The organism is Paenibacillus sp. Negev47 (genome assembly GCF_058313655.1).
Genome location: NZ_CM177754.1, coordinates 634,388 through 865,073 on the forward strand (window position 1 = coordinate 634,388; position 230,686 = coordinate 865,073).

General features: G+C 48.4%; 173 protein-coding genes, 11 tRNA genes, 2 rRNA genes, 1 pseudogene and 2 riboswitches (2 of these 189 cut by a window edge). Of the genes and pseudogenes, 145 read left to right on the plus strand and 42 right to left on the minus strand.

Translation table 11 applies throughout. From position 1 onward, the window contains the following. From AC4G47_RS03025 to AC4G47_RS03085, 13 genes are all read left to right on the plus strand, one after another. A 23S ribosomal RNA gene (locus tag AC4G47_RS03025) occupies nucleotides 1-756 on the plus strand (it extends 2,172 nt beyond the left edge of the window). Between the two features lie 79 nt (nucleotides 757-835). Further along, nucleotides 836-952, plus strand: a 5S ribosomal RNA gene (gene rrf, locus AC4G47_RS03030). A gap of 84 nt (nucleotides 953-1,036) precedes the next feature. Further along, a tRNA-Asn gene (locus tag AC4G47_RS03035) sits at nucleotides 1,037-1,112 on the plus strand. A gap of 3 nt (nucleotides 1,113-1,115) precedes the next feature. Next, nucleotides 1,116-1,188 (plus strand) — tRNA-Thr (locus AC4G47_RS03040). A gap of 10 nt (nucleotides 1,189-1,198) precedes the next feature. Next, nucleotides 1,199-1,270: transfer RNA gene (locus tag AC4G47_RS03045), tRNA-Glu, on the plus strand. A gap of 7 nt (nucleotides 1,271-1,277) precedes the next feature. Next, nucleotides 1,278-1,353: transfer RNA gene (locus AC4G47_RS03050), tRNA-Val, on the plus strand. Nucleotides 1,354-1,363: 10 nt separating this feature from the next. Continuing rightward, nucleotides 1,364-1,438: transfer RNA gene (locus AC4G47_RS03055), tRNA-Gln, on the plus strand. A 9-nt stretch (nucleotides 1,439-1,447) separates the two neighbouring features. Further along, a tRNA-Lys gene (locus AC4G47_RS03060) sits at nucleotides 1,448-1,523 on the plus strand. Nucleotides 1,524-1,529: 6 nt separating this feature from the next. Further along, nucleotides 1,530-1,610 (plus strand) — tRNA-Leu (locus tag AC4G47_RS03065). Nucleotides 1,611-1,620: 10 nt separating this feature from the next. Further along, nucleotides 1,621-1,695 (plus strand) — tRNA-Gly (locus tag AC4G47_RS03070). Between the two features lie 7 nt (nucleotides 1,696-1,702). After that, nucleotides 1,703-1,779, plus strand: a tRNA-Arg gene (locus AC4G47_RS03075). A 14-nt stretch (nucleotides 1,780-1,793) separates the two neighbouring features. Next, nucleotides 1,794-1,867, plus strand: a tRNA-Pro gene (locus tag AC4G47_RS03080). A 10-nt stretch (nucleotides 1,868-1,877) separates the two neighbouring features. After that, nucleotides 1,878-1,948 (plus strand) — tRNA-Gly (locus tag AC4G47_RS03085). 216 nt (nucleotides 1,949-2,164) lie between these two features. Here AC4G47_RS03085 and AC4G47_RS03090 read toward each other — a convergent pair. After that, nucleotides 2,165-2,503: a WGxxGxxG family protein gene (locus AC4G47_RS03090; RefSeq protein WP_458124230.1), complete on the minus strand. Its 339-nt coding sequence runs from the start codon at nucleotides 2,501-2,503 to the stop codon at nucleotides 2,165-2,167. Nucleotides 2,504-3,085: 582 nt separating this feature from the next. Between AC4G47_RS03090 and ppc the strand changes: the two genes are divergently transcribed. The 13 genes from ppc to AC4G47_RS03155 all read left to right on the plus strand — a co-directional run bounded on the left by ppc (nucleotide 3,086) and on the right by AC4G47_RS03155 (nucleotide 59,011). Further along, complete coding sequence (gene ppc, locus AC4G47_RS03095; RefSeq protein WP_491104701.1) at nucleotides 3,086-5,878, plus strand: phosphoenolpyruvate carboxylase; 2,793 nt, start codon at nucleotides 3,086-3,088, stop codon at nucleotides 5,876-5,878. A gap of 260 nt (nucleotides 5,879-6,138) precedes the next feature. Next, nucleotides 6,139-6,705, plus strand: a complete 567-nt coding sequence (gene sigW, locus AC4G47_RS03100; RefSeq protein ID WP_017692117.1) for an RNA polymerase sigma factor SigW — start codon at nucleotides 6,139-6,141, stop codon at nucleotides 6,703-6,705. 136 nt (nucleotides 6,706-6,841) lie between these two features. After that, entirely contained in the window at nucleotides 6,842-7,456 is a 615-nt protein-coding gene (locus AC4G47_RS03105; RefSeq protein WP_017692118.1) for a zf-HC2 domain-containing protein, read from the plus strand. 312 nt (nucleotides 7,457-7,768) lie between these two features. Then, a complete protein-coding gene (gene cdaA / locus AC4G47_RS03110) occupies nucleotides 7,769-8,605 on the plus strand; it encodes a diadenylate cyclase CdaA (protein WP_145325921.1) in 837 nt (278 codons plus the stop codon). Next, nucleotides 8,598-10,091: a CdaR family protein gene (locus tag AC4G47_RS03115; protein WP_491104702.1), complete on the plus strand. Its 1,494-nt coding sequence runs from the start codon at nucleotides 8,598-8,600 to the stop codon at nucleotides 10,089-10,091. The genes cdaA and AC4G47_RS03115 overlap by 8 nt, the downstream gene beginning before the upstream one ends. Before the next feature lie 71 nt (nucleotides 10,092-10,162). Then, nucleotides 10,163-11,503, plus strand: a complete 1,341-nt coding sequence (gene glmM, locus AC4G47_RS03120; RefSeq protein WP_491104704.1) for a phosphoglucosamine mutase — start codon at nucleotides 10,163-10,165, stop codon at nucleotides 11,501-11,503. Between the two features lie 740 nt (nucleotides 11,504-12,243). Further along, nucleotides 12,244-14,076, plus strand: a complete 1,833-nt coding sequence (gene glmS, locus AC4G47_RS03125) for a glutamine--fructose-6-phosphate transaminase (isomerizing) (protein WP_491104705.1) — start codon at nucleotides 12,244-12,246, stop codon at nucleotides 14,074-14,076. 1,728 nt (nucleotides 14,077-15,804) lie between these two features. After that, nucleotides 15,805-17,088, plus strand: a complete 1,284-nt coding sequence (gene ectB, locus AC4G47_RS03130; protein ID WP_491104707.1) for a diaminobutyrate--2-oxoglutarate transaminase — start codon at nucleotides 15,805-15,807, stop codon at nucleotides 17,086-17,088. 727 nt (nucleotides 17,089-17,815) lie between these two features. Continuing rightward, nucleotides 17,816-32,794 carry an amino acid adenylation domain-containing protein gene (locus AC4G47_RS03135; protein WP_491106631.1) on the plus strand — a complete coding sequence of 4,993 codons (14,979 nt, stop codon included), beginning with the start codon at nucleotides 17,816-17,818 and terminating at the stop codon, nucleotides 32,792-32,794. A 152-nt stretch (nucleotides 32,795-32,946) separates the two neighbouring features. Next, nucleotides 32,947-36,255 carry a non-ribosomal peptide synthetase gene (locus tag AC4G47_RS03140; RefSeq protein WP_491104708.1) on the plus strand — a complete coding sequence of 1,103 codons (3,309 nt, stop codon included), beginning with the start codon at nucleotides 32,947-32,949 and terminating at the stop codon, nucleotides 36,253-36,255. Then, nucleotides 36,245-38,071 (plus strand): ABC transporter ATP-binding protein, encoded by a 1,827-nt coding sequence (locus AC4G47_RS03145; protein ID WP_491104710.1) that lies wholly within the window; start codon nucleotides 36,245-36,247, stop codon nucleotides 38,069-38,071. The genes AC4G47_RS03140 and AC4G47_RS03145 overlap by 11 nt, the downstream gene beginning before the upstream one ends. Next, the gene (locus AC4G47_RS03150; RefSeq protein WP_491104711.1) at nucleotides 38,068-39,801 is read left to right on the plus strand and encodes an ABC transporter ATP-binding protein; all 1,734 of its coding nucleotides are present in this window, start codon (nucleotides 38,068-38,070) and stop codon (nucleotides 39,799-39,801) included. The genes AC4G47_RS03145 and AC4G47_RS03150 overlap by 4 nt, the downstream gene beginning before the upstream one ends. A 229-nt stretch (nucleotides 39,802-40,030) precedes the next feature. After that, nucleotides 40,031-59,011: a non-ribosomal peptide synthase/polyketide synthase gene (locus tag AC4G47_RS03155; RefSeq protein WP_491104712.1), complete on the plus strand. Its 18,981-nt coding sequence runs from the start codon at nucleotides 40,031-40,033 to the stop codon at nucleotides 59,009-59,011. Nucleotides 59,012-59,478: 467 nt separating this feature from the next. On the opposite strand, the gene AC4G47_RS03160 is transcribed toward AC4G47_RS03155, so the two are convergent. Beyond that, nucleotides 59,479-60,492: a helix-turn-helix transcriptional regulator gene (locus AC4G47_RS03160; RefSeq protein WP_491104714.1), complete on the minus strand. Its 1,014-nt coding sequence runs from the start codon at nucleotides 60,490-60,492 to the stop codon at nucleotides 59,479-59,481. Nucleotides 60,493-60,579: 87 nt separating this feature from the next. Between AC4G47_RS03160 and AC4G47_RS03165 the strand changes: the two genes are divergently transcribed. After that, nucleotides 60,580-61,023, plus strand: a complete 444-nt coding sequence (locus tag AC4G47_RS03165; RefSeq protein WP_458124218.1) for a VOC family protein — start codon at nucleotides 60,580-60,582, stop codon at nucleotides 61,021-61,023. Between the two features lie 189 nt (nucleotides 61,024-61,212). Here the strand turns inward: AC4G47_RS03165 and AC4G47_RS03170 are convergent, their stop codons facing one another. From AC4G47_RS03170 to AC4G47_RS03185, 4 genes are read right to left on the minus strand one after another with little or no spacing between them, the layout of a single operon-like run. Further along, a complete protein-coding gene (locus tag AC4G47_RS03170; RefSeq protein ID WP_491104715.1) occupies nucleotides 61,213-61,992 on the minus strand; it encodes a PHP domain-containing protein in 780 nt (259 codons plus the stop codon). Nucleotides 61,993-62,033: 41 nt separating this feature from the next. Further along, nucleotides 62,034-62,861: an energy-coupling factor transporter transmembrane component T family protein gene (locus tag AC4G47_RS03175; RefSeq protein WP_491104717.1), complete on the minus strand. Its 828-nt coding sequence runs from the start codon at nucleotides 62,859-62,861 to the stop codon at nucleotides 62,034-62,036. After that, entirely contained in the window at nucleotides 62,836-64,764 is a 1,929-nt protein-coding gene (locus AC4G47_RS03180; RefSeq protein WP_491104719.1) for an ABC transporter ATP-binding protein, read from the minus strand. The genes AC4G47_RS03175 and AC4G47_RS03180 overlap by 26 nt, the downstream gene beginning before the upstream one ends. Next, nucleotides 64,757-65,644 (minus strand): DUF8171 family membrane protein, encoded by an 888-nt coding sequence (locus AC4G47_RS03185; protein ID WP_491104721.1) that lies wholly within the window; start codon nucleotides 65,642-65,644, stop codon nucleotides 64,757-64,759. Before AC4G47_RS03185 ends, AC4G47_RS03180 begins: the two co-directional genes overlap by 8 nt. Nucleotides 65,645-65,845: 201 nt before the next feature. Between AC4G47_RS03185 and AC4G47_RS03190 the strand changes: the two genes are divergently transcribed. The 6 genes from AC4G47_RS03190 to mmuM all read left to right on the plus strand — a co-directional run bounded on the left by AC4G47_RS03190 (nucleotide 65,846) and on the right by mmuM (nucleotide 73,844). Beyond that, nucleotides 65,846-66,679 carry a MurR/RpiR family transcriptional regulator gene (locus AC4G47_RS03190; RefSeq protein ID WP_491104722.1) on the plus strand — a complete coding sequence of 278 codons (834 nt, stop codon included), beginning with the start codon at nucleotides 65,846-65,848 and terminating at the stop codon, nucleotides 66,677-66,679. A gap of 421 nt (nucleotides 66,680-67,100) precedes the next feature. Beyond that, nucleotides 67,101-68,813 carry a spore germination protein gene (locus tag AC4G47_RS03195; RefSeq protein ID WP_491104724.1) on the plus strand — a complete coding sequence of 571 codons (1,713 nt, stop codon included), beginning with the start codon at nucleotides 67,101-67,103 and terminating at the stop codon, nucleotides 68,811-68,813. 30 nt (nucleotides 68,814-68,843) lie between these two features. Then, nucleotides 68,844-69,944 (plus strand): GerAB/ArcD/ProY family transporter, encoded by a 1,101-nt coding sequence (locus AC4G47_RS03200; protein ID WP_491104725.1) that lies wholly within the window; start codon nucleotides 68,844-68,846, stop codon nucleotides 69,942-69,944. Next, nucleotides 69,941-71,149 (plus strand): Ger(x)C family spore germination protein, encoded by a 1,209-nt coding sequence (locus AC4G47_RS03205; protein ID WP_491104727.1) that lies wholly within the window; start codon nucleotides 69,941-69,943, stop codon nucleotides 71,147-71,149. Before AC4G47_RS03200 ends, AC4G47_RS03205 begins: the two co-directional genes overlap by 4 nt. 73 nt (nucleotides 71,150-71,222) lie before the next feature. Then, a riboswitch (SAM riboswitch) is annotated at nucleotides 71,223-71,324 on the plus strand. Between the two features lie 89 nt (nucleotides 71,325-71,413). Beyond that, nucleotides 71,414-72,826 carry an S-methylmethionine permease gene (gene mmuP, locus AC4G47_RS03210; RefSeq protein ID WP_491104728.1) on the plus strand — a complete coding sequence of 471 codons (1,413 nt, stop codon included), beginning with the start codon at nucleotides 71,414-71,416 and terminating at the stop codon, nucleotides 72,824-72,826. Then, entirely contained in the window at nucleotides 72,804-73,844 is a 1,041-nt protein-coding gene (gene mmuM, locus AC4G47_RS03215) for a homocysteine S-methyltransferase (RefSeq protein WP_491104730.1), read from the plus strand. The genes mmuP and mmuM overlap by 23 nt, the downstream gene beginning before the upstream one ends. Nucleotides 73,845-73,929: 85 nt before the next feature. Here the strand turns inward: mmuM and AC4G47_RS03220 are convergent, their stop codons facing one another. From AC4G47_RS03220 to AC4G47_RS03240, 5 genes are all read right to left on the minus strand, one after another. After that, a complete protein-coding gene (locus tag AC4G47_RS03220; RefSeq protein ID WP_491104732.1) occupies nucleotides 73,930-76,332 on the minus strand; it encodes an ABC transporter permease in 2,403 nt (800 codons plus the stop codon). Between the two features lie 2 nt (nucleotides 76,333-76,334). Next, nucleotides 76,335-77,093 carry an ABC transporter ATP-binding protein gene (locus tag AC4G47_RS03225; protein ID WP_491104734.1) on the minus strand — a complete coding sequence of 253 codons (759 nt, stop codon included), beginning with the start codon at nucleotides 77,091-77,093 and terminating at the stop codon, nucleotides 76,335-76,337. 146 nt (nucleotides 77,094-77,239) lie between these two features. Further along, nucleotides 77,240-78,688 carry a sensor histidine kinase gene (locus AC4G47_RS03230; RefSeq protein WP_491104735.1) on the minus strand — a complete coding sequence of 483 codons (1,449 nt, stop codon included), beginning with the start codon at nucleotides 78,686-78,688 and terminating at the stop codon, nucleotides 77,240-77,242. 20 nt (nucleotides 78,689-78,708) lie between these two features. Then, nucleotides 78,709-79,410, minus strand: a complete 702-nt coding sequence (locus AC4G47_RS03235) for a response regulator transcription factor (protein WP_491104736.1) — start codon at nucleotides 79,408-79,410, stop codon at nucleotides 78,709-78,711. 224 nt (nucleotides 79,411-79,634) lie between these two features. Continuing rightward, entirely contained in the window at nucleotides 79,635-80,462 is an 828-nt protein-coding gene (locus AC4G47_RS03240; protein ID WP_145325897.1) for an AraC family transcriptional regulator, read from the minus strand. 198 nt (nucleotides 80,463-80,660) lie between these two features. On the opposite strand from AC4G47_RS03240, the gene AC4G47_RS03245 reads away from it, so the two are divergent. Then, nucleotides 80,661-81,437: a sugar phosphate isomerase/epimerase family protein gene (locus AC4G47_RS03245; RefSeq protein WP_210110083.1), complete on the plus strand. Its 777-nt coding sequence runs from the start codon at nucleotides 80,661-80,663 to the stop codon at nucleotides 81,435-81,437. A 55-nt stretch (nucleotides 81,438-81,492) separates the two neighbouring features. Beyond that, nucleotides 81,493-82,512: a Gfo/Idh/MocA family protein gene (locus tag AC4G47_RS03250; protein ID WP_062836369.1), complete on the plus strand. Its 1,020-nt coding sequence runs from the start codon at nucleotides 81,493-81,495 to the stop codon at nucleotides 82,510-82,512. A gap of 126 nt (nucleotides 82,513-82,638) precedes the next feature. Here the strand turns inward: AC4G47_RS03250 and AC4G47_RS03255 are convergent, their stop codons facing one another. Further along, nucleotides 82,639-83,586 (minus strand): aldo/keto reductase, encoded by a 948-nt coding sequence (locus AC4G47_RS03255; RefSeq protein WP_491104738.1) that lies wholly within the window; start codon nucleotides 83,584-83,586, stop codon nucleotides 82,639-82,641. Nucleotides 83,587-83,606: 20 nt separating this feature from the next. Beyond that, nucleotides 83,607-84,611, minus strand: a complete 1,005-nt coding sequence (locus tag AC4G47_RS03260) for a Gfo/Idh/MocA family protein (protein ID WP_458124199.1) — start codon at nucleotides 84,609-84,611, stop codon at nucleotides 83,607-83,609. A 118-nt stretch (nucleotides 84,612-84,729) separates the two neighbouring features. Here AC4G47_RS03260 and AC4G47_RS03265 point away from each other — a divergent pair, with 118 nt between their 5' ends. The 3 genes from AC4G47_RS03265 (at nucleotide 84,730) to AC4G47_RS03275 (ending at nucleotide 86,752) form a co-directional block, all read left to right on the plus strand. After that, nucleotides 84,730-85,569: a helix-turn-helix domain-containing protein gene (locus AC4G47_RS03265; protein WP_336764830.1), complete on the plus strand. Its 840-nt coding sequence runs from the start codon at nucleotides 84,730-84,732 to the stop codon at nucleotides 85,567-85,569. Between the two features lie 106 nt (nucleotides 85,570-85,675). Then, nucleotides 85,676-86,083, plus strand: coding sequence for an RrF2 family transcriptional regulator (locus AC4G47_RS03270; RefSeq protein WP_145325891.1), 408 nt, complete (start codon nucleotides 85,676-85,678; stop codon nucleotides 86,081-86,083). A 219-nt stretch (nucleotides 86,084-86,302) separates the two neighbouring features. Continuing rightward, on the plus strand, nucleotides 86,303-86,752 hold the full coding sequence (locus tag AC4G47_RS03275) for a nuclear transport factor 2 family protein (protein WP_062836373.1): 450 nt from the start codon (nucleotides 86,303-86,305) through the stop codon (nucleotides 86,750-86,752). A 199-nt stretch (nucleotides 86,753-86,951) separates the two neighbouring features. Here AC4G47_RS03275 and AC4G47_RS03280 read toward each other — a convergent pair whose 3' ends face one another. After that, complete coding sequence (locus tag AC4G47_RS03280) at nucleotides 86,952-88,331, minus strand: MFS transporter (protein ID WP_491104740.1); 1,380 nt, start codon at nucleotides 88,329-88,331, stop codon at nucleotides 86,952-86,954. A gap of 208 nt (nucleotides 88,332-88,539) precedes the next feature. Here AC4G47_RS03280 and AC4G47_RS03285 point away from each other — a divergent pair, with 208 nt between their 5' ends. From AC4G47_RS03285 to AC4G47_RS03310, 6 genes are all read left to right on the plus strand, one after another. After that, nucleotides 88,540-88,863: an ArsR/SmtB family transcription factor gene (locus AC4G47_RS03285; RefSeq protein WP_336764824.1), complete on the plus strand. Its 324-nt coding sequence runs from the start codon at nucleotides 88,540-88,542 to the stop codon at nucleotides 88,861-88,863. 133 nt (nucleotides 88,864-88,996) lie between these two features. Beyond that, a complete protein-coding gene (locus AC4G47_RS03290) occupies nucleotides 88,997-89,185 on the plus strand; it encodes a hypothetical protein (RefSeq protein ID WP_458124192.1) in 189 nt (62 codons plus the stop codon). Nucleotides 89,186-89,268: 83 nt separating this feature from the next. Next, complete coding sequence (locus AC4G47_RS03295; RefSeq protein WP_491104742.1) at nucleotides 89,269-90,174, plus strand: helix-turn-helix transcriptional regulator; 906 nt, start codon at nucleotides 89,269-89,271, stop codon at nucleotides 90,172-90,174. Nucleotides 90,175-90,218: 44 nt separating this feature from the next. Further along, nucleotides 90,219-91,217, plus strand: coding sequence for a hypothetical protein (locus AC4G47_RS03300; protein WP_491104743.1), 999 nt, complete (start codon nucleotides 90,219-90,221; stop codon nucleotides 91,215-91,217). A gap of 24 nt (nucleotides 91,218-91,241) precedes the next feature. Next, on the plus strand, nucleotides 91,242-92,264 hold the full coding sequence (locus tag AC4G47_RS03305) for a hypothetical protein (RefSeq protein ID WP_491104744.1): 1,023 nt from the start codon (nucleotides 91,242-91,244) through the stop codon (nucleotides 92,262-92,264). Nucleotides 92,265-92,510: 246 nt separating this feature from the next. Then, nucleotides 92,511-92,702 (plus strand): Spo0E family sporulation regulatory protein-aspartic acid phosphatase, encoded by a 192-nt coding sequence (locus AC4G47_RS03310; RefSeq protein ID WP_491104746.1) that lies wholly within the window; start codon nucleotides 92,511-92,513, stop codon nucleotides 92,700-92,702. Nucleotides 92,703-92,747: 45 nt separating this feature from the next. Here AC4G47_RS03310 and AC4G47_RS03315 read toward each other — a convergent pair whose 3' ends face one another. Both AC4G47_RS03315 and AC4G47_RS03320 read right to left on the minus strand, forming a co-directional pair. Continuing rightward, nucleotides 92,748-93,626: a carbohydrate ABC transporter permease gene (locus tag AC4G47_RS03315; RefSeq protein ID WP_017692164.1), complete on the minus strand. Its 879-nt coding sequence runs from the start codon at nucleotides 93,624-93,626 to the stop codon at nucleotides 92,748-92,750. A gap of 132 nt (nucleotides 93,627-93,758) precedes the next feature. Next, nucleotides 93,759-94,679: an ABC transporter permease gene (locus AC4G47_RS03320; protein ID WP_340033067.1), complete on the minus strand. Its 921-nt coding sequence runs from the start codon at nucleotides 94,677-94,679 to the stop codon at nucleotides 93,759-93,761. 318 nt (nucleotides 94,680-94,997) lie between these two features. On the opposite strand from AC4G47_RS03320, the gene AC4G47_RS03325 reads away from it, so the two are divergent. The 3 genes from AC4G47_RS03325 to AC4G47_RS03335 all read left to right on the plus strand — a co-directional run bounded on the left by AC4G47_RS03325 (nucleotide 94,998) and on the right by AC4G47_RS03335 (nucleotide 100,097). Further along, a complete protein-coding gene (locus AC4G47_RS03325) occupies nucleotides 94,998-96,758 on the plus strand; it encodes a sensor histidine kinase (protein WP_491104748.1) in 1,761 nt (586 codons plus the stop codon). After that, complete coding sequence (locus AC4G47_RS03330; protein WP_491104750.1) at nucleotides 96,733-98,325, plus strand: response regulator transcription factor; 1,593 nt, start codon at nucleotides 96,733-96,735, stop codon at nucleotides 98,323-98,325. The genes AC4G47_RS03325 and AC4G47_RS03330 overlap by 26 nt, the downstream gene beginning before the upstream one ends. A gap of 119 nt (nucleotides 98,326-98,444) precedes the next feature. Beyond that, the gene (locus tag AC4G47_RS03335) at nucleotides 98,445-100,097 is read left to right on the plus strand and encodes an extracellular solute-binding protein (RefSeq protein ID WP_491104751.1); all 1,653 of its coding nucleotides are present in this window, start codon (nucleotides 98,445-98,447) and stop codon (nucleotides 100,095-100,097) included. Between the two features lie 66 nt (nucleotides 100,098-100,163). Here AC4G47_RS03335 and AC4G47_RS03340 read toward each other — a convergent pair whose 3' ends face one another. Then, a complete protein-coding gene (locus AC4G47_RS03340; protein ID WP_491104752.1) occupies nucleotides 100,164-100,406 on the minus strand; it encodes a DUF7662 domain-containing protein in 243 nt (80 codons plus the stop codon). A gap of 353 nt (nucleotides 100,407-100,759) precedes the next feature. Between AC4G47_RS03340 and AC4G47_RS03345 the strand changes: the two genes are divergently transcribed. The 5 genes from AC4G47_RS03345 (at nucleotide 100,760) to AC4G47_RS03365 (ending at nucleotide 105,680) form a co-directional block, all read left to right on the plus strand. After that, nucleotides 100,760-102,475: a DUF6138 family protein gene (locus tag AC4G47_RS03345; RefSeq protein ID WP_491104753.1), complete on the plus strand. Its 1,716-nt coding sequence runs from the start codon at nucleotides 100,760-100,762 to the stop codon at nucleotides 102,473-102,475. Between the two features lie 341 nt (nucleotides 102,476-102,816). Further along, nucleotides 102,817-103,650 carry a hypothetical protein gene (locus tag AC4G47_RS03350; protein WP_491104754.1) on the plus strand — a complete coding sequence of 278 codons (834 nt, stop codon included), beginning with the start codon at nucleotides 102,817-102,819 and terminating at the stop codon, nucleotides 103,648-103,650. Nucleotides 103,651-103,695: 45 nt separating this feature from the next. After that, entirely contained in the window at nucleotides 103,696-104,658 is a 963-nt protein-coding gene (locus AC4G47_RS03355; RefSeq protein WP_458124181.1) for a hypothetical protein, read from the plus strand. A gap of 51 nt (nucleotides 104,659-104,709) precedes the next feature. Continuing rightward, nucleotides 104,710-105,411: a hypothetical protein gene (locus AC4G47_RS03360; RefSeq protein ID WP_491106632.1), complete on the plus strand. Its 702-nt coding sequence runs from the start codon at nucleotides 104,710-104,712 to the stop codon at nucleotides 105,409-105,411. Continuing rightward, nucleotides 105,411-105,680 (plus strand): DUF4176 domain-containing protein, encoded by a 270-nt coding sequence (locus AC4G47_RS03365; protein ID WP_458127354.1) that lies wholly within the window; start codon nucleotides 105,411-105,413, stop codon nucleotides 105,678-105,680. Before AC4G47_RS03360 ends, AC4G47_RS03365 begins: the two co-directional genes overlap by 1 nt. Before the next feature lie 59 nt (nucleotides 105,681-105,739). On the opposite strand, the gene AC4G47_RS03370 is transcribed toward AC4G47_RS03365, so the two are convergent. The 4 genes from AC4G47_RS03370 to AC4G47_RS03385 all read right to left on the minus strand — a co-directional run bounded on the left by AC4G47_RS03370 (nucleotide 105,740) and on the right by AC4G47_RS03385 (nucleotide 108,273). Next, nucleotides 105,740-106,015, minus strand: coding sequence for a WXG100 family type VII secretion target (locus tag AC4G47_RS03370; RefSeq protein WP_145325876.1), 276 nt, complete (start codon nucleotides 106,013-106,015; stop codon nucleotides 105,740-105,742). Nucleotides 106,016-106,235: 220 nt separating this feature from the next. Continuing rightward, nucleotides 106,236-106,937, minus strand: a complete 702-nt coding sequence (locus AC4G47_RS03375; RefSeq protein WP_491104755.1) for a stalk domain-containing protein — start codon at nucleotides 106,935-106,937, stop codon at nucleotides 106,236-106,238. A 200-nt stretch (nucleotides 106,938-107,137) separates the two neighbouring features. Further along, nucleotides 107,138-107,344, minus strand: coding sequence for a hypothetical protein (locus AC4G47_RS03380; RefSeq protein WP_458124179.1), 207 nt, complete (start codon nucleotides 107,342-107,344; stop codon nucleotides 107,138-107,140). Between the two features lie 296 nt (nucleotides 107,345-107,640). Continuing rightward, complete coding sequence (locus AC4G47_RS03385; protein ID WP_458124178.1) at nucleotides 107,641-108,273, minus strand: nitroreductase family protein; 633 nt, start codon at nucleotides 108,271-108,273, stop codon at nucleotides 107,641-107,643. Between the two features lie 125 nt (nucleotides 108,274-108,398). Here AC4G47_RS03385 and AC4G47_RS03390 point away from each other — a divergent pair, with 125 nt between their 5' ends. The 11 genes from AC4G47_RS03390 to AC4G47_RS03440 all read left to right on the plus strand — a co-directional run bounded on the left by AC4G47_RS03390 (nucleotide 108,399) and on the right by AC4G47_RS03440 (nucleotide 118,332). After that, nucleotides 108,399-108,749 carry a winged helix-turn-helix transcriptional regulator gene (locus tag AC4G47_RS03390; protein WP_458124177.1) on the plus strand — a complete coding sequence of 117 codons (351 nt, stop codon included), beginning with the start codon at nucleotides 108,399-108,401 and terminating at the stop codon, nucleotides 108,747-108,749. Between the two features lie 126 nt (nucleotides 108,750-108,875). Continuing rightward, a complete protein-coding gene (locus tag AC4G47_RS03395) occupies nucleotides 108,876-109,325 on the plus strand; it encodes a disulfide oxidoreductase (protein WP_145325871.1) in 450 nt (149 codons plus the stop codon). Between the two features lie 20 nt (nucleotides 109,326-109,345). Continuing rightward, the gene (locus AC4G47_RS03400) at nucleotides 109,346-109,789 is read left to right on the plus strand and encodes a FixH family protein (protein WP_491104759.1); all 444 of its coding nucleotides are present in this window, start codon (nucleotides 109,346-109,348) and stop codon (nucleotides 109,787-109,789) included. A gap of 92 nt (nucleotides 109,790-109,881) precedes the next feature. After that, complete coding sequence (locus tag AC4G47_RS03405; protein ID WP_491104760.1) at nucleotides 109,882-110,862, plus strand: LacI family DNA-binding transcriptional regulator; 981 nt, start codon at nucleotides 109,882-109,884, stop codon at nucleotides 110,860-110,862. A 159-nt stretch (nucleotides 110,863-111,021) separates the two neighbouring features. After that, nucleotides 111,022-112,347, plus strand: coding sequence for an ABC transporter substrate-binding protein (locus tag AC4G47_RS03410; RefSeq protein WP_458124174.1), 1,326 nt, complete (start codon nucleotides 111,022-111,024; stop codon nucleotides 112,345-112,347). A gap of 139 nt (nucleotides 112,348-112,486) precedes the next feature. Next, a complete protein-coding gene (locus AC4G47_RS03415) occupies nucleotides 112,487-113,371 on the plus strand; it encodes a carbohydrate ABC transporter permease (RefSeq protein ID WP_491104762.1) in 885 nt (294 codons plus the stop codon). Continuing rightward, on the plus strand, nucleotides 113,371-114,198 hold the full coding sequence (locus tag AC4G47_RS03420; protein WP_458127353.1) for a carbohydrate ABC transporter permease: 828 nt from the start codon (nucleotides 113,371-113,373) through the stop codon (nucleotides 114,196-114,198). Before AC4G47_RS03415 ends, AC4G47_RS03420 begins: the two co-directional genes overlap by 1 nt. 42 nt (nucleotides 114,199-114,240) lie before the next feature. Beyond that, entirely contained in the window at nucleotides 114,241-115,803 is a 1,563-nt protein-coding gene (locus AC4G47_RS03425) for a glycoside hydrolase family 32 protein (RefSeq protein WP_491104763.1), read from the plus strand. An 83-nt stretch (nucleotides 115,804-115,886) separates the two neighbouring features. Further along, on the plus strand, nucleotides 115,887-117,374 hold the full coding sequence (locus AC4G47_RS03430; RefSeq protein WP_491104764.1) for an alpha/beta hydrolase: 1,488 nt from the start codon (nucleotides 115,887-115,889) through the stop codon (nucleotides 117,372-117,374). A 26-nt stretch (nucleotides 117,375-117,400) separates the two neighbouring features. After that, the gene (locus tag AC4G47_RS03435) at nucleotides 117,401-117,826 is read left to right on the plus strand and encodes a MerR family transcriptional regulator (RefSeq protein ID WP_491104765.1); all 426 of its coding nucleotides are present in this window, start codon (nucleotides 117,401-117,403) and stop codon (nucleotides 117,824-117,826) included. 89 nt (nucleotides 117,827-117,915) lie between these two features. Next, the gene (locus AC4G47_RS03440) at nucleotides 117,916-118,332 is read left to right on the plus strand and encodes a serine hydrolase (protein ID WP_491104767.1); all 417 of its coding nucleotides are present in this window, start codon (nucleotides 117,916-117,918) and stop codon (nucleotides 118,330-118,332) included. A gap of 92 nt (nucleotides 118,333-118,424) precedes the next feature. Here AC4G47_RS03440 and AC4G47_RS03445 read toward each other — a convergent pair whose 3' ends face one another. The 4 genes from AC4G47_RS03445 to AC4G47_RS03460 form a co-directional block, all read right to left on the minus strand. Continuing rightward, nucleotides 118,425-119,102, minus strand: a complete 678-nt coding sequence (locus AC4G47_RS03445; protein ID WP_491104768.1) for a succinylglutamate desuccinylase/aspartoacylase family protein — start codon at nucleotides 119,100-119,102, stop codon at nucleotides 118,425-118,427. A gap of 96 nt (nucleotides 119,103-119,198) precedes the next feature. Further along, the gene (locus AC4G47_RS03450) at nucleotides 119,199-120,167 is read right to left on the minus strand and encodes an ABC transporter ATP-binding protein (RefSeq protein ID WP_491106633.1); all 969 of its coding nucleotides are present in this window, start codon (nucleotides 120,165-120,167) and stop codon (nucleotides 119,199-119,201) included. A 22-nt stretch (nucleotides 120,168-120,189) separates the two neighbouring features. After that, on the minus strand, nucleotides 120,190-120,990 hold the full coding sequence (locus AC4G47_RS03455; protein ID WP_491104769.1) for an ABC transporter permease: 801 nt from the start codon (nucleotides 120,988-120,990) through the stop codon (nucleotides 120,190-120,192). Then, nucleotides 120,987-121,763, minus strand: coding sequence for an ABC transporter permease (locus tag AC4G47_RS03460; RefSeq protein ID WP_491104770.1), 777 nt, complete (start codon nucleotides 121,761-121,763; stop codon nucleotides 120,987-120,989). Before AC4G47_RS03460 ends, AC4G47_RS03455 begins: the two co-directional genes overlap by 4 nt. A 306-nt stretch (nucleotides 121,764-122,069) precedes the next feature. Between AC4G47_RS03460 and AC4G47_RS03465 the strand changes: the two genes are divergently transcribed. The 10 genes from AC4G47_RS03465 to AC4G47_RS03510 all read left to right on the plus strand — a co-directional run bounded on the left by AC4G47_RS03465 (nucleotide 122,070) and on the right by AC4G47_RS03510 (nucleotide 131,125). Then, on the plus strand, nucleotides 122,070-122,921 hold the full coding sequence (locus AC4G47_RS03465; RefSeq protein WP_458124167.1) for a DegV family protein: 852 nt from the start codon (nucleotides 122,070-122,072) through the stop codon (nucleotides 122,919-122,921). Nucleotides 122,922-123,125: 204 nt separating this feature from the next. Then, on the plus strand, nucleotides 123,126-123,791 hold the full coding sequence (locus AC4G47_RS03470; protein ID WP_440131314.1) for a response regulator transcription factor: 666 nt from the start codon (nucleotides 123,126-123,128) through the stop codon (nucleotides 123,789-123,791). Beyond that, on the plus strand, nucleotides 123,788-124,717 hold the full coding sequence (locus AC4G47_RS03475; protein ID WP_491104772.1) for a sensor histidine kinase: 930 nt from the start codon (nucleotides 123,788-123,790) through the stop codon (nucleotides 124,715-124,717). Before AC4G47_RS03470 ends, AC4G47_RS03475 begins: the two co-directional genes overlap by 4 nt. 129 nt (nucleotides 124,718-124,846) lie before the next feature. Further along, the gene (locus AC4G47_RS03480; protein WP_458124165.1) at nucleotides 124,847-125,770 is read left to right on the plus strand and encodes an ABC transporter ATP-binding protein; all 924 of its coding nucleotides are present in this window, start codon (nucleotides 124,847-124,849) and stop codon (nucleotides 125,768-125,770) included. Next, complete coding sequence (locus AC4G47_RS03485) at nucleotides 125,763-126,461, plus strand: ABC transporter permease (RefSeq protein ID WP_491104775.1); 699 nt, start codon at nucleotides 125,763-125,765, stop codon at nucleotides 126,459-126,461. The genes AC4G47_RS03480 and AC4G47_RS03485 overlap by 8 nt, the downstream gene beginning before the upstream one ends. A 105-nt stretch (nucleotides 126,462-126,566) precedes the next feature. Beyond that, nucleotides 126,567-127,379 (plus strand): bifunctional hydroxymethylpyrimidine kinase/phosphomethylpyrimidine kinase, encoded by an 813-nt coding sequence (gene thiD, locus AC4G47_RS03490; protein ID WP_491104777.1) that lies wholly within the window; start codon nucleotides 126,567-126,569, stop codon nucleotides 127,377-127,379. A 254-nt stretch (nucleotides 127,380-127,633) separates the two neighbouring features. Beyond that, complete coding sequence (locus tag AC4G47_RS03495; RefSeq protein WP_458124162.1) at nucleotides 127,634-128,314, plus strand: response regulator transcription factor; 681 nt, start codon at nucleotides 127,634-127,636, stop codon at nucleotides 128,312-128,314. Continuing rightward, nucleotides 128,311-130,059, plus strand: coding sequence for a sensor histidine kinase (locus tag AC4G47_RS03500; RefSeq protein WP_491104780.1), 1,749 nt, complete (start codon nucleotides 128,311-128,313; stop codon nucleotides 130,057-130,059). The genes AC4G47_RS03495 and AC4G47_RS03500 overlap by 4 nt, the downstream gene beginning before the upstream one ends. A gap of 21 nt (nucleotides 130,060-130,080) precedes the next feature. Next, nucleotides 130,081-130,626: a CDP-diacylglycerol--serine O-phosphatidyltransferase gene (pssA, locus tag AC4G47_RS03505; RefSeq protein WP_253441014.1), complete on the plus strand. Its 546-nt coding sequence runs from the start codon at nucleotides 130,081-130,083 to the stop codon at nucleotides 130,624-130,626. Between the two features lie 13 nt (nucleotides 130,627-130,639). Next, nucleotides 130,640-131,125 carry a DedA family protein gene (locus tag AC4G47_RS03510; protein ID WP_458124160.1) on the plus strand — a complete coding sequence of 162 codons (486 nt, stop codon included), beginning with the start codon at nucleotides 130,640-130,642 and terminating at the stop codon, nucleotides 131,123-131,125. Nucleotides 131,126-131,413: 288 nt separating this feature from the next. Here AC4G47_RS03510 and AC4G47_RS03515 read toward each other — a convergent pair whose 3' ends face one another. Further along, a complete protein-coding gene (locus tag AC4G47_RS03515) occupies nucleotides 131,414-132,604 on the minus strand; it encodes a cation:proton antiporter (protein WP_491104783.1) in 1,191 nt (396 codons plus the stop codon). 376 nt (nucleotides 132,605-132,980) lie between these two features. Here AC4G47_RS03515 and AC4G47_RS03520 point away from each other — a divergent pair, with 376 nt between their 5' ends. The 6 genes from AC4G47_RS03520 (at nucleotide 132,981) to AC4G47_RS03545 (ending at nucleotide 136,633) form a co-directional block, all read left to right on the plus strand. After that, nucleotides 132,981-133,553: a DUF420 domain-containing protein gene (locus AC4G47_RS03520; protein WP_458124158.1), complete on the plus strand. Its 573-nt coding sequence runs from the start codon at nucleotides 132,981-132,983 to the stop codon at nucleotides 133,551-133,553. A gap of 72 nt (nucleotides 133,554-133,625) precedes the next feature. After that, entirely contained in the window at nucleotides 133,626-134,369 is a 744-nt protein-coding gene (gene gpmA / locus AC4G47_RS03525; protein ID WP_491104785.1) for a 2,3-diphosphoglycerate-dependent phosphoglycerate mutase, read from the plus strand. Nucleotides 134,370-134,597: 228 nt separating this feature from the next. Next, the gene (locus AC4G47_RS03530) at nucleotides 134,598-134,765 is read left to right on the plus strand and encodes a hypothetical protein (RefSeq protein ID WP_491104787.1); all 168 of its coding nucleotides are present in this window, start codon (nucleotides 134,598-134,600) and stop codon (nucleotides 134,763-134,765) included. Nucleotides 134,766-134,942: 177 nt separating this feature from the next. Further along, nucleotides 134,943-135,851 carry an aldo/keto reductase gene (locus tag AC4G47_RS03535; protein WP_491104788.1) on the plus strand — a complete coding sequence of 303 codons (909 nt, stop codon included), beginning with the start codon at nucleotides 134,943-134,945 and terminating at the stop codon, nucleotides 135,849-135,851. An 85-nt stretch (nucleotides 135,852-135,936) separates the two neighbouring features. Further along, nucleotides 135,937-136,263: a thioredoxin family protein gene (locus AC4G47_RS03540; protein ID WP_017692202.1), complete on the plus strand. Its 327-nt coding sequence runs from the start codon at nucleotides 135,937-135,939 to the stop codon at nucleotides 136,261-136,263. A gap of 187 nt (nucleotides 136,264-136,450) precedes the next feature. Beyond that, nucleotides 136,451-136,633: a hypothetical protein gene (locus AC4G47_RS03545; protein WP_145325849.1), complete on the plus strand. Its 183-nt coding sequence runs from the start codon at nucleotides 136,451-136,453 to the stop codon at nucleotides 136,631-136,633. Between the two features lie 219 nt (nucleotides 136,634-136,852). Here the strand turns inward: AC4G47_RS03545 and bacA are convergent, their stop codons facing one another. Continuing rightward, a complete protein-coding gene (bacA, locus tag AC4G47_RS03550; protein ID WP_491104789.1) occupies nucleotides 136,853-137,662 on the minus strand; it encodes an undecaprenyl-diphosphate phosphatase in 810 nt (269 codons plus the stop codon). Nucleotides 137,663-137,876: 214 nt separating this feature from the next. On the opposite strand from bacA, the gene AC4G47_RS03555 reads away from it, so the two are divergent. The 5 genes from AC4G47_RS03555 to AC4G47_RS03575 all read left to right on the plus strand — a co-directional run bounded on the left by AC4G47_RS03555 (nucleotide 137,877) and on the right by AC4G47_RS03575 (nucleotide 141,375). Next, nucleotides 137,877-138,509, plus strand: coding sequence for a TetR/AcrR family transcriptional regulator (locus AC4G47_RS03555; protein WP_491104790.1), 633 nt, complete (start codon nucleotides 137,877-137,879; stop codon nucleotides 138,507-138,509). A gap of 118 nt (nucleotides 138,510-138,627) precedes the next feature. Then, the gene (locus tag AC4G47_RS03560; protein WP_491104791.1) at nucleotides 138,628-139,479 is read left to right on the plus strand and encodes a substrate-binding periplasmic protein; all 852 of its coding nucleotides are present in this window, start codon (nucleotides 138,628-138,630) and stop codon (nucleotides 139,477-139,479) included. Between the two features lie 32 nt (nucleotides 139,480-139,511). After that, entirely contained in the window at nucleotides 139,512-140,156 is a 645-nt protein-coding gene (locus AC4G47_RS03565) for an amino acid ABC transporter permease (protein WP_017692207.1), read from the plus strand. Nucleotides 140,157-140,172: 16 nt separating this feature from the next. Continuing rightward, entirely contained in the window at nucleotides 140,173-140,919 is a 747-nt protein-coding gene (locus AC4G47_RS03570; RefSeq protein WP_491104793.1) for an amino acid ABC transporter ATP-binding protein, read from the plus strand. A 33-nt stretch (nucleotides 140,920-140,952) separates the two neighbouring features. Next, nucleotides 140,953-141,375: an OsmC family protein gene (locus AC4G47_RS03575; RefSeq protein ID WP_491104794.1), complete on the plus strand. Its 423-nt coding sequence runs from the start codon at nucleotides 140,953-140,955 to the stop codon at nucleotides 141,373-141,375. Between the two features lie 94 nt (nucleotides 141,376-141,469). Here AC4G47_RS03575 and AC4G47_RS03580 read toward each other — a convergent pair whose 3' ends face one another. Continuing rightward, the gene (locus tag AC4G47_RS03580) at nucleotides 141,470-142,081 is read right to left on the minus strand and encodes a TetR/AcrR family transcriptional regulator (protein WP_491104796.1); all 612 of its coding nucleotides are present in this window, start codon (nucleotides 142,079-142,081) and stop codon (nucleotides 141,470-141,472) included. 142 nt (nucleotides 142,082-142,223) lie between these two features. Between AC4G47_RS03580 and AC4G47_RS03585 the strand changes: the two genes are divergently transcribed. The 22 genes from AC4G47_RS03585 (at nucleotide 142,224) to AC4G47_RS03690 (ending at nucleotide 174,562) form a co-directional block, all read left to right on the plus strand. After that, nucleotides 142,224-143,402, plus strand: coding sequence for an MFS transporter (locus tag AC4G47_RS03585; protein ID WP_491104797.1), 1,179 nt, complete (start codon nucleotides 142,224-142,226; stop codon nucleotides 143,400-143,402). Between the two features lie 216 nt (nucleotides 143,403-143,618). Continuing rightward, nucleotides 143,619-145,409 carry a sensor histidine kinase gene (locus AC4G47_RS03590; RefSeq protein ID WP_491104798.1) on the plus strand — a complete coding sequence of 597 codons (1,791 nt, stop codon included), beginning with the start codon at nucleotides 143,619-143,621 and terminating at the stop codon, nucleotides 145,407-145,409. After that, nucleotides 145,402-147,000 (plus strand): response regulator, encoded by a 1,599-nt coding sequence (locus AC4G47_RS03595; RefSeq protein ID WP_491104799.1) that lies wholly within the window; start codon nucleotides 145,402-145,404, stop codon nucleotides 146,998-147,000. The genes AC4G47_RS03590 and AC4G47_RS03595 overlap by 8 nt, the downstream gene beginning before the upstream one ends. A 174-nt stretch (nucleotides 147,001-147,174) precedes the next feature. Then, nucleotides 147,175-150,084, plus strand: a complete 2,910-nt coding sequence (locus AC4G47_RS03600; protein WP_491104801.1) for a glycoside hydrolase family 2 protein — start codon at nucleotides 147,175-147,177, stop codon at nucleotides 150,082-150,084. A gap of 277 nt (nucleotides 150,085-150,361) precedes the next feature. After that, the gene (locus AC4G47_RS03605; RefSeq protein WP_036606891.1) at nucleotides 150,362-151,345 is read left to right on the plus strand and encodes an ABC transporter permease; all 984 of its coding nucleotides are present in this window, start codon (nucleotides 150,362-150,364) and stop codon (nucleotides 151,343-151,345) included. Nucleotides 151,346-151,360: 15 nt separating this feature from the next. Next, complete coding sequence (locus tag AC4G47_RS03610; RefSeq protein ID WP_491104803.1) at nucleotides 151,361-152,263, plus strand: carbohydrate ABC transporter permease; 903 nt, start codon at nucleotides 151,361-151,363, stop codon at nucleotides 152,261-152,263. A gap of 187 nt (nucleotides 152,264-152,450) precedes the next feature. Then, a complete protein-coding gene (locus AC4G47_RS03615; RefSeq protein WP_491104804.1) occupies nucleotides 152,451-154,139 on the plus strand; it encodes an ABC transporter substrate-binding protein in 1,689 nt (562 codons plus the stop codon). Nucleotides 154,140-154,526: 387 nt separating this feature from the next. Further along, nucleotides 154,527-156,224 (plus strand): ABC transporter substrate-binding protein, encoded by a 1,698-nt coding sequence (locus AC4G47_RS03620; protein ID WP_491104806.1) that lies wholly within the window; start codon nucleotides 154,527-154,529, stop codon nucleotides 156,222-156,224. 317 nt (nucleotides 156,225-156,541) lie between these two features. Next, entirely contained in the window at nucleotides 156,542-158,239 is a 1,698-nt protein-coding gene (locus AC4G47_RS03625) for an ABC transporter substrate-binding protein (protein WP_491104808.1), read from the plus strand. Between the two features lie 188 nt (nucleotides 158,240-158,427). Continuing rightward, nucleotides 158,428-160,809 (plus strand): glycoside hydrolase family 95 protein, encoded by a 2,382-nt coding sequence (locus tag AC4G47_RS03630; RefSeq protein WP_491104809.1) that lies wholly within the window; start codon nucleotides 158,428-158,430, stop codon nucleotides 160,807-160,809. Nucleotides 160,810-160,825: 16 nt separating this feature from the next. Next, the gene (locus tag AC4G47_RS03635) at nucleotides 160,826-162,187 is read left to right on the plus strand and encodes a GH1 family beta-glucosidase (protein ID WP_491104810.1); all 1,362 of its coding nucleotides are present in this window, start codon (nucleotides 160,826-160,828) and stop codon (nucleotides 162,185-162,187) included. 323 nt (nucleotides 162,188-162,510) lie between these two features. Continuing rightward, complete coding sequence (locus tag AC4G47_RS03640; RefSeq protein ID WP_036606904.1) at nucleotides 162,511-162,774, plus strand: hypothetical protein; 264 nt, start codon at nucleotides 162,511-162,513, stop codon at nucleotides 162,772-162,774. 318 nt (nucleotides 162,775-163,092) lie between these two features. Next, entirely contained in the window at nucleotides 163,093-164,067 is a 975-nt protein-coding gene (gene cyoA, locus AC4G47_RS03645) for a ubiquinol oxidase subunit II (protein WP_491104811.1), read from the plus strand. 21 nt (nucleotides 164,068-164,088) lie between these two features. Next, nucleotides 164,089-166,059, plus strand: coding sequence for a cbb3-type cytochrome c oxidase subunit I (locus AC4G47_RS03650; protein WP_491104813.1), 1,971 nt, complete (start codon nucleotides 164,089-164,091; stop codon nucleotides 166,057-166,059). After that, a complete protein-coding gene (gene cyoC, locus AC4G47_RS03655; RefSeq protein WP_036606911.1) occupies nucleotides 166,060-166,680 on the plus strand; it encodes a cytochrome o ubiquinol oxidase subunit III in 621 nt (206 codons plus the stop codon). Beyond that, nucleotides 166,681-167,010, plus strand: a complete 330-nt coding sequence (gene cyoD, locus AC4G47_RS03660; protein ID WP_036606914.1) for a cytochrome o ubiquinol oxidase subunit IV — start codon at nucleotides 166,681-166,683, stop codon at nucleotides 167,008-167,010. 213 nt (nucleotides 167,011-167,223) lie between these two features. After that, nucleotides 167,224-168,063, plus strand: coding sequence for a 5-dehydro-4-deoxy-D-glucuronate isomerase (gene kduI / locus AC4G47_RS03665; RefSeq protein ID WP_491104815.1), 840 nt, complete (start codon nucleotides 167,224-167,226; stop codon nucleotides 168,061-168,063). Nucleotides 168,064-168,153: 90 nt separating this feature from the next. Beyond that, the gene (locus tag AC4G47_RS03670; RefSeq protein ID WP_186327970.1) at nucleotides 168,154-168,912 is read left to right on the plus strand and encodes a DeoR/GlpR family DNA-binding transcription regulator; all 759 of its coding nucleotides are present in this window, start codon (nucleotides 168,154-168,156) and stop codon (nucleotides 168,910-168,912) included. Nucleotides 168,913-168,989: 77 nt separating this feature from the next. Beyond that, complete coding sequence (gene kduD, locus AC4G47_RS03675; RefSeq protein ID WP_062836432.1) at nucleotides 168,990-169,742, plus strand: 2-dehydro-3-deoxy-D-gluconate 5-dehydrogenase KduD; 753 nt, start codon at nucleotides 168,990-168,992, stop codon at nucleotides 169,740-169,742. Nucleotides 169,743-169,779: 37 nt separating this feature from the next. Next, nucleotides 169,780-170,625: a sugar phosphate isomerase/epimerase family protein gene (locus AC4G47_RS03680; RefSeq protein WP_491104817.1), complete on the plus strand. Its 846-nt coding sequence runs from the start codon at nucleotides 169,780-169,782 to the stop codon at nucleotides 170,623-170,625. A gap of 239 nt (nucleotides 170,626-170,864) precedes the next feature. Beyond that, a complete protein-coding gene (locus AC4G47_RS03685) occupies nucleotides 170,865-172,172 on the plus strand; it encodes a homocysteine synthase (protein WP_036606925.1) in 1,308 nt (435 codons plus the stop codon). Between the two features lie 377 nt (nucleotides 172,173-172,549). Next, entirely contained in the window at nucleotides 172,550-174,562 is a 2,013-nt protein-coding gene (locus AC4G47_RS03690; protein ID WP_491104820.1) for a heavy metal translocating P-type ATPase, read from the plus strand. Between the two features lie 184 nt (nucleotides 174,563-174,746). On the opposite strand, the gene AC4G47_RS03695 is transcribed toward AC4G47_RS03690, so the two are convergent. Beyond that, nucleotides 174,747-175,478 (minus strand): ZIP family metal transporter, encoded by a 732-nt coding sequence (locus AC4G47_RS03695; protein ID WP_336764765.1) that lies wholly within the window; start codon nucleotides 175,476-175,478, stop codon nucleotides 174,747-174,749. Between the two features lie 256 nt (nucleotides 175,479-175,734). Here AC4G47_RS03695 and trxB point away from each other — a divergent pair, with 256 nt between their 5' ends. Together trxB and AC4G47_RS03705 are read left to right on the plus strand one after the other, a co-directional pair. After that, on the plus strand, nucleotides 175,735-176,676 hold the full coding sequence (gene trxB, locus AC4G47_RS03700; protein ID WP_036668032.1) for a thioredoxin-disulfide reductase: 942 nt from the start codon (nucleotides 175,735-175,737) through the stop codon (nucleotides 176,674-176,676). 62 nt (nucleotides 176,677-176,738) lie between these two features. Next, entirely contained in the window at nucleotides 176,739-176,969 is a 231-nt protein-coding gene (locus AC4G47_RS03705; RefSeq protein ID WP_458124122.1) for a glutaredoxin family protein, read from the plus strand. Nucleotides 176,970-177,290: 321 nt separating this feature from the next. On the opposite strand, the gene AC4G47_RS03710 is transcribed toward AC4G47_RS03705, so the two are convergent. Continuing rightward, nucleotides 177,291-177,488: a hypothetical protein gene (locus tag AC4G47_RS03710; RefSeq protein ID WP_017692236.1), complete on the minus strand. Its 198-nt coding sequence runs from the start codon at nucleotides 177,486-177,488 to the stop codon at nucleotides 177,291-177,293. Between the two features lie 146 nt (nucleotides 177,489-177,634). After that, nucleotides 177,635-178,801 (minus strand): ROK family protein, encoded by a 1,167-nt coding sequence (locus tag AC4G47_RS03715; protein ID WP_491104822.1) that lies wholly within the window; start codon nucleotides 178,799-178,801, stop codon nucleotides 177,635-177,637. A 200-nt stretch (nucleotides 178,802-179,001) separates the two neighbouring features. Between AC4G47_RS03715 and xylA the strand changes: the two genes are divergently transcribed. The 11 genes and pseudogenes from xylA to AC4G47_RS03770 all read left to right on the plus strand — a co-directional run bounded on the left by xylA (nucleotide 179,002) and on the right by AC4G47_RS03770 (nucleotide 191,596). Further along, the gene (gene xylA, locus AC4G47_RS03720) at nucleotides 179,002-180,318 is read left to right on the plus strand and encodes a xylose isomerase (protein ID WP_036606941.1); all 1,317 of its coding nucleotides are present in this window, start codon (nucleotides 179,002-179,004) and stop codon (nucleotides 180,316-180,318) included. A 265-nt stretch (nucleotides 180,319-180,583) separates the two neighbouring features. Then, nucleotides 180,584-182,077 carry a xylulokinase gene (gene xylB, locus AC4G47_RS03725; protein ID WP_491104824.1) on the plus strand — a complete coding sequence of 498 codons (1,494 nt, stop codon included), beginning with the start codon at nucleotides 180,584-180,586 and terminating at the stop codon, nucleotides 182,075-182,077. Between the two features lie 223 nt (nucleotides 182,078-182,300). Continuing rightward, nucleotides 182,301-183,032 carry a glycosyltransferase gene (locus tag AC4G47_RS03730; RefSeq protein ID WP_491104826.1) on the plus strand — a complete coding sequence of 244 codons (732 nt, stop codon included), beginning with the start codon at nucleotides 182,301-182,303 and terminating at the stop codon, nucleotides 183,030-183,032. Continuing rightward, a pseudogene (locus tag AC4G47_RS03735) lies at nucleotides 183,029-183,667 on the plus strand (glycosyltransferase family 2 protein); the annotation flags it as partial. The gene AC4G47_RS03730 and the pseudogene AC4G47_RS03735, both read left to right, overlap by 4 nt. Nucleotides 183,668-184,087: 420 nt before the next feature. After that, nucleotides 184,088-185,158 carry a glycosyltransferase family 2 protein gene (locus AC4G47_RS03740; RefSeq protein ID WP_491106634.1) on the plus strand — a complete coding sequence of 357 codons (1,071 nt, stop codon included), beginning with the start codon at nucleotides 184,088-184,090 and terminating at the stop codon, nucleotides 185,156-185,158. Between the two features lie 249 nt (nucleotides 185,159-185,407). Further along, entirely contained in the window at nucleotides 185,408-186,034 is a 627-nt protein-coding gene (locus tag AC4G47_RS03745) for a bifunctional 4-hydroxy-2-oxoglutarate aldolase/2-dehydro-3-deoxy-phosphogluconate aldolase (RefSeq protein WP_491104828.1), read from the plus strand. A 174-nt stretch (nucleotides 186,035-186,208) separates the two neighbouring features. Next, the gene (locus tag AC4G47_RS03750; RefSeq protein WP_491104830.1) at nucleotides 186,209-187,135 is read left to right on the plus strand and encodes an alpha/beta hydrolase; all 927 of its coding nucleotides are present in this window, start codon (nucleotides 186,209-186,211) and stop codon (nucleotides 187,133-187,135) included. Between the two features lie 229 nt (nucleotides 187,136-187,364). Next, nucleotides 187,365-189,758, plus strand: a complete 2,394-nt coding sequence (locus AC4G47_RS03755) for an S-layer homology domain-containing protein (protein ID WP_491104831.1) — start codon at nucleotides 187,365-187,367, stop codon at nucleotides 189,756-189,758. Between the two features lie 199 nt (nucleotides 189,759-189,957). Further along, a complete protein-coding gene (locus AC4G47_RS03760) occupies nucleotides 189,958-191,085 on the plus strand; it encodes a transglutaminase domain-containing protein (protein WP_491104832.1) in 1,128 nt (375 codons plus the stop codon). Nucleotides 191,086-191,220: 135 nt separating this feature from the next. Next, nucleotides 191,221-191,550 (plus strand): hypothetical protein, encoded by a 330-nt coding sequence (locus AC4G47_RS03765; RefSeq protein WP_491106837.1) that lies wholly within the window; start codon nucleotides 191,221-191,223, stop codon nucleotides 191,548-191,550. Then, entirely contained in the window at nucleotides 191,531-191,596 is a 66-nt protein-coding gene (locus AC4G47_RS03770) for a hypothetical protein (RefSeq protein WP_491106635.1), read from the plus strand. Before AC4G47_RS03765 ends, AC4G47_RS03770 begins: the two co-directional genes overlap by 20 nt. Nucleotides 191,597-191,713: 117 nt before the next feature. Here the strand turns inward: AC4G47_RS03770 and AC4G47_RS03775 are convergent, their stop codons facing one another. Both AC4G47_RS03775 and AC4G47_RS03780 read right to left on the minus strand, forming a co-directional pair. Continuing rightward, entirely contained in the window at nucleotides 191,714-193,195 is a 1,482-nt protein-coding gene (locus AC4G47_RS03775) for an amino acid permease (RefSeq protein ID WP_491104833.1), read from the minus strand. A gap of 115 nt (nucleotides 193,196-193,310) precedes the next feature. Further along, nucleotides 193,311-193,526: riboswitch (Lysine riboswitch) on the minus strand. A 147-nt stretch (nucleotides 193,527-193,673) separates the two neighbouring features. Continuing rightward, the gene (locus AC4G47_RS03780; protein ID WP_491104835.1) at nucleotides 193,674-194,816 is read right to left on the minus strand and encodes a virulence factor; all 1,143 of its coding nucleotides are present in this window, start codon (nucleotides 194,814-194,816) and stop codon (nucleotides 193,674-193,676) included. A gap of 242 nt (nucleotides 194,817-195,058) precedes the next feature. Between AC4G47_RS03780 and AC4G47_RS03785 the strand changes: the two genes are divergently transcribed. Next, the gene (locus AC4G47_RS03785) at nucleotides 195,059-195,475 is read left to right on the plus strand and encodes a hypothetical protein (protein WP_491104837.1); all 417 of its coding nucleotides are present in this window, start codon (nucleotides 195,059-195,061) and stop codon (nucleotides 195,473-195,475) included. Nucleotides 195,476-195,522: 47 nt separating this feature from the next. On the opposite strand, the gene AC4G47_RS03790 is transcribed toward AC4G47_RS03785, so the two are convergent. Next, the gene (locus AC4G47_RS03790; RefSeq protein ID WP_458124111.1) at nucleotides 195,523-196,221 is read right to left on the minus strand and encodes a response regulator transcription factor; all 699 of its coding nucleotides are present in this window, start codon (nucleotides 196,219-196,221) and stop codon (nucleotides 195,523-195,525) included. Between the two features lie 345 nt (nucleotides 196,222-196,566). Here AC4G47_RS03790 and AC4G47_RS03795 point away from each other — a divergent pair, with 345 nt between their 5' ends. The 6 genes from AC4G47_RS03795 (at nucleotide 196,567) to AC4G47_RS03820 (ending at nucleotide 205,465) form a co-directional block, all read left to right on the plus strand. Next, complete coding sequence (locus tag AC4G47_RS03795) at nucleotides 196,567-199,416, plus strand: ATP-binding protein (protein WP_491104838.1); 2,850 nt, start codon at nucleotides 196,567-196,569, stop codon at nucleotides 199,414-199,416. 387 nt (nucleotides 199,417-199,803) lie between these two features. Continuing rightward, nucleotides 199,804-201,150, plus strand: coding sequence for a cytochrome ubiquinol oxidase subunit I (locus tag AC4G47_RS03800; protein ID WP_491104839.1), 1,347 nt, complete (start codon nucleotides 199,804-199,806; stop codon nucleotides 201,148-201,150). After that, the gene (locus tag AC4G47_RS03805) at nucleotides 201,147-202,181 is read left to right on the plus strand and encodes a cytochrome d ubiquinol oxidase subunit II (protein WP_491104840.1); all 1,035 of its coding nucleotides are present in this window, start codon (nucleotides 201,147-201,149) and stop codon (nucleotides 202,179-202,181) included. The genes AC4G47_RS03800 and AC4G47_RS03805 overlap by 4 nt, the downstream gene beginning before the upstream one ends. Before the next feature lie 8 nt (nucleotides 202,182-202,189). Next, nucleotides 202,190-202,345: a cytochrome bd oxidase small subunit CydS family protein gene (gene cydS, locus AC4G47_RS03810; protein WP_491104842.1), complete on the plus strand. Its 156-nt coding sequence runs from the start codon at nucleotides 202,190-202,192 to the stop codon at nucleotides 202,343-202,345. A gap of 71 nt (nucleotides 202,346-202,416) precedes the next feature. Further along, complete coding sequence (locus AC4G47_RS03815) at nucleotides 202,417-203,463, plus strand: MBL fold metallo-hydrolase (RefSeq protein WP_491104844.1); 1,047 nt, start codon at nucleotides 202,417-202,419, stop codon at nucleotides 203,461-203,463. 376 nt (nucleotides 203,464-203,839) lie between these two features. Beyond that, nucleotides 203,840-205,465, plus strand: a complete 1,626-nt coding sequence (locus tag AC4G47_RS03820) for an ABC-F family ATP-binding cassette domain-containing protein (protein WP_145325810.1) — start codon at nucleotides 203,840-203,842, stop codon at nucleotides 205,463-205,465. Between the two features lie 114 nt (nucleotides 205,466-205,579). Here the strand turns inward: AC4G47_RS03820 and AC4G47_RS03825 are convergent, their stop codons facing one another. Further along, nucleotides 205,580-205,768, minus strand: coding sequence for a hypothetical protein (locus tag AC4G47_RS03825; RefSeq protein WP_017692261.1), 189 nt, complete (start codon nucleotides 205,766-205,768; stop codon nucleotides 205,580-205,582). Nucleotides 205,769-206,058: 290 nt separating this feature from the next. Between AC4G47_RS03825 and AC4G47_RS03830 the strand changes: the two genes are divergently transcribed. Continuing rightward, on the plus strand, nucleotides 206,059-206,946 hold the full coding sequence (locus AC4G47_RS03830; protein ID WP_491104846.1) for a cation diffusion facilitator family transporter: 888 nt from the start codon (nucleotides 206,059-206,061) through the stop codon (nucleotides 206,944-206,946). A gap of 90 nt (nucleotides 206,947-207,036) precedes the next feature. Here the strand turns inward: AC4G47_RS03830 and AC4G47_RS03835 are convergent, their stop codons facing one another. Both AC4G47_RS03835 and AC4G47_RS03840 read right to left on the minus strand, forming a co-directional pair. Further along, nucleotides 207,037-207,519, minus strand: a complete 483-nt coding sequence (locus AC4G47_RS03835; RefSeq protein WP_336764740.1) for a hypothetical protein — start codon at nucleotides 207,517-207,519, stop codon at nucleotides 207,037-207,039. 365 nt (nucleotides 207,520-207,884) lie between these two features. After that, nucleotides 207,885-208,049 (minus strand): DUF1328 domain-containing protein, encoded by a 165-nt coding sequence (locus AC4G47_RS03840; protein WP_017692264.1) that lies wholly within the window; start codon nucleotides 208,047-208,049, stop codon nucleotides 207,885-207,887. A gap of 219 nt (nucleotides 208,050-208,268) precedes the next feature. Between AC4G47_RS03840 and AC4G47_RS03845 the strand changes: the two genes are divergently transcribed. From AC4G47_RS03845 to AC4G47_RS03895, 11 genes are all read left to right on the plus strand, one after another. Then, nucleotides 208,269-208,778, plus strand: a complete 510-nt coding sequence (locus tag AC4G47_RS03845; RefSeq protein WP_145325808.1) for a DUF948 domain-containing protein — start codon at nucleotides 208,269-208,271, stop codon at nucleotides 208,776-208,778. A gap of 68 nt (nucleotides 208,779-208,846) precedes the next feature. Further along, on the plus strand, nucleotides 208,847-209,380 hold the full coding sequence (locus tag AC4G47_RS03850; protein ID WP_458124103.1) for a hypothetical protein: 534 nt from the start codon (nucleotides 208,847-208,849) through the stop codon (nucleotides 209,378-209,380). Between the two features lie 94 nt (nucleotides 209,381-209,474). Then, the gene (locus AC4G47_RS03855) at nucleotides 209,475-209,819 is read left to right on the plus strand and encodes a YflT domain-containing protein (protein WP_062836465.1); all 345 of its coding nucleotides are present in this window, start codon (nucleotides 209,475-209,477) and stop codon (nucleotides 209,817-209,819) included. 375 nt (nucleotides 209,820-210,194) lie between these two features. Then, nucleotides 210,195-211,364: a PP2C family protein-serine/threonine phosphatase gene (locus tag AC4G47_RS03860; protein ID WP_491104849.1), complete on the plus strand. Its 1,170-nt coding sequence runs from the start codon at nucleotides 210,195-210,197 to the stop codon at nucleotides 211,362-211,364. Beyond that, on the plus strand, nucleotides 211,361-215,086 hold the full coding sequence (locus tag AC4G47_RS03865; RefSeq protein ID WP_491104851.1) for a response regulator: 3,726 nt from the start codon (nucleotides 211,361-211,363) through the stop codon (nucleotides 215,084-215,086). The genes AC4G47_RS03860 and AC4G47_RS03865 overlap by 4 nt, the downstream gene beginning before the upstream one ends. Before the next feature lie 86 nt (nucleotides 215,087-215,172). Then, nucleotides 215,173-216,045 (plus strand): CheR family methyltransferase, encoded by an 873-nt coding sequence (locus AC4G47_RS03870; RefSeq protein ID WP_491104852.1) that lies wholly within the window; start codon nucleotides 215,173-215,175, stop codon nucleotides 216,043-216,045. 15 nt (nucleotides 216,046-216,060) lie between these two features. Then, nucleotides 216,061-217,737, plus strand: a complete 1,677-nt coding sequence (locus AC4G47_RS03875) for a response regulator (RefSeq protein ID WP_491104853.1) — start codon at nucleotides 216,061-216,063, stop codon at nucleotides 217,735-217,737. An 86-nt stretch (nucleotides 217,738-217,823) separates the two neighbouring features. Further along, nucleotides 217,824-218,162 (plus strand): STAS domain-containing protein, encoded by a 339-nt coding sequence (locus tag AC4G47_RS03880; RefSeq protein ID WP_458124098.1) that lies wholly within the window; start codon nucleotides 217,824-217,826, stop codon nucleotides 218,160-218,162. Nucleotides 218,163-218,180: 18 nt separating this feature from the next. Next, nucleotides 218,181-218,633: an anti-sigma B factor RsbW gene (gene rsbW, locus AC4G47_RS03885; protein WP_062836469.1), complete on the plus strand. Its 453-nt coding sequence runs from the start codon at nucleotides 218,181-218,183 to the stop codon at nucleotides 218,631-218,633. Then, nucleotides 218,630-219,403, plus strand: a complete 774-nt coding sequence (locus AC4G47_RS03890; protein WP_145325800.1) for a sigma-70 family RNA polymerase sigma factor — start codon at nucleotides 218,630-218,632, stop codon at nucleotides 219,401-219,403. The genes rsbW and AC4G47_RS03890 overlap by 4 nt, the downstream gene beginning before the upstream one ends. 130 nt (nucleotides 219,404-219,533) lie before the next feature. Continuing rightward, the gene (locus AC4G47_RS03895) at nucleotides 219,534-220,562 is read left to right on the plus strand and encodes a magnesium transporter CorA family protein (RefSeq protein ID WP_491106636.1); all 1,029 of its coding nucleotides are present in this window, start codon (nucleotides 219,534-219,536) and stop codon (nucleotides 220,560-220,562) included. Between the two features lie 17 nt (nucleotides 220,563-220,579). Here AC4G47_RS03895 and AC4G47_RS03900 read toward each other — a convergent pair whose 3' ends face one another. From AC4G47_RS03900 to AC4G47_RS03915, 4 genes are all read right to left on the minus strand, one after another. Next, on the minus strand, nucleotides 220,580-220,945 hold the full coding sequence (locus tag AC4G47_RS03900) for a DUF5665 domain-containing protein (protein ID WP_336764733.1): 366 nt from the start codon (nucleotides 220,943-220,945) through the stop codon (nucleotides 220,580-220,582). A gap of 82 nt (nucleotides 220,946-221,027) precedes the next feature. Next, on the minus strand, nucleotides 221,028-221,435 hold the full coding sequence (locus AC4G47_RS03905) for a YtxH domain-containing protein (protein WP_458124096.1): 408 nt from the start codon (nucleotides 221,433-221,435) through the stop codon (nucleotides 221,028-221,030). Between the two features lie 64 nt (nucleotides 221,436-221,499). Further along, nucleotides 221,500-221,757, minus strand: a complete 258-nt coding sequence (locus AC4G47_RS03910) for a GlsB/YeaQ/YmgE family stress response membrane protein (protein ID WP_145325797.1) — start codon at nucleotides 221,755-221,757, stop codon at nucleotides 221,500-221,502. Nucleotides 221,758-221,892: 135 nt separating this feature from the next. Continuing rightward, nucleotides 221,893-222,594, minus strand: coding sequence for a phosphatase PAP2 family protein (locus AC4G47_RS03915; protein WP_491104856.1), 702 nt, complete (start codon nucleotides 222,592-222,594; stop codon nucleotides 221,893-221,895). 178 nt (nucleotides 222,595-222,772) lie between these two features. Here AC4G47_RS03915 and AC4G47_RS03920 point away from each other — a divergent pair, with 178 nt between their 5' ends. Beyond that, nucleotides 222,773-223,792: an asparaginase gene (locus tag AC4G47_RS03920; protein ID WP_491104858.1), complete on the plus strand. Its 1,020-nt coding sequence runs from the start codon at nucleotides 222,773-222,775 to the stop codon at nucleotides 223,790-223,792. A gap of 139 nt (nucleotides 223,793-223,931) precedes the next feature. After that, nucleotides 223,932-224,657: a pirin family protein gene (locus tag AC4G47_RS03925; RefSeq protein WP_491104859.1), complete on the plus strand. Its 726-nt coding sequence runs from the start codon at nucleotides 223,932-223,934 to the stop codon at nucleotides 224,655-224,657. A gap of 149 nt (nucleotides 224,658-224,806) precedes the next feature. Here the strand turns inward: AC4G47_RS03925 and AC4G47_RS03930 are convergent, their stop codons facing one another. After that, nucleotides 224,807-225,031, minus strand: coding sequence for a DUF1128 domain-containing protein (locus AC4G47_RS03930; protein ID WP_458124092.1), 225 nt, complete (start codon nucleotides 225,029-225,031; stop codon nucleotides 224,807-224,809). 158 nt (nucleotides 225,032-225,189) lie between these two features. Here AC4G47_RS03930 and yyaC point away from each other — a divergent pair, with 158 nt between their 5' ends. From yyaC to AC4G47_RS03955, 5 genes are all read left to right on the plus strand, one after another. Further along, nucleotides 225,190-225,747, plus strand: coding sequence for a spore protease YyaC (yyaC, locus tag AC4G47_RS03935; RefSeq protein WP_458124091.1), 558 nt, complete (start codon nucleotides 225,190-225,192; stop codon nucleotides 225,745-225,747). A 60-nt stretch (nucleotides 225,748-225,807) separates the two neighbouring features. Continuing rightward, nucleotides 225,808-226,599 (plus strand): alpha/beta fold hydrolase, encoded by a 792-nt coding sequence (locus tag AC4G47_RS03940; protein ID WP_491104861.1) that lies wholly within the window; start codon nucleotides 225,808-225,810, stop codon nucleotides 226,597-226,599. A gap of 197 nt (nucleotides 226,600-226,796) precedes the next feature. Further along, nucleotides 226,797-227,501 carry a DUF6483 family protein gene (locus AC4G47_RS03945; RefSeq protein ID WP_458124089.1) on the plus strand — a complete coding sequence of 235 codons (705 nt, stop codon included), beginning with the start codon at nucleotides 226,797-226,799 and terminating at the stop codon, nucleotides 227,499-227,501. 95 nt (nucleotides 227,502-227,596) lie between these two features. Further along, nucleotides 227,597-228,838: a class I SAM-dependent methyltransferase gene (locus tag AC4G47_RS03950; RefSeq protein WP_491104862.1), complete on the plus strand. Its 1,242-nt coding sequence runs from the start codon at nucleotides 227,597-227,599 to the stop codon at nucleotides 228,836-228,838. A 1,156-nt stretch (nucleotides 228,839-229,994) separates the two neighbouring features. After that, nucleotides 229,995-230,686, plus strand: the start of a protein-coding gene (locus tag AC4G47_RS03955; protein ID WP_491104864.1) for an O-antigen ligase family protein. Its footprint extends 757 nt past the window's final position; 692 of the gene's 1,449 nt are visible here — the first part of the coding sequence; it begins with the start codon at nucleotides 229,995-229,997; its stop codon lies off the right edge, out of view.

Here is a 230,686-nt window from a genome sequence, read left to right on the forward strand (position 1 = left end):
GCGTGAGCGCCAGCTTGCGTGGAGGCAACGTTGGGATACCACCCTGATCGTATCTAGGTTCTAACCTGGTACCGTAATCCGGTGCGGGGACAGTGTCAGGTGGGCAGTTTGACTGGGGCGGTCGCCTCCTAAAGAGTAACGGAGGCGCCCAAAGGTTCCCTCAGAATGGTTGGAAATCATTCGAAGAGTGCAAAGGCATAAGGGAGCTTGACTGCGAGACCTACAAGTCGAGCAGGGACGAAAGTCGGGCTTAGTGATCCGGTGGTACCGCATGGAAGGGCCATCGCTCAACGGATAAAAGCTACCCTGGGGATAACAGGCTTATCTCCCCCAAGAGTCCACATCGACGGGGAGGTTTGGCACCTCGATGTCGGCTCATCGCATCCTGGGGCTGAAGTAGGTCCCAAGGGTTGGGCTGTTCGCCCATTAAAGCGGTACGCGAGCTGGGTTCAGAACGTCGTGAGACAGTTCGGTCCCTATCTGTCGTGGGCGTAGGAAATTTGAGAGGAGCTGTCCTTAGTACGAGAGGACCGGGATGGACGTACCGCTGGTGTACCAGTTGTTCCGCCAGGAGCACCGCTGGGTAGCTATGTACGGAAGGGATAAACGCTGAAAGCATCTAAGCGTGAAGCCCCCCTCAAGATGAGATTTCCCAGTATGTAAGACCCCTTGAAGACGACGAGGTAGATAGGCTGGGGGTGGAAGTGCAGCAATGCATGGAGCTGACCAGTACTAATCGGTCGAGGGCTTATCCAATTTGCAAGTTTGAATTCGCATGTTTCGTTTCGAATCTAGTTTTCAGAGAACAACTCTGAAATGTAAGCTAAGCTATGCGTTTGGTGGCGATGGCGGAGGGGTTCCACACGTACCCATCCCGAACACGACCGTTAAGCCCTCTAGCGCCGATGGTACTTGGACCGCAGGGTCCTGGGAGAGTAGGACGCCGCCAAGCGAACTCTTTCATCATACATAGAAAACAGGCTCTGCATGTGGACGTTGTACGATGAATTGCATTTGCACCGCAAATGCATATTATTCCCTGATAGCTCAGTTGGTAGAGCACTCGACTGTTAATCGAGTTGTCACAGGTTCGAGCCCTGTTCGGGGAGCCATTTGCTCTCATAGCTCAGTAGGTAGAGTGCATCCATGGTAAGGATGAGGTCACCGGTTCGATCCCGGTTGAGAGCTTTGAAAATGGGGCCCGTTGGTCAAGGGGTTAAGACACCTCCCTTTCACGGAGGTAACAGGGGTTCGAATCCCCTACGGGTCATATAGATGGAGGCTTAGCTCAGCTGGGAGAGCATCTGCCTTACAAGCAGAGGGTCGGGGGTTCGATCCCCTCAGCCTCCACCATCTAATTTAATGGGGATTAGCCAAGCGGTAAGGCAACGGACTTTGACTCCGTCATGCATAGGTTCAAATCCTATATCCCCAGCCATTTTATTATGAGTCATTAGCTCAGTTGGTAGAGCACCTGACTTTTAATCAGGGTGTCGAAGGTTCGAGCCCTTCATGACTCACCATCATATGCGCGTGTGGCGGAATTGGCAGACGCACTAGACTTAGGATCTAGCGTCTTTGACGTGGGGGTTCAAGTCCCTCCACGCGCATCCCTTATTTGCGGAAGTGGCTCAGCGGTAGAGCATCGCCTTGCCAAGGCGAGGGTCGCGGGTTCGATTCCCGTCTTCCGCTCCATTATTTTGCGCCCTTAGCTCAGCTGGATAGAGCGTTTGACTACGAATCAAAAGGCCGGGAGTTCGAATCTCTCAGGGCGCGCCATTATTTTTTAGTATCGGGATGTAGCTCAGCTTGGTAGAGCACCTGGTTTGGGACCAGGGGGTCGCATGTTCAAATCGTGTCATCCCGATTGTTGTTATGCGGGTGTAGTTCAATGGTAGAACTTTAGCCTTCCAAGCTAATAGCGTGGGTTCGATTCCCATCACCCGCTTACATGATATAAAGAAAAAGTCTTTGCAGATGCAGAGGCTTTTTTGATTTGTATTTTACGGTATGAAACATCAATTATTATATGTATTACATTTCTGCTTAAAAGAGCCAAGACCCCTTTTCAATTAAATAGGGAGGTCTTGGCTCTTGTGTTTACTCCTGCTTCTAAGGTACCGCCAAAATGCAGCGGTAGTGTTGTAACGTGCCTTAATTTCTGTTAACGATCGTTACGATCCGTAACTCTTTTACGCATGCCAGCTAGACCCAACAGTCCCAGCAAACCGAGCCAGCCCCAATCCATACCGTTGTCACGGTCGGTGGTATTGGCATTAGCACGAACATTATTGGCACGATAGTCACCATTGTTGCGGTAGTTCCCATTCATGTTCATGTTGGTGTTGGTGTTTGTACGGTCCATGTTGTTGGTGTCCTGATAAGACTGGACACGTGAACCATTAGTAGCCATTGCGTTGGTCATATGACCATCAGCAGCAGCAGGGCCAGCTATTGACGCGACAAGAAGCACAGAAGCAATAATAGTTGTGACTTTTTTCATGATTTGGATTCCTCCTTTTTTGGTAAGAGCCTATAGACTAATCTGCCCAAGAAGGTAAGAATATTATGTAGAAATGGTCTGTTAAGATATTCCTTTGATTACACTTGTTTATCAAACATACATAAGAAACTTTCCTAATAAGCAGACTGTATAGGAAGAAAATTTATAATTACATCTTTAATTTATTGCGTCACTGTGGTAAAGTATACAAAAGCTTGCTTTGCCGGTCATGTTTCTTTGTATGGCATCTGTTTTTAGGCAATGAAATTATGCGGTTCAACCTTACAATCAGGTACATTGGATATATCTAAAGCCACTGCATATTTATGAAATTTTAAGAATAGGTATGAGACATTTGAGTTATCTAAAGTACGTGAAAAAGGTATCATGCGACAGCATATGACCATTAATTGAAGCAGAACAAGAAAATGAATAAAAAAGCGTGTTTTTGTGCTGTAAATCGGGGATAAACCCCATTTTTTCTAGTAGAAAAGTAAAGATTTTCGTGCCATTTTATTGTATGATGTTATGAAGGTGTCAAATTTACGTGTACGAATGGAACGATCAGATGGGAGGATAAGCATGACTGAAACTATGGTAACCGCCAGCAAAAGCCAATCCAACAACCTGCTTCGGCGAGACGTGCGGTTCCTGGGCAATATACTCGGGGAAGTTCTTGTCCATCAAGGCGGCACGGAGCTTCTAGATATCGTTGAGAAGATTCGGGAAACGAGCAAATCATTGCGTGCAGAATTTCTGCCGGAACTGTATGCAGAGTTCAAAACGATGATCCAGGAATTAGACTCGGACAATCGTCATCAGGTTATTCGGGCTTTCGCTATTTATTTTCAATTAGTTAATATTGCTGAACAAAACCATCGGATCCGGCGTAAACGGGATTATGAGCGTTCTGCAGGGGACGCGGTACAGCCAGGATCAATACAAAAAGCAGTACAGGATCTCAAGGAACGTGGACTGTCTCATACGGAAGTAGAAGAGATTCTGGACGAATTATCACTGGAACTCGTTATGACTGCTCATCCAACCGAAGCCATGCGCCGGGTTATTCTGGACATCCACAAACGGATATCCGAAGATGTCATGCTACTTGATAATCCTACGCTGACGTTACGTGAACGGGAACAGTTGCGGGAAAAACTGCTAAATGAGGTTATTACACTCTGGCAGACAGATGAACTTCGCGACCGCAAACCGACTGTACTCGATGAAGTGCGGAACGGGATGTATTATTTTCACGAAACGTTGTTCCACGTACTTCCGGATGTATATCAGGAGCTGGAACGCTGCCTGAATAAATTTTATCCTGACCATGACTGGCATGTGCCGACGTATTTGCGTTTCGGTTCCTGGATCGGTGGAGACCGGGATGGAAATCCTTCGGTAACTTCAGATGTAACATGGCAGACGCTGTTAATGCAACGCAAGCTCGCTTTGCGTGAATACCAACGGATTATGATTGAACTTATGGGCCACCTCAGCTTCAGCACGAACATCATCCATGTATCGGATGAGCTGGTGCAGTCGATTGAGCAGGACCGTAATTATGTTACATTGAAAAAAGTGGATATCTGGCGGAATGAGAAAGAGCCATACCGCATCAAATTGGCTTATATGATAGCCAAGCTGAACAATGTACTGGATGAGAACAAATCAGGTCAGCCTGACCGTTATGATAGCGCTCAGGATTTGATTGATGATCTGATGATTATTGATCGAAGTCTGCGCCATCATTTTGCCGATTACGTAGCTGATACGACTATTCGCAAAATGATTCGTCAAGTGGAGTTGTTTGGTTTCCACACCGCAGCATTGGATGTGCGTCAGCACAGTAAGGAACATGAAAATGCGATGTCTGAGATTTTGGCCAAAATGAACATTGTAGAAGATTATGCGCGTCTGACAGAGGACGGTAAAATCGATCTGCTTGCTCGTCTGCTGGATGATCCGCGTCCGCTTACTTCTCCTTATCATCAATACACGGAGGGAACCAAAGAGTGTCTGGATGTCTTCCGTACCATTAAGCGTGCCCAGAACGAGTTCGGGGCCGGCTGTATCACCAGTTACCTGATCAGTATGACGCAGGGCGCAAGTGATTTGCTGGAGGTTATGGTATTTGCGAAGGAAGTGGGCTTGTTCACCAAAGGACACAACGGTGAAATTACATCTACACTTCAGGCAGTTCCATTGTTTGAAACGATTGATGATCTACATGCGGCTTCGGATATTATGCAGAAGCTGTTCAACCTTCCTGTATACCGCGCAAGCGTAAGAGGACGCAATGAACTGCATGAAATCATGCTTGGTTATTCAGACAGTAACAAGGACGGCGGAGTGGTTACAGCCAACTGGGAACTGCGCGTAGCAATGAATGCCATCACGGCTGTAGGTAATGAACACGGTGTTAAACTGAAGTTCTTCCATGGACGTGGCGGAGCTCTTGGTCGTGGCGGCATGCCGCTTAACCGTAGTATTCTTGCTCAACCACCGCATACGATTGGTGGAGGCATCAAGATTACGGAGCAGGGAGAGGTCATTTCTTCCCGTTATTCCCTTCAAGGGATTGCATACCGCAGTCTGGAGCAAGCAACTTCGGCTCTGATCACAGCAGCACTTAATGGTCTTGAGCCGCAAGAGTCAGCATCCGAGCGCCATTGGGACAGCATCATCAAAGAGATTTCGGAAGTATCCCTGACAAAATATCAGGATCTGATTTTCCGTGATCCAGACTTCTTCACTTTCTTCAAGGAATCAACACCGCTTCCGGAGGTTGGGGAACTGAATATTGGTTCCCGTCCATCCAAGCGAAAAAATAGCGACAAGTTTGAAGACCTGAGAGCGATCCCGTGGGTATTCGCATGGACACAAAGTCGTTATCTGCTACCAGCCTGGTATGCGGCAGGAACAGGACTGCAAAGTTACTATCAGGATAAAGAGGAAAATCTGATTGTCCTGAAAGAAATGTATGCAAGCTTCCCATTCTTCCGCACATTGATTGATACGGTGCAGATGGCAATTGCCAAAGCAGATCTGGTGATTGCCAAAGAATACTCAGCCATGACTTCCAACAAGGAAGCGCGTGATCGCATATACGGTCAGATCGAAGCTGAATTCAAGCTCACAAAAGAGCTGATTCTTAAAATTACCGGAGAAGCTGAAATTCTGGATGATGTACCGGTTATTCAAGAATCCATTCGTCTTCGTAACCCTTATGTCGACCCGTTGTCTTACATGCAGGTTCAACTTCTGAGCGAACTCAGAGATATGCGCGAACGTGGTGAGGATGATACGGAACTCCTTAGAGAAGTATTGCTGACAATCAACGGCATCGCTGCAGGACTGCGTAATACAGGTTGATTATTATACTGTTGCAAATGAATGATTTTATGAAACAAAGTACCCATTACTTTGTTAACTATAAGCTCCATTCTCTGCTCTACGGAGTGAGAGATGAAACGGGACTCCTACTGGAGTTCCCGTTTTTACTGTTTTTGGCGGATATTTGTCATACAGTCTTGATTTTTGACCAAAGTTGATTTACGATTTGATTGGTGAATTACAAGTGTGGACGGGTATCAGAAGACGGAAGACCCATCAGCATGTCTGGGGGAATAAGGGTGGACAATTTGGAGAATAGGCTTGTGAAACTGGTGCTTAAGGGCGACCAGAGAGCCTTCGCAGAAATCGTTGAACTATATAAGGACAAGCTGTTTCATTTGGCATACCGGATGCTGAACAATCGTCATGAAGCTGAAGACGTTGTGCAGGAGACGTTTTTGCGTGTGTTTCGTAATATGGAGAAGTACGATCCGAACCAGAAGTTTTCAACCTGGATCTACCGGATTGCGACCAATCTGTGTATTGACCGACTGCGCAGAAAGAAACCTTCATACTCGTTAGATGCCGAACTGAATGATCAAGAAGGATCTGATGGTTATGCGATGCTCCCGAGTGATGATCGTACACCGGAGAGTGAAGCACTTCTGTCAGAGACGCAGACACTCATTCGTGAGGCCATTGACAGTTTGCCAGCCAAGTATAAGTCCGTTATGATTCTGAGATATTTACAGGACTTGTCGCTACAGGAAATCAGTGATGTGACAGGTATGCCCGTAACAACGATAAAGACACGCGTTCATCGGGGCCGTGATTTTCTACGCAAAAAATTGGAGTATAAGTTATAAATGTTAAACGTCTTTAAATCTGGGCGAAATTAATTGAAACATATCCGAAACGGATGCGTATGTAATGTATGCAAGTCTTATGCGTGCTTTTTAATGGCTCATGGACTAAGTGATTTAAGAAAGGATTGGCTCTCATATGGATTGCAACTCGGCCGTCTCTTTAATGCATGAATGTTTGGATGAGTCGTTGTCCCCGGCCCAGAAGGTTGAACTGAAAAGTCACCTTGTGATCTGTCCGGATTGTCGCATGCGCTTTAAAGAGTTGGAACAGACGGAAATGTTACTCTTTGCCATGAAACACTATTCACCGTCTGCCTCGGATGAGCTGACCAATCGAATTATGAATGCTCTGCCCCAGCCCAAGAGACAGCAAGTATGGCTCAAATGGGTCAAAGGACATCCCGCGCTGACGGCGGCAGCCTTCTTTTTGGTCGTGATGCTCTTTAGCGCCTTGAATTTCTGGAATCAGAACAACGAAATGGTCGTTAAGGGAAATAATCTGGACCAGATCGTGATTCAGGGTAACACGGTTATTGTTCCTGAAGGTAAGTCTATTGCTGGCGATCTTACGATAGAAAATGGAACTGCACAAGTATATGGTGATGTGAACGGCAATCTGACGGTTATCGACGGACAACTGTTTCAGGCTTCAACGGCGCATATTTCAGGTCAGGTGAAAAGTATTGATCAGGCGCTGGACTGGTTCTGGTACAAAATAACCAATATGGTAAATGAAGTAGCTTATCGCTAGAACAGGGTAAATCTTCAATGGTATATACCAAGCAGGGTACCTCCAGATTGCATGGGGTACTCTTTTTTTATACGTAAACTTTGTAATTCATGGTAAATGTGATGTTTATGTGCAGTTTGTGACTGCCGTAACTTGCAACCTGAACGTTAACGTTATAACCTAGATACTAAAGAGAACATACTACTACATATAGATAAGCATTTTGCAGGAATCCAATGATGTAAAATGCGGAGACAAAGGATTATATAAAATCCTAATGGGTTAATATGAGATCAGGGTTCACTCATCAATGGGGATAGCGGGGGCTGGCTTATGAATTATTTTGCTGACTTAACGTGGAAAGAGTCCATTAAGGACGTTATCGATATATTGATCGTTACCTATATTATGTACAAACTGATTTTGCTTGTGCGGGGTACGCGTGCGGTTCAGCTCCTAAAAGGGATTCTGTTCCTTGTGCTGATCTGGGCATTAAGTACGTGGCTAAACCTGTATACGCTCAAGTGGTTGATGAACCAGATGTTTACGTTTGGAGTCGTTGCGGTGTTCATTATCTTTCAGCCGGAACTGCGTCGTGGTCTGGAGCAATTGGGACGTGGGAAGCTGTTTGGACGTTCAGCGGCAGCAAGTGATGAAGAGTTAACGGTGTTAATTGGTGAGATTATTAAGTCTGTTAATTATTTGTCACGGCGTAAAATAGGTGCATTGGTCGTATTTGAACGTGAAACGGGTCTGAACGATTACACGGAATCGGGCATTAAGATGCAATCTCTCGTCAGCTCTGAGCTGATGATTAACATCTTTATTCCAAATACACCGCTCCATGATGGAGCCGTCATTATACAAGGAAAACAAATTTCGGCGGCAGCCTGTTATTTGCCATTATCAGAAAATCCGTTTATCAGCAAGGAATTGGGAACACGCCACCGTGCAGCAATCGGGATTACCGAAGTTGCAGATGCGATCTGTTTGGTTGTCTCTGAGGAGACAGGACAGGTGTCGCTGGCGATGAATGGACAGGTCGTTCGTGATATTAAGGAAGAGTCGCTGATTGCCAAACTGTATGAGGAGTTGCGCCCTACTTCCAATCTGAAAAAGAATGGCTGGACAACCTTCTGGAAACGGAAGGGAGGACGTAACAATGGATAAGTGGTTTAACAACAATAACTTTGCCAAAATACTTGCACTTGCGGTAAGCCTGCTGCTCTGGTTCATGATACATCTGGATGAAGTGCCAACCACCCCTACGATTACGACAGGGACAACCAATAAGGTTGTGGAACGTACGGTGCCTGTTCAACCTTATGGATTAGATAGCAACAGTTATGTGCTTACTTCATTAAGTACGGATGAGGTCCGGCTGGAAATCAAAGGGCAGCGTTCGATGCTAACATCGATTTTTACCAATGACGATTATAAGGTACTGGTTGATCTGAGTCAGGTGAAAGATGGGTCTAATACACTTCCGCTGTTGCCTGATCTGCCTTCCGGGGTAGAAGTGGTCAGCATGGAACCTTCCATGGTTACCGTGAATGTAGAAAAATTGGGCACCAAATCTTTCAATGTGAATATTGTACCCGAAGGAGAAACATCCGCCGGATACAGTGCTGGGACGCCCGTAGTTGAACCTTCAGCTCCGGTTAAGGTAACTCTGCCCGAAGGGCAACTAGAGGCTGTAGCGAAGGTCCAGGGCAGTGTGAGCGTGAAAGATGCCAAGGAAGATGTCATACAGAAAAAAGTGAAGCTTCAGGCATACGATGCTGAAGGAAAGGTCCTTGAAAATGCGATTATAACGCCACAAACGGTTGAAGTCCGGGTTCCGGTCAATCAGCCCTATACATCTGTACCCTTAAGGATCAAATATTCGGGACAGTTGCCTGAAGGCCTGGTTCTCTCCACGGTAGAGCCAAGCGTGAAAGAAGTCTCGGTTTATGGATCAGAGGATGCGCTTGCGGGTATACAGTCCTACGACCAAGTAACCCTTGATCTGACGCAGTTTGAGCAGTCGGGTACGTCGACAGTTAACGTGGACTTGACGCCGCCTTCCGGTTTTGAGAAAATCGAGCCTAGTTCGATTCAGATTAAGGTAACCATATCCCCATTTGACGAGGCAGAGGAGACGACGAAAGTCTTTCCGAATGTTCCCATCACACTTACGGGTGCGGGGAATGGACTGGAAGGTACGCTGGTTACGCCTAGAAGTGGCGGTCTAAACCTCACACTCACAGGCTCAGCGACTATGCTTGAGGGTCTGAGTAGTGATGATCTCACGTTGACGGGGGATCTTGCTGGACTTGCGGTCGGAACGCATGAGATCGAGCTTGAAGCCGACCTGCCCCGTTTTGCCAAACTGGATGAATCATCTAATGCTCTGAGTGCAACGGTCAAAATTAGCGAAAAGGCTGAAGATACAACGACCACTCCTGGCGAAGAACCGACGGATGAGGGAACGGTAGCACCTGACCCGACACCAGCCGAGGTTGAAAATGGGGAAACCGAGCCTGTTCCTGATGAAGAAGAGACGGAATCGAATACGGACAATCAGGATCAGGGTCAACAGGGGAGCACAACCAATCGAGGTAATTTAAATAATAATAACAGCGGTAGTGGCAGTAAAAGTGGCTCAAATCCGTAACGTTCTAATTCTAAAATGTTTAAAAAATAATAACAGTGCTCGTATATGATGCGAATAGAAGGAGTTAAATCATGGGGAAATATTTTGGTACAGACGGTGTAAGAGGGGTTGCCAATAAAGAGCTAACGGCAGAGCTGGCTTACAGCATTGGACGTTGTGGTGGTTACGTGCTTGCAGGGGGTGTGGAAAGACCGAAAGTGGTTATCGGCATGGATACTCGTATATCGGGATTGATGTTAGAATCCGCATTGGTTGCAGGTCTGTTGTCCATCGGCGCTGATGTAATTCGTCTGGGCGTTGTATCCACTCCGGGAGTGGCATACATTGCACGTTTGTTGAAGGCTGATGCGGGCGTGATGATCTCGGCTTCCCACAATCCGGTTGAAGATAACGGAATCAAGTTCTTTGGCGGAGATGGCTTCAAGCTGTCCGATGAGACAGAGAACCGGATTGAAGAGCTGATGGATGCGGAGACAGATCAATTGCCACGGCCAGTTGGTGGCGGTCTGGGTACCTTAACGACGGATGAGGAATCCCGCTATCGCTACCTCGATTTCCTGAAAACGACTGTAAATGAGTCATTCTCTGGTCTTAAAATTGTTCTGGACTGTGCAAACGGCGCAGCTTATGAGCTCGCACCGAAATTATTCAGTGAACTTGGCGCAGAAGTTATTGCTATTGGCGCTGAGCCTAACGGCCTGAATATCAATGAGCAATGTGGATCAACTCATCCAGAGAACCTGAAACAGGAAGTGCTCAAACATAAAGCGGATCTGGGTCTTGCTTTTGACGGGGATGCCGATCGTCTGATTGCTATTGATGAGACAGGCGCTGAGGTGGATGGAGACTTCATTCTGTGTATCTGTGGTGATGCAATGAATCGTGCAGGCAAGTTGAAGGACAGTACCGTTGTATCGACCGTTATGAGTAACATCGGATTCTACAAAGCAACGGAGAAACTTGCACTGAAAACAGCTAAAACGGCAGTAGGTGACCGTTATGTGATGGAGGAAATGCGTCGCGGCGGTTACAACCTGGGCGGAGAGCAGTCCGGCCATGTTATTTTCCTGGATTATAATACAACTGGAGACGGTATGCTGACTGCGATTCAACTCGTGGATACACTCAAGGCTTCAGGTAAAAAACTGAGTGAACTAAAAGCGCTGATGACCCAGTACCCACAAGTATTGGTCAATGTGCGTGTTGAAGATAAGAGCAAATATGAGGGAAATTCTGCGATTGAGCAAGCTATTGCTACAGTAGAACAACAACTCGGCGATAATGGACGTGTACTCGTTCGTGCTTCAGGTACTGAATCCCTGATCCGTGTTATGGCGGAAGGACCAGATAAAGAAGAACTTGAACAATATGTGTCTCAAATCGCAGATGTAGTGCAAAAAGAACTGGTATAGGACTGGAAGAAATCCCTTCTGCATACGGTTCTCTAAAGGGAATTGTTGTGTAAAAGGGGGCTAATAGAACAAGATTTAGGACTTATAGTGGAATATTCCTGCGTCCCGGCCTGATGAGACTAAGGGTCCGTTTATCCGGTCGGGATTGTGGGTAAATATGCTGAAATTGTCACAGGTACTTTGCTCCATTGCAAAATGGACCTGACGTGCATATAATGAGTGGAGTCGTCATTCAGACACAGAAAGTGAGGGACGTAAGGTTACAGTTACACAAGCGCCAGAGCTTGGAGTTGCGCGGGATGATGTTGATCAGGATTTCTTCTAGGTTGAAGAACGGCTGATTAAGATCAACGGCAATCAAGCTGACGAGGTGGAGGTGTTCGGATTGTTCGGCGGGGACCTCCCGGTGAAGCACCAGAGCCGTAAACCGGATTGCGGAAAATGGATGGGTGACTGTCCACACAACGCGCCGGTGTAGGTGCAGGAGTTAAACTAAAATTCAAATGAATGTGCGTGAAGAGCGTAAACAGTACGCGGACGGGAAAATGATGTACATTCATGATTGCATTCATAACAGCTTATGATGACAGCGGGGCGACACGAGGTCGCTCTGATCATTGATAATTGAATAGGTAACAAGTATTCATGAAACGCTAGGCAATCATTCATTTTCCGGTATGCCGCCTCTGCCTGTTTCTCTTCGTGACACAGTATTCATATACAAACGGAGGAAATAAATTATGTGCGGTATTGTTGGATATATTGGTAATAAGAACACTCAATCGGTATTGGTCGAAGGATTGAAGAAACTCGAGTATCGTGGTTATGATTCTGCAGGTATCGCGGTATTCACACCGGAAGGTCTGCAAATCACGAAAGCTCTCGGTCGTCTTGCGAACCTTGAAGCCAAGCTGGATGGTGCACCACTGGTAGGTAATGCCGGGATCGGACACACACGTTGGGCAACTCATGGTAAACCATCGGATGAGAATTCCCATCCACACACCGATGGAAGCCAGAAGTTCTCTGTTGTGCATAACGGTATTATTGAGAACTACCTGGATCTGAAGGACGAATTGATGGCTCAAGGTCACACGTTCACTTCCGAGACAGATACTGAAGTTATCTCTCACCTGATTTCACGTGAATACAATGGTGATATTGTTAAAACAGTGCAAAAAGTGATCACGTTGTTGCGTGGCGCATTCGCACTGGGTGTATTGACAGAGCATGAGCCTGAGAAACTCGTAGCTGTGCGTCAAGCAAGCCCATTGATTATTGGTATTGGTGAAGGCGAGAACTTCATTGGTTCCGACATCCCGGCAATTCTGGAACATACACGTAACGTGTACATTCTGAATGATGGTGAAATGGCTGTATTGACACATGATGCTGTCGAATTGATGACGATTGAAGGCAACTTTATTTCTCGGGAAATGATTCGTGTCGATTGGGATGCTGTAACCGCAGAAAAAGGCGGATTCGAGCACTTCATGCTGAAAGAAATTCATGAGCAACCAAAAGCATATCGTGATACAATGCTGGGTCGCATCGATAATGAAACCAAAAAGGTTCAACTTCCTGAGTTGAAAATGACAGAAGAACAAATTAAAAATATCCGTAACGTTCAAATCATTGCATGTGGTACAGCGTACCATGCAGGTCTGGTTGGACGTACAGTGATTGAGCAATTGGTACGTATTCCGGTTGAAACAGATGTGGCTTCCGAGTACCGTTACCGTTCCCCAATCGTGCACAAAGATACACTCGTAATTGTAGTGAGCCAATCTGGTGAAACTGCCGATACGCTTGCTGCATTGCGCGAAGCACAATCCAATGGCGCACATGTACTGGCAATCACGAACGTAGTGGGCAGCTCCATTGCACGTGATGCAGATGATGTTATCGCAACATTGGCAGGTCCTGAAATTGCAGTAGCTTCTACCAAAGCGTATACTTCACAGTTGATCGCGTTCAATTTGCTCGGTCTGTACCTTGCACAAGTTCGTGGTACTCAATCTGCAGAAGAGATTGCACACACGCTGGCAGCGATGCAAGCATTACCTGAGCAAGTGGAATCCATGTTGGAGCAAGCAGAAGCAATCAAAGGATATGCAGAGCAAATCTCCAAACATGAACATCTCTTCTTCATCGGCCGTGGTCTTGACTATGCAGTAGCTCAAGAAGGATCGTTGAAACTAAAAGAGATCTCTTATATTCACTCCGAGGCTTATGCTGCGGGTGAATTGAAACACGGTACGCTTGCATTGATCGAAGACGGTATCCCTGTTATTGCCCTGGCAACACAGGAAAACGTACTTGAGAAAACAGTGAGCAACATTAAAGAAGTGAAAGCACGTGGTGCGGATGTACTGGCAATTACGTACGAAGAGCACGTAGCACCATTGCTGAAATCCGTAGACCAAGCGTTTGCAATTCCTAAAACATTGCCATTGCTTAGCCCGGCTCTGTCCGTAGTTGCACTGCAATTGCTGGCATACTACGCTTCCCTGGCACTGGGTCACGATGTGGATAAACCACGTAACCTGGCGAAAAGCGTAACAGTTGAGTAAGGGCATTTATGTTTAATTATGTCCATTGATAAAGAAGAAGTGTGGAACCAGCGACAAAAGTATGGAACTACACGAACTGTTGTCCAATGACATGGATAACTGGCTGATCAATAGAATCAGTAAAATAATAATTTTTAAACAAAAATGGTCCTGATGACTCTAAGTCATCAGGACTTTCTTGATGTTTAAGGAGGGGCAAACAATGTCAACTTTTGGAGAAAGGATAAAACCCATTCGGAAACTACATAAAAAACCAAAATTTTTGTGAATGGACTTTGAGTGAATTAGAGCAAAATAAATACAAGCTTTCCTTAGACATGATCTTGGTAATTCATAATCATATCGTTCTCTTTCAATTCTCAAGAAATTGACTGATACTACCAAAGTGAAACTATAGATTTTATAAAAATGAAAATAAAGCGTTATTCATCAAGTAGGTAAAGAAGTTAAAGTAGGTGGTTCTGAATATTAGAACCACCTTATTTGTGTTCGTGCATCGTATCCAACTTGCATACCAAAAAAACTTTAAGTTTGAATAAGAGACCCAAAAATTAAATGGAAATTTCCTGTATCTTTGTAGGGTCTGACTTACTAGTATCATGCGTTTATTAAGACTATTGGATTCTACGGGAGAAAGTAATATTTTTGCTCAAGTCTTAAAGATAAGATTTAGAGTGGCAGTAAGTCCGTCATGGTATAAAGGGGTGTAAAACCTCGCCGTGAGCAAGCTTGTGAGCAGAGGCAAATGCTCGAAATTTTCCGTAAGCCAAGTATATTATGCGATTCAAAAATGCTCTGAAGTAAGGCAGAGGAGCGAATTAGGGAAGTCGTGAAGGAATGACTAGAACCTGCGAATATGCTCATAAATCATTCCAAGAAAATTTGGAATATTTAAACCCGAAAATACAGGGTTCGCGTAACCTACTATGCTACGACGTAAAGCGAAATGAAGATGACTAAACGTGACCGGTACTTCATCGACTCACAAAAGGGTACTCCAAGAAGCATTAACGAGCTCGATGGAGGAGCTCATTACGCGAAGTGAAATTAATGTCCGTTCAACTCAGACTCAGAACGCTGCTATGTAATCTGCATGCACATGAATGACGGACATCGGAAAGCGTCTGAGAGAAAACCTTACATACGGTTTGATGAGGAGGGGCAGAATATCCAGCCGACATCCGGTCACGTTTCCAGCCAGACTTCCAAAGATTCGTCAGGTAATCATGTTAAGTTATCGCAAAGCGCAAGGATTCGGAGCACGGCAGAGAATGTCCACTAGGGATTTTTACCAAATTTCTGATATCTCGCCTGAATGTCGACACGCGTCGAATTCCTCGATTGATGGCAAACCATTCCCAGCGTTTCTTCTCCCTTCCTCCTTTTTAGGTGAAAAATTAACACATTTATGTTTTATAGACCAAATTTAACAAAAGTTTTACTATATTTAACAAAAGATTTACTATACATTCTTCGAAATTTTGATATAATTCTACCTAGGTCATATTCCCTATTATACTAGAACATGGAATTATAGGTTTTATATACCTGTATAAGCTGCGCGCGAGAGACCAGTCCACTGGATACCCAGCAAGCCGGCATGCGGGGACCAACAATTGTGGAAAATGACAACGAGAATATGTTGCTCCATGACGTCAGAAGGTTCAGAAAGGAAGGTTCAGAAAGAATGGGCCAACCTTATCCCAATTCCGATGGAGGATGAAGCGAGTGAGCATTTTTGAAAAGCTGGAATCCAACGTAAGATCGTACTGCAGAAGCTTTCCGGTAGTGTTCGACCGGGCCAAGGGGGACCTTATATATTCTGAGGATGGAAGAGCATATATTGATTTTTTTGCAGGTGCCGGGGCACTGAATTACGGTCATAACAACGATTATATCAAGGACCAGATTCTCGATTACTTGACCTCCGACCGAATTATGCACGGTCTGGATATGTATACAATGGCCAAGCGTGAATTCATCCAGAGCTTCTCGGAGCGGATTCTGGAGCCGAAGAAGCTGAATTACAAGCTTCAATTCTGCGGTCCGACGGGGACGAACGCGGTGGAAGCGGCCCTGAAGCTCGCACGCAAAGCGAAGAAGAGATCCGGGATATTCGCATTCATGGGCGGGTTCCACGGTATGTCGCTCGGCAGCCTGTCGGCGACAAGCTCCAAGTCCATGAGGGAAGGAGCGGGGCTTCCTCTGGATGGAGTTACGTTCATGCCGCACCCGAGTGGGGCTTTCGGAGAAATGGATACGCTCGGCTATATCGAGAATATCATGACTGATTCGCACTCCGGAATCGACAAGCCGGCCGCGATCCTGCTTGAAACGGTACAAGCAGAAGGAGGAATTCACGTCGTCGACGCGCAGTGGTTGCGCGGGCTGCAGCAGCTTTGCCGAATGCACGATATCCTGCTCATTACGGATGAGATTCAAGTAGGCTGCGGCCGGACAGGCGAATTCTTTTCCTTCGAACGTGCGGGGATCGAGCCGGATCTCATTACCCTGTCGAAGTCGATCAGCGGGTACGGCCTGCCGATGTCCCTCCTGCTGTTGAAGCCCGAACTGGATCTATGGACGCCGGGCGAGCACAATGGCACCTTCCGCGGTAATCAGCTCGCTTTTGTGGCCGCCAAGGCCGCCCTCGAGTTCCGGGACAGAGCCGCCCTGGAAGCCCAAGTGAAGCAGAAAGAAGAGTTTGTGCGCTCGTTTCTTGATAAAGAAATCAAGCCTCTGCATCCGTCCATCGCCATCCGCGGACTCGGCCTGATCTGGGGCATTGACGTCTCGGGCTTTATGGATGAAGCCGGGGCGAAGCGGATGGCGGAGATCAGTTTCGAGAACGGGCTCATCATTGAAAGAGCCGGCAGAGGAGACCTCGTGCTGAAGATCATGCCTCCGCTGACCATTTCGATGGAGCATCTGGCCGCCGGTTGCGATATTATCAAGACCAGTATGCAGCAGGTGATCTCTCAGGAGACCCAAGATTTGCTGGTAACAACCTAATATCGACATACCCGATGGCCGCGCCCCGGCAAGAGGCGCGGAAGTGCTTCCTGGGGCTGTAAGGCCCTATGTTAAGATAACGTTCTCACCCCATTGGAAGATTTTCTCCCCATCCTGCCTGTTTTACTGTCAGGCAGGATGCAATTCACCGCCAATCCAAGGGCTGTCCCGTTCATGCAATACGGAGCATTCTTTAAGCCTCAATGCAGCACAATCGTCACATCTAATCGTCAGGATAAGCTCACTACCCCGCAGCCGGATCTTTACTTATCTATACTAGGGCTGCGGGGAATACACAAATCGTACATAGAGTGTATCAATACCCCCTTATACATAGGCTTCGACAAAGGCAGCTCAGTGCCGAATCCGGAGGTACGGTTGTCTCCTGCTGGCCGGCCGGAATCCTTCAGCAAGCCTTACATCGATGGGAGGAACATCCCTTGTCCACCCCCAAATCCAATTTTAACCCCACATTAAACCAAAGTCCGTCTTCGGGGGCTCGTCCGCATCAAGCATATTTGAAGCAGAAGACCCGGAAGCAGCGCTTGCGTAGAACGATGCTTTTTGTTGTCTTTCACGCATGGAAGCTGAGCGGGACGGTTGCTAGACAAAGATTGCTGCATGCGATAAACCGGACAAGCAAAGCGGTGACCTGGCGAAAGCCATTGATATTGTTGTCACATGTTTGAAAAGACGGGGGAGCGAAGCTGGAGCGTTGCTGCGGCATATGCTCCGCCGGATTGCTTTTACCGATGAAGAGAGGGGAACGATCCAGGTGGCTTTTGAAAAAGAAACGTTGTTTTGGAACGGAAAATTCGGTAGCGACGATTATACCTTGACGCGGCTGCCTTACAGTAAAGCTCCAAGCTCCCTGGCGCCCATTGTGAAGACCGTCGGCGGTTCGCTTTCGGAGGAAGCGGGGCAGCGCGTCCTTCAAATGAGCAAGGGCGCTCCGCTGGCTGCTTTTATGATTTTACTCGCCGGTGTTCAGTCGCTCTTGCATAAATATACAGGCGCTTCTGACATTCTGGTCGGCATGCCGGTTGTACAGAAACCGACGGAGACGCGCCGATCCGTTAATCATACGGTCATTTTGAAAAACTCGCTTTCGGCGGGTGCGACTTTTAAAACGCTTCTGAGCGAGCTGAGGACTTCCTTGCCGGAAGCAATTCAGCATCAACATATTCCGTTCTTGAGAATGACGGAGAAGCTGGACCTGCAATATGCAGACGGAATCCCCGTCGTCCATACGCTAGTATCCCTTAAGGAGCTGCATCTGGAAGATATCGGCCAAAACATGGTCACGGATTGTTCCTTTGAATTCAGCTTAACCGGCGGGACGATACAGCTGGCGCTGTCATATAACGAGCACTTATATGACTCAGAGTTCATGACTCGGGTCGTCGGCCATCTGAATCGCTTGCTGGCCGTGGGGCTTCACGAGTTGGAGCTGGGCATCGTGCGGGCGGACATGCTGTCGGAGAACGAGAAATTTCAATTGCTGCAAAGCTTTAACAATACCGAGAAGGACTATCCCCGTGATCGGACGATTCATCAGCTGGTGGAGGAGCAGGTGAAGCGGGTGCCCGAAGCGACGGCGGTTGTCTTTGAGGGACGGAGGCTTTCGTACGCGGAGCTGAACGAGCGGGCGAATGGGCTGGCGCGGACGCTGCGATCGGCCGGCTTGCAGCCCAATCAGCTGGTAGGCTTAATGGCTAGGAGATCGCCGGAGATGGTGGTTGGCATGCTGGCGGTTCTGAAAGCTGGCGGTGCCTATGTGCCGATCGACCCGGAATACCCTGAAGAACGCATCCGCTACATTCTGGGGAACTCGAACGCGCAGCTGCTGCTGACCCAAAGGGAGCTGCAGCAGCAGGTGCCGTTCGATGGAACCGTGTTGGCGCTGGATGACGAGCAATCCTATAGCAACGATGGCTCCAATCTGGAGCCGGCCAGCGGCCCGAATGACCTAGCTTATGTCATCTATACATCAGGTACGACCGGCAAACCTAAAGGGGTCATGCTTGAGCATCGTGGTTTGGTGAGCTTGAAGCTGATGTTCGCGGACAGGCTGGGCATCACGGAGCATGACCGGATCGTTCAATTCGCGAGCCTGTCATTCGACGCATCCTGCTGGGAAATGTTCAAAGCGCTCTATTTTGGCGCGGCTTTGTACATCCCGACGGCCGAGACGATTCTCGACACTCGTCTGTTCGAGAGTTATATGAACGAGCATGCAATTACGGCGGCGATTTTGCCTCCGACGTACAGCGCTTATTTGAGCCCGGATCGCCTTCCCAGCTTAACGAAGCTCGTAACGGGAGGCTCGGCTGTATCGGCCGAATTCGTACAGCAGTGGAAACCGAAGGTTCGCTATTTCAATGCTTACGGCCCTACGGAAGCTTCGATTGTTACGACGCTTTGGGATGCAGATGAGGAGCAGCCAGAGCACAGAGTCATTCCGATCGGGCGCCCGCTGGCCAATCACCAGATTTTTATTTTGGACGCCCACCTGCAGCTTGTGCCTCCGGGAGTGGACGGGGAGCTGTGCGTGGCAGGTGTGGGACTTGCGAGAGGTTACCTGAACCAACCGGAGCTGACGGCAGAAAAGTTCGTGGAACATCCGTTTGCGCCGGGAGAACGCCTCTACCGGACAGGAGATCTCGCCCGCTGGCTGCCAGACGGAAATATTGAGTATTTGGGTCGGATCGACCATCAGGTGAAAATCCGTGGATTCCGAATCGAGATCGGCGAGATTGAAGAGCAGCTTCTAAAGATCGGCTCCGTGCAGGAGACGATCGTAATCGCCCGGGAAGGCAAAAGCGGGCAAGAACTGTGCGCTTACCTGGTCGCGGACCGCCGGCTTACGCTCGGTGAGCTGAGAAGCGTGCTGGCGCAAAAATTGCCGAATTATATGATTCCGGCGTATTTTGTTCAGCTTCCTCAGATGCCGCTCACGCCGAACGACAAAATCGACCGCAAGGCTTTGCCTGCCCCGGAAGGCAACGCACTGACCGGCGGAGAGTACGTAGCTCCGCGTAATGAAGCCGAGCAGACGCTTACCGATGTGTGGCAGGCGGTATTGAACGCTGATCGCGTTGGGGTAACGGATCATTTCTTCGAGCTGGGTGGAGACTCGATCAAGTCCATTCAAGTATCTTCGCGGCTTCATCAAGCCGGGTATAAGCTGGAAATCCGGGATTTGTTCAAATATCCGACGATTTCACAGCTTAGTCTGCATGTGAAACCGATTGGACGTACCATTGATCAAGGCGAAATAACGGGTGAAACAGCGCTGACGCCGATTCAGCATTGGTTTTTCGAGAACTCCTTTGCGGACCCGGATCATTTCAACCAGTCAGTGATGCTGTACCGGAAGGAACGCTTCGACGAAGAGACGGTGCGTCAGGTGCTACAAAAGCTGGCCGAGCATCATGACGCTTTGCGGATGGTGTTCCGCAAGACGGAACAAGGGGTTAGCGCGCGGAACCGCGCGATTCAGGAAGGCGGGCTGTTCACGCTGGACGTGTTCGACTTCAACGATGCGGAGAATATCGCGCATGGTGTGGAGGCGAAGGCAACGGACATTCAAGCGGGCATTGATCTGGAGAACGGGCCCCTCGTGAAGGCTGGACTGTTTCGGTGCGCTGACGGCGATCATTTGCTGCTCGCGGTTCATCATGCCGTGGTGGACGGCGTGTCTTGGCGCATTTTGATGGAGGATTTCGTTCTGGGTTACCAGCAGGCCGGCAAAAGCGAGGAAATTTGTTTCCCGGCAAAAACGGATGCGTACCTCACTTGGTCCGAGCGGCTGGCCGCTTACGCGCAAAGCCCAGAGATGGCAAAGGAACGGGCCTATTGGCAGGCCGTGGAACAAATTGCGGTTCCGGCATTGCCGAAGGATCTGGAGACGGACGTTACGACGCAACAGGACAGCGAATCGCTGTTCGTCCGTTTGTCTCCTGAAGAAACGGGGCTGCTGCTGAAGCGGGTTCACCGGGCCTACAACACCGAAATGAACGATATTTTGGTAACGGCGCTTGGCATAGCCGTTCGCAAGTGGACGGGACACGAACGGGTGCGGATCAATCTCGAAGGACACGGACGCGAATCGATCGGAACGGATATCGATATCACGCGCACAGTCGGCTGGTTTACAACCAAGTTTCCGGTCATCCTGGAGCCGGAAACCGACCGGGATTTGGCCTATCAGATTAAACAGGTCAAGGAAAGCTTGCGTCGCATTCCGAACAAGGGGCTTGGATACGGCGTATGCCGCTATCTCTCCAAATCGGGGGATAGCTTTGTTTGGGGCGCAGAGCCTGATATTAATTTTAACTACCTCGGCCAGTTCGACGATGATGTCAACCAGGACGGGATCGGCATATCTTCTTATTCCAGCGGCAGCCCGGCCAGCGACCGGCAGGCCCGCAGCTTTGTGCTGGATATCAACGGCATGGTGCTGGACGGCGCTTTATCGCTCGATCTCAGCTACAGCCGGAAGCAGTATCGCAAGGAAACGATGGAAGCCTTCGCTCAGCGACTTGAGCAAAGTCTCCGAGAACTCATCACCCACTGTGCAGGCAAAGAAAACACTGAATTGACGCCGAGCGACGTGCAATTTAAAGGCTTGACCATTGCGGAATTAGAGCAAATCGCCCAGCGCTCGGGCCATCTCGGGGAAATAGAAAATATTTACTCGCTTACGCCGATGCAGAAGGGTATGTGGTTCCACAGCGCGCTTGACCGGCAAACGGCAGCTTACTTCGAGCAGACGCGGTTTACGATGCGGGGAGCGCTCGACGTCAAGCTTTTTGAGAGGAGTTGGATGGAACTTGCAAAACGTCATCTGGTGCTGCGGGCGAATTTTGTGAAAGGGCCGGCGGGCGAGCCGCTGCAAATCATATACCGCGACAAGCCGGTCGGTTTTGAATATGAAGAGCTGCTTCATTTGCAGGTGGACGAGAAACAAGCTTACTTGGATAAAAAGGCCGAGGAGGACAAGCTTCGCGGCTTCGACATGGAACATGACCCACTCGTTCGGTTTACGATCCTGCGCACCGAAGAGCAGAGCTATCATGTACTGTGGAGTTTCCAACATATTTTGATGGATGGCTGGTGCCTGGCTCAGCTGACGCAGGAGCTGTTTGAGGCATACTCGGCCTTGGCATCCGGCGAGCAGTCAGCGGGAGATAAGGGATCGGATTATGGCGCTTATATCGAATGGTTGGAGAAACAGGACGATCAGGCGGCATCCGGTTATTGGACGGCATTCCTGGCAGGTTATGAAGGGCAAACCGTACTACCGGGACAAAAGGAACCGGCGCCAAACGGCAGATTTACGGCTGATCACGTCACCGTCGAGCTGGGTAAGGACTTAAGTGAGCGGATGGACCGGGTGGCGAAACAGCGTCTGGTTACGGTCAATACCCTGTTGCAAGCAGCTTGGGGTGTGATGCTGCAAAAATATAACGGAACAAACGATGCCGTATTCGGCAGCGTTGTGGCCGGAAGACCGGCGGAAATCCCAGGCATCGAGTCTATGATCGGGCTGTTCATCAATACGGTGCCGGTCCGCGTCACGAGCGAAGCGGACACCGTGTTCGCCGATCTGATGGCAAAGCTCCAAGAGCGGGCGCTGGAGTCCGGGCGTTATGATTACTATCCGCTGTATGAAATTCAAGCCCGGAGCGTGCAAAAGCAGAACTTGATCAACCACATCATCGCTTTCGAAAACTATCCGGTGGACGAGAAGATGGAGCAGACGGGCGACCAGCAGCACGGCGACCTGACGATCGCTGACGTTCAGATGGAGGAGCAGACGAACTATAACTTCAACGTGACCATGGTGCCGGGAGCCGAGATCGAAATTCGATTCGACTTTAATGCCGAAGTATTCAATAAAGACAGTATCGAGCAACTCAAGGGGCATCTCGTCCATCTACTGGAGCAGGTAATGGATAACCCGGAAATTACCGTGGGCGATCTGGAACTTGTGACGGAGGCGGAAAAGGCCGACCTTCTCGGACATTTTAACGACACCACCACGGAATTTCCGCGCGGGAAGACGCTCATTCAATTGTTCGAAGAGCAGGCGGAGTGTATCCCGGATGCAGCCGCCATCTCCTTGAATGAGCAAGATCTGACCTACCGCGAGCTGAACGAACGCATCAACCGCCTTGCCCGAACCTTGCGCAGCCACGGGATATCCAAAGGCCGTTTAGTTGCCATTATGGCTGAGCGTTCCATTGAAATGGTGGTGGGCATGCTGGCGGCACACAAAGCCGGAGCGGCTTACGTACCGATTGACCCGGAATATCCCGAGGAGCGTATCCGTTTCTTGATTGAGGATTCGGGAGCGCAGGTCATGCTGACGCAAAGCCGCTTGCGCGAGCGCCTGACGGGTCTGGAATCCGTGATCTTACTGGATGACGAGTCCTTCTATCATGAGGACGGTACAAATCTAAATCCGGGGACCGAAGCGACGGATCTGGCCTGCGTCATCTATACATCAGGCACGACGGGCAAGCCAAAAGGCAACCTTGTTTCGCACCGCAACATCGTGCGGATCGTGCGAAATACAAATTATATCAATATCACCGAGCGGGATCATGTCCTCCAGCTTTCGAGCTATTCGTTCGACGGAGCAATTTTTGATATTTTTGGAGCTTTGACCAACGGGGCGCGGCTGGTGCTGGTTCCCCGCGAGAATTTGCTGGAAATCGGCCGGCTGGCGGATCTCATTCAGCGCGAGCACATCTCGGTCATGCTGATTACGACCGCTTTCTTCAACGTCCTTGTAGATGTGAACGTCGACTGCCTGCGGGATGTCCGGGCGATTTTGTTTGGAGGAGAGCGAGTGTCGGTCGGACATGTGCGTAAAGCACTCGCCCATATCGGACCGGGCAGGCTCAATCACCTGTACGGCCCGTCGGAAAGCACGGTTTATACCACATACCTTCCAGTTGACTTTGTCGATGATTCGGCGGTTACCGTACCCATCGGACGGCCGATCAGCAATACGACGGTGTATATCGTCGACAGCCGGAATAAACTTCTGCCGATCGGTGTGGCCGGAGAGCTTTGCGTCGGTGGTGAAGGCTTGGTAGGGGGCTACAATAACCGGCCAGAGCTGACGGCGGAGAAATTTGTGGACAACCCGTTTGTGCCGGGAGAGCGTATGTACCGGACGGGAGATTTGGCAAAATGGCTGCCGGACGGCACGATCGAATACGTGGGACGGACGGACGATCAAGTGAAAATCCGCGGCTTTCGCATTGAGCTGGGCGAGATCGAAGCTCAGCTTCAGAAAGTGGAGGGAATTCGGAAAGCGACGGTATTCGCGAGGGAAAACGCCTCCGGCGAGAAGCAGCTTTGCGCCTATTTTGAAGCGGACCGGGAGCTTCCGGCAGTCGAGCTGAAGAGCGTGCTTTCCCAGGAACTGCCGGCCTATATGATTCCAGCGTACCTGATCCAGTTGGATGGGCTCCCGCTGACGGCGAACGGTAAGGTCGACCGCCGATCACTTCCGGCGCCGGAGGAGAGCTTGCAGGCGGGCGAAGGACATACTCCGCCTCGAACTCCGTTGGAAGCCAGCTTGGCTGAAATATGGAAAAGCGTGCTTGGATTGGAACACATCGGGGTTCATGACAACTTCTTTGACTTGGGCGGCCATTCCCTGCGGGCAACGACATTGGTGAGCAAGGTTCATCAGGAGTTGAACGTCGAGCTGCCTCTGCGCGACGTATTCCGCTACTCAACGATCGAAGAGATGGCTCTCGCCCTCTCACGGATTGAAGAGCAGTTGTTCTCGTCGATTCCGCTGGCAGATGAAAGAGCGTATTATCCACTTTCCTCAGCTCAGAAGCGGCTGTTTATCCTGAATCAGCTGGAAGGAGCCGATCAGAGCTACAACATGCCGGGTGTGCTGCTGCTCGAAGGATCGATTGATTATAGCTTGCTGGAGAAAGCTTTCCGCGGACTGATCAAACGACATGAAACGTTGCGAACCGGATTTGAGATCGTACAAGGCGAAGCGGTACAGCGTATTTACGAGAGCGTTGAATTTGCCGTCGTGTGTCGACATGCGAACGAGGAAGAAGCGTTTGCAGTCGTGCAGGCTTTTATCCGACCTTTCGATTTGGCGAAGCCACCGTTGCTGCGTGCCGAGCTCGTAGAGCTGGCAGCCGATCGTTATTTACTGATGTTTGACATGCACCATATCATTTCCGACGGGGTTTCGATGGACGTGTTCGTTGAGGAACTCGTTCGTCTGTATGGCGGTGAGTCATTAGAGCCTTTGCACATTCAGTACAAGGACTATGCGGTATGGCAGCAATCGGACGAGCAAAAAGTGCAATTGAAACGCGAGGAAGCTTACTGGCTGGACCGTTACCGGGGCGAGCTGCCGGTTCTGGAAATGCCAACTGACTATCCACGTCCTGCTGTACAGAGCTATGAGGGACATACGCTGACGTCCTTCGTGGATGAGGCAACGAACGAAGGCTTGAAGCAGCTGGCAACTCAAAGAGGAACGACGCTATATATGGTGTTGCTTGCCGCATATACCGTGCTTTTGCATAAATACACAGGTCAGGATGATTTGATTGTTGGCACGTCGATTGCGGGCAGAACGCACGGCGATATGCAGCCCTTGATCGGAATGTTTGTCAACACGCTGGCGATCCGCAATTATCCGGCTTCGGAGAAGACCTTCCTGTCGTATTTGGAAGAAGTGAAAGAAACGACCTTAGGCGCTTACGAGCATCAGAATTATCCGTTCGAAGAACTCGTCGATAAAGTGCAGGTTAGCCGGGATTTGAGCCGCAACCCGCTGTTTGACACGATGTTCTCCCTGCAAAACCTGGAGGAGTCAGAGTTTGAGCTGGAAGGGCTGAAATTGTCCCCGTACCCTAGCGAATATGGTATGGCCAAGTTCGACCTGAGTGTGGATGTTACGGAAGAAAATGGTGGACTGGAGTGCAGTTTTGAATTCGCAACGGCTCTCTATAAAGAAAGTACGATCCGGCGGCTGTCGATTCATTTTGGACACTTGCTTGCGGCGATCGTAAGCTGTCCGAATGCAAAGATCGCTGAGCTGAACTTGTTGACGGCAGAGGAAAACGAGCAAATTCTCGGCGCATTCCACCCGGCGCAATCGGAAGTGGCTCCTGCGGCTGCGTTCCACCGGCTGTTCGAGGAACAGGCGGAGAGCACTCCGGAAGCGGAGGCGGTCGTGTACGAAAACGATCGGCTGACGTATGCGGAGCTGAATGAGCGGGCGAACCGCCTGTCGGCAACGCTGCGCGCAAGTGGAATCGGCCGGGAGGAGATTGTTGGCATTCTCGCCGAGCGTTCGGTGGACCTGCTGGTGGCCATGATGGCGGTCTGGAAAGCGGGCGGGGCGTATGTACCGCTTGACCCGGATTATCCGGCAGACCGCGTGCGGTTCATGCTGGAAGACAGCGGAGCGAAGGTGCTGCTGACACAAACGCCGTTGCGAGAGCGTGCTGAAGTTTGGCTCAGCGAAGAGGAACTGGCACTGGCGAAGGTGCTGTATCTCGACGACGAAACGTCATACAGCGAAGACGGTGAGAATGCACCGCTTGGCCCCAGCATGGTTTCCGGTAAAGTCTCCAGCAAGCTGACGGGTGCTGTGAACGACGGAGATGAGAGCCATTCGAATGTAGGTATGGATAGCTTCCATGAAGCTCATCCAGAGGATTTGGCCTATGTGATCTATACGTCGGGAACGACGGGCAAGCCGAAGGGTGTAATGATTGAGCACCGCAGCCTGGTGAACACTGCGGCGGGCTACCGGCGGGAATACCGGTTAGATCAGTTCCCGGTTCGGCTGTTGCAACTCGCCAGCTTCTCGTTTGACGTGTTCGTGGGTGATATCGCACGCACGTTGTATAACGGAGGCACGATGGTCATTGTGCCTAAGGACGATCGGATTGATCCATCTCGTCTGCACTACTGGATAGAGAGGGAGCAAGTGACGATCTTTGAATCAACGCCGGCGCTGATCGTACCGTTTATGGAATACGTGCACGAGCAAGGGCTGGAGTTGAGTGGGATGGAGCTGCTGATCACAAGCTCGGATAGTTGCAGCGTGGCGGATTATCGAACCTTGCAGGAACGTTTCGGCCCGTCGTTCCGCATCATTAACGCCTACGGTGTGACGGAAGCGTCAATCGACTCCAGTTTCTATGACGAGGGGTTGGAGAAACTGCCGCAGACAGGCCATGTGCCGATTGGCAAAGCGTGGTTAAATGCGAAGTTCTACATCGTGGATGCACATCTCAATCCGGTTCCAGTCGGTGTGCTGGGCGAACTGGTCATCGGTGGCGTTGGTGTAGCACGTGGGTACTTGAACCGTCCAGAGCTGACGGAAGAGAAGTTTGTAGACAGCCCGTTTGTCGCGGGTGAGCGGCTGTACCGCACAGGAGACTTGGCGCGGTGGATGGAAGACGGCAACGTGGACTTCATCGGCCGGATCGACAACCAGGCCAAAATTCGGGGCTACCGGATCGAGACGGGGGAGATCGAGTCGCAGCTGCTGCGGGTGGAAGGTGTGCGCGAAACGGTGGTGCTGGTTCGAAGCGATGCGAACGGACAGAAAGCATTGTGTGCGTATTACACGCCGGATACCGGAGTTAAGCTGGCAGTGAACGATCTGCGCAACGCACTGGCACAGGAGTTGCCGGGCTACATGATCCCGTCATACTTCGTAGAGCTGGAGCGTCTACCTCTGACACCGAACGGGAAGATGGATCGGAAGGCGCTGCCAGCGCCGGAAGGGGAAGCAGGAAGCGGAACACAGTACGTCGCACCACGCAATGAGCTGGAAATGAAGCTGGTGGTTATTTGGCAGGAAGTGCTGGGGCTTACGAAGGAGATTGGTGTTCACGATAACTTCTTCGACATCGGTGGCCACTCCCTGCGCGCGACAACGTTGGTTGGCATGATTCATAAAGAGTTGAACGTGGATCTGCCGCTGCGCGACGTGTTCCGGCATTCCACGATTGAGAGCATGGCGGCGGCCATTTCCCGGCTGGATGAGCAGACATTCGTTTCCATTCCGGTGGCGGATGACCGGGAGGTGTATCCGCAATCTTTTGCTCAAAAACGTCTCTTTATCCTGAATCAGCTGGAAGGTACGGAGCTTAGCTACAACATGCCGGAAGTGATGCTGCTGGAGGGTGCTTTAGAACGGGCAAGGTTCGAAGAAGCGTTCCGTAAGCTCGTGGAGCGGCATGAAACGTTGCGCACCGGGTTTGAAATGGTGAATGGCGAAGCATCGCAGCGGATTTACCAGGACGTGAATTTTGCCGTGGAGTTCTACCCGGCGGATGAGCAAGAGGCCGAAGAGAAGGTTCGCCGTTTTGTCCGTTCGTTTGACTTGGCGAAGCCTCCGCTGCTGAGGGTAGGCCTTGTCGAGCTGGCTCCGGAACGCCATATTCTAATGTACGACATGCATCATATTATTTCCGACGGCGTTTCGATGGAAATCTTTGTTGAAGAATTCGTCCGCTTGTATGGCGGCGGGCAATTGGAGCCTCTGCGCATTCAGTACAAAGACTACACTGTTTGGCAGCATTCGCAGGAGCAGAAGGAACGGCTTCAGCGTCAGGAGGCGTACTGGCTGGACATATTCCAAGGCGAGCTTCCGGTGCTGGAAATGCCGACCGACTATCCGCGTCCGGCTGTGCAGAGCTACGAAGGTCAAACGCTGGAGTTTTTCTTCGACGCTTCAAAAACCGACGGCCTGAAGCAACTGGCCTCGGAAACAGGCACGACGCTGTTTATGGTGCTGCTTGCGGCGTATAACGTCCTTCTGCATAAATATTCAGGTCAGGAAGACGTGATCGTCGGTACGCCGATTGCCGGAAGGAATCATGGGGATGTGCAGCCGTTGATCGGGAATTTCTTAAACACGCTGGCTATCCGCAGTTATCCGGCTTCGGAGAAGACATTCCTGTCATACCTGAACGAAGTCAAAGAAACGACCCTCCACGCCTTCGAGCATCCAAACTATCCGTTCGAAGAATTGGTGGATAAGGTGCAAGTCGCCCGTGATTTAAGCCGCAATCCGCTCTTCGACACGCTGTTTACGATGCAGAATACGGAGAACGAGGAATTTGAGCTGGAAGGGCTTCGTCTAGTTCCTTATCCGAGCGCACTGGATACCGCGAAGTTTGATATCAGCTTGGATGTGGGCGAGGAGAACGGCGGCTTGGATTATAGTTTCGAATACGCGACGGCTCTCTACAAAAGGGAGACGATCGAACGGCTGGCGAAACATTACCAGCAGTTGCTCGTAACGATCGTAAGTCGTCCGGAAGCGAAGATCGCCGAGCTGAGCTTGCTGACACCGGCAGAAAAAGAGCAAATTCTCGGCGCGTTTAACCCGGCGCAGCCGGAAGCGGCTCCTGCGTCGGCGTTCCACCGGCTGTTTGAGGAACAGGCGGAGCTAACGCCGGAAGCGGCGGCTGTCGTGTACGAGAACGACCGGTTGACGTATGCGGAGCTGAACGAGCGGGCGAACCGTTTGGCGGCTACGCTGCGCGCAAGCGGCATCGGCCGGGAGTCGATCGTCGGCATTCTCGCCGAACGTTCGGTGGACTTGCTGGTGGCCGTGCTGGCCGTCTGGAAAGCGGGCGGGGCGTATGTGCCGCTCGACCCGGATTATCCAGTGGACCGCGTGCGGTTCATGCTCGAAGACAGCGGAGCGAAGGTACTGCTGACGCAAACACCGCTTCGTGAGCGTGCCGAAGCCTGGCTCGGTGAAGAGGAGCTGGTGCTGTCAGCTGTGCTGTACCTCGACGATGAAGCGTCGTACAGCGAGGAGCGGACGAATGCGCCGATGGGATCCAGCATGATTTCCCGCATAGTTTCCGGCAAACTGACGGGTGCTGTGGATGCCAGCGATGAGAGCCATCCGAATGTTGTGGGCATGGTTAGCTTCCATGAAGCTCGTCCAGAGGATCTGGCATATGTGATCTACACGTCGGGGACGACGGGTAAGCCAAAGGGCGTGATGATCGAGCACCGCAGCCTGGTGAACACAGCGGCGGGCTACCGACGGGAATATCGGTTGGATCAGTTCCCAGTGCGACTGCTGCAGCTCGCAAGCTTCTCGTTCGACGTGTTCGTGGGAGATATCGCGCGGACGCTGTACAACGGCGGCACGATGGTCATTGTACCGAAGGACGACCGGATCGATCCGTCTCGTCTGCACTACTGGATAGAGCGGGAGCAAGTGTCGATCTTTGAATCAACACCGGCACTGATTGTGCCGTTTATGGAGTACGTGCATGAGCAGGTGCTGGAGTTGAGCGGTATGGAGCTGTTGATCACAAGCTCTGACAGTTGCAGTGTGGCGGATTACCGAACCTTACAGGAACGGTTCGGCTCGTTGCTCCGCATCATCAATGCCTACGGCGTGACGGAAGCGGCGATCGACTCCAGTTTCTATGACGAGGAGTTGGCGAAACTGCCGCAGACAGGCCATGTGCCGATTGGCAAAGCGTGGCTGAATGCGAAGTTTTACATCGTGGATGCACATCTGAACCCGGTGCCGGTTGGGGTGCTGGGCGAGCTGGTTATCGGCGGTGTTGGCGTAGCACGTGGGTACTTGAACCGTCCAGAGCTGACGGAAGAGAAGTTTGTAGACAGCCCTTTCACCGCGGGTGAGCGGTTGTATCGCACGGGAGACTTGGCACGGTGGATGGAGAATGGCAACGTGGACTTCATCGGCCGGATCGACAACCAGGCCAAAATTCGGGGCTACCGGATCGAGACGGGGGAGATCGAGTCGCAGCTGCTGCGGGTGGAAGGTGTGCGCGAAACGGTGGTGCTGGTTCGAAGTGATCCGAACGGACAGAAAGCACTGTGCGCGTACTACACGCCGGACACCGGAGTTAAGCTGGCAGTGAACGATCTGCGCAACGCACTGGCACAGGAGTTGCCGGGCTACATGATCCCGTCGTACTTTGTGGAGTTGGAGCGTCTACCTCTGACACCGAACGGGAAGATGGATCGGAAGGCGCTGCCAGCGCCGGAAGGGGAAGCAGGAAGCGAAACGGAGTACGTCGCACCGCGTAATGAGCTGGAAACGAAGCTGGCGGTGATTTGGCAGGAGGTTCTCGGGCTTACGAAGGACATTGGCGTTTACGACAACTTTTTCGACATCGGCGGCCACTCCCTACGAGCGACGACGCTGGCGGGCAAGGTGTTTAAGGAATTAAACGTCAATCTGCCACTGCGCGACGTATTCCGCCACTCAACGATTGCGGCGATGGCCGATGCGATTGCCCGGATGGAACGGCGGGAGCACGAGGCCATCCCTCGAGCGGAAGAGAGAGAGTACTACCCTCTGTCCTCCGCGCAGAAAAGGCTGTTCATTCAGCACACGCTGGATGGAGCCGATCAGCTTTACAACATGCCGGAGCTGGTGCAATTGGAAGGCGAGTTTGATTTAGAGCGCTTGGAAGCCGCCTTGCGGAAATTGATATCACGGCATGAATCACTGCGCACCGGTTTTGAAATCGTGAAGGGCGAAGCGGTTCAGCGGATTTACCCGCAGGTTGACTTTGCTATCGAGCATCACCAAGCGAATAAAGAGGATGCGGCTCAAATCGAGCAGATTGTACGCAGTTTTGTTCGTCCGTTTGATCTCGGCAAGCCACCGCTGCTCCGCGCCGGGGTCATCGAATTGGAGCCAAATCTGTATATACTTCTTTTCGACATGCACCATATCGTGTCCGACGGTGTATCGATGGCGATTGTGATGAATGAATTCTCGAGTTTCTACGACGGAGAAGAACTGCCACCACTGCGCATTCAATACAAGGATTATGCTGTTTGGCAGCAGTCGAAGGTCCACCGAGAGCGGATTGGGCTGCAGGAAGTGTACTGGCTACAAACCTTCGAAGGCGAGCTGCCCACGGCGGATCTGCCGATGGACTACGAACGGTCTACGGTTCGCGACTACGAAGGCATGCATCTGGATTTCGACGTCGAAGCTTCTCTCTCTGAGCGGCTGCGCCAATTGGCGGCCGAGCGTGAAAGCACGCTGTACATGGTGCTGCTTGCGGCTTATACCGTGCTGCTGTCCAAGTACAGCGGGCAGGACGACCTAATCGTGGGTACCCCGGTGGCGGGAAGAACCAATGCCGATTTGGAACCGGTCATCGGGATGTTTGTCAATACACTGGCCATCCGCAATCGTCCGTCGGGCGACAAAACGTTCTTGTCCTACCTGGAAGAAGTGAAGGAGACGGCATTGGGTGCTTTCGAGAACCAGGATTATCCATTCGAAGAGCTCGTGGAGCGTTTGAATGTGAAGCGGGAACCGGGCCGCTTTCCGCTGTTCGATGCTGTTTTCGACTTGCAAAATATCGAAGAACAAGACGTCGAACTGGAAGGGGTCAGCTTGAAGAATTATGAGCTGGATCAATTGGAAGAAGCGAAGTTTGATCTGACGCTGTTTATGTATGAAAACAACGGGGCGCTGAGCGGGGGCTTCTTCTACGCCACCAAGCTGTTCAAAGAAGCGATGATCCGTACCTTGACCGAGGATTACCTGGGGATACTGTCGCAAATTGCGGAAAATCCACAACTTGAGCTGAGACGGATCGAATGTCATAAACCGTCGTCTGGCGCAAAGAGTGCGGTCGACACGATCGAATTCGCGTTTTAATTCTATAAGCGCGCCTCTGCCGTCAAGCGCAAGCGGTGCGCATCCCAAGGAAGACAGCGAACAACGTGCAAGCCCGTAGACGCGCAGGTCGAAAGCAAGCTTTTGGATCTGCGCCAGGGCATGCGATCACTTCATTTTTAAGGGAGGTACGAATGAAATCTTTATTTGAAAAGGAAGAAAGGTACTGGAGCGGCAAGTTTGACGCCGATGACAGCCTGAGCTTCCTTCCCTACAGTCAATCCTCCAAATTATCCGAGGACGGGGAAGCTGCGGCCAAGCTGGGCTTGCTTCACCGTACTCTGCCGAGCGAACTCTCGGAGAGAATCATTCGCCTCGCGAGCGGTTCGGATTTGGCTATATACATGATTGTTTTGGCAGGAGTAAAAAGCTTGCTGTTCAAATATACCGGGCAGGATCAAGTGCTGGTCGGCATGCCTTCTTATAGCGTAGACTCTGAGGAGACTCCACCGCCGCATGACATTTTGGTAATCAAGACGTCTGTGAGCAGCCAGACTACGCTGAAAACGCTTCTCGGGGGCATTAAAACCTCCATCGGTGAGGCGCTGGAACATCAGCATCTGCCTTTTCGGAAAATGGTGGAGCCGCTCCATCTGGACTATACGGGAGACGGCCTCCCGGTCGTCAACACCGTCGCATCCTTCGGCCCGATTCATTCGGAACCGCTGGGTAACCGAGTGGCGGCCGATACGTTTTTTCGCTTCGACTGCCAAAACCACTCCATCGAGCTGGAAATAAGCTTTGACGAGCAACGGTATGAGTGGGCATTTGTGGAACAGGCGGCTGACCATCTTGTTCGGCTGCTGTCCATGCTTTTATTTCAGCCGGATCTGAAGCTCGGGCAAGCTGATTTGTTGTCCCCAGACGAGAGGGATACGCTGCTGAACCGATTTAATGACACTGAAACCGAGTTCGAGCGGGGGAAAACGATTCACGGCTTGTTCGAAGAACAGGCGGAACTTTATCCGGATAATGTGGCCGTCGTCATGAATGAGCGGCAGCTGACCTACAGCGAGCTGAACGAGCGATCCAACCGGCTTGCGCGGAAGCTGCGGGAGACGGGAGTCGAAGCCGATCAGCTGGTAGCAATTCTGGCTGAACGCTCGCTCGATATGGTTGTCGGCATTCTGGCGATTCTCAAGGCGGGCGGAGCCTACGTACCTGTTGATCCCGACTACCCAGAGGAGCGCATCCGCTTCATGATTGAGGATTCGGGCGCGCCGTTATTGCTGATTCAAAGGCATCTGCACGAGAAGACCAACTTCGCAGGAACGCGCCTCGAATTAGACGATTTCGTTTGGGGCGACAGAAGGGTGGATTCCGAAGGCGCGCTGGACGCTTCGAATCTGGAGCCGATTTCCGGGCCGGGCAACCTGGCCTATGTCATCTACACGTCGGGAACGACCGGTAGACCAAAAGGAACGTTGATCGAGCATAAGAACGTCGTGCGTCTCCTGTTCAACGACAAGAATCTGTTCGACTTCAGGCCGTCCGACACGTGGACGCTGTTCCACTCGTTCTGCTTCGATTTCTCCGTCTGGGAAATGTACGGAGCGCTGTTGTACGGAGGCAAGCTGGTTATCGTACCGCCGCTCACGGCGAAAAATCCGACCGATTTCCTTGCGCTGCTGGGCCGCGAACAGGTCACGATTTTGAACCAGACGCCAACTTACTTCTATCAGCTGCTGCGTAAGGTCTTGGCGGATCATCCATATGATCTGCGGATTCGCAACGTCATTTTCGGCGGCGAAGCGCTCAGTCCGCTTTTGCTCAAGGGCTTCAAGACGAAGTACCCGGAGACAAAGCTGATCAATATGTATGGCATTACCGAGACGACGGTTCACGTGACGTATAAGGAAATTACGTGGGTCGAAATGGAGGCGGCGAAGAGCAATATCGGCAAGCCGATCCCAACGCTGAGGGTGTACGTCCTGGATGAAAACCGCCGCCCTGTGCCGATTGGCGTAGCGGGCGAAATGTACGTGGCCGGGGAAGGGCTCGCGAGAGGATACCTGAACCGTCCGGATCTGACGGCGGAGAAGTTCGTTGATTCCCCGTTTACGGAGGGGGAGAAACTGTACCGCTCTGGCGACTTGGCGACCTGGTTGCCGAACGGCAACATCGAATACCTCGGCCGAATCGACCACCAGGTCAAAGTCCGCGGGTACCGGATCGAGCTGGACGAAATTGAGACGCAGCTTCTGAACGCCCGGGGCGTGGAAGAAGCGGTGGTACTCGCCCGGGACGACGCGAACGGGCATAAGCAGCTTGTCGCTTACTACGTCGCGGAAACAAGGCTGGCGGCGAATGAACTCAAGGAGCAGCTCGCCAAGCAGCTTCCGGGGTATATGGTTCCTTCGCACCTGGTACAGCTTTCGCAGATGCCACTGACCTCGAACGGGAAAATTGATCGCAAAGCACTGCCCGCGCCGGAGGAAGCCGCGGCCGGGGAAGCGGAATATGTCGCGCCGAGAACGCTGCTCGAATTGAAGATCGCCCGCGTCTGGCAGGATACGCTTGGCGTTCCGCAAGTCGGCGTAAAGGATAACTTTTTTGAGCTCGGTGGCAATTCGTTAAGTCTGATGAGGCTCGTTCAAGCCGTTTACGATGAAACTGGCATTGAGGTACCGCTGAACCGCCAATTCCATCATGTAACCGTTGAAGCTATGGCTTTCGGAGAGAGTGATCTGGGCCTGGATAAAGGGGGAGACTCCTTCATTAAGCTGAATAAAGCAGGAGATCTGAACGTGTTCTGCTTCCCTCCAGGCAGCGGCTTCGGCATCGGTTACCGAGAGCTCGCAAGCAGGCTCGAAGGCCGGTTCGTGCTCTACGGCATTGATTTTATCGACGATGCCGCCAATTACGAGGCCATGCTGAACCGTTATGTAGACGAGATCGTCCGCATCCAGCCGGAAGGGCCTTACGTGTTGCTCGGCTATTGTTTTGGAGGCAACCTGACGTTCGAGGTAGCTAAAACAATGGAGAAAAGAGGGTATTCCGTAACGGACGTGCTCATGGTGGACTCATGGATTAAGGACACGCTGACGCCTTCCGAAACGTCGGAAAAAGAGCTTGAAGAAACGCTTGCCGATTTCGACGAAGAAGAGAAGGAATTAATGAGCAACCCGCTCGTGCGGGAGCGTGTCCATCGGAAGGTCAAAGCGACCTTGGCGTACGAAGCGCAGCTTATTAATGCCGGCACGATCCCGACCCGGATTTACGAACTGATTGCGAAGGACAGCGAAGCGTTCCGCCTGGAGCACCAATTGCCGTCCTGGCGGGGGGCGACGACACAAGCTTACGCCGATTATCGGCTGGAGGGCGCGCACGAGGAACTGCTGGAACTCGCGCGCGTGGACGAAACGGCCGGTGTCATCCGGGACATCTTAGAGCAAATCAAGCGGCAGATCAAAGCGGAGTCCGGGGTCCTGCATGGAAGCTGACCGGCAGCCGTCTGTTCTAGAACAAGGTACAGCGGCGCCTTCCAAGCGCCAAACCGCTTACGCTACCTGGAAAGCGTTCCGCTGGCTGATGTCTTATGTAAGCCGTCACAAAGGCTGGATGATCGTCGGTATCTTGTCCGCGATTGCCGCCGCTGTTATTGAGATATGGACGGGAAGTTTGATCGAACAGCTGACGACCCAGGCCGAGAAAGGGGCGGGGCCAGCCGTTCAGCAAATCGTGTACACGGTCTTTGTGGTCATCTTGATCGGTGTGCCGGCGAAGTTTTTCATGAGCTTCGGCGTAGAGCGAAGCAGCGCCTCTGCGATGCAGGATATCCGCAACCATGTCATGCATCATATCGGCAAACTCCGGGTCTCCTATTTGGAAAAACAGCACTCCGGCGATATGTTGTCGCGGATGAACAACGACCTGCAGCTCATCCAGCAGTTTATGATTCGGGATCTCGCCCAGTGGTTTTATCATCCGCTACTGTTCATCGGCTGTTTCGCTTATTTGATCTACCTCCAATGGGAGCTGATGCTGTACAGCCTGCTGTTATTCCCCTTAGCGCTGCTGGTTTCCCAATGGATCGGCAAGCAGTTGGAGCGGTTGACGGAGGAAGCCCAGGCGAACATGGGGCGAATGAACGTCAACCTCCAGGATACGCTTGGGGGTATGCCTATTGTAAAAAGCTACTTGTTATCCGGCATGTTATCTCGCTCCTACCAAGTGCTGCTGCAATTGACAGCTCAAAAAAAGCTGGCCGTGAAAAAGCGGGAAGCCTGGGTCAACCCGCTGCTTTCCACGTTGATGATCAGCCCGATCATTTTCGCTGTCAGTTACGGAAGCTATTTGATCTATCAAGGGCAGCTAGGCGCGGGAGAGCTGGTAGCCTTTCTGTACTTGCTGAATCTGTGTCTAGAGCCACTGGAGCATATTCCAGAGCTCATCACGCGCACGTTCGAAATGGCCGGTGCCTTGAGAAGAGTCTCCGAAATCGTCGAGCAGCCGACCGAAACGGAAAATGGCCGTTCGCTTCCGAAAGCGAGCGCAGCCCCTATCGAGTTTCAGAACGTAACCTTCGGGTATGAGGAGAACTCCCCGATCCTGCGCAACATTAGCTTCTTGCTACCGGAAGGGAAAACGATTGCGCTTGTCGGAGCGAGCGGCGGAGGGAAGAGCACGGTGTTTAAACTTGTATGCGGCTTTTATCCGCTTCCGGAGGACCAGGGGGAGATTCGCGTGTTCGGCAGCCTGATTGATGGAGCTAATCCGGAGCAGCTTCGGTCACATTTTTCCGTGGTAACCCAGGATTCATATTTGTTTAGCGGCACGGTCGCCGAAAATATCGGCTACGGGCGGGAAGTAGCGTCGATGGACGAGATTATCGAAGCCGCCAAAGCCGCTCAGGCTCATTCTTTCATTATGCAGCTTGATGGCGGCTACCAGACGTATGTCGGAGAGCGCGGAGGCTTTTTGTCCGGCGGGCAGCGCCAGCGCATTGCAATGGCTCGGGCTTTTCTGAAGGATGCTCCCGTTCTGCTGCTGGACGAGCCAACGTCGGCTCTTGATCCAGAGTCGGAAAGTGCGGTTCAGGAAGCACTGGGCGTATTGATGAAGCAGAGAACGACGATGGTTATTGCCCACCGGCTTTCTACAGTACAAAACGCCGACGAAATTTGGGTTATGGAACAGGGGAATATTGTGGAAAAGGGCACTCATGAACAATTGCTGGAAATGAAGGGACTGTATGCCCAGTCGTACTATCAGGAATTTACCGAGTCTGCCGAACGCAGGGAGGTGGCGTACACATGAAAAAGGGCGGATGGCTCTCGCAAGTGAAAGAACTCGGCTACTTGCTGACGTTTATGAACCGTAAGCACAAAACCCAGTACGCCATTGGCCTGGCCGTGACGGCGCTCACCCAGACATTGTTCCTGATCGCCTTCAGTTTGGTCGTACATAATTTGGTTGATTTCGCCGTGTCCCGAGATACGTCCCTGATGGTGGAAGCCTTTATTATTTTGGGCGCGGCCCTGTTCTTAGAAAATCTGATTTCTCCCTGGTTCATTTACTTATACCAGCGTAGTGTCGAGCTGACTGTTCTGAATATCCGCAAACGTCTTTATGACAAGCTGTGCCGGGTGCGGCCGAGATTCCTGGAGCAGACGCACCATGGGGACTTGCTGTCGCGGGTGAACAACGACGTAACGACCGTTGAGTTTACATTCTCGCAGGTTTACTTCGTTTTGCTGCTTCAAGTTGTGTTTTGCATCGGCTCCATTGTCTCCATGGTGTTGATCGATTGGCGGTTTGCCGGCGTATCCTTCGTCATTCTGCTGCTGTCCTCCGTGGTTAGCCTGAAATTTGCGCGGGATATTCGCGTTTTGTCAGAACAAGGCTTGCAAACGCTCGGTAAAATGACCGAGAAATTCAAAGATTTTATGGGCGGTATTCAACTTGTGAAGCTGTTCCGCATCCGCACGATTTACGGCCAGTACGAGGCACTGAACGAACAAATGACGCAGACGCTTCGGCAAACCGCGCAGAAGAATGGCATGCAGGCTGCGGTGAACCATTTTATCAGCTATGTCACGTTCTGCGGCATCATCGTCATCGGCAGTCTTCTTTATGCTTACGGACTGATGGGAATGGGAAGCGTCGCCGCCTTGGCGGTTCTGCAAGTGAATCTGACGCATGCCATGTTGAACTTGGGGATGGTTCTGTCGATGACCCAAAATTCGCTCGCGGGTGCTCACCGGATTCAAGAGGTACTAAGAGAGGAAGAGGAACCGGAACGTTTGGGATCTCCTCACAGCGAGCTTGTGTCGGAGACTGCGGTGGAGTTTCGCGGTGTTGAATTTTCCTATCAGGCGGATAAAAAGGTGCTTGTCGACATGTCCATGCAGGTGTTTCCCGGCCAGGTCGCTGCTATCGTGGGGGCCAGTGGCAGCGGCAAAAGTACGCTGATCAAGCTGCTGCTCGGCTTTTATCCTGTGGACAGCGGAGAAATCCTACTCCAAGGCAAACCGTTCGGCCATTACACGCTTGATGAAATCCGCAGGCAGATTGCATACGTTCCGCAGGAGCCGTTCCTGTTTACCGGAACGATTGAGGAAAATATCCGCTACGGCAACCCGGATGCAACGGATGAAGAAGTGATCGAAGCGGCCAAAGCGGCGTACGCTCACCATTTTATTCAGGAACTTCCTGAACAGTATAAAACGCCGGTGGGAGAGAGAGGAGCGTCGTTGTCGGGCGGACAAAGGCAGCGAATTGCGATCGCACGAGCGATTCTCAAAAACGCCCCGATTCTGCTGCTTGATGAAGCGACTTCCGCGCTGGACAATGAATCCCAGCATTGGGTACAGCAGGCACTGAATGTATTGATGAAGGGGCGCACCACCATTCTAATCGCCCACCGTCTCAGCACCGTGGAACATGCGGATTTGATTACCGTCATGAACCAAGGGACAGTCGTCGAGCGGGGGCGCCATCTGGACCTGCTGGCGCTCAGAGGTTATTACGCCCGGCTGTACGGCTAGACCCGCTTACGGCGGGCGGCTTCTTGCTTGCGAATAAGATAGAGTCTTTTAGTAATCCAAGGTATTACTTTATCACCGGTAGTTACCAGAAAACGTAGACACGAAAAAGGTGGAAGAGTCGGAAGGAGCCGTCTCGGGATTGGCCTGGACGGTTCTTCTTAAGAGTGACTAAGCGACATCTAGGTAGCAGCCTATCAATAAAGAATCTCTAAACCGGGAGTGTGTCGATGTGAGAGAGAATACTAACAAGCAATATGGATTAACGCAAGCCCAGCGCCGAGTATGGTTCATGGAAATTATGAATCCGGGAACGTCCATCACGATGCTTTCCGCGACCTACCAGATTACGGGTGAGATCGACACACAGCTTTTGGAGCAAGCGGCGGCAGAGATCGTCAAAACCTATGACGCTTTCCGAATTCGCATTAGCGGAGATTTGCAAAATCCAACGCAGTGGTTCGAAGAGCCGGAGAATGTCCAAGCCAGAGTAAGCCGCCTCGAAATAGGCACAACTGAACAATTCTATATGTGGGTGAAAGAAGTAAGCGAAAAACCGGCCAGCGTGTTCGACGAACACCTCTACCAATTTACGATTATCCATTTTGCGAACGGCCAAGTATGGCTAAATTTGACGGTAAATCATATTATCACCGACGGCTTATCCGTCAATGCTTTGCTCCATGCGGTGATGGAAAAATACCTGGAACTGCGCAAAGGTATCTCCAGCAGTTATCAGGCCCCATCTTATCTGGATTATATTTCCGCGGAGCGTGAATATGAGCAATCACAGCGTTATCAAAAAGGCAAGGAATACTGGCTGACGAAGTACAACACTTTGCCTGAAACGACCGGTATTAAATCGGTTCCGTCATTCTCGATCGGCAGCGAATCCAATAAATTGTCCATCACTTTGGACGGTTCCCGGTATGAACGCATTCTGGCCTTCAGCGAACAATATCAGGTCAGTTTATATACGTTATTTCTATCCGCCATGTACGCCTTATTGTACAAGCTGACCGACAGCACCGATGTTCCGGTCGGCACGGTTTTCGCCAATCGCACCAGCAAGAAGGAAAAAGAAACGATCGGCATGTTCGTCAGCACCGTGGCTACACGGATTCGTCTGAATCCAGACGGGGATGTGCTTTCCTTGATCCAAACGGTTTCCAAGGAAAATACGGCGGATCTGCGGTATCAGAAATACCCTTATAACCAATTGATCCAGGATTTACGCGAACAACACGGCCGCAACGATCTTTCGGAGCTGTTCCGCACGTCTCTGGAATATCTGCCTTTGAAAATCGTGGAGTACGAAGAAATCAAGGTACGCCTGGAGGCTCACTTCGCTAGGCATGAGATGGACGATTTGCTGCTGCGCTTCGACCATATGCTGAATGAAGGCCATGTAATTCTCCATGCTTCCTATCGTACTGGCCTGTTCCAGACAGCCGAGATTGATCGGATTATGGAACAGTATGTAACCGTTCTGGACCAGTTTCTTCAGACTCCCGAACTGCCAGTACGCGAGATTTCTCTGCTGAGCGATGAGGAGAGACACCGCATTCTGGACGTTTTTAACCCGCCGGTGGCAGGGATGAACGAGGAAGAAGCGTTTCATCGGTATGTTGAAAAGTTTGCCCGGGAAACTCCTGATCATGCGGCAGTCGTCTACATGGACAAACAGCTGACCTACGGCGAATTGAACGAACGCGCCGATCGGCTGGCTTCTCTCCTTCGCGAACAGGGCGTGGGAAGGGAGACGATTACGGGGATCTGGGCGGAGCGTTCAGTGGAACTGCTGGTCGGGGTGCTCGCCGTTTGGAAAGCCGGCGGAGCCTATGTACCGCTGGACCCCGATTATCCGGCGGAGCGGATTGAGTACATGCTCAGCGATAGCGAAGCATCGGTGCTGCTTACGCAGCGTCATCTGTTGGAGCGGACCGGAGGTTGGTTGGCCGATGACCGGCTGAAGCTTCAGGCTGTCTATGCCATGGACGATGAACAGATTTATAACGGGGATGTCTTATCGGTGGAATTTGAATCTGCCGGCTGCGCCCCGCAAGACTTGGCTTATGTGATTTACACCTCGGGTACGACGGGACGTCCGAAAGGCGTCATGATCGAGCACGGTAGTCTCGTGAGTACGGCGGACGCGTACCGTCGCGAGTACCGGTTGGATCAGTTCCCGGTGCGGCTGCTGCAGCTGGCCAGCTTCTCGTTTGACGTGTTCGTCGGAGACATCGCGCGGACGCTGTATAACGGAGGCACGATGGTGATTGTACCGAAGGATGACCGGATTGATCCGAACCGTTTATACGGATGGATTCGCGATCAAAACATTACGGTATTCGAATCGACGCCTGCGCTCATCCTGCCGTTCATGCAGCATATTTATGAAGAAGGGCTGGATGTTAGCTCCATGCAACTGCTGATTACCAGCTCGGATGCTTGCAGTGTCACCGATTACCGATTGCTGCAGGAAAGATTCGGCGGACAATTCCGCATCATCAACAGCTATGGTGTTACCGAAGCGGCCATTGACAGCAGCTTTTACGATGAGCCGCTGGACAAGCTGCCGTCGTCGGGTCATGTGCCGATCGGTAAAGCTTGGCTGAACGCCCGGTTTTACATTGTCGATGCCGCGTTAATGCCGGTTCCTGTAGGAGTTCCGGGCGAACTTGTCATCGGCGGCGCCGGGGTAGCGCGCGGGTACTGGAACCGTCCGGATCTAACCGCCGAGAAGTTTGTGGACAGCCCGTTTGTAGCGGGCGAACGTCTGTACCGGACAGGTGATTTGTCCCGCTGGCTGGAAGACGGCAACGTGGACTTCATCGGCCGGATCGACTATCAGGTGAAAATTCGTGGGTTCCGGATCGAACTCGGCGAAATTGAAACGGCTCTGCTGCGTTTTCCGGGCGTCAAGCAGGCTGTAGTGATCGACCGTACGGATGAGCAGGGGCAAAAATATTTGTGCGGTTACGTGGCGGCGGATGCTTCCTTGCAGCTGAGCGACCTGCTGTCCCAATTGAAGCAAGAGCTACCGGCCCATATGGTCCCGGCTCGACTGGTGTCTCTTGATAAGCTTCCGCTCACGCCGAACAGCAAAATTGACCGTAAAGCGCTGCCTGAACCGACCGGAGAGGTAGAAGCAGGCCGTGAGTATGTGGCTCCTCGCACAACGTTGGAGATAAGACTTGCTCTCATTTGGCAGCAGGTACTGGGTATTACGCGAGTTGGAGTCCGTGACGATTTCTTTGACCTGGGTGGTCATTCCTTGCGTGCTTCCTCGCTGGTTTCCAAGATTCGGAGAGAACTGCAAGTCGAGGTTCCGCTGCGAGACGTTTTCCGTTACACCACGATCGAGCAGCTGGCTCAAAGAATTGGCGGTTTAAAGCAGCAGGAGACGTATGAGATTACAAAGACGGCAGAGGCCGAGTACTATCCGGTTTCATCCGAGCAAAAGCGTTTGTACGTCCTGCACCAGCTTGACGGGGCCGAGCGCAGCTACAATATGTCGGCGGCGCTTCTTCTCGAAGGCAAGCTGGATCATATGCGCGTCGAGCAAGCGTTCCGGGCACTGATTCAGCGTCATGAGACGCTGCGTACGGGGATCGAGCAGGTTCAAGGCGAACTTGTCCAGCGTATCTATGACGAGGTGGAGTTTGCTGTGGATTATCTCCAAGCGAGCGAGTGGGAATTGGATCAAGTGGTGGAAGCTTACTACCGCCCGTTTGATCTGACCAATCCACCACTTCTCCGCATCGGCCTGATCAAAGTCACCGAAGATCGCCACATTCTGCTGTTCGATATGCACCATATCGTCTCGGACGGCATTTCGACAGCGCTGCTCTTCGACGAGTTCAGCTGCCTGTATCGGGGCGAGGAGCTGGCTCCGCTGCACATTCAATACAAAGATTATGCCGTTTGGCAGCATTCCGAAGCCTACGGGCAGTTGCTCCTTCCGCAGAAGGAGTACTGGCTGGAACAGCTGTCGGGCGAGCTGCCGGTGTTGGAGCTGCCGACAGACTTCCCGCGGCTTGCGGTGCAAAGTTTTGACGGCCGGACCGTGAAGTTTTATATCGGAAAAGAGCGGACGGAGAAGCTGAAAGAGCTGGCTGCGCGGACAGGCACGACCCTGTACATGGTGCTGCTGTCGGCCTACTCCATTCTTATGCATAAATATTCGGGTCAGGAAGATCTGATCGTGGGAACGCCGATTGCCGGGAGAACGCAGGAAGAAGTGCAGCCGATCGTAGGCATGTTTATCAACACGCTGGCCATTCGCAGCCGTCCGGAGCGTTCCAAGCCGTACCTTTCGTACCTGGAAGAAATCAAGGACATCACGCTCGGAGCTTTCGAACACCAAAATTATTTGTTCGAAGACTTGGTGGAAAGTCTTCACATTCCACTCGCGACTGGCCGGAATCCGCTCTTCGATACGTTCTTCTCTCTGCAAAATACGGAGAACGAGCAAATTGTCATCGAGGGGCTGGAACAATCGTTTTATCCGTTGGAAAACCGGACATCCAAGTTCGAGCTGCTCCTGGATATTTCGGAGCTGGACGGTCAGCTCGAATGCCGCTTGGAGTACGCTACGGCTTTGTATAAACAGGAGACCGCGGAGCGGTTCGCCAGACATTATGATAAGCTGCTCGAAACCATCGCAGCAGCGCCGGACAGGGATATTGCCTCGCTGGAAATGCTCACGGAGGAGGAAATCCGCGAGCTGGTGAGCGGTTTCAACGATTCGGAGGCGGACTACCCGCGGCAGCAGACGATTCACGGCTTGTTCGAAGAGCAGGCGGAACTTTACCCGGACAACGTGGCCGCCGTCATGAACGAGCGGCAGCTGACCTACCGGGAGCTGAACGAGCGCTCCAACCGCCTTGCGCGGAAGCTGCGGGAGATGGGAGTCGAAGCGGACCGGCTGGTAGCAATTCTGGCCGAACGCTCGCTCGATACGGTCGTCGGCATTCTGGCGATTCTCAAAGCGGGCGGAGCCTACGTGCCTGTCGATCCCGACTATCCAGAGGAGCGTATCCGCTTCATGATTGAGGATTCGGGCGCGCCGTTATTGCTGATTCCAAAGCATCTACACGAGAATACCAACTTTGCAGGAACGCGCCTCGAATTGGACGATTTCGTTTGGGGCGACAGAAGGGTGGATTCCGAAGGTACGCTGGACGCTTCGAATCTGGCGCCGATTTCCGGGCCGGGCAACCTGGCCTATGTCATCTACACGTCGGGAACGACCGGCAGACCAAAAGGAACGTTGATCGAGCATAAGAACGTTGTGCGCCTCCTGTTCAACGACAAGAACCTGTTCGACTTCGGGCCGTGCGACACGTGGACGCTGTTCCACTCGTTCTGCTTTGATTTCTCCGTCTGGGAAATGTATGGAGCGCTGCTGTACGGAGGCAAGCTGGTCATCGTACCGCCGCTCACGGCGAAAAACCCGGCCGATTTCCTGGCGCTGCTGGGGCGCGAACAGGTCACGATTTTGAACCAGACGCCAACGTACTTCTACCAGCTGCAGCGTGAGGTCTTGGCGGATCATCCGTACGATCTGCGGATTCGCAACGTCATCTTCGGGGGCGAAGCGCTCAGTCCGTTGCTGCTCAAGGGCTTCAAGACGAAGTACCCGGAGACGAAGCTGATCAATATGTATGGCATTACCGAGACGACGGTTCACGTTACGTATAAGGAAATTACGTGGGTCGAAATAGAGGCGGCGAAGAGCAATATCGGCAAGCCGATCCCGACGCTGAGGGTGTACGTCCTTGATGAAGAGCGCCGCCCTGTGCCGATCGGCGTAGCGGGCGAAATGTACGTGGCCGGAGAAGGCCTTGCGAGAGGATATCTGAACCGTCCGGATCTGACGGCGGAGAAGTTCATCGATTCCCCGTTTGCGGAGGGGGAAAAACTGTACCGCTCGGGCGACTTGGCGGCTTGGCTGCCGGACGGCAACATCGAATACCTGGGCCGGATCGACCACCAGGTCAAAATCCGCGGGTACCGGATTGAGCTGGACGAAATCGAGACGCAGCTTCTGAACGTCGAGGGCGTGGAAGAGGCGGTGGTGCTCGCCCGTCAGGACGGCGGGGGTGAGAAGGCGCTTGTCGCCTACTTTGTGGCGGACCGGACGCTGACGGTCAGCGAAATGAGAACCTCGTTGGCCCAGGGAATGCCGGGGTACATGATCCCGTCGTACTTCTTGCAGCTGGAGCGCATGCCGCTGACATCCAACGGCAAAGTGGATCGCAAAGCGTTGCCGGAGCCGCAAGGCGGCTTACAAACGGGCGTCGAATATGTAGCGCCGCGTAACCGGACGGAGTCCCAGCTTGTGAAGATCTGGGAGGAAGTGCTGGGGTACTCCGGCATTGGAGTCCTGGACAATTTCTTCGAGCTCGGAGGCCACTCCTTGCGGGCAACGAACCTTGTCAGCAAAATTCGGAAGGAAATGAATGTCGAACTTCCGCTACGCGATGTGTTCCGCTATACAACGGTAGAGTCGATGGCCGGGGCTATTGCCAGCTTGGAAGAAACGAGGCACAGCTCGATTCCGAAAGCGGAAGAGAAAGCGTACTATCCAGTTTCCTCCGCGCAAAAAAGGCTGTACGTCCTGCACCAGCTGGATGGCTCTGAGCTGAATTACAACCTTCCAAGCGCCTTGCAATTGGAAGGGGCTTTGAACGAGGGCAATGTGGAAAAGGCGCTGAATACTTTGGTGGCCCGGCACGATATGCTGCGCACTGGTTTTGAAATCGTGAATGGGGAGCCGGTTCAGCGTATTCATCCGCTCGTAGCTTTCAAGGTCGAGAAGCTACGAGCAAGCGAAGATCAGGTTGCGGCGATTCTTGAAGGCTTCATTCAGCCTTTTGACTTGACCCATCCGCCTTTGCTACGCGCCCTGTTAATCGAACTGGAGAAAGAGAAATTCCTGCTCGCGCTGGATATTCATCATATTGGTTCCGATGGCCTTTCCATGGACGTGCTGCTGCGCGAATTCGTACAGCTTTACAACGGGGAAGAATTGCCGGAGCTGCGGATTCAATACAAGGATTACGCCGTTTGGCAGCAATCCGATGAGCAACACCAGCGTATCAAACGGCAGGAGGAATACTGGCGTGGGGTATTCAGCTCCGAGCTTCAGGTTCTTGAGCTGCCTCTCGACTTCTCCCGCCCGGCCGTCCAGCAGTTTGGCGGTCAAACGCTCACGTTTACGCTGGATGCGGAGAAAAGCGAAGCTCTCAAACGGCTTGCTGGCGATTCGGGGGCGACACTGTACATGCTTCTGCTGGCTGCGTACTCCGTATTGCTTCATAAATACGCGGGACAGGAAGATATCGTGGTCGGCACTCCGATTGCCGTCCGTTCTCATGCCGACCTGCAACCGATTATCGGCATGTTCGTCAATACGCTGGCCCTTCGCTTGGGTCCGGCGGCGGAGCGGACGTTCCTGGATTACTTGCAGGAAGTGAAGGAAACGACACTTGGAGCCTACGAGCACCAGGACTATCCGTTCGAGGAGCTGGTGGAAGCTCTTCAGGTGAGCCGGGATTTAAGCCGGAATCCTCTCTTTGACACTATGTTTTCTTTGCAAAAGCACGAAAGCTTGGATTTAACCCTGGAAGGCTTGCAATGGTCGCTGTTCAACATCGAGGAAAAGACGGCGAAGTTTGATCTTAGCTTAGATATTGTTGAAGCGGGTAATGAGTTAGTTTGCAAGATCGAGTACGCTACTTCATTGTTTAAACCGGAAACGATGGTACGGCTGGCGGGTCATTACGAACAGCTTTTGGCATCGATTCTGGCTCAGCCGGATGCGAGGATTTCCGATTTGGATATCTTGACGAACAGCGAGATGCATGATTTGCTGGTCGGGTTTGACGTGTCGTCTTCGGCTCTTGCGAAGCAACCCGCCGCAGAGGGTACAGGTTTGGAAGCGAATGAGTCGTGGAGAGATAGAACGTTCCATGAGCTATTCGAGGAGCAGGCGGAGCGCACTCCGGGAGCGCTGGCGGTTGTCTACGAAGACAGCAAGCTGACGTATGCGGAGCTGAATGCCAAAGCGAATCGTCTGGCGTATGCACTGCGGGCGCACGGGGTAAAGCCCGAGCAGGTAGTCGGCATTCTGGCCGACCGTTCGGTGGAGCTGTTGATTGGGGTGCTCGCCGTATGGAAAGCGGGCGGCGCTTATGTGCCGCTTGACCCGGACTACCCGGCGGAACGGATCGAATACATGCTCGCAGACAGTGGGGCATCGGTGCTGCTCACGCAGACCCGCCTGCTGGAGCAGGCAGAAGCTTGGCGCAGCGACGGAGCTTTAGTGCTGCAAACGGTGCTTGCGCTTGATGACGCTTCGACTTACAGCCTCGGAGATGCGCAAGCGGTCGTGGGTGTACAAGTACAAGCTTTGGGCGAAACAGGCGCAGAGGCGGAGGCTTTGGCGCAAGCGGAAACGGCTGCTGCCGAAACATCCGCCACGGCCGAAGCTGAGAAGAACGTATTAGCGGCGGATCTCGCATCGAATCCGGCGAATGTGAACAAGCCGCGCGATTTGGCTTACGTCATCTACACCTCCGGTACGACGGGCCGTCCGAAGGGCGTGGCGGTGGAACACCGCAGCCTGGTGAACACGGCAGCGGGCTACCGGCGGGACTACCGCCTGGATCAGTTCCCGATCCGGCTGCTGCAGCTCGCCAGCTTCTCGTTCGACGTGTTCGTCGGCGACATTGCGCGGACACTGTACAACGGCGGCACCATGGTCATCGTGCCGAAGGACGACCGGATTGATCCAACCCGCCTCTACGGCTGGATTCGCGACTACGCCGTGACGTTGTTCGAATCGACACCGGCGCTGGTCGTGCCGTTCATGGAGCATGTGCATGCCGAGGGTCTGGACCTCAGCTCGATGCAGCTGCTGATTACAAGCTCGGATGCGTGCAGCGTAGCGGATTACCGCACCTTGCAGGAGCGCTTCGGCTCGCAGTTCCGTACTATTAACAGCTACGGCGTAACGGAAGCGGCGATTGACTCCAGCTTCTATGACGAGCCGCTGGAGAAGCTGCCGAAGACGGGCAGCGTGCCAATCGGGAAAGCGTGGCTGAACGCCAAGTTTTACATCGTGGATGCGAATCTGAAGCCGGTGCCGATCGGGGTGCTCGGAGAGCTGGTTATCGGCGGAGCGGGTGTGGCCCGCGGTTACTTGAACCGCCCGGATTTGACGACGGAGAAATTCGTAGATAGCCCGTTCGCCACTGGGGAGAGGCTGTACCGGACGGGCGACCTGGCGCGCTGGATGCCGGACGGCAACGTGGACTTTATCGGTCGGATCGACAACCAGGTGAAAATTCGCGGTTATCGGATCGAGCTTGGTGAAATTGAAGCGGCCATGAAAAATGTTGCCGGCGTGCGTCAAGCGCTTGTCATCGACCGGACGGACGAGCGGGGGCAGAAATATTTGTGCGGGTATGTCGTAGCGGATTCCGGCTTTGATCTGCAAGGGCTTGTGTCCCATCTGGACGCCGCGTTGCCTTCCCATATGGTGCCTTCGCGCATCATGTGTCTGGATCAAATACCGCTTACCCCGAACGGGAAGATCGACCGTAAAGCGCTGCCTGTACCGGAAGGAAGTATTCGTGCCGAGGCTGCATACGCGGCACCTCGTACTCCTGCCGAGCAAGCACTTGCGTCGATCTGGCAGTCGGTGCTGGGCGTGAAGCAGGTCGGCACGATGGATAATTTCTTTGCGCTCGGCGGCGATTCGATTAAGGCATTGCAGGTGTCGTCCCGTCTTTTGCAAAAAGGGTACAAGTTGGTCATGAAAGATTTGTTCCATTACCCGACGATCTCCGCCCTTAGTTTGCAGTTGCAAACGGCGGAGAGAACGGTAAGCCAGGCCGAAGTGACGGGAGAGGTCGTCTTGACCCCGATTCAGCGCTGGTTCTTTGAACAAAATCCGGCCGACGTGCATCACAGCAACCAGGCGTTCATGCAGTTCTCCAAGCAAGGCTTTGACGAAGAAGCTTTACACCAAGCGGTGCGTCAGCTTGTCGTGCACCACGATGCTCTCCGTACGGTTTACCATCAAACCGAAAACGGCTATACCGCCTGGAACCGCGGCGCCGGGGAGAACGAAGCACTGTTCGATCTGGAAGTTGTCAATTTCAAGGGAGCCCGCGACGTGAAAGAAGCGGTAGAAGCTAAGGCCAATGACATTCAAGCGAGCATCGATCTGGAAAATGGTCCGCTGGTGAAGCTCGGCTTGTTCCGCTGCGACGACGGCGATCACCTACTCATCGCGATTCATCACCTGGTTGTAGACGGCGTATCCTGGCGAATTCTGCTTGAGGATTTTGCTACTGGCTATGAGCAGGCTCTGCAAGGGCAGCCGATCCGTCTGCCGCTCAAAACGGATTCATTTCAAATGTGGGCGGGGCAGCTCGCTGATTATGCGAACGGTTCGGCGATGGAAAGCGAAAGAGAGTATTGGCAGCATGTCGAGCAATTGACCTATGAGCCGCTTCCGAAAGATTTGGAACAGGGCAGATCCAAGCTGAAGGACAGCGGGCTCGTGACCGTTCGCTGGTCGGCAGAGGAGACCGAACAGCTGCTGAAGCAGGCACACCGTGCTTACCATACGGAAATGAATGATTTACTACTTGTCGCGCTTGGCCTCGCGGTACAAGCTTGGAGCGGCCGGGAACGCGTGCTGGTGAATCTCGAAGGCCACGGTCGGGAAGAACTTTTGCCGGATGTGGACATTACGCGTACGGTAGGCTGGTTTACAAGCCAATTCCCTGTCGTTCTGGAGCCGGGTCAGGCCCAGGCGCTCGGTCATCAGGTGAAACAGGTGAAAGAAAGCTTGCGCCGCATTCCGAACAAAGGAATCAGCTACGGCATCCTGCGTTATTTGTCTGCGCCGCGTGACGGCGAGCGTTTCGTCTTGGAGCCGGAGATCAGCTTTAACTATTTGGGTCAGTTCGACCAGGATTACGAAAGCAGCGGCTTGCGGCCGTCTCCGTTCGGCCCGGGCTCCGATTCAAGCCCGGATACAGTGATGGATTTTGTCCTCGATATCAACGGTATGGTGTCGGAAGGCGTGTTGGAACTCACGATCCGTTATGGGGAGACTCAGTATCAACGGGAGACGGTGGAGCGCCTGGGCACCCTGCTTCAATCGAGTTTGCGTGAAGTCATCAGCCATTGCGTATCGAAAGAGTGGCCTGAGCTTACGCCTAGTGACGTACTGCTTCAAGGTGTAACGTTGGAGGAACTGGAGCGGCTGTCCGAACGTACGGCGGCGCTCGGCGAACTGGAGAATGTATACACCTTGACTCCGCTGCAAAAAGGGATGTTGTTCCACAGCCTGTTGGATGCTGATTCGGAAGCTTACTTCGAACAGGTGACCTTCGATCTGTACGGACGCCTGAATGTCGAAGCCTTCACCCAAGGATTGGATACGCTGGTGCAGCGGAATGAGGCGCTGCGGACCAACTTTATTACCGGCTGGAGAGACGAGCCGATTCAAGTGGTATTCCGCGAGCGGAAGTGTGAAGTGTACTTCGAAGATATTCGCTCGGTAAGCGATGAAGACCCGGAGAAGACGATAGCCAATTTCGTCAGCGCGGATAAAGCGAACAAGTTCGCTTTGGCCCAAGGATCTCTGATGCGGGTGACCGTTTTGCGCACGGGCGACGAGTCCTACCATGTGATCTGGAGTCACCATCACATTTTGATGGATGGCTGGTGCATGTCTTTCATGATCAAGGAAGTGTTCGACACCTACTTCGCGTTCCAGGAGAAGCGGACGCTGGAGCTTCCTCCGGTTACCCCGTACTCTCGGTATATCGAATGGCTAGAAGCTCAAGATGCCGCGAAAGCTTCGCGTTACTGGTCCGAGTATTTGACGGGTTACGATCAGCAGACCAAGCTCCCCCAGGAGAAAACGCAGCTGAAACAGGGTGCTTTTGAAGCGGCTGAAATCGATGTGGAACTCAGTAAGGAACTGACCGGTCAAATCGAGCGGGTGGCACGTGAGCAGCAGGTGACGCTCAATACGTTCATGCAGACCGTATGGGGATTGGTTCTGCAGATATACAACAACAGTGAGGATGTCGTATTCGGCTCCGTTGTATCTGGGCGTCCGGCAGAAATTCCGGGCATCGAAAGCATGATCGGCCTGTTTATTAATACAATCCCGGTTCGTATTCAAGGCAAAGCCGAGGAGACGGTAGCCGATACCTTGAGAAAAACCCAGAATCAAGCACTGGCATCGGGAGCTTACGAAACGTTCCCGCTGTTCGAAATTCAGTCGCTGAGCGAGCAAAAGCGCGACTTGATCAACCATATCATGGTCTTTGAAAATTATCCGATGGAAGAACAGATTGAGCAGATCGTCGGCGGAGACAAAGAAGCGCTGAAAATCGCTAACATCCAGTCGCCTGAGCAAACGAACTACGACCTGGACATTACGGTCATTCCGGAAGAGCATATTTTGCTGCGGTTTACGTACAATGCACTGACGTTCAGAGAGGAAGACATCAGGCTGATCCACGGTCATTTTGCCCGGGCACTGGAGAAGATTGCGGCTAACCCGAACATCCGCGTGAATCAGTTGGAGCTTTTGACAGCGGCGGAAAAAGAGCAAATTCTTGTCGCGTTTAACCCGGCGCAGCCGGAAGCGGTTCCTGCGTCGGCGTTCCACCGGCTGTTTGAGGGACAGGCGGAGCGCAAGCCGGAAGCGGCGGCTGTCGTGTACGAGAACGACCGGTTGACGTATGCGGAGCTAAACGAGCGGGCGAACCGTTTGGCGGCCACGCTGCGCGCAAGCGGCATCGGCCGGGAGTCGATCGTAGGCATTCTCGCCGAACGTTCGGTGGACTTGCTGGTGGCCGTGCTGGCCGTCTGGAAAGCGGGCGGGGCGTATGTGCCGCTCGACCCGGATTATCCAGTGGACCGCGTGCGGTTCATGCTCGAAGACAGCGGAGCGAAGGTACTGCTGACGCAAACACCGCTTCGTGAGCGTGCCGAAGCCTGGCTCGGTGAAGAGGAGCTGGTGCTGTCAGCTGTGCTGTACCTCGACGATGAAACGTCGTACAGCGAGGAGCGAGCGAATGCGCCGATTAGCTCCAGTATGGTTTCCGGCAAGTTGACGGGTGCTGTGAACGACGGTGATGAGAACCATTCGAATGTCAGCTTGGGCAGCTTTCATGAAGCCCATCCGGAGGACCTGGCATACGTGATCTACACGTCGGGAACGACGGGCAAGCCGAAGGGCGTGATGATTGAGCACCGCAGCCTGGTGAACACAGCGGCAGGCTACCGGCGGGAATACCGGTTGGATCAGTTCCCGGTGCGGCTGCTGCAGCTCGCAAGCTTCTCGTTTGACGTGTTCGTGGGCGATATCGCGCGCACGCTGTATAACGGAGGCACGATGGTGATTGTGCCGAAGAACGACCGGATTGATCCGTCTCGTCTGCACCACTGGATAGAGCAGGAGCGGGTTACCATTTTTGAATCGACGCCAGCGCTAATCATGCCGTTTATGGAATACGTGTACGAGCAGCGGCTGGAGTTGAGCGGGATGGAGCTGCTCATCACAAGCTCGGACAGCTGCAGCGTGGCGGATTACCGGACTTTGCAGGAACGCTTCGGCTCGTTGCTGCGGATCATCAACGCCTACGGCGTGACGGAAGCGGCGATCGACTCCAGTTTCTACGACGAGGAGCTGGCGAAGCTTCCACAGACAGGCCATGTGCCGATCGGCAAAGCGTGGCTGAATGCGAATTTCTACATCGTGGATGCACATCTGAACCCGGTGCCGGTCGGGGTGCTGGGCGAGCTGGTCATCGGCGGAGTCGGCGTGGCGCGTGGGTACTTGAACCGTCCGGAGCTGACAGACGAGAAGTTCGTAGACAGTCCGTTCGTCGCGGGCGAGCGGCTGTACCGCACGGGAGACTTGGCGCGGTGGATGGAAGACGGGAACGTGGACTTCATCGGCCGGATCGACAACCAGGCGAAAATCCGGGGCTACCGGATCGAGACGGGCGAAGTCGAAGCGAAGCTGCTGAGTGTAGGTGACGTGAAGGAAGCGGTCGTTGTCGTCAGGGAAGATCAAGAAGGTCAGAAAGCTTTATGCGCTTATTATACTGCGGAAGAAGGCTTGACGGCGGCAGACCTGAAACGAGCGATAGCCAGCGAGCTTCCGGGGTACATGATCCCATCGTACTTTGTAGAGCTGGAGCGCTTGCCTCTGACGCCGAATGGAAAGATCGACCGGAAGGCGTTGCCGGCACCGGAAGGGGGAGCAGGTGGAGGTCGCGAATACGTGGCGCCGCGCACCGAACTGGAGGCGAAACTGGCCGCCATTTGGCAGGATGTGCTTGTTCGGGAGAAGGCGGTAGGCGTAATGGACAACTTCTTCGACCTCGGCGGACACTCTCTGCGGGCGACGACGCTTGTCAGCAAAATGCATAAGGAGCTAGGCATTGAATTCCCGCTTCGCGACGTATTCCGCTACTCGACAGTTGAAGAAATGGCCGCGGCTATGGAGCGGCTGGAGATCGGCTCGTTCACGGCTATTCCCGATGCCGAACCTAGCGGGTATTATCCGCTCTCTTCCGCTCAAAAACGTCTCTATATCTTGAACCAACTGGAAGGAGCCGAGCTGAGCTACAACATACCGGGAGCTATGCTGCTCGAAGGGGAGCTCGACCGGCAGCGGTTTGAAGAAGCGTTCCGCGGGCTCGTAGCTCGTCATGAAACGCTGAGAACCGGATTTGAGATGGTAAAAGGCGAAGCGGTTCAGCGGATTTACGAAGAAGCCGCCTTCCAGGTGGAATATGTGCAGATCAGCGGGCAGCAGGCGGAAGAAACGATGCGCCAATTCGTTCGTTCGTTTGATCTAGCGAAGCCGCCACTTCTGCGGGTAAGCCTTGCCGAACTGGCGCCGGACCGACACATTCTGATGTTCGATACGCATCATATCGTATCTGACGGCGTTTCGATGGATGTACTGATCGAAGAGTTCGTCCGCTTGTACAGCGGGGAGCAGTTGGAGCCGCTTCGCATTCAGTACAAAGATTATGCGGTATGGCAACAATCGGACGAGCAGAAAGCTCAGCTTGGCAAGCAGGAAGCCTATTGGCTCGACATGTTCCGCGGAGAGCTGCCGGTTTTGGAATTACAGGCGGACTATCCGCGCCCGGCTATGCAGAGCTACGAGGGCCGCACGCTGCAATTGTTTATGAATAGCGAGAAAAGCGAGGGTCTGAAACGGCTTGCAGCCGAGAACGGCGCAACGCTTTACATGGTTCTGCTTGCTGGTTATAAAATATTGTTGCATAAATATACAGGACAAGAAGATGTGGTGGTCGGTACGCCGATTGCGGGAAGAAATCACAGCGACGTTCAGTCGCTGATCGGGATGTTCGTCAATACCCTGGCCATCCGCAGTTATCCGGCTGCCAGTAAGACGTTCCTTGACTACTTGAAGGAAATCAAGGAGACGACGCTGGGGGCTTTTGAACATCAGAATTATCCGTTTGAGGAACTGGTGGATAAGGTGAACGTGGCTCGCGATTTAAGTCGCAATCCACTGTTCGATACGATGTTTGCTTTGCAGAATACAGAGAATTTGGAAATCCAGCTTCCGGGACTCCATTTGTCGACGTATGCCAGCGAAGAAATTGTTTCGAAATTCGATCTCAGCTTGGACGTCACAGAGATCGAGGAAGGTTTGGAATATCTTTTTGAATACGCCACTGCTCTCTATAAAACCGAAACGGTGGAGAAATTGGCCGCTCACTACTTGCAGCTGCTTGAATCCATTCTCCGCAAGCCGTCGGCGACTATTGCTGAGTTGGGCATTTTGACGGCAGAGGAAAAAGAGCAAATTCTCGGCGCGTTTAACCCGGCACAGCCGGAAGCGGCTCCTGCAGCCACGTTCCACCGGCTGTTTGAGGAACAGGTGGAGCGCACGCCGGAAGAGGCGGCCATCGTGTACGAGAACGACCGGCTGACGTATGCGGAGCTGAACGAGCGGGCGAACCGCTTGGCGGCCACGCTGCGCGCAAGGGGCATCGGCCGGGAGTCGATCGTCGGCATTCTCGCCGAACGTTCGGTTGACTTGCTGGTGACCGTGCTTGCCGTCTGGAAAGCGGGCGGGGCGTATGTGCCGCTCGACCCGGATTATCCAGTGGACCGCGTGCGGTTCATGCTCGAAGACAGCGGAGCAAAGGTACTGCTGACGCAAACACCGCTTCGTGAGCGTGCCGAAGCCTGGCTCGGCGAAGAGGCGCTGGCGCTGGCGGCGGTGCTGTACATGGACGACGAAGCGTCGTACAGCGAGGAGCGGGCGAATGCGCCAATGGACTTCGGCCAAGACTCCAACAGTGCTCCCGATCCAGTCGCCGGCAAGCTAACGGGGGCTGTGAACGGTAGTGGCGAGAGTCATCCAAATGATGTTGATGTTGTCGGTATGGACAGCTTCCATGAAGCCCGCCCAGAGGATTTGGCGTATGTGATCTACACGTCAGGAACGACGGGCAAGCCGAAGGGCGTGATGATCGAGCACCGAAGCTTGGTGAACACGGCGGCGGGTTACCGACGGGAATACCGGTTGGATCAGTTCCCGGTGCGTCTGCTGCAACTCGCAAGCTTTTCGTTCGACGTGTTTGTGGGCGACATTGCGCGGACGTTGTACAACGGCGGTACCATGGTCATTGTACCGAAGGACGACCGGATCGATCCGTCTCGTTTGCACTACTGGATAGAGCGGGAGCAAGTGACGATTTTTGAATCAACACCAGCACTGATCGTACCGTTTATGGAATACGTGCATGAGCAGGGGCTGGAGTTGAGTGGGATGGAGCTGCTCATCACAAGCTCGGACAGCTGCAGCGTGGCGGATTACCGTACCTTGCAGGAACGGTTCGGCCCGTCGTTCCGCATCATTAACGCCTACGGCGTGACGGAAGCAGCAATTGATTCCAGTTTCTATGACGAGGAGTTGGCGAAACTGCCGCAGACAGGCCATGTGCCGATTGGCAAAGCGTGGTTGAATGCGAAGTTTTACATCGTGGATGCACATCTGAATCCCGTACCGGTCGGGGTGCTGGGCGAGCTGGTTATCAGCGGCGTTGGGGTAGCACGTGGGTACTTGAACCGTCCAGAGCTGACGGAAGAGAAATTTGTAGACAGCCCTTTCACCGCTGGTGAGCGGTTGTATCGCACGGGAGATTTGGCACGGTGGATGGAGGACGGAAACGTGGATTTCATCGGCCGGATCGACAATCAAGCGAAAATCCGGGGTTACAGGATCGAGACGGGTGAGATTGAGTCGCAGATGCTGCGGGTGGTAGGTATACGCGAAGCCGTGGTGATGGTTCGAAGTGATGCGAACGGGCAAAAGGCGCTGTGCGCATACTACACAACGGATATCGAACTGACGGCGGCCGACCTGAAACGAGCGATCTCCAGCGAGCTACCGGGGTACATGATCCCGTCGTACTTCGTGGAGCTGGAGCATTTACCTCTGACACCAAACGGGAAAATCGACCGGAAAGCGCTACCGGCGCCGGAAGAGGGAGCAAGTGCAGGGCGCGAATACGTGGCGCCGCGCACCGATCTGGAGGCGAAACTGGTCTTCATCTGGCAGGACGTGCTTGGATTAGTTACGATTGGTGTGACGGACAACTTCTTCGACCTCGGCGGTCACTCGCTGCGGGCGACGACGCTGGTCAGCAAGGTGCACAAGGAGTTGCGCGTGGACCTGCCACTGCGCGATGTATTCCGGTACTCGACTATTGAAGCGATGGCTGAAGTGATTAGCCTATTGGAGCAGCAGGAATTCCTCTCCATTCCGGTTCTGGATAAAAGGGAGTATTATCCGCTTTCCTCCGTGCAAAAACGGCTGTACATCCAGCAGCAGATGGAAGGCGCTGAGCTTAGCTACAACATGTCCGGCATGACGGTTCTCGTCGGGCGCTTGGAGCAGAATCAATTCGAGGCGGCGCTCAAAGGATTAATCGCTCGTCACGAAGTTTTGCGAACTGGCTTCGAAATGGTCGACGGCGAACCGGTACAACGGGTTTATTCGGACTTGGAGTTTGCCGTCGAGTATACAAAAGCGACGGAAAGTGAAACGAAAAGCATTGCGGATGCCTTTGTACGTGTCTTTGATTTGGAGCGGCCGCCTCTACTGCGTGTGGGCTTAGTTGAATGGGAAGAGGAACGTCATCTGCTTATGCTGGATATTCATCATATCGTCACGGATGGCATGTCGATGGGTATCTTCATCGAAGAGCTGCTGCGCCTGTATAACGGTGAGACGCTGGAACCGCTTCGGATTCAATACAAGGAATTCGCCGCTTGGCAGCAGTCCGAACCTGTAAAAGAACGGCAGAAATGCCAGGAAGCCTACTGGCTGGACATGCTGGAAGGTGAACTGCCAACGCTTGAGCTGCCTACGGACTTTGTCAGACCTGCCGCTCGGAGCTTTGAGGGAGATGTGCTGCCTTTCAGTATCGACAAGCAGATGACCGACAGCTTGCAGCGCATTGCCGATGAGAACGGTGCTACCCTATATATGGTGTTATCGGCGGCCTATTCAATCCTGCTCAGCAAGTACTCGGGACAAGAAGACTTCATTGTAGGCACACCGGTTTCGGGCCGCACACATGCCGACCTGGAGCCGCTCATCGGAATGTTTGTCAACACGTTGGCGATTCGCCATTATCCATCCGGGGAGAAGACGTTCCTTAATTACTTGAACGAAGTCAAAGAAACGATGCTGGGGGCCTACGACCACCAGGATTATCCGTTTGAAGAACTTGTTAAAAAGCTGCAGGTGCCGCGCGATCAAAGCCGCAATCCTGTATTCGATGTCATGTTTGCACTAGAAACGAAGGAAGATAACGTTCAAAGCTTCGGCGATATCCAGATCGAACCTTATCCGGAAACGCATGCGGTTTCCCAATTTGACCTTACCTTGGTCATTTCGTTGCTGGATGAGGGAATGAACGGGCAGTTTGAATATGCGACCAAGTTGTTTACGCGCAATCTGATCGACAATTTCGCTCAGGACCTGCTCGTAATTATCAACCAAATTGGCGAACAGCCTTCGGTGCTGTTAAAGGATATTTCCCTGAACGGTCAATCCGAACAGGAGCAAGATGAGCTAGAGACCATAGATATTATTTTCTAATCCCTACCCGGCTTGCGCGTATGCCGTATTTCTCTCGGTACGCATCCTGCCGGGTGTTTTTTTTCCAAATGAAAGGTAAGGGGGAGTGTCAGCTAGTCATACATTAGAGTGGATAAGCGGTCCCATGCAGGAATAAATATGGACAATTTCCAATATGGAAGAGCTGATGAATTAGGAGTTACAAACTATTTTTTAACACTAACAAGCGATAAAGAACTACGAACTAGAATATTTAGATGATGAGGCATTCTTAGAAGGGTTTTATAGGAAAGTGAGCGGGGAAGAGAACATTATATCCATTAAGGGTACGCTATTAAGTTTAGATTATAGGGGGTTTCCTTTACTTTTACTCATATTTTCAAAGCTAATGTCCATAATCTATCAGATCATTTTGGCTTTGTCTTCTTTTAGTAGAAGGCAAAGCCTTTTGTCATTTCCATAGCGTTAAAGAGTCATTGAAAGATTTATTAAACATGCTCCAGCAAATCCAGATAATATTGTCTTAGATCCTCCTTCAGGCTGGCTGGCTCGACAATTTTGATCGATTTACCATAGTCCGCAAGATATCTCACAATGAAATCAAGTTCATGAGGTTCATACGAACCGACAAGATACATGTGTCCCATCTTCTCCATGATCTGCATAGATGGAAAATGTTCTTGCTGGAAAAGCTCAATTCCGGCTTCGTCAATTCGACATTGAAATGGAATAGCGACCTGTGATGGTTTCCATAGCGAATGAGCACCTTGTGCTTGGAGATCATTTACATGAGCCAAGGGTTCAATCTCCGTTGCTTCGGCTGAAGTGATGCGGTCGCAGCGGAATACACGATAGGCCTGCTTATTCAGATCATACGCTTGGCAATACCAGTAGCCTCTCTTGGCATAGAGAGCGATGGGTTGGATCGTGCGGGTGTTGGAGTTGGATGGACCAGAAGATGAATCGAATTGCTCAGGATCAGGATGGTTTGCAGGAGACGACCTTTGATCAGGAGATCTTCGCTGAGCAGGATACGTAATCAGGATCACGATATTTTGCACAGCCGCCATCAACAAAAACTCCAAATGCGCACTATCGCGGATCTGCTCCGTATGTCGGAAGGATACCCGGTGTTGAATGTTCTCAATATCCTGTCGTTGCTTGTCGGATAACGCGCTCATAAATTTCTCATGAATGGTACGGTATGAGGCCTGAAAGGGTAAGCTGGAGAAACTGCGGAGGGCCTGCATCGCAAAATAAAGGGCATGAAGCTCACCTGTATTAAATGATATGGGAGGCAGCTGCATCTGTTGTAACAGTCGGTATCCGCCGTAGCGTCCATACTCCACATAAATGGGCGCACCTAACTCTTCCAATGAAGCGACGTCTCTTAACGCGGTTCGCTTGGAGATCTGGAACTCCTGCATAAGATCTTGCAGGGTGAACTGCTGTTTTTGATTAATGAAGCGTAGCATCTGGTTCATGCGTTCTGATTTTTTCATATCGAACCCTCTTAATGGTGCCATGGATTGGCATCTTTCGTTGTTATAGTGATAAGTGTAATCCAATAGGAACTAGGAGGCAACATAATGAATTTTGAAGCGATACCATTTTTATCGATGAACGGAGATGCGGCGGCAGCCATTGCTTTTTATGAGGAGTTTCTGGGCGCCAAAGTGATATTCAAGAAAAGTTATAAAGAAATGAAGGAGATGAACCCGGGCTTCGAGTACCCAGCTGGTCAAGATGAATATATTACACATTCAGTGCTGGAAATTGGGGTTAACAAGATCATGATTGCGGAAGAGGCAATGGACACGGAGAGACCGTGGCAGCTGGGAAACAACACATCACTATGTATTCAATCCAAGGATAAAGATACAATCGATCAGCTGTATCATTCTCTGATGCAACATAAGGGTGTGAAGGTACTGGTACCGTATCAACAAAATGAATTCAGCCCAGGTTACGGCATTGTCCGGGATCCGTTTGGCATTGCGATTCAGCTGTGTGTGACGGTGCATGATTTTTAATCGAGGTGAGGAGCCCACTCATTCATTCATGCCTCAAGTGAATATTCGTCACTAAAGCCCAGTTTAGTAATCTGATAGGCTACGAATGATGTTGGAATACAAAAGAGACATGCTCTTGTTGATCATGTCTCTTTTGAGCTTGATAACTTTCATTCAGCCATTTGGTGATTCTAAATGTGGCTCCACGTTCTAAACCTCCTGCAGACTGGTGGCCTCCAGCTTGGCAAGACGTTTCATTACTTTCTTGAGCATCACAGAGGCTTTGACGCGTAAAGGAAGATCGGCGGAGATTTCGATGGTGTACGCTTCCGTAAGAATCTGCTCTTTGAGTTCAGCCACGGTTGCACATGGACGATCCAACACGTTGTATACACTGCCGTATTGCAGACATTGGTGTGTATCACTTCCGGCGGTAACCGGCTTGCCTAGGGATTGGGCAAACGGTTCGACCTGACTGCGGCAGGTTTGGATATCCATTTTGTACATGTCCTTGGCGTTCAGGTCAAATGCATCCAGACGCCCAAGCAGGTTGCGGTCCAACTGATACAGCGGAGTGGATTCGCGGAAAGGATGTGCGCCAATTTTGAGTAAAGGCCATGCTTCGGCCAGATCCAGCAGGTTGGCAAAGGGAATGAAAGACCCCTTGGCCGTATAATTTTCCAGCCCGGCACGGATGGTGAGGATATGTTCTTTTTGACCAATCAGCAAAATGTGCCCCGTCTCCTGAATATCCACTTCCATCCCTGGGAAAATGCGAAGTCCGTCTGCATCGTAGTATTCTCCGTTATAAGGGTAAAGACGATCCAGCGTCTCATAGACATCGTAGAAGTGACGGGTGTTAAAATGCTCTGTAAGCGCGAGGGCATCCAGCCCGCTGGCTTTCGCTTCCGAGACCATTTCGGTGAAATACTCGATCGAGAAATCAGAGTTTTTGGATAGTTTGCCGTGAGTATGAAGATCAATGCGCATAATGACACTCCCTTTATTCCATGAATGGTTAAGTATATGAATTACAGAATTTCATAGTGTGTGCCGAACCAGAACAGCAGTGCCACATAAAGTGCCGATGCAGCAAGAAATCCGATGTCACGTGGGGTGATTTTTAAATGGGCTAGCTTCAGACGTTTGGATTCTGTATGTTTCATCCCGTAAGAGAAACCGCGTGTCTCCAGTGCTTCAACGGTTGTGCGTGAGCGTTTGGCTGTAGCCAGCATGAGTGGGAAGAAGGACACGACGAAAAGTTTCATATAATAAACGACAAGCCGCCAATAGAGCCATCCATGCCGGGAAGGAACAAGGCCCCGCAATCGGTAGGACAACATGATATTCCGGAATTCACCAAACAGCACTGGCAAGATCCGATAAGCGTAAGAGAGGCTGAACGAGAATGTTGCAGGCATGCCGAGTGCAAGTAATCCATCACCAATCCGTTCCGGGTCCATACCCGAGAAGACGGTAATACTCGCCAGCGAGACGATCGATAGTTTCAGGGTGAGCAGCAACAGGGGGATTGCAGATTCCCAATTGCCTCCGAAGAACAGCGAGATGATAAACATCCAGCCCACCTGACCGATTAACCCCAGGCAGAGAATGATGATAATAAAGGGAGCAGCCCGAGATAAAATCGTCGTGAAGACCATGAGCAGGAACATGCCAAGCAGCACGGTGCTGTTATGAATAAACCAGGGTACGATGGCAAAAAAGAGATACCAGATCAGCATTACACGCGGGTCAATCCGTGCCAGGCTGGCATGACCACTGCCATATACGGTATTCATTAGCTCCAGCTGTATGCGTTCAATGGAGAGTTTGTCAAACCAGTTGCGGACAAGCTGCATAACGAGCCTCCTCCTTGGCGAATGATTGATTCAACAGACTTGCAACAAAGGCATCGGTTGTAGGACAAAGTGTAGGGAATCCGATACGGTGCGAGAGCTCCATGATCTGCGTAAGTGCAAGTCCCGATCGACGCAGAAGGGGTTCATCTGCGAATACCTCGGAAGGGGTGCCGTCGGCTTCTACCCGGCCATTGTGAAGTACAATGACCCGACTGGCCCACTGGGTAACCAGTTGCATGTCATGCGTGGCAATGACAGTTGTTCGCACATGCTGATCGAGTTCATCCAGTACACCGATTAATTCTTCGCGCGTAGCCAGATCCAGATTAGCAGTAGGTTCATCGAGCAACATGAGGGAAGGCTTCATGGCTGCGCCGATGGCGAGGGTAACTCGCCGTTGTTGTCCACCGCTAAGGAGTCGGGCATCCCTCTCTTGGAGTGGTGTAAGCCGGAAGCGATCCAGCACATGAGTGATCTGCTTGTCAGCTTCCTGAATGTGACGGGTTTTCAGAAAATACGCCACTTCTTTGCGCACACTGTCTTCGATAAACATCTCGGAGGAGTTCTGAAAAATATAAGCGACCCTGCCAGCAAGCTGTTCCAAAGAAGATCTATGGGTAACTTCACCCAATACGCTGACGCTGCCTTCTTGAGGCAAGCTGATTCCAGCCATGAGTTTGAGCAGTGAAGACTTGCCGGCTCCGTTGTTGCCCACCAAGGCAATCCGTTCTCCTTCATGTAGTGAAAAGTTAATGCCACGAATAACCTCATGCTCTTTTTTGCCCAGTCCTCTGTACCGTAGCCGCGTATTTCGAAATTGGACAATGGGAACGGGCAGCGCAGTAGAATCTGTCAGTGTGCCTCCCGATATCCGAGACATGGCTGAACCGTTCTGATCCATGGCAGACTGGATCGTATTCACGGTTTGCATCTGCAACGAATGCTCTGCAGCATCCCTCTGTTTGCCTGAAGCATGTATGTCCTGCTGGTATTGTCGTTGTACAAAGTAAATCGCGGCTTCATCTACCGTAATGGGTAACCAATGACGAGTAGCAGAATCCTGAATACCGGTGGAGAATTCACCTTCCTTAAATTGCTCAACCGCTTGAATAGCTGCACGAGTCACCTCTGGTGGCTGAATGCCAAGCCGCTCCAGATCGGCGATTCGATTCAAGCCTTCCTTGACGGGAAGATTCCATAACACACGGCCTTTATCCATCAGCACCACATCCGCGCAGAAGTCGGCGATAAATTCGGTATGATGTTCAATGACGATAATCGTCTTGCCATATTCCGTATTTAATCGGGACAGACATTCGTAGATCAGTCTCGCATGCTGCGGATCAAGCTGCGAGACAGGCTCATCGACGATCAGAATATCCGGGTCGAGTGACAGGGCACCCGCCAGAGCGAGCAGATGTTTCTGCCCACCACTCAATTCCCAGATGTATCGGTTATGAATGGTATCCAGTCCGCACATGGCAAGTGCATGTTCACCCAGCTCCCGGTAGTTGGATAACCCGTAGTTCAGAGGTGCAAAGAAGGCTTCATCCAGTACGGTTGGGCGGACCAGTTGGTTATCAAAGTCCTGGTATACGTAACCGATTTTTCTGGACAGGTCTGCAACACTTCGGCCTTCGGCAGGTACACCAAGTACATGAACTTCACCAGAGAAATCTCCCGTGTAGAATTGGGGGATCAGGCCGTTGAACAATTTACACATCGTGGATTTGCCACAACCATTGCTCCCGATGATTGCAGTGAAACTGCCCCGTGGGAGTTCAAGTGAAACCCCGTTCAGGACAGGCTCCTCTGAGCCGGGATAGGTAAAGGTCACATTTTGAATGGAGATAGCGGATTCCGGTGTAGGAGTAGAAACGGATTGGGACATTACATTATGCATAAGGATGGTTCTCCGCACCTGGAACGGATTTGTTCTTGTTGCGTCTGGCCCGCATGAAGATGAGTGTCACCACAGCGATTAATGCCGCAGCACCAATACTGATCCAGATGGAGGCAGAACCGTATTGATCCGCATAGTCCGTCTCCCACACCGCAAAGTTAATGTCCATCTCGGAGAGGGATTCGGCGCCGAAAGCTAACGCGAGCAGTAACACACCGATCAGGATAAGCTTTGGACGGAAGAAGCCAATGCCTTCATATTTCATGCCAGGATTGCGAGGTTTGATTCCGAGCAGTGGTTCAATTTTGCCATAGAGCAGGGGAACCAGATACAGCGTAGGCAGTAGAGCGAACAGGATGCCCGAGAACAGTACGTCATTGAGGAAACCAACGCCTTCGATCAGTACTACACTTTCAGCGAGTCCCGGAACCGCTTCAAGCTGTTCCACACCGATCCATACTTTGCCGATATCGACCAGCGAACTGAGGAACTGATGAATGATGACTCCGGTCATGGCTGCAATACCGACCTGCCTGCGATTGCGTGGATCACTGACCATACGTCCTGCGACGTACATGGCGAAGGAAAATGTAATGAATTTTTCCAGCTCTCCAAGTCCACCGAATTGTCCCAACATCAACTCACCAAAAATGACTTCGCCAAGAGCTGCACCAAGAGCGGCAATCATGGGATGGAACAGAATGCAGAGGGTCAGCGGAATAAAAGCAAAGTATTCAACTGACAGTTCAATTGGTCCAAGCTGCAACTTGGGAATAAGCTCTGTGAACATGTTGGACAAGCCGTACAGTGACATGGAAAGCACAAACACCATCATTTTCTGTGAAGACGTCAGCGTATAACGCTCAGTCATCTTCTTCATCGATACATACCTCCTTGAAAGTTGGTGATCATAGCCACAGTCTAGGGGCAGAGTATTAACGGGAAAGAAGACATTTGTAAATCGACTGTAATTTTTATTACATATTTTAATTTGTATGAAAAAAATATTACATAGTTTGACCACTTCTTCTTCAGTCTACTGATATACTGGTTGGAGAGCGAGAAAAGGAGTGTATCCTGAATGAATTTGTTTACCCAAAAAGAGCAGCTATCGCCAGGTCATCTGAAAATTGCCGATTTTGTTGAACGTAATCCCGAAGAGATTCTATTCATGACGGAACAGGAGATTGCCGATAGGCTGGGGGTTAGTATTGCAACGGTATCCCGTTTCTGGCGTGCAGTTGGATATGACAATGCCAAGGCGTTCAAAATACGCCTCCGCACCTCTGAAGATACCACGCCGGCGTTGAAATTAAATAAAACCATATCCCGCATGGATACGGATAGCTTGCCTGTTCAATTATTGGAAGCTTCCGTTAGTCATTTGCAGGAGACGTTGTCTCATATGAAGCAAGGGGATCTGGAGCGGGCCGCAGCGATTCTTGCTGAAGCCCGAAGAGTGTACATCTATGCCCCTGGACCATCTGCAGGTCTGGCTGAGCTGTTATCATTCCGCTTGTCCAGATTCGGATTGACTGTCATTCATCTCGCGAGAGGTGGACATGAGTTATTGGAATCGTTGATGCATATGCAGCAAGAGGACATGGTGATGCTCATGTGTTTCACCCGTTTGCTGCCTGAAGCAGAGGTCATTCTGGATTATGCCAGTGATATGGGAAGCAAATCCATACTTGTGACAGATCGGGAAGACCTGTTATATGGACTGGCGACCGAATTATCTTTTTACGTCAGCAGAGGGGAACTGGGAGAATTCCATTCCATGGTTACTCCACTGCTCTTAATGGAACAGATGGTGCTGGCTGTGGGATTGATGCAGAAGGAGCGTGCGCTGTCCAAGTTGGAACGGCTTGCTGAACTGCGCAGTCGGTATGGAAATAAGCTACCGCGAGGCTGATGAATGGGAAGGACTGTCACGTTGGAATGGAGTGAGGTTTATAGCGCCGGATGAACCGCCACAGGAAGGACCTGAGGCAGATGAGATTAGATAAGAAACAGGGGGATGGTCACGACGAATCGTCCTGTTTTTCTTGTTTATAGGGGCTAAACGATTACTAAAAAACAGAAAAAATGTTAGCTGATTCACAAAGTGAAAATTAACATAACGGTCATTGCTGCATCTGCTCAGTTGCTTGATGCGAAAGCGGAGCATGTGACAAAATCGTTTGATATATATAGGTAGTGGCGGTTCCTTATACAGGGACCGTTTTTTTTGTTGTTCTGTACACAAAAAAACGGGAATTATTGTGATCAAAGGGGGACACAATACTCGGGAATACCTGCAGCTTCATCATGCAGAGAAATGTTGGGGTGGGAACATGTGGTCAACAATTGTATCCTACGTGCCGGACTGGGCCATATGGATTCAGGCATTATTGGTCCTTATCGTACCGATCGGCATTACAGTAACCATGCGGTGGATCAATGCCGCCATTAAGCGTGGAACCTTCTCTCGTTCCCAAAAAACCTCCATATCCTCGAAAGATATTTCTCCTGCTACAGCGGGTCAGGGTCAGGGAACCGAAACGGGCCACTATGCCAATATTAAAATAACCGGCAAGTACAATACCGATCTGATTAGCGTAAGAGAAAGCTTTGGTCAAAATGCTGACGTGCATATTCGGGAATTTACCATTAGGGGTACGAATACACGGGCAGCCGTCATATATACCGAAGGCATGGTAGACCAAGACTTAATCGATGATCACCTGATTTCACCGTTAATGTTGGAAGGCGTTCCAGAGCTTAAGCGGGAGGGTTTCCTCCATCCGGATAATGCACATTTACTCTCGGCCTACCTGCAAGATCAATTACTACCTGTCAGTCTGGTTGAGGAGACCAAGTCCCTCCAAGCGGTCGCAGTTGGCGTGCTTTTTGGCAAAACTGCACTGTTGGTCGATGGATTGCCGGGGGCTCTGTTAATTGGAGCTCATAAAATCAAAACACGTGGTGTGAATGAACCGGTGTCAGAGGGGTTGCTCCGTGGTCCCCGGATTGGTTTTACAGAACAGCTAAGTGATAACACAGGTATTTTACGTCGATATGGAAGTGATCAGAGCCTCTTTATTCAGAAGTTTGAGGTAGGTTCACGGATCAAGAAAGAATTGGCTGTTGCCTATATTCAGGATATTGCTGATCCTAATCTCGTGGCGGAAGTCGGAAAGAGAATTGAAGCGATGGATATGGATTCCATGTTGGAATCTGGGTATGTCGAACAGCTCATCGAAGATAGTACGCTGAGTCCTTTTCAACAGGTACTGAATACGGAAAGACCGGACCGGGTGATGGGTGCTTTGCTGGAAGGACGAGTGGCCATTTTACTGGATGGAACACCATTTGCACTGATTGTACCGGTGACCTTTAGCATGTTGCTCCAATCCCCGGAGGATTACTATGAACGCTGGATTCCTGGAACATTCCTGCGAATACTGCGCTTCATGTCTGCCATGCTGGCCTTGCTCGCTCCTGCGCTCTATATCTCGTTTATCTCGTTCCATCCGGGACTTATCCCAACCAAGCTAGTACTCACGATTATTGAAACGCGGACGGGAGTGCCGTTTCCTTCAATCATCGAAGTACTGATCATGGAACTTTCCATTGAGATTCTGAGGGAGGCGGGGATTCGTCTACCTAAGCCGATTGCACCCTCGCTGGGTATCGTTGGAGGTCTGATTATCGGCCAGGCGGCCGTACAGGCAGGAATTATAAGCCAGTTCCTGGTCATCGTTGTTGCGGTTACCGCCATATCCTCCTTTACAATACCCGTCTATAGTGCAGGCATAACACTGCGAATTCTGCGATTTGCTGCCATGTTTAGTGCGGCTGTGCTCGGATTGTTTGGCGTGGTTATGTTCTTTCTCCTCATATGTACCCATCTGGCGAGACTCTCGAGCTTTGGCGTGCCTTATCTTGCACCGGCCGTTCCTTATCAATTTGGGGAATGGAAGGATTTCATTATCCGTGCTCCCCTAAATATGATGAGGAAGCGTCCCGAGATGTCCAATCTGATAGATCAAGACCGAAAAAAATGAAATAAATTAAAGTGGTTGGGGTGAAATAAAGTGAATAGCTCCGAAGGAAAGATTAGTACTAGGCAAGCTGTTGTGGTTATTGTCAATTACATGCTTGGCGCTGGGATATTAACGCTTCCTCGAACAACGAGCAAAGCTGTCGGAACCCCAGATGTCTGGATGTCAATTATTCTGTCTGGACTGATTATTATGGGTGTCGGAATTATTCTGGTTACCCTGTGTCGCAGATTTCCGGAGAAAACAGTATTCCAGTTCACTCGTGAAATTACGGGGAGCTGGATTGCTTACATATTGGGATTCGCCATGATTATGTATTTTATGGTGATTGCCGCATTCGAAATCAGGGTCATGGCTGATGTGACAGGAATGTACTTGCTCGAGCGCACACCAAAATGGGCTATCGTGATGGTGTTTATGTGGATTGGCATCTATTTGATCTCTGGCGGACTTGCTGTCATTGTGCGCGTATTTGAGATCATTTTGCCGATTACACTGATTATATTTGTGATTGAAATCTTGCTTAGTAATCAGTTATTTGAGATCGGCAATCTGAGACCCGTACTCGGAGAGGGTATCATGCCAGTCCTCAAAGGGTTGAAACCTTCGCTGCTGTCTTACACGGGGTACGAAGTCATGTTTGTCATGACTGCTTATATGAGAAATCCGAAGAAAAGCAATGTAGCCATGACCTGGGGCATCATCATATCGACTCTGATTTATCTGATTACCGTTGTGATGGTTGTAGGCAGTCTGTCACTTGACGGAATCAAAACACGTACTTGGCCCACGCTGGATCTCGTAAGAAGCTTCGAGATTCAAGGTTTGATCTTTGAACGGTTCGAATCCCTCTTATTGGTCATCTGGATTATGCAGATCTTCTCGAGTTTCACGATCACACACTATTGCGCTTCGGTGGGCATTCGGGATTTATTTCGTACGAAGAAGATCAAGGTTATTATGTACGCCTTTCTGCCAGTAATATATCTAACGGCATTAATGCCGAAAACCGTGGATGAAACCTTTGCACTGGGTGATATGTTGGGCAATCTATCCGTGCTTCTATTTGCCACTGTACCTCTGTTACTCCTGATAATAAGTCTTATTCGCAAAAAAGGAGGCAAACATGCATGATTCGTTTTTTTATGCTTTTACGTGTAGCCTTTGCTTTGTCCGTCCTTCTGGTAATATCCGGATGCTGGAGTAGTAGGGAGATCGAGGAACTAAGTGTCTATGTTGGTCTCGGGATCGATATCGCTAAAGAAACAGAATTTGAGAAGGACATCGCTGCTCAGGGAGGAACGTATCCAAAGAATAATTATTTAACGGCTACGGTGCAGATTGCGCCTGGCACTGGCAGTTCCAACAGTAAACAGAGCGGACAATCCGGTTCACCTGCTTCTGGAAAGACTTCCTATTCTAATGAACAGCTTACCGGAGATTCCTTGCTGCAAATCTTTCGTCAGTTTGCACTAAGGCGAGATCGTCCACTTATCGGACATCATCTAAAGGTCATCGTCATCTCCAAGGATATTGCCAAAAAGTATGGTCTGGACCAGCTGCTGGATTTTGTACTTCGGGATAACGATATTCGTCCAAATTGTCTGGTACTGATAAGTCATCATCGTGCCGTGGATGTCCTGACTTCAGATGATCCCTCCCGGATTCCGGCATTTTATCTAACAGGTATTACTGGTAATTCGTACTTGTCCAACAAAATACTGGACCCCGTTTTGCTCTCCAAATTAGATGCCCAAATGCAATCTGGTTCCAGTTTCTTGCTCCAGAATGTACTGTACTCTAATGGAGAGGGCAAGTTCTCAGGTGGCAGCATATTCGATGGGAAAACAACTAAGTTTATTGGAGAACTAAGTCAAACGGATCTGGAAGGTTTATCGTGGATCAAGCCTAAAGAAAAAGGAGGCGTCTTGAAGACTTACAACAAAGAGGGATTCACTGTTGTATATGAAATGAAAAAGAAGAAAACAAAAGTAATTCCCAAGGTTATTGGCAATGATATTTCATTCCATGTAAAGACCGAATCCGAAGGCTGGTTAATGGAGGATTGGCGTGCTCCCGAAAGAGAGGAAAAAGGGGCTTATCGCAGGGAACTGGAAAAAGAATTTTCTGAACTGGCGGAACAACAGATTCGTCAGGTGTTATACAAACTTCAGCATACCTACAAAGTTGATGTTGCGGATTTTCGGGACAGCTTGCGTATTAAAGAACCCAAAACGTGGAAGAAAGTCAAAGATGATTGGGATAACATTTTTAGTACCGTACCAATTACGTACGATGTGAAGACCACTATCACCAATCTCGGATCTTCCACCGAATAGCGTGCCAGTTAGCAAGTTAGTATTAAAATGTTGACACATTCATGATAGATCGCTATATTTATAAAAAATCATTTTCTTATCCAGAGAGGTGGAGGGACTGGCCCTTAGAAGCCTCAGCAACAGATCTGAAGGATACTGTGCTAATTCCAGCGGGTGAAAGCCTGATAGATAGGACGTTTGTTTTTATTTGTCAGTAACGGCGCACTCTTTAGGAAGAGTGGGTCTTTTTTGTTTTTCTGGATGAAGAAGTAGGGAGCAACAGGTATGGAGAACAACAACGACAAAGGACATTTTCAGCGGAAAATGCAGGCACGGCATGTGATCATGCTCTCTCTCGGTGGAGTGATTGGAACAGGATTATTCCTAAGCTCGGGTTACACGATTCAACAGGCGGGACCCCTGGGAACCATTCTGTCCTATCTGATCGGGGCGATCGTCGTATATCTGGTTATGCTCTGTCTTGGTGAACTCTCTGTTCACATGCCAGAGACGGGAGCATTTCATAGCTATGCTGCCAAATATATCGGACCAGCAACGGGCTACACGGTGGCCTGGTTGTACTGGTTAACCTGGACCGTTGCGCTGGGTTCCGAATTCACAGCCGCCGGACTGCTGATGCAGCGCTGGTTCCCATCGGTCAACGTATGGATATGGAGTGCCATTTTTGCGTTGATGATTTTTCTGTTCAATGCATTAACGGTAAAATTATTCGCAGAATCCGAGTTCTGGTTCTCATCTGTGAAAGTAGTGACGATCGTAGTCTTTATAATTATCGGTGGCGCAGCCATGTTCGGGTTCATTCCGATGGCGGATGCTGAACCAGCGCCGTTTCTATCGAATATTACCGCATCCGGGTGGTTCCCCCATGGGGCTACAGCGATATTGATGACCATGCTTGCTGTAAACTTTGCATTCTCGGGCACCGAGTTAATCGGCATTGCTGCCGGGGAGACGGAGAACCCGGAGAAGACGATACCCAAAGCCATTCATACGACGCTCTGGCGTTTGGTTATTTTCTTCATCGGAACGATTGTTATCTTGTCTGCCTTGCTACCTATGTCGGATGCCAGTGTACTGCAAAGTCCATTTGTAGCAGTAATGGAACGAGTGGGTGTGCCGTATGCAGCAGACATTATGAACTTTGTTATTCTGACGGCGATTCTCTCTGCAGCCAATTCAGGCCTGTATGCTTCGTCACGGATGCTCTGGTCTCTGGCTGATAAACGAACGATCTCTCCATGGTTTGCCAAATTGACCAAACACGGTGTGCCATTGAATGCACTCCTGATCAGTATGGTTGGTGGTGCGCTGGCCTTGCTGTCCAGCATCATTGCGCCAGGTACCGTGTATATTACACTGGTTTCTATTTCGGGTCTGGCTGTTGTTGCGGTATGGATGAGCATCAGCGCTTCCCAATACATGTTCCGCAGACAATATATCCGGGAAGGCCATGCGGTCAAAGATCTGGTGTACCGCACACCGCTATACCCGGCGGTACCGATTATTTCATTTATATTATGCCTGGCTTCATGCATAGGTATTGCCTTTGACCCGACACAGCGGATTGCGCTGTATTGTGGGATTCCATTTATCGCAGTGTGTTACGCAGCTTATTATCTGACAGAACGTGTAAATAAGAAAAGAGGACAAGTACATGACGCTAGTACAACAGAATAACCCCATAGAAGAGATCCTGCGTGAACATCCGGTCATGATTCTGGACGGAGCGCTGGCGACCGAACTTGAACAGCATGGATGTGATCTGGACGATCCGCTCTGGTCTGCTCGTGTATTAATTGAGAATCCGGATGTTATCGTTCAGGTTCATGCGGATTATTTTCGAGCAGGAGCCGACTGCGCGATTACATCCAGTTATCAGGCGACGGTGGATGGCTTCAGCAAGAGAGGAATCGGAGAGCAGGCAGCGTTGGACCTGATCCGCAAGACGGTAGAGCTGGCTGCACAGGCGAGAGATGACGTATGGGCAGAAGTGCAGGACAGTATAGTTGAGAACACGGAAGTTAAACCGGAGGGCAATTCTTCCTTGTTGGATACGCAACAACAAACGCCTGTTGTCCCAGAGAAATGTGCCCTGGTTCGGCCGCGACCGCTCGTTGCCGCATCCGTTGGACCCTACGGTGCATACCTTGCTGATGGATCGGAGTACATTGGTCATTACGGCGTCACAGATGAGACCTTGGCTGAATTCCATCGTCCGCGTATAGCGGCGTTGCTTGAAGCGGGTGCTGATATTCTGGCATTGGAGACCATTCCATCCTTGCAGGAAGCACAGGTGCTGGTTAATTTGCTGAAGGAGTTCCCACATGCATATGCCTGGCTGTCTTTCTCCTTAAAAGATGGAACAGCAATCAGCGAAGGTACGCCGATTGAGACATGCGCACGATTATTTGGTTCCGAGCCACAGATTGCTGCGATTGGCCTGAACTGTGCTCCTATGGAAGTGGTGACGGAAGCCGTAGGTATTCTGAGCCGTGCCAGCGACAAACCTGTCATTGTCTACCCGAACTCGGGTGAGACATATGATGCTGTGACGAAAACGTGGAGCGGGCAGGGAACATGTGGCAGCATGAGCGATGCTTCGGAGCAGTGGGTCGCTGCGGGCGCGCAAATTATTGGCGGCTGTTGCCGCACTACGCCACATCAGATTGGTGAACTTGCCAAGAAGTGGCGATAGCAGATCACATGTATCATAAACAGCCCTTCCGCCTTGTATAAAGGCATGGAAGGGCTGTTTATTGCGTTATAGAATCCTGACAACCTTATTCGATAACCAACATACGTGGCGATGCTTCACGAATAATTCGTGAAGAGAACCATGAACCTAGACTCGCTGCAATGATACTTAGACAGGCGAACAGTATCATTCCACCCCAATTCAGTATCAGTGGAAGTTCTACGATACCGTAACCGGAAAGGACCAGTTCGAGCAGAAGAGGCAGTAGATATACGCCGACGAGCATACCCAGTATCGCTCCCATGGAGGACAGCATGATCATTCCCATCGTGACCGAGAATCGGATTTGGCGGGATGTCATTCCCAGTGATTTGTATATCCCGTAGTTTCTGCTCTCTTTGCGGATATTGATCCGACAGGTACTGAAAATAATGATGAACGTCACAGCGATGAACAGCAACCCAATCAGGCTCATCGGATAGATCAGGATATTAGCAGCTTCTGCATAGACTGAATCAAGCAATGTCTTCTGGGTGACTACCGAAGCAAAATCTTTAAATTGTTCGTTCAATTCCCGAGCCAGTGGTTCCGCTTGCGACAGATCGTTCACATTAATGAAGACGGCATCGGATTCGCCATAAGACGGGTTCACACTTCTCATGGCATCGATCGTGATTCGACCTGAAACAGACATGTTGGCGATCGCCTGATAGATTCCTGTGATGAGGAATGTCCGCTTTTCTCCTTCAATATAGATGTCGATGAGATCACCAAGATCCTTGTTTGATGTTCGGGATATACTCACACCAATGGCTATTTCATTCGCATGGCGCGGGTTATCCCCTTTGAGTGTTTCGAACCCAAGTTCCTGATAACTTCCGTCTAGTACACTCAAATTAAGACTGATGGATTGGCTCTGTACGGTGGCTGAAGACTCCGGGCTAATGACACCCGTGATGTTCCCTTGCCAGCCCACATTGCTGATCCTTAAATCCTGTTCTAACACGTGCTCCAGCTCAGCCTTGGGGAAGGTGCTTTTGTTCACCACGACTGCTGCGATGTTGGCATTGTCATACCCCCAATGAGCTGCAGTTTGATAGATTCCGGTTATGCTTGTCAGCAGAACATACCCTAGAACCAATACAGAGGATGCCATCGTGGTCAGCAGGAGGGTTAGAAAAGAACTTTTGGTGTTTTTGAACAAATGTTGAAGTCCAAGGGCCATAGTCACAGGCAGTCGTGTGAACCCGATCCATTGCGCCCAGGGCGAATTCATTTTGCCCGCCATACGGCTATTATCTGTCTCCGACATACCATAACGAATGGCCTGCACAGGCTGTATGCTGCCTGCCTTTTTGGCATATAACACAACGAACAGAATCACTATAGCAAATAAAAGCACACCAGCCATTATGGCAGCGTCCAATCCTTGGACTGGAATGTTCTGATGATCCACTCGAAGAGAGGACACGGATATATTAATGATCCACTTGGAGATCCATACGCTAAGTGCAATTCCAGGGATAATGGCAGCGATAGATAACATCGCATATTGAATGACATAGGTGCCTATCGTTCTCCGGGAAGTTAGCCCAAGTGACTTGAGAATACCTATCGTTCTGTAATTGGCCAAGATGGCATCCGAAATTGTAAACCCGATAGTCATTAAGGCGATGGAGAGCATGACAACACCCATGAAGATCATAATGAAGCCAATAACCTGGTTAATAATCAGATAGAAAGAGGAAATCGCTTCGAACTCCATTTTGGATTCCAGAAACGGAGTACCTGTCTCGCGATTGTACCGTTCCCAATACAATGAATTCATACTGTAATCGTTGAAATGGATGCCGATCATGTGATTCTCGTTGCCAGCGAGTGCGGCCAAATCACGTTGATAATCAGCAGGATTCATCCAGACCCGTGCAGTATTGGAGAAGGGCGCTCCGTACGGTACGTCGATGATAATGCCCGACACATTCAATTCGAGTGTGCTTGAGCCGGTTTTGAAGCCAATGGTATCACCTACCGAAATATGATAGGCATTTGCCATGGACGTTGGAATCCAGACGGAGCCCGGCTCGGGAGTCGCGCTGGGTATTCCACTTGAAAAAATAAGTTCATCCACACCCCATGGCGGCGGAGGCGTATTAAACATGTACAGGTAGATGTTAGGGATGTGAGTTTCATTCAAGATGATGCCTGACAATGAACGATACGATAGTAACGGGGACACCTGAACGTCATCCTGGGAAGCCCACCAATCGTGCACAGTCTCCGGGTCATTCAGCCCTTTCTCAAACGTCAGAATTTGATGAGACCCATGGGTGCGGGTATGCATTTCATGAAACTGATTGCCCGTGTTGGCCAGAATGACGATAGCTGTGGATACAAGAAGTGTCGAGAGTAGCAGGAGCAGTGCAATCAATGCATTTTGTGTTTTATTCCTGCTCAGATACGACAAGCTAAGTTTAAACATGACCACCATCGTTATTCCTTCCCCGTAACCAAAGCGAAGATGATCGCTTCACGATCCTGAATTTGATGTTCATCATAGGTGTTGAACTCAAGGATTCCGCCAATCTTGCCGTCCTGAATATAGATCAGGCGATCTGCCCGGCAGGCAGCCTTGATATCATGCGTCACCATCACAACGGACTGCCCTTTCCGGTGGAGGTCTGTAAGGATATCCAGAACGGCTGTGCCGTGTTCCACATTCAGGCTTCCGGTCGGTTCATCGGCAAAGATGATATCCGGCGAATTAATCAAAGCTCGTGCAATGGCAGCTCGTTGTTGCTGTCCTCCAGAAGTTTGGGAGGGGAGGCGGTTGCTCTGTCCTTCGATATCCATGGCATTCATCAGATGGGCAGCCCTGGATTGGATGTCATTCTTTTTGTTTCCGGCGATATAACCTGGTAAGGCAATGTTCTCTTTGATGGAAAGGTCCGGGACCAGATTGATACTTTGATAGATATAACCAATCCGGCGGGTGCGGAAGTCGGACATATCTCGTTCACTATAAGCGTCAATCCGTTGGTCGCGAAAATAGACCTCACCGGCTGTAATCTGATCCAGTCCGCTTAGCAGATATAAGAGGGTTGATTTGCCAGAGCCAGAGTTACCCATGATGACCGTGAATTCCCCTTCATAGATGTCGAGATCGACATTACGGATGGCATGATGTTGTTCACTTCCGCTGTTGTACGTCTTGCACAGGTTCTGTGCACGAATGATGGTTGTTTTGGACAAGTTGAATCACTCCCGAGTGCAGTATAGGATTCATTCTAGAGGAGGGATGTTGAGGAAGCCTTATCAAATTATGAATAAAGTATTACAGCCAAATGGGTTAAAGTGAAAGTTAAAGGCGCTTGGTAAAATAGCCAGGCGAGAATGGCTTAGCAGATGGGAAGGGAGAACCGGAAGGTCGTACCTTGTCCTTCTTTACTAGTGAAGGAAATATGGCCCCCATGTGCTTCAATAATGCTTTGGCAGATGGAAAGTCCTAGTCCCGTACCTTCCTGCACACGTTGGTCTGCCTGATTAGCTTGGCCTCTGAAATAACGCTGGAAAACAAACGGCATGTCCTGTACACGTATTCCCTGACCCGAATCGGCGATGGTCACTTTCAAGTGCCCGGATTCCAGTTCCGTGACTATACGTATCGTGTCTCCCGGAGCCGTATACTTGAGGGCATTGGCGGCAAGATTGGAGATGACCTGTTCAATTCGGGTAGGGTCGATTGCGACTAACACATTGGGGATGTGGTTGGATTGAGGTCCGTCGTAGACCAGACCTTTCGTTAGAACAACATGTTCAATAGGTTTCAACATAGCTTCCAGGACAGGACCACTATACAATTCACGAGGTTCCACAGAGATCTGCCCCAGTTCCTGAAGCGCATGAACCAGCAGGTCCTCCACAAGTCGGGCCGTTTTATCCGTATGGGTCCGCATGACTCTCATATATTCCATCAGCGTCTCCTGATCGTTACATAGCCCTTCCTCAATCGCTTCTATGTATGCTTTTATCGTGGTAATCGGTGTCTTAATATCATGAGATATATTGGTGATGAGTTCCTTTTGTGCTTGTTCCTGCTGGATGCGGATCTCGTTCATATGTTTAATTTCGGTGCGCATCAAATCCAACATGGCGTAGAGGTTGCCCATTTCGTCCGTCCGGTTGTACTGGATCTGTTCTTCATAATTGCCTTTGAGAATAGATTCCGCATGCAGCTTCAATTGATGGATGGGAGAGAGCAGTTGCTTCTCCAGTTTTCGTTTCATCCAAAATAGAAATAAGCTCAGGACCAATGACAGGAGCAATAGTACGCTAATCCATATCACTAGAAAAGTCATTGGTTCCTGAACAGTAACCATAGCTTGGGGGATGGAAAAGATGGCATTGCCGATCTGAGTTCCCACAGGTCCGTCCATCACGGGAAATGCAATTTCAAGCGACTCGTTACCATTCGCAGCCTGCGCGGCATGGTGTAGATCATAATGAAGGGATGAACGCAGATTAACTTGGGTTCCTTCAGAGGTGGGGACGGAGGACAGAATTACTGTTCCATCCAAGTTCACATAGGTAAGCACAACCCCGCTTTCTCTGGCGGTGGAACGTATATCTTCATGAATATTTTGTTCGTCCAGATGTTGTTGATTTTGCTCCAGAGCGAGCAGAGTGGGATTGACCTTGAGGCGAATTTGATTCATAGACAGATTGGACTCATCTGAAATTCGATTATGGAATAGCATCATCGACAGCGCGAGGATACTTAAAATCATAATAATCAGAAGGCCAAGTGATGTTAACAGCCAGCGTCTGGACCAGGTGTTCAATGACATGTGGATGTCTCCAATCTGGATTATTCGTAATTGAATTTGTAGCCGACACCCCAGACCGTCTTCAGAACAGTGGGATGGGAGGCATCTGCCTCGATTTTTTCTCGTAGTCTGCGAATGTATACGGTTACGGTGTTTTCATCCCCATAGGTTGCATATCCCCAGATGGCGTCAAGCAACTGGGCTTTGGAGAAAACCTGATTCTTATGGCTTGCCAGATAATGAAGTAATTCGAATTCCTTGGCAGACAGAGAAACTTCCGATTCGTTAAGTGTGACCTTATAGGCTTTTTTATCAATCACCAGGTTTCCAAGACGAAGTAGGTCTGTTCGCTCCTGATCCGATGTCATGCTGTCATAACGCCTAAAGTGGGCATTGATCCGTGCCAGCAGCTCGCTTAGCGAGAAGGGTTTCGTCATATAGTCGTCTGCTCCAAATCCAAGACCTAGTACTTTATCGGTATCACTGCCTCTGGCACTCAGAATGAGGATGGGGATATTGTTGCGCCGTCTAATCTCTCGGCACACTTCAATCCCGTCCATGTCCGGAAGCATAATGTCCAGAATAATGTAATCTGGTTGAATAAGCTCCATAATCTGAAGCCCATCTTGCCCAGTGGCTGCCACGGCAGCTTCATACTGGTTTTTGGTCAGATAATCTCGCAGAATTCGCGATATATCCGGTTCATCCTCGATGATGAGGACTTTGCGCGGGTGGGTTAGCATATGTATCGCTCCGTTATTTTTAATGAGAATTCAATGAGATATATGAATGGGTAAGATGACAGTCTTTATAATTGTACAGTCTTGTTCTGTTGGAGTCACATGAAATATTGAAGTGAACATCATTCTTATTAATGGCGGCCTTACTAGTAGCTGTCTATAAGTTTCATCGTATCAAAATAACCCATGAACCTGCTTAAAGGTCATGGGTTCCTGGCACTAATACATCACACACGTTCTAAATCAATAGGCTCATGCTGCTTGGATTTGAGATACTCCGCCGGAGACACACCGAAATGTGCCCTGAATACGCGGTGGAAATAGGAATAGCTTGCAAAACCGCAGGATTCAGCAATATGTTCCAGTGTCATCTCACTGTATTTCATACGTTCCAGTGCCGCATTCAGACGGATCTCAATCGCATATTGAATCATGGTCTGATTGTAGTGCTCCTTAAATAAACGGACTGCACGCGACAGGCTGAGTCCGGCATAACGTGCGGCTTCTTCAAGTTTAAAGGTAACTGTGGCATGTTCCTCAATAAAACGTTTTAACTTCAACGCAGAGGAAACTGCCCGATCCGTCTGGATATTCTCGGTGATTGCCCGATCGATATATAGACATAATCCGCGCAGTAATGCATCCTTAAGCTCCGCATTTTCTTCGAGAGGTCCGCGACGTTTCTCCAGTAGCATATTTCGCCATAGGCTGATCAGCTTATCATCCAGTCCAATCCGGCTCACAGTGGATCTTTGCTGCCGTTTCCACCAATTTTCGATCCAACTGCCCTCGCAGAACAGATAATAATCTCCGCTAGACAAGCGTCCTTCCTTATGTGGTTCATCGACCACGAGATGATAATCGTCACCAGGCTTGAGCAACAGCAAATCCCCGCTCGTCATCCTGAATTCTTCATCCTGTACATATACTTTGCACGAGCCTTCGGTCTGCAGGCGGAACAGATAGGTTTGCAGCTCGCCCTTCATATTATGAGTGAACGCCTTATAGTGATATGAGTAGTCGCAGATCAGCACAGATGTCTCTAACGTATCCAAAGATGAAATCCCCCAATATATACATCCTGCATACATTCAAATGGGCTACATTTAATAGATGCAAAATGATGGAAATAAAATTTGATCAGATAGTTCATGTTCTGACTATATTGTATATGTTCATTCTAGCCTGTTTTGCGGTAGGATGATACCAGATAGAGCAATGAAAGCAAATTTGAGAACAGAGGTGTATCCTACATGAAAAAACTTAATATTGGTTTGCAATTGTTTACACTCCGTGATGAAACAGCAGCAGATTTTCGTGGTACGTTGCGTAAGGTAGCGGCCCTTGGATATGAAGGCGTGGAGTTTGCCGGATATGGTGACATTCCAGCCGAAGAAATGAAAGCGCTACTAGATGAACTTGGGTTGAAAGGATTCAGCAGCCACGTTTCACTACATGCGATGCGCGAAGACTTGCAAAAACAAATCGATTATCTGAAAACAATTGGTGCACAATATATCATTTGCCCTTACCTGATGCCAGAAGATCGTCCTGAGAATGCAGAAGGCTGGACCAAGCTGTTCGCTGAGTTACAACAATATGGAGCTGAAGCGGCGAAGCAAGGTTTGATCTTCGGATATCATAACCATGACTTTGAATTCCATGGCCAGGTTGGCGATGCCAATGCCTTTGATGCCATGTTTGCTCAAACATCTCCGGAAGCGGTAAAAGTGGAAATGGACGTATGTTGGGTACAATTTGCGGGACAAAATCCGATCGAGTATATTAATAAATATGCAGGTCGCTTGCCGCTGCTTCATCTGAAGGATTTCAGCAAAGACGAACAGGGTCAGATGAAAACGCTGGAACTGGGACAAGGTTCGGTTGACCTGCCGGCTGTTATTGAAGGCGCTACGAATGCAGGCGTGGAGTGGTTGATTGTGGAACAAGACGTATGTCAGAACCCTCCGCTTGAGAGCGTATCCAATAGCTACAACTGGCTGAAACAGAACTATTTGAACCAATTTTAATGGACCATCGAACCATGAAAAATGCTAATCTATTTGTCAAAGGAGACTTATGTACATGAGTAAAATTAAAGTTGCTGTATTCGGCTGTGGAGCCATTGCCGAGCGCAGACATATTCCAGAGTACGCTGCCAATGAGAACGTAGAACTTGTCGCTTTTGCCGATCCGATTGTGGAGCGTGCGGAGAAGATGGCCGAGACTTACGGCGGTAAAGCTTATTCCAGTTATGAAGAATTGCTTGCAAACGAAACGGTTGATGCCGTTAGTGTGTGTACACCGAACTATCTGCATGCGCCAATGGCGATTGCTGCTGCAAATGCAGGCAAGCATGTTTTGGTTGAGAAACCAATGGCAGTATCTACTGAAGAAGGCGAGCAAATGATCGAAGCTGCCAAGAAAAATGGTGTGTATCTGATGGTTGGACATAACCAGCGTCTGATGCCTCCTCATGTCAAAGCAAAAGAAATTCTCGACTCCGGCAAACTCGGTAAAGTCCTGAATTTCCGTACTTCCTTCGGTCACCCGGGTCCGGAAGCATGGAGTGTGGACGGAGCGGAAAGCTGGTTCTTCCGTAAAGAAGAAGCGATTATGGGCGCTATGGGCGACCTCGGCGTTCACAAATCAGACTTCATCCGTTACTTGCTGAATGATGAAGTATCTGAAGTGGCTGGTTTCATCAGCACACTGCACAAGGAAGGCACCAAGGTTGACGATAACGCAACTTGCTTGCTTCGTATGAAGAGTGGAGCAATCGGAACGCTGGTAGCGAGCTGGACGCAATACAGAGCTGGAGACAACAGTACAGTTCTGTGGTGTGAGAATGGTGTTATGAAGATTGGAACAGTGGAAGGCGATGAAGTTATCGTTGAGTTGACCAACGGTACGGTTGAAACGTACAAAGTCGGTGCCATGGCTACTAACGAGAAACAAGTGCCGAGTGGTGTGATTGACGCTTTTGTAGAGTCGATTGTGACCCAAACACCTCCAGCGATTTCTGGGGAAGAGGGCTTGCGTTCCTTGCAAGTCATCCTGGCCGCATTCGAATCCGAGAAGACAGGTCAGATCATTAAGCTGTAATTCAACCGAATGACAGTGCAATTTCTAACATTTTATATGTCTTAATCTATGATATAAGGGACTTACCTTCAGAGATGTGTTCTGGGGTAAGTCCTTCTGTATTTGTTGATGAATATTTAACTTTCTTTAGATGCCAGCCGGCACTTCACTGCCCAGATCCAGCCATGCTATTTCAGCAGGAGTCAGGGTGATCCGGGACCCTTCGTCACAGGAGAGCAATTCCTCCTGATTCTGGGCTCCGATCAGCGCACAGGTTGGGAACGTCTGATTCAATACATAAGCGAGTGCAATCTGGATAGGTGTTGTTTTCTTCGAATTCGCCAATTGCTCAGCGCGGCGCAATCGTTCCCAGTTGCCGTCACTATAGAATACTCGAACCAGATCTTCGTTATCCCGAACTTCAGGTGTGAATCGTCCAGTGAAGAAACCGCGTGCCTGGGAAGACCAGGACAGCAATGGCAGCTTGGTTTGTTCATGCCATGCGAGCGTCTCTACATCTGCCGATACACAGCCTTCCCAGAAAGGCTCGTTGGCTTTGGCGAGACTGAGATTCGGACTGCTGAAGGTGAAGCCCTTCAGGCCATTCGCGGCAGCGTACGCATTGGCTTCCTCTAAACGTTGCCAAGTCCAGTTGGAGGCACCGATGGCTCCGATTTTGCCGGATTCAATATGTTCGTTCAGTGCTTCAAGAATAACACTCACAGGGGTATGGGGATCATCCCGGTGCAAGGCATACATCTCTACGTGATCCGTCTGCAGACGCTCCAGACTTTCCAGCAAGTCACTACGGATCGCATCAGCGTTAACACGTGGTCCGTTCTGGTCATGATGCGCGCCTTTGGTGAGGATGACAATCTGGTCGCGGTTACCGCGTTCCTTCATATAACGACCAAGGACTTCTTCACTCTGTCCATCACAATAAATATGCGCTGTATCGACGGTGTTACCGCCAATGGACAGAAAAGCATCCATATTCGCAGCAGCTTTATCGTAGGCATCATGCACGAAATAATCGGTTCCTTTAATCAATCGGGAGACGCGTTTACCTGCACCAGCAATTTCGATATATTCCATAACTCAGTTCATCCTCTCGATTATAGTGTAATTCGTGTGCGTTGTTCCGCTGAACGAAGACAAGCTTCCAGTACTTTCATATTAGCTACTGCATCAGACGGGGCGAAGCGCAGATCCTTGCCCTGAAGGACAGCACGTGCCATATCATCTCCCTGCAGAGAGTAGTGGTTCACTTGCGGGACTTCAATCTCTCTACGTTCACCGCCAGCGGTAACATAGAAGTTGGAGCTACGGTCCTGCTCGCTGACGAATGCGGAAGGGACTTCAATAATTCCTTCGGACCCCAGTACCTCAAGTGTATTGCGGAATGCTGCCCACATGCTGCTGTCAAAGGTCACACCAACGTGATTATCGAATTCCAGGAGTCCCGAGGCCATCATATCGACCTGATCATGCTCTGGGGAGAACATGCCAATAACAGTGGCTGCACTTGGTTCTTGACCAAGCAGCAGACGTGCTACGCTGATGGAATAACATCCGATATCATACAGTGCACCTCCACCCCAATCCCGCCGAAAGCGGACATTGCCGGATGCATTGGAATTATTGAACGAAAATGTACTGTGAATGCCGCGGATCTCGCCAATCTCACCGCTGGCGATGATGTCTCTGATCTGATCGTATCGTGGATGATGGCGGTACATGAACGCTTCGGCCAGCTGCACTCCTGCATCTGCACAAGCTTGAACCATCTCCTGAGCTTCCTGCTCTGTCAGAGCCAGTGGTTTTTCGCACAAAATATGTTTGCCTGCTTCAGCTGCCCGGATCGTCCATTCCCGATGCAAATGATTCGGTAGCGGGATATATACGGCATCAATGGAATCATCCGCGAGCAAAGCTTCATAACTGCCATAAGCCTTGTCGATCCCAAGTTGATCGGCCGTCTGCTTGGCTTTATCCTCGTTCCGACTGGCGATCGCGGTTACTTCATTCAACTCGGATTGCTGCAAGCCTGGAATGACGGATTCCACAGCAATGCTAGCGCTACCAAGAATGCCCCAACGCAATTTTTGAACTGAATTCATGTGTTGTTTCCTCCTGTGTATAAATGTATATTGTGATTATAAGGAATAGATGATCGAATTAAAATGATAATATATTGAAGTTAGTTAACACAATATTGTTGAGTAAGGAGAAGTCGTTATGATGAGGCAAACGGTATTGCTAACCCTGCAGGATATTCCATATTTTTGTTACCCGGAATCCGTCGGACACTATATGGATCATCCCCAGCATTCCGTATTACGGGAGGCCGGCGTATTGAACAATTTTAATATTCACTATGTTGCTGCGGGCAAAGGATACGTGGAAGTGGACGGGGTGGTGCATGAGCTTCGAGCGGGTCAGGCCGTGCTTTATTTTCCGCAGCAACAACAGCATTATTACAGCAGTGAAGATGATCCGTGGGATGTGAGATGGGTGCACTTCTATGGGGAACGTCTGCATGATTATATGATTGAGCGGGGATTGCATCGCAATCTGCTGTGGACGCTACGGCAGCGTAGTTCATGGGAAGAGGCTCATCTGGCCCTGCTAACTGAAGCGGAACAGAACACCATGCTCCGGCCAGCTCAGCTATCCACACTGACCTATGCTGTACTCGCCGAGTTCGTGCAGCATGCGGTACCTTTAAAGAGCACACGCACTACCAGCAAGGCGGAGAGTCGGGTTCTTGCGCTGCTTCCACAGATGCAGCAGGAGGCCTGCCAACCTTTCCTGTTACAAGACTGGGCGGATCTCGCAGGTGTGAGTTCGTATTACTTTTGCAAAATGTTCAAGAGTGCTGTGGAGATGACGCCCATGGAGTTTATCACTCGTTCACGGCTACAGATGGCGAAACAATGGCTCCTGGAACGGCCTACGGCCAATATTGGACAGATTGCGGAGGACGCAGGGTATCCCAATGCCAGTTATTTTAACCGTCAATTCATGGCTCACGAGGGGATGACACCTACAGATTATCGTGGATTGTATCACAATTAACCCAGAGCCTCTCGATGTTCCCAGCGCTTGAAGTGCAGTAGTTTGACAGAGAGCTTAATCAAGTCTATTATGGATAAATTAAATCCGTGTATAATGAGGTGCCCTCATGAAATATTCAAAAGCGACAAATTATGCTTTGCACACCATGCTTCATCTTGTAAGTACTGCCCCTGAGCAGCTGGTTAGCGTACACCAACTTGCAGAACTGCAAAAGGTATCCCCAACCTATCTGTCCAAAATTTTGACCAAATTGGTTAAGGCGGGCATGATTGAATCTACTTCTGGCGCCAATGGTGGCTACCGGCTTAGTCGTAAAAATCCCGACCCCTCCTTCTTGGAGATCATTCATGCGATTGAAGGGCAGGCGTCCCTGTTCGAATGTTCTCAGAATCATAACGCAGGCTGCTTGATCCAGCAGGTGATGGTGCAGGCGGAAGAAGAGATGGAGAGTTTTTTGAACAATAAAAAGATGTCAGAACTGGCTTCCCAGATGAAGGGTGCACATACCCTGTAACTTGAGGCAAATGAAGTATCAATGAACGGTGTATTCGTCTGAATTATCGATTTTGTCTAAATCTTTCCCCATCCTCGTGAGAGGTAAGGAAAGATTTTTTTGCATCGTAGGTATTTCGTTGTGCCTAATAGAAGCCGAATGGTACAATAAGGAAGGTATAGTTGCATACATATTCAATCCAATCTTACATCATATTTTACATCTCTGGAGGGACAACACATGAGCCAATCAACGATTACAGGACTGGAACAATTGCTCGCGCTGGAAAACATTCGGAACACCAAGGCGCGCTATTGCCGCTATATTGATACGAAACAATGGGATACCTTGGGTGACGTGTTCGCTCCGGATGCAATCGCCGATTTCAGCACAGAAGGCAATCCAATCCCGGTATTAACAGGCCGTGATACGATCGTACAAGTATTCCGTGATCTGGTGGATGTTGCCGTAACCGTTCATCATGTACATAGCGCTGAGGTTGAATTTGTATCCGAGAACGAAGCGAAGGTCATCTCCCCAATGGAAGATTGGGTAACGTTCCCGGAGGGCAATGAGAACAAATCCTTCCACGGATTTGGGCACTACCACGAGACTTTTGTCAAAATCGACGGTCAATGGTATATCAAACATACGAGCCTGAAGCGTCTTCGTCTGGACTTGTTTGAATAGTAAAAACTGTATAGAAAAATGTAGAAGTGAGCATCAATAGAATAATAGCCCCAGGGAGTCGTGATGAATGCGTCCTTGGGGCTATTTTGTGTTTGTCTTTGTGGAGCAGGGCAGCTGACACATAGAAAAATGGGATAGAAAAAAGCCGGGTTCAGAACCTAATGGTCCTTTCCTGGCTTCTATTGCTTAAGATGAGATATTAAATCTGACGACTTGTTTCCGTGACTTTCCGTGACTGCATTCTCAGATACACCTGAGAGAAAATAACCGATGCGAGTGCGACCACAGTCATGCCCCAGAAAATATTAGTGTACGCTGAGGACAGCCGCATGTTTTGCATCGCAGTCAACGCTACACCAGTGACAGCAACGCTGAAAGCACCGCTGAAGAACTGACTAAGTTGGAACAATCCCATACCTGCACCGACCTGATCCATGGTCAGATTGCCAGACAATTCATTGGACACGCTGGTGGTTAGGGAAGAGAAGCCAACACTGAGCAGGACATAGACAGCCATAATAGCGTAGATGCTATTGTCTGCAAATAAGGCGAATAACCCGGCAGCTGCCAGTAGCAGCCATGGTGCAAACTTCAACAGCAACGTATTGCCGTGTCGGTCAATCATTCGGCCGATCCGGTTGGACAGCAGCATGGACACGACTGCACCAGGGAAGATGACAAGTCCGGATTGAGCAGGAGTCAGTCCATACAGATGCGCCAAAATCTGTGGCAGCAGGAACAACGTTGAGAAGTTATTGATGTACGATACAATTCCTAGTGAACTAAGCATCATATATTTTTTGTCTTTGAACAAAGCAGGTTGAACAAATGGATCTGCCGCGCGCCGAATTCGGAGCCAGAACAGAAGAAGTGCCGCAGCACCGATGACAAGTGTGAACCACTGACGGGAAGTCAGGAATAACAGCACACCCGTAGTACCGATGGCGAGAAGCACGGCACCCAGCAGGTCAAATGACCCTTTTTGCGGTGTTTCCCGAGGAAGCAATTTGAAGAATACAGGAATCAAGAATAACGTTAATCCCGTCACGATAAACAGATCATGCCATCCCAAAAACTGAGTAATGCTTCCGCCGATGACAGGACCGAGTCCAAGACCCAATGAACTTGCGGACATGATGACAGCCATCGATTTACCCCGGCGATCATGTGGAATGTACCGAGTAATCAGCACAATGGCGAGCCCCGGAACCGAAGCAGCACCTGCAGCCTGGATCAGACGTGCAATGAGCAAAATGATGAAGTGATCACTGAAAAAACCGAGAACGGAAGCAGCACCGAGTAAAGTAAGCCCTGTCGTAAATAATGTACGAATGGGTATGAAATCGGATAGACGTGAGAACGTGATCGAGGAAATGGCAAATACAATGGAATAGCCTGTAACGATCCAGGAAGAAGCGACAGATGTAAGCATAAATTCGGCTGCAATTTTAGGCAGGGCCAGATTAAACATCATTGTATTCATCACAACGAGTACAACGGTGAAGCCAAGTAAGCTTACGATTAATCCTTCCTGTATTCCGGTCCGTTCCTCTGATGATGCGGTTGCGGTGTTGTTCATAAAAACCTCCTGGAGTGAGTGATGTTATTTCGCAACATTTCAGAAACGGTGTGTAACATTTGCAAAATGTAGTATGATGTCAATCCCGCGCCTGACAGCAGGGGATACATAACGAAATCATTAAAGTTCGATTGATATCGAACATTAGAAATATATCATGGATCTGTGTTAAAATACAATGGATAGTCTGAAAAAAGGAGACTACAATATGAAAATTTTACATCATCCACAAGTATCCGATATTGAACTTTCCTCCGTATTGTATGCGTTGAGCGACCCGACCCGACTTGGGATTGTTGTGGAAGCAGCGAGAAGCGGGGAGCAGCCGTGCAGTCATTTTCATGCACCTGTTGTGAAGTCAACGATGTCGCACCACATTCGAACTCTGCGGGAAGCCGGAGTTATTCGGGTGAGAGTGCAGGGCACACAGCATTTTCTCACCTTGCGGTCCGATGATCTGGAAACACGCTTTCCAGGGCTCTTGCAACCGCTATTGCAGGCCGCAGCACAGACGAGCACAGATCCTTCCTAAATGGTGTCCTTTCTTCAGGTAGAAGAGGGGACATTTTTTTATTTTCTAATACTGCTGCGACATTCTGTGTCGTACCACGACCTCTATAATAACGGTGAACACACAAACCATATCGAAAAGAGGTTCACAATCATTGGCAAAAACCAAAAGAGGACGCATCTTGTGGAGTCTTCCTTCCAGGGGCCGGGGAACATGCCCGGTGTGCAGCAGTACCCGAATTAAATTGTTGTATACGCAAACGAAAACAGACGGTACAAGTCTGAAAGTATGCAAGAAATGCTTCAAAGCAGTGCAATCCAGAGTGGATATGGCACAGGTATAACATAACTGGCCTGTCCTTCGGAACAGGCCATGTCTTTTGATATAATCGAATATATTGGGATTGGATGAGATGAGGGTGGGAAGATGAGTAACATGCATCGGATTCACTGGTTTGATGAACAGATTCGGGGTGGACGTTTTCCGAACAGCAGCTGGCTTGCCCGTGAATTTGAAATTTCCCGTCGTCAGGCTCAGCGTGATATTGAATATATGGCAAGCTCCCTGCGAGCTCCTTTGGTGTATATGGCAAAATATCGGGGCTATTGTTATGAGGATCAGACTTTTCGATTGCCCCATTTGTATATGACCGAAGAAGAGCAGCGTGTGCTGAAATATCTGGCCCACCGCTATAGACATTACGATTATGATCAGGCAGACGCGGTGAAACGTGTAGCACATTTGCTGGAGCGTTTTACGTTGGAGGAACAACAGATGGGAAGCAGTGAGCTTCCAGTGTTTTCGGCGCAACCGAAGCAGCTGCAATTCTTTGAATTGTTGTCCCATGCCATAACTGACTTGCGTAGAGTACATATTCATTACAGGGATCACGATGGAGAACGGCAGTTTTCCTTGTCTCCTTTGAAGATGATATCCCAGTTTAACGCCGATTACGTGGTGGGTTATGAAGCAGATCCTATGCAGCAAGTGGCCATTCGATTGGAGGGTATTGTTCATGTATCGATCTTGGATGAGAGATTTGAGTACAGGTCAGATGCTCTGCTAGGTGGATGGGAAGAACCACTACCTGTTCGTAAACCGTTTGTAGCTGAGATTCGCTTGAAGGAATTACAGCAAATGGACATATGGCAAGGGTATCGTATTCGGGCTAGGCAAGATCAGATTTATTCAATTGAATTTTATGACACGGACGCTTTCTTGCAGCATTTGTTTATTAGTGAATGGGAGGAAATTTTGTCTCCTGGGTGGCTTAGACGTAAGCTTCGGCAAAGCGCAGAAGGATTAATTGACAGGCTTCGTGATACAACGTAAGCAAAACGTGGAATAAACCAGCGTAGAGAGGAGAAGGTACGTCATTGGCTGAGATTATTTTAGATAACCTCATCATGAGGCGGGAGTCCAAATCGTACGTGGATAGTCTGCATGCGATACTTACCCATACGGGCCAGTTTCAAGGTTCGAAGTATTTACTTGCCGGATACACGGGCATGGCTTTCAAGCTGGCGGTGCATCGCAGACTACTTCCCATGTCGGTTACAGCGTACGGACAATGGGGGGAAGCACATCGTCCGGGAATTGATAACCTGGGGATATTCACGATCTGGGATGGGGGACGTACACGTCATTCCACGTTCGGTTATTACCAGCAGGATGCAGTGAATTGGGTAAGACGTAGTCTTAATGAAGGCACTGGTGTGATTTACTGGATTCCTGAGTTCGGCGTTATTCATGGGTATGATGACAGTGACCGCATCTTTTATGTGCAAGACGGATGGAGCAAGGAACCGCAGATTTTGCTATATGATAATTTCGGCTTGAACTTTACCGGATTTTGGTATTGTCAGGTGCTTGGTGATCAGATCCGCATCCCTGAACAGCAGATGTTGCTGGAATCCCTGCGACTGGCGATTGAGGATTGGGATATCCCCTATCGTCTGCTGCCTGATCGGAATATTGCTTCAGGTAGACAGGCCTATGATGTGTGGGTACAGGCCCTGCGGAGTGGGGATTTCGATGAATCGGGTGCGGCTTATATTTTGGAATCCTTCTGCCAATCTCGAACTGAAATCCGGATGTATATGCAGGATGTTCGAGGGATATGGAACGAACTGGACCAAGCTTGTGCATGTTATGAACAGATTGGGACGTTAATACACCAGATGAAAGGATGTATGGTCCAGCAGGAGAACAGACATGTCTTGCGACCAGACACCACAGAAGATCTGGCATATATACTATTGAAGGCGAAAGCATTGGAAGAGCAGGCTATGGATTATTTTCGATTGATATCCAGGAAGTATCCTGACCGTAAACGGACCACTATACCACGGTGGGGAGCACATTCCGCACGATAGAATGAGAGAGGAAGGGCGTTAAGGATGATGGCTGCAAAAGTAGTATTAGAGGACTGGACTCAATCCACGCAAGCTGCGAATTCTACTGATGCATACAGATCATGGAGCGGTGTGAGCGCGTATACAGATGCGATGCATCGCATTTTATTACATAAACAGTGGACGGATTTCCCACGCTACATGATTGCAGGCATGACAGCAAGTGCATTCCGATTAGTGGTGGATCGGCGTCTGACGGCAGAGTCAATCTCAGCATATAACTGGATGGCAGAGAACTTTGTCGCAGCTGACTTCATTGGCGTGACGGCGAGCCAGGCAGCGGGCTTTTCGTTCGAACCAACCTTTCCCCTGTATCAGAAGCAGGCTCTGCTGGACATTAAAGCTTCCGTTGACCGGGGCGTAGGTGCAATTCTCTGGCACGATCAATTTGTTATTGTTAGTGGATATGATGATGTGGAACGGGTGCTATTCATCTGTGAAAGTAAAGGCAATGAAGCCATTCGTCTGCCCTATGATTCGATTGGCAGGAATAGTACACCCTACTGGTATTATCAGGTGCTGGAAGCCTGTGCACCCATAGATCTATGGGAAGTCTGCAAGGAATCGTTAATCCAGGCCGTGTACAAATGGGAAACCCATGACTACATGCTGCCGTCCCAGGATTATGCCTGTGGAGCGGCTGCGTATACGGCTATTGTCACTGCTTTGCAGTCAGGAACATATGACGTAGAACAAGCGGCAACTGTACTGCGCTATTATGCCGAATCAAGACTGGATATTGCATCTTATGTTGCAGGACTTAAGCATCTGTCCGTTCAAATGGACCAGGTCATAGACGAGTATGAGCTACTCGCGAACCTATATACAACGATCGTTGAGGTAATAGGTGACTCCATCTCTTGGGATTCAAGAGAACCAGAATGTGTGCAAAGCGTGATTGAGCATATTCGGAAGGCAGGGGCTACGGAACAACGTGCCATTGATGCCATTAAACATGCCTTTCCAGAGACGATAGGCAATCGCTTTGATGACGTTGGTTTAAGGTGAATGGAATATGATAGAGAGAATTGAAAAGCTCAGCATGAATAAAACCGGACAGGCCGTGGCCTATCCGGTTAATTTGCTGTGACGAAGATGCAGATCAGGGCATGAGAACCAAACCAGTTATAACTTTTACAAGAAAAAAAATACAAAATTTTAATTTTGGGGTAATCCAAACCCCCTCTTGTTCCGAATATTATATTAGATGGTCTTTTTTGGATGATGATATTCAAGGAAACAGGGGGCGGGAGTATGGTACATAATCCGGAAACCATTCAGGAGTGTATCGAACATGCACGGCAAAGACTCTACCAGATTGCAGCTCAATATCCGGACCTATGGCATCCGGAGGTTATTCGCCAATCCATGGTGCTGGATGAGTTAATTAATGAATATAACAACGTAACCTGCGGGAGAACAATCGCGGATCAACTGAAATCATAGCCTTTCTGAACCAAGAATCCCATGAAGGGATTCCGTGTGTTTGCCTTACTCTTTAACCGCCCCGAGCACAATCCCCTTTACGAAGAAACGCTGCAAGAACGGATATACGAGCAGGATCGGCAGAGCTCCAATAAAGATCTGAGCCGCGTTTACTGTACGCTGAGACATGTTCTGAAGCTGCGTTGCATCCACGTTCATATTAGAGAAATCTTGCTGTACGATAATGGTCTGCATTAACGTGGCGAGTGGATATTTGGAAGCATCATTCATATAGATCAACCCATCGAACCAGGAATTCCACTGACCTACCATGGTGAACAAAGAGATCGTGGCAATGGCCGGCATGGATACAGGCAGATAGATTTTGAACAGTGTCGTGATATGGTTGGCTCCATCGATAAATGCAGCCTCTTCCAGCTCTTTCGGCACGTTACGGAAGAAGTTCATCATGAGAATCAGGTTCCAGACAGCCACCGCTCCCGGCAAAATGAGAGCCCACATCGTATTAATCAGTCCAAGTTTCTGAATTAAAATATAGGACGGAATTAATCCCCCGCTGAACAGCATCGTGAAGATGAAAAACCATGCATATAGCGAGCGCCCCTTGAAGTGCAGACTCTCCTTGGATAACGGATAAGCCGTCAGGAAGACAAGTGTCATACTGAGCAGTGTGCCCAGAACTGTACGCTGGACTGAAATCCAGAGTGCACTCAGAAAGTTACTGTTACCAAATGTTTTGGTATAGGCGTCCACCGTAAAATCAATGGGCCAAAGTGTCACCAGATTGGCGGATGCTGCCGCTTTACCACTGAAGGAAACGGCCAGAATATGGACCAGTGGCAGGATGCACAGGATCGAAACGGCCGCAATGAATATCAGGTTAAAGCCATTGAATATACGGTACCCGGTTGTTTTGTGATACACCTTGATTCCTCCTTAGCATTTTGCATAATTCGATTTGAAACGCTCGCGTGTACAAGATATAGACGAACTAAACCATTTCGATCTATATCTTGCTGATTGAAAGTCGCTGTCTGGATGTATGCAAAATGCCTCTTAAAATATACGGTAATTGGCGATTTTGTACGCCATCCGGTACGCAGAGATGACCAGGAACATCGCGACAAATGATTTGAATAGCCCAACGGCGGTCGCAAAGCTCATTTTGCCATTCAGTATCCCCATCCGGTAGACAAAGGTATCGATAATATCGCCTTTCTCATATACCAGCGGATTGTACAGGTTGAAGATCTGGTCAAAGCCTGCATTCAGGATATTGCCCAGCGATAACGTACCTACCACGATAATCATTGGCACGAGTGCAGGCAGGGTAATGTGCAATGTCTGTCGAAGTCGTGTTGCTCCATCGACCTCTGAAGCCTCGTACAGTGCCGGGTTAATGCCCGCAAGTGCTGCCAAAAATACAATCGTACCGAATCCAAACTCCTTCCACACATCACTGACAACGACCGTGACACGGAACCAGTCGCCATCCCCCAGAAAGAAGATCGGTTCAACCCCAGCCGCCGCTAACACCTGGTTTACCAGTCCACCTTCCGGTGATAACATGTCGAGCAGAATTCCACCAAGGACAACCCAGGACAGGAAATGGGGCAGATACACCAAGGTCTGTGAGAAACGTTTGAACGTGGAGTTCCGAACCTCATTCAGCAAAATGGCAAACACCACGGGGGCCACAAGTCCGGCCACGATTTTCATTGAAGCGATCAGTACCGTGTTCCAGATGACCTGAACGCTGTCGGGATATTCGAACATGAATCGGAAGTTGTCCCAGCCCACCCATTTGGAGCCAGTGAACCCCAGCCACGGTTTGAAGTCCTGAAAAGCAATGATAATGCCGCCCATGGGCACATAGGCGAACAGTAATGTGAGCAGTACAGCGGGCAGCAGCATCAGATGCAGCGGCCATGTGCGTTTGAAATTCCAGCGGGTACGTTTGCGTGAATGGGGTGTCATTTTTCGCACCGGCGTATTGGTTGTTAACGGTTGTTCGATAGCCATCAGGGTCCCTCCTTTATCTCGTCCAGCCCTGGCATAATGAGGCGAGTATGCCTCTGTACAGAGTGGAGCAACTGAATTATAGCAACGGAAAAGGGCGGACTATAGAACAACATTTCAATGCGGATGTTGAAATATTAACTTGTTGATGGAACAGGAGATTACAAGTCACAGGAAAGCAGGAGAACAAAAAATCATATAGAATTGTAAGGGCTTTCAATATAAAATAGGACTTCGGGTGTAGAAAGACTTCAAATTCAGGGACAGGGTGAAACAATGAAATTCACAGTATTTGCGAAGACGGTCATTCTTCTAATCTGCCTGCTGGTACCCATTCTGCTGCTGTATACATACGCGAACCAGGCAAATGTGGACATGGTGGTGGAGGAGAAACAGCAGTCGAGTCTGAACCAGTTCAATTATTTCAGTTCCCAGGTGGATAAAAATATCGAGCAGCTCTCCCTGTATGGTCTGACATTGCTGCGAGATCCGAGTATCCTGCACTACCGTTACATGACGGACTCCACCAGCCAATATGAGAAGAACAGTATCTATCTGGATATTCTTGACAAATTATCACTGTACCAGTCCACCAGCCGCTGGAAGAACGATATTACCATTGTGCTGCCACAAGCGGAGCTTGTGTTATCCACCATGTCCAGTCGGACGGTCTACAACGAGAAAATGTTGACGTTTCCGCAACCGGGCCAATGGCAGCTGGAGCAGGGGAGTTTCACCTATTTTTTCACGGATAACTATGAGTGGAATGAAGAACCGGTGAACACAGGTGTGCGAACGGTGATGGAGATTAATTTTGATCCGATGAACGTGGTTGCCATGCTGGATGATTTTAAAGAGACGCAGGGCGGAGATCCCTTTTTGCTGGTACCCGGTAACGATCCGTTGTTGAACCGTACGGCGGACCCCGAGCTGGTCGAAGCGATCATGCGGGATATCCCCTTTAACGGAGCGGAGAGGGAAGGCAATCATCAGCTGGGGGTAGGCGACAAGCAATATCTGGTCAGTTACGTGCACTCCAAACAACTGCAAGCGGTATACGTGAACCCGGTGGTATTGGATGACCTGTTGAACCCGATGGATAAGAGCCGAAATATGTTTATTACATCCATTCTGTTACTGCTCGTGCTAAGTATCGGGGCTGCACTTCTTTTGTATAGAAAAGTTCAGGTGCCCATCCATCGTTTGATGAGAGGGCTGCAGCAGATTCGCAAAGGCCAGTTGTCCACTCGGATTCCAGTCGATCACTCCCGTGATGAATTCGCGTACCTGACCCAGAGTTTCAACCATATGGCGGAGCAGATTCAGGAACTGATCGAGAAGGTATACGAGGAACGTATTCGCTCACGGGAAGCGACATTGAAGCATCTGCAATCACAGATCAATCCGCATTTCCTGTACAACTGCCTGTTTTATATCAAAAATATGACCCAGCTCGGCAACCGTGAAGCGGTTATTGCCATGTCGCTAAGCCTGGGTGACTACTATCGCTACATTACGCGAGGCGAGAATGACATGACGACAGTAGAAGAAGAGATCCGGCTGCTGGACCATTATCTGTCCATTCAACAGATGCGGACCAACCGGCTGACCTACGAGATCGCCGTACCGCAGCAACTGATGCAGCTTCATATTCCGCGACTGCTCATTCAGCCGATCGTAGAGAATGCAGTGATCCATGGCATTGAGCCGATGGAAGGCAGTGGGCATGTCATCGTAACGGGTATGGCGGTACCCGAACGTATTGAAGGTCGGATATATACAAGATATAGCCTGTTTGTTGACAATGACGGTGTCACGCTGACAGGGGAAGAGATTGCCGAATTGGAACGGGAGATCAATGAACCGATGGGCGAGGAGATTGGAACAGGCACGTGGAATGTGCACCAGCGTCTTGTTACGCGATATGGGCTGTCGTCCGGGCTTCATTTTGGAGCGATTCCGTATGGTGGACTTAGTGTAGAAATTCGATGGTTTGAGGAGGAACAAACGTATGATGAATCTGATGGTCGTGGATGATGAACATTCGGCAGTAGAGTCGATTGCTGTCTCGATACCGTGGAGAGAACACGGGATTGGTCAAGTATACAAAGCCTATTCAGTCAAAGAGGCCCTGGAACATATGGCAGCATATCCAATTCATATTATTATTACGGATATCCGCATGCCGGGTCTGTCCGGTCTGGATCTGGTCAGTCATATCCGGCAAAAGTGGGAACAGACGAAATGTATTATTTTATCGGGTCATGCTTCCTTCGATTATGCGAAGCAGGCACTCAAACACGGAACGGTCAGTTATCTGCTCAAACCGGTTCGGGACGAAGAGCTGATCGAATCCGTACAGCAGGCTGCTGTGCAGATTCGTCTGGAGGGTGAGAAACAGTTGCTGCACCAGCGGGCCATGTATTCGGTGAGGGAGCATCTGCCGGAGAAGCGAGCGGAGCTGATGAAGGATGTGCTGTTAGGACATAAATTTGCGGATGCAGAACTCGTAGCCAAGCTGGAGCAGCTGGAGATCGGATTCCGTCCACAGGATAAAATGCAGCTGCTGCTCATCCGTTATGATGACCACCAACCTACACATAAAGCGTTTCGACTGATGAAGTACGCCATCTCGAATGTGGTGGAAGAGATCTACGGCAGTACCTATCATCTATGTCATACGGATGACGCCTACGATGATCTGGTTTTCATGGCTAGTCCAAAACAAACTCAGGCTGAACCTGAAATGCGAATGGGCCGACTCGGGGAACGACTGCTTCACAGTGTGAGGCAGTATCTGAACGCGACCATTTCCCTGTCCGTTAGTCGTATGGGACGTTTTCCAGATCAGGTGCCGCAGCTATATCATCAAGCCGTGAGTGCGCTTCGCAAGCAAGCCGAGGCAGGCAAAGGATTGCATCTGAATGCGGCAGCAGGCTCCAATGGGGCCACGTTGAAGTCACTTGCAGCGCTGTATGAACCGCCGGGTCTGACCACGTTACTGGAAGCGGGGCGGATGGAGGATGCACACCGTAAGATTGATCAGATCTTTGCCGAACTGTCGAACAGTGTATTCCCGGAGCATGTGTATGTGGCTTTTCATTATTTGGCGGCGGCATTTTCCTATATGGCTCATCGGGAAGGAAGGCAGTTAGCCGAAGTCCTTGGTGATCAGTACCAGCAGTTGCTTAAGGACGGCTATGGCATCTCGCTGCGCAGTCTGGAAACGTGGACTCGGTCTGTGATGCAGCAGTGGGCTGAGAGCACCAGCGATGCGGGACAGGACGCCGGATCAACGCTGATCAGGCAGGTGCAGCAATGGATCGACCATCATCTGGGTGAGGATCTATCGTTGCAGGTCATTGCCGGAGAGGTGCATCTGCACCCGGTATATCTGTCGAAAATGTACAAACAATCCACAGGTGAAGGCATTAGTGATTATATTATCCGTTCCAGAATGGAACGGGCCGTTCATTTGCTGAAGCATACGGCGATGAAGATCTATGAAGTCGGTCAGGAAGTGGGGTACAACAACACGCCTTATTTCATTCAGGTGTTCCGCAAACATTATGGACTGACCCCGCAGGATTTTCGGAACGGTTAACAAATCAATATGAACATTGAAATTGTGATATATGTTTGCCTCCCCGGCTGCACTATCCTTTTCATGTAAGGTGCATTTGGCACAAAGGGTATCCAAGTTACCTGAGGAGGGGTTAGTTCATGTATAGAAAAATGATGACGACATTGCTCGCAATCACGATGGTTGCTGTAACGGCATGTAGTTCGGGGACCAAGGAAGAACCGGCGAAGGAAGCCGCTGCACCACTTGCTCTGCAAGACGGGAAGTATGAACCGGCGGTACAGATGAGCTATTTACGGGCCTGGAATGATGATACGAAATTCAAGAACGGGGAAACGGCTCAGAACAACGTGCATACGAAATGGGCCAAGGAACGACTTGGCATCGATCTGACCACACCGTGGGCTGTATCGGTGACCAACGATGCATTTTACACGAAATTGCGCCTGTCCCTGTCGGCTAACGAGGAACTGCCGGATATCGTCTCCATTCGGGGAGACTACAATCTGGTGCGGGAATTAATTGAGTCCGGCAAATTTGCCAATGCAGGCGAGTTGTTTGACCAATATGCTTCGGACACATGGAAACAGGCTTCTGAATCGGCACCGGAGGAATGGTATCCGTACATGTATGAGGGCGAGCGTTATGGCATTCCAATCTTCGATTATGCCTACAACGGCGATTCAGTCATGTTTATCCGGGAAGACTGGCTGAAGAAGTTGGGACTGGAAGAACCAAAAACGATGGATGAGCTGGTTACGGTCATGGATGCTTTTACGAATCAAGACCCGGATGGGAATGGCAAGAAAGATACGTATGGTCTTACCGTGGGCATGAAGAATGCGCTCAATACCTGGATGACGGAATCGGGCTGGATCTTCGGTATGTATAACACCATGCCTGGACAGTGGAATGATGCCGGAGACGGAACACTGCATTATGGCTCCATTCAGCCAGGTGTGAAGGAAGGTCTTGCGACGATGAAAGATTGGTTGTCCAAAGGCTACCTGCCCAAAGAAGCGGGTGTCTATGACGAGATCAAGGCAGCAGAACTGTTCACCGCAGGCAAAGCTGGCATTATCGTGGGGCCACACTGGATGCCAAACTGGCCGATTGATGATGTGAAGAAAAATGTGGATGGTGCCACGTACAAGGCCATTGCTTTGCCTACAGGACCAACAGGCGAGAGCCACCAACATGGTTCTGGTGCAAGCAACGGGGTGGTGCTGATTAACAAGGACATGGCGAATCCGGAGATTTTCTTCACGTATCAGAATTATCTGTTCGACAACTTTGCCAATCCGGAAGTGGGCAGCGAGTTCGAACATGGCTTCGCGCAAGGATATGACTATGACATCGTGGATGGCAAAGTGGTTGGTGAAGCCGAAGTGAAGGACGGTGTATCACCACTTAAATATACGATTACGTATGATGGTGCACGGATTCCGAATCTAATGATGGATACGCTGGCGGAACTTGCGAAGGGCAAGGAGCCGGAGACTCCTTTTGAGAAGAATACGAAGATTGCCAACAAACCCGAAGTATTTGCAGCTGCTGAAGTCGTCGTTGCGAATAAAGATAACGCGATCAAGAACAAGTTCACGGGAGCACCGACCGAGACGATGAAAATGAAGAAGGATGCGATCGACAAGCTGGAGAAGGATACGTTCAGCAAGATCATCTATGGACAGGTGGGCATTGAGGAATTTGATGCGTTTGTGACAAAGTGGAAGTCCATGGGCGGCGATGATATTACAGCGGAAGTGAACGAGTGGTATAAGACAGTCAATTAACAAAAAAAGCAGGGGAGAACTGATGAATTCATCAGTCTACCCTGCTTTTTTTGTTTCTCATACGTATTATGACTCGCAGCGCACAAAAGTAACGTGTTTTCCTAAAATCACATTCTCCACCTTCCATCCGGCATTTAACCAGGATAGTGCCTGTGTATGATTATTGGAGTTATTCACCCACCATTGCTCGCGGTTATACGCTGTAGGGGGTAACGTAAACCCGAGAATCTCCTCGAGCTCTGAGTATGTAAGGGTGATTGAAACCTGATTCAGATAGTTTTCCAAGGGGAAGTATTTGCTGTAGCTCATTTAGTCGGACCTCCTGAAAAGGAATACAATGATTATACAACGTGGGCATGATGATAGCGAGAGCCTGCCGCGTCACTTTCCCTTGACGTGCCCCGGCACGCCTGCGAAAAACTCCCTTGCCTGGAACGAAAATTCGGCAAAATCTGCTTCCTTCGGAGTCTTCAGACACGCCCTAGCGAACAACCGTGCATAAGCCTTATTGTTCCCGTTGTACTTGAGAGAGTAAAATAATAGGTAATATACGAACATCAATACGTATTTATAACATAAATACCTCGAATTGAATCGGGATTCATAGAGGTTCAAGTATGGTTGATAAACATCATAAGATGCGTGGGAAAGTAGGAGATTAGATGAGCACACTTTATGATCAGGCGATGGAAGAGATGATTACGACGATCCATGAATGGTTTGATGAACAGGAGAAGCGGGATGACTTGGAAAGTGTTGTGAAGCGAACAACGCTGCAAATGGGCATCTTCAATGATATTGTACTGGATTATAGACCTGGACGGACCACAGTAGACAGTCTGGATCTAGGTCTGGATGATGGTTGGAAATCGAAACAGGCAGGGGCCTTTACCGAGGAACAGGTACGTAATGAGATCGGGCCTAAGCTGGTAGAGGTTGTCCAAGTTAGATTGGACAAGCTGGCTAACACACCGTTGATTGACTACCGCTTCACCTTCCGTGGGAAATTCCCAACAACCGAAGGTAAGCTGCAATTGACGTTACTGGAATATATTAATGAAGAGAAAAGACAGCTGCTCCTTGAGCGTATTCATACCTATGTAGACAAAAAGCTGGAACATGGTACATATCCGACGAAGCAACTGGAATCTTTCTTTTTGACGGGGCATCTGCTCGATCCTAAGCTGTTCCCGGAGTTGGATGCAGCATGGACCATCCGGCAGTATGACCGGATTCAAGAGTTGAATCAGGGTCGTCCGGATGCACTGGCAGAACATCGTGGTGAGATTACTCGTGCGGTGACGGCATGGGCAGAAAATCAATTTTTACCACAGTATTATGATGTGCAATCTTCAGCATATCGTGCCAATGAGTATTCACTAAAACCAGGAGCAACGCTGGAGTCGAACGTTGAGACACAGGCAGGCCAACACTTGGACGAGCCTCAGAAGCAGCAAACACCCGGGTCTCAACCAATCGATCTGCTGTTGTACGCAGCAGTCATGATTCTACGTTTTGAGCCCAGTTACAGCAAACCCAAAGGTCTGACTTTCCTGGAACTCGCGAAGCAGCTTGGTAGCCGTCGTGCAGTAAGCATGCTGACAGAAGGTAGCGGTACGTATGCGAAGGACGATATTCATGTGAAAACGGAACTGGTTGAATGCAAAGCAAATGATGTATTTGCCCTGATGAACATTCACATTCGTAAGGAAGAGCCGGGTGCCTATCAGCAGGCAATTACCTTTATCACGCATTTATTGAAGCAGGGCTTTCCGAAAAGTTATAAGATCAAGCTCAAATCTGGCGTAAAGCAGTATCTGCCGATCAAAGGACTTGCGAAGTCGGATACCCACCGATTCTTTGCCAATGCACTGGAGTATCCGGAGCTGCATCCACTCCTGGAAGAGTATGCACATGAGGCTATCCAGGAGTTCGAGTTCTACGAGGATACCGAGGGCGAGAAGAGCTGTATGCCAGGCAGTTATGCAACCTTTGGGCTGGGGCTCGTGAATGAGCGGTATTTCCCGCTGGTTGAATATTACATGGGCGAAGTGGATGATGAGCATCAGTTAATTCAGGATAAATTCATTGCGGCATTTGTGGACAAACAGGGTGTAACGCTCCAATCCATACCTGCGTTAGTCGCCAGCTTGCGTCGTGCGACAGATAGTCTGAAGCTGAAGATTCAGCCCGTGCTGGAGAATGATGAAATACTAGAACGGTTGGTTAGACAGATTCAAGGGCTCGAACGTTATGAAGCAGAACGTGTGCTTTACCCGATCTTTGGCAAGGTGGAGAAGCTCACAACGCTGGCTCGCAAGGCTGAAGGAAGACGGAAGGAATTATTGCTCGAACTGTTGCAGTCGGCAGGGAAATAAAAGTGTAAGCAAGACAAGTAAGATTGTGCTGTGCTAGTAAAGCATTCTAGGGAATTGGAGTTGTATCAGAAAGGGGGGAAGTCGTGGAAGCATTGAGTCGAGACATGTGGCAGGCGTTGAATACTCAGGAGAAAGAGGCTTGGATACATAAGCTTGTTCATCAGTTACCGGATGGTAGGGCATGTGCCTTTTTCTATTTTAGTGGGTATATATAATCAGGCCTAACGGCTTAAGATCAGGAGTGGGGGCGCATTGAGCCCAGCCAAGGTTCCTTTTACAATAAAAGAATAGAATTTTTCGCCAACCTCTTTAAATTGACATCATGGAAAAGGGGAATGACCTTGCCTTCATATACATCGTTTCAGTGTTCCGGCCGTGAGGCCTTGTTTCTGTTTCAATTGATGAATATTCCGGAAGCGAATCAGCTGCTCGCGGATCTGAATGACCCGGAATTACAGGGTGAACAGGCACAGCTTGTTTACGAACAGATTCTTAGAGGTCTTGTTGAAGACGGTGTTATGGTGGAAGACAACAAGCAGATCACCATAGAGCCGCAGGTACATAACCTGCTTACAGGCTGTAAGCTCAGCAGTGCAATAACCCGACTCGAATTGCATGCAGCAGATGGGAAATCGTCGGTGACTTATGGATTTTTGTCAGGTACGCAGATGGTTGAATGGCTGTGGAAGCCTGTAGAAGACCAGACGGTGCTAACATCTTTTGATGAGTTGCAGGATATGTTACAAGTCATTGGCAATCGGATTGAACTACCCGACCCATCAGCATCCAATAGTAATCCTGAATCACAGGATACGATTCGTACAACCATCCAGGGAGAAACGTTGAAGCGTCTGTCCGCGTTGGGGATGGATTCATCCATGGAGAAGTTCGCGTCCATTTTGCAACAGGACGATCATCTGGATCATACATCATTACAGACATTGGCGAAGGGCTTTGCCGCGCTTGAGAAGTGGGGGCAGTTCGAGGTGTACACCCGGGGACAGGAAGGACAGCCACAGACCCTTTATTTTATAGGCAGCACCCAAGGTAACTGGTTGTTCCTTGAAGGGGAAAATTCCAGTCTGTTTACAGCATTTAAGGTGACGGAAGAAGAATTGGTGCAAAGCCTGTTTCTGTTAACGACGCGTTCGTTATATGTACTGCCCGGAGTTTAAATCCAATATAGACATACATAAATGTAAATCAAGGGGGGAATCCAGTTGACCAAAATTGTCATGAAGGCTGACTACTTGAACTCACTCGCACAGCAGATTGAACAAGTGACGGCACAGCTGCAGCAGGTGGACGGTGTTCTTCAACACGCCATTCAGGGAGCAGCCTGGCAGTCGGGTAATCGACAGACTATTATTGGTTTGTACCAGACCCATCAGCAGCGGTTTCAGACCGCTGGACAGAGCATGCAGCAGCTGGCTGCGTATGTAAAGACGACTCGGGAGAAAATGGAACAGGAAGATCAGTCGGGTGGTACATTTGGCCTTACGGGTGTTAACCTGCTCGCACCATTTGACGGACCCGGAAGCACAGTAGGTACGCTAACTGCGGCTGCGGCTGTAGCCAAACTGGGATATCGGGTGAAAAATGGCTATATGGTCAAGCAGGAGCTGAATCGAAACACACCACGCATTTTGGTTCGCGAGAGCTACGATTCAGTGAAGGGGAATCCGTTGGTAAACGGCAGACCAAGGGACTACAAAATCCATTATGTACGTGACATTGAAGCCAAAATAGCAAACGGAACAGCCACGCCTCAGATTAAGGAAATTGCCTCGATGATGAAGCCGGGTTATGCAGTCAAATCCGCCTTAACGGACAAGCTGGGCTGGGCCAGTGTTGGCATTGATGTATTCACGGATACACAAGAGAACATCAGCCAGAATGCATCCGGTGACAAGATTGCTGGTGATATCATCGGTAATGTTGTCGTCGGTGGGGCAACAACCGTGGGAGCAACTCTCTTGGCAGCGGCTATTCTGCCTGCGGCGGCGCCTGTCCTAGCCGTAGGTGCGGTCGGCCTGGGTGTATCCGTAGGTTTGACGTATCTTGCAGAAGGGGTAACCATGAATATGGATTTGGATGGCGATGGGCAGGATGATTCCGTGAAGGATGTTGTGAAACATGGAGCGAAGAAAGCCTGGTCTACCGTTAGCGGGTGGTTTAAATAGATGAAGCGTCATACACGATCTGCCAAGACTTCCAATACTGCCGAGTCTGCCATGTATGAAGGAACATCCTACAACCGGGATGCATTCGAGAACTATCTTGCGGTATACGCCGTGGATGGAATTCGTTTCAGCGCAGGTACGCTCGTACTTTTCTTCCTAAATGTATTTCTGCTGATTCCGGTGTTTAGCGTTCCGGTTCAACTTATGTACGCATATATACTACTGCCGCCTCTGGCAGTGATGAATGTGTGGGCCATCGCACTGATTGTGGCTCCCCGCAGGCTGCAATTGAATTATGTCCTGTTTCGAGGTGTGTTTGGTATCGTATGTTCGTTGGGGTTTATGATTATTATTCAAAAGTTTGCCTACGGCATGTTAGGTCTCACAACACCATGGTATGCGATTGGTTCGTTTGTCGTATACGGTTTTGCATTCTTTCAGTATGCGAAGTTTCATATAAACAGATTGAAGCAGTCACCTAACAGTCCCAAGTCTGAAAAGGGCTCTCGTATGCCTGTTGCGACGCTGACCCTTTTGACTGGCGGGGGTTACTTGCTGGCTAATATTTCCCTGGCCTTTGTTACAGAACAGACGGTTGCTGTTGTACTCATGAGTGTGTATATCATGCTGGCCTTTGTTGTGTTTCATTTTATGATGGATGTACATCGGTACTACTGGCTTCGCCGGGTGCTGAACACGCCTGTGAAAGTCCAGGGTAACACATCACAAAATACAGAAAGGAAGATTACATGATGGCAAACGAAACATCTACCTTACTGCCTAATGGCTCCGTGATTCGGTTGAAAGAAGGTACCAAAAAGCTCGTCATCTACGGACGAAAGCAGATGCTGCTAACTGAACCGCCGCGTCAATTCGATTATATTGGCTGTCTGTATCCTGAGGGATACATTAATCCGGATTACACATATGTATTTAATCATGAAGATATTGAAGAGATCATTTTCAGAGGATATGTGGACGAAGAGGAAGAGGCTTTTGTAGCGGAGCTTGAGAATAAGTAACTTTATGGCACTTTTATCTTTTTTTATATGTGAAGGAAAATAAAATAAACGGATCAGTCCTAGCGTGACTGATCCGTTTCGCGAAAACGCGTCGCTGTCTGCTGAAGACTGGTGCTGGTTTCCTGTAAACCGCGCAAATAATGACTGATGTTCGTCATGCTGTCATTCATACGCCCGAGAAACTCCCGCTGGCGTTCGCCTTCCCACTGTCCCTCAGACTGATCGATCATCGTTTTGAGTTGGGCAAGAATATCTTGTCCGTTCTGGGATGCCTTGTTGAACTCACCTGCAAGTTGTTGCAGTTCTTCTGGGGACAGATCAATACGCTGGTTCATGGGGTACACTCCGTTTCGCTTCTGATGTAAGATGCTGTACACTCCATTATAACCCCATCCTTTTCAAAATGTAGCTGGACGAAAGCCTTGTTTTTTGAATAGCTAAAATTCGTCTTACATAGGACAAAACACACATCATATCAGCCCTTAATCATAGAGGGGGACCGAGATGATGTGCGTTTCTGTTTTATTTCTATTCTTCTATTCTTCTATTTATCGTTTATTTTACTTTTTGTACGGATACCGCGATTTGCTCCAGTTGAGTGTGAGTGAATTGGTTATTTGGCGAGCTAAGGGTAACGTAACGATCATCCAGTTGGAACGTGAGCATATCCGTTTGATCTGGTGTATACCATTTGGCGGATACACCATTAGGCAGTTTTACCGTTTTACCATCATAGCTGAACGAGTAGTCTTTAGGGGATACCGTTACATTCATGCGATTGAAAACAAAGTTTACACCATCACCGCCCGCACCTACGCTTTTGAACGTATCTCCAGCAACCATATGTTGTGGGGCATAGGCAGTTGTGAACCCATCGAATTGTGCAAAAGCCTTTTGAATTGCCTCTTTTTGTGCTGCGCTATATGTTACATTGGTCAGAGTTGATGGATTGCTTGTCGCTTGGCCGATCATGACCTGTCCCTTTTTGCTGTCATAGGATACGGGTACATGCAGCGCATCAGCAAGCGCGCGTACGGGCAGATAAGTGGAATTGTTATAGGTAATTGGCGCAAGTTTGTTGCCATTGCCGTCCGTTGGTGTGTACGCCGCGCCATCGACATTGAAGCTAATTCCATGGTTAAGGTATGCAGAGATTTTCTCCAGTTGCGTTCCGGCAAATACGCCCGTTGCTCCTGTCAATGTCATGCCAAGTACCATCATTGTTGCTACGGATTTCTTCATGTTTTTTTTCATCATCTATCTCTCCTTCAAGTTGGGGGTTGTTTTGTTTTATGGGCTCGCTGTCCCTTATGGCTTTATATTAAACCCCAAACATATCCAGAATAATTCTGTATTATCTCCAACTTGTAAACATGTGCATGTAGACAGGAGAATATAGAAAAGAACCTGAAGCTACTCAGCATGTTTGAACGTATTCTTTGCTGAATTGATTATTTTCAGTTAAAAAGATAGAGGATAAGTCCGCCCATACCAAGTACAATCGCTCCAGCGTATACATAGGTAAGTTTGCTGAGGTTTTGCTTTGTGCGTCGGTCATATTCGGGGTTACTGGTCTGATTGGCTTTCGAATTTCCAATAATCATGGTAGCAACACCTCCAAATAAGGCGATACCCACAATTAAAACATAAGGCAACCAGGTCATGATTGGACCTCCTTCACCAATATAATATGATTTGTCTTTATTGTACTTCAGGATAACCTTTTATGTAAGCTTCGGTTGATAAAAAAAGGAAGAAAAATGGGAGTGCGACTGTATTTATAAATAAAGATGGATGCACGCAAGTACCTCTGCGTTTCATTGCTGAACTTCTGAACGGGGACGTGAAATAGGCACAAAAAGATGGATCCATTATGCTGACTAAATCCATGTAATAGTAAAGATTTAATAAGATTAAAACAAAAAGAGCTGCCCTATACGGCAGCTTTTATTTGTTGTTATCATAAGGAGGTCATTGTATTTCGATACATAATTTGATGAACAGGATGACGTACCGTCTGATGTCCATTTTTCGTACCTTTACCAACAGCGATCAGCATGACATCCAAGTATCTTTCAGAAATATTCAGGCTGGCTTTTAATTGTGCGGAATCATAACCTGACATCGTGATGGTTTCGAAACCAGCTTCATTGGCGAGCAGAATGAATGACATGGATGCTAGGCTTACATCTCGGGTTAACTCCAGTTTCAGCTCTTCATCGGATTTATTTGCATAGTATTGTATTGCCGCATTCGCCAGATAATCTCGGAGTGATGCATCAAAAAAGCCCGACTGAAATCCTTCTTCATGAATGTTGATGATGTTATCCGCTTCAAATGCTTGATAATCCCCTAACATGACGATCAAAGCGGAAGCATCGATCACCTGTTGCTGATTGTAAGCAATAGGTAGTAATGCGCTCCGGAGATCGGGGTCATCAATAATAAGATACCGGGTCGCTTGAATATTATTCCCATTGGGTGACTTGCTTGCAGATTCAATGAATGAAGTGAGAATCTCCGGGTGTATCGTATAACTTGAATCAAAATGTCGAACGGAACGCCTATGTTTCAAAACGGATTGTACACTCATGAATTCATCTCCATCGTTGTTATTTAGGACTCCCTTGAATTATAGTAGGCATTAACAAATGAGAAAATAACGCACAAAAAGGTGGGATAGCCACTTTAAAGTATCTATTGAGGAGGAACGGCACATTGGTTAAATATAATACCGGAATAAATATTTTCATGGATATCGCTGGGGGGAAATGGAAGTGCCTTATCCTTTTCTTTCTGAGTCAACAATCGGTTCGAACCAAGGAATTCTATGAACTGATACCTGGAATCACACAAAAGGTCTTAACCGACCAATTGAAACAGTTGGAGAGCGACGGACTTGTTCATAGGGAAATATTCAAGGAAGTCCCGCCAAAAGTAGAATATAGCTTAACTGATCTCGGACGATCCTTCGTTCCGGTCTTGAACACGATGTGCGACTGGGGTAATACGTACGCAAGGTCCAAAGGTATGGATCAGGATGAACATATTCAATGTGATCATAAATGAACCAAAAGTTCAAAAATTTGGTATAATCATCGGGTAATGACCTACATAACAGCTTGAATAGCCGATCGAGTCCAGAATGAGGTATGATAATTTGGTATAAGCAAAATGAAGAGGGGGACAGAGGAAATGAGTACATCATCAAAATCGGAGCGTCCGGCGAAAAGTGTGGATACCCGGTTATTTGTTGCTTGGGCCGTTTCGGTTATTGCAACAGGGGGAAGTCTCTATTTTAGTGAGATCAAGGGCTATCTTCCATGTGATCTGTGCTGGTACCAGCGCATATTCATGTACCCGCTAACGATCTTGTTGGGCATTGCCTACTTTAAGGATGACGCGGGTATCGCGAAATACGTGCTTCCGCTTAGTTTTATCGGTGGCGGCATTTCGTTATATCATGTAACGATCCAACGTATTTTTTCAGCTACAGGTAACGCCGTGGCGTGCGGGAAGGTTCCATGTTATACCGACTATTTGAACTGGTTTGGTTTTATCACCATTCCGCTACTGGCACTCATTGCATTTATTATCATCATCGTGATGCTGTGGGGCATCGGCAAAACATCAAAATCTTCTTAATTAAGAAAGGACAGATGGTGATGAGCGGACAAGCTCGTTGGTTCATGCCCTTCATTGTTCTGATCCTCCTGACCGTGGGATGCTCCTATGAGGAACAGTCCACGTCGGGCGAGATGCCAGAGATGATTAAAGTGAAACTTGACGTTCCAGAGAAGGCTTCTCTTCATAAACCAACACGGTTGCAGGTGAAGCTTACACAGGGAGATGCACCGTTAAGCCATGCCGACCATGTGCAATTCCAGATCTGGAATGACCTTGATGATCCGCCTTCTGTATCTCCGGAGCAAGGTATGATGACAGCGGACGAACTGGAGAATCAGGGGGCAATTACTGCCAATGAGGCAGAGGAAGGGCTGTATGAAATCCAGCATACCTTTGAAGAACCCGGCACGTATGTGGTACAGGTTCATGTTACGCACGGAGCTATGCATAGCATGCCCAGAGCGAGAATTGTAGCGGAATGAAGCAGCGGGCGGATTCCGAGGGTTTGGTTCAGGGTTAGCAATAGGTTTATAATAATATCGGTATGAAGAATGTTGTAGGAAAAGAGGCTGTTATGGCAACTATTCATGATGTTGCACTCAGGGCAGGAGTTTCTGTAACTACCGTCTCGCGTGTATTAAACAACCGGGGATATATCAGTCAGAAGACTCGGGATAAAGTGTATCAAACCATGGACGAACTGAACTATCGACCCAACGAAATTGCCCGCTCTCTTCTGCGTAAGCAATCTAACGTTATAGGCTTGATTATTCCCGATGTATCCCATCCGTTTTTTGGAGAATTGGCTAACTATGTTGAGTATCATGCATATCAGAATGGATTTAAAATTATGTTATGCAATTCCCACATGGACCCTTCCAAAGAGCGTGAATATGTGGAGATGCTCAAGGGTAATCGCGTGGATGGCATTATTATGGGAAGCCATACCCTTGAAGTTGATGAGTATATGAATCTGCATTCCCCAATCGTGACCTTTGATCGTAAGATCGGTGAGGACATCCCGTTTATCTCATCTGATAATTATCAGGGAGGGGTTATGGCTGCTGAAATGCTGCTCGCGAAGAACAGACGGCATTTGGCGCATATCTGCGGTAATCTGGAACTGCAAATGCTGTCCAATCGCCGGACGACAGGTTTCGTTGATACATTGCAGGCTCATGGAGTCGAGCCGGTTATGATTCATGAAACCGATCTGAATGTGTTTGATCAGCATCAGTATACGGAATTGGTGGATAAGCTGCTTGCACAACACCCGGAGGTGGACGGGCTTTTTGTAACAAGTGATCTGATGGCGGTGCATGCGCTGAGGCAGATCGTGTTAGGGGGGCGCAAGGTACCCGACGATATCGCTATTATAGGTTATGATGACATTCGTGCGGCAGCTTATATGGTGCCTGGCATTACAACGATAAGGCAGCCGGTGGAGGCCATGGCTAAGCTAGCGATTGATCTGATTAGGCGCCAGATCGCGGAAGAGAAGATCGGGATGGAGCATATTTTGCCGGTTACCCTAGTGGAGAGAGAGACGACCTGATGCAGGTCGTTTTTTCCTATTAGTCCTTTTGACGCGAAAAGATGAAGTCAGGCTAATTTTTTTAATAGTATGTCAAACGATTGACATGTCAAACCTTTGACATTATAATTCGAGTTGTAAGCGTTTCCTTTTAAACTATTGATCGGGGGCCATGACAAGATGAAAAGAGAACAGAGATGGATGAAATTATCGGTATTTTTATTGGTTATGATGCTTGTAATTACAGCATGTGGAGGTAAAGCAGCAACAGAGTCCGACTCCTCTTCTGAGGGTAGCGGCAGTGAGAGTGTCAAAATTACTTTGCTCAATTCCAAGTCAGAAATTAACAGTCAACTGGAGCAAGCAGCTAAGGACTTCAAAGTTGAAAATCCAAATATCACACTTGAAATTATACCTGTAGGCAGTGGACAGTCTCCGTTTGAAAAAGCGTCTGCCTTGTATGCCTCCGGCAGCCCTACAACGATGATGATGCTGGATACAGGGGATGTAGAGAAATTCAAGGATCGTGTTCTGGACCTCACATCCGAGTCTTGGATGAAGGATGCTGTGGAGAACAGCACGACAGCAACAACGTTTGATGGTAAAAACTATGCATTCCCTTTATCTATTGAAGGATATGGATTCATTTATAACCAGAATGTACTAGATCAGGCGGCAGGGGGGACATTTGATCCGAAGTCTGTACAGACCACTGCACAGCTGGAGGATCTGTTCCAAAAGATCACTGCTGCTGGAAAATCACCTCTGATTGTATCTCCGATGGATTGGTCACTTGGTGCGCATTATCTGGGGCTTGCATATGGTGGGCAGTCGCCGGACCATACGAAGGTGGATCAATTCATTACTGATCTGAAGGCAGGTCAAGTGGACCTTGCTTCCAACGCTGTGTTTAATGGTTTGATGGATACATTTGATCTGATGAAAACCTACAATATTGACAAGGCTTCCCCACTGTCTGGAACCTATGAGCGTGGACCTGAGGTGCTTGGCAAAGGTGAGGTTGGTATCTGGTTCCAGGGCAACTGGGCTTGGCCGCAAATTTCCAGCTTTGATACAGCAGATGGGAAATATGGATTCCTCCCTGTACCTGTGAGCAATAATCCGGATGATTTCGGTAATACGCAAATCTCTGCTGCCGTATCCAAACGAATATTGCTGGATAAGGAAAAGAGCACACCAGCGCAGCAGGAAGCGGCGAAGAAATTTTTGGATTGGATCGTTTATAACGAAAAAGGTCAGGACTTCCTGGTGAATCAAGCCAGTATTATTCCGGCATTCAGCAACATTACATTGGAGCCAACCGATCCGCTTGGCAAATCCATTAGTGAATACATCAAGGCAGGCAAAATCGAGGAATCAATGAGTACACTTCCTGCAGATCACTGGTCCAAACTGGGTGCATCCATGCAGAAGTATTTGGCTGATGTCATTGACCGTGCCGGACTTGCCAACGAAATTCAGGCATATTGGAGCAACGTAAAATAAAGGAATTATTCTTGGCCCTGTGCAGCACATAGAGAGAGAATTGCGGTACGCCGGAGATGATGAACGTACAGCTTCCACTGTTCGACTTGTTTCCGGCATAACCGCCAGGCTAATCATTTGGATAGAGTGGAGGAAGACAATGCTGACCGAAAAAGGATTATGGACTCGTCTGCGCACCCGCCTGATCTTTACGGGCCCGACATTATTTGCGTTTGCTACAGTGATGATTATTCCATTTCTGTATGGTATTTATTTGACGTTTACGAACTGGGATGGCATTGCCATCGATCAAAACTTTGTTGGCTGGGATAATTACATCGGTGTGTTCAAGGACACGGTGTTCTGGAAATCATTCGGGATGACACTGGAGTACGTATTTATTACAGTTGTGTTGACCAATGCGGTTGCCTTCCTGCTCGCTTACGCTGTAACCCGGGGAATGAAGGCACAGGGCTGGTTTCGTGCCGGATTTTTCCTGCCGAATCTGGTGGGTGGAATCGTGCTTGGTTTCATCTGGCAGTTTATTTTTAATCAGGTACTGGTATTTGCAGGACAAAAAATGAATCTCACTCTGTTTTCCACCTCCTGGCTGGCCGACCCGGATAAAGCGTTCTGGGCACTCATTGTGGTGACCGTTTGGCAGTATGCCGGCTATATGATGGTTATCTACGTTGCGGGACTGATGAATGTGCCGAAGGATGTTATGGAAGCAGCCAGCATTGATGGGGCAAGTAATCGCAAAATGCTGGGGCGCATTGTATTGCCACTGATGGTTCCTTCGTTTATCGTATGCATCTTTTTGTCACTGCAACGGGGATTTATGGTGTACGATCTGAACGTCTCCTTGACCAGTGGCGGGCCCTTCAAGAGCACAGAGATGGTATCCATGCACGTCTATGAGCAGGCCTTTCTTGCTCGTGACTACGGATTGGGTCAGGCAGAAGCGTTTGTTCTGTTTATCCTTGTAGCCGCCATTACATTGCTCCAGGTCTATTTCAGCAAAAAACTGGAGGTCGAGGCATGATGGCTGGACAATCGCGCATTCTCAACTGGATGAAGTTTATTGCATTAATCATTGTGATGATTTTGTTTGTATTTCCTTTTGTACTTCTGATCGTCAATTCATTCAAGGCTAACCAGGCAATTACCTCCGATCCGCTGGGCTTGCCAAGCTCGTTTCAATTCGATAATTACGTCAATGCGTTTGACAAAATGGGATATGTATCCGCCTTCAGCAATTCATTGCTCATTACCATTGCAGGTGTACTACTAATTGCTCTTTTTGCGGCGATGACAGCACATTATTTTGTTCGTCACAAAAGCAAGCTGAATCAGTATCTCTTTTTCCTGATGGTAGCTGCGATGATTATTCCGTTCCAGGCCATTATGATTCCGCTGGTTAAAATATACGGCTCGCTCAGCTTGCTGGATAACAAGTGGTCGCTGATCTACATGTATATTGGCTTTGGCAGTCCGCTGGCCGTATTTATCTACCATGGGTTTATCAAAAGTATTCCCCTGGAGCTTGAAGAAGCGGCTCTAATGGACGGCTGCGGCAGAGTGCAGACCTTTTTCCGCATCGTACTGCCGGTGTTACTGCCGACAACCGTAACGATTAGTGTCCTGAATGTATTGTGGATATGGAATGATTTTTTGCTGCCTTCCTTAGTGCTGACTTCGTCTGAGCAGCGAACGCTGCCGCTGTCCACGTTTTATTTTTATGGGACATACACCGTGGATTACGGTCCATTGATGGCTGGTCTGGTGTTGACCCTGCTGCCTGTACTGGTCGTTTATTTGTTTGCCCAGAAGTACATTATTCAGGGGGTCATGCAAGGGGCTATCAAATAAGTTCAGTTGGGTGATATAGAGAGAGACAGGAGTGAAGGACATATGAACCAGGAACGATACGAGAAACAGGAAATAGACACAAGGCAAGAGACAGACCTTGGACTGACGAGTTCTTCGGCTCAAACGAAGGAGAGTTATACACTCGCCCGGGCCAACGCATATATCAAGGAGCATCGACATCAGGTTGATCCAACCTATCGAATGGCCTATCATTTGATGCCAGAGGTGGGCTGGATGAATGACCCCAACGGCTTCATATACTTCAATGGGATGTATCATATGTTCTATCAGCATTATCCCTACGAACCGGTATGGGGGCCGATGCACTGGGGCCATGCGGTGAGCCATGATCTGGTTACGTGGTCTTATCTGCCTGTTGCACTGGCACCCGATCAGAGCTACGACAGTGGAGGATGTTTCTCCGGAAGTGCAATCGTTCAGGACGGCAAATTGGTGCTGATGTACACGGGGCATGTTGTGACTGGACCTGACAAGGATAACGATTACTTGCAGACACAGAATATCGCTGTTTCGGACAATGGGATCGATTTTGTCAAAAGCACAATGAATCCGGTCATTCGGGTGAATCAAATCCCAGAGCATACCAGTCCGAAGGACTTCCGTGATCCGAAAGTGTTTGAACGAAACGGTGTATACTATTGCGTCCTTGGATCGAATGACGCTGCGGGCAAAGGGGTCATTCTGTTATACCGTTCAACAGACTTGCTGGATTGGAGTTATGTTAACATTATGGCCCAGAGTGACGGGACGCTTGGCGACAATTGGGAATGTCCCGATCTGTTCACACTGGATGACCGAGATGTGCTGATCATGTCTCCGCAGCGCATGCCTGCTCAGGGAGATAACTATCGCAACTTGCATTCGACCGTTTATATGATGGGAACTCTGGATGAAGAACCGGGTGTGCTGAAGTACGAGCAGTACGTTCCGCTGGACTGTGGCTTCGACTTTTACGCACCTCAGACGATGGAGGATGCACAGGGACGACGAATCATGGTGGCCTGGATGGATACGTGGGAAACGGAAATCCCGACACAACAGTCCCATGCCTGGGCTGGAGCGATGACTTTGCCAAGACAACTAATTCGTAGGGGAGAGCGATTGATATTCCAGCCTCTTCCAGAGCTTAGACAGTACAGGTGGGAAGGCACCGAGCAGTATGGTATACATTTAAACGGTGATGAACATGATCTTGACCTTGGAGTCAGCGGAGACTGTTACGAACTGTGTGCTGTATTCGAAGCTGAACAGGCACAGCACTTCGGGTTGAAGTTGCGAACGGGTAAGGATGAAGAAACAGTGATTACCTATGATGTGCAACAGCAACGTCTATGCTTAAATCGCGAGAAGGCCGGGCAAGGGCCGGGTGGTGAACGAGCTACAACAGTGGAACTTCTTGACGGGAAGCTTGAACTTCATATTTTTATGGATGTTAGCTCCGTTGAGGTGTTCATTCAGCAGGGAGAGCAGGTGATGACAGGGCGGATATATCCTGGGCCGAACTCGACAGGTATTAAGGCTTTCTCGGCCGGTATGTGTACGTTGACTGAACTTCACAAATGGGATTTACGAATTCCTCAATAAAATCTTTCTAATATTCAGCCTTGACCTTGAAGTATACTTCAAGGTTTATTCTTGTCTTATCAAGAAATATTGGAGGCAGAATAATGAGAATATTAGAATGGATGTTGGTCTTGGTAACCGTAGCTGCTACGGTATGTATGCTAGTGTTTCCGAAGCGCCGATCAATGACAATAGGCATACTCTCCGCTTTGGTTCTGGCAGTGATTCTGCATGGCTTAATCAACTCATTCCGTGTGCAGATGGTCCCAACCTATATCGTTGGACTTGTATTATTTATTACATTAATCATTCAACTCATGAATTTATACCGCAGTGACCGCTACGTTCAGAGCACGCAGAAACATAACCGTCGTTCATGGATAAAGATGACGTTGGTATCCATCCTGGTTCTGGCTTTCAGTGTGGGCTCATTTATACTGACCTGGCTGTTACCTGCCTTTATGATGCCTGAACCTACCGGCACATTTGCGATTGGTACGTTCTCTCAACACCTGGTGGATGAATCTCGCGAAGAGACCAAAACACCCGAGGAAGGAGACAAGCGTGAACTTATGATTAATGTCTGGTACCCAGTAGATCAGGAGGCCGCCCAAGGGCTGCCACTGGAGCATTACCCTAGTGAACTGGGAGAAGCTATTAGTCTGGTGTTCGGCATTCCGTCTCAGGTGTTCAGTTATCTGGATACCATTCCAACACATGTGGTAAAAGGAGCTGAGATGTCCGCCACCCAGAGCAAGTATCCGGTATTGCTGTTCTCGCCGGGTATCCGCTCTGCCCGTTTTCAGAGTATGACAATGATAGAGGAACTGGTAAGCCACGGTTACATTGTCGCTGGTATAGATCACCCGTATACGTCAGCACGAGTAACACTCCCTGATGGACGTGCGGTCTCGTATGAGGCCGACCCTGATTTTGCAACGTCAGAGGAATTGTATCAATATAATGTAGAAGGTATAGGTATCCGTGCAGCTGATGCAAGATTTGTTCTCGATACGCTGACCCTGTGGAATTCACATGATCCGAATCAATTGCTCGAAGGAAAACTTGATCTGGCTCATGTTGGTATTATGGGTCACTCGTATGGTGGGGCAACGACAGCGGAAGCACTGGCGCAGGATGAGCGATTCCAAGCAGGACTTAGCCTGGAGGGCGGCTTCTGGGGAACGGTATCCACGACAGCCCTGAAACAGCCGTTTATGTATATTATGTCCGGTGGAACCGCCAAAAGTCTGGAACCGGATGCTACTGTCAAGGATAAAGTATTTTACCCCGAGTTTGAGCCGGATCTGGATCGAGTGATGACGAGCAGTCTTAATGATACCTATTATCTGACGGTGGAGAATTTCTTCCATCAAAGCTTTACGGATATTTCGTTAATTTCACCGAAAATGTTTGCCAGAGGCATGACGCCAGAACATAATGTGGATATAACAAGATCTTATGCGTTGGCATTCTTTGACCGTTATCTCAAAGGAGAAGAGCAACCATTGCTGCAAGGGTCTTGGGGGAAATTCCCTGAGGCCACCTATGGTGCCCAATATACCAAGATACGCAACGAACAATCGCAATAAATCCGCAGAAGGGTGGAGGGGTAGGCATGGAAACCATGACAAGAGGAACCTTGGCCAAGCGTACCGGTGTGAGTATGGCAACCCTCCGTTATTACGAGGATAGCGGTATTTTGCCTGCTCCCCATCGTTCCTCCAACGGATACCGGGTGTATACAGAGGATTATTTAGTCAAAATTAAGTTCATTAAGGATGCTCAATTGCTGGGTTACTCTTTAAAAGAAATACAAGAGACTCTGCTACTGCTTAGTCAGGAGGACATGGAGAGTGATACGTTAAAAACACTCGTCCGTGACCGAATCGCTGGTATTCAGAAGCATATCGATCACCTTGAACAGATGCAGATTCATCTGGCCAGATTGCTCAAGACACCAGAAGATGATATCCATAGCTATATTCAGTCGTTCAGGGTAACAAAGAAAGAGCCGGATGAGATTAACCATAAAATCCGTTGAATAGGGAAAGAGTCTCGGAGCCGTAATCGCGGCTGCTCCTGAACACAGGTTGTTTGAAATCGGCTCTGTAACCAAACTTTTTACATCTTTTGAATAAGGTTACCTTAAAAAGTCTTGCTACGCATACCTCTGGATTACCCAGACTTGCCACAAACCTGTCTTCCAAGAAAAATCGATACAATCCGTTTTCAACGTATACGGAGGATGATCTACTTGCTTTTTTATCCGAAGCTGACTTTACGGATCAGATGGGTTCATTTGAGTATTCCAATACCGGCGTGGGCTTACTGGGCTATATCCTATGTAAAGTATCAGGCAGTACATATGATGATTTGCTGAAAAAATATGATATGTGTTTATTTGTGCAGGCCAATCTGAATGAAGACCATCCGTCAGCCTCTGCAATACATGCGATATTCAAGTTTATAACTAAAAAAGACCTTTATCCACTCATGCCGCAGGACCCTGTGGGTATACGAATATTGGAAGCAACGATGCAGAGATAAACGCAGAAAAGACACCTCCAAAGCGAACTCCCGAAGTAATCCTCGGGCGCTCTCTTCTGAAGGTGTCTTTATTTCTATCTTAATGATCTCAATCATGTTAAGCCCGCTTCACGTAGAAAATGGTGCACAATCTTCGTTTGATACTTGATACGGGTCGCGCGCTTCAGACTCCAGCAGGTCTCCACCGTAACAGAACGGGCTTGTAATAGTCTTGAAGCCGCTGTGCGGGCAGATCCCGGCAATTCATGCTGCTTGAGGTTAAAATGACGATCACGAGTGGCAATTGACCGATTCATCCGTTCGATAACTCTTCTGCAAGCCGGAATGGTACGACTGCCAGGATTGGTAATCAGCGTCTGTCCAAGCACTCGCGTACTAAGCTGTGACAGCCCGTTGGCTTCATGCAGATCGAGCCACCAGTCAGCCCGATGTTCACGGGCCAGCTGAAAAACCGCTGCAGCCAGTGAATGCTTGGCCTTGCCTGACATACGACGTGGAAACGTACGATTCAGATCTGGCTTGCCTCTGCTTTTCTTTGCGTAGGCTTTCTGGTTCACGCGTGGCACGATAATCAGCAGTCCTCGCTGAATGACAAGGCGACCCGTCGCACAATCATCTGCGAGCTTTTGCGCAGCGGCCATGCTCGCCGTTTCGTTCCCGTGAACTCCGGAAGTAATGAACATCACCGGTCCGGGAAGCATGCCACGCACGATGTAATAGGGAGTGGCGTGTGCGCTGGATGCCGCAAGTACATGTTTGGTCACAAGCATGACGCTTCACCTCCGCTATTACAGTACGCCATGTCCCTCTTTCATGTAACGGCATAAGAACAGGTCTTCATCCAATTTCATCACAAAATAGGCCGACTAGTATACACGGTGAATAATATCTTCGAAATCCGGTTCTTTCATCTCTACATCTTCAATCTCGCCCCAGTATTCCAGTTGTTTCAGAATGTCCATTGTGCTCCATTCCTTCCGGTTCACTTCAACGGTAACGATCTGGTTCTCCACTCCTGTGATATGAAGCGCAGAGGGTAAAGAGTCTGGCAGGTGAATCGTTCCCCGGAACGTTATTCGAAATAACGTAGGCAGTCCGATGGTTTCGCGAAGCGATGAGATCGTGCCGTCATATGTCAGTTGACCATGGTTGATCACCATAACCCGGCTGCATAACTGCTCGATATCGTCCATGTCATGTGTGGTCAGCAAAATCGTTTTGCCAAACGTTTCATTCAAGGTACGTAGAAACTGGCGAATGTTCCTCTTCGCGTTCACATCCAGTCCAATGGTTGGTTCATCGAGAAAAAGCAGTTCCGGGTCATGCAGCATGGAAGCTGCGAGATCCGCACGCATGCGTTGTCCAAGCGAGAGTTTGCGGACAGGCGTGGCCCAGAATGATTCAAGGTCCAGCAGCTCAGCGAACTGGGACAGCCGTTTCTTTTTGTCCTCGGCACGAACGCCGTACATCTCGGCCAGAATATCATATGAATCTTTCACAGGCAGATCCCACCAGAGCTGACTGCGCTGTCCAAACACGACGCCCAGTCGACCGACGGTTCTGCGCCTGTCCTGATGCGGGTTCATACCGCCAAGTAGTACCTCACCCGAGGTTGGGTGGAGGATACCTGTCAGCATTTTGATCGTGGTAGACTTGCCGGCCCCGTTCGGACCGATGTAGCCCACAAACTCCCCCTGCCCGATATCAAAACTGATATCGCGAACCGCTTTCTTGGATACATACTCACGTGAAAATAACGTACGTAACCCAGAGAAACGTCCTTCCCGAATAACAGGGGTCTTAAATTCCTTTTGCAGATGCCGTGCTGTGATCATGTTCATGATTCGTTTCGCCTCCTTAGCTACCTGTACTTTGATATTTGGTCATGCCGAAGTGCCAGAAACGCAGACTTGCAGCCAAACTCAGTACGGCAACCGCCGCAACAGCAACAAGGACCCACGCGCCTCCTTCACCCCGCAGTAGATAGAGTGACGGAATGTAGTTGACGAATCCCACCGGAATAACCGATAGCAGAATGCCAGACATCCATTTGGGATATAACGTTAGCGGATATTGGGCAGCCGTTCGTGCTGCATCTTCGGTGATCGTCTGTAATTCCTCGATACGCGTAGTCCAGAATCCGAGTGTGGCGGTAGCGAGTCCGATGGAAAAGAGAATGACTGCCCCCGTGAGGATAATGAACAGGGAGAAGGGAATGGCTATCCAGCCAATCTGTCCGCTATGCATCATGCCTGCCAGAGACCAGCAGAGAATGAACCCGCCTTGCAAGACTTCCCCAGCCATGATGCGGAAGTTCTGCGGCAACAGGGCCAACAATACGGGCATAGGACGTGTTAACAGTTGATCAAGCTCACCACCCACCAGATATTTTTCCAGATGGTGAACCTCATTGCCGAATGTACGGTACAGTGTTTTGGATAGGGTCATGATGGCGAAGAGATAACCGATCTCATGGAGGGACCAGCCTTTAATCGCTCCGAATTTATGCAGCACCAGAGCAACCATCAGAAACTCGGAGATCTGAATTAAAGCGGCGAGTACGGACGCCATAATGAAATTGAACTTGTATTGCATCCGGCTGCGGATGCTTGTTCGAATGAGCATTTTATATAATTTGAACCAGGAAGTCCGTTTCATCCGCCCTGCACCTCCACTTTACGACGTAACACTTGAGTGATCGCAAGACAGATCAACGTCATGAAGACGCACCAAAGCAAGGTTCCCCATAGCAAGGAGCCATCTTCGAAACCAAGGTAGATTCGGGTAGGTACATACAGCAGGAAAGGGTAGGGTGATAGCCAGGCAAGTTGTTCAAGCCAGTTCGGCAGCCACTCTAGTGGAATGAAGAAACCAGCCAGCAGATTCATCATGGCGTGATTGCCCCAGTGAAGCCAGGAAGACTCCGTGGTCCACATCGACGTAGCACCAATGATGTAGTTCATGCAGATGGATAAGTATGCGGCGCTGGCAAGACCAAGTGCGGCATAGAACAGCGTTGAAACGTCTGAGGGCCAATCCAGGGAAAAGACAATGGAGAAGAGCAGGTAGATCGGAATACTTTTGTACACGAACTGGTAGGCAATCTGCCCCCATTCGCGTGCCATCAGGTGGGTGAACAGATGAACTGGCCTCATGAGATCCAGCGCGATCTGCCCTGTCCTGACGGTTAAGGGGATACCCAGTCCGTTCGTGAGAAAACCCGAGATCCAGAGAGAGGATTGCGTGAACGCAATGTAACTGACCATCCCTTGTGTTCCGTATTCACCGAGCGTGTGGTCGGCCCCGATGCCGATCCAGAGGCAGGCGTACATGTAACCAAACATGGCGCTTGCCAGGTTATGTACCATGTGTGCCCCGCGGTATTGCAGATTCCGGGAGTAGGCTTTGGAAGCCAGGGTGAAATAAAGCATGTGACACCTCCGATAAGTGGATTGAACGGCGGTTCCGTTCACTTCAGTCAAGGCGAAAAAGAGAGAAGGACAACAGCATACCAATTTATTCCTTCACAGGCAAGACATTTTTTTAGCTAAAAATGGAATTAAAAGGGTTGTTCATGATTGCGCCACAAGACAACGGTCTGTCCGTTCCTTTATAATTGAGAGGTAGAATCGCAAACGTTTACAATATGTAATATTCAAATTTTAAATAAAAACCGCCGGGCTTGTGCCTGATGATTGGGATACAGAACGAACAATCCGGCAAGAGAGAAGGATGTCATGAAGAAAATTGCATGGGTCACCGACAGTACCAGTACACTGGATCCCGTTTTTGCGGAGCAAAATCATATCTATATCGTACCGCTGCGCATCGTATTTGGAGAGGAATGTTACCGGGAAACCGATGACATCACATCTGAAATGTTCTATGAGAAACTTGCGGAGTCTTCACGTGCGAGCAGTTCGCAGCCACCCATTGGTGAGTTCATTGAACTGTATGAGTCGCTCAAAGACAAGTACGATGAGATTATTACGATTCATTGCTCTACTGCACTGAGCGGAACGCTGCATACGTCCATGCAGGCTGCAGAGATTGCAGGAGTGACGGTGACCGCAATTGATTCAAAGGCAGGCGCCTATCCTCACCGTGAGATGATTATGCAAGGACTGGAATGGCAGAAGCAGGGATGTTCAGCTGCCGAGATCAAAGTAAACATTGAACAGATGATTGATAATATGTCCTTTTACCTCATACCGGCCAGTCTTCAGCATCTTCACCGCAGTGGGCGGGTGTCGGGGACACAGCTGATCATCAGTCAACTGCTCAAGATCCATCTGCTGCTTCGATTTGAAGAGGGCAAAGTGGTTGTGAATGAGAAGATTCGCACGTTCAAGCGGACGAAAGAGCGCATGCTGGATATGCTCAAGCTGGATGTGGAGAAAGTAAAGCATGTGTGCATTATGCATGCGAACAATCAGGAAGAAGCCGTCACAATCAAGAAGCAGATTGCCAATCTGCTCCCTAAATTAAAGACCGAAATCATGCCGTTTATCCCTGTGGTAAGTATCCATGCAGGTGCAGGAACCATTGGACTGTGCTGGATCCACAGCGAGAACGGTTATAGAGATTAGAAGCACCAGCATTAATCTACAGACGCTTATAGACCTGGCAGGAAACACACTTGATTTCAAAGTGATGATCCTGTCAGGTTTTTTCGTATGTCATTGCCAATTCAAACAAACTGTGAGGTAATAAAGAAAAATGTTCATGTTGGAGGGAAACATGTGTTAAGTCACCGCTTGTTGCTTGTTGAAGATGATCGTTCGATTAGTGAGATGGTCGGGCCATACTTGGAAAAAGAGGGCTACGACGTCACTTATGCATATGACGGCTTAGAGGCAGAACGTCAGTTCAGCCAGTCACAACCTGGGTATGATCTGGTTATTCTGGATCTGATGCTGCCCCGCAAAAGTGGGATGGATGTGCTGCAAACCATTCGGGCAGTCAGTCTGGTGCCTGTGCTTATTCTGTCTGCGAAAGATGGGGAGGTGGACAAAGCGCTGGGCCTGGGTTTCGGCGCAGATGATTACTTGAGCAAACCTTTCTCGTTAATCGAACTGACTGCCCGCATCAAAGCCGCGATTCGCCGCGCCAATTATACCACTCCGCCTGTGACTGAAATGGTTAAAGATCAACGTATTCACATTGGTGGACTCGTGGTTGATATGGAGACGTACGAGGTGGAGCGCGAAGGTACACCCGTCAAACTGACATCCAAGGAATTTGGCATCCTGAAGCTATTGGTTACCCATCCTGGCAAAGTGTTCACCAAGGCGCAGATCTACGCTTCCGTCTGGAACGATCATTATTATGGGGACGAAAATATCATTAACGTACATATGCGTCGTCTGCGTGAGAAACTGGAGGCGGATCCTTCGGCTCCCCAATATATCAAGACACTCTGGGGCATCGGGTATAAGCTGGAGGCGGAGCAGGGATGACACTGATTTTTGCCATTACAACGGGTACTCTGGCCATTGCCGTCATTGGATTGTGGATGAGATTGCGGAAACGCACCCAACACCTGTCCTATATTCATCAGAAAATATCCGCGATTCTGGATCAAGGCACCTTTGAGCGCTTGCTCGTATTCAATAGTGATGACCAAGTCAGCCAGCTTCTGAAAGACATGAACCAGCTGCTGGACTATGCCCACCGCGCCAAAGCCGGTTATGCGAACCAGGAGAAGGAGATGCGTAATATGCTTTCCAACATTTCACATGATCTGAAAACGCCGCTCACCGTTGTGCTGGGTTATAGTGAGACCTTGCTGCACGGCCCATCATTAACCGATCAGGAACGCAAGATTATGACAGAGAAAATACAGGAGAAGGCGCAGGAAGTGTTGCGTTTGATTCATTCCTTTTTCGATCTGGCGAAGCTGGAATCCGGAGACACGGATCTGGTGCTTAGTCGGGTGAATCTAAGCGAATTATGTCGGTTGAAGATGCTCTCCTTTTATGAAATGTTGACGAATCTCGGGTTGCACGTGGAGCTGGAGATTCCTGATGGTGATATCTTCGTGCAAGCGAATGAAGAAGCATTGGACCGTGTGCTGGATAATCTCATTACCAATGGGATGAAATATGGAGCAGAGGGTAAGGTGCTAGGACTTTCGCTCAACCATTCGATAGGTGGACCTGTGACGCTACAGATCTGGGACCAGGGAAAAGGGATTCCTGAGAGCGAGCATAGTCGTGTGTTCGAACGCATGTATACGTTGGAAGATTCCCGCAATCGACTCTATCAGGGCAGCGGCCTGGGTCTGACGATCACGAAGCGGCTAGTCGAACAGATGGGTGGAAGCATTCACTTGCATAGTGTGCCACATCAACGGACTGTATTTTCGGTTACCCTAAAGGCCTGATAGAGCCAGCGTTGGCATTTCCGGTCAGACTTAAGGTTTTTGTAAGATTTGATTAATAAAAAAGAAGACTTTTCTCTTTACAATATAGATATAGGAACCCGGACAGGGGACGTAAAGGAGAACAAGACGATGAATTATATCGCACGAACAATAGATGTGACCAAAGTATATGAAGGGGCAGAGGTTGTATCCAACGTCAATATGAATATAAAGCAAGGTGAGATCTATGGATTTCTCGGTCCGAATGGTGCAGGTAAAACAACCATCATGAAGATGCTCACCAATCTCGTCAAACCAACCACAGGGGAGATTGAACTATTTGGAGAGAAGCTTACGCCGACCTCCTATGAAGTGCTGAAGCGAATGGGCAGTATTATTGAATATCCTTTTTTCTACGATAGACTGTCTGCTCGCGAGAATCTGGAGCTGCACTGTGAATACATGGGATTCTACAACAAAAAGATCATCGACAACACGATGGAAATGGTAGGGTTAAAAGATACGGGCAAGAAATCGGTTAAAGACTTCTCTCTGGGTATGAAGCAAAGGCTCGGGCTGGCTCGTGCACTCATAACCACTCCTGAATTGCTTATTCTGGATGAACCCATTAACGGATTGGATCCGGTAGGGATTCGAGAAATGCGAGATTTGTTCAAGCGACTTAGCAATGAGTATCGGATCACCCTGCTGGTCTCCAGTCACATCCTTGGCGAGATAGAGCAGATTGCCGACACGGTTGGTGTCATTCGTGGCGGTCGTTTGGTGGAGGAGGTCTCGATGGAGAGCATTCGCGGAAGTCAAAATGAGTACATCGAGTTACAGGCGGTAGATATCCGTAAAGCGACCTATGTCATTGAACATCAGCTTGGTTTGAGTAATTATAAACTGGTTGATGACCAAACGTTACGCATCTATGATCCGGGAATCATTCCATCGGAATTAACCACCAAGCTGATCCAGCATGGCATTGAGATCGAATCGATATCCAAACGGGCTCATTCCCTGGAAGAACACTTCATGAAGCTTGTGAAAGGGGATGAAGACGTTGCTTAAACTAATCAGACTTGAGATGCGGAAGCACCGTTTTGCACGAAATTTTGCAGGTGCAGGTATTGCCAATATAGCCATTCTTCTTTTCCTGATCATGATTGGATTTGTGGATGTGGGAGCGGAAGATTATGCCTATACCGATTACCAGACTGCCTTTACGATTATCGATACATTTGTGAGAGCGACCTTTATCATATTTGCAGGAGCTTTATTAACCAAGCTGGTGATCAGTGAGTATAGAAATAAAACGATGAACGTCATGTTCACCTATCCCATCCAGCGTCATAAAATTATCGCTGCCAAATTGATTATCGTGTTTGTTTTTACGTTTGTGATGATTATGGTTACCGATCTGTTGATGGGTTCACTGCTGCTGATTGTTAATCAATTCTACTCCTTCATTCCTGGCTCATTGACGAATCAGGATGTATTGGGACTTCTGGTGAAGTACATTATGAGTTCTTTATCGGCTGCGAGTATGGCACTCATTCCCCTATTCTTCGGTATGCGTAAGCATTCTGTTACAACCACAATGGTCTCGTCCATTCTGCTGGTTTTGATTGTCTGCTCCGGATTCAACGGGTCGGAAATTTCCATTCATTCGCTTATTATTATCCCTCTGACCCTTGGAGCAATAGGGATATGGATTGCTTCGATGTCCATGGTTCGTCTGGAGACCAAAGATGTGAACTGAATCATCCTAAAAGGCATGCTCCGTATGGCTTCAGATGCCATTGACATCCGCTCGTACAAGGGATAGGATAATGTCAACTGAGACACGAAGGAGAATGCGACTACCATGACGATTCCAAAAACATTAACAATAGCTGGTTCGGACACGAGCGGCGGAGCAGGGATTCAAGCTGATTTGAAAACTTTTCAGGAGCTGGGTGTGTATGGCATGACCGTACTGACTACGGTTGTGGCAATGGAGCCCGAAACATGGGATCACCAGGTCTTTCCTGTTGAATTAAATGTAGTTGAAGCGCAACTTCGCACTGTTCTGGACGGCATCGGTTTCGATGCAATGAAGACAGGTATGCTCGGTTCTGTAGATATTATTGAACTGGTAGCGAAGCATATTCGCCGCAGTGGCTTGCCACAGATCGTTATCGATCCGGTAATGGTCTGCAAAGGTACAGACGAAGTACTGCAACCGGAAAATACGGAAGCGATGATCGAATTCCTGTTGCCAGGTGCTGATCTGGTTACACCGAATCTGTTCGAAGCATCCCAACTGGCGAAGAGTGGACCGATTCGCTCCAAAGAGCAGATGGAAGCAGCGGCAGCAGCAATTCATGCCCATGGCTCGAAGCATGTACTGATCAAAGACCGAGGTGTGATTAACCCGGGTAAAGCAATGGATCTACTCTATGATGGAACCAACTACGAATGGTTTGAAGCCGATGTTGTCGGCTCCGGATATACGCATGGCGCGGGTTGCACGACGTCTGCAGCGATTACTGCAGGGTTGGCTCGTGGTCTTACAGTGAAAGAGGCTGTTCGTGAAGGTAAAGCCTTCGTGACCAAAGCGATTGCTGGCGGATTCCCGCTGAACCGTTTTGTTGGCCCAACACTGCATGTGGCACATCGTCTGGAGCAACAACGTTAAGTGTTGCCAAGGAGCGCGCAGTAGTAGCGCATTACTTCTGGATAACACAATTCGATATCATTCAAGTAGCTGTCAATGAGCAGGAAGTTGCTCGTTGGCAGCTTCTTTTTTGTGCGCATTTTGATAAAAATTAGTAACTTTTGGCTTATATTAATCGTATATATCATGGGGTTCATTCCAAAACATGTATGGACACATGAACGACACATGGAATAGGTATGTTATTATCAGGAATCTAAAAAGGAGAGTCGGCCATGATCAGAACAGTGCTTCTGGTGGAAGATGAAAGCCGCATTCGTGAGATTGTGGCCGATTATTTCATAAAAGAACAATGGAACGTCTTAGAAGCAGAACATGGAGTACAGGCATTGGAACTGTTGGCTTTGCATGAGGTGGATCTGGTTATTTTGGATGTTTTGATGCCTGAAATGGATGGATGGACATTATGCGGGCATATTCGTTCCCAATCCACCGTACCTATTATCATGCTGACTGCACGGTCTGAGGATGACGATAAAATTCATGGATTCCAGCTGGGCGTAGATGATTACGTCACGAAGCCATTCAGTCCACGTGTGCTGGTTGCACGTGCAGAGACCTTAATGAAGCGGGTTGAAGGTTCATTTGCAAGAGAGCAGGGTGTGATTTGCTTCGGACACGTAACCCTTGATCCATGGGCTCGGCGGCTGGAGAAGGACGGGGCTGAAGTTGAGCTTGCGCCAAAGGAATACGATCTGTTGCTTTATTTGGTACGAAATGCAGGCATTGTATTGTCCCGGGATGCCATTTTGAATCGGATCTGGGGATTTGATTTTGAAGGGGACTCACGTGTTGTGGATACTCACATCAAGAAGCTGCGCAGCAAACTGGGTGATGAAGCCAAGTGCATCCGGACAGTGATTGGTACCGGATATCGGTTTGAGGCAGAAGCATGAGAAGAAATGGCGTAACGATGAAGCTATTCCTGGTCATGGCCGGATGTCTGGTTCTTTTATACGGAACGACGGTTTTTGCCCAGTTGGTCTGGTTTCCTGATTTTTATCAGCATCAGAAGGTCAGCAGTATGAAGAAAAAGCTGTCCAAGTTCGAACAGCAATATTCCAATGGACATTGGAGTGATTTGCAATTAGCTAAGGAGACCGGGAAGTTCATGCGTCAGAATCAGTCGCATCTGGTCATTCTGACGAATACCGGAAGACTGGTTAATGATCCTTTCCACATAACGCTGCTTCAGGAGGACGGGAGTCACGTGAAGGTGTCCTTGTCCTTGTTTATCAATAGTGAGAATGCAGGCTGGATTACGTCCCATCTGAAGTATGGGCAGGAACTGACGGTTAGAGGGCCGGCCAGCGGGTCCATGGTCTATCCATTCAAAATCCAGGATGCCAATTCTGCTGCATGGGGAACAGAAAGTTTTCAGGAATCGATTGAACCGGTGCAGGAATGGTCAGGTGTATTGACCGAGGTTGTTCTTCCCAATCTGGCAACGTGGAGTCAGAGGCAGGGACTGCTCGTGCAGGCACTGGATAGCCGTTTCCCTTTATCCACCGAAGATCAACTGGCCTTGGCAAATGGGAAAATGCTTAATGAAGAATGGACGGATAGCTGGAGCGGTGTTCGGAATGTGATCACCATTGCTCCAGTGCATCGTTCAGGACCTGAGCAACAACTGATCTTCTCGCTCACTTCTCTGCAAGAGATGAGGGAAGCGAATGAGGCAACACGTTTATTTTATGCGTATTTTGGTATTGGCGCATTTGTATTAATTCTGTTATTGGCGTTGCTCTTGTCCCGAATTGTAACTAAGCCGCTCCTGGCCTTGAACCATGTTGCCAAGAAAATGTCTACGCTGGATTTTACGGTGAAATCACCAATTCGGCGTAATGATGAAATCGGCAGCCTGTCCAATAGTCTGAATGCATTATCGGAAACCTTGGGCAAGACACTGGAAGAGCTGAGGCAGGCCAACACACAGATGCGCACAGATATGGAAATGAAGCAGCAGATTGAACAGCGTCAACGCAAGTTTTTTGCCGATGCATCACATGAACTTAAGACGCCAATCAGCATTATCAAGGGTTACTCCGAAGGGCTTAAGGATGGCGTGAGTGAGAACAAACGGGAGCGTTACATTGAGATTATCGCTGATGAGGCGATCAAGATGGAAACGATGGTTGAAGAGATGCTGGATCTGGTGCGATTGGAATCCTCAGCGATTCAATTGAATACAGATGCTGTTGCACTGGCTGACATGATTGAAGATATCGCCGGCCGTCTGGGTCCGCAACTGAAGGACAAAGGATTGGATGTGGTGCTTGTATCCACAACAGAGCAGACGGTTGAGGGTGACCGAAGCAAGCTGGAGCAAGTTATTTTCAATATCATGATGAATGCTATACGTCATGCGATACCACATACCGATATAACTATTGAGATCAGCAGGCGTGACGGTCTTGTTCACATTTCCATTGAGAACAAGGGCGAGCGAATTGCTGAAGCTGAGCGGCAGTTTATATGGGAGAGGTTCTATCGGGTAGAGCGCTCACGTAATCGCAAAATGGGGGGAACCGGGCTCGGCCTGGCCATTGCGAAGCAAATCCTTGATCTGCATGGGTGCAATTATGGAGTGGAGAACACACCGGATGGAGTCCGTTTTTATATTATTTTTCCTAAAGCCTAGTACGAAAGGGAGTCAAATCTTATGAAGTCTTTACCATCGATTTTAACTTTGGGGAATCTGAGTTCAGGCATGCTGGCAGTCATTATGGCTATTCATGGTGAATTCGCCCTGGCTGTGATGATGATATGGGTAGCGATGTTCTTTGATCTGTTTGATGGCTATGCAGCCCGCAAATTGCATTGTGAGGGTGAGTTCGGCAAAGCCCTGGATTCACTTGCTGATGTAGTTTCGTTCGGAACAGCCCCTGTGCTGATTCTGTACCTGAACTCCATGAATGAAGTGAGCGTGCTCGGGATGGCACTGACCGCATTGTTTCCAGTGTGCGGTGCATTGCGTCTGGCCCGTTATAACTGTCAGAAGACAGCAAGCAGTGGTTTTGTCGGGATGCCGATTACATTTGCAGGGGGTCTGATGTCCTTTTTCGCGCTCTGGAGTCCTTATTTCACACATGGCGTAGCCTATCTTGTCATTATTGTACTATCTGGTCTCATGGTGAGCCAAATCCGATTCCCATCACTAAAACAAGTGCTAGCCTCTCATGAGAAGGATATTGTGGAACCGAAATAAGGAGCGAGTCAGTATGGAATTTGCAAAAGAATTTATTGGTCAATATGGATATTTCGCAATATACGGACTACTGGCTCTTGGTGTCATTGGCATGCCGATTCCGGATGAGGTGATGATGACATTTGTCGGATATCTCGCCTCCATCTCGGTATTGAATTACTCCGTATCCATTGCCGTCAGTTTCGGTGGGGCATTTACTGGGGGGCTGCTCAGTTACATGATCGGCAAGAAGGCGGGCAGGCCGCTGGTTGAAAAATATGGCAAGTGGGTCGGCGTTAACGCAAAACGATTCAGCAGGGTGGAGGCGTGGTTTCTCAAATACGGATATTGGTCCATCATCCTGGGTTACTTCATTCCAGGCATTCGTCATCTGATGTGTTGTTTCTCCGGAATTAGCAAGATGGCTATCGGCAGGTACGTTCTCGTATCGGGCATTGGTGCATTTGTATGGTGCGTTGTCTTTATTTCGATTGGGTTTTACGTTGGCGTGTTAACTTAAAATGGGACAGCCTGTTGCAAATGTGCAAGGATCGAAGACCTCTTGAGTATAAGGTGGTCTTTTTTTGTTTTGTAACGAATTATGAGGAATTGAGAAGGATCACGAATACTTAGGATTTTATGATAATATAAAAAAGCCGCTCTGATCCTCTCCAACCTCCAGGGTTGAAGGTGAATGGATCAAAGCGGCGTTTGTTTCACGATTAAAGTCATTAACGACATGAAACGCTGCTACGCTTGCATCAGAGCGTCCATACCACCACTTACACAACTACATCTTTCTTCTGAGTTATCCACTCAGGTGGGATTCCTCAATACCTCTTTCCACGCGCTTTTCTCCCTTTTTACGTGCAAAGGTGATCTTGAGCAACGGTGGTGTAACCAAGGTAGTGATAATAACCATGATCACGACGCTGGTGAAGTACTCCGGATCAAGCAATCCGGCAGCGAGTCCGGTAGAAGCGATAATTAGGGCAACTTCACCCCTGGAGATCATTCCCGAGCCAATAGCCATGGAAGATGTCAGATCAAATCCGGTAAATCTTGCACCAAGCGCACCACCAATCAATTTGGTCAGAATGGCGATGATGCTAATCACAATAATGAGCCAGATCTGTGAACCGACACCATCGAATGTGACATTAAGTCCAATACTGACAAAGAATACGGGTACAAAAATACTGTAGGCAATTGGCTCTAGCTTGCTTTCGACCTCATGTTTGAATTTCGTTTGGGAAATCGCAATCCCTGCGGCAAAAGCACCAATGATACCGGCAACACCCATCCACTCGGCAAAATACGAGAAGCCAAAGCAGATAATAAGGCCTGTCGTAATCACCGTTTCGGTAACCCGCAGTGGTGCCATCCATTTCATTATCCGTGGAACAGCCAACCAACCTACAGCGATGATAATAACGAAGAACAGCAGTTTCTTGCTAATCAGCCATCCGATGGAAACGTCTCCTCCACCTGTTCCGAGCAAGCTCATCATGACAGCAAGGAGAACTACAACGAGTACGTCATCCACAACAGCCGCTCCGAGAATCGTGGTGCCTTCACGCGAGCTGAGTTGATCCATGTCCTTCAATGTCTGAACAGAGATACTTACCGAAGTTGCACAGAACAACAATCCGAAGAACATCGCGTGTGTCTGCGACATGCCAAAGGCAAGAGCAGAACTGTATCCCCCAATGAAGGGTAAAATAATACCACCAACAGCAACAGCGAAGGCTGCTTTCCAGTTTTTCTTCAATTGATCCAAATCTGTTTCCAGTCCAGCAATGAACATAAGCAATAATACCCCGATCTCGGCCATGTAATGGACGAAATCACTCTGTTGAACCCAACCAAGTAGCGCAGGTCCCAGGATGACACCGACAATCAGTTTACCTAAAACAGAAGGTTGACCGAGCCTGACGGAAAAATCACCAGCAAGTTTGGTGAAGATCAAAATAAGTGCAAGAACCAAAATAAATTCCATAGGTGTGCTCCTCTCCAGCAGTTGCGTTTTTATAGGATTACCAGCCCAAGGGCGAAAGATTCCAAGCCTAAAAAACAAAAAAAGGCATAGAACAGCATTAATAAAAAGTGCCATTCATGCCTAAAAAAAGACAAGGAGGGCCCTTGGTGACAGGCTCCTCCGGTTTAACGCGTATGTGATTAATGACACTAACTATAACACAAATTTGAGCTGTGGTAAACATCTTGCTGTCTTGGTAAGTATGAAAATGGCAGTAACGGGCACGCTAACGTCGTTTGTGTCACGTTTTGTTCAGAGTGTTGTCACTTAACAGCCCGGATTTGCCGCGATATAATGATATAGAACATAGAAGTTAGGATATGAGGAGGATTTGGCATTGGGCAAAAATAACAAAGGGGAGTCGAACATTCCATCCCCGACGAGCAATAAAAATTTCGCAGGCATCATTATCACGATTTCCATTCTCGCTAATGTCATTATTTTATTATTGTTCTTCGCACCATCTATTGGTTACAAAGGTGATGTAACCTTTGATATTACGGTGTTGCCGCGGTTTAATGCCGTGTTTAACAGTTTTACCTTCATCTTCCTGCTCGCAGCGCTAATTGCTATTATCAAGCGTAATGTGAAGTTGCACAAACGATTCATTCTTGCTGCATTCTCAACGACCCTTTTATTCCTTGTGACATATCTGACGTTTCATTACCTCTCACCAGAAACGTCCAAATTTGGCGGCGAAGGCATCATTCGTTCCATCTATTTCTTCATTCTGATCACGCATAGTATACTGGCTGCCCTCATTGTTCCATTGGCGTTGTTCACACTAGTATGGGGCTGGACGAATCAGCTGAAGAAACACCGCAAAATTGCACGCTGGACCATGCCAATCTGGTTATATGTCAGCTCTACAGGTGTCGTGGTATACCTGATGATGGCACCGTATTATTAATGTAGTTAAATGTAGTTAAGCATATCTTGCTGAACTTGGGGTAATGTTTCCATGGAAGGAAGGTTCACAGTTATGTACAGAGTTGTTTTGATTCGCCATGGACAGAGCATGTGGAATGTGGAGAACCGATTTACTGGTTGGACAGATGTGGATCTGACGACGGATGGTTATGCAGAAGCTCGTAAAGCAGGGAAAATCATGAAGGAACAGGGGTTTGATTTTGATTGCGCTTATGCATCTGTTCTGAAACGTTCTATCCGTACACTCGATATTGCGCTGGATGAGATGGACCTCATGTGGATTCCTATTACGAAGACCTGGAAGCTGAATGAACGCCATTATGGTGCTTTGCAGGGGTTAAATAAACAGCAGACGGCTTTGAAATATGGGGAAGATCAGGTGCAGGAATGGAGACGCTCCGTTCGCGTATCCCCCCCGGCATTGGACGAAAACGATGATCGATATGTGCAGGACCTGGACAAGTACAAGCGACTTGATTGCACTATCCCGTTTACGGAAAACCTGATGGATACATCGAAGCGTGTGCTGGATTATTGGAATGTGGAGATTAAACCGATGGTGTCGGCTGGCAAAAGAGTGCTGATCTCTGCGCATGGTAACACGCTTCGTTCACTCGTCATGCATCTGGACCAGCTGTCCGAGGCAGACGTCATGGCGCTCAACATCCCGACAGGTATTCCGCTTGTCTATGAACTGGATGAAGATCTGCATCCCATCGGCCACTTTTATCTGACCGCGGATGGCTCGACCTACAAACATGAAGAAATGACTCATGTGGCAACGCCATCTGATTAATAAGGTGGAGATGTGAGCAGGTGCCTGAACGATCATATGTACGAAAGCTTGTTTAACTGTTCTTGTTCTGCGGAGCCGCAAAAGAGCGAGTGGAAGATGACCGCTGAATTTTAATTCGGAGGTCATCTTTTTTTGCGCGATCATGCTTCCGCTTCGTTTCGTTTTCCGCTCAAAGGGTAATTGTCAAACAAGACACGATGTACATTTATCCTGAAGGAGGAGAAGCACATGTCTAAAAGAAGAGGAATCATGATGACGGCTATCGGTGCAGGCGTAACTTACCTGATGAGGAACAAACAAGCAAGAGATAAGTTGTTTAGTACCGTCTCCGGTATGATGAAAAGCTCCAATTCATCTCATGCAAGCAAAACCAGACCACGCGTTGAAGTGAAATAGATTTTGACATACTCGTTTAATAATTCATATCGTTATCATGAGAAAACCTGGAGCTGCAGTAGTTCCAGGTTTTTTGGTGACTTAAAAGCAAAACTTTGCTCTAGTCTGGCATGCGATTTTTGCCAGCAAGAATGATACAATGGATACTTGCAGAACGTAATGGAAGGAGATGCACACATGAAGAAAAATCATTTGGGTACATCCAATTTGATGGTGTCTGAGATTGGACTGGGCTGTATGTCTCTCGGAACCGATATAACACCTGCCGTAGCTCTAATTCATGAAGCTCTGGATCATGGCGTCAATCTGTTGGATACAGCCGATCTGTATGATGCAGGGCGTAATGAAGAAATTGTAGGACAAGCGATTAGAGGACGTCGGGATCAAGTCATTGTAGCAACCAAAGTAGGTAATCGTCGTATTGCCGGTAAAGAGGGCTGGTCGTGGGACCCGTCCAAAGCTTACATTAAGCAAGCTGTACATGAAAGTTTGAAGCGACTGCAGACGGATTATATCGATCTGTATCAGCTGCATGGCGGTACGATGGAAGATCCCATTGAAGAAACAATTGAAGCCTTCGAGGAACTGAAACAGGAAGGACTTATCCGTTATTACGGTATCTCCTCCATCCGTCCGAATGTCATCCGGGAATATGTGAAGAGGGCTTCTCTCGTCAGCGTCATGAACCAATACAGTGTGGCAGATCGCCGGGCGGAAGAGGAAGTGTTACCTTTACTTGAGCAAAACGGTATTAGTGTAATCGCTCGTGGACCTGTAGCCAGTGGTGTGCTCGCCGATTCCGGATCTGCCAAGGCAGAGAAAGGTTACCTGGATTATACGCCAGAGCAACTGCACATCATTCGCCAAGGACTAAGTCGTCTTGTCACGGACCAACGCAGTATGGCTCAGACGGCTATTCGTTACGCATTATCCCACCCTGCCGTGGCAGCTGTTGTCCCTGGTGCCAGTTCAAGAGAGCAGTTGCTGCATAATATTGCCGCTTCGAATGCACCTGAGCTCACAGTTGCGGAAATTCAGGAAATACGGGAGCTCAGTCCCGCTAATCTGTACAAGCAGCATCGTTAACTCCATCCGGCCTATTTTCAATTGTAACTATACGAGGTACAATGAAGATCAGCCAAAAAAGGAACATACAAGGGAGAGAAGACCTATGGAAAGAATTCAAAGTGAACAACAATATCTGGATACAATTAACTCTGATGGTTTTACCGTCATTAAATTTGATACAACCTGGTGTCCGGATTGCAAAAACCTGGATCGCTTTATCGGGGACGTTATCGATCAGCATACAGATAAAACCTTCTATGCCCTGGATGCAGAGAAGTTCCAGCCGTTTGCTGAAGAGAATGGTGTACGCGGCATTCCGAGCCTGCTCGTATTCCAGAACGGCAAGAAGATCGCACATCTGCATAGCAAATGGGCTAAAACACCTGCTCAAATCTCCGAGTATTTGGAGACGCTTGAATCCAAAGTTTAATTCATTTCGTGTTCGTTTAAGCAGAAGCTATCTCATGACCTCTTCCTACCGCATCACTTGGGAAGGGGTTTTTGCTTTTGAAAATGGTACGTAATAGGAGATGGAACGGGAGTTGTTTAGAATTTGTTCAGTGTGTCTCTGTATACTAGGTATTACAAACCGAATACTGGGGTGAAACGAGATACATATGAACAAAACCATTTTTGAAGAAATGCACCAACTCAGCCATAATGATGACCAAAGGTACAGATTGTTAATGAGAGGTGTAAAGCAACTGTTACAGGAACAGAAGCAAAATAGATATAATCTGCTGGAGAAATTAAAAGTTCGGAAGAAACAAAGGAATATTCAAGTGAAAGAGTGGTATTAAGCCAGAAGACATTTCAGTAGTAAACAGTCTGGTTGCCCATGTTACATAGTATACCTAAGTCGGGATCACCAATGATCTAAACGAGCGATAAAGAAAGAAGTGCAGGGGAGTCACGAAGTCACAGAAGCATAGTACAGAATATAAAATATGGCGGCCTCGTTCCGAAGGGAACACGGGGCCGCCATTGATTTTGCCTGTCTAATGAATAGGATTGTAAGACTACATCAAAATAATAAAGAACACAGCTGCCAGGACGAAGCGATATACAGCGAAGACGGTCAGACTCAATTTTTTCAAAATGGACAAGAACGTCTTAATCGCAAGCATGGCAACGATGAAAGCAGCGATGAATCCAATCGCGAAGATCGGGAAATCGCTACCGTTCAGGTGATCGATACTCTTGTACAGGTCATATCCCGTAGCACCAATCATAATTGGCACAGACACGAGGAATGTGAACTCGGCAGCAGCTACACGGCTTACCCCTGCAATGAGGCCGCCTGAGATCGTTGACCCGGAACGGGAGAAGCCTGGCCATAACGCCAAGATCTGGAATAACCCCACGATGAATGCCTGTTTGTAGGAGATATCATCGACATCATGGGTAGTAATCCGTGCACTCTTTCGACTCCAGCGTTCGGCTACAATCATCAATATACCACCAATAACGAGGCTGTACAGCACTGTCTCCGGACCAAATAAATGTGCTTTGATCCAGTCGCGGAATACAAGTCCAATGACTACGGCAGGAACCATCGCCAGGAAGATATGTGCCAGATTAAGGCGGCGGGAATAAGATCGTGTCCCTCCAGTGAAGCGGAACATATCAATGAATTTGTTCCAGTACAGTACAACAACAGCAAGTACAGCTCCGAGTTGAACAACCACCTCAAACGTTTTGACTGACTCGTTGTCCTCCGATAAACCCAGCAAGTGGGCAGTCAGAATCATGTGTCCAGTAGAAGACACGGGCAAAAACTCAGTCAAACCTTCGATGATGCCCATAATAATGGATGATATAATGTCCAATTCTCTTCCTCCTTGAAATGCAGATGACAGTCCAGGCTGTCCTGCTTGACAATGCTTGTTCATCTGAACAAGACTATCACCTATTATGATCACAAATGCACTCAACTTCAACTTATGCTTGTAACCATTTGTTTAAAACTATATTGACAAAAACCTAGTTATCCCATAGGATATAACTTAACTGACTGACTGATCAATCGGGAGGGTTACATGAATGACCAAAATTAACGGTTTGGAACCCGGAGAGGAACGCCGGGACCAGATCATACGCATAGCGATGGAACGGTTTGCCACCCAAGGTTACCATCAGACGAAAATTTCCGATATCGTCCGTGAAGCTGGTGTTGCGCAAGGAACGTTCTACTGGCACTTCAAGAGTAAAGAAGCCATTGCTTCGGAGATTGTATTAACGGGCAAGGAGAAGTTACTTGAGGCGATTGGGCAAGGCTACCGCAAGGATGCCGGATCGGTAGGGGATATGGTGAAAGCATCGGAAAGGTTGTTCACCGATATGTTCTCATTTGCTGCGCAGAATCGTTATTTTATGGAACTGTTGCTCAGAGGCATCGTATCTGAAGAATCCGTACAACGTCTGGTCGAGGAGACACGTAATGCCGTCGAGACTGCGTTCCGCCACAATATGGATCGAGCCATTGAACTCGGCATGTTACCTCAGGACATGAATGTGCCACTTCGAGCAGCATTGCTGGTGAGCATGATTGAAGGTATGATATCCCGCTGGTTATTCGGCTCTGATGAGTTGCACAGCAAGTTCTCAACCATGACAGCTTCATCCCTGGCAGCCGAGGCAGCAAGCTTTGAGTTTTATGGACTCCTGGGTAGATAAGATTCACATGATTAAGCAAAGAGCAGGGAATAATGGGTACAACTGCGGTTTAATGGACAACGAAGTAACCCAATGTACACCATGAAATGAAATACACGAATGAGAGGAAGTTAACGTAATGAACAAAACATATGGATCGAAAACTCGTAAAGGCTGGTCTTTGACAGCGATTCTGCTGATGACGATGCTCGTACTTAGCGCTTGTGGAAGTAAGGCAACAGACAATGGAGGCACGAACGGTGCACAGGCAAGTAATGAACTGGAGCAGATCAAGTCTGCTGGCGTCATTAAAGTGGGCATGATGGGCACATACGCACCGTACAACTTCCTGAATGATAAGAAAGAAATGGATGGCTACGATGCCGATATCGCACGTGAGGTTGCCAAACGTCTGGGTGTAGAGGTTGAATTTGTATCCCAGGAGTTCTCCGGTCTGACACCTAGTCTGCAAGCTAAAAAGCTGGATGCCATCATCAGCCAGATGACCATTACCGATGATCGTAAGAAAGTACTGGATTTCAGTGATCCGTATATTACGAACCAAGTTAAAATTATTGTAAAAGAAGACAATAACGATATTACCAATCTGGAAGACTTCAAGGGTAAAACGATTGGCGTAGGTCTCGGTACGAATGATGAATCATATCTGCGTAATGAAGTGTTGCCGAAAGTAGGAGACTTCACGATTAAAACCTATGATGATGTGATCTCTTCACTCAAAGATCTGAATGCTGGGCGAATTGACGCAACAATTAACAACATGTACGCGCTGAAACCGATTGTGGATGCCAACGGATTAAATATCAAAGCTGTAGGTGAACCGATTAAGAGTGATCAGGCAGGTATTGCTGTTCGTAAAGACAATCCGGAACTTGTTGCTGCACTGAATGATGCCCTCAAAGGCATGAAGGATGATGGCACGTACAATACCATTTTCAAAAAATGGTTTGGTGAAGAGCCTGCGCAATAATGAACCTGCAAGGCGAAGGGAAGATTTGACCCATGGAACTGGTATTTGAAAATATCCCCTTCTTTCTGAAGGGGGCTTACTATACGCTGTATGTAACTGTGATCTCCATGTTTTTTGCGTTCATCATCGGGGTGCTCGTTGCGATTGCTCGTCTGAAGGGACCGATGTGGCTTAGGTTGATCGCAAGATTCTATGTATCCATCATGCGGGGAACGCCGCTGCTGGTGCAATTATTCGTTATCTATTACGGATTGGTTGATTATGGAGTGACCTTGGGATCGCTCACGGCTGCATGTCTGGGACTCAGTCTGAATGCAGGTGCGTTTCTGTCGGAGACGTTCCGTGGAGCCATTCAGGCTGTACCAAAAGGACAGACGGAAGCTGCATATGCAACGGGAATGACCCCCGCTCAAGCGATGAGACGGATTATCTTCCCGCAGGCTGTGCGCATTGCCATCCCGCCAATGGGTAACACGTTTATTGGCATGTTGAAGGAAACATCACTTGTGGCGGCGATTGGTGTTACCGAGTTATTACGGTCAGCACAACTGCTGGTATCACAATATGCATTGAACATGCCGTTTTATCTGGCCATCGGTGTGATCTACTGGATCATGAGTATCGGCTTCTCGGCCATTCTGGAACAAGTGGAGCGCCGGCTGGCTCGGGCCTACTGATGGGAGGAGAGAAGCGATGATTACAACGACTGGACTTACCAAACGTTTTCAGAAAAATGAAGTACTTACGAACATCGATCTGCATGTCGATGCCAAAGATATTGTTGTATTACTTGGCCCAAGTGGTTCCGGCAAGAGTACCTTGCTGCGCTGCCTGAATGGACTGGAAGAGCTGTCCGGTGGACAGATTGAAGTGAACGGTGTTGTGGTAAACAGTACTGATTCGCTGCGTGTCCAGCGTGCCCGGGTATTGGAGATTCGTCGCCAGACCGGAATGGTATTCCAGCAGTTCAATCTGTATCCGCACAAGACGGTGCTGGGCAATGTAATGGAAGGTCTCGTTACGGTGAAAAAAATTAAACGTGACGAAGCAGCCGAACGCGGCCGGATTCTGCTGGATCGGGTGGGCTTGTCGGACAAGCAGGATGCGTATCCATCCCGATTGTCTGGTGGACAACAGCAGCGGGTCGCCATTGCACGGGCACTCGCGATGGAACCGGAAGTGATGCTGTTTGATGAGCCAACTTCAGCCCTTGACCCTGAATTGGTCGGAGAGGTACTTTCCGTTATGAAGGAGCTGGCAGAGGAAGGCATGACGATGCTGGTCGTGACACATGAATTGAAGTTTGCCCGTAATGTGGCGAACAAAATCGTCTTTATGGCGGACGGATCGATTGTGGAAGAGGCAAGTCCACAGGCTTTCTTTGAGTATCCGAAGCAAGAACGCACTCGTCGTTTCTTGCAACAGATTACTGAATTCTAACGAAACCTACGAAGAAGAAAGAAGGATAACATCATGAATGTAACAACCGTATGGAAAGGCAAACGCGCGTTTACTTCGGAAGGACCCTCTGGCTACGCCGTTGGCATGGATGCTACTGCTGCTTATGGTGGTGACAGCAAGGGAGCTACCCCGATGGAATTGTTACTGGCGGGTTTAGGCGGCTGTATGGGAATCGATATTACAATGATTCTGGACGCTTTCCTGGGCAAAATTGAATCGATTGAGATTGAAGCGCAAGGCACACGCAGCGAAGAGATGCCCAAAGGCTTCACATCCATTGATCTGATCTTCAAAGTAGATGGTGATATCCCGGATTATCGAATCTGGAAAGCCATCCAGATGGCTGAGGAAAAATATTGTGCAGTCTCCGCTTCGCTGAGCGCCGATATTCATCCGAAACTGATCCTGAATGGTGTAGACACACCTCGTCCTTAACAGCATATGCATAGATCTTAAACTGAGAAGGCACTTCCAATCGTGGGAGTGCCTTTTTTGGCTTTTCTAACCCATCAACAGTTCGTAGATAAAGTCAGGCTGAATGTTGAACAATGTTCCAGATGCCCATGAATTCCGTGATAGCCTGATCGATCGTTGCAAAAGGAACACCGTCCCGGGCTTGTGTAGATATGCCTTGCATAAAGGTATCAAATACGGTGGTCAGCATGGCTACATTCGTGGCAGCAGGAATCTCACCGATATCCACAGCTCGCTGGATGCAATCCTGCAGGCGGTTGCGAGTCAACTTTCTTTTCTCAGCGGCAATGTCACGGATATGATTGTTTTTGGAAGAACATGTGCTGGCTGACAGCACAATTAAACAGCCAGATGGATGCGAGCTGTCTGTTTGCATTTTTGCGGTACTTCTTAATGTTGTTTCAATGGCTTCTCTTGGTGACAGGGTGAGATCCGAGAAACTTTCTGTCACACGTCCAAACGTGCCCATATATCGTTCTATCACTTCCTTATACAGCGCTTCTTTGGATTCAAAGGCTGCATAGAAGCTGGCTGCTGAAATATCCCCCATGGCTGCTCGAAGCTGAAGTAATGAAGTGGCCTCGAATCCTTGCTCCCAAAAGAGCATCATCGCCTGTAATAAGGCTTCATCCCGATCGAAAATGCGCGGACGTCCCGTTCTTGCCATAAGAGATTCCCCCTTGTTTTCATAATTATATACTAATCGATCCAAAAGTCATTGACAAGGTTAGACAGTCTGAATAATATAAGGAATGATCGATCCATAATTGGATTACTTGTTCCATACTACCTTAAAAGGAGCTGCACAGATGTCGGATATATCTTCTCATCGTTTTCCGTGGTTGGGGTTGCTGGCCCTGGCTATGGCGGGTTTCATAGCCATTATGACCGAAACACTTCCTGCGGGGTTACTGCCGCAAATTAAAGAAGGGCTGCAGGTCTCAGAGGCAGGGGCGGGGCAGCTTGTCACCTTTTATGCTGTTGGGTCTTTGGTTGCTGCCATACCTGTGGCGGTGCTGACTAAGGGGTGGCGGCGGCGCCCGCTTTTACTTCTGTCCATTATCGGTTTTCTTGTCTTCAACACCATTACTGCCCTTTCGTTAAACTATGTGCTGACACTATTCGCCCGCTTTATGGCCGGTGTTGCAGCAGGTGTTTCTTGGGGCCTGATTGGTGGTTATGCATTACGCATGGTACCTGATCATCTAAAGGGAAGGGGAATGGCTGTGGCTATGATTGGAACGCCGATTGCCTTATCATTCGGTGTTCCGGCAGGTACGTTGCTGGGTTCATTTATGGGCTGGCGCTCAGTGTTCTGGCTAATGTCGTTGCTGGCCTTTATACTGATTTTCTGGGTGCTCTGGAAAGTACCCGGCTATCCGGGACAGTCAGCTGATAAACGCATCTCTGTCAGGCAAGTATTGTTCACCCCCGGTGTCATTCCCATTTTGACTGTCGTTTTGGCCTGGATGTTGGCTCATAATATTTTATACACGTATATTGCTCCTTTTCTCGCCGATGTCGGATTGGAATCCAAGGTTGGACTCATTTTACTTGTATTTGGTCTGATGGCATTGGTGGGCATCTGGGTTACAGGTATATTCATTGATCGGTGGTTGCGTATGCTGGTTCTCATGAGTCTTGCAGGCTTTGCTTTGATTTCCCTTGTATTAGGTCTTTGGAGTGAGCACGTTGTTGTGGTCTTCGGTTCGGTTGCGCTGTGGGGTCTGACATTTGGCGGTGCGGCTACCCTGTTACAGACTGCCCTTGCTCAAGCTACTGGCGAACAGGGTGTGGATCTCGTAATGCCGATTAATACAACCGTTTGGAATCTGGCTATTGCCCTTGGGGGAATGGTGGGAGGTGTTCTTCTGAATCAAGGGGGAGCTTCGTCCTTTACATGGGCCATCTTGGTTTTATCACTGGTAGCTCTGATTATTGCATGGCGTGCCAAAGGATATGGATTCCGCCCATCTAGGAGTCACTAAACTTCTGTCAGCAAAAATAATTCGGTAAGCCCGGTCGCCACGTTAATGGCGGCCTCTTCTGCTAGAGGTAGGCTGGCTTGAAGCCTGGAAATATACACCCATTTCAATGACCATCCGAAATCTGGCGGTTATGTGGTATGATAAATTAAAAGGACAGGACATCCTGATCCTGCTCTTTATATGTAAGCGCTTATACAGAAGACGGAAGGTGCAGACATGTTTAAAAGGCTGATCCGAACCACCAATAATCTCAAATTAAAGCATAAATTGCTCATTTCCTATGTACTGGTTGTCATGATCCCGGTCTTGATCGTCGGTCTTGCTGTGACCAGTTATTTTCGCCAGCAAGCCCTGGATAATGCGATTGGGCAGACCATCATTAATGTGGACAGGATCAAGAGCCAGACGGCGACCATGCTGCGTGTGCCAACCGATATATCCAACCTTTTAATGTTTAACGCGGACCTCAAGGAGATCGTGAACAAACGGTACGAGAGCGTTGTGGAGCTAACCTCGGCTTATCTTGCATACAAAGATTTTCAGGAGTATAGGCGTTTGTACCGTGAGATAGCCGGTATTCGCTTTTACTCTACCAACCCGACCTTGATCAACAACCTCGAATTCATCCCGGTGGACAAGAAGACGGAAGAGAGCTACTGGTACCAACAGGCATTGAAAACGACCAGCATTGGGTGGTTCTACATTCCGGATAAGGAGGACAATCCTGTACACAAGCTCAGTTTGGTGCGCAAAGTACCTTTTGCCGAATATCGGACCGAGGGTGTACTGATGATTGTAATCAATCAGGATGAGCTGAATGGATTGTTGCGTCAAGAACAGTTCGAGACGATGATTACGGACGAGCAGGGCTATGTGGTTGCAGCCAAGAATACCGAGCTCGTGGGTAAAACGCTGGATGAGCTTGATTTTGGTGTCGATCTGCAGAATCAGGCGAAAGGCACCATAGAGGGTGATTTCCGGGGGGAACCATCTAATATTGTGATTGATGAGCTGGGCCCTGGATCGAGTATGAACAGCCTGAAGGTGATTTCGGTTTTTGCCACCAAAAATATAGTCAAAGACGCCAATACCGTCAGCTTGATCGGCATGATTTTTATTATACTGGTGCTGGTCATCGCCCTATTATTCGTATATATTATCTCGTTCCTCACTTCGAATCGATTGCTGCGGCTGAGTAAACATCTCAACAAGCTTGCATTAGGAGACCTGAACGTGACTTCCCGAATTGATGGCAACGATGAGATTGGACAACTGTCACGACAGTTCAACTACATGGTGAAAAGTATCAATGAACTCATGACTCAGGTGGTAGAGGCAACGGAACAGAACAATCAATTGGAAATCGCCCAGAAAGAAATTAAACTGAAAATGATGGCGAGTCAGATCAATCCACATTTCTTGTTTAATGCACTGGAGTCCATTCGTATGAAAGCTCATATCAAAGGAGAAGCAGAGATTGCCAACATCGTCAGGCTGCTGGGCAAGCTAATGCGCAAAAGTCTGGAGATTGGCAGTGGAAAAACGACCTTCCGGGCTGAACTTGAAATGGTACGTTCCTATTTGGAAATTCAGAAATTTCGGTACGGCGACCGACTTGCTTTCCAGATCGACATTGATCCCGAGGTGGAGAAGATGTACATTCCCCCGCTCATTATTCAACCTTTGGTTGAGAATGCGATTGTCCATGGTCTGGAGAACAAAGAGGGTACGGTCCGCGTTCATATCAGTATTCGTTTAGTACAGAACATTGTGCAGATACGTGTAGAAGATGATGGTGCGGGCATAACGCCGGAACGACTGGCTGAGGTGATGCAGTTCATCTGTGGACCGGAGGAACAGGAGAAGAGCCGGATCGGTATGCGCAATGTACATCAACGTTTAACACTGACATATGGGGAGCCATATGGATTGCAGATTACGAGTGTATATGGGGAAGGAACAGAGGTTTCTTTCACTTTGCCAGCAGGAGGGGACCAACATGTATAAAGTATTTTTGGTGGATGATGAACCGAGCATACGTGAGGGACTGACAACCATTATCGAGTGGGAGAAATATGGATTTCAAGTCATCGGTACAGCGGCCAGCGGGCGTGAGGCCATCACTCGTTTTGAGGAACTGGAGCCTGACCTGACCATTATAGATATTCGGATGCCTGGTATGACCGGGCTGGATGTTATTGAAAAAGTGCGCGTGAACCATCCAGGTTCGCACTTTTTGATATTGAGCGGTTATGCAGATTTTGATTATGCCAAGAAAGCCATCAGTTTTGGTGTGGATGGTTATCTGCTCAAACCTGTGGATGAAGAAGAGATTATTGGTGAGCTGGAGCGTATTGCTGCGATACTGACCCGTGAACGGGAGACGATGGCGCGTCATGCGGGTGAAGATACCGTCTATAGGGAACATCAGATCGAGGCTTTACTTTTTGACAGTCTGGAGGGTGCAGGCAGTATGGAAGAAGACAGCCTGGGTCTGCACTGGCCTCACTATCAGATCGTGCTGCTTGAGATGCATGCGGCGCCAGATTTGCAGCGGGGAAGTGTCATGAAACGCAAACTGATTGAAGCGTTTGATCAGAAGGATCGAGGCATCATATTTTCATTTCATTCCGGGCTGGGTCTGTTAAGCAAGGAAGTGATCACATCCGAGTCGTCTGCAAGGAATCTGTATGTTGAGCTGGAGGGACTGCTGGGAGAATGGGATATTCACATGTATGGGGCTGCAGGGGAACCTGTACAGTCCACTGCTGAGATTGCACGGTCTTACACACAGGCGAATCGTACACTTGGGGAACGCTTCTTGTTTGCGGAGCAACGTATCATTCTATGGAATGAAGGTAGCGAAGGTGGAGGCGTTATTGGCCCAGGAGTTGAAGCTGTGGAAGGAGCACATGAACCGGATGAGGAGGAACTTGCGGACAAGTTGTATTATGCGCTGGACATCCGCAGTAGTGAGTCGGTCATGCGGGTGCTGGGTGAGATGGAAGAGCGTCTGGTTCCCTATCATCGGACAGAGCAAGCCATCAAGACGGCGTTCTCACAGGTGTTTTCTCTCGCGATCAACAAGCTCGCAGCGACGAATCAACATATGCACTCCATCATGCAGGAACACTCGGTTCTGATTAACGAAGTCTATCATCAATTCACGCTGTCTGATCTCAAAGTGATGGCAGCCGAACATTTGAATCGACTTATTCAACGTATGGGTGGAGGCAGCAAGGATACTGTACTGAAACAGATGATTGAATTTATCCAGCGTAATCCTGGTGAAAACCTCAAGCTGGAGGTACTTGCTGAAGTATTCAACTATAACAGTAGTTATCTGGGCAAGTTGTTCAAGAATCACACAGGGGAGTACTTTAATGTATTTCTGGACAAGGTTCGTATGGAAAAGGCCAAGGAATTGCTGGATGAAGGTCTCAAGGTCCATCAGGTTGCAGCCAGAGTGGGATATGCGAACGTGGACTATTTCCACGGTAAGTTCAAGAAATATGTAGGAGAATCCCCTTCCGCGTACAAACAAGCCAGAACCCAGTCCCTGTCCAAAGAATCTGCCCCTGATATGAACGAAGAATAAGTATGAAATGCCGGGCTTTGCCCATGCTTATTGAATAAAACGTTTTCGGGATCACTGGATATTTCCAGATTCATCATATTGTCCATGCACTTCCCATGATAAGCAATGGTCACGGAGTGTCTCATACCTTAGACTGGATTTACAAGAATCCAGACGAAGGGATGACTATAACATATGAATTTGTCTGATATAGGCACTGTACGTCATACATTAAACTTAAATGGAACATGGCAGTTTTGTTTGGATCTGGAGTCCGATGAACTTGTTCAACAAAAGATATTACCGCCTTCACAGCGTAAAGACACCTCATGGGGAACCGTTCAGATTCCCGGTTCATGGGAAGAGCAAGGATATGGAGATGAGCCTGAATACGGAAGGCTCGATACCTGGACCAAGGTGCGTGAGTATGAAGGCTCAGCTTGGTATGCTCAGGATGTTCTGGTTCCAACAGACGATCCTGATTGCCAGTATATATTCAGATTGAAAGGGGTCCGCTGGACAACGAATCTCTGGATCAATGGACAATACGCTGGGCAGCAGGATAGTCTGGTGAATCAGCAGAAGTGGGATGTTACCTCTCTGGTGAAGCAGGGAGAAGTGAATCGGATGGAGATTCGCGTGGATAATACGATGAAACTTCCGCTGGCTGGTAGCCATATTCATTCTTTACACACGGCCACAGCCTGGGGGGGAATCACGGGTGGTGTCTATCTGGACCGTCTGCCTCCATGCCGCATACAGACGTTACGTATTCAACCAGATGCTGAAAATGGAACCATTCTGGTTCATTGTACTGTAAGCGCTCCCGCTAATGAGATGGATAGAGGTATGCAATTGCATGTGGATATCCAGCATCCGGATGGCACATGGCTTGATCGATACAGTTGTAATGTCAAACTAAGTGCTCCTCCGAATGCTGATATAAGCTCAGAAGGTACAACTGAAATCAACGCTGTAATAGATCAGTGGCGATTGGACCTTGGGAAAGAGAAGCCTGTTGTATTATGGACGGATGAATCCCCGGAACTTTACAAAGTAGTGATCCACCTCCATGACGGTGAACAGGAACTGGATCGGCTGGAGCAATCATTAGGTGTACGTTCCTTTGCAACAAACGGGAAGCAGCTTGTATTGAATGGCACACCAGTGTATCTGCGCGGGTACGTCGATTGCTGTATCTTCCCCCTTACAGGTTATCCCGTCTGGGACAAGGAACATTATATTCAGCAGTTTCGAGTCGCCAGATCGTACGGATTCAACCATGTTCGTCTGCATGGGTGGAGTGCACCAGAGCCATTCTGGGAAGCTGCTGATGAAGAGGGCATGCTGGTACAGGCAGAACTTCCACATTGGTCTCGATTCTTTGAGCCACCGCATCAGTCTGCGCCGGCTGAAGTGTTGTCCTATCTGACACAAGAACTGGACGGGTTGCTCCAGTCGCTTCACAGACATCCTTCATTCGTCATGTTCTCCATGGGGAATGAGCTTATTGGTCCGAATGGCCATCCTGAACTTAATGCATGGGTATCAAGGGCAAGGGATATCGACCCAACCCGGTTATATACGGACAATACAGGATTTGGACAGCTTCCAGCGCAAGGGCGGGAAGGTGATTATTATATCCAGTCGTTGAACTGGCATCCCCCGCTGGAATCCGCATACTCCGCTGTGCCGGATACCACGCTGGACTATCATGCAGTTACCCGACTTGCGGAGCATCCCGTCATTGGGCACGAACATGGACAATACACCATGTATGTGCGGCCTCAGGAACGAGCCAAGTATACGGGCGTTCTGCGTCCTACCTGGTTACAACCCGTTGAAGAGTCGTTGACACACAAAGGAATGATGGCGGATCTGGAGCATTTTCAACAGGCCAGCGGTACACATCTGGTGCGGTCCCTAAAAGAAGCTATGGAGCGGATTCGGCGAACGCCAGATGCTGCGGGCGTGCAGTTGCTGGATATCCGCGACTTTCCGGGCCAGGGACATGCTACGACGGGAATTTTGGACGTATTCTGGGACGACAAAGGCATTACAACACCTGAAGAATTCAAGCGATTCAACGCAGATGTGGTTCTATTGTTAAGTTGCAAGGAGCGTACATTTTACGCTGGAGAACCTATCCAAGTGGATGTACGCATATCTCACTATGGTAAAGAGCCGCTTAAGGATGCATCCATACAGTGGAAGTTGATTAGCGATGATGTGATACTTAATAAAGGGGACTGGAAAACCGGAGATATCCAATGTGGGTCTGTAATGTCACTGGGATGCCTCATCGCTAACGCACCTTGTGAAGGGGCAGCAGCTTTTCGAATCGAAGCGGAACTGCGATCAGGCGATTCGGAGAGGATCGCAGTCAATATGTGGCATGGCTGGTCCTTCCCATTTTATCGGACTCATTCGCAATCAAAACGAATCTGGAATACCGTGGCAGAGCTGCAGTCATTCCTCGGGGAAGCACAACATGATGCTGTGGATCATATTGATGGATTTCAGTTGTTGAAAGATCGGAAGATTGACTTGGTTATCGTTCAGTCGCTAACACCCAATGTCGTTGATTATGTGGTCAACGGGGGAAGTGTTTGGTTACAGCCAACCGCAGAAGGGCTATATGATTCGGTGGAGACCAAGTACCTGCCTGTATTCTGGAATTACCTGATGTTCGCTACACAGCCTGGTGCAACGATGGGCATGTATTTGAACGATCAGACACCACTGTTGGGCTCCTTCCCGCATGATGGAGCTTCCGACTGGCATTGGTATCACCTGGTGAACGGCACCCCAGCGATATGTATGGATACTCTGCACGGGGTGAAACCACTGATTGAAGTGATCGATCATTTCCATCGGGCCAAACGGCTCGCTTATGCTTTTGAGGCAAAAGTAGGGAAGGGCAGGATTTTGGTATCCTCCATCCCGTTCACCAACCTGGCGTTAATGAAGCGTCCGGAAGCCGCCTGCTTATTTCAGGAGATACTTGCGTATCTGCATGGAGATCAATTCTGTCCGGCAACCTCCATTTCTGTTGCGCAATTGCTCGGGATCGTTAAACTGCAAACGATTCAATTCACATTGTAATTATAGGGACCCGAAAGGGTCCTTTTTGTATGCCATCAGGTTGAAGTAAACGATTTCTATAAAACGTTTTCGAAATTTACCATATCAGATTCATTTTACCTTAATATTACTTTTGTTGTATTTAAAAGTAGAATTTATCACTGATTTTAACTAAATAGTGTCTGATTATATATGCCTATATCTAATTTTTATATGATTTTCTCTAAAATCCAGATGGTATTTTGAAAACGCTCTATCGAGTATGATTATTTTATAAAACAGAGGAGGGGGAACGGAGATGGAAACGCTAACAAAAAAATCCGCTTCCGCGAACAGAAGCAGTGACCCCAAACCGCCTTTAAAAAATCGGCGGAACGGAATTTGGGACAGAATGAAGCAGCAGAAATATCTCTATCTCATGTCATTGCCATTCGTAGCTTGGGTTTTCGTATTTAACTATCTGCCACTATGGGGATGGACGATGGCTTTCCAAAACTATAAACCTGCCAGATCATTTGGTGATCAAGAGTGGGTTGGCTTTAAACACTTTGTAGAGCTGTTCAGTGATGATCGTTTCTATCTGGTACTTCGAAATACGCTCGCAATGAGCTTGATGGGACTGGTTGTCGGTTTTATCGTGCCGATATTCTTCGCCATTCTCCTGAATGAAATGAGAGGCATGTTCTTCAAGCGTGCCGTGCAAACGGTATCATATCTGCCTCACTTTGTATCCTGGGTCGTTGTGGCAGGGATTATTACCAAGATGCTCTCCACCGATGGCGGGATTATCAATGATCTATTGGTAGGACTGAACATTATTGATCAGCCGATCCAGTTCATGGCCAAGGGGAACTTGTTCTGGTACATTGTAACCGCTTCAGATATGTGGAAGGAAACCGGTTGGAATGCCATCATCTATCTGGCGGCGATTACAGGTATCGACAATGAGCTGTATGAAGCTTCCCGTGTAGATGGAGCCAACCGCTGGAGACAAATGTGGCACATCACGCTGCCTGGCATACGGACCACGATTTCCGTACTTTTCATCATGTCAATTGGACATCTTATCAGTATCGGTTTCGAGAAGCAGTTCTTGCTTGGCAACAGTCTGGTCACAGACTACTCGGAAGTACTTGATCTATACGCGCTCAATTATGGTTTGAATATGGGACGATTCTCGTATGGTACAGCCATAGGTATATTCAACTCCGTTGTCAGTATCATCCTTCTGTTTACTGCGAACGGCTTGTTCAAAAAATTCACTAAAGAAAGCATCATGTAGGGAGGGGACGACATTATGGCGAACAAAGCATTCAATGCTACTCGGGGCGATAAACTGTTCGATATATTCAACATCCTCGCGATGACCATGGTGCTGGTTGTAACACTTTATCCATTCCTTAACGTACTAGCCATCTCACTCAATAACTCGACAGATACAGTACGTGGCGGAATTTACTTGTGGCCTCGCGAATTCACATTACAGAACTACAAAACGATTTTTCAATATGATGGATTGCTACAAGGTTTGCAGATCTCCATTCTGCGTACACTTGTAGGTACTGTGCTCGGATTGATCAGTTCATCCATGATCGCCTTTACACTGAGCAGACCTGACTTTGGACTTAGAAAATTTGTTTCCACAACGCTCGCGCTCACGATGTATTTCTCCGGTGGTCTGATTCCGGTGTACATTCTGATGCGTGACTTGAACCTGATCGGTACATTCTGGGTATATGTATTGCCTGGCATGATCAGTGCATTTAACGTGTTCATCATCCGTTCATTCATTGATGGCCTGCCATACTCATTGCAGGAATCCGCGAAGCTGGACGGAGCGAATGACTTTACAATCTATTACAGAATCATCTTGCCACTGTGTAAACCAGTGCTTGCTACCATCGCATTGTTCCTGGCTGTGGGTCAATGGAATGCGTGGTTCGATACGTACCTGTATAATGGTTCAAAGGCACATCTGACCACGCTACAATATGAGCTGATGAAAGTATTGCAAAGTACGCAGCAAGGCTCAGGTGCTGGACGAAATGCCAATGATATGGCGCAGCAAATGACACAGATTTCACCGGAATCGATCAAAATGGCGATTACGATCCTTGTAACGGTTCCAATCCTCATTGTATATCCATTCCTTCAGAAGTACTTTGTTGGCGGTATGACACTGGGCGCAGTAAAAGGTTAAACAAGTGGGTACAGGCTGCCACATAGAGCGGCCGTACATCTACAAATGAAGCATCAGGATACCCGAAGCGCAGCCATTTGGTCTGCGCTTCACCGTATAGGGCTGCGGTGTGGTATTCATGAAGCTATAGACAGGGACAAAAAAGTCCCGGATAAGACAGACATATGAAACAGGGAGGATTACCATTATGGCAAGTTCCAAAATGAAGATTGCACTGGCACCAGTGCTTGCAATGTCTTTACTCGCAGGTTGCGGTGGAGGAAGCGGCGGTGATACGTCGTTCAAGGATACAAGCGCAGAGACAACTCCACTTACTTTTGATTTCTTCAGTGTTGACCCCAGTCCGAACTGGAATGGCATGAAAGATGAAGTAGGTAAAGTCCTTACAGAAAAAACAGGGATAACCCTTAACGGTGAATTTGCCGTTAGTGGTGGTCAAGATAAAATATCCTTAATGGCGGCGAGCGGGGACTATCCGGATATCGTGTCACCCAAAGGAGAGCTTAGCAAACTGGTGGATGCCGGAGCAATGCTCGATCTGACGGATCTGATCGAACAACATGCTCCCAATCTGAAGAAGCTGTATGGTAATTACATGGACCGGTTGAAATACAGTAATGAGGATCAGGCTATTTATGTGCTGCCGACGTATTATGCGGTAGACCAAAAGTACTTTGATGCAGGTGGTGGATTTGGGATTCAGCACCGTGTACTGAAAGAACTCGGATACCCTGAAGTGCGTACACTTCAGGATTACGAGAATGTATTGAAGGCGTACAAAGAGAAGCACCCAACGATTGATGGTCAGCCAACAATCCCGTTAACACTGGACGCGGATGATTGGAGAATCATGATTACGGTAACGAACCCTGCCTTCCAGGCAACAGGTGCTCCGGATGACGGTGAATATTACATCGATCCAGAGACGTATGAAGCAAGTCTGCATTACAAACGTCCAGAGGAAAAAGAGTACTTCCGCTGGTTGAACCATATGTATAACACTGGATTGCTGGATCAGGACAGCTTCATCCAAAAAACAGACCAATACAAATCCAAAATTGCAAGTGGACGTGTTCTTGGTGTCATTGACCAAAATTGGGGCTATTCCGATGCGACGAACGCACTGAAATCAGCAGGCAAGGCTGAAGCAACGTATTCACACTTCCCGGTAACCTTGTCCGAAGACATTATGGATCATTCCTTCCAGGACCCGGGATTTGTATCCGGTTGGGGTGTGGGGATTACAACGACCAATCCTGATCCGGTCCGTACGATCAAATTCTTCGATTACCTGGCTTCTGAAGAAGGGCAAGTGCTGATGAACTGGGGAATTGAGGGCAAACAGTACGAAGTGAAGGACGGCAAACGTGTGATTCCTGCCGACATTCAGGACCAGAAAACCAATAATGCAGCCGTATTCCAGAAAGAAACGGGTATTGGACTGTACACCAATATGTCTGGTCACTATGGAGATGGTGTGAAAGATTCAACGGATAACTACTATACTACGAACTTCCCTGAACAGATTGTGGCAGCATATTCCGATGCAGAGAAAGAAACACTCAAAGCGTACGGTGCTACTACCTGGAAAGACTTGTTCCCGAGTGAAGAAGATTTCCCGATCAAACCATGGGGAGCAGCATACAATCTGCCAACACCAGGTGACTCTAACTACAATGTTATCTTCAAGAAAACACAGGATATCATTCGTAAACGTATCCCAGAAGCCATTCTGAGTACTCCTGAGCAGTTCGATGCCATCTATGACGGCATGATTGATGAAGTGAACAATGCAGGAGCAGAGGACATGGAGAAACAATACACTGAGCTTGTCCAAAACCGTGTTCAATTGTGGAGCGGCGAAGAAGCTAAATAAGTTATCGATTGAACTGATTAAACCGAGAAAGAACCCGGAGAACCGGGTTCTTTTTTATGCCTAAAACGTTTTCTAAAAAACGTTTTATATTTTATATATTCACTATTGACAAGGGGTGTAGGAGCGATTATTATTCAATTATGAAAGCACTTACATTAGCTCGTACATCAGAGAAAAACAACATACATCTCCCTTATTTATTCTAGGGGAATTCCAGAGGGTGACGAGTGAATTAAGGTGTGTGGAGATCCATTCACTGCTTTGTAGGAAGCGCTTTAAATGTTAGAGGAACAAGAAAATTACATTATCTTCATCTGGACACGGTATGTGCAGGTCAGCCTGTTATACAAATATACAGCTTCATTATATCCATAAGGGGGATTACACATGAAGGGCAAAACACCAAAAACATTCGCAATGCTTCTGTTAGCCAGTGCACTTGCAATTACCGCAGGATGCAGTGGAGGAGGAACTAACGCTTCAGAAAAGCCGGTTGATTCTGAAGATACGACCACCCCGGTAACCTTTACATTCTTTGGTGCAGATGCAAGTCCAAGCTGGAACAACATGAAAGATGCAGTGGGCCAAGAGATTACCAAAAAAACAGGTGTTACAATTGAAGCAGAGTACGATGTGAACAATGGTGGCGACCAAAAGATTCCTTTGATGGCTGCCAGTGGTGATTACCCTGATATTATCTTTCCTAAAGGTAACTTGTCGAAGCTGGTGGATGCAGGCGCAATGCTGGACCTGACTGACCTGATTGAGGAACATGCACCTAACCTGAAAAAGATATATGGCGATCAGATGAATCGTCTGAAATACAGTTTGGAAGATCAGGCGATCTATGCTATTCCAACCAACATGGGTGTAGATAACGTCGCTTTTGATGCTGGTGGTGGATTCGAAATTCAGCAAAGAGTGTTGAAAGAGCTGGGATACCCTGAAGTGAAAACACTTGAGGATTACGAAAACGTTCTTAGAACGTATTATGAAAAGCATCCAACGATTGATGGGCAACCAACCATTCCACTGACATTGAATGCAGATGACTGGAAGATCATGATCACCGTAACGAACCCGGCCTTCCAGGCAACAGGCGCACCGGATGATGGTGAATATTACATTAACCCTGAAACGTATGAAGCTATGCTTCACTACAAACGTCCAGAGGAGAAAGAATACTTCCGCTGGTTGAACAAAATGTACAATGAAGGCCTGCTCGACAAAGATACTTTTGTTCAAAAGGATGATCAATACAAATCCAAAATCGCCAGTGGCCGTGTACTAGGTCTGATCGACCAGGACTGGAATTATGGCGAAGCTGAGAACGCTCTCAAAGCAGCAGGCAAGGACGAAGCCACATATGCTCACTTCTCTGTGTCCCTGAACAAGGACATTGTGGATCACACATTCCAGCCAACAGGATTTGACGGATATGGCATCGGGATTACAACTTCGGCCAAAGATCCGGTACGGATTATCAAATTCATGGATTGGCTCGCTTCCGATGAAGGCCAAGTGTTGAGAAACTGGGGTATTGAAGGCGAACACTACAATGTAGAAAATGGAAAACGTGTGATTCCTGACGATGTTCAGGAACGCAAAACCAATGACAACTCCAATTTCACCAAAGAAACAGGAGTTGGATTGTACAATATTTTCAGCGCAAGATACGGTGATGGTGTAAAAGATTCTACAGACAACTACTATACAACGAACTTCCCGGAGCAGATCCAAGCAAGCTACACAGCAGCTGAGAAGGAAACGTTGAAAGCATACGGTATCACAACATGGAAAGATTTCTATCCATCCGAAGACGAATTGAAATTGAAAGATTGGGGCGCAGCGTATAATATGCCTGTACCTTCTGACACAGACTACAACGTAACGTACCAGAAAACACAGGATATCATCCGTAAACGGATCCCGGAAGCTATCCTTGCCAAACCGGAGAACTTTGACAGCGTGTATGACAGTCTCCTGGCTGAACTTGATAAAGCAGGTGCAGTAGAAATGGAGAAACAATACACGGTTTGGGTGAAAGAACGTGTCTCCCTGTGGACTGGAAAAGATGTGAAATAAAATTGAAAACAAGGCATAAAAGCCATTGATTTTCATTGCAAAAAAAGCCCTTCAAAAAGGGCTTTTTTTGTTGTTGACGTAAGGTGGTGATAGCAGTATAATCTATCATGTAAGCACTTTCAGTAAGCGTTTTATAGATATTACGAAAACGTTTTATGATTGTTAAGAGAATTATTTCTCGCTTAAACCGATTGAAATGCTAGCTTTGCAGCAGGCAAGAAAAGATTTTATCGAAAGCGCATTCAAAAAAGTGGTATCCTCAGGCAAAAGCCTGTTATACAGATAAAACCTTCATAAATAATAGGGGGAACTAGACAATGAGAGGCAAAATGAAAGGCAATACACCCAAGACGTTTGCAATGTTGATGCTCGCAAGTGCAATGTTGGTTACAGCTGGCTGTGGGAATTCGGGAACCAAAGAGACTACAGAGTCCAGCGGAACCGAACCAATTACAGTTACGTTCTTCGGAGCGGATGCTAGTCCGACCTGGAACAAGATGCAAGATGCTGTTGGTAAAAAGATCACGGAGCAAACAGGCGTTACAATTGAAGCTGAGTATGATGTAAACGATGGTGGTAACCAGAAGATTGCGCTTATGGCTGCCAGTGGTGACTTTCCTGATATGATCTACCCTAAAGGTAACTTATCTAAACTTGTGGATGCAGGCGCGATGCTGGATCTCACGGATTTGATTGAGGAGCATGCTCCCAATTTGAAAAAAATCTATGGAGAACAGATGAACCGTTTGAAATACAGTCTCGAAGATCAAGCGATATATACCATTCCAACCAATATGGGTGTCGATAATGTTACGTTTGACGCTACAGGTGGATTCGAAATTCAGCAAAGAGTATTGAAAGAGCTTGGGTACCCTGAAGTGAAGACACTTGAGGATTACGAGAACGTACTCAGAGCCTATTATGAAAAACATCCAACGATTGATGGTCAACCAACCATTCCATTGACATTAAATGCAGATGACTGGAAGATCATGATCACGGTAACGAATCCGGCTTTCCAGGCAACAGGTGCACCGGATGATGGTGAATATTACATTGACCCTGAAACGTATGAAGCAAAACTGCACTACAAACGTCCAGAGGAAAGAGAATATTTCCGCTGGTTGAACAAAATGTACAATGAAGGCCTGCTGGACAAAGATGCATTTGTTCAAAAGGATGACCAATACAAGTCCAAAATTGCCAGTGGCCGTGTGCTCGGTCTGATTGACCAAGAGTGGAATTATCAAGAAGCGGAGAACGCGCTCAAATCATCGGGCAAGGATGATGCCACATACGCTCACTTCTCTGTATCACTGAACGACGAAATTGTGGATCACACGTTCCAACCAGCCGGATTTGACGGTTATGGCATCGGGATCACAACTTCTGCCAAAGATCCGGTGCGTATCATCAAATTCATGGATTGGCTCGCTTCCGATGAAGGACAAGTTCTGAGAAACTGGGGTATCGAAGGTGAACATTACAACGTAGAAGATGGTAAACGAGTGATTCCAGAAGACGTTCAGGACCGCAAAACGAATGACAACTCCAATTTCAGTAAGGAAACAGGAATTGGGATGTACAACGTATTTAGCGCAAGATACGGTGATGGTGTAAAAGATTCAACGGATAACTACTACACAACGAACTTCCCAGAGCAGATTGTAGCTGGTTACACAGCTGCCGAGAAAGAAACACTGAAAGCTTACGGTATCACGACCTGGAAAGAGTTCTATCCGGCTGAAGAAGATCTGCCAGTTAAGGATTGGGGCGCAGCATATAACATGTCAGTACCTTCCGGTACAGACTATGAGGTAACATTCCAGAAAACGCAGGATATCATCCGTAAACGGATTCCGGAAGCTGTTCTGACTACACCAGCAAACTTTGATGCAACATATGATGCTCTACTTGCTGATTTGGACAAAGCTGGTGCCGTTGAAATGGAGCAACAATTTACGGTTTGGGTTAAGGAACGTGTCTCCCTGTGGACAGGAAAAGACGTAAAATAATATGAATTGTCTGCAATCCATGGTTGCACAAGGAGAGGCCCTGTAAAGGGCCTTTTTTTGTGGATGATATGATGATTTACATTGACGCAAATTTTGAAATCACATATAATTTTCTTATTGTAAGCACTTACCGAAAACGTTTTATGCTAACGAGAGTTTTACAGTTTATTTAGGAACAGGAGCTAATCATGTCCCAACATAATAATCAAACCAAAATCAATCGTTTATGGTATCGACAACCGGCAAAACGCTGGGAAGAAGCGCTCCCCATCGGGAACGGCCGTCTTGGAGGCATGGTGTACGGTGGCGTAGCAGATGAACGAATTCAGCTCAATGAAGATACGCTATGGTCAGGATTTCCACGGGATACGATTCAATACAGCAGCCAACGGTATTTGAAACAGACGCGTGAGTTGATCATGTCCGGACAGTATGGTGAAGCTGAGGATTTGTTAAACCGTGAAATGCTCGGTCGTGATGTAGAGGCCTACCAGCCGATGGGTCACTTTCTATTGCATCATGAAGGTCTGGATGATCTTTCGTATGATGCATTTGAGCGTGAGCTTGATCTGAAATCAGGTATTGCAACCACGGCTTATTCATGGGAAGGAACTCGATATGTGCGTGAAGTGTATTCCAGTGCTGTGGATGATGTGATGGTCTGCATATTGACTGCTGACCGGAAGGGCGCTGTGAACGTAAGTGTTTCTCTAGACAGTCCACACCCTTATCAGGTTCAGACTTCGGGAGATGTACTCACCATGTTTAGTCGGTGCCCCAGTCATGTGGAATCCAATTACTTCAGAGATCACCCGGAATCCGTTATCTATGAGGAAGATCGGGGAACGGCATATGCTGTCCGTGTAGCAGCTACGGCATCAGGCGAGCAGGTGAAGATCTCCAATCTGGAAGGAAAGCTACATATTCAGGGTGCTGATCAGGTTGTTTTCTATCTTGCAGCAGCTACGTCTTTTGAAAGTTATGATGTGTTGCCTGTGAAGGGTCATCTTGTATTGGAAGAGGAATGCAAGGATATGATCTCCAAAGCGATCACACATGGCGCGGAAGCGCTTCGTGACCGACATGTTCAAGATCATAGCGCGTTGTTTAACAGAGTCTCTATTGATCTAGGTGTATCGGCTAACGCAAATTTACCTACAGATGAGAGACTGCAAGCCTATCAAGCAGGTGAACAAGACTCTGGGCTAGAGGCACTTTATTTTCAATATGGAAGATATCTGTTAATGGCTAGTTCACGTCCGGGAAGTCAGCCTGCCAATCTGCAGGGAATCTGGAACCACCAGGTGGAGCCGCCGTGGCACAGTGACTACACAATCAACATCAACACCGAGATGAATTACTGGCCGGCAGAAGTCTGCAATCTCAGTGAATGTCATGAGCCGCTGTTTGATATGCTGACAGATCTCAGTGATACAGGGCGCAGAACAGCGCGGATTCTCTACGGAGCACGTGGATGGACTGCGCATCATAACGTGGATATCTGGAGAACCACCACGCCTACTGGCGGAGACGCGAGCTGGGCATTCTGGCCGATGGGCGGCATGTGGCTGACCTCTCATCTATGGGAGCATTACCAATTTACCGGGGATCAACGTTTTCTTGAGGAACGTGCGTATCCCATCATGAAAGAGGCTGCCTTGTTCTGTCTCGACTGGCTAGTGGAAGGACCTGACGGTTATCTGGTCACGATTCCATCCACTTCACCAGAGAACAAGTTCCTAACAGAAGACGGAGAGGCGCGCAGTATATCCATGGCTTCAACGATGGATATGACGTTAATTCGTGAATTGTTCAGCCGCTGTATTGAGGCTGCGAAGCAATTGAATCTAGATGAGTCATTGGTGAGCGAGTGGGGGGAGGCTCTGGACAAACTCTATCCATTCCGTATTGGAAGCGAAGGACAATTGCTGGAGTGGTTTAAGGATTTTGCTGAATCTGAACCAGGACATCGTCACGTCTCCCATCTGTACGGACTGTATCCGGGCGAGCAGATTAATCGCGTGCATACACCGGAACTTGTGGAAGCAGCACGAGTGTCGCTTGAACGTCGTATCTCACAAGGTGGCGGGCATACAGGATGGAGCTGTGCATGGTTGATCAATCTGTATGCACGACTGCTGGATAAGAACCAGGCACATCAGTTTGTTCGCACATTGCTGGCCCGATCCACGCATCCGAATCTGTTTGACGACCATCCACCGTTCCAGATCGATGGAAACTTTGGAGGTACGGCTGGAATAGCCGAGATGTTATTGCAGAGCCACTTGAACGAGTTACATTTACTGCCGGCATTGCCTGACCTATGGTCTCAAGGCCATGTTGAAGGGCTTCGTGCAAGAGGTGGTTACACGGTGAGCATAACGTGGGCGGACAACAAGCTCGCGTCAGCAATCATTCAGGCAGACCGAAATGACTCGCTGACCATTCGCAGTGCTTATCCGCTACGAGTGGAAGGGCACGAACAAGCCAAGGCAGAACTTACGCCTCAGGGCGATTATGTAGTTATTTTAACCATGACCGCAGGACAGACGATCCGCGTGTCATCATGAGACGGAGGAGTAAACCATGACGATTTTTAAATTTCCGCAAGATTTTCGCTGGGGGACAGCCACAGCTTCCTATCAAATAGAAGGAGCGGCTCAGGAGGGTGGACGTGGGGTATCCATCTGGGATACGTTTGCGCGCACGCCTGGCAAAGTATATAACGGAGACAATGGTGATGTCGCGTGTGACAGTTACCACCGATATGAGGAAGATATCGAATTGATGAAGAAACTCGGAATTAATACGTACCGATTCTCCATTGCCTGGCCGCGTATTATTCCTGACGGAGATGGTGAGATCAATCAAGAAGGTCTGGACTTCTACCACCGCTTCGTGGATGCATTGCTGGAGGCTGGCATCGAGCCGTTTCTCACACTGTATCACTGGGATCTTCCACAAACGCTGGAGGATGACGGGGGTTGGGGGAACCGGAGAACTGTAGATGCTTTTGTGAAATATGCCGAAGTCATCTTCAAAGAATTCTCAGGCAAAATCAACTTTTGGCTGACATTCAACGAACCATGGTGTATCGCGTTCCTGTCGAACCTTCTTGGTATCCATGCGCCAGGAAACAAAGACCTGCAAACATCAATTAATGTTGCTCATGGTCTGCTGGTTGCTCACGGTAAAGCCGTACAATCCTTCCGTCGCTTGGGGACAACCGGACAGATCGGTATTGCTCCGAACGTATGCTGGGCTGAGCCGTACAGCAAATCTCCTGAAGATCAGGCTGCGTGTGACCGATCAATTGCGCTCAATACCGATTGGTTCCTTGATCCGATCTACAAAGGTTCATATCCGCAGTTTATGGTGGATTGGTTTGCAGAAGCGGGTGCTACCGTACCTATTCAAGAAGGTGACATGGAGATCATCTCACAACCGATCGACCTGCTGGGCATTAACTACTACACGATGGGGATCAATCGCTTCAATCCAGATGCAGGTGCTCTTCAATCGGAAGAAGTCGATATGGGCTTGACCAAGACGGATATCGGCTGGCCGGTGGAATCGCGCGGTTTGTATGAATTCATGCATTACTTGCAGAAATATGGAAATGTGGACGTATACATCACGGAGAATGGTGCCTGCATTAATGATGATCTGGAGAATGGCAAAATTAATGATGATCGCCGGATTGCCTATTATGAACAGCATTTGGCTCAAATTCACCGCATCATTAATGATGGCATTAACCTTAAAGGATACATGGCGTGGTCACTGATGGATAATTTCGAATGGGCAGAAGGCTACCGTATGCGATTCGGTCTCGTTCATATGGATTATCGTTCACTGGTGAGAACGCCGAAGGAGAGCTACTACTGGTATCAGAATGTCATCAAGAATAACTGGTTGGAGACACGGAACGAACATAATCCCCAATAGACACAATGGCAGGGTTTAAGGAATAATGAGAAAGACGGTAGCTTTGGAGTATTCCAATGCCCGTCTTTTTTTGTTTTTCCACAGATGAAAATGAGTAGTTCATAAAGGTTTCATAAGGTCAAGTGTGTTTTCTGTTATGAAGAGACTGTTTTTGGGTTATAAGAAGTAAGGAAGAAAGTAATAATGAATTGTCAACAGGTAAAATTAAAATAAAGTGTCCAAATTGCGAAGGAAATTTGAACATTTGTTGACTAAAAATCATACTGATGTGGTATATTGATATAAGGAAAGCACTTACAAAAAGGGAAAAGGAAGTGTTTACTATGGCATCGAAGACAGCAATGGTTAGCCAATTGGAGCGCAAAGACAAAAATATGCGGCGCGCCGTCTTGACGATGACAGTCCTGGCATGGGTCGCACTCATTACGGGAGTGATCATGTGTCTGATTAATCTGAATGAATTTAACGATCGTAATCTTGGCTTGATGGTCGGTATTGGATTCCTTGTAGGTAGTGTGTTTATTTACGTTATTGCCAAAGCGATTGGCCTTGTTCATACACGCCGGGAAGACGAAGGCGCCGATTGATTATAATCCTGCGTGTATTCGTTCATAATAAGACTGGATAAGTACCCGGAATCCAGTCAATAAAGCCCTTTGCGGATTCGTTGACACTGTTCAACGGAACTGCAAAGGGTTTTATTTTGTGACTTGATGTGTAAAGATGAAAATAAGTAAATATCAACCATGCAAGCGATTTGTGAGAAAAAATTCACACATTTAAGGTGTAAAATCGACAAATTTGTTAACAAGAACAAAAAAGTTGTTCATTTCTGATATCTTTAGTAGGAAGAGAGTAGTATACTGTTTTTTCAGTATGAGCGAATTTAAGGAGAGGGGATCAAAATGAACAAGAAACCTAGGTCGCTAACCCGGATCATCATTCCGGTTGTCCTGACGTTGGTTACAATTGCATTGATTGTCTGGCCAATGCTGGCAGGCGGGCAGTACGTTGTTCTGGATCCGAAGGGACCAATTGGCGCTTCGCAGAGAGATTTGATTGTCATCTCGACAATTTTGTGTGCTGTCATCATTGTGCCAGTACTCATTTTGTCTGCCGTAATCGTATGGCGTTACCGCGACAAGCCGGATAACAAAGCTGCTTATGAGCCTAACTGGTCTCATAGTACGAAGGCTGAGGCAATCTGGTGGACGGTTCCAATTATTATTATTGGACTGCTTGCGATTGTTACGGTTCGTTACACGTATGATCTGGAGCCTTCGAAGCCACTGGCTTCTGAGAAAGCACCGATTACCATTCAAGTGTCTTCACTGGATTGGAAATGGCTGTTTATGTATCCTGAGCAAGGGATTGCAACGGTCAACACGTTGAATATTCCGGCAGATCGGCCCGTGAAATTTGAACTCACTGCGGATTCACCAATGAACTCGTTCTGGATTCCGCAACTTGGAGGACAAATTTATACGATGTCGGGTATGGCGATGACCTTGTACCTGCAGGCAGATCATGAAGGTAAGTACTGGGGTTCCGGTGCTAACTTCACAGGTGAACATTTTGGAGAAATGCGTTTTGATGTGAATGCTACATCGGACGAAGATTTTGACAAATGGGTAGCTGATGTGAAACAGAATTCTCAGGAATTGACCACAGAAGGTTACAGTGCACTGGCTGAACCAGGAAAAAGCAATGTTGCTTATTATTCTGCCTTCCCTGAAGGATTGTTCCAAAATATCGTAACCAAGTATGTTGTAGATGGTCAAAGTGCTCATAGCAAACATGGAACTTCAAACGAAGCTTCTGGAGCCATTCAAGATGCAACTGATACGTCCAATCAAGACGAGGACAAGAGTGCTAACTAAAGATTCGAAAGGAGGCCCCCAATGTTAGAGGGACTTAAAGAGTTTGCATCGGAGTTTTTCGTAACCGGTGATCCGCTCATTTATGGTGCGATGGTAGCTATCGGAATCACCATGATTACTATTGTAGCGGTGCTAACTTATTTCAAAAAATGGGGCTGGCTCTGGCGTAACTGGTTAACGACTGTCGATCACAAAAAGATCGGTATCATGTATATCATCGCTTCCATTATCATGTTGTTCCGTGGTGGTGTGGATGCGCTAATGATGCGCCTTCAGCTGGCTATGCCTAACAATGAATTTCTAAATCCTGAACACTATAATCAGGTCTTCACAACTCACGGCACGATCATGATCCTGTTCATGGCGATGCCATTTATGTTTGGTCTATTTAACGTTATCGTACCACTACAGATCGGAGCAAGAGACGTTGCGTTCCCGTTCCTGAATGCACTCAGCTTCTGGCTGTTCTTCTTGGGCGCAATGCTGTTTAACCTGTCCTTCGTTATCGGTGGTTCACCGGATGCGGGATGGCTGAGTTATCCGCCTCTATCGGAGCTGTCGCACAGTCCGGGGGTAGGACAGAACTTCTATATATGGGGTATACAGATATCAGGTATCGGTTCCCTGGCTACCGGTATCAACTTCCTGGTTACCATCATTAAAATGCGTGCGCCAGGCATGAGATGGATGAAAATGCCGATGTTCACATGGTCGGTATTCTCTACTTGTATTATCATCTTGTTCGCTTTCCCAATCTTGACCGTGACACTTGCATTGCTATTCCTCGACAGGTTTGCCGGGGCGCATTTCTTCACACTTGATTTGGGCGGTAACCCAATGATGTATGTCAACTTGATCTGGATGTGGGGTCACCCTGAGGTATACATTGTCGTCTTGCCGGCATTCGGTGTATTCTCCGAGATTGTAAGTACCTTCTCTCGGAAAAAACTGTTCGGTTACAAGTCGATGGTATTCGCAATGTTGATCATCAGCTTCCTGTCCTTCTTCACATGGGCGCATCACTTCTTCACGATGGGTTCCGGAGCAGACGTGAATGCATTCTTCGCCGTAACTACGATGTTGATTGCTATTCCAACAGGGGTTAAGATATTCAACTGGCTGTTTACCATGTATCGAGGAAGGATTCGCATGGCGACTCCTATGATGTGGACACTTGCCTTTATCCCGTGCTTTATTGTCGGGGGTATGACAGGCGTTCTGTTATCCGTTGCTCCTGCTGACTTCCAGTTCCACAACAGTTACTTCCTGATTGCCCACTTCCACCAAGTATTGATCGGTGGCGTTGTCTTCGGATACTTCGCAGGTCTGTATTACTGGTGGCCTAAAATGTTCGGTTTCCAACTCGAAGAGAAACTGGGCAAATGGGCATTCTGGACTTGGAATATTGGTTTCTATGTCTGCTTCATGCCGCAGTACGCTGTCGGTTTGATGGGTATGACACGTCGTCTGAGCACTTACGGCTGGGATACTGGCTGGTGGGAATTGAACTTCGTATCTACAATCGGGGCATTCCTGATGGGTGTCGGGTTCCTGTTCCAAGTTGCGCAAATCGCAGACGGTATTCGCAAATACAAATCACTCAAAGCTCCTGCCGATCCATGGGATGGCCGTACGTTGGAGTGGTCAATACCTTCACCAGCTCCTGAATATAACTTCGCCGTTACACCGCGCGGAGATGATATTGATGAGTGGTGGGAAGAGAAAGAACGTCGTGCCAAAGGCATCTATCCGCCTGAGCAACCGCTTGAGCCGATTCATATGCCGAAGAACTCTGGAATTCCGTTCATCATGTCTGTCTTCTGGTTCATCGCCGGTTTCGGCTTTGTCTTCGGATGGTTGTGGATGGCAATTCTCGGACTCGCTGGCGTAGGGATCTGCATGATCGCTCGTTCATTCTCATACGATACGGATTACTATATTCCGGTCGACGAAATTAAGCGTACCGAAGCGTCGTTAAGGGGGTCGGTATAGATGGCTCAAGCAGCCGCTAAGCACGGTGAGAATCATGCACATGGTCACGACCATGGACATCATGATCCACAGGAAATGAAAATTCTCGGATTCTGGTTCTTCCTGATTTCCGACGTTATCCTGTTCTCCGTATTGTTCGCAACCTTCATTGTGTTGCGTGACAATACGGCGGGCGGACCAATTTTGTCTGAATTGATCAAAATGCCTGGTGTTATTGCTGAAACATTTATCTTGCTCACAAGTTCATTCACGAGCGGACTAGCCGTATTGGCGATGAATCAAGGCAAAGTAAAACAATTAATCAGTTGGCTGGCCGTTACAGCCGTTCTGGGTGCAAGCTTTATCGCACTGGAAGTATATGAGTTTATTGAGTTGATTCACGAAGGGTTTAGCTTTACAACGAGTGCTGCTTCTGGCGCATTCTTCACCCTTGTGGGAACTCACGGACTTCACGTATCGCTCGGTCTGATCTGGATGATTGGACTTATGTTACAACTGAAAAAACGTGGTATTACCGATGTTACTCGCGGTAAAATCAACGTAATCAGCTTGTACTGGCACTTCTTGGACGTCGTATGGATTTTCCTCCTGTCGATCGTCTATCTCATGGGGGTGATGTAGATGTCAGAGCACAACTCACATGATTCCCACGGTCATGAGCAACATGGTTCACTGAAGTCTTATGTCATCGGCTTCATCCTGTCCGTCGTTCTGACAATCATTCCACTTGTGGTGGTTCTCAATGATATGATGGAAAGAACAGGAACACTCATTGTTGTTCTTGGCACAGCGGCACTGCAGTTTGTGGTTCAACTCTTCTTCTTCATGCATATTCGTGAAACAGAGAAACCACGCTGGAATGTTATGGCTCTTATCTTCGGTTTGCTGATCATGATGACTATCGTGATTGGTTCGATCTGGATTATGCTTAACAACGCTGTTGCACATTAATATGTGATCAAAGAGATCTCCCGGTCTGTATTACAGACTGCGGGGATCTCTTTTTGTTTTTTATTGAGAAATACACATCATTAATAATTAATTAGATGAATTTTTTTGAAAATAAAGGTACACAAAAGGTACATAATGAACTAAAATGAACTTATATGAACATTAATAATATCAATCTCAACTAATTTAAATGACGAAGGGAATGGATTAATAATGGAAAATCGCTATGCTGCACACCCCAATGAAGTGAAAACGTATGATACATCTCGCCTGCGTGAGGAATTTTTGATGGAGCAACTGTTTGCAATCGATGAATTGGTAACGGTGTATTCTCATGTGGATCGTTATATTGTGGGAACGGCTGTACCTGAGAGCAAGGATATTGCGCTTGAAGTAAACCTGAAGGATATCGGAACGAACTTTTTCCTGGAGCGTCGTGAAATCGGTATCATTAATGTAGGTGGTCACGGAACAGTGACAGCGGATGGACAAGGCTATGAGATTGGAGCGAAGGAATGCCTCTACATCGGTAGAGGTGTGAAGGAAGTCGTGTTCACGAGCAGTGACAAGGCTCAACCTGCCCAATTCTATTTTGTATCCACACCGGCACATCACACCTATCCAACGGTAAAAGCAACGCAAGAACAAGCTCAGCCGAATCATCTGGGCAGCATCGAAACTTCCAATGAGCGTACGATCTATCGTTACATTCACCAAGGAGAAGGTGGAATTCAGAGTTGTCAGTTGGTGATGGGCATTACCGAACTCGACAAGGGCAACATGTGGAATACCATGCCTGCTCATACCCATAATCGCCGTTCCGAAGTATACTTATACTGGAATCTGCCTGAAGACGGCGTTGTATTCCACATGATGGGTGAGCCGAACGAAACGCGTCATCTGGTTGTACGTGATCGTCAGGCGATCATCTCCCCAAGCTGGTCCATTCACAGTGGTGTGGGCACAAGCAACTACACGTTCTGTTGGGCAATGGCTGGTGAAAATCAGACGTTCGAAGATATGGACGGCGTAGCCATGAAAGACCTGAAATAATAAATTACAGATATTTGAGTGAAATTGACAGGGTAGACACTTGAACTATTCTTATTCATTTTAACTCAGAGGTATAGGAAGTTGATTGTGATGAATCCATTGAAAAGACATGAAAAAATTATGGAGGCTCTGTTGGAGCGTCAGGAAGTAACCGTCAGTGATCTGAGTGATCTGTTGCAGGTAACTGGGAAGACTGTGCGAGAGGATCTCGACAAGTTGGAGAGCATGGGACTGCTCGTACGTGTCCATGGCGGGGCTATGCTGGCTCAGAATGACCAGTACGGCATCCTCAATAGCCGTGGAGTCACAGAGAAGCATCATCCGGAGAAGACGGAAATTGCTGAGCGTGCCCTTGCTTACATTCGACCTGGAGATATTGTTGCTCTCGATGGTGGCAGCACCACGCTGGAGATGGCCAAACGTCTCGACAATCAGCCACTGACGGTAGTGACTAATGATCTGTTCATTATTGCGGAGCTAACCAAAAAGGAGCAGGTGCGACTGGTTGTACCTGGCGGGGCTCGTGTACGGAATATGCTGGTGGGGGATGATACGGCTGCGTTTATATCCGGTCTTAACATTCACAAAGCCTTTATATCGACGACGGCTCTTCATCCGGACTTTGGTTTATCGATCTACACGGGAGATCTGGTTCCTTTGAAAAAAGCAATGATATCTGCCTCGCAGCAGGTATACGGCGTTGTGGATCATTATAAATTCGGACAATTTGCACTTCGGACTTTCGCTCAGTGTTCGGAACTGGACTACATTATTAGTGATGGTCGTCTGGATGAAGAGACGGCTGCCTTGTACGAGCAGAGCGGTGTCACAGTGGATTATCAAAGTTAACATCATATATCATTCACGGGATTAAAGAAACGTTAAGAGCTATTGTTTGCACATCAAACCATGCGGAGGAATCATTCATGAACCCATTTGATTTAAGCGGACAAGTTGCACTGGTGACAGGTACCTCGGGAGGACTTGGACAAGGGATGGCCATTGGCCTGGCAGAAGCGGGCGCTGATGTGGTATTGGTCTCTTACTCCAAGCCTGCGGAAACGGCAAGTGCGATTGAAGCACTTGGGCGCAAAGCTTATGTGATTGAAGCGGATTTAAGTCGTGAAGATGAGTTGTCGGCTGTGTTCGAACAGGCGCTTGCGTTCCAGGGCCGGATTGATATTCTGGTCAACAATGCCGGAATCATTCGCCGCACACCTGCGGCCGATCATGCAGGGCAGGACTGGCACGATGTAATTGGCCTCAACCTGAACACGGTATTTTTCCTGAGCCAATTGGCCGGCAGACATATGATTGAACGCGGAAGCGGTAAAATCATTAATATTGCATCCATGTTGTCCTATCAAGGCGGGATTAATGTACCGGGTTATACAGCCAGTAAACATGGTGTTGCCGGTTTAACCAAAGCACTCGCCAATGAATGGGCAGGTAAAGGTATTCAGATTAACGGGATCGCACCGGGTTACATGGAAACCGATAATACAACCCAGATCCGTGCGGACGAAAATCGTTACCGGGATATTACAGCCCGTATTCCTGCTGGGCGTTGGGGTACACCGGAAGATCTGAAAGGCCCGGTTGTTTTTCTCGCTTCCGCAGCTTCAGACTATTTGAATGGTCATGTACTGAATGTCGATGGCGGCTGGATGGCTCGTTAATCGCTTAATGATCGGACTTGCATAAGGAGGCAGTGACATGAAACTTGGTATTCTGGCGCATACATTTGGCAAACAGCCTACAGCGGAGCTTGCGCAGACGATTGCGGATAACGGATTCAATTCCGTGCAGCTGGCGCTTGCCAAAGCATTATCCGATGTGGACTCGTCCAATGGCAAATTAAGTCCTGGACTTGCGAATGAGATTGGAGATCAATTTGCACAGCGCGGGGTGAAGATTGCGGTACTGGGCTGTTATATTAATCCGATTGAATCTGATCCGGTAACAAGGCGTGCGGACATTGATCGTTTCAAGGAGCATCTGCGTTATGCCCGGGATTTTGGTTGCAGCATGGTGGCAACGGAGACCGGGGGCTTGGACACCTATCAGGATACACATCCGGATGGATATGAAGAGAAGGCGTGGAGCGTGCTAAAGGAAACGGTTGAGGAGTTGGCTGAGGAAGCCGAGAAGTGGGGCGTACATGCGGCGATTGAGCCTGTGTCCACCCACACCCTTCATACCCATGAGCTTATGACACGGTTGTTTGAAGAGATTCCTTCTTCCAATCTGGGGATGCTGTTCGACCCGTGTAATCTGATCAAACAGCCGCACGCAGCAGATCAAGGGGCTTTCTTGCGCGAGGTGATGGAGTCACTGTATCAGCGCATGATCGTGATTCATGCCAAGGATGTAGCCTTCGACGCACAGGGAGAGAAGTTCAATCCTGTACCTGGGGCGGGCATACTGGATTATCCGTTATTTTTTGAATTGTTAAAAACATATAAGCCACATATCGATATTTCACTTGAAGGCGTAACTGCGGAAGAAGCTGTGCCTGCGGCCAAACATTTGCGTGAAGTATGGAGTGCAGTTCGAGTTTAAGCAAAAGCTTAGATTTGGTATTGCATACCGAAGCCAAAATTGCCGAAAAACCTTTGCGAGGGCAAAGGTTTTTTTGGTACAGTAATCGATTAAATACATATTAATTATTTCTTATCGGAAAAATCGGAAATAATTCTTTTCAAATGCAACATCTTGTGAGAGAATATGGAAAACATACGCCGCCATGTCAAGACATCAGGGACTCAGAGAACGTATATACCAAGGGAGGATTCAGATTTATGTCAAACGAACGTGAGCTTTCATTTGAAACATTGGCAATTCATGCAGGCCAGGAGATTGATCCAACCACCAACGCACGGGCAGTGCCCTTGTATCAGACGACATCCTATGGATTCAAGGACACCGAGCATGCAGCTAATCTGTTTGGTTTGAAAGAGTTTGGCAACATCTATACCCGCCTGATGAATCCAACAACCGACGTTTTTGAGCAACGGATTGCGGCGTTGGAAGGCGGAGCTGGGGCGCTCGCTACAGCTTCCGGTCAGGCAGCTATTACGTTTTCACTTCTGAATATTGCCGGTGCAGGGGATGAGATCGTGTCTTCGGCGAGTTTGTATGGGGGGACGTACAATCTATTCTCGACTACTTTGCCGAAACTGGGCCTGGACGTGAAATTTGTGGATTCCAGTGATCCTGAGAATTTCCGTGCAGCGATTACGGAGAAAACCAAAGCGTTGTATGCAGAAACGATCGGTAATCCGAAGGGGAATGTACTGGATATTGAAGCGGTGGCAGCCATCGCCCATGAACATGGCATTCCTTTGATCGTGGATAATACGTTCCCGAGTCCGTACTTGCTTCGTCCCATCGAACATGGAGCTGATATCGTTGTTCACTCTGCGACGAAATTTATTGGAGGTCATGGTACATCCATTGGTGGCGTGATCGTGGATAGTGGAAAATTTGACTGGAAAGCAAGTGGCAAGTTCCCTGGATTGACGGAGCCGGATTCCAGTTATAACGGTGTTGTATATACGGAAGCGGTTGGACCAATCGCTTATATTATCAAAGCACGGGTACAACTGCTACGCGATCTGGGTGCAACGATCTCTCCATTCAACTCATGGTTGTTGCTGCAAGGACTGGAGACATTGCACCTGCGTGTGGAACGTCATAGTAGCAACGCTCTGGCTGTTGCGGAATTTCTTGAGAAACATGAGGATGTGTCTTGGGTAAGTTATGCAGGTCTGCCGAGCCACGGCTCTTACGAGCTTGCACAGAAGTATCTGCCAAGAGGGCAGGGTGCCATTCTGACTTTTGGAATCAAAGGTGGTGCGGATGCGGGTCGCAAATTGATTGAAAGTGTTAAACTGTTCTCTCACCTTGCAAACGTGGGCGACTCCAAATCACTGATCATTCACCCGGCGAGTACAACTCACGCACAGTTGACCGAAGATGAACAGACTGCCGCAGGGGTTAACCCGGAGCTCATTCGCCTCTCTGTGGGTACAGAGAACATTCAAGATATTATCTATGATCTGGAGCAAGCGATCAAAGCAAGTCAGGGAGCAAGTGTAGGCGCGTAAATAAACAGGTCAAACGAATATTAAATGATGGTTAAAGCCGTTGTCCTTCGGGACAGCGGCTTTTTGTTTTTTTGAACACGCATTTATGAGTTACCGTCGAAAAATGCCCATTTACAAATGAGGATCACAGGCATATACTGATTAAAAGTTGTGTTGAGTAAAAACAATTGCATAAGCGCAAAAATGATTATCATTCTCATTCGAGATCATTTCAAAGTCATTCACAAAACCATGCTGCTGCGGGATTCCCGCAGCAGCATGTGTCATTTTTAGGGCATTAACAATGGCTCTCATTCTCAATACAACTTCATTTTAGGGAGCGGGATTGAGCAGACTCGTCATCCACAAACCTACCATTCGAAAGGAACGTGATTCATATGCAAGCAATACATCAACCTTTACACAGACAGAAGCAAGCAGAGCAGCTCTCGTCCCAGACACCAGGTCCAAACCGGGGACGTAAGCCTGATTTTCGAGCCATGTTACAAAATAAAGAGATGCAATCTGCATTGGGCAGTGGGCTGTTGATGCTGATTGCCTGGGGAACTGCACCGTATTTTGGTACATTGTCCATCATGCTTTACATTGTTGCCTATGCCGTTGGCGGTTGGACCAAAGCGAAGGAGGGCATCGAGACACTGGTCAAGGACCGTGATCTGGATGTAAATCTACTGATGATCGCCGCTTCACTTGGGGCAGCAACCATTGGCTACTGGAATGAAGGTGCAATGCTAATCTTTATTTTTGCACTCAGTGGTGCATTGGAAAGTTATGCGACAGAACGAAGTCATAAGGATATCTCATCGTTGCTGGCGCTCAAGCCAGAGACTGCACTACGGATTGAGGAGGGCCAGGTGAACCTCGTGGCTATTGAGGATCTACAGCCCGGTGATCTGTTGTTGGTAAAACCCGGAGAACTAATCCCAGCGGATGGTGTGGTTTACCGAGGGAGTTCTTTTATCAATCAGTCGTCAATCACCGGAGAATCCCTGCCTGTGGACAAAGTTGCTGGAGATGAGGTCTATGCAGGTACGGTAAACGGGGAGGGTGCATTGTACGTAGAGGTCACAAAATCGGCTGAAGGGTCGTTGTTCGGCAAAATCATTAAAATGGTGGAAGAAGCCCAGGCGGAAGTGCCGGATTCCCAGCGTTTCATGGAGCGATTTGAAGGGATTTACGCACGTATTGTTGTAGGAGTAACCTCACTTGTGATTGCAGGAACTCCGCTGTTGCTCGGCTGGACATGGGATGAGGCATTTTACAAAGCAATGGTATTTCTGGTTGTCGCTTCGCCCTGTGCGTTGGTGTCTTCCATTATGCCTGTCATGTTGTCTGCGATGTCCAGCAGTGCTCGCCGTGGAATTCTCTTCAAGGGAGGTGCACACATGGAGAATATGGCCCGGACACGGGTCGTGGCTTTTGACAAGACAGGTACATTGACCATGGGCACCCCGCAAGTCACCGATATTCTAACGGTTAAGAGCGTAGATCGCATGCAACTTTTATCTGCGGTAGCGGCAATTGAAAGTCTCTCCATGCATCCCTTGGCTCGTGCCATTGTAGATCAGGCAAACAAGGAGAACATTACTCTTCAGGAAGCGGAGCACGTACAGGCTATGACAGGTTGGGGCATCGAAGGAACTGTAAACGGTGTGGTCTGGAGAGTCGGTAAAACAAATGGAATGGAATCAATGCCGTCAGAGGAGATGAAAGACAGCAACATTGATCTAGGTAAACATGATGTTAACCAATTGAACGTATCTTCAGAATGGGGGGATATATGCTCCCGTCTTGAGGGAGAAGGGAAAACCGTATCTGTTGTTATGGCAGATGGTGAAATAGTCGGATTGATCGCTATGCGAGACACGGTTCGTCCTCAGGCAGCAGCAGCAGTGAATAGGCTCAAATCGATGGGTGTACAGGTTGCGATGTTAACAGGTGATCGGGCCAGATCCGCTTCTGTGATTGCGCGTGAAACAGGAGTAAGCATGGTCTATGCAGACTTGTTGCCTGAAGATAAAGTGAAGCAGGTACAGGTACTGCGTAAACAGTATGGTCCTGTGCTGATGGTAGGGGATGGTGTTAATGATGCGCCGGCACTTGCGGCGGCAACAGTTGGTATGGGGATGGGGTTGTCGGGGAGCGGCACTGCACTGGAGGTTGCCGATGCGGTGCTGATGAATGACAACATTGAAGAGATCGCGTGGGTGATTGGGCAGGCTCGGCGAGCGCAGCGTACAGTAAAGCAAAATATGTGTTTTGCCATCACGGTTATTCTGGCCTTAATTGCGGGTAATTTTTTTCAAGATGTCGCATTGCCTCTGGGTGTTGTAGGACATGAGGGCAGTACAATTCTGGTTATTCTGAATGGGCTTAGACTGTTGAGGTAATCAGTATTGAAGAGATGGGGGAAGAGGGCGTAATGCCTCTGACAGGCAATCCCACGAATTTCATGGAATCTTCATTTATGGCTAAACAAAGAACCCGGTCGACAGTCTTGGACTGTTCGCTCGGGTTCTTTATGTTGTGTATAAGGGTGCCTTATTGGTTGTAATGTAAGTATTCGTTCTGCAATTAGAACAGTTCGGTCAGACCGATCATTGTGATGAGTCCGAGCAAAAAGGACATCGTCGCTACACGTGCATTGCCGTCACCGTGACTCTCAGGAATGAGTTCCTTATAGACGATGAACATCATCGCACCGGCTGCAAAAGCCAAACCATAAGGGACAAGACCAGCTACGAGACTACTTAATGTATACCCGATCATAGCTGTAATAATCTCTACGGCTCCGGTCAGGGTGGCAATACCTAGTGCTTTGAAGCGGCCAATGTTCTGATTTACTAAGAAAAGAGCCACCAGGAATCCTTCCGGTGCATTCTGCAATCCGATGGAGAAGGCAATGAGATTGCCCAGGTTCTCATCCGAGCTTGCATAGCTGACTCCAACGGATAATCCTTCCGGCAGGTTATGCATGGTGATGGCTGCAATAATCATGAAAGCTTTGGCTTCGATTTTGAAAGGCATCTTCTCGGGATTCTCCAGATCGACGTGTGGAATCTTCATCTCCAGCACCAGTAGAACCAGGCTACCAAGCAAAATACCAAATGCGAGTACAAAAAGGTTTGATTGGCCAAGCGCTTCCGGAATGAGGTTATACACTGAAGCCGAGGTCATAATACCTGCGGCGTAGGCCAGCAAGATATCACGCAGACGGTGTGATATTTTGCGCATAAATAGAATCGGTACGGCCCCTAGGCCGGTAGACATGGCTGATATAAAACTGCCAATGAGTGCATCGTTCATGCTTCCATTTTCCCTCCTGATGAAGACTTCTTCATAATCGCTGCCGAGCATTGACACCGTACATAAAAGAGATCATAATGAACAACAGATTAGAATGATTATAAATTAGAATTCCGTTTCTGCATAGGGCAATTGTCATTTCGCAGGCAGGACTTGTGGACATGATGTGGGCTTTTCGTTCTAGTGTATGCAAAAGTATAAGCTTTTGATGCCGGAGAGCCCAACCTTTTTGTAGAACCCGGGGGAGGAACTATACATGTATAAATCAATTATTATTGGAACAGGCCCTGCAGGGCTGACAGCAGCAATCTATCTGGCACGTGCCAACTTGAACCCACTCGTTATTGAAGGACCACAACCTGGTGGTCAATTGACAACAACGACTGAAGTAGAGAACTTCCCAGGTTTCCCTGATGGGATTATGGGTCCTGAACTGATGGACAACATGCGCAAACAAGCAGAACGCTTCGGTGCTGAGTTCCGCACAGGTTGGGTGAACAACATTGACATGAGCGAGCGTCCGTTCAAGATTCAAGTTGAAGGTATGGGTGAGCTCGTATCGGAAACGTTGATCCTGTCTACAGGCGCATCTGCTAAATACCTTGGTATCCCTGGCGAAGAAACGAATGTAGGCCGCGGTGTCAGCACATGTGCAACATGTGATGGATTCTTCTTCCGTAACAAAGAGATCATCGTCATTGGCGGTGGAGACTCTGCTCTTGAGGAAGCAAGCTTCCTGTCCCGTTTCGGTTCGAAAGTGACGCTGGTACACCGTCGTGAAGAACTGCGTGGCTCCAAAATCATGCAGGATCGTGCACGCAGCAACGAAAAAGTAGAAATGGCTCTTAATCGTACGCCACTCGAAGTACTTGCTGGCGACAACGGCGTGACAGGACTCAAAGTGTTGAACAACGAAACAGGTGAAGAAGAAGTGATCCCGGCAAGCGGCGTATTCGTAGCCATTGGCCACACACCGAACACTGGATTCCTTGGTGGACAGATCACTACGGACGAACACGGTTATATCTTGACTACACCGGGTACATCCGAGACGAACATCCCAGGCGTATTCGCATGTGGTGACGTTCAGGATACACGTTACAAACAAGCAATTACAGCTGCAGGTAGCGGATGTATGGCTGCCATGGACACAGAGAAATACATTGAAAGCTTGGAGCACAGCGCAGTTGTTTTGTAATAAAATGAGCCGATCCTAAACAAACTATAGATTAATATAAAACCATATGAGGTGAATTAAACATGGAAAACGTAATTGTATATACATCAACGAACTGCCCGAACTGCAAATCCGTAAAAACATTCCTGGCTGAAAAAGGTATCTCTTACGAAGAGCGCAACATTGAGACTAACGATGAGTTTGCACAACAAGTATGGGACATGGGCGTACGTGCCGTGCCTTTGACTGTAATCGGTGAACACCGCATTCTGGGTATGAACAAAACCCAATTTGCCAAAGCATTGGACGCTTAAATTACGCTGATCATCTGGAACATGATGTATTGAATGAAAGTTTCGATGCAAATCCGGTTTTCGCGAGCCGTTAGGATATAGAAAGAACCGTACCCGATTGGGTACGGTTTTTTGTGCGTTTTCTTTCCCCTGAGGTGAAAGCTCTTTTGAAACATTTGTAATAAGTATTTCCCTATAGGGATTGCAAGATACGGACTTCGACAATCATCATCCTTATGTAAGTGCGGATAACCAAAAAAAGGAGGCGCCAGTGGCACCTCCTTTCTCATTTGTACATCCAAGATTGTCAGCACATAAGATTCAACAACATACGTCTTCCATCTAGAAAAAAATACTCATAAAAGTCTGAAATACAACATACACCAGCAATCCTGACAGCATGTACATGAAACCAGCCTTCTTTTTGCTCTGGAACAATCGGAGTATGCCAAGGCTGAACAGGGGCGCAAGCACAATCAGGAACAGGAGTACGGTGACAAACATTTGCGCCGAGATATCTGAAGTATCCACGTAGGTCACGCTTTTTTCACTCCGTTTCGTTATCTGAATTAACACAGCTGTATTCACACAGCCATGACAAAAATCACATAACCCCATTATACATCTGGATTTCTTTAACAAAAAGGGAGGAAATGGGGCAAAATGATGTCAATTTTCATCTGTTGTTAGACGGACACCCTGATTTTACCTAAAAACTGGGATATCGCAGAGTATGCGGCACCAACACGCGTAGAACGGCTGCCCAGAGCTGCCCATTCAATCTGCAGACTACGACGGTGATAAGGTAATGTTCGCTCCTCAACCACTTGTTTTAAGGCTGTCTCAATCCAGGGACCAGCTTCGGAGAGGGGACCACCAATGATAATGCGTTCCGGATTGAAACTGTTCACGATATTGGTAATGCCAATCCCCAGTTTACGTCCAATCGTGTCGTATAATGCCTGAACATCCTCGTGGCCTTGCTCCGCATAATGAATCAGATCTCGGGTGGTATGAGCAGGTAATTTCAGCTGATGATCCGGATGCTCATAGGCTTTTTCCGATGCATATAACTCCCAACAGCCACGATTACCGCAGGAACAGGGCAGACCTTCCGCTTCAATGGACATGTGACCTGTTTCTCCAGCGTAGCCCCACGCTCCTTTGTATAATTCACCATCCACCATGATGCCTGAACCAATACCTATGCCTGCACTGATGTAGATCATGTGACGGACACCGATGCCTGCCCCAAAATTCAACTCTCCATGGGCACCAGCATTGGCTTCATTATCGATGGTTACAGGTAGTTCAAATTCTTCTTCAAGCATGGAGCGAAGAGCTACCTTCTCCCACCCCAGGTTGGGTGCAAACAGGACGGTCCCTGCCTCATCAACCATGCCGGGTACTCCGATGCCAATGCCAATGACACCGTGAGGGGAAGGAGGAGCCGCTTCAATGAGTTGTTGCGCCGCTAATTTCAATTGCTCCAGTACAGAGGACACGTCATGGTGTTCCAAGGTCACTGCGTACTCAGTAATGATGTGACCTTCCAGATCTGTAAGTACGCCTTTCAAGTGGGTCACGCTGAGTTCAAGACCGACAGCATATCCCGATGTACCTCGAAACAGCAGCATAAGAGGTTTGCGTCCGCCGCTGGATTCCCCAGGGCCAATCTCCTGCACCAGGTCATCACTGATCAGATCAGCAACCAGGTTGGATACCGTGGCCTTGTTCAGCCCCGTAACCTCGGACACCCGTGCGCGAGAGAGAGGGGCATGCCGCCGGATCGTATCGAGAACGATCGACTTGTTTATTTTTTTGACCAGCATCTGGTCTCCGGTAATTTTCATATCGTTAAGGCACTCCTATTCTTCTGATAAAAGGGTTCTGACCCACATCCGTAACAAGTTATTCGACTATTATAGCGTAAACAAACCTGTAAAAAACATTTTTATTTTTACTTTGTTTAACCAATAGACAAAGTATAATCGATGTGATAGGATAACGGTGTAAACGATTTCTTTAAAACTATTGAGGAGGCATTTTACACATGGCCTATTTTGAATCCGTTAATAAAATTGCATTCGAAGGTAAAGATTCCAAGAATCCATTTGCTTTTAAACATTATAATCCGGAAGAAGTGGTAGCCGGCAAATCGATGGAAGAACATTTCCGTTTCGGTATGGCTTACTGGCATACATTAACTGCAGGCGGCAGTGACCCGTTCGGTGCGGAGACAGCTGTTCGTTCTTGGGATAAATACTCCGGTCTGGATCTCGCGAAAGTACGTGTAGAAGCGGCATTTGAATTTTTGGAGAAAATGAATCTCCCGTTCTTCTGCTTCCACGATGTGGACATCGCACCAGAAGGCAACAACCTGCGTGAGTTCTACAGCAACATCGACACCATTGTTGATTTGATTGAAGACCACATGAAATCCAGCGGCAAAAAACTGCTCTGGAATACAGCGAACATGTTCTCGAACCCACGCTTCATGTTTGGTGCAGCTTCCACTTGTAACGCAGACGTGTATGCTCACGCTGCAGCACAAATCAAGAAAGGTCTGGAAGTGGGTAAACGTCTGGGCGCTGAAAACTACGTGTTCTGGGGCGGTCGTGAAGGTTACGACACATTGCTGAACACAGACATGCAACTGGAGCAAGACAACATTGCTCGCATGTTCCACATGGCTGTAGACTACGCAAAGGAAATTGGCTTTGACGCACAATTCCTGATCGAGCCTAAACCAAAAGAGCCAACGAAACATCAATATGATTATGACGCAGCTACTTCCATTGCTTTCTTGCAAAAATACGGTTTGGACAAACACTTCAAACTCAACCTGGAAGCGAACCATGCTACACTGGCTGGTCACACATTCGATCACGAAATCCGCGTAGCTCGTACGAACGGCATGCTCGGTTCCCTTGATGCGAACCAAGGCGATATGCTGATCGGTTGGGATACGGATGAATTCCCGGTTGATATGTACGATGCTACATTGACAATGTATGAAGTATTGAAAAACGGCGGTATCGGCCGTGGTGGTGTGAACTTTGACGCGAAAGTACGTCGTGGTTCCTTCGAAGCGGACGATCTGTTCCTGGCACACATCGCAGGTATGGACACGTATGCGAAAGGTCTGAAAGTAGCAGCAAAATTGATTGAAGATCGCGTATTCGATGACTTCATCGAAAAACGTTACAGCAGCTTCAGCGAAGGTATTGGCGCAGATGTGGTTGCAGGTAAAGCAACACTGGCTTCCCTTGCTGAGTATGCACTGAACAACGAAAGCCCACGTAAAAACCAATCCGGACGTCAGGAATTGCTGAGAGCACAACTCAACCAGTACATCCTGGCTGACTAATAGCGAATTTCATCTGTGTAAGGTATGCATGTAACCATGCCTGCCCTGTACAAGCTTGTACCACGGAACGCCTGAACAAGCATGACATTCGGACCGTCCCCGACTTTCCATTGGGAAGACGGGGGCGGTTTTTTGATTAAACAAACTACACGGTTTTTAAGTTTTTTGATATAAATGTTGGTCTAAGATGGTGCATGCAGAACGAAGTGACCTCATGCTAAACAAGCTTCTTTTATATAACCATGTTAAGAAACGAGGGATATATATGAGTTACGTCATTGGCGTCGATCTAGGGACGAGCGCGGTCAAAACTGTGCTGGTCAATCGTGAAGGAAAAGTGGTATTTGAAGCATCCGAGGCATACCCGTTGTACCAGCCCAAGGCTGGATACAGTGAACAAAATCCAGAGGATTGGGTAGAGCAGACGATTGTTTCCCTGCGTAAATTGCTGGAAGTGTCTGGTGTGCACCCTTCGGAAATCGAGGGTTTGAGTTTCTCCGGACAGATGCACGGATTGGTATTGGTGGATGCTGAAGGCAAGCCGCTGCGTAACGCAATCCTGTGGAACGATACACGCACAACGGCCCAATGCCGTCGCATCGAAAAAGTACTGAACGGCAAGCTGTTAAGCATTGCCCGGAACCGTGCACTTGAAGGCTTTACATTGCCGAAAATTCTGTGGGTTCAGGAGAACGAGCCTGAATTACTGCAACAAGCATCCTTGTTCCTGTTGCCGAAAGACTATGTTCGTTATCGCCTGACTGGGGATTACGCCATGGATTATTCGGATGCAGCGGGTACCTTGCTGCTGGATGTTGCAGGCAAGCAGTGGAGCAACGAGATTGCAGAAGCTTTCGAACTGCCGATCTCCCTCTGTCCACGTCTTGTGGAATCGTTTGAGGAAGTGGGCACATTGTTGCCTGAGATTGCGGATCAAACGGGTCTGGCGGCTGCGACGAAAGTATATGCAGGTGGCGCGGATAATGCGTGCGGTGCCATTGGCGCAGGCATTCTGAGTGAAGGACAGACGATGTGTAGCATCGGGACGTCCGGGGTTGTGCTTTCTTACGAAGAGCGCAAAGATCTCGATTTCGAAGGCAAAGTACATTTTTTTAACCACGGCGAGAAGGATGCCTTCTATATTATGGGGGTAACGCTTGCCGCAGGATACAGCCTGTCCTGGTTCAAGGATACATTTGCAGCGGACAAATCATTTGATGTGCTCTTGCAGGGCATTGATCAGGTTCCGGCGGGTAGCAACGGATTGTTGTTCACACCATACATCGTTGGGGAGCGTACGCCTCATCCGGATGCGAATATCCGCGGCAGCTTCATCGGTATGGATGCGGGGCACAAGCTGGAGCACTTTGGACGCGCGGTAATGGAGGGCATTACATTCTCACTGCGTGAGTCGATTGATATTCTGCGTGGTGCAGGCAAAACCGTCAATGAAGTCATCTCCATTGGTGGCGGTGCCAAGAATGAAGCCTGGTTGCAAATGCAGGCGGATGTCTTCAATGCCACGATTGTGAAGCTGGAGAGCGAACAGGGTCCTGCGATGGGTGCAGCGATGCTGGCCGCTTATGGCTGTGGCTGGTTCCCGTCCTTACAGGAATGTGCGACGGCATTCATTCGCCCGGCGAAATCCTATGTGCCTAACCCGGATACGGTTGCGGTCTATGATGGACTGTTCGCACTCTACCAGGAAGTCTATGGACAGACACGTAGTCTGAATGATCGTCTGGCAGCGTACCGTTAATTCATTTACTTCACTACATTAATCTTGTGATTACATTAAAAGCATCCGCGTAGGAGGGTGCTTTTTTGTCGTTCATTCGCATTAATCCCATGAAAGGTTTTCTTGGCCTGCATATCCGTATTCTGGCTCTGCATAGATTGGAAATAGAGGATTGTAATCCGTCCAGGCATCAAGGGTGTCCGACAATTTTAATAGATAGAAGCTTGAGCATGGGGGTGAAGCTTTGGATGAACATGAGGAGCATGGAAGACCACATATCACCTTGTCGATGATCGTTCGGAATGAGGAGGACCGATATCTCAGGCAGGCATTGGAGACACATCGTCTCTGGATTGATCGTGCGGTAATTATTGATGACGGGAGCACGGATGGAACGGTTACGATGTGCCGGGAACTTCTGAAGGGCATTCCACTCGTATTGATAGAGAACCCTGCTTCACGTTTTGCAGACGAGGTAAGTCTCAGAAAGCAGCAGTGGGCGGAGACAGTAGCGACCAGCCCCGAGTGGATTCTGAATCTGGATGCGGACGAGATTCTAACCCGTGACTTTGGGGCTGTACGTGATCTATTGCTCAGTGGCAATGAGGATGCGATCTATTTCAGATTGTATGATATGTGGAGTGAGACGCATTACCGGGAAGATGAGTTCTGGCAGGCGCATGCCTATTATCGGCCATTCTTAATTCGATATCATTCGGAAATGAGTTATGAGTGGAAAGAAACCCCGCAGCATTGTGGCCGTTTTCCGTTAACGATCCAGCATCTGTCCTATGGCTGCCATGTTCCCCGAGTGAAGCACTATGGCTGGGCGCGCGAAGAAGACCGCATCCGCAAATATGATCGCTATCAAGCACTGGACCCTGAAGCAAGATACGGTTGGAAGGAACAGTATGAATCGATATTGGATCAAGAGCCACGGCTGTTGCCATGGTCCGAATATGGAGAGGGGGAATGAACACGTTGAGGAAAGATCAGGTACGCAAATCGCAAGAAGAATCCCAACCTCAAGTAGAGCCGAATTCGCAAGAGATAGACAATCAGAAAGAGAACCAACATGAGAACCAGAAAGAGAGCCAGTGTGATCATCGACCGTCCAGACATTCTGCAAAATCGAAAGAAACCCGTCAATCAGAAAAGCTTCAGGAGCAATATCAGGAAAAAATTCTGATCGCCAGTCCTGTTCGCCAGACTGCTGCCGTACTCCGTGAATTTCTGGATTCTCTGCATGCACTGGAACGGACGACGGTGAAGACGGATTTTCTGTTTGTTGACGATAACGAGGAAGAAGAGGCATCGAATATGTTGCGTGAATTTGTGCTTCAGCACGAAGGGACTGTTTTTCAAGCAGGTGAACATGGCAGCGGTAGTCCTGACAACAAAGGCGTGTACACCAAGGATGAGGGAGGCCACTATTGGCAGGATGAACAGATTTGGCGCGTCGCCGGTTTGAAAAATCGCATTTTGCACTATGCGCGCGACAACCAATACGATGCGATTTTCCTGATAGATTCTGACTTGGTTCTGCATCCGCGGACGCTGGAGCAACTCGTATCGAGTGGCAAAGACATTGTATCCAATATCTTTTGGACCCGCTGGCAGCCGGATGCCAGGGAAATGCCGCAGGTATGGCTGCAGGATGAGTATGCCTTGTATCGCCGTGGTGGCAAAACATTAGACGGAACCGAGACGGAGGACGAGGGCACGCAAACGACTGCTTTTCTGAATCAGCTGCGAATCCCGGGTTGTTATGAAGTTGGAGGGCTAGGGGCTTGTACCCTTATTCGCAAGAATGTTCTGGCAGCCGGAGTTTCGTATGACCAGATTCCGAACGTATCTTTCTGGGGTGAAGATCGTCATTTCTGCATTCGTGCTCAGGCACTTGGTTTTCGCTTGTTCGTCGATACACATCTACCGGCCTACCATATCTATCGTTTGTCTGAATTACCTGGGGTATCTGCCTTTAATCGCAGGGCGAGACGAGGCGAGCAGACGATCAGTATTACGTTATGTATGATTGTAAAAAATGAAGAGGCTTCCCTCGCCAGATGCCTGGACTCGGTCAACGGGATTGCCGATGAGATCGTGATCGTCGATACGGGTTCAACCGATCATACCCGTCAGATCGCAGCGAGATACACGGAATGTATTGTTGATTTTGAATGGGCGGATGACTTTGCAGCAGCTCGTAACTTTGCTTTTGATCAGGCGAAAAGCGAATATATTCTGTGGCTAGATGCCGACGATGTGTTCGAACCGGAAGATCGTGCGAAGCTGATTGCCTTGAAACGTTCGCTCGACCCGACTGTTGATAGTGTTACGATGGATTACAATCTGTCATTCACGGCAGATGGAAAAGTAGCCTACAGCTTGCGCCGGAATCGTCTGGTGCGTCGGGATCGGCAATTTCGCTGGATTGGTGCGGTGCATGAATACCTGGCTGTAGCAGGCAATCTGCTGCATAGTGATATAGCGGTTACCCACAAGAAAGATAAAGAGTATACCGATCGAAATCTGCGGATTTATCGCAAAAAGGAACAAGCCGGAGAGGATTTCTCGCCGCGTGATTTGTACTATTTTGGCAATGAATTGAAGGACCATGGACAGCATGAGGATGCGGTAAAGTACTATGAGAAGTTCTTGGATACCGGGCTGGGCTGGGTGGAAGATCAGATCGCTGCTTGTCAGAAAATTGCCGATTGTGAAGCCGCGCGTGAACGTCCGGAACAGGAGGTATCTGCGTTGTTCCGATCGTTTGCGTATGATTTACCGAGAGCCGAGATTTGCTGCCGATTAGGTGGGTATTTTGCCGACCGTGAAGATTATCGCAAAGCGCTGTTCTGGTACGAACAGGCCACTCGGGCTGTACGTCCGGACGATCCCATGGTGGTGCTGAATGAAGCAGCCTGGACCTGGATGCCACATCTGCAACTATGTGTGTGTTATGACCGGATGGGCAACCGTGCGAAGGCCCGGGAACATAATGATATCGCACTTGCCTATCATCCAACACATCCGAGCATGTTATATAATGATCGTTACTTTAAAGATTTGGAGAAGGATAACGTGTTGGAAAACGCTTAGTATTTTCGGCCGAGATGCTTCCTCTTTCGTGGAGTTGAATGGGTGAATCAGTCCCCGTTCTCCATGGAGAGGTTTTTTGCGTTGTGATGAAAATACTTCATAGTGTCCATGGAACAACTCATTCGCTCAGAAATGGATTAATGTATTCCATCCAGGAGAGGATATGCTTTACAATAATAGTAACGGAAAAGCGGTGAACATGATTGCCTGTCTTCGGCTGCCGAATCTAAGAAGCAAGGGGAACTGGATATGAATCTGACGGAAGTACTATTGGAGTCGAGACTGGTCGCGATTGTGCGTGGCATTAGCCGTGAAGCCGCGGTAACAGCTGGACAAGGCATGGCGAGTGGTGGCATCCGACTGATGGAAGTTACACTGAACACGCCTGGAGCACATGATATTATTGCAGACTGGCGTGAGCGACATGAGGGTAAAGCCTATGTTGGAGCAGGTACCGTATTGAATGTGCAGATGGCTAAGGAAGCGGTCGCTGCAGGCGCACAATTTCTGGTGTCCCCCAATGTCGATCTGTCTGTAATTGAATATGCTGTAGAACATGGTGTTGAGATCTGGCCTGGAGCCATGACAGCCACGGAGATTGTCGCTGCCTATGAAGCGGGAGCACGTGTTGTGAAGCTGTTTCCAATGGCGAGTCTGGGCATTCCATATCTGCGGGAGATCAAAGCCCCACTGAATCACATTCCGCTGCTGGCAACAGGTGGCGCAACTCTGGAGAACATTGCTGAATATTACGCAGCAGGCGCAGCTGCAGTGGGTATGGGAAGTGCACTTTTGCCACGAGAAGCCCTTGCCTCAGGAGATCATGAGCAGATTGCAGCTTGCACACAGAGATTTGTGGAAGCAGCGAAGGTGTAGACACAGGTAACGGACGAGAAGTATTTAGATTTGGTTGTATATATGAAGGTGTCTTTTAGAATAATTTTAGATTAATCGTTATCATAAAAACCGATGTCATTTAACGTGCCGTTCATTCTATTGTCTTATGATGGATATGGATATATGCCAGAAGCCGGAGAGGAGAGATGCCCTGTGAAAGCTAAAACAATGATAGGCGGCATGCTCGCCGTGGCCGCAGTAACGGCAGGTGGATTATGGAAGGCGGCGGTGAAGAGCCAGACACCCAAGAAGATTCCAATCACCCTGACACCCCCAATGCCATTTGAAGATGTGACCTTTGACAGTGGTGGAGGTCGGGTGCATGGCTGGTTCATCCCGGCAAGAGCGGACATTCCGAAGCCATGGCCGCTCGTTATTATTGCACATGGCTGGGGCTCCAATCGCTCCCGTGTTCTTCGTTATGCACGTCCGATCTGGGAAGCGGGATATGCCCTGTTTATGTATGATGTTCGCAGTCACGGGGCCAGTGATCCGGTTCGTGCTGCATCTGCCTATTTGTTCCGGGATGATCTCCTGGCGGCATTGCAGTATACGACCGCACGACCGGAGATCGATCCGGATGCCATCGGTGTGCTTGGACATTCTTTGGGTGGACTGGGCACGATTCTTGCGGTGACGGAAGGCATTCCTGTATCAGCGGTGATTACCGACTCCATGCCGTCGCAATTCGAGGTTATTGTCAGTTCGGAGCTGAGACGTCGGCGTCTGCCCCTGTTTCCACTGGCCCAGTTAATTCCGAGAATCTGGTTCTGGCGGCTGGGTGAATCTCTGAGTTCCTATCGTCAGCGTGATCCGGTGATGATGCTGAATGAACGGCGCCGGGGAATGCAACTGCCGATGCTCATGGTGCACTCCAAGGGAGACAACTTCATTCCCCCGAGTGAGCTTGAATATTTTATGTCCAAAGCCGATCCGCCTGTGGAACATCTATGGGTCAACAGCGGAGGACACAGTTGTTCCGAGGAAGACCCTGCCTTCTGGGATACCGTTATTCCATTCTTGCATACCCATGTCCAAGGTCGGACGAAGTCGGACGATTCCACTATTGCGAACAGTTAAACCAGGTAGAATCAGGCCTACATAAGAGTGCAGGCTAACAGGGAAAACGCCAACGCCGTTGGCGTTTTTTTTGCTGTTATGAACAATATGCAGAAATTCACATTTGTAAAATTGCCCCGAAAACGACCATTAAAAAGGAAGCTTATGGTATCATAGAATAGACTGGCAATATTCATGCGAGGTTATTTGCTATGCATCTTTGTATGAAATTGAAGGGAGAGGTCCAGATTTGAGTTTGAATTGGAAGTTTAATGTACGTTTCAAAATGTTCACAGCCAAAGCTGCAACGGCAGCGATGGCAACACTGTTACTTGCTTCGCAAACACCAGGTTTTGCAGGCAGTGCATCAGCCGCGCAAGCAGAACAGTTGACTGAAGCGACAACGGGGGAAAATGAACAACTAGACGCAACGAGCAATGACGTGCCCGAGGGAGCGAAAATCTCATCCAGGCAAGCCAGCGAAAATATACTGAAGCTATTTCCTTTGTTAAAGAAAGCAACGATCTCATCTGCACGATTCGATTCACCTAATTCTTATCCACCGCCAGACTACAAGGCATGGGAGATCGGGTTCCAGATTACGCAAGGCAATCATACGTCAGGATTCAGTGCAACCGTACATGCAGGCACAGGGGAAGTGTTAAGTGTACATTTGCCGTCGGATGTCATGGATAAGCAGATCTCGGCATCGGATGTTAAGCTAACCAAAGCTGAAGCCGAAGAGAAGGCCGTGGACCTGTTGTACCAAGCGATTCCAGGTCTGAAAGATACAGAGTATGCTCCGCTTGGAGATCTGTATTCTTCTATTGAACAACAGTCATTATTCGGCAGAACAGAGTATCGATACGGTTACCAGTTGAAGCATGACGGGTTATTATCTGACGCAGAGACAGTCTACATAAATGTGGATGAAAGTGGTTTGGTGACAGGTTACTCACGAGGTACTACCTCAGCGAAGTATCCTTCATCGAAACCGGCAGCTTCGGAAGAGAAGGCGAGACAGCAGTTTGAAGAACAGTTCGATGTGGAGCTGGCCTATATCTCCAAAGATCGTCTGTCTTCCAAACAAGGCCAGCAGTATTATCTTGGCTACACACCAAAGACTATCAGTATCGTTCCGATTGAAGCCAATACGTTGGAACGGATTAACACATTAACCGGTAAAGCTGTAGATGAAGATTCTTTACAGCAGGATACGAAGCTGAAAGGCGATGTAACTCCTTTTGTCCCGGCCAATGGTAAGAGGTTAAATGTACAGCAGGCCGCCAATCGGGTGGCTACGCACTTTGATATTCCCAAGGGTTACAAGCTGGAGCACAGCCAATTAAGCAAGGGATTATATGCAAGCCCGAACAATCAGGTATGGAGTCTGAGCTGGAGCGATCGAAGTGCCAATATGTCCTATATGTTCATGCGGGATATCTCAGCACAGGTAGATGCAGTTACTGGACAGATCTACAGCTATACGATGATGCAACGAATGGGACCAGAGATGGAGCAGGAGAAGCCGACTGAAGAGAAGGAAGGCAAATGGGTAACCCGAAAGCAGGCTGAGAAACTGGCGATGAACACGGTCATTGCGCTAGTTCCAGATGCAACGGAGCAGTTCCGCCTATCTAGCGTTAATGAGGTAGATGATGCACGTACCTTTATGTTCCAGCGTTATCTGAACGGAATTCCGGTTAAGGATGACACGGCACAAGTACAGGTACTGAACAACGGAACGGTTAACGAATTCTATACGCGTATTGCCGCAACGCCTGAACAACTGCCATCAGAGAAAGAGCCAGCCATAAGTTACGAAGAGGCAAAGGCAATCTATCTGAAAGAGTTCAAGCTGGTTCTGGCGTATTCTCGTTACGGTGGATGGGGTACGCATAGCGGTGAAGTCATCCCGGTGGGAGTTAACCTAGCTTATATGCCTACACGAGATGAGAATTTGATCTACGGCAACTATGAAGTGCTGGATGCGAACACAGGAGAATGGACGTTGTTATACGGGAATACAAGCTCTGCAACCAAAGCTGAGCCCACGGATATTTCCGGTCATGTGGCCGAAGTAGCTCTTCGTAATATGACACAGCATGGCGTATTGCTTACGGATGAGCAAGGACGTGTATTCCCGGATCGTGTGATCACCCGAGGTGATTGGTTTAACTATTTGGCAAGAGCAATTAATCCAAATATGGATCTGTACTATAGTGGGGACGGAGATGACAAGCTATATGCCGACGTTACACCTGACAGCCCGTATTATAAGGCAATCAAGGTTCTAATCGATCAGCGCTGGCTTGCCGGAGCGGACCCTGAACAGAATCTGAATCCGCAAGAAGAGATGACCCGTGAAGAATTGGCTGTGCTGCTCGTACGTATATTACGCTATGAGAAGCTGGCTGGATTCTACACGTTGCCATCCGATCTTCCCAACATCGCGGATGCCAGTGCCATTACGAGTAAGGGTGCTGTTTCCCTGAGTCTGAAGCTGGGATTGCTTCCTTCGATTGAAGGAAGATTCATGCCTGCACGCAAAGTGACGGTAGCTGAAGCGTCACAGGTATTGGAACGGCTAGCGAAGCTTCAAGGTAAGACAGATACGTTTATGAGTGGTAATCGTCTGTATTAACGAGGAATCGCGCATATCGTGCCCGTGTGAATCATAGGATGAAGATAACGGGTAATCGTGATTCATTGAACTGAAGATCAAAGAGACCTTCCATAGAAGGTCTCTTTTGATTTGCTTTGACAAAACTAGAAGAATGACGACAGAGCCTTTTGTGATACAATAGGGCGTGAGACTTTGCAAAGAGGGGTGGGTTCCTTTCATGGGCAAGAACGGGAAACGTATTATCACCATATTGCTGGCGGGCTGTCTGATTGCTGTAGCGTTGCCACGCACAGTTGATCTGGATCAGCTGTATGCCGCATCGGGAACATCAGATATCTCCACGACTACGGATCTGCGCCAGACCTTGCTTACGGCAATGTCACAGCGAACGGAGGAACTTGTTTTTACATACAAAGGCGATGTGAAAGGCCTCAAAAAACAATTGCAAACCTCCATCGATGAGGCAATGAAGAGTGACCCCTATATTCAATATACCGTTAAAAGCTATGCATTTAATTATAAAGGTTCCAATGTATCGGCCGAAGTGCATGTGACTCTCTCCTACCGGGAGACCAAGGAACAGACCGATTATGTGAATCGCAAAGTCACGAACGTGTTGAAAGAAATCATCAAACCCGGCATGACGGATCATGAGAAGGTCAAGGTCATCCATGACTGGATTGTGTTGAACCTTTCCTACGATATCTCTCTGAAGAAATATACGGCCTACGACGGGCTTGTTACAGGCAGTACCGTCTGTCAGGGATATTCACTGCTGGCATATCGGATGCTGGAGCGAGTAGGTATCAATAACCGGATTGTGGAAGGTACAGCGGGTGGGCAGCTTCATGCCTGGAATATCGTAAACCTGGACGGCAAGTGGTACCACATGGACACCACCTGGGATGATCCTACGCCTGACCGCAAAGGCAAGGTGAGCCACAGCTATTATTTGCTGAGTGATGATGAGATGGCACGTGACCATATCTGGACAGGAAAAAGCAAGTACCCTGCTGCGCCTGCCCCGTATCGGGAAGCTTTACTGAAGCTGGTGAAGGCCGGAGATAACAAAAAGGCAGCCTATCAGAAGCTGTACCACGCTCTCGACTATTCCCTGTATGATGAACAGGATGCCGTTAAAGGCCATGCTGCGCTGAAAACCAAGGTTCAGAGTAAGCTGAAGGAAGGCGGAACCTCGCTCACATTCAGGTACAAGGGTACTGAGGCTGGGTTGATTGAAAATTTGCAGGATTTGTACCAGCTTGGCATGAAGTCGATATCCTACTATGTGTCCAAAATGGAAGGTACCACGGATCTGCGTGTCAAAATTAACTGGACGTTATAGTAATCGTTTTGAACAGGATGCTCCGCTTGAGGAGTGTCCTTTTTTTGCGTCCAATGTTGTCTTCAACAATAACGAGGGTTTTAGTGTTGTCTATTGATACAGTGTCAGAAGAAGGTTCGGGAGAGTTGACCAACGGTGACGTTGCTGTTCCTCCGGAAGACAATTTCCAATTCAATTGGGAGACACAGAAAGGCATACCGTGTAACCTATACGACGGTGTTAAAGCAGAATACAGAGTTCGATGGCGGCTTCAGATTACATTTTAAGAACGATATTACAAAGGCCTATGAGATCGAATATGACACACAATCCATCGCCCGAGTCTATACGAATACCATTACGAACACAGTGAACATGTATGATAGTACTTCAAAAACAGGCCGGAGAGGTTTGAAGGACGGCGTCACGCTCAGTACAGAGCATGTTATTAACTGTTGCGGGCATGATGCTGATGGCATTAGGTAGTGCGGGATACATGTACTTCCGCCGCAGACAACAGCTGCAGCGCTAGATCGAAACACGCAGTATAGCAGATTCATCGTGTTTAGATAAAAATACCCTCTAGCAATCACTACGAAGACTTAGAGTCAACATGTGAATGTGCTAAAGGGTATGGCGGTATTACCTTTTAGTGCTTATCCGCTGGTGAATCCGTAGGTGTAAAATCACATTCCTGCAGCGGCACCACTTTGGTCTTCTTGATCCATTTGTAACCCAGCCATAATACCAGGAACAGCGGTACGCTCAGGTAAGCGACGATTGCTCCGCTCCAGTCGATCTGGTCACCCGTGAATGCCTGATAGTTCTGTCCAATAATCACGATAATACACAGAACAAAGGCGAAAATTGGCCCAAACGGGAACCAACGTGCACGATAAGGCAGATCGCTCAGATCCCTGCCTTGTGCAACATATGCACGACGGAAGCGATAATGACTTATGGCAATCCCAAGCCAAGTGATAAATCCGCACATACCGGATGCATTCAGCAACCAGGTATACACAATACCATCGCCAAACAGGGAGGCAAGGAATGCTAACATACCAACAGCTGTCGTGAGCAAAAGTGCATTCATTGGAATGCCTTTTTTATTCAGCTTGCCCAGAAAACGAGGGGCTTTACCATCTCGGGCAAGGGCATAGAGAACCCGGCTTGAAGCATACATGCCTGAGTTACCGGCAGAGAGTACCGAGGTTAGAATAACAGCATTCATCACGGAAGCCGCAATGGCGAGTCCAGCTTTCTCAAACACCAGCGTAAACGGGCTGACACCGATATTGTTCAAGTCACCCTTGAGCAGATTCGGATGAGTATAAGGGATGATCAGACTGATCACAGTAATCGCCAAAATGTAAAAGATCAGAATGCGCCAGAATACCTGACGAATTGCACGAGGTACATTTTCTCGTGGATTTTCGCTCTCACCAGCGGCTACACCGATAAGCTCTGTACCTTGGAATGAGAACCCCGCAGCCATGAACACACCAAGTACAGCGAAGAATCCGCCATGGATGGGTGCATCACCTATGGTGAAGTTACTGAAGCCCACTGCTTCTCCGCCCATAATACCGAAGATCATGAGCACACCAACGGCCAGGAAAATAATAACGGTAGCTACTTTGATAATGGCGAACCAGTATTCGGACTCTCCGTAGCCTTTGACGGACAGTATGTTTAAGGAAAAGATCAGCACGAGGAATAACAAGCTCCATAACATGGATGAACTGTCCGGGAACCAGTATTTAATGAGTACAGTAGCGGCAGCAAGCTCTGCTGCAATGGTCACAGCCCAGTTGTACCAGAAGTTCCAGCCCATGGCGAACCCAAGGGCTGGATCGACAAAACGTGCGGCATACGTATTAAATGAACCGGAATCCGGCATAAAGGTCGCAAGCTCACCAAGGCTGGTCATCAGGAAATAGACCATGATGCCAACGGCCGCATAGGCAATTAATGCTCCGCCGGGGCCAGCGGTTGAGATGGCGGTACCACTTGCGAGGAACAGCCCGGTACCAATGGAGCCACCGAGGGCGATCATCGTCATATGGCGTGCGCGCAATCCTTTTTTCAGGGAAGGTCCAGTTGTTGTTGGGTTACTGCGGTCTTGCATGGAAACACTCCTTCATTCGATTTACTGATGTTTGCGATACTTGACTTCATAAACAAAAAAGACCACAGGCATCAGCCTGCGGTCTCTATATCAATGTCCGCACCATGTCCCAGATGATTAAGATAGCTCAACACAGAAGAATTCATACCTTTATATAAAGGAAATGTACTTCCGTGACAGTTCTGCGCCTTTCGACAGCAGCCCCAGCCCACCAGACCGTATAAGGAACGTCCAGTGAGCTTCGGCGGGTGCACCTTTCGGCTGATATCATAAGCGGCTCCTTAGCGCCTCCATCAGCGTACTGATCGCACCCGCGACCTCTACCTCACCATCAATGGATGAGGTGTATCTATAGTTTATGAAATTATGATCAACACAACTTAACACGATGTGTCCTGTTTAGTAAACAGACAATCAGTATACCGCGCATGGTTTCCCAGTGCAATAACAATTGTTGGATGTGAGGTCTGAGGGACCACTATTCCTCTTTCTTGTTACGGCCAGCCATCTGCTGCCATACCGTTCCAGCAGCCTGTTCGCCCGATTCGATTCGTTCCAGAGCCATCTTGGCCTGTAGGCTGACTTCAAATTCAGGATCATCGGCTGCAACACGCAAGGCTTGCTCTGCTTCTTCTGTTCCGACCTCATATAGAAAACGTGCAGCACGCCAGCGTACAAGTTTACTTTTATCGGATAACGTTGCTGTCATGGCTGGAGTGGCGGCAGGATCACCAATATCCGACAACGTATCGCCGGCCGTACGGCGTACCGCAGGAGAACTGTCCTTGAGCGCTTCATACAGCAGTTCCATCGCTTCCGGTGTACGAATGTCACCCAGGTATACCACGGCCAAGCGGCGAATCTGCATTTTGTTGTCATGCAGGGCATGGGCTACGAGGGGCAGTCTTTCTGCCGTAGGTTCCATGCCGTCAAACGCCGCATACCGAACATTCCAGTCATCACTCCGCAGAGCCTCTTCAAGTTCGGCTCCATCCAATTCGCGACGGCGCTCAACGAACTCTTCTGATTTGGTGCCATGTTCAATGGCCTGTTGGATGACCTGCTCCAGTCGTTCCGGTGGGTAAGCGGCTTCGAGTTCCTGTTCGACTTCCCGTGCGATGTCCGGTAATTCGCCATATCGAACGCCATAATCACTCAGTTTGCGTTCTTTGATCATCGTCGCACTGGCGACTTCTGTCACGGCTTTGACAAAACGGTCCGACAACGAGATTCGTTCTTCCTTGACCCCGGCTTTGACCCTGATTTGCATGGGTACGCCTCGGAAGAACTGAACGAATACCTGTGCTTCTCCGAAGTGTTCGCCTGAGCTGTCTTCGGACTCGATCCAGTCCAGATCGATGCCTTGCTGTCCAAGGCGATTTTGAACTTCGCCTAGAATGACGGACCAGTCTGCATTTCCTTTACGATCAAGCGCCACAAAGTCTGTTGTGTGGAATACACTCTTTACGCCAGGAATATGAAGCATCTGGCGAATGAACGCCGGAGCGGATCGTTCGTTGTCCAGTGTATATGTTCTGCGAATTCCGTCCTCCAGACGTTCATCAAGATGCAACATCATCGTATTTGGACTTGGTGTGGGTTCAATGGAAATAATATTCATCGGTGTAACCTCCTAAGATACCAGATTCATCCTTAACTTCCCGTAAATTAAATCACACGGGTATTTCTCTATTTTACATCAATGTGTGGAATCTGCGAAATCCTCCGGAAGAGACCCAGTCGTGACTGACACAGGATGTGAAGAATTGCGAAAATTGTTAACACTTCTTTCATGTTCACGCACAAACATTTTTAAACGAAAATTGACACAATAAGAGGAAGAATCAACTGGAGGTCATACCTATGGAACCTATTACCGTGCTCTCGGATGGAAAACGTCGTATTGCATATGAGAATATTATTCAATTGTTCAGGAATTGGATTGCCGATGCACCATCCGGTTCTGTGATGGAAACGCACCGGGGAAGTTGGGAAAACTCCCGTTATTGTATTGTTGATTATCAGATTGCCGAAGAAGCGGTGTCAGCAGCCAATGCCATTCGGGCTTTTATGCCGCAGATTCCCTTACTGATCATTACGGATTTCAAATCGCTGATTCGGAAGCGACACCTGCAACTGATTACAGGTACAGGTGAGATGAAGATGATCCTCTGGAACGAGCAAGAACCGGATCAGCTGATCAAAGACATGGAGAAGTGGTGGCATTCCTCTGTATATCAATCACAAATAGCCATACATCCCATCTTATCCATGAGATAAGAGAGGGATATGGCCAAAGGTTTTTAACTTTAATGATTATGATCGAATTAGATCACATATTTATAGCCTGTTCCCCACACCGTTTTGATATAACGGGGGTTCTTGGGGTCAGGCTCAATTTTTTTACGCAGGCTTGAGATATGAACATCAATCGTTCGATCCAGGTAGGCGCGCTCTGAGCCTTTGATCCGATCCATCAGCTCATTGCGGGTGAACACTTTGCCCGGATTCCGGTACAATTCCTTCATAATTTCAAACTCAATATGAGTGACCTCGATTTCAACGCCGTCCACAAACAGGGTTCTTCTGTACTCATTTACATTCACATGTCCAGTAACCTCTGCCTGTTTGTCTTCTTTAGCCGGCTTATCCTGATAGGAAATGATAGATCTGCGCAGCAGGGCTTTAATTCTGGCGTCCAGCTCTTTAAGGCTGAATGGCTTGCACAGAAAGTCATCCGCACCATTATGTAAAGCGCGAAGTCGATCATTCAGCATCGTGCTTGCTGAGATCATTAGAATCGGCACAGTGGAGTGCTGGCGAAAGGCTTCTACAAGAGCATTCCCATCCGTTTCAGGAAGCATGAGGTCCGTTACAACAATGTCTGGCTCGAATTGTGGGAACAGTTGAAGTGCCTCGCGGGCATGATGAACCCGTTCCGTGATGTATCCTTCCTCCTCAAGAAAGAAAGCAATCATGTCAGCCAGATTTTTCTCATCTTCTATAAGAAGTACTTTGATCGTCATAGGGTCACACTCCTGGTGAAAATAATGTGTTAAGAAAATACTAAAAAAAAGCTGTGATTTGCTAAAAAATACTGCAAAATTTTTAATGTTTCTATCCCAGAATATAGGATGTATATGTAGATAGGGCGCAGTCTTTTTAGATGAACTTCAATATTTTAGCATGAATGCAGGTTGATTGCCGAGCGATCAGAATTTCCCAAAGCTACATCAAGTGTTAATTACAGTATAATGGATCAGAACGATGTTTTGGGGAAAAAAAGTAGATTGTATCCGCGCAAGTGTTTAGGAGGAACCAACGTTGTTGTTAAATACAGAACAAAAAATCAGCCGCGAGGGCAGTTACTTATGGATCGTATAAAGGCGATTCAACTGCTGGAGTGGATCGTGCTGAAGCTGAGGATACCCTGGTTTGGAACCAGCATTCTGATCATTCTTGGCTCACTGAGCACTATATTCCCGCTTACTTTATTCTATGGTGTGCAGTTTATGGTTGGCAGCGCAGCGGCACTCATTGCTCTTCGTTTGCATGGGGCTATCTATGGATTGGTCACCCTTACAGTCATTCATCTGCTGAATACCATCGTTGTCGGCTTCGAGCCGCGGAATTTAACTGTAATGATTGCGCATCTCATTGAACTGATCTGGATGCTTGGTTGGCAGATCCGTTGGAAGAACGGCAGTCTAATCAAGGCTAATGCTGTCTTCTGGGTAGTGATGCTACTTCCCGTCATCTATTGCGGACATTATATATTGGGCCTGAATATAGAAGATTTGAAGTATGAGTATATGTATATTGCCGTGATTGGCATGGTGAATGCGCTGATCGCGGGAATTGTGGTGGATTTCTGGATTACTACAGGTGAACACAAATCAAAGCGCACAGGAACCATTCCACTCACAAGAATTGCATTTAAATACGTTGTCGCCTTCGTGGTATTTGTCTCTCTCCTGTTGTTATCCGCAGATAGCCGCAGACAATTGAGTCAAATGAATGATGCCATTATACGTGATATGAAACATGCGGCGAGTGCTGTTGTCCAGGATCTGGACGAACAGTATGTTACCTCGGAGAATATGGATCAGAATATGGCGCGGTATCATCATCTATTGGGTGTGAATGTGATTCTGCTGGATCGGAATGATACAGTCGTTGCTTCTGGTTTGAATACACTGCAGGCTGGCGAGTATCTGGACATGGATAGATACAGTCTCCTTAAGTCGAAAGATAACCTTATTCTGTTAAGCTCCGAGAATATTCATTACAGCGATGTATTGAATCACTGGAAACAGGTATCTTTCATCTATGAAGCGGAGATGACAGCTGTAACACCCTATCGGGTATTCATTGAGACCAGCTCGACCAAGTATTATCCCCGAATAGAATCGATCTACCTGTCCACGCTGCAATCCCTGTTCATTATCATCGTTGCTTCCATGATTGTGGCGGCTCCTCTCAGTAATAAGGTTGTTAGACCAATGTTAAGACTTACCAGAATGACAGGTTCTCTACCGAGACTGCTGTTTCGGAACGGGAAGATGATGGAGTGGCCAACGAGCCATGTAACCGAAGTGCAGATTCTTATTGGTAATTTGCGCAAAATGGCTGATGTGCTGCTGGAACAATTCGAACAGATTCGTCACGATAAGTTAACGCTGGAGGATCGGGTCATAGAACGGACCAAGGAACTCAAGAATAGTGAAGAAGTCAAACGTGCAATTATTGAATCGTCGATTGATGCGATTATCGCTGTGGACTCCAACGGAATCATCGTTGAGTTTAATCCGGAGGCCGAAAGAATGTTTGGATTGCTCCGGGAAGAAGTGATCCTGCTGAAGGAAGCACCGTCTCTTTTTCAAGGGGCAAGCTGCATGGAGATTAAGGCATTGCTGGGGCGATTCGAATATGTTGAAGGTAAGAGATACACGATCGTAGATGAAATTTCAGGTATTCGCCGGGATGGTTCCGTCTTTCCGATTGAGTACAAAATTGTTGAAATTCAGCTCGGCAAAAATGAGACGTTATATAACCTGTTTATTAAGGATATTACGGAGCGAACAAGAGCAGAAGAAGATCGTGTACGTCATGCCCTTGCACTGGAGAAGCTGAATTCGGAGTTGTTACATGAAAAGATTGCCATCCAGGAACAGCGGGATATCAGTGAGCAATTTATAGAATCCGTTCGGGAAGGGCTCGTCATGTCAGATCGATCAGGCGCGATAACCATCGTCAACCAAAGGATAGAAGAGATGTTTGGTCTGGGTAATTTCCTGGGTAGATCCATTGAAGATCTGGCTCAGGCGATTGATACGATGGTATTGACGGATAACTTCAATCTGTTGGAACAGACGAAAGCGTTCCTGGATGGAGAATCGGCATTTATCGAAACTGAATTTATATTTAACAATGTGGAGAAAAGTTTATTTTCCTTGTATATGAAACAGATGGACGTTCCGGGTAAAAATCATGGATTCCTGCTGGTCTTCCGTGACCGGACAGGAGAAGAACGGCTGGATCGGATGAAGAATGAGCTGATCAGCGTGGTATCCCATGAGCTTCGAACACCTGTAGCCACTATTATGGGGTATGTGGAATTGATGATGATGTATGACCTTCCGGCAGCTCAACGGCAGGAATTCATGCAGACCATCTCCTCGGAGGGCATGAGGCTGAGCAGTTTGCTGGATGATGTGCTTGATATTCAGCGCCTCGACAACGAAGGTATGACTTATCATATGACCTATGTACCGCTGGTTGAACTGGTAGAAGGTGTAGTTGATCAGTGGAATATGAAGTCCGTTCAGCGAATCCATGTTCATACGTTTAATGGGGATTTTTTTGCTTATGCTGACCAGAACAGGATGGTTCAGGTTCTTCATAATCTGGTGGGTAATGCCGTCAAATACTCACCGGGAGCCGACCGAATTGATGTTACGCTATGGGAAGAAGAGGAATGGTTATGTATCGACGTACGTGATTACGGAATAGGCATTGACGAGAAAGAGAAGGACATGCTGTTCAACAAATTCTACCGTGTGGATAATTCGGATCATCGACAGATTGGAGGAACAGGAATCGGATTGTACATTTCCCGCAAAATAGTAGAGGATCACAACGGCACACTGTCCTTCATATCTGCACCCGACAAAGGAAGCACATTCAAGGTTCGACTGCCGAAACAGGACGTGTTGCTCTAAAACATACTGATTAGGTATGAAGAAAATGTATACACTTTGTTAAGAACGATGGATATGAGATCTATTCAATAGAGCCTTTACCTTTCGGCGCGAAAGCGTCATGAGAGGTAAAGGCTTTTTTTTGATTTTAATGTCCCGGATAAAAAAACCTATTCTTTTGCACACTGTATATAGAGCCATAATTTGCATCCCATGCCAAAGGAGGACGCCGGCTATATGTTTCGTAAACAAGAGAAAACGCTCATCATCGTCTGTCTGGTCGCAGCTGTGGTTGTACTGTATGCCGTGGTGAAAAGCATCATCCGAATTATGAGTTATTGAGATCCATGTTCAAGCAGAATGATCTGCTGTCGTACATAAACGATTATGTGAAAGAGGAGTGTAACCATGTCATCCCTGGATCCTGTTTTGCTCAGCCGGATACTGACCGGTCTTACCTTGTTTGTGCATATCATTTTTGCCTCCATTGGTGTAGGTGTTCCACTTATGATTGCCTTGGCTGAGTGGCGAGGGCTACGAACCAATGATATTCATTACACCTTGCTGGCACGCCGTTGGGCACGAGGTTTTGTCATCACGGTTGCCGTTGGCGTTGTTACAGGCACGTCGATCGGATTACAGCTTAGTTTGCTGTGGCCGATGTTTATGCGGGTCGCGGGTCAGGCCATTGCTTTGCCGCTGTTTATGGAGACGTTCGCTTTTTTTATCGAGGCGATCTTTCTTGGGATTTACCTCTACACGTGGGACCGTTTCAAAAAGAAATATACGCATATGCTGCTGCTAATTCCGGTAGCACTGGGATCATCCGCCTCTGCGATATTCATTACAACAGTGAATTCTTTCATGAACCAGCCTCAGGGATTCACCTTGATTAATGGCATCATGAAGGATATCCATCCGATTGCTGCGATGCTGAATCCGGCGACACCTACCAAGGTGTCACATGTACTTGCCTCATCGTACACCTTGAGTGCGGGTGTCCTGGCGGGCATAGCCGCCTTCAGTCTGCTTCGGGGGCGGGATCATGTGTATTACAAAAAAGCACTTAAACTCACGACGGTGTCTGCGCTCGTCTTTGCGATCAGTACCGTCATGATCGGAGACTCCTCCGGTAAATTTCTCGCGAAATATCAGCCAGAGAAGCTGGCTGCCGCAGAATGGCATTTCAAGACGATGAAGAAGGCACCGCTCATCTATGGCGGCATTTTGGATGAGAACAATGAAGTGAAATACGCCATTGAGATTCCTTATGCTCTTAGCATTTTGGCAGGTAATCGTCCAGATACGGAAGTGAAAGGTCTTGAAGAATATCCTGCGGATCTGAGGCCACCACTGTCTATTCACTATATGTTCGACCTGAAAGTCACAACCGGAGTGATCATTCTGATGATTCCTGTGTTATATGTGCTGCGTCGATGGTTGCCAGGGCGTAAGCCATATCCCAAATGGCTGCTGCTCGGTATTGTCTTCCTGGGGCCTCTCGCCATGATTGCAATCGAGCTGGGATGGATTTTCGCAGAAGTCGGCAGGCAGCCCTGGATCTTACGTGGGTATATGAAGGTGTCGGAAGCGGCCACGACGTCAACATCGGTAGGATGGATGCTAGTGTTGTTCATCTTGCTGTATCTAATCCTGTGTTTCTCGTGCATTCGGGTACTCAGTAAGCTGTTCCGTAACAAGGAAGCAGAGAAGGAACTGGAGACGCTGGGGCTTGAAGGAGGGATCGTGCATTGAGTTTCGAAATTGCAGGCATCGCGATATTGTGGACGTTTTTGTTCGGTTACCTGATCGTTGCTTCGATTGATTTCGGCGCCGGATTTTTCAGCTTTTACAGCATCTTGACCGGGCACGAGAACAAAATTCATAACATCATTCAGCGCTACCTGTCTCCCGTGTGGGAAGTGACGAATGTGTTCCTGATCTTTTTTGTGGTCGGACTGGTCGGATTTTATCCGGACAGCGCCTTTTATTACGGGACAGCCTTGCTGGTCCCGGGTTCCTTGGCCATTGTATTGCTGGCGATCCGGGGCGTATATTACGCCTACAATACCTATGGCAATCATGGGAATAACAGCCGGATCTACATGGCACTGTACGGAGCAACGGGATTGCTGATTCCAGCGGTGTTCTCCACCATTTTGGCCATATCTGAAGGAGGGATTATTGAGCAGGTGGGCGATCAGGTTTTTTTTCGCTGGCGTGAATTTTTGACGAATCCCTATACCTGGTCGGTTGTATTGCTTGCACTGGTCAGTGTGCTCTATATCTCGGCGATGTTTCTGTCTTATTACGCCAAGCGGGCAGGGGATGAGCCGGCATTTGAGGTACTTCGAGAATATGCGTTACTCTGGAGTTTGCCCACCATTTTTGCGAGTTTTCTGGCTTTTCTGCAGATTAACAAACAGAATCCCGCACACTTTGAGCAGATGTTGAATATCTCTTGGATGTTCATTGCTTCATTTATTTGTTTTGTCATTGCTGTGTCGCTGGTGTGGAAAAGTAAATATCTAGGTTGGTGCTTTATCGCTGTCATGCTTCAGTTTGCTTTTGCCTGGTATGGTTACGGACGATCCCACCTTCCGTATATTCTGTATCCTTACATTAATATTTACGACAGCTTTACGAATCGTACGATGGGGATTGCATTGATTACAGCGTTTAGCCTGGGGCTGCTCGTGCTGATTCCTTCGCTTGTGCTGATTATGAAGTTGTTCTTGTTTAATGCAAATTATGTGCGCGGTAATTCTGGTAAAAAGAAAGGATGAGTCCGTTCATGGTCATTACTGAGGGAGTCACTGGTATACCCGGTATAACCGGATTGACCTTTTTTGAGACATTCACCATTATGTACGCCCCGCCTCTGATCATCGCGGCTGCTATTGTCTTTCTGTTTGTATACCTGGCCGTATATAAGAACCCGAAGGATTGATTGGCTGGTACGTCCATTCCCGTTTAGGGTAATCTCTTGTTAAGAAATGAGGAAGGGAGGAGGGCCCTTTCATGCCGAAAATCCGTTATAACAATATTGATAATGTAAGTACGGACAAAACGCTGAAGGAATTCAAGCAATGGAGGGAGCAGCGGCGCAATAAAGTGAAGGACTACTCCTACACCGTGCCCAAACACCCGCCTGAACTGGATTATCTGCATGCCAACCGGGATGAAACAAGTATTACCTGGATTGGTCACTCCACGTTTTTTATTCAATATTATGGATTGAACATCGTGACTGACCCGGTGTGGGCCGAGAAAATGGGATTTCAACGAAGGCTCGGCGCCCCCGGCATTCCGATTCAGGATATTCCGCCTTTGGATGTCATTCTGATATCCCATTCCCACTATGATCATCTGCATCTGGCTTCCTTGCGCAAGCTGATTTCAGCCAAGACGTTGCTCATCGTACCCGATGGTCTGAAGCGCAAGATGATCCGCAAAGGGTTCCATCGATGCCAAGAGATGAAGTGGTGGGATCATATTACACTTGGCGGAGTCAAAATAACCTTTGTCCCTGCACAGCACTGGACGCGCCGGACGCTGTTCGATACCAATACGTCCCATTGGGGCGGGTATGTGTTGGAACCGAATCATCCGGTAACAACATCAGCAGTGGAAAGTGCTGCAACAACGAGCGGTCGGGATGAATCATCCACGGAATCCGGAAAGAACGACACATCCAAATCATCAGGCGGTCCGCCTGTGTTGTATTTTGTGGGTGATACAGGTTACTTCCATGGTTTCAAAACGATTGGAGAGCGCTTTGACATTGGTGTTACCCTGATGCCCATCGGTGCCTACGATCCAGAATGGTTCATGACTTCTCAGCATGTGACACCCGAAGAAGCGCTGCAGGGGTTCGTTGAATCCGGTTCACAGCTCATGGTGCCGATGCATTACGGCACATTCAAGCTGGCGGATGATACGCCCAAGGAAGCACTGGATCGGCTCGAAGTCGAACGTGAGCGGCTCGGCATTGGTCCAGAGCGGATTCGGGTGCTTGGTCATGGCGAAACACTTCGGATTAAGCACGAGGAAGGTAAACGGGACTAGGACGTATCTCAAAACTCGCTGAAGTGCATCTTTTACCGCCTTTTCGCCCCATACTGCGTCACTTTCCCTTGACGTGCCCCGGCACGCCTGCGGTAAATTTCCTTGCTTGGAACGAAAATTCGGCAAAATCTGCTTCTTCGGAGTTTTCAGACAAGCCCTAACAAAAGTGAGCCAAATATGTTAATGTAGGGTTATACCCGCATGAACAGTACATTTACCAAATCTTTAATCAGTAAAAAGCGGCCAATTTTCGAATTTGCCGCTTTTTTGTGTTATAATATGGTGCCAGAATAGGCATCGGGATATTGAATCCATGATTTACGCAACTTGCTATTCATGCAGTATGCAGATTAACCAATAAAGGATGGTATGCTTAATGATCAGTACAAGCGGCATCACGCTCCGCTACGGAAAACGTGCACTTTTTGAAGATGTAAATATCAAATTCACACCAGGAAACTGTTATGGCCTGATCGGCGCCAACGGAGCCGGCAAATCCACGTTCTTGAAAATTTTGTCCGGTGAAATTGAATCAAACTCGGGAGAGGTGCACATCACCCCGGGCGAACGTATGGCCGTTTTGAAGCAAAACCACTTTGAATATGATGAGTATCCGGTTCTCGAAACGGTAATTATGGGCCATAGTCGTCTCTATGCCATTATGAAAGAAAAAGATACGCTGTATGCCAAAGCGGACTTCACTGAAGAAGACGGCCTGCGTGCAGGTGAGCTTGAAGGTGAATTTGCCGAGTTGAATGGCTGGGATGCTGAGCCAGATGCAGCGGCACTCCTGATCGGTCTGGGTATCGACCGTGACATGCACGAGAAGAAAATGATTGAACTGAGTGGTAACGAAAAAGTTCGTGTCCTGCTTGCACAAGCATTGTTTGGTCGACCAAACAACCTGTTGCTCGATGAGCCTACCAACCACTTGGATCTCGAATCCATTCAATGGCTTGAGAACTTCTTGATGGATTATGAAGGTACTGTTATTGTGGTATCCCATGACCGTCACTTCCTGAACAAAGTATGTACGCACATTGCAGATATCGACTTTGGTAAAATCCAGCTGTATGTAGGTAACTATGACTTCTGGTACGAGTCCAGCCAACTGGCACTTGCTTTGCAGCGCGATGCCAACAAGAAAAAAGAAGAGAAGATTAAAGAGCTTCAAGCCTTTATTCAACGTTTCTCTGCGAATGCCTCGAAATCGAAGCAAGCAACTTCCCGGAAGAAACAGCTCGACAAAATCACGCTGGATGACCTTCGTCCATCGAACCGTAAATACCCGTTTATCAACTTCAAGCCTGAGCGTGAAGCAGGTAAACAATTGTTGACTGTAGATCGCATCAGCAAATCGATTGATGGCGTGAACATGCTGAATGATATCAGCTTTGTCGTGAACAAAGGGGATAAAATCGCATTTGTTGGCCCGAATGGTAATGCGAAGTCACTATTGTTTGATATTCTTATGGGTGAAACGGAATTGGATAGCGGCGAATACACTTGGGGCGTAACAACAACTCAAGCTTATTTCCCAAAAGACAACTCCAAATATTTTGACGGTGTAGACATGACTCTCGTGGATTGGCTTCGTCAATATTCCAAAGATCAGGACGAAACGTACCTGCGTGGATTCTTGGGACGTATGCTGTTCTCAGGTGAGGAATCCTTGAAAAAGGCAAGTGTACTCTCCGGGGGCGAGAAAGTTCGCTGTATGCTGGCGAAAATGATGCAGACTGGTGCTAACGCATTGATTCTGGATGAGCCTACGAACCACTTGGATCTCGAATCCATCACAGCGCTGAACAATGGTATGATTGATTTTGACGGCACAATGCTGTTCACATCCCATGACCATCAGTTCATTCAAACGATTGCTAACCGGATTATCGAAATTACGCCGAATGGCATCATTGATCGCCAAATGAGCTATGACGAATATCTGGAAAGTGATGAAATTAAAGAACTGCGCAATAAAATGTATCCGGTAGAAGCTTAAAATAAGCATCATCTACGGAACATTATGCATATAGACACAAAAGAACCGCAAGCCTCTGTAAGAGGGCTTGCGGTTCTTCTTGTTATACACTGGGTATCTTTGCGGCTCTAAACCCTAAGATCCACCAGTACGGCGACGTTGGTTGTTAGGCTTCTTGTTGTTCTGACTCTTCATCGCTTTCGGTCCGCCTTCAAAGTAGGCGCTGGATTGGTTGCCGGAATTTGCTTGTTCTTTCTTTTGTGCAAGCTTCTGGCGTATAGCATCCTGCAAACTGACCTTTTTCGGTTCGTTATTTTCGCTCATCGTTATTTCCCTCCCGGTCTTACAGTAAGCCGTCCAGATTGGACGGGATGTACCTATTTTATACGTTTTACAAAAGCCCCACAAGGGCAACCTGATAAAATGCTCAAATCCTTTGGTTTTACCCAGGCCAACATTCTTTCTCAGTACCTACAGCCCTGCCGTCTGGCAACTTTGTTTCGGCTTGCCTACAGCAATGCAGCTTGGCAACACTGTTTCTGTAGACCCACACGCTCCGCATTTGGTAACATGGAAAAACCGTAATAGGAAACGTTAAAGGAGTGTCGCCCGGTTTGAACGCTTATGAAGAAATACGAAAAGGGGAGCGAGGCGCTTGGGTTAGTATCGTAGCCTATCTCGTCTTGTCCGCCTTTAAGCTGATCTGTGGATATTTATTTGCTTCCAGCGCTTTGTTGGCGGATGGTTTTAATAACCTTACGGATATTGTGGCGTCCGTTGCTGTATTGATCGGGCTTCGGATCTCCCAGAAACCCCCTGATTCGGATCATGCCTATGGTCATTTTAGAGCGGAGACTGTTGCTGCCTTGGTGGCTTCATTTATTATGGCTATGGTTGGGCTGCAAGTGTTGGTTGAAGCCGTTCGTTCCTGGTATGAAGGAGCCTTTGTTGCTCCTAATCTGTGGGCGGCAGCGGTGGCTGTAGTCTGTGCGGTGGTGATGCTAGGGGTGTATCGTTACAATCACCGTCTCGCCAAACAAATTAATAGCCAGGCATTGATGGCTGCGGCCAAAGATAATCGTTCGGATGCCTGGGTCAGCATAGGCGCTGCAGTTGGTATTATCGGTGCGCAGTTCGGACTTCCTTGGCTGGATAAAGTAGCTGCGATTGCTGTAGGCCTGTTGATCTGCAAGACCGCTTGGGAGATTTTCCGGGATTCTACGCATCGCCTTACCGATGGGTTTGATCAGAAAGAACTGACGGATCTCAGATCCTCCGTGGCTCGAGTTCCCGGTGTTGAAATGATCAAGGATGTAAAAGCACGTGTGCACGGCAGTCATGTACTTGTAGATGTGGTGATTGAAGTGGACGGAGGCCTAAGCCTGATAGAAGGCCATCAGATCTGTGACAGAGTGGAAGAGCGGTTGAAGCGGTCACATAACATCATGCATGTACACGTACATGTGGAACCGAAGATGGATGAGGTTACTGGGAACTCTTGAACAGAGAGTGAACATATTGAACATCAAAAGAGGACAGCTGCGATTAAGCGCGCTGTCCTCTTTACTTATCGTTAGAACGATTATACGATATTATTGAATGGCAACGTGGATCCACGCTTTGCCTTTCCAAGTGTACACTTGCACCCACTCGCCGCCGTCGAATCCGTCAACCACTTCACCTGTTGTATCGATAACTTGGGAGCTTAATGCACCGATTGGTTTACCGTTAGGTGCATCATAGAACCAAGTGCGCTCCAGAAGGTTCAGCAACATCGTTGGTACCAGTACTACATCGCCTGGTTTTACAACTGGTTCGTCAAATAACTTATCTGTTGTAGGAGAAGGGTTATTACCATTAGTGCTGTAGGTAGCACCGGTTACTGTCTCAGTAGTACCTTCTACTGTTTCTACAGCAGGTTTGTTCACTTCAACAGCCGGAGTTGTTGTCGTTGTTGTAGCTTCTGTTCCTTTTTCCGGAGTCACCGTTCCAGTAACCGCTTCCTCAGCACCCGCAGCGGCAGCCATCGAACCCATCAACGTTAAAGCAGCGGCAAAACTTACGATTTTTTTCATTTTGTTTTTCCTCCTCGGTAGGTATGTAAAATGTTGTCCTGATTACAAGTAACCAAGCAAGCACCCTTATGAATCACAAATTATAACAATATTTTCTTGAATCCTCCAGTGTCAACTGGCTCATATGTGGGTATATAGAAAAGCCTGTAAATATCATACTTCAGTGGGATAAAACCGGGTTGGCTATCTTCAAAAAGGTCCTGTTTTTTGGGATTCATACGAAGGGGGAGTGGAATAAAGCAGAAAGGAGTGCAGTACATAATATAGAAGGTTGACCTGTGCCTGAACGCACAAAAGCCAATCGGCTTGGTAGCACGATCGGCTTTTGTATGTATTCGTCTTATTGACTCATTCGGAACATCAGGTTATCGCATTCGGCTGCGTCCCGTAATGAGGGAGATCACGAACAGTACTACAAAGATGAAGAACAGTACTTTGGCGATTGAAGCAGCTGCCTCAACAATACCGAAGAATCCGAAGATACCTGCAACCAGTGCAATAATTAGAAATAATACAGACCATTTCAACATGAGGATTCATCCTTTCGTTTACTGATTTGTGGAGTGAGTGGTGTTCACCTCACCGCCTTGTGTAGTCTAACTTTAACCGAGTGTTCTCCGGTTGAAACATTGGTTTTTTTCCAAGCGCATGCATATATGAAGCGACATATAATATTGTTTCGTCAGGGAAATCGCCGGGTAACTATAGCAATAACAAACTGATGCACATATGGAAAGAGAGGTTCTTTTATGATCTATCAAATTAGCGTGGCCCTGATTGCAGTGGCATTTGCAGTACTTGTTTTCTTCTTAATTCGTACCTTGAAATCAGCACAGGGTTCTTTGGACAATGTCTCACAGACATTACAGGAGGTACAGAAGACCATTGACGAACTTAGTTATGAAGTGAAACAGACGGTAAGACATGCCAATGACATTACAGTGGATGTGCAGCACAAAATGAAAAAAATTGATCCTGTGATGGAATCTGTTGAGAATCTCGGAGAAGTGTTGAATGAAGTGACGGCAGCAGCCAAACAAGTCTCCACGACGCTGATGGCCAGATTTCAGACCAAACGAAACCATGCTGAAGAGACGAAGCACGCTAAACCGTCTCATGTAACAGCATCGCCTGCTACATCAACGGACCGTACCCTGCAATCCTATGAAGCTACATATAATGGTGAAGCCAAGGGCGGGAAGAACTGGATGAAGTATATCGATGTTGCAGCAAATGTATGGCAACGCATGCGCAAATAACATGACCGCTTTGTAATCCATAAAGAAACCTTCAGAGCGGTAATGAACCTGATGAAAGGGTGAGATTCATGATGAAAATACTGCTTGTGATGTTTAGCGTAATTTCTCCCTTTTCCGTTCAACCGGCAGCGGTGCCCGCTGCTCACGATATGCAATGGACGGCAATGGAAGAGAAGGCGTCAGAGGTGACTCTGGCTGTTGATCGTTCCGAGACTTTCCAGCATTTTCGGACTCTGAATGGTATTTCTCTGGATGACACCATGAACGACTTGTTGGCCAAGAAGGGCCAGCCCGGGCATAAGCAGGAAGATCCTTATCTGGGGTGTCCTGAATATCACTTTCATGATGTGAAGGTTGGCATGTGTGAAGATACGGAGATGATTCAATATGTGCATATCGATGCATCTGAGAATCACATCATGTTAAACGGTGAGAAAATTGAGATGAATATTGAAGCGATCCATCAAGCTCTTGGTAAACCGTATTATGTGGCTGAGGACGGAGAAGTGTTTCTCCGTGGAGATCAGGCTTTAAAGGTATATATGAAGTCAGGCTCCAGCCAGATCAATGGCATTGATCTTTTTGATGATACGGTTTCCTAGAATTGGTTATTACACAATCGTTTCAACCCCGTATAGTAAGGTTATATACTAAGTAGCTCGTTATAGAAGATTAAATCAGAGGAGAGTGGAAACGATGAATTCAACCAATGCGCAAGCTTATGCAAAAGTGGTAGAAAACGGAGTCCAGGCGGTAGAAGCGGTGAAAGAATTGCAGATTACCGGATATCTTGCTGATCATATCTTCGTTCTCGCCCATGAGAAGGATCGTACAGATCGAATTGCCGATACGGCAGATGCCAAAGAAATTGGCATTAAGGAAGAAGGCGTATTTGATTCCTTGGCGAATCTGTTCCGCTCACGTGGTGACGAACTCCGGGCCAAAATTGTTTCGATGGGCTTTACCGAAGCCGAAGCCGACTTCTACGAGAGTGAACTCGACAAAGGTAAAGTACTCGTTATTGCTAAAAAGAAAGATTAACGAGATATATGCTACAAGCTGAAATCTGCTGAACGTGGACAAGCTTCTGAATCACCTATGTAAAACACTTAATCAAAAACATAGATAAGGAATGGGGCTTTCCCCATTCCTTATCTATGTTTTTGCAAGTTTGGAAGCGGGATCAGGACGCTGCAAAAACAGGTGAAAAGCGGGGGATTCTCCCGTACTGATAAAGGTTGTTCAAAAAGTCCACTTTTGTACACGGGTTAATAGTAGTTTTTTGTTTTTAAGATTATAGTTATACTAGGAATTATTATGTCTACTGCCGTTTTGTATACAAAATTTGTAAAATTAAGGTTAATTTTAACCTAATAAGAATCGACAAACCCGGACGCCACAGATAAGGAGATATCAATGAGAATACTTATTGTTGACGACAATCCGACGAATGTCATTATCATTCGAGAAATTCTGAAAAAAGAAAATTATCGTGACATTGTAACGGCGAGTTCCGCCATGGAAATGTTTGAAGTTTTGGGAATTGGAGAGGAAAGCAATGAACTTCGTCCAAGACCGTCGGATATTGACCTGATTTTGCTAGATATGATGATGCCTGAGATGGACGGAATCGAAGCTTGCGGTATTGTACAGAAATTTGAAAACCTAAAGGATATTCCGATTATTATGGTGACTGCCATCGGTGACTCCAAGAAACTTGCCGAAGCATTGGATGCTGGCGCATCCGACTATGTAACCAAACCGATTAACAAAGTCGAATTGATGGCCAGAATTCGACTCGCACTTCGTTTGAAACAAGAGAAGGATTGGCACAAAGAGCGTGATCAGCGTATCCAGGATGAGCTGAAGCTGGCAGCAATGGTTCAGAATGCCGTATTAAGTCCGGCACTCCGGGACCCTTTGTTTCAAGTGCATGCCATCTATAAACCTTCCTTCGAACTGGCGGGTGATCTGTATTCGTGGTATCCGCTCGGGGAAGGCCGTTATGGGGTACTGCTGCTCGACATGATGGGACATGGGATATCTTCATCCCTGTTTACGATGTTTATCGCTTCTGTCTTGAAAGATACAGTTACCACTTACGTTGATCCGGAGAAGGTTATTCAGGAGTTGAACCGGCGCTTCAATCAGCTCCATCTGGGGAAACAATTGGTACAGTATTATTTCACGGCAATCTATCTGGTTGTGGATACACGGATGAAGCGTATTGATTATGTCAATGCAGGGCATCCGCCTGCATTATTCTTCCGAGATGACGGCAGTGTCACTACTTTTGACAGCGTCTGCTGCCCTGTTGGTTTGTTTGATAAAATGGACATTGAGCCACAAACGATCCATTACGAGGGTGACGGGCATATTGCGCTTTATACAGATGGTTTATTGGAAGCTGTTCAGGGTGGTCAGGAGGAGCAACATGAATTCCTGATCGAAAAACTGAGCGGTTCACATCAGTGGAATGAAGCTGCCATGCAGGCGCTGTTTTTCGACGACGAGATTTCACAGGAACGTGATGATGATAAGTGTCTGGTCTGGATTACACTGGAAAAGGGGGCGGATGCTGAATGAAGATCAGGAATAAACTGCTGATTGGCTTTACCGCTCTGATGGCCATTTTGATTGTGCTCACGTTTGTGAGTTATGAGCGGCTGAACAGCAGCAATCAACAGATAGATCAGATGTATCAGGAACGTTATCTCAAAGTAAGATTCACTTCTGCGGCACGCGGAGAGGTTAATGATATAGCTAAAGTGCTGGCTAACTTGTTATTAAATCCAAACAACTCGACTGCAGCAGCAGACGCTGACCTGAAGGAGATGAAGGATCGAGGCGATCGCAACCTCGTAGAAGTGAGAAACCGTGCAGACCGTGCGCCTGAACATCAACTGGTGGATCGTGTAAATACTGCATGGAATGCTTATACAGCCTATGCTACGAGACAGATTAGCATGATGTCCCAGAACCGGATAGAAGATGCGAATAACTACCGCAATTCAACAGGACTCGCGGTGCAAAAAGAAGCTGTAGATAGTTTGAATGCTCTTTCCCGTTACCAGGACCAAGAGATTGATACGGAGATTAAGGACGCTAACGCAGCGTATACGAGAGCAGTGCAGATTACGGTAAGTATCATGATTGCCGGATTGTTGCTGGCACTGGGTATCATTATGTGGGTGCTGCCAAGCATTACACGGGGGCTGAATACCGTATCCATGATGATCACCAGTTTCGGCAAAGGTCGCTATCGGACTATCCGCCGCATTCAGGTCAAGTCGACGGACGAGATTGGTCAGATTGCCAGTGTATTCAAAGATGTGTCCAGCGATCTGGAAGAAAAACTGGAAGTCGAGAAGGCTTATATGCAGGCCCAACAGGATCAGAACTGGATGAGTTCGAATATTGCAAGAGTCCCGGAGCTGCTTCGGGGGATTGGATCCATCCGGCAAATTTCACAGATGTTTATCAGTGAGTTCACACCTGTGCTTGGTGCTCAGTTGGGTGTCGTGTATCTGATTGATGAAGAGAAACATCCCGACGAACTGAGACGTTACGGTGCATATGCATTTGAGGAGAACGAAGACGTTGGTAAAGAAATGTACCGGATCGGTGAAGGCCTGATTGGTCAGGCTGCGCTCGATATGACACCGATTATTCTGGATAATACGCCTGGAGATTACGTGCATATTGGTTCAGCTTCAGGTTCAACACGTGCTGCTGGCATCATGATCTATCCTGTCGTGTTCGAAGATGAATTGATTGGTGTTGTTGAACTGGCTTCCTTCGAAGGGTTCAGTGAACTGCACAAGCAATTGTTCTCTCAATTGATTATGAATCTGGGCGTTATACTGAACAACGTTCGACGTCGTTTGCGTGTGGAGGAGCTGCTTCGTGAATCCCAGGCACTGACAGAAGAACTGCAGGTTCAATCGGAAGAATTGCAGACACAGCAAGAAGAGCTGCGTCGTTCCAATGAGAATCTGGAGGAGCAGACAGAGGCGCTTAAACGTTCCGAAGAATTGCTGCAGCGTCAGCAGGAAGAACTGGAGCATTTTAATACAGAGCTCATTGCGAAGACGAGAGCGCTTGAAGAGCAGGTACGTGAAGTCGAAGAGAAAAATGACGAAATTGAGAAAACGAAGACACAGTTGGAACAACAAGCTACGCAACTGTCGATGACAAGCAAGTACAAGTCCGAATTTTTGGCGAATATGTCGCATGAACTCCGTACACCATTGAATAGTCTGCTGATTCTCTCCCAGTTATTGTCGGAGAACAAGGCTGGGAATCTGACTGACAAGCAGCAGGAATATGCTCAAACCATCTACATGTCGGGCGCCGATCTGCTGAAGATGATTGATGAGATTCTGGATCTGTCCAAGGTGGACGCAGGTAAGATGGATATCAACTATGAGGCCGTTCGAATGGAAGAGCTGACCAGCTTTGTTCAGCAGAACTTTGGACCGATGGCGAATAAAAAAGAGCTGAACTTGAATATCGAGTTCGACAGTGATTTACCGGAATGGGTATACACCGACAGTCATCGCGTCAAACAGATTTTGCGGAACTTGTTGTCGAACGCGTTTAAGTTTACCAACCGTGGTTCGGTCAGTCTGATTGGACGGCGGATGAAAGCCGAAGAACTGCCGGGATATATGAATACCAATCAGGAATATATCGGCTTTAGTGTGAAAGATACCGGCATTGGAATTCCATCCGACAAGACAGATCTGATCTTTGAAGCGTTCCAGCAAGTGGACGGGACAACAAGTCGGAAATATGGTGGAACTGGCCTGGGATTGTCCATTAGCAGGGAACTGGCACGCTTGCTTGGTGGCGCTATACAGGTGGAATCATCCGAAGGTGAAGGTAGTTGCTTTACCTTGTATCTGCCGGATAATCATGAAGAGGAAGCTCTGGCGAAGAAAGGTGCCTCAAGAGAAGCAGCTGTATCCTCTGAGGAGTTTTATGAACAGTCCATCGGAACACGGACCATGCTATCAAGTCATCAGTCCATCCTCTCTCCTGAACCGAAGCGGAGCGTGGATACGGATCTGTCTCCTACCCATACGCCAGATGTCATGCAGTTCGAAGATGATCGGGAGAATCTCATGGAAGGTGACAAGATCCTTCTCATCATTGAAGATGATGTGAACTTTGCACATATATTGATGGATATGGCGAGAGGTAGAGGTTTCAAGGCACTTGTTGCCCTTCAAGGTGATAAAGGGCTTGAAATGGCACGTCAATATCTGCCGGATGCCATTATCCTGGATATTCAATTGCCAGTTATGGACGGTTGGACCATTCTGGGTGAGCTGAAGAGCAGTTCGGCAACACGCCATATTCCGGTACATGTGATTTCGGTCATTGATGATATGAAGCAAGGATTGATGATGGGCGCCATTGCGTATCTGAAAAAGCCGTCCAGCAAGGATTCACTGGATAAAGCTTTCTCGCATATCAAATCATATACCGAGAATCAGCTGAAACGACTCTTGATTGTGGAAGATGATGAGATTCAGCGTAAAGCCATTATTGAATTGATAGGTCATGATGACGTTGCAATTACAGCAGTATCCACAGGTAGTGAGGCTTTGAATGAATTACACAGTCAGCGTTATGACTGCATGGTACTGGATCTGATGTTAACGGATATGACCGGGTTCGAGTTGCTCGACCAGATCCGAGATGATGAATATCTGAACGATCTGCCGATTATAATTTATACAGGCAAAGAACTGGATTCCAAGGAAGAAATGAAGCTGCGCAAATATGCGGAATCTATCATTATCAAGGATGTGAAGTCACCGGAACGTCTGCTGGATGAAACCACATTGTTCCTGCATCGGGTGGAGGCCAATTTGCCGGAAGACAAGCGTCGAATCTTGCAGAAGCTGCATAATAAGGAAACGTTGTTTGAAGGCAAGAAAATATTGCTTGTAGATGACGATATTCGTAATGTATTTGCCCTTTCAAGTGTCCTTGAAGGTTATCGTATGGATGTAACGTTTGCAGAGAATGGTCGTGAGGCTCTGGAAATTCTGGAGAAGAATCCGGAAATTGATCTGGTGCTGATGGATATGATGATGCCAGAAATGGATGGTTACGAAGCCATGACACGAATTAGACAGATACCGCAGTTTGAAAAGTTACCGATTATTGCGCTTACGGCCAAAGCCATGAAAGAGGATCGAGGCAAATGTATTGAAGCTGGAGCATCTGATTACGTGAAAAAACCAATTCAGACAGATCAATTGTTATCCTTAATGCGCGTATGGCTGTATTCGTAAGTTCATTATTCGTATGTTCATTGTTTGGGTAATGAAAGACAATACGACGAATACGCAAGTAACAAATGAAGAAGTGGAGAGAAGTTATGACACCGTGGGAACCTACCGAGACAGGGACAGATTTGGTCCGCATGCCGCAAGATGAAGAGCGCGAGCTGATCGAGATTGAATTGCTGTTGGAAGGCATGCACCGTTTATATGGTTATGATTTTAGAAACTATGCACTGCCATCCCTGAAGCGAAGAATCTGGCATCATGCACATGCCGAAGGTGTTAAGAGCATATCCGGCTTGCAGGAGCGTGTCCTTCATGACCGTTCCGCGTTTGAACGTTTTGTACAGAACTTGTCCATCCCTGTAACGGAAATGTTTCGAGATCCCTCGCTTTTCCGAATGTTTCGGGAACAGATTATTCCTGTTTTGAGAACCTATCCGTACATCCGAATCTGGCATGCGGGTTGTTCTACAGGAGAGGAAGTCTATTCCATGGCCATCATGTTGCATGAGGAAGGACTGTATGACAAGGCAAGAATCTACGCAACCGATATGAATGATCGGTCATTGCAACAGGCTAAAGAGGGCGTCTACGGTATTGAGAAAATGAAATTATTTACTACAAATTATTTGGAGGCAGGGGGTACCAGAGCCTTCTCCGAGTACTATACAGCGAAATACAATTCGGTGATGTTTCACCCTTTTCTAAGGAAGAACATTATATTCGCCGAGCACAATCTGGCAACAGATCGGTCATTTAACGAGTTTAATGTTATCTTTTGCCGCAATGTCATGATTTATTTCAATGATGAACTACGGAACCATGTGCATGGGCTGTTTCACGAGAGCTTGAGCCACTTTGGTATTCTGGTTCTGGGGTCAAAAGAATCGATACATTTTACAGAGTTCAGTGATACCTATGAGCCGTTAGACCGGACCGAAAAAATATACCGGAAGATCAAATAGGGGGTTAGGTTAGCCATGGGGCTCAATGAACCAATCCACATATTATTGGTAGATGACCGCCCTGAGAACTTGCTTGCGCTTGAAGCGGTTCTGGAATCGGAACAATACAAACTCGTTAAGGCAACTTCCGGAGAAGAGGCACTCCGCTGTCTGCTGAAAGACGAATTTGCGGTTATCGTACTTGATGTGCAGATGCCTGGAATGGACGGAATTGAGACAGCAAAGTTAATTAAGGCACGGGACAAGTCCAAGGATGTGCCGATCATCTTCATCTCTGCGAATAGCAGAGAGGCGGAGCACTTGTTTGCCGGATATTCAGCCGGGGCCATTGATTACATGGTTAAGCCGTTTATTCCTCAGATTTTGAAATCCAAGATCGAGGGCTTTGTGGAGATGTTTATTACAAATAAACGATTGAAGACACAAACGATGCTGCTTCACCAGAAGACACAGGAACTGGAGAAGATGAACCAACAACTCATTCAGGCCAAGGAAGAAGCGGAAATCGCAGCCAATGCGAAGACCGAGTTCCTGGCGATGATGAGCCATGAGATTCGTACGCCGATGAATGGAGTCATCGGCATGGTGGATCTGTTAATGGAGACCGAACTGAAGGAAGATCAGAAGGAATACGCAGACATCGTTCGTCGCAGTGCGGATGCACTCGTGACGGTAATTAATGACATTCTTGATTTTACCAAGATGGAATCCGGCAAAATGGAATTGGAAGAGCATCCTTTCGAACTAGCTTCCTGTATTCGGGAAGTACTGGGATTGTTTGCTGCGGAAGCAGGCAAAAAAAATCTGGAACTGGATTATTTCCTCGAAGATTCTGTCCCTCAATTAATCTATGGAGATATGGCGAGGCTACGTCAGGTTCTCTTGAACCTGATTGCTAATGCGATCAAATTCACCGACCATGGCGGGGTATATCTGATCGTGTCAATTAAGGAAGAGAATGGCGGACGAATGGCGTTAGAGTTTGCCGTGAAGGACACAGGAATAGGCATTGCGTCAGACAAAGTTGACCGCCTGTTTCAGCCGTTTTCCCAGCTGGATACATCCATGACACGCAAGTATGGTGGAACGGGCTTAGGGCTGGCCATATGCAAAACTCTGGTCGAAATGATGGGTGGACAGATCTATCTGGACACTACGGAGCAGCGGGGAGCCACGTTTGTATTTACGATTCAGGCGAAACGCTATGTAGAAACCGAACTGGTACAGATGAACGGAGAAGAGAAGCTGAGTGATGTGAAGAATGAGAATAAATATCCTACGGTATTGATTGTGGATGATCATCCCATTAACCAGAAGTTGATGGCGATCATGCTCAGTAAGCTTGGGTTGTTATCGGACATAGCTGAAGATGGGCAGAGCGCACTAGACATGATGCTCGGCAGCCGTCATCCCTATGACTATGTATTCATGGATCTGCAGATGCCTGTGATGGACGGTCTGGAATGTACACGGCGGATTAGAGAGAGCTTGCCCCAGTCCAACCAGCCCATCATTATAGCAATGACTGCTAACGTTATGGAAGGGATTCAGCAACGCTGTACTGCCGCAGGTATGGATGATTATATTAGTAAACCGGTGAAAATGGGTAATGTAAAACAGAAAATAACCCAGTTTCAGAAACCACGACAAATGTTAAACTCAGGTCCATCTGCCATGAATCATGCCAATTGAAACATTTGCCAAACTTCTTTTTGTTTCACTCGTGCTGAAGTTGGGTTATTAGGTAAGGAAACCATTGATCAGGAGAGAGATGTCTAATGAATACAAATAAGAATGAAAAATTCAATGCAAGAACTGAAACACAAGACGGTGTGTGCACAGTGTATCTGACTGGCGAACTGGATTTGTCTGTCGCTCCTGACTTCCGTTTGGTAATGGAGCCGCTCGTGGACAACAAGGAACAGGATCTTATGATCAACATGAAAGATTTGAAGTATATCGATAGTACAGGGATAGGCATCCTGCTATCTGTTCTGAAGGCTAGACATGGAATGGAAGCTCGCTTTGAAGTACAGGAAGTTCCTGCGCAAATCCAGAAACTTTTTGACATGACGGGCATCGCCAAATTCTTTGTCACACAGAAGAATTCCCAATAGGAAAGGATCGAAAAAGGAATGAATGCAGAAGTTCAAAGAGTCACCCTTAATTTACCGGCGACAGCTGATTACGTTGATATTGTAAGACTCAATCTTTATGGAGTAGCATCCAAAATGGGATTCTCTTATGAAGACATTGAGGATATGAAAGTTGCTGTATCCGAGGCCTGTAACAACTCTGTACTGTATGCCTACTCACACGAAGGCGGTATGGTTGAAGTCGTATTTGAAGTGGATGGCGAAACATTGTCCATTACTGTTAAAGACGAAGGTGCCAGCTTCGAGAACATGAATCCTGCTGTGTCACGTGCCGGTCTTCACGACAAAGAATTGACAGAAGCTCAGATTGGCGGACTCGGGTTTTACCTGATGCAAGCCTTGATGGACGATGTCAGTGTGGAAAGTGAGACGGGCAAAGGTACGAAAGTAGTACTCGTAAAACGTCTTGCAAGAAGTGAGGAGAAAGTATGAGTGAAAAAGTGACTCCCCCAGAGTCCATGTCTGAAGCAATAGGTTTGATCTGGGAATACCAGCAGACCCAAGATAACGAAATTGCAACAGTTCTAATCCGTAAATATGAACCGATGGTAAAAATGGCAGCAGGTAAAATTGCTCGGAATCGCCCCGATCTGTACGAGGACTTGTATCAGACCGGGCAGATGGCATTGATTCGTTTGCTCAAGCAATATGATATCAACCTGGGTATCCCATTCGAACCTTATGCCATGAAGAGCATGATCGGTCATATGAAGAACTATTTGCGAGATAAATCCTGGTATATTCAGGTGCCCCGGAGGATCAAGGAAAAGGGAGCACTTGTGCAGCATGCCATTGATGAGTTAACCGTGAAGCTGGAGCGCTCACCAGGTGTGAACGAGATTGCTGAATACCTTGATTTGACTGCAGAAGAGACGATTGAAGTTCTGGCTGGTCGGGAATGTTACCACTATGTGTCACTGGATTCTCCGTTATCTCAGGATGACAGTGCAGCCACATTGGGAGAACTGATCAGTGCAGATGTAAATGACTTCGATTCAGTCGAAAAACGGATGGACTTGCAACAGGCATTGGCACAATTGAAGGAACAGGAACAGAAGGTACTTATTCTAGCATTCCAGGATGGTCAGTCTCAGCGGGCAATTGCCCAGAAGCTTGGTGTTTCACAGATGAGTGTATCTCGGATTCAGAAGCGAGCTACAGAGAAATTGAAACAGATCATGTCCAATGCTTCAATGCTATGAAAGATGAATCCCTGATATTGTTGAGCACGGCATAAAGAAGGACACGTAATTCCGTTGGAATACATACGTGTCCTTTTTGGGATTAAAAAGGTTGTATGCAATAAACATATGTGCAGGAGTGGATATTGTGATTGTGGACCAAATCAAGCTGGAAGCTCGTCGAGACAAGTTATCTTGCTCAGATCATTGGCAATGGTGGGATTGGGTTGCACCTGACACGGATAGCATGAATAATGCCTTGGAGGAGCTGACAGAGGCATTTCCGGATATGCAGTATTGGCTTCATAAAATTTCGGAAGTGGAATCGAATTATTTGTCCGTCCGTTTCGTGAATGGTACTGAGCCCATCATATTTGGCTCCTTGTTATATGCGATTAAGAATGAGAGAGATGACAAACGAAAAGATAATCAGATGTTCTTTTATGTCGATCGCACCAACCTGGTTACCTTGAACTTGGATGACAACACAAGAGGCATTATGAAGACAGATGAACGTGCGAATATGTTGCAACAATGTACGGTGGCCAGGGATGGCATGTTCGTACTTTTTCGAGCTCTACTGCATTACTACCATGTGGGGATGGATCATTTTGAGATGAACCTGCGTGATTTGGAACGAAAGATGGAGTCTCGTAATGCACGCACCTTGATGGACCAGATTCTCGCTGCCCGATTTGAATTGTTATACTGGAGCAATCTGTTTATCCCGTACTCGGAACTCATGGCCGCTGCCCATGAAGCTTACCTGAGTGAGATGAAAGACAATCGTTTCTTTCTACAGCTTCAATATCGTGTAGAACGGATGGAGCGTCTGTTCAATCACTATGAGAAAGAGATTGACACCTTAATCTCTATTGATAATGCAATCTCAGGGGTTCGTGGAAATGAGATTATGAAGACGCTAACTATAGTTACAGCTGTATTCATACCGGCAACGGCTGCTGGAGCGATATGGGGCATGAACTTTGAGAATCTGCCCCTGATCGACAAGAGCTGGGGAGTTGTACTGGTCATCGGACTGATTATCTTTAGCATGATCGGCATGTATGTATGGCTGATGATGAAAGGGTGGACAGGAGACCTGCTGAAAGTGAAGTCTTCACAGCCTTCAGCTGAAGAGATTGAGAAAAAAGGAGCAACTGAAACGCGTAGGGGATAGCCTATCGGCTAGTCCTCTTAGTTTTTGTAATCTTCAATATAGCCAAGTAAATCAGCAATGTATTGTCCAACAATCGGCATATTGACGAATTGACTCAGAATGAACGCCAGCAAACCCAGAACAACAAAGGTCCCCACGGTTAGACCGAGTCCTCGTGCCATGCCTGCTGTAAAGTTGGTAATGATCCGCTTTTTGGGACTGCTGTAATTCTCAATAATATCTTTGATCTGTGCCCGCTCCAGACTGTCCGCAATCTGGTCCAGACGGGTATTTAGCCGCTTTACCTCATGTCTTAATTCAAAAGGGTGCTCGCTCGTATCATACTGTTGCGCCGGTGTTCCTCCCGTAACTGGAGTATTACCGTTGATTGTAACTTTGCTCATGCTCCTTTTCCTCCCATTCGCATTGGATAAAAAATAGCCAGCTGGAATGCAGCTGGCTATTGGTCACTCGATCTACATCCCCTTACAGGCTAGGCGAGTTTAGTTCTTTACGCGCATCTTCCTTCGCTTCTACGGAAGCGGCAGCCACTTCATCAGATGCACGGGATGCTTCGTTAGCCACATCAGCGGACGCTTTTCGTACAGAGTCCATTACATCATTACGACCTTGATTTACCGTTTTCGCAATTTCAGAAGTTTTGGAGGAGACCGTTTTAGCCAGTTCAGAGGCTTTGTCACCTACAACGGTTGCCACTTCTTTCGTGCGATCAGTAACCATGCCTACTTTCTCGGAAAGATCACCTCGTAATTCACGTCCTGGTTTAGGTGCGAAGAGTAGAGCTGCAGCTGCTCCCAGCAAACCCCCGATGAAAATTCCTTTGGCGAAAGTCGAACCCGTCTGTACAGGATATTGTTCTTCTACTTTATTCATGTCTAATCACTCCTTCTTCAAATTAAGAAACAAATACGAAACACCGAACACCTTGTTGCCCGAATCAGGCAGCCTGTCTTAGCAGTCTGGACACAAGCCCCAGCAAGAAAACAAAGAGCGCTGTACCAATGATGGCAGGAAGAATGGCAAAGTTACCGATAACCGGTCCCCAGTTACCAAGCAAAAGTGCTCCCAGCCAAGCTCCGGCAAATCCGGCAATCATTGCACCGATGATGCCTCCAGGCATATTGTGACCGGCTAGTGCATCTCCGATCAAACCGATGATGACAGCCATCACAATGCTGATAATGATGCCCCACATAACAACCGCCTCCTTTTAAACTTGATGTAGGATGTTGTCTGTTCGCGTTTGCTTACTTCGTATATAAACGCCGTGCATCCCTGTGAAACAACAAAGATGAGGATGAACGATCTGGAAATTGGAGAAATCCATTCTTCAACCGGTGCGTTTAATGCCTTTAATCATGCAGAAGATCCATGCCAATCCAGCGGCAAACCCCGTAAATACATCCGTAGGATAATGAACGCCCAGCATGATGCGGCTGATGCCAATCAAAAAAATAAAAATAATGCCGCATAGAACAGGAAGCCACATACCAGAAGAGTTATTCCGTTGTCGTTCAATCGCCCAGATTACAAAGAGCATGCCGTAGAAACCCATGGAGATCATCGCATGACCGCTGGGGAAACTGTATCCGTGAACGACCAGCAGATGATCCAGTTCAGGCCGGCTCCGTTTGAAAAATTCTTTCAATAACGTGTTCAGAATCCACATCACGGCAAAGCTCCCCAAGATCGTATACCCATATATAACAAACCTAGGACTGCGTTGCATGAACAAAAGAAGAGCAAAACCTCCTGCAGCCACAGCAGAGATCTTGAATGAGCCCAGTGCTGTTATGAATGCAGTATAAGGGAACAGGAGGAGGCGTAAATCCGAATCCAAATAAAGTAATTGCTGAATCCAATCATCCAGACGAATAATACCATCAGCGCCCAACCAGGCACCTAGAGCTGCCAGGATGAATACGACCGAAGCGCTGAGCGCCATACCAGCCAAACTCCAGTTGAGCAAGGGGCGTAATAACATGCCGGGAGTTGAACCGGATGAGGATGGTAGATACGATTTGCGCGGCATAGTGAGTTTCTCCTTCAGTAGTTGTAATAGATGAATCTAGATGAATATAGGTATACCCGAAATACCTGTCGAAAAAACTGTAAAAACGTCGTTTTTGTACTATACTATTTAAGATATCCCATGCGGCGTCGTGACGCAAAGCAGAGATGAATTCGGGAGCATAAAGGAGAGAACTCGCATGGAGAGTGACTTGTTAATTAAAGAATACCGTGCAGGCGTTATGGAATCCGCCCATTACGGACACATAAGCATTACGGATGAGCAGGGTCGAATTGTATACTCGGCTGGCGATCCTCATTTTCGAGCGTTCACACGTTCATCAGCCAAACCTTTTCAGGCTATACCAGGCATTCGGGCAGGGATTGCTGATCACTATGGCCTGTCAGCACAGGAGATTGCTATCATGTCCTCCTCGCATCGCTCGGAACCCGAACATATCCGGGTGCTTGAACAGTTGTCCAGTAAAATAGGGTTGGGTGAAGAGTGCTTGATCTGTGCTCCGAGTTATCCGCTTAATGAAGAAAGCCGTAATGAATGGTTACGCGGACAAGGGGAGAAACGTCGCATTTTACACAACTGCTCCGGCAAGCATCTGGGAATTCTGGGATACAGTCAGATGAAGCAGGTGGATCTGGGCAGTTACGCTGAGCCGGATCATCCAGTGCAACGTGAAATTCTTGAGACCTTTGCCGATATGGCGGGTATTGAGGAAAAAGAGATTGAACTTGGGACGGATGGCTGCGGCTTTCCGGTATTTTCTTTGCCGTTGTCAGCATTATCGAACGCCTATCTGAAACTCGCTTGTCCCGATCTTATCGCTGATCCTTTCACAAGAACAGCTGTCGAGACCATCACATCGGCCATGAATGAACATCCGTTGATGGTAGGTGGCACGGAGCGTGTAGATTCAGTGCTCTTGGAAGACGATAACATTGTAGCGAAAGGTGGATTCAAGGGTGTATTCGGATTCGGCCTGAAAAAGGAACGACTGGGAATCACCTTCAAGGTTCTTGATGGTTCCGAAGATGAGTGGGCCATCATTACCCAATCCATTCTGAAACAGATTGGTTATTCCAATAAGCAAACTATTGCACGACTGGCTGAAGTCTTTCCATCGGGCATTCGAAATGATGCAGGGAACCTTGTTGGTCATACAGATAGTGAGTTCCTCCTGCGCTCACTTGCAGATAGCCTATAACCTTAAGAAGGGGCGTGATTAGAGTTGCCGGACCCCGGGTAAAGATGACATACCAACTGGTATTCATCTATACAATTCATATACACGCACGGACTGCCGCAGTAATGTGGCAGCTCTAAACCCTTGGAGGTGGATGAACATGATTAAAGTGGTGACATCGGAAGAAAGGCACACGTCGGATCGAGGTTGGATACACAGTGAATTCAGCTTTTCCTTTGCGGATTATGATGATCCTAGTAATGCCCATTTTGGTTGTCTGCTCGCTCATAATGATAACACGCTGATGCCGCAAGAAGGCTTTAAGAAGCATCCACATCATGATCTTGAACTTGTCAGTTATGTCATATCAGGTACGCTCAAGCATACGGACAGCATGGGAACAGAACAATTACTTGAGCCGGGCACGGTTCAGGTTATGAGTGCAGGTACGGGAGTGGAGCATTCGGAGACCAATCCGTCAACGGATGAACCGGTACATTTCCTCCAGATGTGGTTTTTGCCATCTGAACGTATGCTACAACCTTCCTATACGAATCGAAGGGTAGAGGCTCAGGAACAGTTGAATCGTCTATGTCCGATTGTATCAGGGCAAGGCGGCGAGGGAACCGAGGGCGCATTGGCTATTTCCCAGGATGTAACCTGTTACTTGTCCCATTTGGAATCCGGTAAGAAGTTGATGTACCCGCAGCACGAAGATCGGCGTACACATCTTTTCCTGATCAGTGGACATATCGAGATTAATTGTTCGGATGGCAATTTCAACCTCAAGCCGGGGGATGCTGCACGAATTCGCAAAAGCTGTGATCTGCAAATCACGAGCACAGGTAGCGAACCTGCCGAATTTGTTCTGGTTGACCTGCCTTAATGTTCATGTTTATCCAATAAGGATAGCCTTGAAATATTACTAAGCAAAAAGGGACCTGTCCTCCACATGAACGTGGAAACAGATCCCTTTTTGGCTTGTTCTTGAATATGTCTTCATAGAGGTCGCAGATGACCAAAAGCAATACTGCACTAGGCTTTACGAAGTTTGCCCAGTTCCGAAGCGACAGCTTCCACTTCAGAAATACTGAGATGTTCCTTACCCAAAATCATTTCATACAGGTCATACAGATCTTCGTATTTCTCAAGTGGAAATGCCGAAGCTTGCATGGCGGCACCGCTTGCCATCCGGAGTTTGGTTTTGATCGCTTCAATCATATATTCCATATTGGCTGCTGTTGCTTGTGTTAAATCCATCGTTAAGATCATCCCTTCCGTATCGGAAACTCTTGTTATTGTATCATGATTGGAAGTGCTCAGGCCAATGCTTTTGCGGGGAGACGAAGCATCGGTTACAATAATGGATACAACAACAGGGGTCAATGGAGACCTGGGTGTACTGGAGGGAATACAGCTTGGCAGCGTATAAGCGAGAAATGGTTCGCCATCAAGGAAGGGAAGTCCGCAAAGGTGTACCTGCAGGGGATCTGGTCTTGTTTTTCAAAAACATTGTTCAACTTCATTCCTTAGATGAAATCACGTTTGTCTGCATCGGCACCGATCGTTCCACCGGGGATGCGCTGGGTCCACTGACAGGAAGTTTACTGCAAGAGAACGGAATGGAGAATGTGATCGGCACGTTGTCTTCCCCTTGTGATGCAGATAATCTGGAGAAAAAATTGGCACTTGTTTCGCCACATCATGCCATCATAGCAATTGATGCGTGTCTGGGTCCCAAGAATGCTGTAGGTACATACTATCTCTCGAATAACCCACTCATTCCAGCTCAATCAGTTGGAGGCAAGCTGCCGCCTGTCGGACAATATAGTGTAGCAGCTGTGGTCAATGCCAATGGGCCAAGGCCCTATTCCATATTGCAGATGACCTCGCTTCACTTGGTTATGGGGATGTCACGAACGATTGCAGACGCTGCAATCGAAGCATGGAAATGGAGACAAACGTTTCATTCATGATACGCAGGCTTAATAATATACAACCTGAATTATATAATTCGCGCAGAGAGAGGGATTCATATGGAAAAAGTGATGTGTGATGGAACGACGATTTGTTATGCCGAACAAGGTAAGGGAGAAGCACTCATTTTGCTCCACGGATACTGTGGCAGTTCATCGTATTGGGATGAGGTCGTACCTGAGCTGGCACGCAACTATCGCTGTATCGTACCTGATCTGCGTGGACACGGAAAAACAGATGCACCTGTAGGGAGTTATACCATCGAGCAGATGGGCAACGATGTATTACAATTGATGGATGAACTAAATGTGGATAAAGCTGTTCTCCTGGGACACTCGATGGGCGGATACATTGCGCTCTCAATCGCACAACGCCATCCGGAACGCCTGAATGCATTTGGTCTGATTCATTCCACAGCCTATCCGGACAGTGAAGAAGCCAAGGAGAAACGCCTTCGCGCTGTATCCACCATTCAGACCGAAGGTATCGTGAATTTTGTAGATGGACTGGTTCCCGGCCTATTCGCACCAGAACATGTGGAGACGTTGTCTACGCAAGTAACACGTGTGAAGGAAATTGGTTACCAGACAGCACCTCAAGGTGCTGTCGGCGCTGCACTTGCTATGCGGGAAAGGCCGGATCGTCGTGATGTATTGTCGGCAACCCCATTACCTGTATTGCTGGTTGCGGGAGAGAAGGATGCTGTTATCCCACCAGAACGCACATTTACAAGTGACAAGCCGCATATCGTGCAAGCCGTTATTGCTGGTGCGGGGCATATGAGTATGTACGAAGCTCCTGAACAGTTAATTCAGGTCATTAAGCAATTCATGGCAGGATTTTCAAAGTAAATTAGTACCAGTACCATTCACGTCCAACCCCTGCAACGTCTCTTTGGGACAGGCGGGGGTTAGGTGCGTTAGGGCCAGAACATAGACGCACAAGTCTTGTTTTTGGCTTTTTGTCATGGCATGAATTAAAATAATTATAAAGGGACGATGTGAGAACGAGTGAATTGACAGGGTCGAACGATGAGGGGGCATGAAGCATGTTCAGAAAAGATTATCTGCTCCGCATGTTGGAGGAAATGACAGAGGCCATTGGCAAAGTGTTCACGCTCAAACAGCAACGTAAGCACACCGAGGCTTTGTCTGAACTAGATGAGTTGATGCGCAGACAGTTTGGGTTGAACTTATCTTTACTGAATTCATTGCCAGCGGAGGATGTCATAGAAATGTTCCGTTTTCGCGGAGTTATCGAAGTGGACAATCTGCAGCAAGCCGCCAGGCTGATTGAAGAAGAAGCTTACATTTATCAAGAGAAGGCCAGAGTGGAAGGCATAGATGATCAGGAGAGAATGGACGCAGAGGATGACGCCCTCATTCGAATGATGAGATCACTTCATTTTTACCTGTATGCATTGAATCATGGCGCTAATCCTAAGTTATTGGACGCACCGGAACGGTTGGAGGGTATATTGGGGCTCACGATAGAATATGAACTCCCTGCCCGAACCGAAAGACAGCTTGCCCTGTATCGTGAGCAACAAGGAAGGTATGACCAGGCAGAGAACAGTTGGTACAGATTGTTACGGCTTGGTGCTGAATTCCCGGTGAATTATCGAGCTGATGTGCAGGCGTTCTACGAAAGGTTGAGCCATCTCACGGATGAACAACTGGAGCAAGGTGGTCTGCCACGGAACGAAGTTGAAGAGGGGCTAGCTGAACTCAATCGCCAAGGGATGAGCTCATAAATATGGATTGCATCAAGGCTTGTTACATGCCTTCACTTGGAGAGGGGACGGAAGTGTGGTATGGTAACGGTTGACCAAACCAAACCGAAAGTGAGATGTACCCCGTGGATTCATTGCGAAAGCTTATACAAGACATCTTTGAACAGAATTCGCTGATTACAGCGACCTGGAGCCAGCTGCGCAGACGGGACAATGTCTCGTATACCAAAGTGCAAGTCAAGCCGGTGACACTGAAGAATCAGCTGCATTATCAATTTGCATTTCATTATAACAACAAAGTGCTGCACGAGAATTTGACTCCGGCTGAAGCGGCGGATCGCATGACTTTGCTATGCGAAGAGACGTTTCGTCAAGGGCTGCTCTGCACGACCGAGGCGGACTATCAAATTTTGATCAGCAAAAAATATAAAGTATCCATACTGACTAAATCTGCATCCAAGACTGCGGTGGATTTGTCGCATAATCGCAAGAAGCAATATGTATTGGAAGAAGGAGTACCCGTCTCGTTCCTCGTTGAACTTGGTATTATGAATGAAGAAGGTCGTGTGCTGGCTCGTAAGTATGACAAGTTCAGACAGATCAACCGGTTCCTCGAAATGGTGCAGGATGTCATTCCGCATCTACCCGAGGGACGTCCGCTTACCATCGTTGATTTTGGTTGTGGCAAGTCTTATCTGACATTTGCTTTGTATCATTATCTGTCGGTACAACAACGGCGTTCGCTCAAGATTATCGGTCTCGACTTGAAGGCTGATGTCATCGAACATTGTAATGATTTGGCTAACAAATTACATTATGGTGACCTGAAGTTCCTGGTTGGAGACATCGCCGACTACGATGAACTCAATGAAGTGGATATGGTCGTAACGCTGCATGCTTGTGATACAGCTACCGATGCGGCTTTGGAGAAGGCGGTTCGCTGGGGCGCTTCAGTCATTCTGTCTGTGCCTTGCTGTCAGCACGAGCTGTTTGACCAGGTTGAATCTTCCGTGATGAATCCATTGTTGTCTCATGGCATCCTGAAGGAACGTTTCTCGGCACTGGCTACGGATGCGATTCGTGCCAAGCTGCTGGACCTGATGGGATACAAAACACAACTGCTTGAATTCATCGATATGGAGCATACGCCCAAAAATATATTGATTCGTGCCGTTCGCGGTCAAGCAGGCCAGATAACGGATATGTGGAATGAATATACAGCTTTCCGTGATTTCATTCATGCCGATCCATATTTGGAGCGGGCTTGTGCAGATTTGCTTCCAGGCGATGGCAAGCAGATCAGCGAGAAATCGAGCAAAGAAGCCGTTCAGGATTCCGCGAATTGCGATCTTTGCTAAGTGTGTCAATGACAATCCAGGGACATACTGCAATTAGGGTCTCTGAATGTAAATTTTAATACAGTGCATATACTTCGTAGCAAGCAACATCATAACTGTCAGATCTATCAGACAGAAGGACCCGTTATCGGGAACTTCTGTCTTTTTGTGCATGTGGAGCGGTGAATGGAGGTGGATATGGGTGAAAGATTGGACAAAAGACGAGCGGATTTTAAGGAGTAGACGAGGGCATGCGGAGAACGAGGAAAGGGTGGAACACGCCTTTGACAGGTCTCACCATGGAGATGGTACAAAATTTGCAGATAACAGGTACTTATGTAATGAGGAAAGTGGGGACAGTACATATAATCCAAATGGAGCTATCCAAACTGAGGGGTCAGGTAGTTCTTCTCAAAGTTTGAGGCGTAAACGTTATTCAGGATCGGGGTGGACTGTTGGGTTAGGCATCCTCTCAATTGTCTTGCTGCTCGCAGGATGCCTGAGTCGGGGATTGTACTATTCCACCGATCTATATTCTGTTCTTCTGATCGCAGCAGGAAGCACCTTGATCCTGGTAACCCTGTTCCTTGTAGGTGTTCGTCCACAGAAGGCGAGTGAACGAATAGTTGAGAAAATATTTCGATTTCCGGGAATGTGGCGGGTGTTGTGGCCGCTGGCGATGATGATTTGTTACGCCCTACATGCATGGGCAGGCTCGGTGAGTAAACAGGGCAGTATAGATGAGATGCTGCGGTGGAGCCTTCTTGCGATGTTTACTCTGCTCACCGCAATACTGGCTGCGCGTACGGATGGAGCGCGCTGGTTAGCCTGCGGTTGGCAGATGGCGGGCGGCTTGCTCGTGCTAAGCGGCATCCTTGCCGTGTGCGGGGTATTGCCGCTGCCCTTCGGGGTGATGCGGACTGCTGACCCCGAGCTCAGCTCCGCCGGTGCCCGTCTCGGCGGATTATTGCAGTATCCGAATGCGTACGGTGCCGTTGTCGGCATGTACGCATTGGAGCGGCTGACGGCCGCCGCCCGAGTCATAGCCCGGCCTGTTCCGGCCGGGCGACTCATCGCGGCAGTGCTGCCGCTCATGCCTGCGCAAGCCGCGCTCCTGCTGAGCGAGTCGCGCGGCGCTTGGCTGGCGACCGGCTGCGCCGCGGTCGCCGCCTTCGCTTTGCAGCGGCGCGGTGCCCGCCTGCCGCTGCTGCTGGCCATGGCCGCGCCACTGGCGTGCGCGGCCTGGCTGTACCGCCAGCTGGCTGCTGCCCAGCTGGCGCCTGCACCCGTGCCCGGCCTGCTGGCACTGGCCGGGGCATGGGCAGCTGCGCTGCTCGGCACGCTGCTGCTGTGCCGTCTATGGCACAGCGGCGCCGGCAAGACTCGCGCCGCTGCCCTGACGGCCATCGTGCTGGCGGGAACCGCCGCCGCACTGATGGCCGTAGCCTCCACTGCCGATCGCCTCGCGGCTGGTGTCGGCACAGGGGTGTCCCGCCTGCACCTGTGGCGGGACGCCCTAACGCTGTGGACCGAGGCCGCATGGCTTGGCCACGGGGGTGATACATGGCGCAACATGTTCCGCGCCATTCAATCCTCGCCTTATGTCGGAGGCGAGGTTCACAACGGCTTGCTCGATCTTGCCCTGGACACGGGCTTGATCGGCATCCTGCTTGTCGCAGGGTGGTTTCTCCTCACCCTGCGAAGCATGCTTCACGTTGCACCGCAGCTCATGCCATCTTTGCTTATTTTTGGCCTGCATGGGGCGATGGACTTTGACTGGAGCTTCACACTATTCTGGATGCTCTTCATCTGGCTCGGTGCTTGGGCAGCTGCATTGAAGATGGAAGAGGTGGAGGACAAGCAATCCGG

What these genes read in the sequence shown, in the direction of transcription:
- AC4G47_RS03090 (WP_458124230.1), bottom strand. Translation starts at nt 2,503, where the DNA reads ATGAAAAAAGTCACAACTATTATTGCTTCTGTGCTTCTTGTCGCGTCA.
- ppc (WP_491104701.1), top strand. Translation starts at nt 3,086, where the DNA reads ATGACTGAAACTATGGTAACCGCCAGCAAAAGCCAATCCAACAACCTG.
- AC4G47_RS03105 (WP_017692118.1), top strand. Translation starts at nt 6,842, where the DNA reads ATGGATTGCAACTCGGCCGTCTCTTTAATGCATGAATGTTTGGATGAG.
- cdaA (WP_145325921.1), top strand. Translation starts at nt 7,769, where the DNA reads ATGAATTATTTTGCTGACTTAACGTGGAAAGAGTCCATTAAGGACGTT.
- AC4G47_RS03115 (WP_491104702.1), top strand. Translation starts at nt 8,598, where the DNA reads ATGGATAAGTGGTTTAACAACAATAACTTTGCCAAAATACTTGCACTT.
- glmM (WP_491104704.1), top strand. Translation starts at nt 10,163, where the DNA reads ATGGGGAAATATTTTGGTACAGACGGTGTAAGAGGGGTTGCCAATAAA.
- glmS (WP_491104705.1), top strand. Translation starts at nt 12,244, where the DNA reads ATGTGCGGTATTGTTGGATATATTGGTAATAAGAACACTCAATCGGTA.
- AC4G47_RS03135 (WP_491106631.1), top strand. Translation starts at nt 17,816, where the DNA reads ATGCTCCGCCGGATTGCTTTTACCGATGAAGAGAGGGGAACGATCCAG.
- AC4G47_RS03140 (WP_491104708.1), top strand. Translation starts at nt 32,947, where the DNA reads ATGAAATCTTTATTTGAAAAGGAAGAAAGGTACTGGAGCGGCAAGTTT.
- AC4G47_RS03145 (WP_491104710.1), top strand. Translation starts at nt 36,245, where the DNA reads ATGGAAGCTGACCGGCAGCCGTCTGTTCTAGAACAAGGTACAGCGGCG.
- AC4G47_RS03150 (WP_491104711.1), top strand. Translation starts at nt 38,068, where the DNA reads ATGAAAAAGGGCGGATGGCTCTCGCAAGTGAAAGAACTCGGCTACTTG.
- AC4G47_RS03160 (WP_491104714.1), bottom strand. Translation starts at nt 60,492, where the DNA reads ATGAAAAAATCAGAACGCATGAACCAGATGCTACGCTTCATTAATCAA.
- AC4G47_RS03165 (WP_458124218.1), top strand. Translation starts at nt 60,580, where the DNA reads ATGAATTTTGAAGCGATACCATTTTTATCGATGAACGGAGATGCGGCG.
- AC4G47_RS03170 (WP_491104715.1), bottom strand. Translation starts at nt 61,992, where the DNA reads ATGCGCATTGATCTTCATACTCACGGCAAACTATCCAAAAACTCTGAT.
- AC4G47_RS03175 (WP_491104717.1), bottom strand. Translation starts at nt 62,861, where the DNA reads ATGCAGCTTGTCCGCAACTGGTTTGACAAACTCTCCATTGAACGCATA.
- AC4G47_RS03180 (WP_491104719.1), bottom strand. Translation starts at nt 64,764, where the DNA reads ATGCATAATGTAATGTCCCAATCCGTTTCTACTCCTACACCGGAATCC.
- AC4G47_RS03185 (WP_491104721.1), bottom strand. Translation starts at nt 65,644, where the DNA reads ATGAAGAAGATGACTGAGCGTTATACGCTGACGTCTTCACAGAAAATG.
- AC4G47_RS03190 (WP_491104722.1), top strand. Translation starts at nt 65,846, where the DNA reads ATGAATTTGTTTACCCAAAAAGAGCAGCTATCGCCAGGTCATCTGAAA.
- AC4G47_RS03195 (WP_491104724.1), top strand. Translation starts at nt 67,101, where the DNA reads ATGTGGTCAACAATTGTATCCTACGTGCCGGACTGGGCCATATGGATT.
- AC4G47_RS03205 (WP_491104727.1), top strand. Translation starts at nt 69,941, where the DNA reads ATGATTCGTTTTTTTATGCTTTTACGTGTAGCCTTTGCTTTGTCCGTC.
- mmuP (WP_491104728.1), top strand. Translation starts at nt 71,414, where the DNA reads ATGGAGAACAACAACGACAAAGGACATTTTCAGCGGAAAATGCAGGCA.
- mmuM (WP_491104730.1), top strand. Translation starts at nt 72,804, where the DNA reads ATGACGCTAGTACAACAGAATAACCCCATAGAAGAGATCCTGCGTGAA.
- AC4G47_RS03220 (WP_491104732.1), bottom strand. Translation starts at nt 76,332, where the DNA reads ATGGTGGTCATGTTTAAACTTAGCTTGTCGTATCTGAGCAGGAATAAA.
- AC4G47_RS03230 (WP_491104735.1), bottom strand. Translation starts at nt 78,688, where the DNA reads ATGTCATTGAACACCTGGTCCAGACGCTGGCTGTTAACATCACTTGGC.
- AC4G47_RS03235 (WP_491104736.1), bottom strand. Translation starts at nt 79,410, where the DNA reads ATGCTAACCCACCCGCGCAAAGTCCTCATCATCGAGGATGAACCGGAT.
- AC4G47_RS03245 (WP_210110083.1), top strand. Translation starts at nt 80,661, where the DNA reads ATGAAAAAACTTAATATTGGTTTGCAATTGTTTACACTCCGTGATGAA.
- AC4G47_RS03250 (WP_062836369.1), top strand. Translation starts at nt 81,493, where the DNA reads ATGAGTAAAATTAAAGTTGCTGTATTCGGCTGTGGAGCCATTGCCGAG.
- AC4G47_RS03255 (WP_491104738.1), bottom strand. Translation starts at nt 83,586, where the DNA reads ATGGAATATATCGAAATTGCTGGTGCAGGTAAACGCGTCTCCCGATTG.
- AC4G47_RS03260 (WP_458124199.1), bottom strand. Translation starts at nt 84,611, where the DNA reads ATGAATTCAGTTCAAAAATTGCGTTGGGGCATTCTTGGTAGCGCTAGC.
- AC4G47_RS03265 (WP_336764830.1), top strand. Translation starts at nt 84,730, where the DNA reads ATGATGAGGCAAACGGTATTGCTAACCCTGCAGGATATTCCATATTTT.
- AC4G47_RS03270 (WP_145325891.1), top strand. Translation starts at nt 85,676, where the DNA reads ATGAAATATTCAAAAGCGACAAATTATGCTTTGCACACCATGCTTCAT.
- AC4G47_RS03275 (WP_062836373.1), top strand. Translation starts at nt 86,303, where the DNA reads ATGAGCCAATCAACGATTACAGGACTGGAACAATTGCTCGCGCTGGAA.
- AC4G47_RS03280 (WP_491104740.1), bottom strand. Translation starts at nt 88,331, where the DNA reads ATGAACAACACCGCAACCGCATCATCAGAGGAACGGACCGGAATACAG.
- AC4G47_RS03285 (WP_336764824.1), top strand. Translation starts at nt 88,540, where the DNA reads ATGAAAATTTTACATCATCCACAAGTATCCGATATTGAACTTTCCTCC.
- AC4G47_RS03295 (WP_491104742.1), top strand. Translation starts at nt 89,269, where the DNA reads ATGAGTAACATGCATCGGATTCACTGGTTTGATGAACAGATTCGGGGT.
- AC4G47_RS03305 (WP_491104744.1), top strand. Translation starts at nt 91,242, where the DNA reads ATGATGGCTGCAAAAGTAGTATTAGAGGACTGGACTCAATCCACGCAA.
- AC4G47_RS03310 (WP_491104746.1), top strand. Translation starts at nt 92,511, where the DNA reads ATGGTACATAATCCGGAAACCATTCAGGAGTGTATCGAACATGCACGG.
- AC4G47_RS03320 (WP_340033067.1), bottom strand. Translation starts at nt 94,679, where the DNA reads ATGACACCCCATTCACGCAAACGTACCCGCTGGAATTTCAAACGCACA.
- AC4G47_RS03325 (WP_491104748.1), top strand. Translation starts at nt 94,998, where the DNA reads ATGAAATTCACAGTATTTGCGAAGACGGTCATTCTTCTAATCTGCCTG.
- AC4G47_RS03330 (WP_491104750.1), top strand. Translation starts at nt 96,733, where the DNA reads ATGATGAATCTGATGGTCGTGGATGATGAACATTCGGCAGTAGAGTCG.
- AC4G47_RS03335 (WP_491104751.1), top strand. Translation starts at nt 98,445, where the DNA reads ATGTATAGAAAAATGATGACGACATTGCTCGCAATCACGATGGTTGCT.
- AC4G47_RS03340 (WP_491104752.1), bottom strand. Translation starts at nt 100,406, where the DNA reads ATGAGCTACAGCAAATACTTCCCCTTGGAAAACTATCTGAATCAGGTT.
- AC4G47_RS03345 (WP_491104753.1), top strand. Translation starts at nt 100,760, where the DNA reads ATGAGCACACTTTATGATCAGGCGATGGAAGAGATGATTACGACGATC.
- AC4G47_RS03360 (WP_491106632.1), top strand. Translation starts at nt 104,710, where the DNA reads ATGTATGAAGGAACATCCTACAACCGGGATGCATTCGAGAACTATCTT.
- AC4G47_RS03365 (WP_458127354.1), top strand. Translation starts at nt 105,411, where the DNA reads ATGGCAAACGAAACATCTACCTTACTGCCTAATGGCTCCGTGATTCGG.
- AC4G47_RS03370 (WP_145325876.1), bottom strand. Translation starts at nt 106,015, where the DNA reads ATGAACCAGCGTATTGATCTGTCCCCAGAAGAACTGCAACAACTTGCA.
- AC4G47_RS03375 (WP_491104755.1), bottom strand. Translation starts at nt 106,937, where the DNA reads ATGATGAAAAAAAACATGAAGAAATCCGTAGCAACAATGATGGTACTT.
- AC4G47_RS03380 (WP_458124179.1), bottom strand. Translation starts at nt 107,344, where the DNA reads ATGACCTGGTTGCCTTATGTTTTAATTGTGGGTATCGCCTTATTTGGA.
- AC4G47_RS03385 (WP_458124178.1), bottom strand. Translation starts at nt 108,273, where the DNA reads ATGAGTGTACAATCCGTTTTGAAACATAGGCGTTCCGTTCGACATTTT.
- AC4G47_RS03395 (WP_145325871.1), top strand. Translation starts at nt 108,876, where the DNA reads ATGAGTACATCATCAAAATCGGAGCGTCCGGCGAAAAGTGTGGATACC.
- AC4G47_RS03400 (WP_491104759.1), top strand. Translation starts at nt 109,346, where the DNA reads ATGAGCGGACAAGCTCGTTGGTTCATGCCCTTCATTGTTCTGATCCTC.
- AC4G47_RS03405 (WP_491104760.1), top strand. Translation starts at nt 109,882, where the DNA reads ATGGCAACTATTCATGATGTTGCACTCAGGGCAGGAGTTTCTGTAACT.
- AC4G47_RS03410 (WP_458124174.1), top strand. Translation starts at nt 111,022, where the DNA reads ATGAAAAGAGAACAGAGATGGATGAAATTATCGGTATTTTTATTGGTT.
- AC4G47_RS03415 (WP_491104762.1), top strand. Translation starts at nt 112,487, where the DNA reads ATGCTGACCGAAAAAGGATTATGGACTCGTCTGCGCACCCGCCTGATC.
- AC4G47_RS03420 (WP_458127353.1), top strand. Translation starts at nt 113,371, where the DNA reads ATGGCTGGACAATCGCGCATTCTCAACTGGATGAAGTTTATTGCATTA.
- AC4G47_RS03425 (WP_491104763.1), top strand. Translation starts at nt 114,241, where the DNA reads ATGAACCAGGAACGATACGAGAAACAGGAAATAGACACAAGGCAAGAG.
- AC4G47_RS03430 (WP_491104764.1), top strand. Translation starts at nt 115,887, where the DNA reads ATGAGAATATTAGAATGGATGTTGGTCTTGGTAACCGTAGCTGCTACG.
- AC4G47_RS03435 (WP_491104765.1), top strand. Translation starts at nt 117,401, where the DNA reads ATGGAAACCATGACAAGAGGAACCTTGGCCAAGCGTACCGGTGTGAGT.
- AC4G47_RS03445 (WP_491104768.1), bottom strand. Translation starts at nt 119,102, where the DNA reads ATGCTTGTGACCAAACATGTACTTGCGGCATCCAGCGCACACGCCACT.
- AC4G47_RS03450 (WP_491106633.1), bottom strand. Translation starts at nt 120,167, where the DNA reads ATGATCACAGCACGGCATCTGCAAAAGGAATTTAAGACCCCTGTTATT.
- AC4G47_RS03455 (WP_491104769.1), bottom strand. Translation starts at nt 120,990, where the DNA reads ATGAAACGGACTTCCTGGTTCAAATTATATAAAATGCTCATTCGAACA.
- AC4G47_RS03460 (WP_491104770.1), bottom strand. Translation starts at nt 121,763, where the DNA reads ATGCTTTATTTCACCCTGGCTTCCAAAGCCTACTCCCGGAATCTGCAA.
- AC4G47_RS03465 (WP_458124167.1), top strand. Translation starts at nt 122,070, where the DNA reads ATGAAGAAAATTGCATGGGTCACCGACAGTACCAGTACACTGGATCCC.
- AC4G47_RS03470 (WP_440131314.1), top strand. Translation starts at nt 123,126, where the DNA reads ATGGTCGGGCCATACTTGGAAAAAGAGGGCTACGACGTCACTTATGCA.
- AC4G47_RS03475 (WP_491104772.1), top strand. Translation starts at nt 123,788, where the DNA reads ATGACACTGATTTTTGCCATTACAACGGGTACTCTGGCCATTGCCGTC.
- AC4G47_RS03480 (WP_458124165.1), top strand. Translation starts at nt 124,847, where the DNA reads ATGAATTATATCGCACGAACAATAGATGTGACCAAAGTATATGAAGGG.
- thiD (WP_491104777.1), top strand. Translation starts at nt 126,567, where the DNA reads ATGACGATTCCAAAAACATTAACAATAGCTGGTTCGGACACGAGCGGC.
- AC4G47_RS03495 (WP_458124162.1), top strand. Translation starts at nt 127,634, where the DNA reads ATGATCAGAACAGTGCTTCTGGTGGAAGATGAAAGCCGCATTCGTGAG.
- AC4G47_RS03500 (WP_491104780.1), top strand. Translation starts at nt 128,311, where the DNA reads ATGAGAAGAAATGGCGTAACGATGAAGCTATTCCTGGTCATGGCCGGA.
- pssA (WP_253441014.1), top strand. Translation starts at nt 130,081, where the DNA reads ATGAAGTCTTTACCATCGATTTTAACTTTGGGGAATCTGAGTTCAGGC.
- AC4G47_RS03510 (WP_458124160.1), top strand. Translation starts at nt 130,640, where the DNA reads ATGGAATTTGCAAAAGAATTTATTGGTCAATATGGATATTTCGCAATA.
- AC4G47_RS03515 (WP_491104783.1), bottom strand. Translation starts at nt 132,604, where the DNA reads ATGGAATTTATTTTGGTTCTTGCACTTATTTTGATCTTCACCAAACTT.
- gpmA (WP_491104785.1), top strand. Translation starts at nt 133,626, where the DNA reads ATGTACAGAGTTGTTTTGATTCGCCATGGACAGAGCATGTGGAATGTG.
- AC4G47_RS03530 (WP_491104787.1), top strand. Translation starts at nt 134,598, where the DNA reads ATGTCTAAAAGAAGAGGAATCATGATGACGGCTATCGGTGCAGGCGTA.
- AC4G47_RS03535 (WP_491104788.1), top strand. Translation starts at nt 134,943, where the DNA reads ATGAAGAAAAATCATTTGGGTACATCCAATTTGATGGTGTCTGAGATT.
- AC4G47_RS03540 (WP_017692202.1), top strand. Translation starts at nt 135,937, where the DNA reads ATGGAAAGAATTCAAAGTGAACAACAATATCTGGATACAATTAACTCT.
- AC4G47_RS03545 (WP_145325849.1), top strand. Translation starts at nt 136,451, where the DNA reads ATGAACAAAACCATTTTTGAAGAAATGCACCAACTCAGCCATAATGAT.
- AC4G47_RS03555 (WP_491104790.1), top strand. Translation starts at nt 137,877, where the DNA reads ATGACCAAAATTAACGGTTTGGAACCCGGAGAGGAACGCCGGGACCAG.
- AC4G47_RS03560 (WP_491104791.1), top strand. Translation starts at nt 138,628, where the DNA reads ATGAACAAAACATATGGATCGAAAACTCGTAAAGGCTGGTCTTTGACA.
- AC4G47_RS03565 (WP_017692207.1), top strand. Translation starts at nt 139,512, where the DNA reads ATGGAACTGGTATTTGAAAATATCCCCTTCTTTCTGAAGGGGGCTTAC.
- AC4G47_RS03570 (WP_491104793.1), top strand. Translation starts at nt 140,173, where the DNA reads ATGATTACAACGACTGGACTTACCAAACGTTTTCAGAAAAATGAAGTA.
- AC4G47_RS03575 (WP_491104794.1), top strand. Translation starts at nt 140,953, where the DNA reads ATGAATGTAACAACCGTATGGAAAGGCAAACGCGCGTTTACTTCGGAA.
- AC4G47_RS03580 (WP_491104796.1), bottom strand. Translation starts at nt 142,081, where the DNA reads ATGGCAAGAACGGGACGTCCGCGCATTTTCGATCGGGATGAAGCCTTA.
- AC4G47_RS03585 (WP_491104797.1), top strand. Translation starts at nt 142,224, where the DNA reads ATGTCGGATATATCTTCTCATCGTTTTCCGTGGTTGGGGTTGCTGGCC.
- AC4G47_RS03590 (WP_491104798.1), top strand. Translation starts at nt 143,619, where the DNA reads ATGTTTAAAAGGCTGATCCGAACCACCAATAATCTCAAATTAAAGCAT.
- AC4G47_RS03595 (WP_491104799.1), top strand. Translation starts at nt 145,402, where the DNA reads ATGTATAAAGTATTTTTGGTGGATGATGAACCGAGCATACGTGAGGGA.
- AC4G47_RS03600 (WP_491104801.1), top strand. Translation starts at nt 147,175, where the DNA reads ATGAATTTGTCTGATATAGGCACTGTACGTCATACATTAAACTTAAAT.
- AC4G47_RS03605 (WP_036606891.1), top strand. Translation starts at nt 150,362, where the DNA reads ATGGAAACGCTAACAAAAAAATCCGCTTCCGCGAACAGAAGCAGTGAC.
- AC4G47_RS03610 (WP_491104803.1), top strand. Translation starts at nt 151,361, where the DNA reads ATGGCGAACAAAGCATTCAATGCTACTCGGGGCGATAAACTGTTCGAT.
- AC4G47_RS03615 (WP_491104804.1), top strand. Translation starts at nt 152,451, where the DNA reads ATGGCAAGTTCCAAAATGAAGATTGCACTGGCACCAGTGCTTGCAATG.
- AC4G47_RS03620 (WP_491104806.1), top strand. Translation starts at nt 154,527, where the DNA reads ATGAAGGGCAAAACACCAAAAACATTCGCAATGCTTCTGTTAGCCAGT.
- AC4G47_RS03625 (WP_491104808.1), top strand. Translation starts at nt 156,542, where the DNA reads ATGAGAGGCAAAATGAAAGGCAATACACCCAAGACGTTTGCAATGTTG.
- AC4G47_RS03630 (WP_491104809.1), top strand. Translation starts at nt 158,428, where the DNA reads ATGTCCCAACATAATAATCAAACCAAAATCAATCGTTTATGGTATCGA.
- AC4G47_RS03635 (WP_491104810.1), top strand. Translation starts at nt 160,826, where the DNA reads ATGACGATTTTTAAATTTCCGCAAGATTTTCGCTGGGGGACAGCCACA.
- AC4G47_RS03640 (WP_036606904.1), top strand. Translation starts at nt 162,511, where the DNA reads ATGGCATCGAAGACAGCAATGGTTAGCCAATTGGAGCGCAAAGACAAA.
- cyoA (WP_491104811.1), top strand. Translation starts at nt 163,093, where the DNA reads ATGAACAAGAAACCTAGGTCGCTAACCCGGATCATCATTCCGGTTGTC.
- AC4G47_RS03650 (WP_491104813.1), top strand. Translation starts at nt 164,089, where the DNA reads ATGTTAGAGGGACTTAAAGAGTTTGCATCGGAGTTTTTCGTAACCGGT.
- cyoC (WP_036606911.1), top strand. Translation starts at nt 166,060, where the DNA reads ATGGCTCAAGCAGCCGCTAAGCACGGTGAGAATCATGCACATGGTCAC.
- cyoD (WP_036606914.1), top strand. Translation starts at nt 166,681, where the DNA reads ATGTCAGAGCACAACTCACATGATTCCCACGGTCATGAGCAACATGGT.
- kduI (WP_491104815.1), top strand. Translation starts at nt 167,224, where the DNA reads ATGGAAAATCGCTATGCTGCACACCCCAATGAAGTGAAAACGTATGAT.
- AC4G47_RS03670 (WP_186327970.1), top strand. Translation starts at nt 168,154, where the DNA reads ATGAATCCATTGAAAAGACATGAAAAAATTATGGAGGCTCTGTTGGAG.
- kduD (WP_062836432.1), top strand. Translation starts at nt 168,990, where the DNA reads ATGAACCCATTTGATTTAAGCGGACAAGTTGCACTGGTGACAGGTACC.
- AC4G47_RS03680 (WP_491104817.1), top strand. Translation starts at nt 169,780, where the DNA reads ATGAAACTTGGTATTCTGGCGCATACATTTGGCAAACAGCCTACAGCG.
- AC4G47_RS03685 (WP_036606925.1), top strand. Translation starts at nt 170,865, where the DNA reads ATGTCAAACGAACGTGAGCTTTCATTTGAAACATTGGCAATTCATGCA.
- AC4G47_RS03690 (WP_491104820.1), top strand. Translation starts at nt 172,550, where the DNA reads ATGCAAGCAATACATCAACCTTTACACAGACAGAAGCAAGCAGAGCAG.
- AC4G47_RS03695 (WP_336764765.1), bottom strand. Translation starts at nt 175,478, where the DNA reads ATGAACGATGCACTCATTGGCAGTTTTATATCAGCCATGTCTACCGGC.
- trxB (WP_036668032.1), top strand. Translation starts at nt 175,735, where the DNA reads ATGTATAAATCAATTATTATTGGAACAGGCCCTGCAGGGCTGACAGCA.
- AC4G47_RS03705 (WP_458124122.1), top strand. Translation starts at nt 176,739, where the DNA reads ATGGAAAACGTAATTGTATATACATCAACGAACTGCCCGAACTGCAAA.
- AC4G47_RS03715 (WP_491104822.1), bottom strand. Translation starts at nt 178,801, where the DNA reads ATGAAAATTACCGGAGACCAGATGCTGGTCAAAAAAATAAACAAGTCG.
- xylA (WP_036606941.1), top strand. Translation starts at nt 179,002, where the DNA reads ATGGCCTATTTTGAATCCGTTAATAAAATTGCATTCGAAGGTAAAGAT.
- xylB (WP_491104824.1), top strand. Translation starts at nt 180,584, where the DNA reads ATGAGTTACGTCATTGGCGTCGATCTAGGGACGAGCGCGGTCAAAACT.
- AC4G47_RS03740 (WP_491106634.1), top strand. Translation starts at nt 184,088, where the DNA reads ATGATTGTAAAAAATGAAGAGGCTTCCCTCGCCAGATGCCTGGACTCG.
- AC4G47_RS03745 (WP_491104828.1), top strand. Translation starts at nt 185,408, where the DNA reads ATGAATCTGACGGAAGTACTATTGGAGTCGAGACTGGTCGCGATTGTG.
- AC4G47_RS03760 (WP_491104832.1), top strand. Translation starts at nt 189,958, where the DNA reads ATGGGCAAGAACGGGAAACGTATTATCACCATATTGCTGGCGGGCTGT.
- AC4G47_RS03775 (WP_491104833.1), bottom strand. Translation starts at nt 193,195, where the DNA reads ATGCAAGACCGCAGTAACCCAACAACAACTGGACCTTCCCTGAAAAAA.
- AC4G47_RS03780 (WP_491104835.1), bottom strand. Translation starts at nt 194,816, where the DNA reads ATGAATATTATTTCCATTGAACCCACACCAAGTCCAAATACGATGATG.
- AC4G47_RS03785 (WP_491104837.1), top strand. Translation starts at nt 195,059, where the DNA reads ATGGAACCTATTACCGTGCTCTCGGATGGAAAACGTCGTATTGCATAT.
- AC4G47_RS03790 (WP_458124111.1), bottom strand. Translation starts at nt 196,221, where the DNA reads ATGACGATCAAAGTACTTCTTATAGAAGATGAGAAAAATCTGGCTGAC.
- AC4G47_RS03795 (WP_491104838.1), top strand. Translation starts at nt 196,567, where the DNA reads ATGGATCGTATAAAGGCGATTCAACTGCTGGAGTGGATCGTGCTGAAG.
- AC4G47_RS03800 (WP_491104839.1), top strand. Translation starts at nt 199,804, where the DNA reads ATGTCATCCCTGGATCCTGTTTTGCTCAGCCGGATACTGACCGGTCTT.
- cydS (WP_491104842.1), top strand. Translation starts at nt 202,190, where the DNA reads ATGGTCATTACTGAGGGAGTCACTGGTATACCCGGTATAACCGGATTG.
- AC4G47_RS03815 (WP_491104844.1), top strand. Translation starts at nt 202,417, where the DNA reads ATGCCGAAAATCCGTTATAACAATATTGATAATGTAAGTACGGACAAA.
- AC4G47_RS03820 (WP_145325810.1), top strand. Translation starts at nt 203,840, where the DNA reads ATGATCAGTACAAGCGGCATCACGCTCCGCTACGGAAAACGTGCACTT.
- AC4G47_RS03825 (WP_017692261.1), bottom strand. Translation starts at nt 205,768, where the DNA reads ATGAGCGAAAATAACGAACCGAAAAAGGTCAGTTTGCAGGATGCTATA.
- AC4G47_RS03835 (WP_336764740.1), bottom strand. Translation starts at nt 207,519, where the DNA reads ATGAAAAAAATCGTAAGTTTTGCCGCTGCTTTAACGTTGATGGGTTCG.
- AC4G47_RS03840 (WP_017692264.1), bottom strand. Translation starts at nt 208,049, where the DNA reads ATGTTGAAATGGTCTGTATTATTTCTAATTATTGCACTGGTTGCAGGT.
- AC4G47_RS03845 (WP_145325808.1), top strand. Translation starts at nt 208,269, where the DNA reads ATGATCTATCAAATTAGCGTGGCCCTGATTGCAGTGGCATTTGCAGTA.
- AC4G47_RS03850 (WP_458124103.1), top strand. Translation starts at nt 208,847, where the DNA reads ATGATGAAAATACTGCTTGTGATGTTTAGCGTAATTTCTCCCTTTTCC.
- AC4G47_RS03855 (WP_062836465.1), top strand. Translation starts at nt 209,475, where the DNA reads ATGAATTCAACCAATGCGCAAGCTTATGCAAAAGTGGTAGAAAACGGA.
- AC4G47_RS03860 (WP_491104849.1), top strand. Translation starts at nt 210,195, where the DNA reads ATGAGAATACTTATTGTTGACGACAATCCGACGAATGTCATTATCATT.
- AC4G47_RS03865 (WP_491104851.1), top strand. Translation starts at nt 211,361, where the DNA reads ATGAAGATCAGGAATAAACTGCTGATTGGCTTTACCGCTCTGATGGCC.
- AC4G47_RS03870 (WP_491104852.1), top strand. Translation starts at nt 215,173, where the DNA reads ATGACACCGTGGGAACCTACCGAGACAGGGACAGATTTGGTCCGCATG.
- AC4G47_RS03875 (WP_491104853.1), top strand. Translation starts at nt 216,061, where the DNA reads ATGGGGCTCAATGAACCAATCCACATATTATTGGTAGATGACCGCCCT.
- AC4G47_RS03880 (WP_458124098.1), top strand. Translation starts at nt 217,824, where the DNA reads ATGAATACAAATAAGAATGAAAAATTCAATGCAAGAACTGAAACACAA.
- rsbW (WP_062836469.1), top strand. Translation starts at nt 218,181, where the DNA reads ATGAATGCAGAAGTTCAAAGAGTCACCCTTAATTTACCGGCGACAGCT.
- AC4G47_RS03890 (WP_145325800.1), top strand. Translation starts at nt 218,630, where the DNA reads ATGAGTGAAAAAGTGACTCCCCCAGAGTCCATGTCTGAAGCAATAGGT.
- AC4G47_RS03900 (WP_336764733.1), bottom strand. Translation starts at nt 220,945, where the DNA reads ATGAGCAAAGTTACAATCAACGGTAATACTCCAGTTACGGGAGGAACA.
- AC4G47_RS03905 (WP_458124096.1), bottom strand. Translation starts at nt 221,435, where the DNA reads ATGAATAAAGTAGAAGAACAATATCCTGTACAGACGGGTTCGACTTTC.
- AC4G47_RS03910 (WP_145325797.1), bottom strand. Translation starts at nt 221,757, where the DNA reads ATGTGGGGCATCATTATCAGCATTGTGATGGCTGTCATCATCGGTTTG.
- AC4G47_RS03915 (WP_491104856.1), bottom strand. Translation starts at nt 222,594, where the DNA reads ATGCCGCGCAAATCGTATCTACCATCCTCATCCGGTTCAACTCCCGGC.
- AC4G47_RS03920 (WP_491104858.1), top strand. Translation starts at nt 222,773, where the DNA reads ATGGAGAGTGACTTGTTAATTAAAGAATACCGTGCAGGCGTTATGGAA.
- AC4G47_RS03925 (WP_491104859.1), top strand. Translation starts at nt 223,932, where the DNA reads ATGATTAAAGTGGTGACATCGGAAGAAAGGCACACGTCGGATCGAGGT.
- AC4G47_RS03930 (WP_458124092.1), bottom strand. Translation starts at nt 225,031, where the DNA reads ATGGATTTAACACAAGCAACAGCAGCCAATATGGAATATATGATTGAA.
- AC4G47_RS03940 (WP_491104861.1), top strand. Translation starts at nt 225,808, where the DNA reads ATGGAAAAAGTGATGTGTGATGGAACGACGATTTGTTATGCCGAACAA.
- AC4G47_RS03945 (WP_458124089.1), top strand. Translation starts at nt 226,797, where the DNA reads ATGTTCAGAAAAGATTATCTGCTCCGCATGTTGGAGGAAATGACAGAG.
- AC4G47_RS03950 (WP_491104862.1), top strand. Translation starts at nt 227,597, where the DNA reads ATGTACCCCGTGGATTCATTGCGAAAGCTTATACAAGACATCTTTGAA.